We start from the raw sequence: 222,762 nt of genomic DNA, 5'->3' as shown, positions 1-222,762 counted from the left end.
ACCAAGCCACCATCGCCGTCATCAAGAGCACCATTCCTTTGCTCGAATCGGCGGGCCCTGACCTCACACGGCACTTTTATCAGCGCATGTTCAGCCACAATCCCGAGTTGAAGGATCTCTTCAACCTGGCTCACCAGCGTAGCGGGGGACAGCCCTTGGCACTGTTCAGTGCGGTGGCGGCCTATGCCAGGAACATCGACAATCTGGGGGCCCTGGCCGGAGCCGTTGAACGCATCGCCCACAAACACACGGGTTTCCTGATCCAGCCGGAACAATATCACATTGTGGGTAGTCATCTCTTGGCCACGCTCAAAGAAATGGGTGGCAACGCTGTCACGGAGGAGGTACTTACCGCCTGGGGCAAGGCTTACGGTGTGCTGGCCGACATCTTTATCGGCCGGGAGAGCGAGCTCTATCGGGAGAAGGCAAGCCAGGACGGTGGTTGGCAGGGAACCCGCCCTTTCATCATCAAGGAGAAGCGTCAGGAGAGTGAACTCATCACCTCTTTCGTCCTGGCCCCCCTCGATGGCAACCCCGTGTTGCGTTTCAAACCGGGGCAATATCTCAGTATCAAGCTGGTTCATCCCGCCCTCGAGCATCAGGAGATCCGCCAGTACTCTCTCTCGGACGCCCCCAATGGCCGCGACTACCGCATCAGCGTCAAGCGCGAACCCAGGGGGCAGGCCTCCAACCTGTTGCATGATCATCTTCACATCGGTGACACGGTCGACATCATGCCGCCGGCCGGCGACTTCTTCCTGCAAGAGGAGACAGACACGCCCGTGGTGCTGATCTCCGCCGGGGTCGGCCTCACCCCCATGCTGAGCATGCTCAACCACTTGCTGGCCGAGGGCCCGGATATGGATATTCGCTGGCTTCACGCCTGCGAACATGGCGCCCACCACGCGTTCAGGGACGAGATCCGGGCAAAGAGCAGGCAATACGGGAAACTGGAGAGCCGGATCTGGTATCGGGAGCCGGGGGTGCAGGATGTCAAAGGAGAGGATTACGACTTCAGCGGCACTCTGGCGCTGGAGCAGGTCACCGACCTCATTCCGGCCAACGCCCACTACTATTTCTGCGGCCCTGTCCCGTTCATGAAAGCAGTCAAAGCTCAGCTGGAGAATGTGGGCGTGCCTGCAGGGCGGATGCATTACGAGGTCTTCGGCCCCCATCAGGGCCTCTGATCCCTCCCCTGACCGGGAAAATGCACAAGGCCCACAAGCACAGCTTCGTGGGCCTTGTAATATCAAAGCGGGCTACCAGAACTCAGTGCATCGCCTTGGCACGGGCGATGGCATTGGCGGGCATCCGGTTGCCGAGCCGGCTGAGCAGGCTCGCCGCCTTCTGGTGCATGGCCTTGTCGCCGATGACGGCGCCGTGCAGCCAGTGATACGCCTCCTCGTAATCCAGGGGACTCCCCATGCCCTGCAGCAACATCTCCACCCACTCCATCTGTGCCCGCAAGAAGCCGAGGCTCGCGGCTTCCCGCATCAGGGTCTCGGCCCTCACCAGATCCTTCTGAACCAGGATCCCCTTCCAGTAATAGCGGCCAAGCTGTTCCAGCGCCGGCGCCAGCCCCTGGTTGGCGGCCTCCCACATGTACTGCACTCCGATCTGGGCGTCCGGCTTGGTGCAAACCCCCCAGGCCAGCATGTCCCCCCAGAGGAACTGATAGGCAGGGATCTTCATCACCGAGGCCCGCGCCTCGATATCCTGGGTGAGCTGGCACCTGTCCTGCTTCACCCGGGCCAGATGGCGCCCCTGCTCTATCCAGTTGAGCAGTTCGTCCTGGCGATAAAGCGGCACGGCCTGCAACTCTCCCGCAGCAGCGGATGCCTGCGTCGTCGCCCTGGGCAGCGGCGCAGCTGCCGGTGCGGACGGTACAGGTGCGGATGCGGATGGCGCCTGGGCTGGCGCTGCTGACACAGGGAGGGATGGCGTGGCGACAGAAGAGGCTGGCGTCAGGGCTGGCTGGGCCGATGATGAGGCCGGTGACAAGGGTGCAAACGCCGCGGATGGCGGCGCGGCAGCAACCGCCACCGCCTGGGTGGGCGCGGCGGCCGAGGTGGGCTCCGCCCCCTGCAAGGGGAAGCTGCACACACCGATAATGGCGATGAGGGTTCTTGGTTTTATCATAGGGATCTCCTGCTGCCTTCTGTTATCGGCAGCCAGGGCCATCTCCTTAGCCGCCACACCCAACCCCGAAAATGACAAAGGGGAGCCTGGGCTCCCCTTGCGGTCGACGTAGAGACTTACTTGACGAAGTCGACGCCCAGCTGGATGTCAGCCTTCAGGGTGGCCAGCATGCTGTCCATCGCTTCCTGCTCGAAGGCGCTCAGTTTGCCGTAGTCCAGCACGGTTTCGACGCCGTTCTTGCCGAGCAGCACCGGCTGCGCGAAGAAGGTGGCGTGCTCACCGTTGCCTTCCACATAGGCACACTCAATGACGTTGGCTTCCCCTTGCAGACCCTTGATGAGCGACAGACCGAAACGGCAGGCTGCCTGACCCATGGAGAGAGTGGCGGAACCGCCACCGGCCTTGGCTTCCACCACTTCGGTACCGGCATTCTGAATGCGCTTGGTCATGGCAGCCACTTCCTCAGCGGTGAAGCTGGCGCCTTCAACCTGGGAGAGCAGCGGCAGAATGGTCACGCCACTGTGACCGCCGATGACGTTGACACGTACCTTGTCAACGTTCAGGCCCTTGGCCTCGGCCACGAAGGTCTCGCCACGGATCACATCCAGGGTGGTCACGCCGAACAGGCGACGCTTGTCATAGACACCGGCTTTCTTCAGCACTTCGGCGGCGATGGCGACCGTGGTGTTGACCGGGTTGGTGATGATGCCGATCAGTGCTTTCGGGCAGGAAGCGGCACACTTTTCCACCAGGTTCTTGACGATCCCGGCGTTGATGTTGAACAGGTCGGAACGGTCCATGCCGGGCTTGCGCGCCACGCCGGCAGAGATCAGCACGACATCGGCGCCGACCAGAGCCGGGCTCGGATCTTCACCGCAGAAACCTTTTACTTTCACGTCAGTCGGGATGTGGCTCAGGTCCGCCGCCACGCCCGGAGTGACCGGGGCAATGTCATACAGGCTCAGTTCGGAACCGGCAGGCAGGCGGTTTTTCAACAGCAGAGCGAGGGCTTGGCCGATGCCACCGGCGGCACCCAGAACGGCAACTTTCATGATCAACTCCATGTCTAAGCGTAGGTTTAAGGTTGTTTCTAGTTGGGTTAATGCTGATTCTTATTGTGCGCCTCACCTTAAAGGATCCCCTCCTAAAAAACAATCTGATAACAGTTGTAATCACGGGTTCTGTGAGCCAGGGAACAAGCGGCGATGAAAGCGGAGAGGAATATGCGATAAATGAGAGGAAAGACACAGATTTCCTGTGCCCCCCTCACCATTAAGAGGTAAATGTGACTGCTTCAGGACTGGAAAGCCAGTGCTCGACGCTCACACCAGCGGAAACCAATTGTTAACAATCCATTCATGGTCAGATAGAGCGCTCCGGCCACGGTGAACACCGCCAGAGTGTCATAGGTCTGGGCATTGAGACGCTGGGCCAGCCCCATGATGTCCATGATGGTAATGGTACTGGCGAGCGAACTCCCCTTGAGCACCAGGATCACCTCGTTGGAATAGGCGGGTACCAGCCGACGGGCGGCATGGCGGGTCTTCATCCACAGGGTCTGTCCGGCCGAGAAACCGAGCGCACGGCAGGCCTCCACCTCACCGGCGGGGATGGCGTCGAGCGCCCCCTTGAACAACCGGGTGGAGTAGGCTGCGGTATTGAAACCGAGCGCCAGCACGGCGCAGAACCAGGGTTGCTTGAGCAGCGGCCAGAGCGGCCCCGCCTTGAGCCATTCAAACTGGCCAGGCCCGTAGTAAATGAGAAAGATCTGGATGAGCAGCGGCGTACCGGTAAAGACCAGTACCCAGAGCTGCACCAGCTGGGTCGCCACCGGAATGCGACGCTCCAGCACCCAGGTCATGCCGGCCGCCATCAGCACGCCCAGCAACAAGCTGAACGCGGTGAGCTGCAGGGTGATCGCCAGCCCTCCCAGCAGGGTCATCAGGTAATCCTGCATGGTCAGCCTCCGTAACGGCGGGTATAGCGGGACGCCTGCTTCAAGCCGAATTCACTCACCAGACTGATGGCCAGATAGATGAGGGCGGCAGCGGCGTACCAGGTGAAGGGTTGATAGGTGCTGGCCGACGCCATCTGTGCCTGACGCATCATCTCGTTCACCCCGATGAGAGAGACCAGAGCGGTGTCTTTCAACAGCACCAGCCACTGGTTGCCGAGCCCGGGCAGGGCGTGACGCCAGGCCTGGGGCAGCACGATGCGAAAGAAGGTGTGCCCCTTGCCCAGGCCGAGCGCCTGCGCCGCCAGCCGCTGCCCAGGGGGCACCGCATTGAGGGCGGCACGCAGGGTCTGGGTGGCGTAGCTCGCAAACAGCAGGGAGAGCGCCAGCACACCGCAGGCGAACGGGCTGAACTCCACATACTCCCCGGTGATGAGGAACAGCACCTGGGTCGAGCCGAAGTAGATGAAGAGCACCACCAGCAACTCGGGCAGACCACGGATCAAGGTGGTCAGGGTGGCCACGGGCCACACCAACGCACGCTGCTTGCTCAACTCAGCCGCACTGAATGCCAGTGCCAGCACCATGCCACCGACCAGGGATGCCAGGGCCAGCCCGAGGGTCATCCAGGCTGCATCCAACAACAGGCTCAACATGGCTTACTGCGCGAAGTACTTGTCATAGATCTTCTGATAGGTGCCGTTGGCCTTGATCTCGGCCAGCCCCTTGTTCAGCTGGGTCAGCAGCTCCTGGTTGCCCTTGGCCACCGCGATGCCAAAACCGGTACCGAAGTACTTGGCGTCGGTCACCGGGGTACCAACCACGGCGTATTCCTTGTGCTGCTTGAGCCAGTCCGCGGCCACCGCCGTATCGGCAAACACGCCGTCAGTACGGCCATTCATCATGTCCAGGAAGGCGCTCTGGTAGCTGGCGTAGGGCACGGTCAGCAGACCCTTGCTCACCCAGTTGTCCACCAGATAGGACTGGTGAGAAGTGCCGTTCTGCACGCCGACTGTCTTGTCCACCAGATCGTCCGGCCCCTTGAAGGTCTCTTTCTTGGCGACGAACACCGCGGAGTTCTCGTAATAGATGTCGGAGAAGTCGACCTGGGCGGCCCGCTCCGGCGTCACGTCCATGGCGGCGATGACGGCATCATAGCGACGGAACTTGAGGCTGGGGATCAGGCTGTCGAAGGCCTGGTTGTGGAAGCTGCACTCCAGCTTGGCCTGCTCGCAGACCGCGCGGGCCAGATCGATGTCAAAGCCCTGGAACTCGTTCTTGTCATCCAGGTATTCGAACGGCGCATAGGTTGCCTCGGTGGCGAACTTGATCTCTTTGGCCAGCACAGAAGTGCTCAGCAGACCCATGGCGGCGATCAGCAACAGACTCTTTTTCATGACAGCTTCCTTATCGACTCAATATCAATGCATCAAGAATTCGGCAAACCGGCTGGTTTGCGGGGACTGGAAGATGGCGGCGGTGCCGGATTCGATGATCCGCCCCTTCTCCAGATAGATCACCTGACTGGCCACCTTGCGGGCGAACTCCACCTCGTGGGTCACCACCACCTGGGTAATGCCGGTCTGGCTCAGGGTGCGGATGATCTCCGCCACCTCTTTGGTAATTTCGGGATCCAGGGCAGCCGTCGGTTCGTCAAACAGCAGCACCTGGGGATCCATCATCAGGGTCCGGGCAATGGCGACCCGCTGCTGCTGGCCACCGGAAAGCCGTGCGGGCCAGGCGTCCCGTTTGTCGGCCAGTTGCAGCTGGGCCAGCAGATAGGCCCCTTTCTCGATGGCCGCGTCGCGGCTCATGCCGAGCACCTTGACGGGCGCTTCAATCAGATTCTCCATCACGGTGAGGTGCGGCCACAGATTGTACTGCTGGAACACCATGCCCACCTTGCGGCGCAGCGCCTGTGCCTGACGGTTGAATTCGGCAGTAGAGAGGCTGGACGGGAAAGAAAATTCACTGTCTGCGATGCGCAACACACCGGCATCCGGCGTGTCCAGCAAGTTCATCATGCGCAGCAGAGAGCTCTTGCCTGCCCCGCTCGGGCCCAGCAATACCAAGGTCTCGCCGGGAGCAGTCCGAAAGCTCACCTGCTGCAGTACCGGCACCTTGTGCCAGGATTTTTCGATGCCGATTAATTCGATACCCATACAGCCCAATTGAATAAGTTTTCAAAATTTCGTCCTGATTCTAGCGCCAGCATAAGTTGATGCAAGCTATATTTGAATCAATATGCAGAACAAGCGCCGCTTCCTTGCCAAAACAGGCATATGAATGCAAAATAGCAGCGCTGTTCGTATCTGCCGCCTGAGCGTGACAGGCGGTCACTCCCCTCATTCGTGAGTCCAAGATGAAACATAACGACAAGCAAGAAAAACTGGCCAAGGCCTTTAAAGCCTTGCTGAAAGAGGAGCGTTTCGGCTCCCAGGCAGAGATAGTGACTGCCCTGCAAGAGATGGGCTTCGAGAACATCAACCAATCCAAGGTCTCGCGCATGCTGAGCCGCTTCGGCGCCGTTCGCACCCGCAATGCCAAGATGGAGATGGTCTACTGTCTGCCGGTGGAGCTGGGCGTGCCCACCACCTCCAGCCCCCTCAAGAACCTGGTGCTGGATGTCGACCACAACGGCGCTCTGGTGGTGATCCACACCAGCCCCGGCGCAGCCCAGCTGATCGCCCGCCTGCTTGACTCCCTCGGCAAGGCCGAAGGGATCCTCGGCACCATCGCCGGTGATGACACCATCTTCATCACCCCGACCAGCGATACCGACATCGAGGAGCTCTACCTCTCCGCCCTCGAGCTGTTCGAGCAGACGCCCTGATCCGGTCGCCTTGGGCGATCCGCACAAAAATCCCGGCCTTGGCCGGGATTTTTTGTTTTGAGCGGTCGGCAGGCCGGATTTATTTGCCCTCGGCCACCAGAAAATCGACGGAAGGGGCGAAGAAGGCCGCGCCGGTCACCGCCCGGGTGAAGCGCAGCAGGTGATCGAAGTGGCTGCCTTCCCCTTTGTACATGCTGGCCAGCATGGCGTTGAAGTGCAGCGGCGTGCGGCAGCAGGAGATGAAGTAGAGCCCCTGCTCGCTCATGGTGCCCCAGGGCATGCTCTGGCGCAGGATCTCCATGGACTCCCCCTTCGGGGTCTTGAGGTTGACCCGCTTGATGTGGGAAGTGAGCGGCTTGTCGGCGGACTCGTATTCGATGTTGTCGACCTTGGTGCGGCCTATGATGTCTTCCTGCTCCTTCAGGGCCAGCTTCTCCCAGTCGCTCATGGCGTGGACCCAGCGCTGCACGTGGATGTAGGAGCCACCGGCGAACTCGCCGCCGTCCAGCAACGCCACCTCGGCGCGGTGCTCATCCTGCGGGTTCTCGGTGCCGTCGACGAAACCGGTCAGATCCCGGCAATCCTGGTTGCGAAAACCGCGGACTTCCTCGGCCAATTCAACAAGCCCGGCCAGCAGGGCCATGACGCGATGACCGGCATGATGCAGCACGTCCACCCGATCAGCACGCAACTGCACGAAGAGATCGAACGGGGTATTGGGGGCCTCCTGACCGTTGGCGGATTGCGCCATAAAGCCTCGGAACTGGGGCGGCCGGGCGGCAGGATAGAGATCATCCCAGGCGTCGGCCCCGACGGCGACCAGACCGCTGAAGGCCGCATCGGGGAAGTCGGCGCTCACCGCCTCCCAGAGTGCTGGCAGGCTGGCCAGGCGGGAGGTCAGAGCAGCGGCGTCACCGGTGCGATTGAACATCAGATAGAGGGCGTGCAGATTCGGCTCTGCGCAGATCCCGGCTTGGGCTTTCATGTCTCTCTCCAAATGCGTTGGCTATGGGCGTGGCGCGATTATAAACCAGCGCGCTTCCAGTTCATTGATTTCACGACAATACCACGCACTCAGGGCAAGGGGTCAAACAACACCAGGGCATGAGGAGCCACGGTCACCCGCGCGCGCTCCCCTTCCAGGGGCTCACCGATGCTGGCTTCCAGTTGCTGGCCGCCACACTCGACCAGTACCCGGCAGTGATGGCCCAGGAACTGTTGCTCACGCACCCGGAGCTCACCGTCATCCGCCGCCGTCAGCGCCAACTGCTGGGGTCTGAGCATGAGCTGCAGCCGCTCCCCCACCGCGCGGCCATGGGGCTCCTGACCGCAGATGGTTCCAAGGAGGGTCTGCACGCAGTGGCTGTCCACCACCTCGGCCGCCAGATAGTTGACCCCGCCGAGAAACTCCGCCACGAAGCGGTTCCCGGGGCGGCGATAGAGCTGCTCCGGCTCCCCCACCTGCTCGATGCGACCGGCGCGAAACAGGGCCAGCCGATCGGCGAAGGCGAAGGCCTCTTCCTTGCTGTGGCTGACGAAAATGGCGCCAATGCCCTGCTGTTTGAGCAGGGCGCGGATCTCGAGGATCAGCTTCATCCGCACCTGGGTGTCGATGTTGGAGAAGGGCTCGTCCAGCAGCATCAGGCGCGGCTTGCACACCAGGGCGCGGGCGATGGCCACCCGCTGCTGCTGGCCGCCGGAGAGCTGGTGGGGATAGCGCTCCCCCAACCCCTGCAGGTTGACCAGCGCCAGCGCCTCTTCCACCTGCTGCTGGCGGCTGCCGCGATCTTGCCCGGTCAGGCCGAAGCCGACGTTCTCGGCCACCGTCAGGTGAGGAAAGAGAGCGTAATCCTGGAAGATCATGCCGATATGGCGGGCCTCCGGCGGCACACTCACGCCGGGAGCATCGAGCAGGGTCTCTCCCAGCCGGATCTCCCCCTGGGCCAGGGGCAGCAGACCGGCCACCGCCTTGAGCAGCGTGGTCTTGCCACAGCCGCTGGCCCCCAGCAGACAGACTATCTCGTTGTCGGCCACCTGCAGGGAGAGCTGCTCCAGCACGGGGCGGCCATTGTAGTGACAGCTGACCTTCTCGATATTCAGGCAGGACAAGGTTCTTTTCCTCTCGCGTAGTGATGCCGGACGGTGCCGCTCAATGGCCTGGACCATCCAGGGTACGGTTGATCCACAGCAGGGGAATCAGCCCCACCAGCACGATGACGATGGCACCGAGCGCCCCCCGCTCCAGCATCTCGTCCGAGACGAACTGATAGACGTGGGTCGCCAGGGTTTCGAAGTTGAACGGCCGCAGCAGCAGGGCGGCGGGCAGCTCCTTCATGGATTCGATGAACACCAGCATGGCGCCGGCAAAGAGGCCGCGCCGTACCAGCGGCAGGTGAATGCGACGCAGCATGCCGCCCGCCCCCTGCCCCAGAGAGCGGGCCGCCATGTCGAGGCTGGGGGAGATCTTGCTCATGCTGCTCTCCACCGACCCGATGGCGATGGCCACGAAGCGCACCAGATAACCAAACACGATGGCGGTGAGGGTGCCGGTCAGGAGCAGACCGGGGCCCGGCATCCCGAGCCACTCGGCCAGATCGTTGATGCCAAAATCAAGGGCCGTTAGCGGCACCAGCACGCCGATGGCCAGCACGGTCCCCGGCATGGCATAGCCCATGGCGGCGAGGCGCAGGGGCAGCAGGCGGCGAGTCCCCCCATCGAGGCGACGGAAGAAGCCGAGCAGCAGGGCAATGGCCATGGCCAGCAGGGCGGTCAGGGCCGAGATGGCGAGGCTGTTGCCCGCAAAGCGCACGAATTCGGGCGTCCACGACAGCGCGAAGTAACGCACCCCGTAATCGAGCAGGATGACGAACGGCAGGGCGAACCCCGCCAGCACCAGGCCCCAGCACCAGAGCCCGGCCAGCACGCCCCTCAGGCCCCCGAGGGGGTAACGCAGGGGCTGCTCGAAGCCCATGGACTTCTGGAACACCTGCTGGCGCTGGCGGGAGCGGCGCTCCAGCGCGATGAGCAGCACCACCGCCAGCAGCATCAGACAGGAGAGCTTGGCGGCGGTCGCCAGGCTGCCGTAGCCGAGCCAGGTGTCGTAGATGGCGGTGGTCAGGGTGTTGATGGCAAAGAAGTGGACGGTGGCAAAGTCCGCCAGCGTTTCCATCGCGACCAGAGATGCCCCCACCATGATGGCCGGGCGGGCCAGGGGGAGGCTCAGGCGGCGAAAGCTCTGCCAGGGGGTGCAGCCGAGCAGACGGCTGGAGTGAATGAGGCTGACCGACTGCTCCAGGAAGGAGGCCCGTGCCAGCAGATAGACATAGGGGAAGAGCACCAGCGCCAGCACCCAGGCGGCGCCCCCGAGGGAGCGAATGGCCGGGAACCAGTAGTCGGCAGGTCCCTGCCAGCCAAACAGGGCACGCAGCCCCGCCTGCAGCGGGCCCGAGTAGTCGAGCAGGTCGGTATAGACGTAGGCCACGATATAGGAGGGCATCGCCATGGGCAGCATCAGCGCCCATTGCAGGGCGCGGCGCCCCGGCACCTCGCACATGGCCACCAGCCAGGCGGTGGGCACCCCGAACAGCAGGCTGAGGCAGACCACCCCCAGCACCAGACCGGACGTGTTTCGCAGATAGTCGGGCAGTACGGTATCGGCGAGGTGGGCAAACAGTTCCCCATCAGCCGAGAAGGCGGAGAAGACCAGGGCGAGTACCGGCAAACCCAGCAGCAGGGCGGTGGCCCAGCTGCCGGCAATCCATCCAAAATGTTTCATGAGTCCACAGAAGTTGATGGGGCCGTTGGCCCCATCTGATTACAAGTCGAATTTCACTTCATCCAGCAGTTGCAAGGCGTCCTTGCGGTGCTTGGCATAATCGCTGACCGGCATGGGGTCAGACTTGAACGTGCCCCAGGACTTGACCATGGCAGAAGGCTCGACCCCCGCCTTGACCGGGTACTCGGCATTCACATCCGCATACATGTGCTGGGCGGTATCCCCGGAGAGGAACTCCATCAGCTTCTGTGCTGCGTCCTTGTTCTTGGCATACTTGGTCATGGCCACGCCGCTCACGTTGACGTGGGCACCGCGATCACCCTGGTTCGGGAAGTTGATTTCCACCGCGTCGGCCCAGGACTTCTGCGCCGGGTCCTTCAACATGGCACCCAGGTAGTAGCTGTTGCCCAGGGAGACATCACAGATGCCGTCCTTGATCGCCTTGACCTGATCACGGTCGTTGCCCTGGGGCTTGCGCGCCAGGTTGGCCTTGACCCCTTCCAGCCAGGTCTTGGTATCCGCCATGCCGTGATGGGCAATCATGGACGAAACCAGCGCCACATTGTACTCGTGCTTGCCGCTACGGGTACAAATTTTTCCTTTGAATTCAGGCTTGACCAGATCTTCGTAGCGGATGGTGTCGAGCTTGCCAAGACGCTCCTTGCTGGAGTAGATGGCACGCACCCGGGTGGTCAGGGCGAACCAGCGGTTGTCCGGATCGCGATAGATGGAGGGGATGTTCTCCTGCAGCGTCTTGCTGTCCACCGGCTGCACCAGGTCCTTGTCCACCAGCTCGGTCAGACGGCTGATGTCCACGGTCAGCATCAGATCGGCCGGAGAGAGCTTGCCTTCCCGTTCCAGACGCTCGTTCAGCCCCTCTTTGGCAAACACCACATTGACCTTGATCCCGGTCTCCTTCTCGAACTGCTGGATGATGGGCTTGATCAGCTCATCCTGACGGTTCGAATAGACGTTTACCTCCTGGGCGGCGAACGCCGACTGGGCGACAAGCGTGGAGAAAGCCAGTGCCAACATCTTCATTTTCATCATCCGTTCCTTGTCTGCGTAAAGAGTGATAACCATTTTCGTTTGCATTCTGCATGAATCGGGAGGAGAGGATCAAGGCGGTTTGCTGGGTTGGAACGATCTATTTAATCAGCGGCCAAACAAAAAGACCGGATGGAATCCCATCCGGTCTTTCGACGACCACCCATTCACACTGTCGGCAGAACCTGCTCGGACCTTTGCCCGACCCGGCCGGGCAAAGGGGCGTACTCAGAGCGCCTCGTCGTCGCTCTCACCAGTACGAATACGCACCGCTTGCAGCAGGTCATAGACGAAAATCTTGCCGTCACCGATCTTGCCGGTATAGGCCGCCTTGCAGATGGCCTCGATCACCCCTTCGACGTTCTCGTCTGCGGTAGCGATCTCCAGCTTCACCTTCGGCAGAAAGTCGACCTGGTACTCGGCCCCCCGGTATAATTCGGTGTGCCCCTTCTGGCGACCAAAACCCTTCACTTCGGAGACGGTCAGGCCTTCCACCCCCAGGTTGGCGATGGCCTCGCGCACGTCGTCCAACTTGAAAGGTTTGATAATCGCAGTAATCAGCTTCATCTGGTTGCTCCCAATCCATGGTATGTCACGAATGGGTCATCAATTCTTGTGCCAAGTATTTTTATCGTTTATTTTCATATAGATAGATATGACACTCTGAGCCGGAAAGGCTCAGGATCACCAAGGAAGCGCATCTCGCCCCATAATGAGGCACCAAGCTGCACCAGACTCCCTTGATGCACCAAATGAGAGCATCACCCCATGTTAGTCATCTCCAACAGCGTGATCATCCCCTGGCATGAACTGCAATTCCAGACCATGCGGGCCCAGGGCAATGGCGGCCAGCACGTCAACAAGACCGACTCCGCCGTCTGGCTGCGCTTCGATTATCGCGACTCCCCCAGCCTGCCGCCGCTCTACAAGGAGGGACTGGAGCGGCTCAGCGACAGCCGGGTTCACGACGGCTTCATCCAGATCAGGGTCGAGACCCATCGCAGCCAGGACATGAATCGCAAGGAGGCCATGAGCCGCCTGACCGAGCTGCTGAAAAAAGCCGCGTGGCGCCCCAAGGCCCGCCACGCCACCAAGCCGACCCGCAGCTCCCAACGCAAGCGGGTCGATGCCAAGAAACGCAAGGGAGAGATCAAATCCACCCGCGGCAAGCCCGTGCTGGAGTGACCTGCCACAACCCCGAGGACAAGAGAATGCAGTACAGCTTTTGTGAATGTGCCAAGGGGCCCCTGCTCATCGCCATCGATGGGGCCGGGCTGCGCCACGTGGAATTCATGCAAGGGGAGCGCCCCGTCCTGCCGCAACCGGAGTGGCAGCGGGATGATGCCGCCCTGGCCCCCTTCGTCGAGCAGTTTTCCGCCTACTTTGCCGGCCGCCTGCGGCGCTTCGATCTCCCCCTGGCCGCCACGGGCACACCATTCCAGCAGGCCGTGTGGCAGGCGTTGTGCGACATCCCCTACGGCGAGACCGTCAGCTACCTCCAGATTGCAGAGGCCATCGGCAACCCCAGGGCCGTGCGGGCGGTGGGCGCCGCCAACGGCCGCAATCCCCTCAGCATCATAGTGCCCTGCCACAGGGTCATAGGGCGCAGCGGTGAACTGACCGGCTACGGAGGAGGCATCCCCATCAAGCGCTGGTTGCTGGCACTGGAGCAGGAGACCGCAGACCACTTCGCGCTGACCCCATGAAAGGGTGCGCCTCCTGTCAAATGCGGGTTGCGGGTGCAAGCACCACAGACCGCAGGCCACTCGCGCGGATCCTCTGACGAGCGGCATCTCCATCACATACGAGTTGCTGGTCCCAACAGCAGACCGCGTTGCACTGCTCATGACGGGCAACACCCCAATCACATGCTGGTTGCTTGCCATCTTGCAGCATGGTTACGTGATGCGTTGAGCAGGCATCGGGATAATATTCCGACGGAACCGCCCCATGGCAGGAGCATGCCCACCACCCCGATTCATCTTTCCTTTGAGCCGCACAACAAAATAAATCACTGATTATTTATTTTATTTCAGCATCAATCATTTAAAAATCACATTGCAGCAGCATTTTGAAAATGAACACAGTATGAAGAATCGCCTCAGAAGCGCTTCAGAGAGCATCAGGCATCATGGCTTCACACTTGGATGGGACGGCTCATCCCTCATTCAGGTGGCACCCATGTGACGCTTCCAATCTGTCTTTTCCCCGCGCCTCCCCAGAGGCGCTTTTTTTGCCTGCAAGCGGGTGCAAAAAAGCCCGCCGAAGCGGGCAATGACCGGAAGGTGCTGACTTCCAGGGTCTATCAGAGGGCGAGGAACAAGCCTGCCAGGGAGGCGCTCATCAGGTTTGCCAGCACCCCCGCCAGGATGGCGCGCATGCCGTAGCGGGCGATGAAGGACTTGCGCTCCGGCACCATGGCCCCCAGGCCGCCGATGAGGATCGCCATGGAAGAGATATTGGCGAAACCGCACAGGGCGAAGGTGACGATGGCCTTGCTCGACTCGTTCAGGGTCTGATCCTGCACCAGGGCGATGAAGGCGACGAACTCGTTGATGACGATCTTGGTGCCGATCAGGGCACCAGCCGCCTGGGCCTGATCCCAGGGAACGCCAATGAGCCAGGAAACGGGGGCAAACAGCCAGCCCAGGATGATCTGGAAGCTCAGCTCCAGCCCCACCAGGTCGCCGGCCCAGCCCAGCAGGCCGTTGAGCAGGGCGATCACGCCGACGAAGGCCAGCAGGGTCGCCCCCACGGCGACGGCGATGTTGAGACCCGCCATGGCGCCATCGGCGGCCGCTTCAATGACGTTGGTGGCGCGGGGGATCTCCACGTCTTCGTGGTGATCTTCCTCTTGCGCGGCGGGCGGCACCAGGATCTTGGCCATGGCAAGCCCGGCAGGGGCGGACATGAAGGCCGCCGCAATCAGGTATTTCAGCTCGACCCCGATGCTGGCGTAGCCCACCAGGGTGCCGCCAGCTACCGAGGCCAGCCCGCAGCTCATCACCGCAAAGAACTGGGAATCGGACATCCTGGAGAGATAGGGTTTGACCACCAGCGGCGCTTCCACCATGCCGACGAAGATGTTGGCGGTGGCAGAGAGGCTCTCGGCGCGGCCGGTGCCCAGCAATTTCTGCAGGCCGCCGCCGAGCAGGGCGATCACTTTGGGCATCAGGCCGATGTGATAGAGGATGGCGATCAGCGCGGAGAAGAAGATGATCACCGGCAGCACGTTGAAGGCGAAGATGAAACCGAGTTTGAACTTGGCCAGATCCCCGAACAGGAAGGCAATCCCCTCCTGGCCGTAGCCGATGACGCTGCTGACGCTCTCGCTGACACCGTTCAAGACCTGTTGACCGGCGGGCAGCCAGAGCACCAGGGCGGCGAAGAGCACTTGCAGGCAGAGGGCAAAGCCCACTGTTCGCAACGGGATACGACGACGATTATCAGAGCAGAGTGCGGCCAGGGCCAGGATGCTCAGGATACCAAGCAGGGCAATCATGGGGATTCCATCCAGTGAGGCTGAAGATGGGCGCGGATTCTGCTCCCCTCCCCTCACCGCCGCAACCCCGCCGGGTTACAACCCTGTTAGCAAAAACGTTTGCACGATATCGATTGCGCCAACTGACTGATTTGACACAACTTTGAAACCGCACTCACGCCAGTGTTCTTGTATGGAAACGATTATTCCTCGGTGCCGGACAATTTCCCCCCGAGCCAGGGTGCGAGTCGCTGCGCCCAGTAGGGCCCGGGTCCGAAGCTCTCCTTGAGGAAGTCGATGAACAGCCGGATCTTGGGATCCAGATGCTCTCGCCTGGCATAGACGGCGTGCACCGCCATCTTCTGGTTCGGTTGCCACTGGGGCAGCAGAGGGATGAGCTGACCAGATTGCAGCTCCTTGTCCAGCAGGTAGTTGGCCACATAGGCGATGCCGAGCCCGGCCAGGGCGGCGTCCCGCACCGCTTCCGCCAGATCCACCCGATAGTTGCCCGCCACCTGCACCGTCTGGCGCTCCTTGCCCTGGCGAAATGACCACTCGTGGTAGCGCCGCTCCCGGCTCTGGTAGGTGATGCAATTGTGATGGGCCAGATCCCTGGGGTGCAGTGGCGTGCCGTGACTCAGCAGATAATCCGGCGAGGCCACCAGCACGAAGCCGATGTCTGCCAGTCGCTGCCCTACCAGGGACTCGGGTTTGTCCTCGTAGGTGGTGATCCAGAGATCCAGCCCCTCATCCACCAGATTGGTGCGGTGATCGAACAGGGACACCTCCAGCTCCAGATCCGGATAACGTGCCTGAAACGCCTTGAGGCGCGGGATCACGTGCAACCGCCCGAAGGATTGACCAACCCCCAGATGGAGCACGCCGCTCACCTTGCCACGGCGCTCCGCCACCATGGATTCCGCCTCCAGCGCCACCGCCACCAGAGCGCGGCAGTGGCGGGCATACTCCTGACCCAGTTCGGTGAGCCCGAAACGGCGGGTAGTGCGCTGTACCAGCTGGGCGCCGAGCGCGGTTTCCAGCAGGGCGAGCTGCTTGCTGATGTGGGATTTGGAGACCCCGAGGCGGCGCGCAGCCGCCGAGATGCCCTGTTCACGAACCAGGGCATCGAAGATCACCATTTGGGGAAGACGTTGCAGCACGGTGTCACCGGAGTGGATGGCGGGGCCGCATTATTCCAGAGTGGCCCGCCATGGGGTAGGGTCAGTGCCCCAGGGCATCGATGATCTGCTGTTTGAGAGGATCATCCGACGGATTCTGGTTGGCGCCATAGCTCGCAATCAGCTTGCCGTCCCGCCCGACCAGGTACTTGTGGAAGTTCCAGTTGGGCGCATCACCGTCGGCAGCCGCGGCCAGCCCCTTGAACAGCAGCACTGCATCCGAACCCCGCACCGCCACCCGGTTGAACATGGGGAAGGTCACCCCGTAGTCCCGGCGGCACACCTCGGCGGTCTTGTTTTCGTTGCCCGCCTCCTGCCAGAAATCGTTGGAAGGGAAGCCCAGCACCATCAGTCCCTTCTCCTTGTAGCCCTGATAGAGGGCTTCCAGATCCCGGAACTGACCGCTGTAACCGCAGTAGGAGGCGGTGTTGACCACCAGCACCACCTTGCCCTCGGTCAACTGACAGAGGTTGTGGCGCTGGGTGCTGTTGAGCTCCCGCATCTCCACGTTGAAGTAATCGGGGCAGGCGGCAGAGACCGCGCCCGAGCCGAGCATCAGCAGCAGGGTGAACCATTTCATCGACGTGACTCCCATTGTTTTGTCCATCATACGCAAGACCCCGGAATCTGGTTCAGGGATCAGTGCAGGGGGATCCCGGTCAGCCAGCCGTGTCCCCAGAAGATAAGCAGAGCCGTGAGCGCCAGCCCCGCCCCCAGACTGATCCCCGTCCCCTGCCAAGTGGCGGCGGCACGGGGGTGACGACCCCACTCCCGCATCGAAATCCAGACGATGCTGATGAGAGCCCAGAGACCGATCCCGCCAAACAGCACCAGAGAACGCGCCTCGCTGTTCACCGCCAGATGGGCCCCCGACCAGAGCAGCACCCCGAGCAGCTGGGGATGCACCAGCCAACGGCGGAAATGGTTCGCCCCCTGCCCCGCACACAGCAGGACAAGGGCGATCGGCATGATCCCCATCACCAGGGTGGGGCCCCAGACAGGCAGAAAATAGAGGGGCATGGGGCTGGCACTGCGCCAGCCTGCGAGGATGCAGCCGATGGCGACGAACACCAGCAGCGAGAAGAGCCCCTTGTAGCGGTTCTCCCCCAGCCGCTCCCGCAGACGGGCGCGGTGCTGTGCCGCGAAACAGGGGTAAAGATGGGTCAGGGTGAACAACACCACCCCCAGGGTCAGCAGGATCATGGCTCGCTCCTCGCATATTGCCCCCCGGAATGGGAAGCCCTCCCTCAGGCGGGCCTTGTTTCTCGTGGCTCCCTCACTGTCGGGAGATCACTATGCCGCAAAGCCCCTTGTCAGAATACAAAAACCATATGAAAGACAGCAGGATAATAAAAAAAATCCGACCCAAGGATCGGCAAGTGCGTCAGAGGTGCCACGCCGGGCCGCTCACTCTGCTGCACGGGGCAGGGTCTGGCCGATGCACCGCATCGGCCAGGAGAGAGGGTCATTTGCGCAGCAGGTAGAGAGCCGCCACGTTGCGGGCCGTGAGCTGCAGGTTGGTGGTGGCGGTGGCCAGCGCCTCCGGCAGGGACATGGCCCGATTGACCACGGCGAACACCGCATCCAGCCCGTGCTCGTGCACCACGCCGCAGTCATCGGTGAGGCATCCGGCGATGCCGATCACCGGCTTGCCGAACTGCTTGGCACAGCGAGCCACCCCGATGGGCGTCTTGCCATGGATGGTCTGGCTGTCGATGCGGCCCTCGCCGGTGATGACCAGATCCGCATCGGCCACCGCCTCGGCCAGGTTCAGCGCCTCGATGACGATCCGGATGCCGGGTTTGAGCTCGGCGCCGAGCAGCCCCACCAGGGCTGCCCCCATGCCGCCTGCGGCCCCCGTTCCCGGGAGCTCCTTCACCTGCTTGCCAAGCGCCTGCTCGATGCAGTCCGCGTAACGGGCCAGATTGGCATCCAGCTCGGCCACCATCTCGGGAGTTGCCCCCTTCTGCGGACCGAACACGGCGGACGCCCCTTTCGGGCCGCACAACGGGTTGTCCACGTCGCAGGCCACCTCGATGTGGAGCCCGCTCAGACGGGGATCCAGCCCGCTCAGGTCGATGGTGGCCAGCTCGGCCAGACCGGCACCGCCCGGCGCGATGGGGGTACCATCTGCTTTCAGGAGCTTGCCGCCGAGTGCCTGGATCATGCCGGCACCGCCGTCATTGGTGGCGCTGCCGCCGATGCCGAGGATGAGGTGGTTCACCCCCATCTCCAACGCGGCCAGGATCAGCTCCCCGGTGCCGACACTGGAGGTGAGCCGCGGATTGCGCAGCTCGGGCGCCACCAGATGGAGGCCGGAGGCCGCCGCCATCTCGATGACGGCGCGCTTGCCATCCCCCAGCAGGCCCACGAAGCCCTGTACCCTGTTGCCAAGGGGAGCGGTCACCTCGACCGGCAGGATGCGACCACCGGTGGCATCCACCAGAGACTGCACCGTCCCCTCGCCGCCATCGGCCATGGGCAGCTTGACGTAGGTGGCATCCGGCAGCACCTGCTTGAAACCGGCCTCGATGGCATCGGCCACCGCCATGGCGCTCAGGCTCTCCTTGAATGAATCGGGGGCGATCACAATTTTCATATCAGTTCCTTAGGCGAGGCCAAACACGCCAAACATCAGGGTGGAGACAACGGCGATGGTCAGACCGACCGCGGTTTCGTAGGGGATGAGCTTGAGTCGCTCGCCGACGCCCATGTGGACGCTGCCGCCGGTGGCATGGAAGAAGGAGCCGTGGGGCATGTGGTCAAACACGGTGGCGCCGGCGTGGATCATGGCGGCCCCTGCCAGGCTGCTGATCCCCAGTTCAATCAGAGTGGCGCTGAACACGTTGGAGGCCACCACTGTCCCGGCCGTGGTCGAGGCGGTCGCCAGCGACATCAGGGCACCGGAGATGGGGGCCAGCAGATAGGAGGGCAGACCGGAGGCGGTCAGGCCGCTGATGAGCACATCTTTCAGGCCGGAGTTGGCGATGATGCCCGCCAGGGTTCCCGTCCCCAGCAGCATGATGGCCACCGGTGCCATGCGGGCCAGGCCCGAGACGGCAAACTGGTTCACCTTGGTGAACTTGCCCATCATCAGGGCCCCGACCAGGCCGCCGAGGGGCAGCGCAATGAGCGGGTCCACCACGATGCCGGCGATGGGACGCAGGGCCAGCAGCAGGATGGCGACCAGGGGCGCACTGATGGCGGCGGCAAAGCCGGGCAACTTGGCACCGTCAAAGCTCACTACCTCGTCGGCGGCCACCTTGCTGCCCCGGTTGTTGAGGCGCTTGGCGAGCCAGTAGGCCATCACCAGACCGAACAGGCCGGGAATGATGCCCGCCGCCATCACCGAGGTGAGAGGCAGGTGGAAGGCGTCGGCTGCCGCGATGGCGTTGGGGTTGGGAGACATGACGTTGCCCGCCTTGCCACCGCCTATCATCGCCAGCAGGATGGCCGCCTTGGAGAGATCGGCACGGCGGGCGATGGCCAGCGCAATGGGGGCGACCGTGATGACGGCCACGTCCACGAAGACGCCGACCGCGGTCAGGATCAGGGTGGCCAGCGCCAGGGCCAGCAGGGCGCGGGTTTCGCCGAGTTTCTTGACGATGGTCTCGGCGATGGTGGTGGCGGCGCCCGATTCGATGAGCACCCCGGCCAGCACACCCGCCGCCAGGATCCGCATCACCGCCGTGGTGATCCCCTGGGCGCCGCCGATCATCAGGGCGACGGTCTGGGTCAGGTCGGCGCCACCGATCAGGCCACCGGCCAGGGCACCGACAATCATGCCGTAAGCGGGCGGCACCTTCTTCAGGATGAGGAAGATGGCGATGGAAAGCGCGGCGAGCGCGCCGAGCGCGGAGACTGGGATCATGACGGGCACCTTGTTGTTGTAATGAGTGGCGCCATTATGGGGATCCCCGCCTGGAATGCTTTGGCCATAAAACCAAAAAAAGCATTTACCGGCCTTGTATTTTTGTTGGAAAAGACAAATCAGCTATCGAGACTGAGCCCGAGATAGAGCAGGAACTTGTCATCTAACTTGTTGAAATTCAAACCGGTTATCTGCTCTATCCGGGTCAGTCGATAACGCAGGGTGTTGGGGTGAATGAACAGGGCTTCGGCACAGGGATGCAGATCACAATCCTGCAAGAAATATTGGCGCAGCGTCTTTTGCAGCGTTCCCTTTGTGTCCTCCTGCGCCAGCTTTTGCAGCGGAGCCCGCAGCTGATCCGCCTGCCAAGAGTCCGCCAGGGTGCCGAGCAGCACTGAGAGCCGGTAATCCTCGAAGAAATAGACCTGCTTGCGGGGCGACTGGCGCATGCCACGGCGCAAGGTGTCTCGCGCCGTCTGGTAGGAGAGCGCCAGCCCGGGGATGCCGGCGAAGTAATCACCCACCCCGATGCGAACCTTGAAATGGGGAATACGGGAGAGCAGCTGCCGGATCCGGCTGCGCTCTTGCGCCGACTGCCAGACGCCGTCGCTGAGCTGGGCGGGTTTGAGCACCACTATCTCGTCCAGGCCGTTGATGGCCACCAGATTGTCCCGCTCCGGGTTTTCCAGCAGGTGAACCAGCTCCCTCACCTGGGCGGGCTCGGCCTCCTCCAGCGCCAGCACGGCCACCACCCGGGGCTGGGCGAGATCCAGCTCGAGGAAGCGGGCCACCTGTTGCAGTTGATCGGCCCGCCCTTCGCCGCGAATGAGCTGCAACACCAGCTCCTCCTTGTGGCGCTTGTCCCACTGCAACTGCTCGGTGAGTGCAGCCTGTTCCAGGATGAGCTCGGCGGTCATGCGCACCAGCTCGGCGTAAGCACGCACGATGTCCGGATCCCCAGAGATGCCGATGACGCCGAGCAGCTCCCCCTGATAGGCGATGGGCAGGTTGATGCCGGGCCTCACCCCCTTGAGCTCCCGGGCGGTGGCCTCGCTTATCTCCACCACCCGGTTCTCGGTCAGGGCCAGCACGGCCCCCTCGTGGCGCTGGTGCAGCCGCTCCGGATTGCCGGACGCAATGATGAGTCCCCGCTCATCCATGACGTTGACCGAGAACGAGAGGATCTTCATCGCCCGGCTGACTATCTGATGCGCGAGCGCGTCGTTGAGCTGCATTGCCTCTCCATACCATTCGTTGACAGGGTCCCCGGCGTGCGCCATCACCGGGATCACCCGTTAAAGATCCCACATCATCAAGACAAGCGCGGGGGGGATCGCTAGAATAGGCCACTTTACGCTATCAGTGCCCCACCATGGATCAAGGATCCGGCATCATGCCGCTTTGCGCCGTGGTGGTTTCACCCTCCGATATGGACTCCGCTATGGATTATGAATTTCGCCGCGACCCGTTCGGTGGCTATCGCGCCCGGTTCTCCATGGGCCATGAAGCCATCGGCCAGTGGTTGATCGACGAGGTGGGCAAGGACGAGGAGAAGCTCGACGAGCTGTTCGCCATCATCGACCAGCTCTCCAGCCGGACCCGCACCGAATACCGGCTGCTGGGGGGCGACTACTCCCTGCTGCTGACCCACGAGGAAGCCGAGGTGAAGGCCAATGTCCTCAATATCGAGCAGGACGAGGATCTCGACGATCTCGCCTACTACGATGATGAACAGCTGGCCATGTGCGGGCTGGAAGATTTTGCCCAGGTACTCGGCTCCTGGCGCGCCTTTATCCGCAACGAGGATATGGGCTGATTACCCCCATTCGGGCGAGCATGCCCCTTGCAACCCAACAGGATTGACTATGTCTATTTACGATTTTGATGACGAACTGCCGGAAGACGAGCTGGATCAACCGAAGAAACCCGCCCAGCCCAAGAAGAAGGGCAAGCAGGTGCTGAACACCCAGGTCAACCTGAGCCCGCGCGATGCCAGCCGCCTGAACGGCATGCACGTCGAGGCCATCACCACCCTGGATGACGTCAGTCTGCCGAAGAACGTCATCTTCAAGGCCGGTCTCATCGCCCTGGGAGAGCTGGAAGCCAGCAAACGCGCCGACATCATCGCCCGGGTCATCGCCGAGTCCGGTCGCTGATACGGGAAGGCCATCGCCTCTCTCGGTGGCATCTTGCCGCCGCCCAAGCCGGAGCCCAGCTCCGGCTTTTCATTGCGCGTCTTCTGCCGGCCAGTCCCTTTTCCTTGAACCAGACCATGGGGATCGTTAAGGTGCGCCCTTCATTCATACAAGGAGACTCGATGTTACCACTCCCCGATATCCTCATCTGGCTCGTCCTGGGGCTGGCCGTACTCTGCTGCCTCGCCCGCCGGACCAGGCCCGGCATGCTTCTGTTGGGACTAGCCCTGCTCATCGCCCTCTGGCTTGAGCGACTCGCGCCCCTCGCCGCTCTTGTCAGCCTCGCCGGTCTGCTGCTGGCCTGGCGTACCCCCACCCTGCCCCCACCCTGGCGCGGCGTCGCACTGACGCTGGTACTGCTGTGGTCCCTCGCCCTGACGCTGCATCTGGTGCCAGGCTTTGACAATCTCAGGGTGCTCGACAAGGTACAGGCGGGCCCGGCCAGCGTGCCCTTCACCCTCTACCTCAATCTGGACAAGCCGCTCATTTTCTTCGCCCTGCTGCTGGCCATTCCCGGCCTGCTCGGCCCGGGTGGAACGATGCGCTGGCGGCCGCTGGCCCTGCTCATCCTGCCGCTCGCGGCCCTGCTCATCACCGCCTGGCAACTGGGCGCCCTCAAACCCGAAGCGGGACTGCCCCACTGGTGGTGGCTGTTCGCGTTCAACAACCTGTTGTTCACCTGTGTGGCGGAAGAAGCGCTGTTCCGGGGATGCATCCAGCAAGGGGTGGCAAGCCGAAGCACGCCCTGGGCAGGTCTCCTGGTCGCCAGCCTGCTGTTCGGCGCAGCCCATCTTGCCGGTGGCCCGTTGCTGGTGTTGTTCGCCGCGCTGGCGGGGGCCTGCTATGGCCTGGCGTTCCAGCTGAGCGGGCGCCTCAGTATCGCCATCCTGCTCCACTTCCTGTTCAACTTCGCCCACCTGGCCCTGTTTACCTATCCCCTGGCCAGCCACTGACGTCGAGCACAGGTTCACCGGGCAAAAAAATGCCCCGCCCCCGTGGGGGCAGGGCATCTGCATTCACCCTGCAATCTAGTCGACGTAGAAGGTCTGCTGGAAGGTCAGCGTCTGCTGCTGCCCCTCCCCCATGATCTTCAGGGTGAACTGGTAGGTGTCCTCATTGCGATAGGGCAGCACTGCCAGGTAATAGATGGCATTCCCCTCTTTCACCTCCTGAAAATTCAGGGGGCGAAGGGTGCCGGTCAGATTGCGGGCTTCGCCGCTGATCCCCACCGCCTGTGCCACCCCCTGCTTGTTCTGCACCGCGATATTGACGATGCCGTTATAGCGGCTGCGCTCCAGGCCATAGGTCCTGGCTACCTCGGGGGTGAGGAAGCTGGAGTTGAACGCGCTGTAGTGCACTTTCCAGGGGCCCAGCTCCTGCATCTGCTCAGCCCGCAGCGGCAGCGTCATCAGGAGTGCCAGCAGGCAACTCATCCAGGCAGTTTTCATGATGTCATCCCTCTCGTATCAATCCTGATTATCGAGCAGAGCGGCAATCTCGGCGGGGATCTGCTTTGGCGCGTCGATGGCGACCGTCTTGTGCCGACCCAGCTCCCCCCGCAGGATGCGAACCTGCCCCTTGGCCACCTTGCACTGCTTGGCCAGGTACTTGATCAGGTGACTGTTGGCCTGACCATCCACCGGCGGTGCCGTGATGGCCACTTTCAACTCGTCACCGTGCAATCCGATGATCTGATCCCGGCTCGCCTTGGGCTGGATCATCAGATGCAACACCAGCTCGTCCCCTTCCAGCAGGACGGCGGGCATCAGATCATCCACCACAACTGGCCGAACAGATCCCCCATCAGGTAGTTGATGGCCTGCAGCGCGATGAAGGCGACCAGCACGGAGAGATCCAGCCCGCCCAGTGCAGGCAGGATGCGGCGAATGGGGGCCAGGAAGGGTTCAGTGAGCTGGTGCATCACGTATTCAATGGGGTTGCGACCCTGGCTGACCCAGCTCAGGATGGCGCGGATCAGCAGGATCCAGAAGATCATGGAACCCGCTTTCTTCAACACGGTGAGCGTCGCAAACAGACAGAGAGTGAGCCAGTCCGCCTGCAGCACATTCATGCTCTTGAGCAGGAACAATTTGCCAAAGGCGATCAGCAGCGCCAGCAGCACAGAGGCCATGTCCAGCCCGCCAAAACCCGGGATGACGCGGCGCAGGGGCACCACCAGCGGGTTGGTCAGCTTGACCACCATCTGGCTCATGGGATTGTAGAAGTCGGCCCGCGCCCACTGCAGCCAGACCCGCAGCAGCACCACCATGAGGTAGAGATCAAAGACAGTGTTAATCAAAAAGTAAGCCGTGTTCATCCGGGCTCCTTGCTAAAAGGGATTCAGAAAAGGGTTTCCATTTCGCCGGCCCGGGTAACGGCCGCCTGCATGGCTCTTGCGGTCAGCGGCATCAGCCCCTGCTCCTGGAATGTCTTGACGGCCTCGGCCGTGGTCCCGCCCTTGCTGGTCACCTGCTCGCGCAGGGTCTGCAGCGACAGATCGGGGTTTTGTTCCACCATGGCGGCCGCCCCCAGGGCGGTTTGTTGCACCAGCAGGCGGGCCTGCTCCGGCGTAAAGCCCATGGCCTCGGCCTCCTCGGCAATCGCCTGCATGAACAGGAAGAAGTAGGCCGGGGCACTGCCCGCCGCCGCGATGACGCCGTTGATGCCGGCCTCCTCATCCACCCAGAGGGTCTTGCCCACGGATTGCATCATCTGTTCGGCCACCGCCCGATCGGCCTGCCCGATGGCGGGAGGTGCATAGAGCCCGGTCATCCCCAGCCCCAGCAAGGAGGGGGTGTTGGGCATGGTGCGAATGATGCGATCGTGACCGCCTGCCATCTCCTGCAAGCGTGCGACGCGAATGCCGGCAGCGATGGAGATGAGCAACTTGCCATCCAGCGAGCCAAGCTCGGCCACCAGCGCGCTCAGCATGCCCGCCATCAGCTGGGGCTTGACCGCCAGCACGATCACCTCTGCCTCCCGGGCCGCCTCGGCGTTCTCGTGGGTGATACGGATGCCGAACTGGCTGGCCAGTTCGTCCAGCTTGGGGCGGCTGGGATTGGCGGCGATGATACGCTCTGCCGGGTAACCCGCCTGGATGAGGCCGGCAATGATACTGCGGCTCATGTTGCCTGCCCCGATGAAGGCGAGGGTTCTCTGCTGCATCAAACACTCCTGTTACTGACATCGCAGCGGATGCCGACCCAGCCTGTGCGGGCTGACAGCATCACACGCGCCTGTTTACCTGAAAAAGCACGACCGGGATGTTTCTCGCCCCGGCCCTTGCTCATGAATAGTCACGGGCCCCGAAGATGGCGGTCCCGACCCGCACCATGGTGCTGCCATGGGCAATGGCCGGCTCGAGATCCTCGGTCATCCCCATCGAAAGGGTGTCGACGCTCGGGTATTGTTGCGCAAGCTCGGTGAACAGAGCCTGCATGCGCGCCATCTGGGCCGCGAGCACCCCCTCGTCGCGGGTATGCTCGGGGATGGCCATCAGGCCGCGCAACCGCAGCCGCTCGCTTTGGGCCACCAGGGAGGCCAGGCGGAAAATCTCTTGCTCCGACGTACCGGATTTGCTGCTCTCTCCGCTAATATTGATTTGCAGACAGATATTTAGCGGCGCGAGCCCACTCGGTCTCTGGTTGTTGAGGCGTTCGATGAGCTTGTCGCGATCGACACTTTGAACCCAGTCGAACCGCTCCGCCACCAGCTTGGACTTGTTCGATTGCAGCGGGCCGATAAAGTGCCACTCTATGTCTGTACAGGCGTTCTGCTCGCGCAAGGCATCAATCTTGAGCGCGGCCTCCTGGGCATAGGATTCGCCAAAGCGCCGCTGACCGGCGGCGTAGGCAGCCTGAATGTCCCCCAGCGGCTTGGTTTTGCTGACAGCAAGCAACTGGATGTGATCTGGGCTGCGGCCAACACGCCGGGCAGCCTCTACAATACGTTCCTTTACCTGAAGCAGGTGCTGGGCAATCTGGCTCATATTTCGTTCGTAATCTTGTGATGGGAGAATAACAAATCTATGGATATCACAGAGTTATTGGCATTCAGTGTAAAGCATAAGGCCTCGGATCTACACCTCTCGGCCGGGGTCCCCCCGATGATCAGGGTTGATGGGGAGGTTCGCAAGATCAATTTGCCCGCCCTGGATCACCGGGAAGTCCATGCCCTCATTTACGACATCATGAATGACCACCAGCGCAAGGAGCTGGAGGAGAACTTCGAGGTGGACTTCTCCTTCGAAGTGCCCGGCATGGCACGCTTTCGGGTCAACGCCTTCCAGCAGGCGCGCGGCTCGGGCGCGGTGTTTCGTACCATCCCGAGTACCGTTCTGACCCTGGACGATCTGGGGGCGCCGGAGATATTTCGCAAGATAGCGGAGTACCCTCGCGGCCTGGTGCTGGTGACTGGGCCCACCGGTTCGGGCAAATCCACCACCCTGGCCGCCATGGTCGATTACATCAATGACAACTTCCACCACCACATCCTCACCATCGAGGACCCCATCGAATTCGTGCACGAGAACAAGCGCTGCCTGGTGAACCAGCGGGAAGTACACCGCGACACCAAGAGCTTCAGCAACGCCCTGCGCTCGGCCCTGCGGGAAGACCCGGATATCATCCTGGTAGGTGAAATGCGGGACCTCGAAACCATCCGTCTCGCCATGACCGCCGCCGAAACCGGTCACCTGGTGTTTGGCACCCTGCACACCTCCTCAGCTGCCAAGACCATCGACCGTATCATCGACGTCTTCCCCGGCTCGGAGAAGGACATGGTGCGATCCATGCTCTCCGAATCCCTGCGGGCGGTCATCTCCCAGACCCTGCTCAAGCGTATCGGTGGCGGCCGGGTGGCGGCCCACGAGATCATGCTGGGAATCCCGGCGGTGCGAAACCTCATCCGGGAAGACAAGGTGGCCCAGCTCTATTCCGTCATCCAGACCGGGATGACCCACGGCATGCAGACCATGGACCAGAGCCTCAAGCAGCTGGTCAACCGGGGGGTCGTCGCCTCCCTTGATGCCAAGGCCAAGGCGGTCGATCCCAATACCATTTAAGCTTGCACACCCAAGGAGTCGCCATGAACATGGATGTTCTGCTCGCCGCACTGGTTGAACAAAAGGGCTCGGATCTCTTCATCACGGTCGATGCCCCCCCGACCCTCAAGGTCAACGGGCGTCTGGTGTCGCTCGGGCCGGCTCCCCTCGACAAGACGACGGCGCTGGCGTTGATCAGGGAGAGCCTGGGCGAGACCCACTTCGAGCGCTTCCTGCACACCCGCGAGGCCAACTACGCCATCCAGCGAGGCTCGCTGGGGCGCTTTCGGGTCAGCGCCTTCTGGCAACAGGATATGCCGGGCATGGTGCTGCGCCGCATCGAGACCCGCATCCCCACCTTTGACGAGCTGGTGCTGCCCCCCATCCTGCAGGAGGTCGCCATGGCCAAACGCGGGCTGGTGCTCTTCGTCGGCGCCACTGGCGCCGGCAAGTCCACCACCCAGGCGGCCATGATAGGCTTTCGCAACCAGCACGGTGACGGCCACATCCTGACGGTGGAGGATCCGGTGGAGTTCGTCCATCAGCACGATCGCTGTCTGGTGACCCAGCGGGAGGTGGGGATCGACACCGCATCCTTCGATGTCGCCCTCAAAAACTCCCTGCGCCAGGCCCCGGATGTCATCCTCATCGGTGAAATCCGCTCCCAGGAGACCATGGAGTTCGCCATCCAGTTCGCCGAGACGGGACACCTCTGCCTCGCCACCTTGCACGCCAACAATGCCAACCAGGCGCTGGATCGCATCCTGCATCTGGTCCCCCAGGAGAAGCACCGCCAGTTCCTGTTCGATCTCTCCTTCAACCTGCGCGCCATCGTCGCCCAGCAGCTGCTCCCCTCCGCTCACGGGCAGCGCCGGGTCGCCGCCTTCGAGATCCTGCTCAACACCCCGCTCGTCACCGACATCATTCGCAAGGGAGAGATGCACAGACTCAAGGAGGTGATGACCAAATCCGGCGAGCTTGGCATGCAGACCTTCGATCAGGCGCTGTTCACCCTGTTCTGCGCCGGCCAAATTGGCTACAGTGAGGCCCTTGCCCATGCCGACTCCGCCAACGACCTGCGACTGCTCATCAAGCTGTCGGGTCGCGAGCAGCTGGGCGCAGGCACTCTCGACAACGTGACCCTGGATGAATGAGGGGCGTGCGTCATCGCTAGTAAAGGACCGTTATGCTGATTGTGGTTTCCCCGGCCAAGACGCTGGATTACGAGTCACCCCTGGTGACCTCCCGTTTCACCCAACCCGAACTGCTGGACCACTCCGCAGCACTGATCACCCGGGCTCGTCAACTGAGCCCGGACCAGATCGCCAGCCTGATGAAGATCAGCGACAAGCTCGCCGGCCTCAACGCCGCCCGCTTTGCCGAGTGGCAGCCTGACTTCACGCCGGCCAACGCCCGCCAGGCGCTGCTGGCCTTCAAGGGGGACGTCTACACCGGTCTGGCCGCAGAAGATTTCAGCGAGGCCGACCTCGACTTCGCCCAGGCCCACCTGCGCATGCTCTCCGGCCTTTATGGCGTACTGCGGCCGCTTGACCTCATGATGCCCTACCGCCTGGAGATGGGGATTAGGCTTGAGAACCCGCGCGGCAAGGACCTCTACCAGTTCTGGGGCGACATCATCACAGCGCACCTGAACAAGGCGCTGGCGGCCCAGGGGGACGACGTGCTGATCAACCTCGCCTCCGACGAGTATTTCAAGTCGGTGCGCCCGAAAGCCCTGCAGGGGCGCATCATCACCCCGGTCTTCAAGGACGAGAAGAACGGCCAGTTCAAGATCATCAGCTTCTACGCCAAGAAGGCCCGCGGCATGATGGCACGCCACATCATCAAGCATCGGCTCACCCGGGTGGAACAGCTGACCGGTTTCAATGCCGACGGCTACTACTTCGTACCGGAAGAGTCCGACGCCAATACCCTGATGTTCAAGCGCGCTGAAAATTAATTACACATTCAAGGGAACCAAGTCGGAGATCCTCGGGTCTGACTCTGTGAATCCTCTGTTGTAAGCACTTTTTGTTGGCCGACGTCCTTGCGTCGGCTTTTTTCTGCGCCTCTCTCAGGCCACTCCCCAGGCAGCAGACAGCAAAACGGCCATCCTGGGATGGCCGTTTCAACTGTGCTCGGGGGCATTACTTCTTTTTCTTCTTTGCCGACTTCTTGGCATCCTTCGGCTTTTTCTTCTTCACCGGCACCCGCGCTTCCTTGTGTCTGGGGCGCAGCTCATCGATCACCCGGCGCTTGAGGCGCTCCTCTGTGTAGCGTTCGATCTTGGCGACCATGGCCATGTCGTGAGCTTCCACCAGGCTGATGGCGCAGCCACGGTTGCCGGCTCGACCGGTACGACCGATGCGGTGCACATAGACATCCGCGCCGTAGGGCATGTCGTAGTTGATGACATGGCTGACGTTCGGCAGGTCGATGCCGCGGGCGGCCACGTCGGTGGCGATTAGGAAGGGCACCTCCCCTTCATGGAACTTGCGGATAGACTCAATGCGCTTGGCCTGCTCCATCTCGCCACGGATCCAGGCGCAGGGCACGCCTGCCGCCTGCAACTGGCCGGAAAGCTCCGCCAGTCGCTCACGGGTCTTGACGAAGATGATGGCCTTCTGGGTCTCCGGGTTTTTCAGGATGTGCACCAGCAGAGCCAACTTGTGGGCGGCATCATCGGCCAGGTGGATCCACTGGGTGATGGGGCGGCGCTCGCTGCGGGGCGGCTCGGCGTGCAGCTCAACCGGGTCTTTGAGGATCTCGCTCGCAAACTTCTCGAGGCCGGCCCCTTCCAGAGTGGCGGAGAAGAGCATGGTGTGCTTGCGGTAGCGCGCCTCTTCCACGATGCGGTTCACGTCCTTGATGAAGCCCATGTCCAGCATCCGGTCCGCTTCATCCAACACCAGCACCTCGATGTCGTGGCTCTCGAACTCCTCTTTCTCGATGTACTCGAGCAGACGGCCCGGGGTGGCCACCACGATGTCGGTGGTCTTGGTCAGGGCAGGCAGCTGCTCTTCATGGCTGACGCCACCGATGATGGTCTCGATGCTGAGATGGGTGTGCACCGCCAGGGCCTTGGCGTGAGCACTCACCTGCAGCGCGAGCTCGCGGGTCGGAGTCAGGATCAGCATGCGGCACGGACCCGGCTTGCGGCGCGGGAAGTCCAGCAGGTGCTGCATCGCGGGCAGCAGGAAGGCGGCGGTCTTGCCGGTTCCGGTCGGCGCAGAGGCCAGAATATCGCGGCCGTCCAGGGCTGGCTCCAGTACCATCTGCTGGATGGTGGTGGGGCGGGTGAATCCCATCTCGGCCAAGGCCCGACTGAGGGCTGGATTCAGGTCGAAATCATCAAAGGACTGGCTCATGGCAATACTCGGTCATTAAGGAAGCGGCAGATTATAGGCGATTATGCCGCCGGCTCCTATGGTGACTGTGGCTTAGCCGCTATAATCGCCGGCCATTTTCCGCGGGCAGGCACAGGAGGAGGGCCGAATGGGGCGCAACAACGGTTTCACGTTCAAGCAATTTCACATCGATCACGACCGCTGCGCCATGAAGGTCGGTACGGACGGCATTCTGCTGGGAGCCTGGGCGCCGGTCGACAGCGCCCGCCGGGTGCTGGACATCGGCACCGGCAGCGGCCTCATCGCCCTGATGCTGGCCCAGCGCAGCACGAACGACTGCCACATAGACGGGGTGGAGCTGGATAAGGATGCAGCCATGCAGGCCCAGGAGAATGTGGCGGCCTCCCCCTGGCGTGAGCGGGTCACCATCATAGAGAGCGCCATTCAGGATCACCTCGCCCCCCCTTACGATCTCATCGTCTCCAACCCGCCCTATTTCCCGGCAGGCCAGACACTCCGCGATCCGGCCAGGGCTCTGGCCCGTCATACCGGGGGGCTCGCCCCCAGGGGATTGCTGGCCGCCAGCGATCGCCTGCTGAGCCGTACCGGGCAACTGGCCCTGGTGCTGCCCACGGCGATGGCGGATGAAATTTTATGCATTTCGTCGAGTTATGATCTGTATGAGCGTTGTTATCTGGCTGTTACTACCAGAGAGGGGAAAGAGGCAAATCGTGTTTTATTGCTGCTTGGCAGAGGATTAAACAAGTGTGAGAGGGGTGAAATTGTGATCCATTCTGTCACGGGAGGCTATTCCGACAGATATATCCAACTAACCAGCCCCTTCTATTTGAAGATGTAAATTTTGCCTTGAACTATTTTTTCACATCATTATGCTGACTGCTAAATGAGCGCCCGCTCAAGACCAGTTCAAACCACTGGTCGCGATGAAAAAACCAGCGGGGCTCTTTTTTTTACCCCCGGAAAGTGCCGGTCACTGACAAATAAAAAACTATAACAAGCAATAGTTTACAAGACAGACGAGGTTGAACTTGACGAAATCACTCACATTGTCCGATGTACTCGGATTGGGCTTCATGACCTTTGCGTTCTATCTGGGCGCAGGCAACATCATCTTCCCGCCCCTGGCCGGCTTCATGGCGGGTGAGCACCTCTCCCTGGCCATGCTGGGCTTCCTGGTCACCGCCGTGGGCCTGCCCCTCATCACCATCATCGCCGTCGCCAAGGCTGGCAACGGCTGGGCCGGCATGACCAAGCTGCTGCCGACCGGCGTGGCCACCGCACTGGCCGTCGCCATCTACATCATCATCGGCCCGGCCTTCGCCGCCCCCCGTACCGGCCTGGTGGCCTACGAGATGGGCCTCAAGCCCTTCCTTGGCGACATGGGACCATCCGATCTGGTTGCCTACACAGTACTGTTCTTCGGCGTGGCCATCCTGGTCTCCCTGAACCAGGGCAAGCTGATGGATGCCATCGGCAAGTACCTGACTCCGCTGCTGATGCTGCTGCTGCTGACCCTGGCCATCGGTGTCTTCGTCGCACCGCAAGGAAGCATGCCTGCCGCATCCGGTGACTACCAGAGCACCCCCTTCGTGAAGGGCATTCTGGAAGGCTACAACACCATGGACACCCTGGCGTCCCTGATGTTCGGCGCCCTGATCGTCGACCTGCTGCGCCAGAAAGGCATCCATGACTACCAGAGCCAGTTCAAGTACCTGGCCATCGCTGGCATCATCTCCGCCATCGGCCTCTCCGTGGTCTATGTCTCCCTGTTCCAGCTGGGTAACACCGCTGCCGGCGTCGCCACCGACGTGAGCAACGGCGGTGCCATCGTCAACGCCTACGTGCTGAGCCTGTTCGGCCAACCGGGTCAGTTCATCCTGGCTGCCATCATCACCCTGGCCTGCTTCACCACGGCCGTCGGCCTCATCTCCGCCTGCTCCGACTTCTTCCACAACCTGACCGGCATGAGCTACAAGAAGCTGGTCGTGCTGCTGGGTGTCATCTGCGGCGTCGTGGCCAACGTGGGCCTGAGCCAGCTCATCAGCCTCTCCATTCCGGTGCTGGTCGCCATCTACCCGGTTGCCGTGGCGCTGGTGCTGGTCACCTTCCTGAAGGGTTACTTCGGTCGCCCCCGCCTGGTGTTCCGCTCCGTGCTGCTGGTCGCCTTCCTGTTCGGCTGCCTGGACGGCCTGGGCGCCGCCGGCATGAAGATGGATGCGTTCGCCTTCCTGCCGCTGTTTGACAAGGGCCTGGCCTGGTTGCTGCCGACCCTGCTGGCCTGTGGCCTCGGTGTCATGGTGCGTGGCAATGGCAAGCTGGCTGCAGAAGCGGCCTGATAACAGATCTTGACCAAATAAAGAGGCCAGCATTCGCTGGCCTCTTTTTTGTTGGTGCAATCTGATCCATCCGTTGTGGAGAGCGCTCGTCAGAGTACGGTTGCTGGCTTGGGTTTGCCTGCAAGACCGTACCAGTGATGCTCAAACCGGCCCGCATGCCAGCGCAGGGTGCCCCAGGGCTGGTCAGCCTGCCAGCGCGGGAAGTTGATCTCCACGCGGTTGTCTTCGTACTTGTAGAGAGAGGTGCTGATCTCGATATCCGACAGGATAAGCAGCACCACCCCACCGATGACACTCCATTTCAGCATCTTCCACATGGCGATTACTCGAAGCAGATCTCGATGGTGGCACGGCCATACTCCGATTCGAACGGCATCATGATCTTGGCGCCGTCGGCCCGGTGAGTGATGGTGTGATTGGGACCGGAGACGATGACCGGGGTCGCCATGTCGAACTCATAGCCCTTCTCCCCCAGCATGCGTTTGGCGCCGCCCGTCACCATGTTGGTGATCTCGCCCACCATGTCGGTCACTTCCTCGTTGATGGTGGCCGGCGCCTCCCCCAGCATGCGGCGCATGATCTCCAGTGCCAGCCCCTTCTCGAAGCTGATGGAAAGGGAACCCCGGGTCTGCGGACCCACCATGCCAATCAGGCCGGAGACATCTCCCCGAGCCAGCTCGTCCGTCTTGCGCTTGGGCGCGCCCGGTTTGAGTTCCAGCTGTGCCATGGTGGAGAGCACGTTGAGCAGGGAGAGCAGGAACGGGTTTACAAAATCAGCCTTCATCTTGACTTCCTACGGTAGCGGAACAGCGGGCACATTGACCATGGGCTTCTATGGTCTTGTTGGTAATAGTAAAACCATGCTGATGAGCCTGCTCGGAAAAGGCGCCGTCGATGGCGGGATCGTGCAGCTCCACTACCTCACCGCAACGATCGCAGATCAGCAGTTGCATCGGGTGGGCATGGTCGAAGTGGCAGCAGAAGATGAAGGCGTTGAGCGACTCCACCTTGTGGGCAAAGCCCTGTTCGAGCAGGAAGTCGAGCGCCCGATAGACGGTAGGTGGTTTGGCATGAGCCTCGGTCTGCTGCAACTGGGCCAGCAAATCATAGGCACTGATGGCATTGCCATGGGCGGCAAGCAGCCGGAACACCTGGCGCCGTGTCGGGGTGAAACGGATCCCGCGCTGCTCGCAGAGGCGTTCCGCTCGTTGTAGAAGTTGGTCTTGATTCATGTTCACGCAGATACCCTGTCAATTAGCCGGATACTATCACAGGGCCCCCAGTGCGCGGCGACAAAATTCATTTTCTGGGGCTGTCTCACGTTGTGATAGAATCCCGCCCCTTGTTTGGCCAACCCGGATGAATTTTATGCAGGCGCAGCGCTTTTCCATCGCCCCCATGCTGGACTGGACCGATCGGCATTGCCGTTATTTCCACCGTCTGATGACCCGCCAGACCCTGCTCTATACCGAGATGGTGACCACGGGCGCCATCATCCATGGCAAAGGGGATTATCTGGGTTACAGCGAGCAGGAACACCCTCTCGCCCTGCAACTGGGTGGCAGCAACCCGGCAGACCTGGCCCGCTGCGCCAGGCTCGCCGAGGAGCGCGGGTATGACGAGGTCAACCTCAACGTCGGCTGCCCCTCCGATCGGGTGCAAAACGGCCGCTTCGGCGCCTGCCTCATGGGCGAACCCGCGCTGGTGGCTGATTGCGTCAAGGCGATGCGCGACGTAGTCGACATTCCGGTCACCGTGAAGACCCGTATCGGCATCGACGAGCAAGACTCCTACGAGTTCTTGCAGGCCTTCATCGAGCAGGTAAGGGACGCCGGTTGCGATACCTTCATCGTCCATGCCCGCAAGGCCTGGTTGAGCGGCCTGAGTCCGAAAGAGAACCGCGAGATCCCGCCCCTCGATTATCCTCGCGTCTACCAGGTCAAGCAGGATTATCCGGAACTGACCATTGCCATCAACGGCGGGGTGACCAGTCTGGAACAGACTCTTGAACATCTGCAGCACCTCGACGGGGTCATGATGGGCCGCGAAGCCTACCAGAATCCCTACATTCTGGCCCAGGTGGACAATCTGGTGTTCGGCGAGAACCATGCCGTGCCGAGCCGCCACGAGGTGGTGCGGATGATGCTGCCCTACATCGAACAAGAGCTGGCCAAGGGCAACTACCTCTCCCACATGACCCGCCACATGCTGGGGTTGTTCCAGAACATGCAGGGGGCGCGCGCCTGGCGTCGCCATCTGAGCGAGAATGCCTGCAAGCCGGGGGCCGACATTCAAGTGGTGCTGGACGCCATGGCCAAGGTGCCGGAGTTCGCGCCAGCCGACGCGGTGGAGTGATCATGTACAGCTGCACAAGGCCCTGGTGCGTCTGTGCGCCGGCCTGCTCACCATTCTCGGCATCAAGCTCAGCACCTTCTATTTCATCGGGCTGCTGATCGTGCAGGGGCTGCACCGGGACCAGATCCTGGGCTGAACGCCCTCTCCCGAACAAGAAAAAGCCGGCGCCCCTGCGCCGGCTTTTTTGTCACCACGGAGGCGACCCGACAGTCTGGCTTACTCCTCCTGAACCATGAACTGGAGTTCAGGGGGAGAAGAGGTCAGCACATCGGCGCAGTAATCCCAGGTCGAGATGCGGTAGTGCTGCAAATCTTCATCCAGGTGCAGTCCATCGGATTCCTGATGGAACCAGCTGGCGAAACGGGACGGGGTGATGAGCTGGATCTGCTCCTCGATGACGTGGCTGTCACGCCCCTCCGCCAGATCACAATCCTCCATCACCCGCACCGCGAAGATGTGGCGAAAACTCACCCGGCACAGGGGCAACGGAGGCAGATCGATGCTGCGAGCACGCCCCAGCATGACGGTCAGGGTGTCGCTCCAGATATCCTGATGCAGTTCGGCCACGACCAGGCCGGGAGGGAGTTGACGAGAGGGAGCCCAGGGGACGGCTACCTGCCGAATGGCATTTTTCTGTTCCATATCCACCTCGCTACAGCGCATGCCATATCCTGAGTGTATCTGAAACAAATTTTGACGAAGATGGCAAGAAAAAACCCGGCACAAGCCGGGCTTCATTTGATTACAAGACGACCTTATTTGACGGCGTCTTTCAGCGCCTTGCCAGCCACGAAGGACGGCACATTGGCAGCTGCAATCTGGATCTCTTTACCGGTTTGCGGGTTGCGACCGGTACGGCCCGCGCGATGGTTGACCTTGAAGGTACCAAAACCCACCAACTGAACGGCATCGCCCTCTTTCAGGCTCTGGGTAATACCATTGATGATCTCTTCCAGAGCGACTTTGGCCTGAGCTTTGCTCAGGTCTGCTTTGGCGGCAATTGCATCGACAAGTTGAGCTTTGTTCATAACATTTCCTTTATGATCGGGCATTTAGCACCGGGCCACTCTATTCAAAAAAAAACACTCAGGCAAAGGCTTTATCAGCCGGATTGGCTTGAATGCTGGGGTTTTCATCAAGATCTGCGGAAATAGTCACATATATCGCCCCCTTGTCCCCTGGATGGGCGACAGGATGCGAAGTACCGGTGGGGAGAGGCATGCAAATCCCCGCCTGATGTAACAATATCCCTACACTCCTATTGACGGTCAACTGGATTTTCCCTAGTTATAGGAGTGTCGTCAGTCGATGAGAATGACCGGAGGCGTGCGACCCGAGTGCCGCATGCCATGCCCATGGAGGGACTATGTTAACTGAACTGGAAAAAACCAAGCGCGCACTGGCAGGCAAGCACAGAGCAATAGATGACTGGCTGGATGCCAGACAGGCGTTGCTGGTCGAGTACATGCGACTGGCAGGCCTCATGCCCGCCAAGTGCAAGCAACGCACCCTCCCAGGCCATGTAGAACTGCAACGTTTTTGCGAACAACTGGTCGACTACGTCAGCGCAGGCCATTTCGAGATCTACAACCACGTCGTCACCGCCTTTGAGCAAGCCAGCGGCGACAAACTGGAGCTGGCCAAGCGTATCTACCCCCATATCCGTGCCTGTACCGAATTCGCGCTGGAGTTCAACGACAAGTACAGCAACGCCGACGAAGCCCAGTTGCTGCAACTGGACGAGGATCTGAACCAACTCGGCCCCGTGCTGGAAGACAGGTTCAAACAGGAGGATCGGCTGGTCAAGGCGCTGCAGGTGGTGGAATCCCTCAGCCATCAGCAGGTCTGATATTCAATATCGGAGCCAGTTCAATATCCTGGCGTGCCAGCTGGATTACACTCTGCAACATGAAGAATGAGCATCTTGCTCGCACGCAGACCGGAGACGACCATGGCCGAGCGCCGCCACTTTACTCGGATTTTCTATTTGACCGCCGCCAAGCTCACCCAGGGTGAACACCAGTGGCGTACCCAGCTGGTCGATGTCTCCCTGCAGGGAGCCCTGCTGCTCAGACCCGAGGATTGGGTTGCCAGCGAGGACAAGGAGTACGAAATCTGCTTCGTGCTCGGGGGCAGCGACATCGAGATCAAGATGCAAGTCGAGCTGACCCACGAAGCCAGCAAGAAGCTGGGGTTTTACTGCCACCACATCGACATCGACAGCGCCACTCACCTCAAGCGGATGATCGAGCTGAACATCGGAGAGGAGCAACTGCTCCATCGCGAGCTGGAGCAGTTGCTGCAAGAGCACCGAGACCACGTCCCCCCCGAATCCTGAGCGGGCGGTCAGAAAAATAAAGGAGCGTTCATACGCTCCTTTTTCATGGTTGGTTACAGGGCCTCGAGGGCATCGGAGAGTTTCTTCACCGGCACCACCTCCATCCCCTCGATGGGATGTTTGGGCGCATTGGCATGCGGGACGATGGCTCGGCGGAAACCGTGCTTGGCCGCCTCCTGCAGTCGCTCCTGACCCGAGGGCACGGGCCGTATCTCGCCGGAGAGCCCCACCTCACCAAAGACTACCAGATCCTTGGGCAGGGCCTGATCCCGGAAGCTCGACACCATGGCCAGCAGCAGCGCCAGATCCGCGCTGGTCTCCTCGACTTTGACGCCACCCACCACGTTGATGAACACATCCTGATCCGCCATCTGCAACCCGCCGTGACGATGCAGCACCGCCAGCAGCATGGCGAGACGGTTGTGGTCCATCCCCACCGCCACCCGGCGCGGATTGGAGAGCTGGGAGTAATCCACCAGCGCCTGCAACTCCACCAGCAGGGGGCGCGTGCCTTCCCAGATCACCATGACGATGGAGCCCGGCGCCTGCTCCTCCCCGCGGCTGAGGAAAATCGCGGAAGGGTTGCTCACCTCCTTCATTCCCTGCCCGGTCATGGCGAAGACCCCCAGTTCGTTGACCGCACCGAAGCGGTTCTTGTGGGAGCGCAGGGTGCGAAAACGCGAGTCGTGCCCGCCATCCAGCAGCACGGAGCAGTCGATGCAGTGCTCCAGCACCTTGGGGCCCGCCAGGGTGCCGTCCTTGGTGACGTGGCCCACCATGAAGATGGCCACATGATTCTGCTTGGCATAGCGTGTCAGCAGCGCCGCCGACTCCCGCACCTGGGAGACGGAGCCCGGCGCAGACTGCACATCCGCCACGTGCATCACCTGGATGGAGTCGATGACCATGATCTGAGGTTGCTCCTGCTGGGCGATGAGGCAGATCTGCTCGACACTGGTCTCGGACAACATGCGCAGCTTGTCCGTGGGCAGACCCAGCCGACCGGCCCGCATCGCCACCTGTTGCAGTGACTCCTCACCGGTCACATAGAGGGTCTTCATGCGCTGCGCCAGGCCGCACATGGTCTGCAGCAACAGGGTCGATTTGCCGGCCCCGGGGTTGCCGCCGATGAGAATGGCCGAACCGGGGACCACGCCGCCACCGAGTACGCGGTCCAGCTCCTTGAAGCCCGAGCTGAAACGGGGGATCTCCGTGGTAGCGATCTCCGCGAGGGTCTGCACCTGGCTGCCGACGGCGCCCGCATAACCGGTATAGCGAGCGCTCTTGCCGGGTGTCGTCACCCCCAGTCGCACCTCGGTGATGGTGTTCCACTCCTTGCACTCGCTGCACTGGCCTTGCCAGCGGGTGAAGTCGGCTCCACATTCGGAACAAACATAGGCGGTTTTGTTTTTGGCCATGGATAACTCGGGGACAGGATGAATTCCTGCTTGATATACTTGTTTGCGACCGGCAGATCAAACCCAGAATCGGAAAAGTGACTTTCCGCGGCAGGAATACATGGATTCAGAACAACCACTACATCTGATAGAACAACTTGTCCCCCTGCTCCGGGAAAAGGACTTCGACGAAATCTTCAACCGTCTGACCCAGAACGAAAATACCAACAGCCGGTTCCTGCTGAAGATGGAACTCAAACGCAAGTGCACCCCCTGTCGGCGCGTCATCGACATGCGCAACGAGCTGGGCGCCCTCTGTCAGGTGCATGAGTTCGACGGGGTGACCCACTTCATGCCTGCCGAGGCCATCGAGCTGTTTCAATCCCAGTGCTACCTCTACCGGGACAGCTACACCCTGGGGGTCTACGAGGCGCTGCAAGCCTGGTACAAACTCAACCAGGGGCGCAGCGACAATCTGGCGCTGCCCATCAGCCCGTTTCGTCCGTTCGATGTCAGCGCCATCCCCTTCGCCAGCCATTACGGGCGACAGGAAGAGCGCATGCACTTCAGCTCGCCCATGGTGCTCCAGCTCGCCAACGGCGAGAAGATCCTCGCCAAGAGCTCCGACATCTCCCTCGGCGGCATCCGGGTATCCGTGCCCTATCTGCCCGACTACCAGACAGGCGACCTGATAGCCGTCTTCTTCACCGGACTGGAACGCGATCATCCCCATCCCCTGCTGCGTGACCCGGTCAGCTACCAGATCCTGGGGGAGGAGAGAAAAGAGGACAAATTCTGGCTCAGGCTACTCAAGAACGGCGAACATCCGGTGTTCGACGAGTTCCTGCGCGACTTCATCGAGCGCAACCGCAGCCGCTATCGCGTCAGCGTCGACTACCTGCTCTCCGCCGCAGTCATCAAGGGGTATGAGCAGTTCTATCTGCCGCGCATGACCGGCATGCCCCTCTATTTCGGCAAGGGCAGCATCCCCGCCCTCGAGATCGCCCTGCGCACCGAGAACAACCAGCACATTCTCGAATACTGGCGCGACGCCAAGAACCGCGACATGCTCGCCAGCCTCTTCACCGCTGCCCGCATGCCCTCGTTGCTTCCAGGCAAAGAGGGGCTGCGCGAGACGCTGATCTACAGCTTTACCCATGCGGTACGCAGCCACCTCTACTTCTTCTCCGCGACCCGGGAGGAGCTGGAACAGAGCGGACTGACCGCGCTCTTCTTCCAGATCGGCGCCCGCCGCCCCAGCTGGCGGGTATACAAGTTCAGCATGGAAGCCTGCACCCTGCGGGAGGCCGACCTCGACAACCCCCAGGGCGGGGCGAGCCCGTTGCAGGACAGGCTGCTGCGCGAGCGCCTGGCCCAGCTCGGATACGTGGGCATGCTGCAGGAGATAAACCTGGACAACCAGCGCGACGAGTTCCAGCGAGAGACGGGTCAGGATCCGCTCAACGCCAACGCCTTGCAGCGCTTTGGCCATGACATCCATGCCGCCCCCTTCGAGATAGAGACGCTGCACTATGTGCAACTGCGCAAGGAGGCGCGCTACATGCACAAGACGGCCATCGTCTTGCATCACAAGGAGCGATCCTGGGTCGGCTGGACCCGAGACATCTCGGCCCACGGCATGCAAATCGAGCTGGAGGAGCCGTTCGACGGGGAGAAGGGAGACATCATCACGGTGGCTCTGCCCCGCTTGCAGGAGCTCGCCAGGAACATGGACCTGCAACGCCTGCCCTATCGGCTGGTCAGCCTCAACCTGAGCAGAACCGTGCTGCATCTGTGCATCGAGGGGACGGCCGAGCGCCATACCGGCCACCAGTTCTTCAGCCTGCTGATCGAAAGCAACCAGAACAAGCTCAAGACCACCCGGGAGTTCAATCGCTATCGCGGCATGGCCAGGGCGCTGCGCAACCTCTACACCCACCACCTGTTCAACACCCCCGTCTATGTGAACAAGCTCAAGACCGCCCCGAAACTGGCCGCGGCCGGCCTCTCGCCACAACCACGCAGCCTTTCCCGTCTGCTGCGCATCTGTGCCGAGCAGGATCAGCAGTTGAACCTGTATCCCCTGTTCCAGGGGGCGCTGCTCAAGGCCCTGCTGCTCAATCCCCTGCGCGCCATCGAGCGGGAAGACAAGCCGGAAGAGGAGGAGGTCTACATCGCCGCCCTCCACTCCCAGGGGGGAACACCCCTGTTTCGCAGCCACCTGGCCAGCAGCTTCAGCTCACCGGATCAAAAGCGCCGCTTCATCGAGCTGGCTCGGCAACAGGGAGAGTTCTATTCGGTACTGGTGGGCATTTCGCGCACCGGCCGCCCGGACACCAGCTTCATCGCGGGTGAACTGGACTACATCGCCAAGTTCGCCATTCACAAGGCCAAGAAGCTGGAAGAGGAGCTCTGGAGTGTCGTGGGCGTGGGTGAACTGACCGATACCACCGAGGCGACCCTGTTCCGCCTTGGCATACCATCCGGGCCCCGCTAGCCAGCAGGGCCGGGAGACAACAAAAAACGGGCACGCAAGTGCCCGTTTTTTTGTCTATCAGGCAGCCTGGGGGTTGCGCAGCCAGGCGAGGATGTCGGGGAAGTGATCCTCCTGTGCCTGGGGCGCCGTCAACATGTTGATGTGGTCGTAATCGAGCCGGTTGCCGTTGTCCCGCCCAAGGCGGGTGTGGCGGGCGGCCGAGCCCATCTCGTCGCTGAAGCGGCGCACGTCGACGGGGTGGCCAAGTACCTTGTCAGCCTTGGCGGAGATCATCCAAAGCGGGGGCCAGTTGACCCGGCTCGCCGCCTCGTCATAGGCGAAACCGTCAAAGGGATCCTGCCAGGGCCCGCACTTGACCCAGGGGATGGTCTCCTGCAGGTAGCGCAGGGGCTCATCATCGGCCCCTATCTTCAACCGGCGGGCGGCCAGAAACCCCTGGCGGCGCGCCAGCCAGGGGGCGAGCCGGTTCCAGATCAGATCCACCTTCAACCAGCGCTCCGGGTTCTGCACCGAGACCCCCCGCTTGGTGCCGAAGAACACCAGGCTGGCAACCTGCTCCGCCAGCTCGGGGAAGCGCACCAGGGTCGAGGCCATGATGACGCCGCCCCAGGAGTGGGCCATCCAGTGCACCCGGGCACCGGCATGGCGGGTCGATACCCAGCGCTGCAAGGCGGGCAGATCCTCGGTGATCAGCTCATGCTGGCCGTGGCCGGCCCGCTCGGCGATGGTCGGTGTGCTCAGACCCCGACCACGCAGATCCGCCACATAGACCTGATACCCGTGGCGAGCCAGAAAGCAGGCCAGCCCCTTGCCCGATTCGGTGTAGAAGATGCGGCCGTTCTCGATGGCCCCGTGCACCATCAGGATGGGGTCGGCATGCACCGCGACACCGGGCTGGATATGGCGCACATGGAGTCGATGCTCACCGCAGGGGACAAACAGGGATTGCTGTAACAGTTCCATCTCGTGATCGGCTCCTCCTTGAGCGGGATCAGCACCAGCGTCGGTCGCGACAAGCCAGGGCGCCGAGCAGGCAGAGCACCCCTTCCAGATCGTGGTGATTGAGGGTCGCCGCCGCCTGGGCACGAACCAGGGGTTTGGCATGAATGGCAATGCCAAGCCCCGCCACCCCCATCATCTTGAGATCGTTGGCACCATCGCCGACCGCGACCGTCTGGGATGCAACCACCCCGTACTCCGAGGCCAGCTGTTGCAGTGCCTCGGCCTTGGCGGCGGCATCGACGATGGGGCCGCTCACCTTGCCGGTCAGCAAGCCCCCTTCCACCGCCAGCTCGTTGGCGAAAATGGCATCCAGACCCAGGGCACGCTGCAACTCGCCGGCAAAACGGGTGAAGCCACCGGAGGCGATCGCCACCTTCCAGCCAGCCTGCCTGAGGGTATCGACCATGAGTGCCAGGCCCGGCATCCAGGGCATGTCGGCCGCCACCTCGTCGAGGATGGTGACCGGCGCCCCTTCCAGCAGCGCCACCCGGGCACGCAGACTGTCGGCAAACTCCAGCTTGCCCTGCATGGCTGCCGCGGTAACGGCCGCCACCTGCTCACCGACCCCGGCCAGCCGCGCGATTTCGTCGATGCACTCTATCCTGATCGCGGTGGAATCCATGTCCATCACCAGCAGACCGGGCTCACTCAGGGTGGGCAGGGCAGCCAGATGACACAGGTCGATGTCCCACTCCTGGGCTTTGAGCGCCTGCACCAGCTCGGGGGAGAAACGGTTGGTGCCAAGCAGCAGCAGCGGAATACCGGCCTGCTCCCCTGCGGGATAGAGGCTGGCCTCCAGCCCCAGGGCATCCAGCTGCTGGGCCAGGCGGGCCAGATGACCGGCCTCCAGCCCCTTGCCAAACAGGACAATCCAGGCGCTGTCGTGGGCGTTGGCCGCGGGCAGCAAGGCTTCGTTGGTGAGCTGCCAGCAGGGGGCACAGCTCAGGGCCCCGGACCAGTCGTGCAGGGAGCGGGGAAGTTGGGACAACAACATAAGAGAGACGCCTTCCTTGGAAATCATGGGGTTCAACATGCGGGCCCAGAGTAGCGTATTGCTTTTTGTACAGGCAAGCGCCAAGATCCCGCCTGCGGTGCGGGCAGACATGGAAACAGACCACCCTGTTTCCCGCTTCGCGGCACCGGGGCACCAGCCAGCCCCGCTCATCCATTACCAGAGGCCCGGTTCTGTGCGTCATCTTCCCATCAAACGTGTTGTCAGTCTGACGGCGGGAGTCCTGCTCGGTCTCTGGGTGCTGGTGCTGCTCATCCACATGCAGGGAGAGAGCCAGGCCGCCCTGCACGCGGCGGCACGGGACAGGGCACAGGCGCTGGTCGCCTATGCCGCCCGGGACATGCGCCGCTGGATCAAGGAGGACAAGGAGAGCGAACTGGAGAGACTGGCGCAGGATCTGGCCGCCGAGCCTGACATTCTGGACGTCACCCTCTATGACGCCCGCGGTATTCCCCTCGCCCAGTCGGACAACGCCCTGCCGCTGGACAGTCTGCTGCCCATCGGCAGCGACAACAAATCCCTGCCGGAGCAGGGCAAGGGGCGCATCCAGTTCGTCCAAGAGATCCAGGACGGAAACCTGACCCTGGGCTATCTGAGGATCACCCTGGAAGAGCAGAAACTGCTGGCCGCACAGGATACCCATCTCAAGGTCAACCAGGAGAAACAACGCCTGATGCTGCTGGTGATGCTGCTGGCCGGCCTGCTCATCTCCTACGGGGTGCGTCGCAACTACATGCGGGTGCGCAAGCACAAGAAACAGAGCAAACCCGCCGCTCCGCAATAAGCGGCAGTGGATCCCATCCTCCGGCTTGTATATAACACTGGCAAGATCACTGGCAGGAGAGCCACATGATTGCCCCCCCCTTGCCTCGGGATGAACACAGTCGACTGGAACGACTGCGCATCCTCGGCCTGCTCGACCACGAGCCCATCGATCAGCTTGATCGCCTCACCCGGCTCATCACCCGCCATTTCGCACTCCCCATCGCCATGGTCTCCCTGACCGACGTGAACAGGCAGTGGTTTCTCGCCCGCACCGGGGTCGATATGTGCGAGATCAACCGGGAGCACTCCTTCTGCTGTCATGCCATTTTGCGTCCCGAGATCATGCAGGTACCGGATGCCAGACGGGATCTCCGCTTTGCCGACAATCCGCTGGTGACCGATGATCCCGGTGTGGTCTTCTACGCCGGTCGACCCCTGCGCGCCCTCGATGGCGTGGTGCTCGGCACCCTCTGCCTGGTGGACCATGTGCCACGCCATCTCGACGAAGATGCCTGCCGGGATCTCGACGACTTCGGCCGCCTGGTGGAGAACACCCTGCACGATCTGGAGCGGCGCCACCAGGTGCGCACCCTCAACCAGGTGCTGGAAGACAAGGAGCATCTCTTCACCCTGACCTTCAACCAGTCGTCGGTGGGCATGGCCCTCTCCTCCCTTGAGGGGAAATGGCTGAGAGCCAACCCGGGGCTGGAGCGGCTGCTCGGTTACAGCGAGCACGAGATGCTGAGCAGGACCTGGCTCGCCATGACCCATCCCGAAGATCTGCAGCGGGAGCAGCCCCTGTTCGATGCCCTTATCGCGGGGCAACGGCAGGATTACCGGCTGGAGAAGCGGATGATACGGGCCGATGGCACCCAGTGCTGGGTCCAGCTCAGCGTGACCCTCTGCCAGAGCCGCACCATGGCCCCCCACATGATCGCCGTGTTCGCCGACCTCACCGAGCGCAAACAGGCCGAAGCCGAACTCGTGCGGCTGCAGCAAGGGCTCGAGCAGCAGGTGCAGTCACGGACCCGGGAGCTCTCCCGCACTGTGGAGCAGTTGCATCAGGAGATGCGCGAGCGCGGCGCCATGCAGCAGCAGCTGTGGCAGGAGCAGCGCCGCCTGCAGCACATGCTGGAGCACACCAGCAATGCCTTCCTCGAGCTCGATGCCGATTTCATCATCACAGGCTGGAACCCGGCCTCCACCACCCTGCTCGGCTGGCACGCCGACGAGATGCTGGGCCGTCCCCTCTTCGGGCTGCTTGGCGCCGATCACCCCCTGCTGAGCCTGTCAGGCAATCCGCAGAGTCCGCCACGGCGGCTGGAGTGCGACATCGGCACCCGCGCCGGACGGCACATCCCGGTCGAGGTGATCGCCGAGCGCTACCAGTTCGACGGCAAGGTGCGCCTCGCCCTGTTTTTGCACGACATCACGGCCCGCCGCCAGGTGCTCGCGGAGATCGAGCGTGGCCGGGCCCGGCTGCGGGCCATCACCGATGGCCTGCCCGTCACCATCAGCATGGTGTCGCCCGAGGGGCGTTATCTCTTCGCCAATCAGGCCTATTGCCGTTACTTCGGGCTCGATACCGAACAGATGCGGGAGATGAGCGTGCGGGACGTCATCGGCGAGGAGGCCCACGACAGGGCCATGGCCTATGTGGCAAAGGCCCTCGCCGGTGAACAGGTGAGTTTCGAGCGCCGCTTCGAGCTGCCCATAGGCCAGCGTGACCTCAGGATCACCATGATCCCGAGCCGGGGCGACGAGCCCGGGGTCTACATCCTCGGCAGCGACATCACCGAGTTCAAGGCGCTGCAAAGCCAGCTGGAACACGAGGCGGCTCACGACCCCCTCACCGGCCTGCCCAACCGGCGCGCCTTCACCCTGCGCCTCTCCCGGGAGCTGGAGCGGGTACGTCAGAATGCCGAGACCCTGGGGCTGCTGTTCCTCGATCTCGACGGCTTCAAGGGGATCAACGACAGACTGGGCCACCATGTCGGCGACGCCCTGTTGCAGCGCTTTGCCCAGGTGCTGAGTGCCGAGGTGCGCCCGGGGGACATGGTGGCGCGCCTGGCCGGCGACGAGTTCACCATCATACTGCCTGCCCTGCGCCAACCGGCGCAGGAGCTGCCCGCCCTGTGCGAGCGGCTGCTGGCGGCCATGGCGGTTCCCGGGGACGTGGCCGGTCACCGGCTGCCCCTTGCCGGCAGCATAGGAGGCGCCCTCTGCCACTCGGGTCAGTATTGTCACATCGATGATCTGCTGCACCGGGCCGATGCCGCCATGTACCAGGCCAAGCAGGCGGGCAAGGGGCGCTTCGCCCTCGATCTCAGCACGGCATAAGGGGCTGTCAGCCCCCAAAGCAACGGGGAAGCCTCATGCCTCCCCGTTTCTTGACCCACTCCCAGTTCCCCGCAGCTTGGCAGATCGGGAGTCAACGCCCCTCTCACCTGCTGGCTTTCAATCCGAAACGATCTCCCAGGAGCCGTCAGGCTTCTGGCAAGCGGTACCGAAGGCATCCTCCTTCTTGCCCCCCACCGTGATGGTCTGCTGGAATTCGCGGCAGTAGCGGCCACTGCTGCTGGTCCCTTCCCGCACCGCAGTCACCGAGCCGGAGGCGTCACCATTACTCCAGGTGACGGGATCGTTCAGGGGGGCCGTGGTCGCCTTGACCTGGGCCGCCTCGTGCTCCCGCTGCTGCTCCTCATTGATGTTGTCGAGGAGCTTCAGGGTAATGGCGGTGAAGGCCAGCCACTTCCAGGCATCGTTGTCGTCGTAATAACTGCCATAGCCCCCATACCAGTGGCCATAGGGACGAACCACCACCACGTCGTGATAGACACGGCGCCGGTTCGGTGGCACGACGATATTGTTGTGGTGATTGTCGATGACCAGGTTGTTGCCCCTGATGTCACGACTATTGTCGATGTGGCGGTTGTCCAGCTGATGGTTGCCCTCGACATGGCGATCCTGTATCTGACGCTGGTTGACATGAACCGGCCGGGTCGCCTTGTCCCGCGCCCTCACATTGCCCCACCCCTCGTTGAATTTTACCGACTCCCGATTGGCCTGGCGGGGCACGGCCCTGTGCTGCACCGCGTGGGGCTGGGATACCCGCTGCGGCGCCGACCTGTGCTGGGGCATGTGCTGGCCCCTGCCCTCCAGCGCCAGCGCCTCCTGCCAGAGCGTCGGGACTATCAACATCATGGCAAGCAGCAGCGGAGGCAGGATATATATTCGTTTCATGGTGTTAGCCTCATGAGGAGTTGCCCGAAAGTATAGACAGCGCAACTCGCCAGCTGAGTTTTCCATCCCGATGAGGCATAAAAAAACGGCGACCCCTGGGTCGCCGTTTTTGCGTGGAACCGAAGCCTGGGATCAGTCACCCAGCAGGACGGAGTCCAGCGCGATTTCGATCATGTCGTTGAAGGTCAGCTGACGCTCTTCGGAGGTGGTCTGCTCACCAGTACGGATATGGTCGGAGACGGTGCAGATGGTCAGCGCCTTGGCACCGTACTCGGCGGCCACGCCATAGATACCGGCGGCTTCCATCTCGACACCCAGGATGCCGTATTTTTCCATGACGTCGAACATGGAGGGGGCCGGGGTGTAGAACAGATCGGCGGAGAAGATGTTGCCCACGCGCACGGCCACGCCCTTGTTCTTGGCGGCCTGAACGGCATTGGCCACCAGGTCGAAGTCGGCGATGGCGGCGAAGTCGTGGTCCTTGAAGCGCAGACGGTTCACTTTGGAGTCAGTGCAGGCACCCATGCCGATCACCACGTCACGCAGTTTCACGTCTTCACGCACGGCACCGCAGGAGCCCACGCGGATCAGGGTCTTCACGCCGTAGTCGGTGATCAGCTCTTTTGCGTAGATGGAGCAGGACGGGATGCCCATGCCGTGGCCCATGACGGAGATGCGACGACCCTTGTAGGTGCCGGTGAAACCGAACATGTTGCGCACGTCGCACACCTGCTCGACGTTCTCCAGGAAGGTTTCGGCGATGTACTTGGCACGCAGGGGGTCGCCCGGCATCAGCACGGTATCAGCAAAGGCGCCATCTTTCGCATTGATATGAGGAGTTGCCATTCTCTTTATTCCTTCACACTAGGTTGAGTTTTATTGTCTTTATGGATTGTCCGCTGCCTGCGCGGCGGCGGTACATTACAGGAAACCGGGGCCCTGTGGCACCCCGGGCAGGCGAACCGGCCCGGGGTCACCATCACAGGAAGCTGGTACCGTATTGCAGCTTAGGCAGGCCGTGGTAGGCCGCGATGCTCTGGCCGATGTCGGCGAAGGTCTCGCGACGACCGACTGAGCCCGCCTTGACCGGCTTGCCGTAGAACAGTACCGGAATGTATTCGCGGGTGTGGTCGGTACCGCTCCAGGTCGGGTCACAGCCGTGGTCGGCGGTCAGCACCACCACGTCGCCATCCTGCAGCAGGTCGAACAGCTCCGGCAGGCGGGAGTCGAAGTACTCCAGCGCATCGGCGTAGCCCTTGACATCACGGCGGTGACCGTAGGAGGAGTCAAAGTCCACGAAGTTGGTGAAGACGATGGTCTGGTCACCGGCCGCTTTCACCTCTTCCAGAGTCCTGTCCCACAGCTCGGTCAGACCGGTCCCCTTCACCTGCTTGGTGATGCCCTGCTGGGCATAGATGTCGGCGATCTTGCCGATGGAGACCACCTGGCCACCCGCTTCCTTCATGTAGTCCAGCACGGTCGGCGCCGGCGGCAGCACGGAGTAGTCGTGGCGGTTGCCGGTGCGCTTGAAGTTGCCCTTGCCGCTGCCCACGAACGGACGCGCGATGACGCGGCCGATGTTGTAGGGCTCCAGCAGCTCGCGCACGATGTGGCACAGCTCATAGAGCTTCTCGAGGCCATAGGTCTCTTCGTGGCAGGCGATCTGGAACACGGAGTCGGCAGAGGTGTAGAGGATCGGCTTGCCGGTGCGCATGTGCTCTTCGCCCAGATCGTCCAGCACCTGGGTGCCGGAGGCGTGGCAGTTGCCCAGATACCCGGGCAGACCGGCCTTCTCGACGATGGCATCCAGCAGCTCCTGCGGGAAGCTGTTGTGGTGGTCATGGAAGTAACCCCACTCGAACAAGACGGGCACGCCGGCAATCTCCCAGTGACCGGACGGGGTGTCCTTGCCGGAGGAGAGCTCCTGGGCAAAGCCGTAGGCACCGATCACCTCGACATCCTTGTTCAGTCCGGCCGGGAAGGTGCCGCTGGCGAGTTCGCCCGCGTGGCCCAGACCCAGCTTGCTGAGGTTTGGCAGGTTGAGAGCACCACGGCCCTCGATCTCACCGGCGGCGCACGCCTTGGCGATATGGCCAAGGGTATTGGCACCCACGTCGCCGAACTTGTCGGCATCGGCGGCAGCACCAATACCGAAAGAGTCCATCATCAGAATAAAGGTACGTTTCATGGGACTTCCCCTTGTTACAAATCAGCCAGACCGATGCGACGGTAAACCTCGGGCAGCGCCTCTGGTCGGGTGTCGCCGATCTTCACGGCAGCCTGCACCATGCGGGCAGCCTCGGCAAATTGAGCTTCTGTCTGAGCGTGGATCAGGGCGAGCGGCTTGTCAGCATCGACGCTCTGACCCAGGCGGATAAAGTCGGTCAGACCGACGGCATAATCGAGTTTGTCGGCGGCGGCGCGGCGACCGCCCCCCATGGCGACCACCGCCAGACCCAGTTCACGGGTATCCATCGCGGTGACGAATCCGCTGTGGGCCGCGTAGACGGGGCGCACGATGGCGGCTTTGGGCAGGTAGGCGTCGTAGCGCTCCATGAAGTCGGCCGGGCCACCCAGGCCGGTCACCATGCGGCCGAAGATCTCGGCTGCCTTGCCGTTGTCCAGCACCGCCTGCAACCTGGTGCGGGCATCGCCGTCATCGCTGGCAAGACCGGCGGAGATCAGCATCTCGGCGCACAGGGCCATGGTCACTTCGTGGATGCGCGGGTTGCGATACTCACCGGTCAGGTAGCGCACCGCTTCGCGCACTTCCACGGCGTTGCCGGCGCTGGAGGCCAGCACCTGGTTCATGTCGGTCAGGAGTGCAGAGGTGCGGCAGCCGGCACCGTTGGCCACGGCGACGATGCTCTTGGCCAGTTCCTCGGAGGCTTCAAAGGTCGGCATGAAGGCGCCGGAGCCCACCTTCACATCCATTACCAGGGCTTCGAGCCCGGAGGCAAGCTTCTTGGAGAGGATGGAGCCGGTGATCATGGCAATGGACTCGACGGTGGCGGTGATGTCCCGTACCGCATAGATACGCTTGTCCGCCGGGGCGAGATCGCCGGTCTGGCCGATGATGGCGACACCCGCCTCTTTCACCACTTTCAGGAAGCGGTCGTTGTCGACCGAGGTCTGGTAGCCGGGGATGGCATCCAGCTTGTCGAGGGTACCGCCGGTGTGGCCGAGACCACGGCCGGAAATCATGGGCACGAAACCGCCGCACGCAGCGACCATGGGGCCCAGCATCAGGGAGACGACGTCACCCACACCGCCGGTGGAGTGCTTGTCGACGATGGGGCCGCCCAGGTTGAGGTGGTCCCAGGTCAATACCATGCCGGAGTCGCGCATGGCGCAGGTCAGGGCGACCCGCTCATCCATGGTCATGTCCTTGAAGTAGACCGCCATGGCCAGGGCCGCGATCTGCCCCTCGCCGATGGTGTTGTTGGTAATGCCCTGAACGAAGAATTGAATCTCTTGGGTACTGAGCGCTTCACCGTTGCGCTTCTTGCGAATAATTTCTTGAGGCAAAAACATCTTTCATTCCCTCCGTGCATCACGCACGAACACAGACCGAACCAGATCCGAAAGGGGGCGGCGCACCGCCCCCTGCCGCCGCTTAGTAACCGCTGGTATTGGCAGGCTTGTCGCCATGCCCCAGGGTCGCCAGCAGGCTGGCCAGCAGACTGGAGGCACCGAAACGGAAGGTGCGGGCGGATACCCAGTCCTTGCCCAGGATCTCTTCGGCCATGGCCAGATACTGACCCGCCACGGCGGCGTCTTTCACGCCACCAGCCGGCTTGAAGCCCACTTTCGGGTTCTTGGCCTTGATCACTTCCATCATGATGCGGGCCGCTTCAGGGGTCGCGTTCACCGGCACCTTGCCGGTGGAGGTCTTGATGAAATCGGCACCGGCGTCGATGGAGATCTCGGAGGCGCGACGGATCAGCGCCTCATCCTTCAACTCGCCGGTCTCGATGATCACTTTCAGCAGTACCTTGGCGCCGCAGGCTTCCTTACATGCTTTGACCAGATCGAAGCCGACCTGTTCATTGCCGGCCATGAAGGCGCGGTACGGGAAGACCACGTCAACCTCGTCGGCACCGTAGGCCACGGCGGCACGGGTCTCGGCCACGGCGATCTCGATGTCGTCGTTGCCGTGGGGGAAGTTGGTCACGGTCGCGATGCGCACGTCGGCGGCGCCGATGTCACGCAGGGTCTTGCGCGCGATGGGGATGAAACGGGGGTAGATGCAGACGGCGGCGGTCAGGCCGGCCGGAGACTTGGCCTTGTGGCACAGGTCGATCACCTTCTGATCGGTGTCGTCATCGTTCAGGGTGGTCAGGTCCATCAGGTTCAGGGCGCGTTGGGCGGCCACTTTCAGATCAGTCATGCTATGTCTCCAAAGTCTTGTTAAGCCCCATCACCCGCGATCGGCTTCACCGAACACCAAGGGTCGGCAGAGACGTTCCCGGAGCAACGGGATATGGAATTGCAGCGCAAATGCACAGGCAATACGGCTGCAAATAAGGCAAGAGCCCTGTCACTTTCTTACAAAAGTGCGGACTTGGTTCCATGAAGACTTGAGAAAGGCCGACTACGCAGACCCGACTTCCCAATCAATTCCATTTGACCGCCAACACCCGGATTCACCGGGCATTAGTCAATGCCAGCACCCTGCTGGCATCGCCTATTTCAGCCGAGATACCCCGTGTTTGCAAGCCGGATTTGCCAATTTCAGAGGTACCTCACACCCGGCAAATCCAGCGCTGGCAGGCGCTTAAGAGAAGAAGCGGGTCAGGATCCAGGAGTAGGCAATGCCCCCCAGATAGACCCCCACGATCCCCATGACGCCGGAGAGGACGGGCGGCGCCGGTATCGGCAACTTGAGGAAAGAAAACAACACCCCAACGATAAAGCCGGCCGCCATAGCCAGTAGCACTTCATTCATAGAACCTCCGATTTGACTCACTTTATTATTAGTCTTGACAGGAAAACGGTTGTCACCACCCCAAACGAGAACGCCACAGCAAATCGCTGTGGCGTTCGTCTTTATCCTGTCAGTCAGGCGATGTTACATGCCGGACAGCGCCAGGAAGAAGCCTGCGATGGTCGCAGACATCAGGTTGGACAGGGAACCTGCCAGCACGGCCTTCAGACCGAACTTGGCGATGGTGCCGCGACGGTTCGGTGCCATGGAGCCCAGACCACCCAGCAGGATGGCGACGGAGGACAGGTTGGCGAAGCCGCACAGGGCGAAGGAGATGATCGCCTTGGTGTGCTCGGACATGGCCACACCGTTGATCAGTACTTCATCCTTCAGGTAGGGGGCGAAGTTCAGGTAAGCCACGAACTCGTTGACCACCAGCTTCTGACCGATGAAGGAACCGGCCACGACCGCTTCGCTCCAGGGCACGCCGATCAGGAAGGCCAGCGGGGAGAACAGCCAGCCCAGCAGCAGCTCCAGGGAGAGTTGCGGGTAACCGAACCAGCCGCCCACACCGGAGAAGATGCCGTTGATCATGGCGATGAGGCCGATGAAGGCCAGCAGCATGGCACCCACGTTCAGGGCCAGTTGCAGACCGGCGGAGGCTCCGGCGGCAGCGGCATCGATCACGTTGGCAGGCTTGTCGTCCAGCTCACCTTCTGCGGTGTTCTCGTCGTAGCTCGGGGTCTCGGTTTCCGGTACCAGCAGCTTGGCGAACAGCAGACCACCCGGGGCAGCCATGAAGGAGGCGGCGATCAGGTATTCCATCTTGACGCCCATGGAGGCGTAACCGGCCAGTACGGAGCCGGCAACGGAAGCCAGACCACCACACATGACGGCAAACAGCTCGGAGTCGGTCATCTTGGAGATGAAGGGACGTACCACCAGCGGGGCTTCGGTCTGACCGACGAAGATGTTGGCAGTGGCGGAGAGGGATTCGGTACGGGAGGTGCCCAGCACCTTCTGCAGACCGCCGCCCAGCAGCTTGATCACCCACTGCATGATGCCGAGGTAGTAGAGTACCGCGATCAGGGAAGAGAAGAAGATGATGACGGGCAGGACGCGGAAGGCGAAGACGAAGCCACCGCCACCGAACACTTCGAACATCTTGTTGCCAACCAGACCACCGAACAGGAATTCGATGCCGTTCTGGCCATAACCGATGACGCTGGAGACGGCGTCGGACACGCCTACCAGGATGTCACGACCGACCGGCACGTAGAGCACGAAGGCCCCCAGACCGGCCTGGATGGCAAAGGCGCCACCTACGGTACGAATTTTGATTGCCTTGCGGTTGCTGGAGAACAGCACCGCAATAAGGATGAGCGTCGCCATCCCTACCAGACCCATTATCAGATTCATTATTAACACTTCCTCTTTAGTAGCACCTGCCAGCTTGTTAACGATTTGTGTATTGAAGCCGCTAATCAAGGGTGCGCATTATACTAATTACGGTGCGACAAAATAGAATACTGGTCACATTTTATAAGCCACAAACGGCCTGAACATCGTTTAATTAGACCGCAAACGATTTTTATGGGCCCTGTTTTTTATCACTCGGTCATCATTTGATAATCAAATGTTAATTTCATGATTTCCTGGGGGGAACAGCCGCCGGGTGGAGTCATGTAACACCGAAATAACATCCTCCAGCGGTTGCTGCCGCAATTGTGCCAACAAGCGGGCTATGGTCGGCAGGCTGGCCGGCGTGTTCACCTCTCCCTGCTGGCCTTGCAGCGGCATGTCGGGAGCGTCGGTTTCCAGCAGCAAGGCCTCCAGCGGCATCTGGCGTATCGCCTCCCGGGTCTTGTTGGCGCGCTCATAGCTGATGACCCCCCCGATCCCCAGCCTGAAACCCAGTTGCCAGAACACCTCCGCCTGATGCAGGGAGCCGCTGAAGGCGTGAATGACCCCTCCTTGTGGCGGAGTGAAGCGCCGCAGGATCTTGGCGACCGTGTCGTTGGCACGCACCGAGTGGACGATGAGGGGCAGCTCATGCGCCATGGCCAGTCGCACCTGCGCCTCGAACATCTCGACCTGCCCCTCCTGCGGCACATGGGAGCGCAGATCCAGCCCGCACTCCCCCACGGCCACCAGCCCACGGGGCCGACTCGCCAGCAGGGTCTCCAGCCGGGTCAGTGCATCCCGGGGCTGCTTGCCCACATACCAGGGATGGATCCCCAGGCCATAGCGGATGTCGTCGTGGCGTCCGGCCAGCGCCATCACCCGCCCCCAGTTTTCCTCTCCCACGGCGGGGATGATATACTCGCCCACCCCCAGCTGGCGCCACCGGGTCAGCAGCGCCTCCCTATCGGCGTCAAAGACCGGAAAATCGAGGTGGCAGTGGGTGTCTATCAATTCCATGTCGCGCTTACCTGTCTGTCGTACTCAATGGGTTCATTCCATGCCAACACACGTTTCCCGAGGCTTTACCCTGATAGAACTGGTGCTGGTCATCATCGTGCTGGGGATCCTGGCCGTGACCGCCCTGCCCCGCTTCATCAACATCCAGGACGACGGGCTCAAGAGCAGCGTCTCGGCCACGGCGGGCAGCTTTGCCAGTGCCGCCCGGCTCGCCCACGCCGGCTGGGCGGTCAAGGTGAAGGGGGAGCCCCTGGCACTCTACAACTTTAGCGGCATGGGCAGGCAGGATCTCGACATCAACAGCCATGGCTGGCCGGTTGGCACCAAGGAGGACCAGGGAGGTCAGGGGCCCGATACCGTCTTCCCCGGTGGCGACAGCGATCAGATCTCCGTCAGCAGCCGGGACGACTGCGAGAGCCTGTTTGGCGCCCTGCTCGATACCGATCTGACGGTGGCCGATGAGTTGCACCAGGATTCAGACAGTGACTACATCTCCCGGCTCATCCCGGCAGACGCTCAGGCTGACGGCGCCCTTCGTCACGACAACTGCCGCTATACCCTGCGCAGCTCCGTGGGCCGCTTCCCGGCATACCCCGATGGGCTCTCGTTCGACTACAACAGCGTCACTGGCGCCGTGACCCGCCAGTTCCAGTGAGGTCGTCGCCCTTCTCCGGGCGCTTCTCCTCTTCATCATGGCGTACCGGCGCGCAGCAGCGCCGGTTCTCCGGTGTGAGTCCCCACTCCTGGCACCAGGCATCGTAGCGAGCCAGCCAACGCAGCAATATCCCCTTCATGGGCGCCTCCTTGTCTTGATGGTTTCCCCACAAGCCTGCCCCAATCCAACTCCCCAGACCAGCATCTCGGGGCCAGCGGCGTCATGGCCTGTCCAGCGGCAGCAGCAGCCCCATGGAAATCTCGTCCACATAGCCCTCGTCCAGCCGATAGGCCTGCCGTCTCATCCCTTCCTCCACGAACCCGCACTTGCGATACAAGGCGTGGGCCACCTCGTTGTGGGCCATCACTCCCAGCTCCAGCCGGTGGATACCGAGATCCCTCGCGGCCGCGATCAGGGTACGCAGCAACCGTTCACCCCATCCCTGCCCGCGCGCCCCCGAACGCAGCCCCATCACCACCAGGGCGCAGTGGCGGTTGCGTGCCAGGCCGCCACCAAGGAGCGCGGCAAACCCTTGCACCTCCCCCGCCAGATCCAGCAGCCACATGGCCTGATTGGGGGCCGCGGCCATGGCCTCGAGCCGCCTGCGCTGCCCCGCTATGTCCGAGGGGCGCTCTCCCGCTTCATACAGCATGAAGCGGGTCTCCCTGTCCAGTTGCCCGAAGAAGCTGTCCAGCGCCGCCGCATCCTCCACCCCTGCCATACGAATCATCACGCCGACCTCCCTGCCTGGTGGTTCTGCCGACCACGACCATAAAAAAACGACTCCCTCAGGAGTCGTTTTTATCAGAGCCATCTGGCTAACGCCACGCCCTCGGCCCGATCAGGCTTTCGCTGGCAGGCTCAGGCGAGCAACCGCTTCCACGTGCATGGAGTGCGGGAACATGTCCACCGGCTGCACCTCGTCCAGCACGAAGCCCTGCTTGACCAGCCAGGCGAGATCCCGGGCCAGGGTCTGGGGGTTGCAGGAGACATAGACCAGACGGCGCGGCGCCATGGCCACCAGGGTCTGCAATACCGCCTTGTCACAGCCCTTGCGGGGCGGATCCATCACCACCACGTCGGCACTCACCCCGTCGGCATGCAGGGCAGGCATCAGCTGCTCCGCCTTGCCCACGTGGAACTCGGTCTGCTCGATGCCGTTGAGGGCCGCATTGCGACGGGCGTCGCTGATGGCGCTCTCCACCGACTCAATCCCCACCACCTTGGCGGCCTTGCCTGCCAAGAACAGGGAGATGGTGCCGATGCCGCAATAGATGTCGAACACCGTCTCGCTGCCGGTCAGCTCGCAATACTCCAGCGCCTTGGAGTAGAGCACGTCGGTCTGGCTCGGGTTGTTCTGGAAGAAGGAGAGGGGCGAGATCTCGAATTCGAGCTCGTGGATCTTGTCGCGGATCACCCCGCTGCCCAGCAGCACCCGGTTCTTGTCACCCAGGATGCGGTTGGTACGCGCCTCGTTGATGTTCTGCACCAGGGTAGTGACCGGCAGATCCGCCAGGGCCGCCAGCAGCTCGGCTTCGAACGGCAGCGCTTCGCCCAGGGTCACCAGCACCACCATCAGCTCGCCGCTCTTGAAGCCCTTGCGGGTCATCAGGTTGCGCACGCAGCCGGTATGGGCCACCTCGTCATAGGCCGCGATGTCGTGCTCGCGCATCCAGTTGCGTACCCGGGCGTTGAGCTCCACGTGCAGCGAGTCCTGCACCGCGCAATCATCGGCGGTGATGAGGTCATGGGAGTGCTTGCGGTAGAAGCCGATCTCGGCGCCCTCGTCACAACCGCGCACCGCGTACTGGGCCTTGTTGCGATAGGCAAACGGCGTCTCCATGCCGAGGATGGGGTTGACCACGGCCTCACCCAGCCCGACCTGCTCCAGTGCGCTCTGCACCAGGCTCTGCTTGAGGGCAAGCTGGGCCGGATAGGCCAGCGGGCGCACCTGGCAGCCACCGCACTCGGTGTTGGGGCAAAAATCGGCCACCCGATCGGCAGAGGGCTGGGTCAGCTCGACCAGCTTGCCGTGCAGGTAGTTCGGTTTGACCTCGGTCAACTCGACCAGCGCCTGCTCACCGGGCAGCAGACCCTCGACAAACAGGGGGCGATCGAACAGGCGACCCTTGCCATCCCCCTTGTCGGTCAGTTCCAGAATATCGATCTGATGTTGGTGTCCCACTAACGGCATGAGCGGCTCCGAAGGCATGAAAGAGAGGGTGACGACGGGGCAGACCCGGCGACCCCGAATAAAGGGTGGCAGAGTTTAGCGGAGATCCGCCCAAAATGCAGGCATAAAAGACCCCGCAAACACAAATAGCGACCCCGGCCACCAGCGGCCCGGTCCGGGCAGCCTGGCCAGTCCGCCCCAATAAAAAAACCGCCGGACGGGGCCGGCGGTATGACATTCATGGCAGCAGGATCAATGGCTGTAGGCTTTCTCGCCGTGGCTGGTCACGTCCAGCCCTTCGCGCTCGGCATCTTCCTTCACCCGCAGACCGATCAGCAGGTCCACCAGCTTGTAGGCCACGGCCGAGACCAGGGCGGTCCAGACCACGGTCACCCCCACGCCGATGACCTGTACCTTGACCTGGGCCAGGATGGAGTATCCCTCGGCCACCTGGTTGGTCACATAGTCCCACACCCCGGTGCCGCCCAGATCCGGGCTGGCGAACACCCCGGTCAGCACGGCACCCAGGATCCCGCACACCCCGTGCAGGCCGAACACGTCCAGGCTGTCATCGGCCCCCAGCAGACGCTTGAGACCGTGCACGCCCCACAGACCGGCCACACCGCTGAGCAGGCCGATGATGAGGGCGCCCCCCACACCGACGAAACCGGCGGCAGGGGTGATGGCGACCAGGCCCGCCACCGCACCGGAGACAGCGCCAAGCAGGGAGGGACGGCCCTTCATCGCCCACTCGGCGAAGGTCCAGGAGAGGGCGGCAGCGGCCGGTGCGATCCAGGTGTTGGCGAAGGCCAGGGCCGCCGTGCCGTTGGCTTCGAGGGAGGAGCCGGCGTTGAAGCCGAACCAGCCGAACCACAGCAGGGCGGCACCGATCATGGTCATGGTCAGGCTGTGGGGGGTCATGGGGTCACGGCCATAGCCAACCCGTTTGCCCACCATGAAGGCCCCAACCAGACCGGCCACCGCGGCGTTGATGTGCACCACGGTGCCGCCGGCGAAGTCCAGAGCGCCGTGCTGGAACAGATAGCCTGCGGTGGCACCGGCCGCTTCGGCGGCGGCCGCATCCGTGTAGGCATCCGGACCCGCCCAGTACCACACCATGTGCGCCATCGGGATATAGGCGAAGGTGAACCAGATCACCGCGAACAGCAGCACCGCCGAGAACTTCATCCGCTCGGCAAAGCCGCCGACGATGAGCCCGCAGGTGATGGCGGCAAAGGCACCCTGGAACACCACGTAGATGAACTCGCTGATCCCGACCCCCTTGCTGAAGGTGGCGGCGATGGAATCCGGCGTCACCCCCATCAACAGCACCTTGTCGAAGGAGCCGTAGAAGGCGCCGCCCTCGGTGAAGGCCAGGGAGTAGCCGTAGACCACCCAGAGGACGGTGATGAGGCAGAACAGGGTGAACACCTGCATCAGCACGCTCAGCATGTTCTTGGCGCGCACCAGGCCGCCGTAAAAGAGGGCGAGGCCCGGCACGGACATCAGGATCACCAGGGCCGCTGCCACCATCAGCCAGGTATTGTCCCCCTTGTTGATGGTCACGGTCGCGGCCGCCTGTACCACATCGGCCTGCGCGGCCACCTCTTCGGCCCAGCCCGGGGCGGCCATGGTGGCGGCCAGCGCCAGCAGGCCAGTCATTACGAGTCTCTTGAACATACAGCCCTCTCCTTGTCGTCCCGGCATCCGGGTCCATTTCCTGATATGCATTTCCAACCTGGCCACCTGCCCACCGCACCTGTGTGGCTCACGGAGACATCATGGCGACATGACATGGGAAAGCATAAAGCAGGCCAAGAAAAATAATCCTTTTATTTCATGGTGTTATGTTTTTATCATATTCAACACGCACCATCTTGGCGCACGATGCCCGGTTACAGGGGGAAAATCGCACTTTGGCTGTGCATTGCCGGGAAAATGCACCAGGATGACCCAACCACCTCACAATGACGGGGCGAACCCGTGGTGATGTCACCTTGGCAGGCTCACCTATCCCGCTAAGGTATTTATGAAATAAATGAAATGGGCCATACCATGGTGAAATCAAATGAGGCTGACGGCCAATATCCCCCCACCCGAGGGGCACAAGCACGATAAGAGTGCAAACTCGCGCCATTCGTCTGGCCTGCCCCGAAATGCCCGGTCATACTGGCAAGCCATCTTCCCCTGTTCCCAGCGCCGCGAGGAGCCCATGCCCAATCTCAACGTGACCGAAATCAAGGCCTTCGTGCCTGCCCGGGATTTCACACTGTCAAAGCAGTTCTATCAGGATCTCGGCTTTACCCTGGCCTCCGATGGCGACGGCGTGGCCTATTTTCATCTCGGCAACGCAAGCTTCCTGCTGCAGGATGGCAACCCCCCGGGGCTGGCCGAGCAGCTCATGATGCACCTCCTGGTGGAGGACGTGGCCGCCTGGCAGGCCCAAGTGGAGGCGAGCCAGGTCGCCGCCCGCTACGGCGTCCGGGTCACGGAGCTCGTCACCCAGCCGTGGCGCATGAAGGAGTTCTGTCTGTACGACCCCTCAGGCGTGCTGTGGCGTATCGCGCAGAATATCGACTGAGGGGATGGCAGTCCGAGAGGTTGATGGCCTGACAGCCTGTGGGTCTGAAGGTCTGAGGGTCTGAGGGTCTGAGGGTCTGAGGGTCTGTGGGTACACCTCTTAGCACCGCCCGGAAAAACAAAAGGCCATCCGCGAGGATGGCCTTTTGTCATGGAATCTGATGGTGCCCGGGGTCGGACTCGAACCGACACGTATTGCTACGGCGGATTTTGAATCCGCTGCGTCTACCGATTTCGCCACCCGGGCAGCTGCGAGGGATTATACGAATGGCGCTTGGCCATGCAAGGTGTTTTTCTTGCCCCCACCGTTGTTTGCTCATTTATTCAACGCCTTGCCGATGCCAGGCCAGTTACATAGAATGCCCGCATCATATTAATGGAATAATCATCATGGCCAAGCGCAAGACCCCCTCCCCTCTCCAGCCTGCTCCCCGGCATCCGTCTGCCGGTCTGCTGCGCCGTCTCGGCGCCCTGCTCTATGACTATCTGGTGGTGATTGCCCTGCTGATCATCGCCGGCTTCATCGGCATGGGGGTGGCCCACCTGCTGCTGGCCACCGGCATGGCGCACGTCCCCGAGGGCAAGGATGCCGCCTGGCTGCTCACCAGCCCCCTCTACAGCGCCTGGCTGGCCTTCGTCATCTGCGGTTTCTACACCTGGTTCTGGGTCCGCGCCGGCCAGACCATCGGCATGCGGGCCTGGCGCCTGCGCATCCAGAACCTGGACGGCAGCAACATTCGCGTCACCCAGGCCCTGATCCGGCTCGCTACCTCGGCCTTTGGCCTGGGCAACCTGCTGTGTGTGTTCAATCGCGCCCGCCCCCGCGCCTTCCAGGACATCTGGGCCGAGTGCGAGGTGGTGGTGCTTGGCAAGGCGGAAAACCTGGAGCAGCTCAATCGCTGATCCCAAGGCGGCAACGAAAAAGGGCACCCCGAGGTGCCCTTTTTGTTGACCAGAACTGACGGCTTGCAGCCCAGAACCTTGACGGAAACGGTGCATCGAGAGCAATGGCCGCCTGTTGTCAGCAACCCGCCGTCCTTCAGGCCGCTACTGCTTGCGGCTCAGGATATAGAAGGAGATGCCGCCAAACAGCAGGCTGGGTGCGATGGCCGCGAGGATGGGCGGGACCGCATAGACCAGGCTGACCGGGCCGAACACCCTGTCGCTCACATAGACCGCGAAGCCGGTCATGATCCCCATCAGCATCCGCGCCCCCATGCTCACCGAGCGCAGCGGGCCGAAGATGAAGGAGGAGGCGAGCAGTATCATGGCCACCACGGAGAGCGGTGAGAGCAGCTTGCGCCACATCTCCAGCTTGTAGCGTCCGGCATCCTGCTTGTTGGCATCCAGATAACCGATGTAGTCCCGCAGCCCCGAGATGGGCAGGTTCTCGGGATCGATGCTGACCACCCCGAGCTGCTTGGGGGTCAGCTCGGATTGCCAGGCCATCTGGGCATGCTGTTCGTCCTGGATCCGGGTGGGATCGTCAAACCGGGTGATGTGCACCTGCTTCAGCAGCCAGTGGTGATCCTCGAACACCCCCTCCTTCGCCTGCACCACGTCGATCAGGTTGCGGGACGGAGTGAAGCGGTAGAGGGTGATGCCGGTCAGGGCGCCATCGTTGCGCACCCCGTTGATGTTGACGAAGTTGTTGCCATCCCGTGCCCAGACCCCGTAGGCCGAGACCGTGAGTCGCCCTTCCGACATGGCACCCGCCTTGATGTCATCCGCCATCCGCTTGGCGGCCGGTGCGACGTACTCTCCCATCAGCCCCACCAGCAGCATCAGGGGAATGGCGGTCTTGAGCGCCGCCATGACGATGCTGATCTTGGAGCGTCCCGCCGCCTGCATCACCACCAGCTCGGAGCTGGTCGCGAGCTGGCCCAGACCGATGAGGCCACCGAGCAGGGCCGCCAGGGGGAAGAAGAGCACCGCCTCCTTGGGCATGGAGAGCAGCACGTAGTAGAGGGCGTTGAGCATGTCGTAGTTGCCTTCCCCGACCGCCTTCAACTGCTCCACGTACTTGATGAGCGCGGCGAGCCCGACCAGGGTCAGCTCGCACAGCAGGATCGACATGAAGATGACCCTGCCTATGTATCTATCGAGAATGCCGAACATCAGCAGAGACTCCCAGGTTGCAGCATCACGCTGACTTTCTCTTGAACAATTGCCCTTTGACCCCGTTCCACCAGCTGGTGCCCTGCAGGTTGAGAGGCAACCCTATCAGCAGCAGATAGACCAGGGGCACCAGGAACATCCCGGGCCAGTGGGGCAGACGCCCGCTGTCGATGGCCGACCGGGCGGCGCTGAGCAGCAGGAAATAGGAGAGATAGAGCAGGATGGCCGGCAGCAGCTTGGCGTAACGCCCCTGACGGGGATTGACCCGCGCCATCGGCACCACCAGGAAGGTGAGCACCAGGATGGAGAGGGGCAGCGACAGGCGCCACTGCAATTCGGCCATCAGCTGGTTGTCCTGGGTACCGAGCAATGCCAGGGTCGGCTTGGCCGCCGCCTTGCGGTTGGATCGCTCCATCTCCTGCTGGCGGATCACCAGGCTGTATTCACGGAACTCCGAGACCTGGAACTGCTTGCCGGTGAAATGCCCCTCGTAGCGCGAGCCATCCTTCAGGGTCAGCCACTGCAAGCCGTTGCTGTCGGCGGTCACCTGCCCCTCGTTGGCCACCACCACTGACGGGGGTGAGCCACCCTCGGCCCGTTGCAGCACGAAGATTTTCTGCAACTCCGACCCCTTGTCGTTCAGATCCTGGATGTAGGCCACCAGGCGCCCCTTGTCGAGCTCCATGAAGCGGCCGGCCTGCAGGAAAGAGATACCGGGATCGGCCTTGAACTCGTCGATCACCTGGTACTCCCGCTCCTTGGCCTGGGGGGCGACCCAGCCTGTGTTGAACGCCGCGACGGCGGCGGTCAGCAAGGCCAGCACCAGGGCGCTGCCCATGATGAAACGGTGACTGAAACCCACCGCGTGCATCACCGTCATTTCGCTTTCAGCGTACAAACGGCCGTGAGCAAACAGAATGGCTAAAAACAGACTGATAGGCAGCATCAACAACGCCATATTCGGCAGGTTGAGCAGCAGGAGGGTGGATACCAGGCGCGTCGGCACCTCACCATCGGCGGCATCGCCAATGATCTGGATAAATTGCTGGCTGACGAAGATAAGCAGCAGCACGAACAGCACCGCCAGCTGGGTTTTCAGGGTCTCCCTGAACAAATATCGGAAAACGATCACAGTCATTCCCAAGTAAACTTGTGTTTTTAGTCGAATGCCTGAAAAATAGGGCCCTATATTGGATTTTTACCAGTTTGAACTGCGGAGCCTGTGACTGTTCGCTCCGCCTCTGATACCCCAACAAGCACCGCATTATTCAATAAATGGTGCCTTTTGTCTTTAGGATGTAGGAGATTCCATGGAGTTCAGTGTAAAGAGTGGCAGTCCTGAGAAGCAACGCAGTGCCTGCGTCGTGGTCGGCGTTTTTGAGCCCCGCCGCCTCTCTCCGGTTGCCGAACAGCTGGACAAGATCAGCGACGGCTACCTCAGCTCGCTGCTGCGCCGTGGCGACCTGGAAGGGAAACCGGGCCAGATGCTGCTGCTGCATCAAGTACCGGGCGTGCTCAGCGAGCGCGTACTGCTGGTCGGGTGCGGCAAGGAGCGCGAACTCGACGAGCGCCAGTACAAGCAGATCATCAACAAGACCATCACCACCCTGAACGAAACCGGCTCCATGGAAGCGGTCTGCTTCCTGACCGAGCTGCACGTCAAGGGTCGGGATACCTACTGGAAGGTGCGTCAGGCGGTGGAAACCACCAAGGCGGGCCTCTACAGCTTCGATCAGTTCAAGACCAACAAGGCCGAACCGCGCCGTCCGTTGCGCAAGCTGGTCTTCAACGTGCCGACGCGTCGGGAACTGACCATAGGCGAGCGCGCCATCAACCACGGCCTGGCCGTGGCGAAAGGGGTGCGCATCTGCCGCGACGTGGCGAACATGCCGCCCAACGTCTGCAATCCCGCCTACCTCGCCTCCCAGGCCCGCCGTCTGGCGGATGCCTATGACAACATCACCACCAGGGTGGTGGGGGAGCAGGAGATGGCCGAGCTCGGCATGAACTCCTACCTCGCAGTGGCCCGCGGCTCCGAGAACGAAGCCATGATGGCCATCATCGAGTACAAGGGCAACGCCGACGCCAAGCCCATCGTGCTGGTAGGCAAGGGGCTGACCTTCGACTCCGGCGGCATCTCCATCAAGCCGGCAGACGGCATGGACGAGATGAAGTACGACATGGGTGGCGCCGCCTCCGTGCTCGGCACCATGCACGCCCTGGCCCAGTTGCAGCTGCCCATCAACGTCATCGGCGTGCTGGCGGGCTGCGAGAACATGCCGGGGGGCAACGCCTACCGCCCCGGTGACATCCTCACTACCATGTCCGGCCAGACCGTCGAGGTGCTCAACACCGACGCCGAAGGCCGCCTGGTGCTGTGCGATGCCCTCACCTATGTGGACCGCTACGATCCCGAGACCGTGATCGACGTGGCGACCCTGACCGGTGCCTGCATCATCGCCCTTGGCCACCATACCTCTGGCCTCTTGGCGAACCACAACCCCCTGGCCCACGAGCTGCTCAACGCCTCCGAACAGGCCGGCGATCGCGCCTGGCGCCTGCCCCTGTTCGACGAGTATCAGGAGCAGCTGGAGAGCCCGTTCGCGGACATGGCCAACATCGGTGGCCGTCCGGCCGGTACCATCACCGCCGCCGCCTTCCTGTCGCGCTTCACCAAGAAGTACAACTGGGCCCACCTGGATATCGCAGGAACCGCTTGGAAGAGCGGCAAGGAGAAGGGCTCCACCGGCCGTCCTGTGCCCCTGCTGACCCAGTTCCTGCTCAACCGGGCCGGCGTGGCGGACGTCGAAGACAAGGAGTAATCCCCTTCCCCATCGACTCGAAGAGCGATGCGAGAAGGCGTTACCCTGTATCACAAGGAAGAGGCCTGCCTCTTCCTTGTTTCATTGAGAGAATCCGGGAAGTCCGTGCCAGACGCGGCTCCCGAAGACGGCCAATCGCTGTCCGTCACAGCCAAACGGGACCGACCTGATGAGCCAAGTGACCTTTTACCTGATGAGCCAGCCCGATGATGCGGATGCCTCCGCCGTCGAGCGCCTCGCCTGCCAACTTGCGGCCGATGGCTGGAGCGCAGGCCACCTCTATCTGCTGTGCGAGGACGAGGCCCAGGCCCTGCGTCTGGACGAGCTGTTGTGGCAGTTGCCGCCCGATCGCTTCGTGCCGCACCAGTTGCAGGGGGAGAGCGGTCAGGCTCTGGTGGAGATAGGCCATCAGCCGCCACGGCGGCGCTATGCCTGCCTCATCAACCTGGCCCGGCAGACACCTTTGTTTGCAGGACACTTCGCTCAAGTGGTAGATTTTGTCCCCACTGACGAAACGCAAAAGCAGCAAGCCCGCGAGCGCTACAAGCACTATCGCCAGGCGGGCCATACCCTCGAGATGAGGGATCAGCCCGTCCTTGCCGCACCGGATCCGGCGCAGCCCTGACTGTGCCACCCTCGATCCACGACGAATCAACACCAGACTCCATCCATCCAGAATACGGCGAGACCATGGAAAAGACTTTTAATCACAACGCCATCGAACAGGCGCTCTATCAGCACTGGGAAGCCCAGGGTTACTTCAAGCCCCACGGCGACACCAGCAAAGACTCCTTCTGCATCATGATCCCGCCGCCGAACGTCACCGGCAGCCTGCACATGGGTCACGCCTTCCAGCAGACCCTGATGGACACCCTGATCCGCTACAACCGCATGCAGGGCAAGAACACCCTGTGGCAGGCGGGTACCGACCACGCCGGTATCGCCACCCAGATGGTGGTTGAGCGCAAGATCGCCGCAGAAGAGGGCAAGACCCGCCACGATTACGGCCGGGAAGCCTTCATCGACAAGATCTGGCAGTGGAAGGAAGAGTCCGGTGGCACCATCACCCGTCAGATGCGCCGTCTGGGTGACTCCGTGGACTGGGAGCGCGAGCGCTTCACCATGGATGAGGGCCTCTCCGCCGCCGTCCAGGAAGTGTTCGTGCGCCTGTACGAAGACGGCCTGATGTACCGCGGCAAGCGTCTGGTGAACTGGGATCCCAAGCTCAACACCGCCATCTCCGACCTGGAAGTGGAAAACCGCGAGATCAAGGGCCACATGTGGCACCTTCGCTACCCGCTGGCCAACGGCGCCAAGACCGCCGAAGGCCAGGATCACCTGATCGTCGCCACCACCCGTCCGGAAACCATGCTGGGTGATACCGCCGTGGCCGTGAACCCGGAAGACCCGCGCTACAAGGCGCTGATCGGCCAGCACATCCTGCTGCCGCTGGTGAACCGTCTGATCCCCATCGTTGCCGACGAACACGCCGACATGGAGAAGGGCACCGGCTGCGTGAAGATCACCCCGGCCCACGACTTCAACGACAACGAAGTGGGCAAGCGCCACAACCTGCCGATGATCAACATCTTCACCCTGGACGCCCACGTGCGTGCCGAGGCCGAAGTGGTCGATACCAATGGCAACCCGAGCTCCGCCTATGACGCCGCCCTGCCGACCGAGTTCGCCGGGATGGAGCGCTTCGCCGCCCGCAAGGCCATCGTCGCCAAGCTGGACGAGCTGGGCCTCCTGGCCGAGATCAAGGATCACGTGCTGCAACAGCCTTACGGCGATCGCGGCGGCGTGCCCATCGAGCCCATGCTGACCGACCAGTGGTACGTGCGCGTGGCCCCCATGGCCAAGACCGCCATCGAGGCGGTGGAAGATGGCCGCATCCAGTTCGTGCCGAAGCAGTACGAAAACATGTACTTCTCCTGGATGCGCGACATTCAGGACTGGTGCGTCTCCCGTCAGCTGTGGTGGGGTCACCGCATCCCGGCCTGGTATGACGATGCCGGCAACGTCTACGTGGGCCGCAACGAAGAGGAAGTGCGCGCCAAGCACAGCATCCCGTCCGTGACCGTGCTGCGTCAGGACGAAGACGTGCTCGACACCTGGTTCAGCTCCGCCCTGTGGACCTTCTCCACCCTGGGCTGGCCGAACAACACCGAGGCGCTCAAGACCTTCCACCCGACCGACGTGCTGATGAGCGGCTTCGACATCATCTTCTTCTGGATTGCCCGGATGATCATGATGACCATGCACTTCATCAAGGACGAGAACGGCCAGCCGCAAGTCCCGTTCAAGACCGTCTATATCACCGGCCTCATCCGTGACGAAGAAGGCCAGAAGATGTCCAAGTCCAAGGGCAACGTGCTGGACCCCCTCGACATGATCGATGGCATCTCCCTGGAAGACCTGCTGGAGAAGCGCACCGGCAACATGATGCAGCCGCAGATGGCCGAGAAGATCGCCAAGCGCACCGCCAAGCAGTTCCCGGAAGGGATCAATGCCCACGGCACCGACGCCCTGCGCTTCACCCTGGCGGCGCTGGCCTCTACCGGTCGTGACATCAACTGGGACATGAAGCGCCTGGATGGCTACAACAACTTCTGCAACAAGCTGTGGAACGCCTCCCGCTATGTGCTGATGAACACCGAAGATCAGGATTGCGGCTTTGCCGGTGGCGAGATGCAGTTCAGCCTGGCGGATCGCTGGATCCAGTCCCAGCTGCAAGTGGCCATCCGTGACTTCCGCACCGCCCTCGATACCTACCGCTTCGACATCGCTGCAGGCGTCTTGTACGAATTTATCTGGAACCAGTTCTGTGACTGGTATCTGGAGCTGACCAAGCCGGTACTGACCAAGGGCTCCGAGGCCGAGCAGCGCGCTGCCCGCCACACCCTCGTCAGTGTCCTCGAGACCCTGCTGCGCCTGGCACACCCGATCATCCCGTTCATCACCGAAACCATCTGGAAATCGGTCGCCCCGCTGGCCGGCGTACACGCCGACACCATCATGATTCAGGCTTTCCCGGAATTCGACGCAGCCAAGGTGGACGACGCCGCGATGGCGGATCAGGAGTGGGTGAAGGAGTTCATCGTCAGCATCCGCAACATCCGCGCCGAGATGAACGTGGCCCCGAGCGTGCCCCTCAACGTGCTGCTCCAGTGCGATGCCAAGGATGCCCAGCGCGCCGCTGACAACGAGGCCTTCCTCAAGTCGCTGGCCCGTCTGGAATCCATCCGCGTACTTGGCGCAGGTGAAACCGCCCCGCTGTCGGTCAAGAAATTGATCGGTGCCACCGAGCTGATGATCCCCATGGCCGGTCTCATCGACAAGGAAGCCGAGCTGGCCCGTCTGGCCAAAGAGGTGGCCCGTCTGGTGGGCGAGTGCGGCCGCATCGAAGGCAAGCTCGGCAACGAAGCCTTCGTCGCCAAGGCGCCGGAAGCGGTCATCATCAAGGAGCGCGAGAAGCTGGAAGATTACCGTCTCCAGCTGACCAAGCTGGAAGCCCAGCAGGCCGAGATCGCCGCGCTCTAAGCCACAGCGCAACATGACAAGCCCCCGTTTATCGGGGGCTTTTTCATGTCAGGGGTTCAGTTCTCCCTCTCCTGCCCCGCAGTTTTATCCCTCCCGCCGGGACGATATTCAAAAATTCACGAGCCAAATCACCTCCTTTCACAAGCGCAGAGCCCGCAAATTCATTACACTGCCAGCGGTCTTTTCTATCGGGAGTGCTGCTGCAGTATGGAAATATTGATCCTGTTTGGATTGATTTTGCTCAATGGCGTCTTCGCCATGTCGGAAATCGCCATCGTGACGGCACGCAAGGCACGCCTCGCCAAAATGGCGAGCGAAGGGAGCCGCTCCGCCGCCATCGCCCTCAAGCTCGGGGAAGATCCGACCCATTTCCTCTCCGCCGTGCAGATCGGCATCACCAGCATCGGCCTGCTCAACGGTATCTATGGCGAGTCCCTGCTGGCCCAGCCCTTCGCTCTCTGGCTGCAGGAGTGGGGGCTCTCCCCCAAGAGCAGCAGCCTGCTCGCCACCGTCATCGTGGTCGTGCTGGTCACCTATCTCTCCATCGTGGTAGGGGAGCTCGTGCCCAAACGCCTCGGACAGCTCAGCGCCGAGCGCATTGCCTGTCTGGTAGCCCGCCCCATGCTCTGGCTGGCGACCCTGACCCGTCCCTTCGTCTGGTTGCTCTCCGCCTCCACCAACGCCAGCCTGCGGCTGCTGCGGGTCGATCAGCGCAGCAGCAACAACGTCACTCAGGAGGAGATCCACGCCATGCTGGTGGAGGGCTCCGAAGCGGGGGTGATTGAGGACCATGAGCACACTATGTTGCGCAACGTGTTCCGCCTCGACGAACGCAGCCTGGCCTCCCTGATGGTGCCGCGCAGCGACATCCGCTATCTGGACCTGTCACTGCCGCTGGAAGTGAACCTCCAACGTCTGGTGGAGTATCGCCACAGCTTCTTCCCTGTCTGTGACGGCAGCCTGTCGGATCTCGTCGGCATCCTCAACGTCAGCAAGGTGCTGCACGCCTACATCAAGGGAGAGCCCATCGATCTGGCGGCGCTGACCCAGGACGGCAGCCTGCTGCCGGAGACCCTCAACGGCCTGGAGCTGCTCAACCACTTCCGTACCCACTCCGAGCACATGGTGCTGGTGGTGGACGAATATGGCGAGCTGCAGGGGCTGGTCACCCAGCAGGATCTGCTGGAAACCCTGGCCGGCGACTTCCAGCAGGAAGATGGGGAAGACAACTGGGCCTTCCAGCGCGCCGACGGCAGCTGGCTGCTCGACGGCCTCATTCCGCTGCCAGAATTGAAGGACTGTCTGGAGCTGGTTCGTCTGCCGGAAGAAGAAAAACATCACTATCACACCCTTGGAGGGCTTATCATGCTGCTCCTTGGCCGCCTTCCCCAGACCGGAGACCTGGTCACCCTGGAACAGTGGCAACTGGAAATCGTGGATATGGACGGCCTGCGCATCGACAAGGTGCTTGCCATGCCCTTGACCGACCAACCCAGCTAACCTGCGGAGTTTGCATGTATGGAGCAGTTTTACCACCTGGCTCACGCCTTTATGCATCAGGATCTGGCGACACTCTCTGATCCCAAGATGGTCTTCATGGTCTATGTCGTCCTGCTGACCTTCCTGGTGCTCGAGAATGGCTTTATCCCCACCGCCTTCCTGCCAGGGGATACCCTGCTGATCCTGACCGGCGTGCTGATCTATCAGGGGGTGTTGCCGATGGCAGTGGTCCCGCTGCTGATCATGGCGACCTTCGTCGGTACCTGGCTTGGCTACATGCAGGGGCGTTTCCTCGGCCACACCCGGATGTATCACAGGCTGATGTCCCATCTCGATGACAAGCACAAGGAGAAGGTGCACTACCTGCTCAACAAGTACGGCATCATCACCCTGATCACCGCCCGCTACATCGCCTTCGTGCGTACCGCCTACCCCTATATCGTCGGCGCCAACGAGATCCCCCAGGGGCGCTTCCTGGTGGTCAACCTGATCAGCTCCATCATGTGGATCTGCCCCCTGGTCGGGCTGGGTTACTACCTGAGCCACACCAAGCTGGCCGCGCAGTATGAGTCCCAATTTCTCAGCGTCATTATCTACCTGCCGGTCGTGCTGCTGGTGGGCGGCCTCATCGCTCTGGTCTGGCGCTGGTGGAGCAGACGCAAGCCCGGCGTCTCCAGAGAGTGAGACAAACCACAGGGTCGCCCACAGGCGGCCCTTTTTTATGGAAAATAGTGGCGAATTCCCCCTGCTCGCTCTTGTAAAGCAGGGGCAAAAATGAGTGAATCTAGCGCCTTTTTTCGCTGTGGATGGAGTTGGTTGTATGGGGTGTTGGATTCGCGCAATCGCGCTGGTAGGTGGATTGATGGGACTGCTGGGTTCGCAGACAGCCCTGGCGACCCCCGACCCGGCCAAGCTGCAGCTCAAATCGGGCAGTGCCCTGGTGATGGACGTCAACACCGGCAAGACCCTGTATCAGAAAAACCCCACCCGGGTGCGCCCCATCGCCTCTCTCACCAAGCTGATGACGGCGCTGGTGGTGCTGGATGCCCGCCAGAACCTCAATCAGACCCTGACCATCGATCAGAACGACAGGGACAACATCAAGCACACCTATTCACGGGTGCGCATGGGCACCCAGGTCAGCCGCCGCGACGCCCTGCATCTGGCGCTGATGTCCTCCGAGAACCGCATGGCCTCGGCGCTTGCCCGCCACTACCCGGGGGGTCGCCAGGCCTTCATCCGCGCCATGAACAACAAGGCCAGACAGCTCGGCATGCGCAACACCCGCTACTATGACTCCACCGGTCTCTCCACCCGCAACGTCTCCACCGCCCAGGATCTGGCCAAGCTCCTCTCTGCGGCCTATCGACAGCCGCTGATCCGTGAATTCACCCAGGACACCAGCAGGGAGATGCGCTTTCGCAAGCCGGCCTACAGCCTGATGTTCAACAATACCAACCCGCTGGTGAAGAACCCGGACTGGGATGTACGCCTCTCCAAGACAGGCTATACCGACGAAGCGGGCCGCTGCCTGCTGATGCGTGCCAAACCGGATCGTCAGGAGCTCGCCATCGTACTGCTCAACTCGGTGGGCAAACGCACCCCTGTCGGGGATGCCAACCGCATCCGCAAGTGGCTGAAAAGCTGATTCTCTCAACGAAGACATGAAAGGATGCCGCGGCATCCTTTTTTATTGCCCGCCAAACGCCTCAGCAGGCCGCCAGAGGGCGCCAGCCCCGCACAGCATAGTGCGTTATGGTAAGGGCACCCAGGTCCACAGGCACGGCCACGGGATGTGTCAGCAGCCTGCCAGACAAGATACGTCGAGAGTGGTGACCCGGAGGCACGTGCAGCCGGGGGGAACCGTCCCCCGTGGGGGCGTCAGGGAGAAGGACACGAGAGAGACAACCCCATGATGGGGAGGAGGAAATCGCCCATAAAAAAACAGCCCCGACTGACGTCGAGGCTGTCTGTATGGTGCGCCCGAGAGGATTCGAACCTCTGACCACCTGGTTCGTAGCCAGGTACTCTATCCAGCTGAGCTACGGGCGCTCACAACTTGTTGCACTGCTTGAAATATGGTGCGCCCGAGAGGATTCGAACCTCTGACCACCTGGTTCGTAGCCAGGTACTCTATCCAGCTGAGCTACGGGCGCTCATAAATTGTTGCACTGCTTGAAACATGGTGCGCCCGAGAGGATTCGAACCTCTGACCACCTGGTTCGTAGCCAGGTACTCTATCCAGCTGAGCTACGGGCGCTCATAAATCATTGTATTGCTTGAAATGGTGCGCCCGAGAGGATTCGAACCTCTGACCACCTGGTTCGTAGCCAGGTACTCTATCCAGCTGAGCTACGGGCGCCCTGTTTTCAAACGATAAAAAAAGCTTACTCAACAGTAAGCCTTCTTTAGTGCCGACTTGCTGATGGTCAACACATGACTCCAAGAGTCAAATATGGTGCGCCCGAGAGGATTCGAACCTCTGACCACCTGGTTCGTAGCCAGGTACTCTATCCAGCTGAGCTACGGGCGCAAAATGGCGGAGAAGGGGGGATTCGAACCCCCGATGCGGGTATAAGCCGCATACTCCCTTAGCAGGGGAGCGCCTTCAGCCTCTCGGCCACCTCTCCGTTTGCGGGGCTGATAATACTTCACAGGGATTTTTAGTCAAACACTTTTTTGGAGAAAACAGAGCGTTCGCTCAGCATTTGGCCAAAGAGTGGAATATTCAAGCAATATCGACACTTACCCAGTAGTTTCGCGCTCTGCAGGCCGATTTGCAGGCCCCTGAAAAACAAAAGGCGACATCCGGGATGTCGCCTTCAGGCAGCCATGAAATGGCTTAGAAATTCGGTTGGCCCGGGACTTTCTCGGCCTGTATCCGCATGTAGATCTCTTCGCGGTGTACGGAAACCTCTTTCGGTGCATTCACACCGATACGAACCTGGTTCCCTTTTACGCCCAGTACGGTAACGGTTACTTCGTCACCAATCATCAGGGTTTCCCCTACACGACGAGTCAAAATAAGCATTCGCTTGCTCCTGTATCCTGTTTTGTATTTATATCGATATGCGCCATTATCTTACAAAGATACCGATATGGTAAATGGTTGAAACTAAATCAATCAGGGATTGTTTCCCAAGGGCTGCTCATGAGGCTCTTGATCCAACCCGAACGCAGAGTGCAACGAACGCACGGCCAGCTCCAGGTACTTCTCGTCAATCACCACGGATATCTTGATTTCAGAGGTGGAGATCAGCTGCATGTTGATCCCTTCCTCACCCAATACCTTGAACATGGTGCGCGCTACACCAGGATGATTCCACATGCCGACCCCGACGATGGAGACCTTGGCGATCTCTCCGTTGCCCTGCACGCAGGCGGCCCCCAGCTCGCTGGCGGTCTCCTCCAGCAAGGCGCGGGCCCGGCGATAATCATCGCGATTCACCGTGAAGGTGAAGTCGGCGGTACCATCCCCCATGGTGTTCTGCACTATCATGTCGACATCTATGTTGGCGTCGCTGATCGGATTCAGGATCTGCGCGGCCACGGTCGGCCTGTCCGGCACACCCAGAATGGTCAGGCTGGCCTCGTTGCGATTGAACGCAATGCCGGATACCAGGGGTGCTTCCATCCTCTCACCTCCATATGTGATTAAGGTTCCCTCTCCGTCGACAAAACTCGACAGCACCCTTAGCGGCACGCGGTACTTGCCCGCGAACTCGACCGAACGGATCTGCAACACCTTGGCTCCGAGACTCGCCATCTCGAGCATCTCCTCGAAGGTGATGGTATCGAGGCGACGCGCCTTGGGCTCGATGCGCGGATCCGTGGTATACACCCCGTCCACATCGGTAAAGATCTGGCACTCATCGGCCTTGATGGCCGCAGCCACGGCCACCGCGGTGGTATCCGAACCCCCTCGGCCCAGTGTCGTGATGGCATTGTGCTCATCGCGCCCCTGGAAACCGGCGATCACCACCACCTTGCCGGCACCGAGTGCGGCTTCCACCTGCTCGGTGTCGATACGGGTGATGCGCGCCTTGCCATAGGCGGAGTCGGTGTGGATGCGGACCTGATCACCGGTCATCGAGACTGCGGGGCAACCGCGCTTGTTGAGCGCAATCGCCAGCAGCGCAATGGTGACCTGCTCACCGGTGGAGATCAGCACATCCATCTCGCGCCGGTTGGCATCCTGGTCCAGCTGCTGGGCCATGCCCAGCAACCGGTTGGTTTCGCCCGACATGGCGGAGACCACCACCACCACGTCATGTCCCTGGGCACGGGTCAGTTGAACCCGCTCAGCAACTGCCTCGATCCGCTCCAGCGTGCCGACCGAGGTGCCACCGTACTTCTGTACATAGAGTGCCACAGATCACCTCGCCCGCTTACAGGCGCTCTTCCAGCCAGGAGTGAACGGATTGCAGCGCCGCCGGCACCGCCTCAGGCTGGGTACCACCCGCCTGTGCCATGTCGGGACGACCACCGCCCTTGCCACCCACCTGCTGGGCCACCAGATTGACCAGCTCACCAGCTTTGACCTTGCCGGTCAGGTCATTGGTCACGCCCGCGATCAGGTTGACCTTGCCATCACTGCTGGTTGCCAGCAGCACGACACCGGATTTCATCTGGTTCTTCAGCTCGTCCAGCATGCCGCGCAGGGATTTGGGGTCGACCCCTTCCAGGGCGGCAACCAGCACCTTCTGGCCATTGATGTCGATGACCTGGCTCAGCAGGTCGTTACCCGCCTGCGCCGCCAGCTTGGCCTTGAGCTGTTCCAGCTCGCGCTCCATCATCTTGGCCTTGTCCAGTACCTGGCGAACCTTGTCGGCGATGGAGAACTGATCGCCCTTCACCAGCGCGGCGGCCTCTTCGATCTGTTCACCCAGCTGATGCATCAGATCGATGGCGCTCTTGCCGGTGACCGCTTCGATACGGCGCACGCCAGCCGCGATGCCGCTCTCGGCGATGATCTTGAAGAAGCCGATATCACCGGTGCGCTTGGCGTGAGTACCGCCACACAGCTCGGTGGAGTAGTCGCCCATGCGTACCACGCGCACATCGTCTTCATATTTCTCGCCAAACAGCGCCATGGCACCGGCTGACTTGGCCTCTTCCAGCCCCATCAGCTGGGTGGCCACCTCGTGGTTGGCACGGATCTGGGCGTTGACGAGCTCCTCGATCCGGCGAATGGTCGCCATGGTCAGCCCTTCGAAGTGGGAGAAGTCGAAGCGCATGCGCTCGGCGCCCACCAGGGATCCTTTCTGGGTCACATGCTCACCCAGCGCCTGGCGCAAGGCCGCGTGCAGCAGGTGAGTCACGGAGTGGTTAAGGGCGATGGCCTGACGACGGTCGCCATCGACCACGGCCTCGACCTCGGCTCCCTTCTCCAGGGTACCCAGTTCCAGATAGCCCTTGTGGATGATCGCCTTGCCCGCTTTCTGGGTGTCGGTGACGGCGAAGATGCCGTCATCCACCTTGAGGATGCCGCTGTCACCCACCTGACCGCCGGACTCCGCATAGAAGGGGGTCTCCGCCAGCACGATCACTGCCTCTTCACCGGCGATGAGGCCATTGACCTCGACACCATCCTTGTAGATACCGACCACCTGGGTGTTCTGGCTCAGCTGCTTGTAACCGGTAAAGGGGGTCTCGAAATCGAGCTTCAGCACGTCGTTGTAGTTCACGCCGAAACTGGAAGCCTCTTTCGCGCGGGCGCGCTGCTTCTCCATCTCGGCCTTGAAGCCCTCTTCGTCGATGCCGATCTCGCGCTCGCGCACCACATCGGCGGTCAGGTCGGCCGGGAAGCCGTAAGTGTCATAGAGCTTGAACACCACTTCACCCGGGATAACCTTGGCATCACCGAGGTTGGCCAGGACGTCTTCCAGCAGCAGCAGACCTCTGTCCAACGTGCGGACGAACTGCTCCTCCTCGATGCGCAACACTCGCTCGACCAGCGGCAGCTGGGCGATCAGTTCTGCCGCCACATCCTTCATCTGCACGGCCAGCTCGGCAGCCAGCTTGTAGAAGAAGACGTCGGTAGCACCCAGCTTGCGGCCGTGACGCACGGCGCGGCGGATGATGCGGCGCAGCACGTAGCCGCGACCTTCATTGGAGGGCATGACACCGTCAGCCACCAGGAAGGCGCAGGAACGGATGTGGTCCGCGATGACGCGCAGGGACTGGTTGCTCAGATCCGTGGTGCCGACGATCTCGGCCGCCTTCTTGATCAACGCCTGGAAGATGTCGATCTCATAGTTGGAGTGCACTCCCTGCATGATGGCGGAGATACGCTCCAGACCCATGCCGGTATCCACGGACGGACGGGGCAGCGGCTCCATGGTGCCGTCAGCCTGACGGTTGAACTGCATGAAGACCACGTTCCAGATCTCGATGAAGCGGTCGCCATCCTCTTCCGGTGAACCGGGAGGGCCACCCCAGATGTGATCGCCGTGGTCGTAGAAGATCTCGGTGCAGGGACCGCATGGGCCGGTATCGCCCATGGCCCAGAAGTTGTCGGATGCATAAGGAGCCCCCTTGTTGTCACCGATGCGCACGATGCGATCGGCCGGCACGCCGACCTCTTTTTCCCAGATGTCGAAGGCTTCGTCGTCAGTCGCGTAGACGGTCACCAGCAGGCGCTCTTTGGGCAGCTTGAGGGTACCGGTCAGGAATTCCCATGCAAACCGGATGGCGTCCTGTTTGAAGTAGTCACCGAAGCTGAAGTTGCCCAGCATCTCGAAGAAGGTGTGGTGACGGGCGGTATAGCCGACGTTTTCCAGGTCATTGTGCTTGCCGCCAGCCCGCACGCAACGCTGGGCCGTGGTGGCACGGTGATAGGCACGCTTGTCGGCGCCAAGGAACACGTCCTTGAACTGGTTCATCCCTGCGTTGGTGAAGAGCAGGGTCGGATCGTTGTGCGGTACCAGCGAGCTGGAAGAGACAACCTGGTGTCCCTGGGTGCGGAAATACTCGAGAAACGCAGCGCGAATCTCTGACGTGGACATGTACATGGAAAATCCTGCTTGATTCGAATACGGACTTTTAACCGCATTAATGTAAGTTTTCTGCAGGGTAAAGTAAAACGTGGGGACCCTTGGCGGGTGAAATAGCCCCCAAGGGGCCAGCTTTGGCAGCAGCACCCACAAGCACGTCGCAACAGGGGGGCTTCGGGATGCCTCGCTCGACCACAGGGCCGCCATCGACAGACTCGGCGAAGGGCTGATATTCCCCACCAGCCGCACCGCACACCAGTTGCTATAGGTGTTCAACCTTGGCGCGCCACTATTGCTCACCTTGCATGGCTGAGAGGGCGTAACGGGCTTGCTCCTGGGTAAAGCCACGCCCCATCAGATATTTGAGCCACTTCATGCGCTGTTTGAAGTCGGCAAAGTTGGTCGCCTTTGCCCGACGCGACAACAACGCAAGCGCCAGTTCGAACCATTCGAGCTCGGGTTGATCCAGGGCCGCCTCGATCTGGGTGTCATCCAGCCCCTTGCGGCGCAGGTCGAAGCGGATCCTGAGCGGACCATGGCCTTTGGCCGCACCAGCACGCACCGCCATGGCACCGTAACGCTCGTCATTGACCCAGCCATAGCCACGGCAATGGTCGAGTACAACGGCAACCACCTCCTCCTCGAATCCCTTCTGACGCAGGCGTCTGGCCAGCTCCGACTCGGCACTCTCGCGACGGGCCAGGCTGCGCATGGCGTAGGCACGGGCGGCCGCCAGCTGCTCTTCAAAGGTCAATTCGACGGGCTCGCCCGTTCCGTTCACAGATTCATCCGCCATAAACAACAAGGCCGGGTATCAACCCGGCCTTTCCTCATTCCTTATTCGAACTCTTGTTCGTTTTCAGCTTCAAACTCGTCGTATTCGGCAGCCGTGGCCTTCTCTTCCACCGGCGCGGCGCCAGAGAGCAGCAGCTCGCGCAGCTTCACTTCCACCTCGGCAGCCAGTGCCTTGTTTTCGGAGAAGAGCTTCATCACGTTGGCTTTGCCCTGGCCGATCTTCTCGCCGTTGTAGCTGTACCAGGCGCCCGCCTTGTCGATCAGCTTGTGCTTGACGCCGAGATCCACCAGCTCGCCCTCCTTGGAGATACCGGCACCATAGAAGATCTGGAACTCAGCCTGCTTGAAGGGTGGCGCCACCTTGTTCTTGACGACCTTGACGCGGGTTTCGTTGCCGACCACCTCGTCCCCTTCCTTGATGGCGCCGGTACGACGGATGTCCAGGCGCACGGAGGCGTAAAACTTCAGAGCGTTACCACCGGTGGTGGTCTCCGGGCTGCCGAACATGACGCCAATCTTCATCCGGATCTGGTTGATGAAGATGCACAGGCAGTTGGCGTTCTTGATGTTGGCGGTCAATTTACGCAGCGCCTGGGACATCAGTCGGGCCTGCAGGCCGACGTGGGAGTCACCCATTTCGCCTTCGATTTCCGCTTTCGGGGTCAGGGCCGCCACGGAGTCGACGATGATGACGTCGACGGCATTGGAGCGCACCAGCATGTCGCAAATCTCCAGTGCCTGTTCACCGGTATCCGGCTGGGAGATGAGCAGGTCGTCGACGTTGACGCCCAGCTTGGCGGCATAGATAGGATCCAGTGCGTGCTCCGCATCGACGAAGGCACAGGTTTTGCCCTTCTTCTGGGCTTCGGCGATCACCTGCAAGGTCAGCGTAGTTTTACCGGACGATTCCGGACCGTAGATCTCGACGATACGACCGCACGGCAGACCACCGATCCCCAGCGCCACGTCCAGAGAGAGAGAGCCGGTGGAGATGGCTTCGATATCCATGGTCTTGCTGTCGCCCAGACGCATGATGGAGCCTTTGCCAAACTGCTTTTCGATCTGGCCCAGCGCAGCCGCCAGTGCCTTCTGTTTGTTCTGATCCATGCCAATCTCCGCTGGGAATCGTGAGTAAGAAGTGAAGTTGGGCTAAGTATACTGTTTATGCATACAGTATCAAGCCCAATTTATTTGAGCAGTGCCAGGAGTCCGGACAAGGCCTGTCTGACCGCCTGCTGGCGCACCTGATGGCGATCCCCATCGAAACGGGCAAGCAGGGAGTGGTGACGACCGGTACGATCTGCCCAGGCAAACCAGACAGTGCCGACCGGTTTCTCCTCGCTGCCACCACCAGGCCCGGCGATACCGCTGATGGCCACGCAGATACCCGCATCGGAGCGGGCCAGGCAGCCCCGGGTCATCTCCAGCACCACGGGTTCGCTGACGGCGCCGTGGCGCAACAGGCTGTCGATGCTGACGCCGAGCATCTGCTGTTTGGCTTCGTTGGTGTAGGTCACGAAACCGCGATCGAACCAGGCAGAGCTGCCGGCAGTATCCGTGATGGCAGTGGCAACCCCGCCGCCGGTGCAGGATTCCGCCGTGGCGGCCAGCCAGCCTCTGGCCAGCAGTGCCTCGCCCAATTCCCGGGATAAGCGGGAGATCTCTGCTTCAAGTCCCATCATCGCGTCCTCTTCCGGCCTCTTCCAGGCGAAATATGGCGCTCATTATGCAGTTGCCCCGCCCCTCGGGCAACCGACCCCGGGGCCACTGCGTCAGCAAGTTGTCGTCGCTTAAGCTCCAGTACATGGCTGCTCGTTATCATGTTCCAACACCGCCATGCATGCGGTTTCCATCCCATCAGACCAAGGAGAAAGCCGGATGAAGCATCCGTTCAACGTCGCCATGACAGCCCTCGCAATGTGTATCGCCACCCATGCCTTTGCCACCGAGGGTACCGCCGAGCTGCAGAGCGAGACCACCCTGGCCCAGGAGCTGAACCTCTCCAGCGCGCAGGTGGAGCAGATCAAGGGGCTGCGCGAGCAGGCCACCAGGGAGCTGGGCTCAATCAAGCTCGACGCAATCGGCCAGGACGTCATCGTCAACATGATCAAGTCCGGCAAGTGGGATGAGGCGGCCGCCAAGAAACAGCTGCAGACCATCAGCGACGTACAGGCCGAGGCTCGCTACCATCGCGCCCACTACCTCTTCGAGGTGAGCCGGGTGCTGACGCCCGAGCAGAAAGCCAAACTGCACGAGATGCTGAGCGGCGACGAAGCCATGTACTGAGGGCGACACTCTCCCCGTCTCTCCCATCCCCGCATCCGTGCGGGGATGCTATTTCTCCTCCCCCATGCCTCTTCTGGGCAAGGCTCTCCCCAGGCCACTCTGGTCAGCATCAGCCGGATGCACAGATCCGCGACGGGATGCCGGCTTTGCCCCCAAGACGGAGATTCCTCCTCACCATCTTGCCTCGAGCATGTAGAATGGCCCCCAGATTCAGACCCATGACGGCAGACGTTTGCCCGCAAGAGCACCTTCTGGAATAGCACATGACAGCACAATACCAAGCGCCAGGCGCCAACTTGAGCGCCCACACCCCCATGATGCAGCAGTATCTGACCCTCAAGGCCGAGAACCCGGAGATCCTGCTGTTCTATCGCATGGGTGACTTCTACGAGCTCTTCTACGACGACGCCCGCAAGGCCTCCCAGCTGCTCGACATCTCCCTGACCAAGCGCGGCCAGTCGGCCGGCAGTCCCATCCCGATGGCCGGGGTGCCCTATCACGCCATCGAGGGGTATCTCGCCAAGCTGGTACAGCTCGGCGAATCGGCCGCCATCTGCGAGCAGGTGGGGGATCCCGCCACCAGCAAGGGGCCGGTGGAACGCAAGGTCATTCGCATCATCACCCCGGGTACCGTCTCCGACGAGGCGCTGCTCAGCGAGCGGCAGGACAACCTGATCGCCGCCGTCTACCACGATGGCCGCCGCTTCGGTTACGGCACCATGGACATCGGCTCCGGACGCTTCTTCATCAACCAGTTCGAGAAAGAAGAGACCCTGCTGGCGGAGCTGCAACGCACCAATCCGGCGGAGCTGCTCTACCCCGAATCGTTCGCCTTCCTGCACCATGTCGAGGGTCGCCGCGGTCTGCGCCGCCGCCCGGAGTGGGAGTTCGAGCTCGGCACCGCCCGCAAGCTCTTGTGCCAGCAGTTCGGCACCCAGGATCTGGTGGGCTTTGGGGTCGAGCAGAGCGAGACCGCCCTGTGCGCCGCCGGCTGCCTGATGCAGTACGTGAAAGACACCCAGCGCACCGCCCTGCCCCACATTCGCAGCGTGCGCCTGGAGCAGCCCGACCATGCGGTCATCATGGATGCCGCCACCCGCCGCAATCTGGAGCTGACCCAGAATCTGGCCGGCGGTCACGACAATACCCTCTCCGCCGTGCTCGATTGCACCGCCACGCCGATGGGCAGCCGGCTACTCAAGCGCTGGATCCACCAGCCGATCCGCGATCGGGTGATCCTCAAAGGTCGCCAGAGCACCATCAAGGAGCTCATCGAGCAGAACCTTTACGACGAGCTGGGCGGATTGCTGCGCCAGGTCGGCGATGTGGAGCGGGTGCTGGCGCGCCTCGCCCTGCGCAGTGCCCGCCCGCGCGATCTGACCCGGCTGCGGCAGGCTTTTGCTCAGCTGCCCGAGTTGCAGCGTCTGCTGGCGGAGAGCGAGCACGAGGCGGTGCAGCAGCTGCGCGAGCGGGCAAGTACCTTCCCCGAGCTGTTCGACCTGCTGGAGCGTGCCGTGATGGAGGTGCCGCCGGTGCTCATCCGCGATGGCGGCGTCATCCGTGAAGGGTTCAATCAGGAGCTGGACGAGCTGCGGGATCTGGCCAATGGCGCCACCGCCAGCCTGGCCCGCATCGAGGAGCGGGAGAAGGCGCTCACCGGCATCAACACCCTCAAGGTGGGCTACAACAAGGTGCACGGCTTCTACATCGAGGTGAGCCGCGCCAACAGCCACCTGGTGCCGGCCCACTACATCCGCCGCCAGACGCTGAAAAACAACGAGCGCTACATCATCGATGAGCTGAAGAAGTACGAGGACAAGGTGCTCACCGCCCAGGCCCAGGCGCTGGCGCTGGAGAAACGCCTCTACGAGGAGCTGCTCGACGCCCTGCTGCCGCACCTCGGCGATCTGCAGGAGTCTGCTGCCGCACTGGCGGAGCTGGACGTGCTGGCCAACCTGGCGGAGCGGGCAGAGACCCTCGACTATCGCTGCCCCACCCTCATCGACGAAGATCAGATCCTCATCGAGGCGGGCCGCCATCCGGTGGTGGAGCAGGTGATGACAGATCCCTTCATCGCCAACCCGATACGGCTGGAGCGGGAGCGGCGGATGTTGATCATCACCGGCCCCAACATGGGCGGTAAGTCCACTTACATGCGCCAGACCGCGCTCATCGTGCTGCTGGCCCATATCGGCGCATTCGTGCCCGCCGACAGCGCCCGCATCGGCCCCATCGACCGCATCTTCACCCGCATCGGGGCGTCGGATGATCTCGCCTCCGGCCGCTCCACCTTTATGGTGGAGATGACCGAAACCGCCAATATCCTCAATAACGCCACCGCCCGCAGTCTGGTGCTGATGGACGAGATTGGCCGCGGCACCAGCACCTACGACGGCCTCTCCCTGGCCTGGGCCTGCGCCGAGCAGCTGGCAAGCAAGATTGGCGCCTACACCCTGTTCGCCACCCACTACTTCGAGCTGACCCGCCTGCCCGAGCTGATGAGCGGGCTGGCCAACGTCCACCTGGATGCGGTGGAGCACGGCGACACCATCGCCTTCATGCACGCGGTGCAGGAAGGTGCGGCCAGCCGCTCCTACGGCCTGCAGGTAGCGGCGCTGGCCGGGGTGCCCAAATCGGTGATCCAGCAGGCCCGTCACAAACTGCACGAGCTGGAGAGTGCCACTCCGGTGGCCGCCGGCGAAAGCCGTCCGGCTCCGGTCACTCTCGCCCCGCAACCCCATCCTGTGGTGGAGGAGCTGGCAGCAGTTCGCCCGGACGAGCTGACCCCGCGACAGGCCCTTGACCTGCTCTATCGACTCAAGCAGATGCTGTAGCTAACGACCGCCGAACAGGCATGAAAAAGGGGAACCGCGAGGTTCCCCTTTCGTTTGACCGAACCTGTCATCAGCCCGGACCGATGCGATCCATCAGGCTCAGATTGACCGACCCCGGATGGCGCTTGAGCTTCTGCCTGTATTCGAACTGGTGCTGGCTCTCCTGTTTGAGCCCCTGCATCAGGGAATAGCACATGGCCGGCATGATGACCGAGAAGGGCAGCGCGGCGATGATGCTGGCGGCCTGCAGGGCGGCCAACCCGCCGGAGACCAGCAGAATGGCCGCGACCAGCCCCTGCCCCAGCCCCCAGATGGCGCGGTGCAGCACGGGGGGATCCTGGTCGCCGATGGAGAGCAGCGTCGTAATCACGAGCGTGCCCGAGTCACTGGAGGTGATGAAGTAGGTGCAGATAAGCAGGGTCAGCACCCCCTTGGCAATCCAGCCGAAGGTCTCCCAGTGCAGGAGTTCCACTGTCTTGTAAAGCGCCATGGTGACATCCTGATTGACCGCTTCCACCACGCCGCCGCCACCGAACAGCTCCAGGTTCATGGCTGTCCCGCCAAACACGGTGAGCCAGAACATGCCGAGCAGGGAGGGCACCAGCAGCACGCCGAGCACGAATTCACGAATCGTGCGGCCCTTGGAGATGCGGGCGATGAACATGCCGACAAAGGGGGCCCACGCAATCCACCAGCCCCAGTAGAACGCGGTCCAGCTAGACTGCCAGGCCGAGGTGCCGTTGGCTTCGGTATTGGTCCAGAAGCTCAGCTTGACGATGTTCTGCAGGTAATCACCGATGTTCTGCACATAGGCGTTGAGGATGTAGGTGGTTGGCCCCAGCACCAGGAAGAGGCCCAGCACGAACACGCTCAGCCAGATATTGAGTTCGGAGAGGATCTTCACCCCGCGCCCGACGCCGGAGATGGCCGACAGGGTGGCAATCAGGCTGATGCCACCGATGAGCCAGAGCTGGTTCGCTTGTGACACGCCCATGCCGAACATCTGGTTGAGGCCGGTGTTCATCTGGGAGACGCCCAGCCCAAGGGAGGTCGCCACCCCGAACACGGTACCGAACACCGCCAGCACGTCGGCGGCATGGCCCCAGAAGCCGTAGATGCGATCGCCAAGAATGGGATAGAGCACGGAGCGGATGGCCAGCGGCAACTTGCGCCGGTAGCTGAAGAAGGCCAGCGACAGGCCGACGATCACATAGATGGCCCAGGGGTGCAGACCCCAGTGGAAGAAGGTGAGGCGCATGGCGATCTGGGCCGCTTCCGGCGTCATGCCTTCGGTGATGAAGGGGTTGCCCTGCAGGTGATACATGGGCTCGGCGATGCTCCAGAACACCAGGCCTATGCCCATGCCTGCGCTGAACAGCATGGAGAACCAGGCAAAGTAGCCAAACTCCGGTACCTGGTCGTCGTCGCCCAGCCGGATGCTGCCGAAGCGGCTGAACATCAGGTAGACGGCGAAGAACAGGAACAGGGCGACCACCAGGATGTAATACCACTTGAAGCCAGCAATGATGGTGTCCTTGGCCCCGGTAAACCAGGTTCCTGCGGTATCCGGATCAAAGACGCCGAACAGCAGGAAGAGGGTCACGACGGTGAGGGCTGTCATGGCCATGGTGGGATTGAGGCCTTTCAAAAGCCCTTTGGTTGCTCGCATCGGGCCTCCTTAGTCGTTGTTGAAAAAGTCTTCACCCACGTGATCGCCGGCACCGCCGATGGCGCGATAGGCCAGACGACCTGCCACCTGCTCACGGTGATCCACCAGGGTCACCGACGGCTGACCGTTCACTGCGTGGCGTTTGCCAAGGAAGATCGCCATGGGCACCCCCAGATTGGAGACACCGCTGGTGATCCAGAGGCGGCTGAAGTCATAGGAGCCACCGATGAACTCCAGCTGTGCCAGTCCATTGTCCAGACCCGCCAGATAGAAGTTCATGGCACTCTCGTCGGGGAAGAGGTGAACCAGCACATAGGCATAGCGCAACTCATTGACCAACTCCTTTAGGCTGAAAGAACCTGTATTGCTGCAAGAGAGCGGCAGCTCACCATCGTAGTGGTGTACCTTGAGGTTGTTGGGGTCCTCGTCATAGGCAGGTTGATAACGCACAAATGCTGCGGTGTCCGGCAGTTCATAGCGAACTCTGACCACACGCAGGTCGGCAACCAGGGACTTGATATCCAGGTCGTCATGCATGATTTCACTCCTCAAATATCGGGTTGGAATGGGGCAATTATCCGATAACCTAACACAAAATTCATTAGAGCTAAAACCATTACATCAAAAACCATATTGACCTTGTTATGGATTAGGCGGAGAATTTCGCGCCTCTCCACAGCCCTGCGATGACCCAGACCCCATGGAAAAACATGATGAAGTGCTGATCGCCCTGCGCCAGATCATCCGTGCCATCGACATGCACTCCAAGCGCTTGATCAAGGAGGCCGGCCTGACCTCGCCTCAGCTCCTGCTGCTCAAGGGGATCGACGAGCTTGGCCAGATCTCCATGCGCCAGTTGGCGGATCACACCAACATGAGCCAGGCCACCGCCACCACCATCATGGACCGGCTGGAGAGCCGCCAGCTGGTGCAGCGCATTCGCAGCGAAACCGACAAACGCAAGGTGCATGCGACGCTCACTGACGCGGGACGCGCCCTGCTTGCCCAGGCTCCGACCCCCTTGCAGGAGAGTTTCATTCAACGCTTTCAGGCGCTGGAGAACTGGGAGCAGGGGTTGTTGCTCTCTTCCCTGCAACGCATCTCCGCCATGATGAATGCCGACGGTATCGATGCCGCCCCCGTGCTGAGTGTCAGCCCCCTGACCGAAGAGCGGGCCTGAACTGCAGCCATAAAAAAAGCTCCCGACCGGGAGCTTTTTTTATGGCTGGAACGCGATGGCATTACGCCTCCAGGCTGATGCCGATGTTGGATACGCCGTCCTGGGCCGCAAAGGCGCGAATGGCAAGGATACGATCGCTGTCCCGTTCATGGGCCACCCGCTTGAGCAGTTCGACCTGGAACTCCAGCTCCGCCTCCATGTACTCGTGCTCATAGAGCTCCTCATCGCTGAGATCCCGCTCTTCCAGCATCTCGATGAAGCCGGCGACCGTGCCGACAGACGCATGGCTGGCGTCGTTGGCCTCTTCCCCCACCCGGCAGATCACCGAGTTGTAGGCACAACCCAGCGCCACGCAGGCGTCCAGTGCCGGATAGGCGCCGTAGGATTCAAACTTGCGGGGATCGGGAATGTAGACTTCAAACGCTTCCAGAATGGCACCAAGATTGACGCGGGATCCCTTGACCGTCAGGTAGTTCCACATCTGATCCAGCGCGTGACGGAATGCCCTCGCATCCCCGAAACCGGAAGCCTGGGTAAAGAGCACATAGTTGGGGTACATGCGCTCTGCCAGCGCCAGGGTATAGACGGTTTGCTGCCAGGGCTGCAGCTCGGCCAGTCGCTTATAAAACTTGTCACCAAACACTGGAGTCGGATCCTTTGCAAAATGTGGGGCAGATTGTAGCCCACGAGGGCCCCGTCTAAAAATGAAAAAGCGCCCTGCTCGACTATCTTGCCCGATCAACTGGGGTAAGATGGAGACAGCATCCCTCTCGCCTTGCCATAAACACGATAAGGAACAAGAGTATGAGCCAACGTACCCTGCTGCTGTTGAGTCAGGACAACAGCCACTATGAACGCCTGCTCAAGGCGGCCCATCTTCCCCATCTGCACATTCTTCGGGCCGACAATCAGGCCGAGGCCGAACAGCTTATCGGTGACGCTCATATCCTGATGGCCGAGCCTGCCCGGGCCAAGCCGCTGCTGGCCAAGGCCGGCAAGCTAAGCTGGCTCCAGTCGACTTATGCCGGGGTCGATGTGCTGCTGGACGCCAGTTGCCGCCGCGACTACCTGCTCACCAATGTCCGCGGCATCTTCGGCCCCTTGATGAGCGAGTATGTGTTCGGCCATCTGCTCAGCCTGACCCGCCAGTTGCCACTCTATCGCGAGCAGCAGCAACAGGGCGTCTGGCAGAGCCATCCCTACCAGGGCTTGAAGGGAAAGACGCTGCTGCTGCTCGGCACCGGTAGCATAGGGCAGCATATCGCCCACACCGGCAAACATTTTGGCATGAGGGTGCTCGGCATCAGCCACAGTGGCCGTGAACGTGCCGGGTTCGATCAGGTGTACCAGTTGCCGGCACTCAACAAGATGCTGGCCCAGGCCGATGTCATCGTCAGCGTACTGCCCGCCACCCGAGAGACACGCCATCTCTTCACCGCCGAACGCTTCAGCCACTGCAAACCGGGCGCCATCTTCTTCAACGTCGGCAGGGGCAATGCCGTCCATGAGGGGGACCTGCTGGCGGCACTGCAAGCCGGCAAACCCGCCATGGCGGTGCTAGATGTGTTCGAGCAGGAACCCCTGCCCGCTGACAGCCCACTCTGGCACCAGCCCAATCTCATCGTGACGCCCCACAACAGCGCCTACAGCTTCCCGGAAGATGTAGCCCAGATCTTCATCCGCAACTACATCCGCTTCATTGATGGTCAGCAGCTGGACGGCCGGATCGACTTTGACAAGGGTTATTGAAGCCGTTCTGCAATGAAAAGGCCCCGCCAGTTGGCGGGGCCTTTTTCGTCAGGAGGGCGCCGTTCAGCCCGCCTCCATCTCTTTGCGGTAGCTCTTCACCTTGGCGAGGAACTGACGCTTGTCCTTGCCGGAGAGCGGCTCCGCCATCGGCAGCTTGATCTTCATGGGATCCACCGGCCGGTTGTTGATGCGTACTTCGTAGTGCAGGTGAGCACCGGTGGAACGGCCCGTGTTGCCGGAGAGGGCTATCTTGTCGCCCATTTTCACCTTCTGCCCGGGTTTCACCAGCAGCTTGCTCAGGTGCAGGTAACGGGTCATCAGGGTACGACCGTGCTTGATCACGACATAGGTGCCTGCCAGCGGGTGGCTGGTTGCCTTGAGGACCACACCGTCACCGGTCGCCATGATGGGCGTGCCTACCGGCAGGGCAAAGTCGGTCCCCTCATGGGGCCGGACCTGCCCGGTAATGGGATGACGGCGATTCGGGTTGAAACTGGAGCTGACCCGGTAACGGCTGTGAGTCGGATAACGGCGGAAGCCGCGCTCCAGGCTGTTTGCCTGACCGTCATAATAGTTGCCATCTTCCGACAACCAGGCTGACACGGCCTTGCCCTGGCTGAACACCTCGACCCCCAGCAACTGGGTATTGCCCGTACTCTTGCCCTCGACCGTCTCCTGGCGGACCAGCACCTTGAACTTGTCACCTTTTTTCAAATCCTTGGCGAAGTTGAGGCGCCACTGGAACAGGTTGGCAATCTTCTGGATGTGGTTGGCCGGGATCCCGGCATTGCGGGCGCTGACGTAGAAGCTGCCGTTGATGACACCGTCATAGCTCTTCTGCTGCCACTCCACCTCTTCATTGAGCATGTTGGCGCTATAGGTGTCGTCGGTACGCTCCAGCACCAGGGTCTGCTTGATGTTCAGGCGGATCTTCAACTGCTGCAGAATGTTGTCCTGATCGATCAGCAACTCGATGGTCTGACCGGGTTTGAGACGCGCCAGGTTGTTCTTGGCATCCGCATCCAGCACCTTGTAGAGGGTGGTGGTGGACAGCCCCAAGTTGTTGAAGATGGTGGTCAGGTTCTCGCCGTTGCGAACCCGGTAATCTTGCCATTGAGGCGTGGCATCGGCCGGGATGTCGTCTTCGGGAGCGGCTGACTCGACCAGCTCGTGATCCGGAATGTCGTTGAAGTCGGTGTTGTCTTCGTTGGTTGCGGTGCCCGTGGTGGCGATCGGCAACTCCAGACGCAGTGGCCGCTCCAGGATGTCACCGGGAGCTGGCAATACGGCTACCGCTGACAGCGTCATGGCCGTGAGCAATAGCATGGCATAGAAATGCTTGCGGGGAACCGGGGGTTCCCAATTGGCAGCCTGGGCTACCAAGGGACGGAGACGTTTCATCCGCTATCCTGTTATTAGATCTAAGGGTGGTGGTTGTGGGTCTGTTTTTATGAGTTTTTATTATGAAAACCGAATATCTGGCTTTTAGACCTAAATACTTACAAAAAGTTCATAGCTCCATGCACGAAACTCACATTTTATGCATAACCTTCCAGCATGGGCAGAAATGATCGTCATTTTCAGCCATTTTTTTCTATTTTTAAGAACCAAGTCCGGTTGTGGTGCTCTCCGGCCCAGAAAATGTTGCAAAAACATCTCCATGGAGTGGGTATGTCATTGGCAAAATTGTTAAATGTAATCATCCTAATCCTCTTCACCATCGGCGCCGCGCTGCTGCTCGTGCTGGAGATCACGACGGTACGACAGTCTATTCTCGACCAGATGTCGGCCAACCTTGAAACCGCCATCACCGCACTGGGGCTGGTGCTGCAGGGCACTCTGCTCAACGATGACAAGGTCCTTGCCGAGACCATAGTGAACGCCATGTTCGACGGAGGCTTCGTCAACTCCGTCGTTCTGCTGGATCCGGATGGCCAGGTGCTGTTCCAGAAGGTGTTCCACACCGCACAGCAAAATGTTCCAGGCTGGCTCCCCTCAGTTATCGACATGCCACCGGTCAAGATTGAGCAGGAGTTGACCGACGGCTGGCGCATTCTCGGTACCCTCACGCTCGAGGGACACAAGGGTTACGCCTACCAGCATCTGTGGAACGCCATCAGTCGTACCGGACTTGCGCTGCTCGCCGGCCTGCTGGTGTTCAGCCTGGTGATCACCTGGGTGTGCCGCCGCCTGCTGCGCCCCCTCGAACAGATCAGTCTGCAACTGGCCCGGATCCGCAAACGCCAGTTCAGCGGCAACCTGCCAACCCCGTGGCTTCGCGAATTGCAGGAAGTCGTTGCCTCCATCAACCAGCTGGTCTCTGAACGCAAGCGGGACCTGCTGCAACAGCGGCTCAAGATCACCCAGCTTGGCAAGCACGACGCTCTCCCGACCCACCAGAAGCTCGTTGGGCTGGTCGACACCGATGGCAACACCTATCAGCAGCATTTCTTCTCCACTCAGGGGAGTATCAGGCTCTACAGCCGCCTGCTACCCAAGCACCCCCCCACCACGGACAGTTCGCCGGATGAAATTCGGGGGCTGCTCAACGACTGGCTGACTCAGAAGGCGGAAGGACTTCAGCTGCCTCTCAGCCTGCTCGGCCACCCAGACTGGGCGCAGTTTGCCCCCGTGCTGACCAGCGCTCGTGGCAAGACGCTGGACTGGCGCTGGGATCTGGCGATCTTCCCCCCCTGGCCGAGGAACGACTGACCGCACTCCAGTCCCAGGGGATTGAGCTGGCATTCAGCAACATCCCGATGAACAACGACAATCTGGCCAAGCTCGACCCCATCAGACCCGTCTTCATCAGTTGCCAGCTCACCCAGTCCCCCCTTTATTGGAACCTGCTCTCCCAATGCCTCCATGCTTCCGGCTACACCTTGCTGGCGGAAGCCGGCGACGTAAGCGATGTGGACATGCTGCGCAGTTGGGGCATCGATGGTTATGCCACTCAGGAGAATGCATCATGAGGATCCCGCTGCTGCTCGCCCTGCTGTGGCAACCGACCCTGCACGCGACCACCATGACCATAGGCACAGGGGGGGAGCAAGGCATCTATTACCAGGTCATCAAGGAGTTCTGCAGACTGGCCAAAAAAAGTGACCCCACGATGCCCTGCAAACTACAGGCCAGCTCCGGGTCCATCGAAAATCTCCGCCAGCTGAAAACGGGAGAGGTACCCTATGCGCTCGTCCAGTCCGACTGGCTCTATCAGGCCAGCCAGGGCACCGGGCCTTTCGCTGCCCAGCCACAACCCGAGCTGAGGGCGCTCTTTGCCACCCACGCCGAACCTTTCACCATAGTGGTGCGAGCCGATGGGGATATCACCACCCTGGAGCAGCTCAAGCTGGCCCCCATCGACATGGGCCTGAAGAGTTCAGGGACTCGTCAAACGGCATTGGCCCTGTTCAATGTTCTGGGCGCAAAGGAGCAGGATCTCGATTTGAAGAGCGTCGCCAATCTCTCCGAAGCGTTGTGCAATAAACAGATCGATGCCTATGGCCTTGTCATGGGTCATCCCAACCGCATCGTGCTGGACACCGCCAAGCGCTGCGCCGTGCGCTTCCTGGCTATCGAGGGGCCCGTAAGGGACCAGCTGCTCAAAGGGGTCAGGTATTACCAGCGTAGCCAAGTGCCGGCACGCATCTACCCGGGCAACCTCAAGGCAACCCCCACCTTCGCCATCGCCGCCACCCTGGTGACCAATGCCGCCACTCCCGATGACGAGGTCTATCGGCTGACTCGGGCCATGCTGAGCCAGCAAACCAGTTTCAACGAACAGACCTATGGCTATGCGAACCTGTTTCACAAGGCGCGCAACAAAATAGGCCCGGTGCTGAGTGTCGAACAGCATCCGGGCGCGGGAAAATATTTCGAGGAGTTGAAGGCGGCGGGCAAGTTATAGCTGGCGACGGGGGGAGCGCAGATGCTCGCTGGAGAACCGGCTCTGCATCGAGGTCCACTGGGCCAGGCGATCGGCACTCCCCGCCAGGGTTCCCTCGCGGCGGGATTTCATGATCCAGATGCTTTTGGCATCGAAACTGTAAACCGGCTGCAGATCATTGCGCTTGCTCCCCGGCAGGATGCGGCCATTGATGTTGTCCAGCACCAGGGGATCTGACTTGATGGTCGGGAAGTACAACGTCACCATGTGGAACTGGTTGTAACGAATTGCCTTCACATAGGCCAGCCGCAGCTTCTTCTCGTCGACCCCCAGCTCCATCAGGGTGTAGTACTTGGCGATGCTGTAGTCCTCGCAATCCCCGCCTCTCGCCCCGATGAACTCCAGCGGATTGGCCCAATAATCATCATCCCCCCACAGTCTGGGATCCTCGCTGTAGGTCAGGTTGTTGAAGTAGTTGTTCACCAGCTCCAGCTTCTGCTGGTCCGTCGTTCCGGCCCTTGGCGTCAGCAGACGAGAGAAGGCCTCGGACCGCTGGATCGCTCTGGCGCCATAGACCGCCTGCATTTTTGCCCTGAGTTCCGGGCTGGCGATGTGTTCGGAAAGACCGGATGCCTGTATGCCGGATCCCAGCAGGGTCAGCGTGCAGGCAGAGACGAGCAACCATTTCATGACTGACACTCCATATCAGATGCTGGAGGTCAGTATAGTTGGCCGCGCCGCCTCTATCGTCAATGTCGGGCAAGGCCTAGCGGCACTGGGCGAAGGCGTCCGCCAATTGCTGCATGAATTGCGGATAACCGTCCGGACCGAGCGGCACCTGCTCGCCGACTTCGTCCAGCAGCAGCACCTTGGCCCCGGTATTGCGGGCGACCGACTCGATCACCGCCGGGGAGAACTGCGGCTCGGCGTAGATGCAGCTCGCCTTTTTCTCTTCCAGCGCCTTGCGGATATCAATCAGCGTCTTGGCTCCCGGGCGACGCTCCGGACTCACGGTGAAGTGTCCCTTGGAGCTCATGCCGTAGTGACGCTCCCAGTATCCATAGGCTTCGTGGAACACGAAGTAGCCCTTCTGATCCACCGCCTCCATCTGCACGGCGATCACCTTGTCCAGGGCGTTCACCTTGCCCTCGAAGGCCGCGAGATTGGCGGCATAGCGCGCCTGGTTGGCAGGATCCAGCTTGCCCAGTTCGGTTGCAATCGCCTTGGCAATCACCTTGGCCTGGGTTGGACCCAGCCAGATGTGGGGATCCACCCCTTCGTGGTGGTGCCCTTCATGGCCCTCGTCGTGCGAGCCGTGGTCGTGGGCGGCATGGTCATGATCCTTGTCATCATGGTGATGCTCGACATGCTCCCCCTGGGTCGCATAGTTGTACAGCGGCATGCCGGGAACCTGGGTCAGGGTCAATACATGAGGATGCCGGGCCAGGGGTTTGGCCATGAAGCCTTCCAGCTCCGGACCGACCCACACCACCAGATCGGCCTCGTTGATGCTGCGAATATCGGAAGGGCGCAGGGAAAAATCGTGGGGCGACGCGCCGGTGGGCAGCAGCACCCCGGGCTCGCTCACTCCATCGGTGATCGCCGCCGCGATGAAGCCCAGGGGTTTGATGGTGGTCAGCACCTCGAGGGCACGGACAGGCAAACTCACCGCCATCAGGGCAGTGATCAGAGCAAGAATTCGCATAGAGGTCTCGTCAGGGAGTATGTGTGTGATAATATAACAAACCAACGTCGCTGTTATATTATAACTCTCACAGGCTGTAAACCCCGGAGCTGTCATGACCCAACTGGTGGAGCTGAAAGAGGTCTGTCTCTCATTTGACGGACGACTCGTGCTCGACAAGGTCTCCTTTACCCTGAACAAAGGCAAAATCACCACCCTGGTCGGCCCCAACGGGGCGGGCAAGAGCACTCTGAGCAAGCTGGTGCTGGGCTTGCTCCGCCCAGATTCGGGGGACATCGTCCGCCGCCGCGACCTGCGGGTCGGCTATGTGCCCCAGCGCCTCTATCTGGATCCCACCCTCCCCCTGACGGTGCGCCGCTTCCTGCAACTCGGCAAGAACAGCCGCCTCTCCATCGAGGAGGCCCTCAATCGGGTCGGTGCCCAGGATCTGCTGGACAACCGGATGCAAAAGCTCTCCGGTGGCGAGATGCAGCGGGTACTGCTGGCCCGCGCCCTGCTGGTCAAGCCCGAGCTACTGGTGCTGGACGAACCGGTGCAAGGGGTAGATATCACGGGCCAGATCGAGCTCTATGCCCTCATCAGCCAGCTGGCCGCCGAGTTCCACTGCGCCGTGCTGATGGTCTCCCACGATCTGCACCTGGTGATGGCCAGCACTCACGAGGTGATCTGCCTCAATCGCCACGTCTGCTGCCACGGCGAGCCACAGAGCGTGGCCCGCCACCCGGAATTTGCCCGCCTGTTCGGGCGGCCGGAGCGGGAGGTGCTGGCGGTCTATACCCACCATCACCACTGCGATGGCGAACACCATCATCATGAACCGCAGGCTCCCGTCATCCGCCTGCCCTCTCGCAACAACTAGGATCTTCACGTGGACAGCTTTCTGTTATACGCCCTTGCGGCCGGACTCGGCATCGCCCTGCTGGCCGGCCCCCTGGGCAGCTTCGTGGTGTGGCGCAAGATGGCCTATTTTGGCGACACCCTCTCCCATGCCTGCCTCTTCGGCATCGCCCTCGGCATCCTGCTGCAGGTGGACCTCACCCTGGCGGTCGTGGTCTGCTGCCTCGCCATGGCAATGCTGCTGATCATCATGAGCCGCAACCAGCAGGTCGCCACCGACACCCTGCTCGGCATTCTGGCCCACAGCGCCCTGTCGCTGGGTCTGGTCACCCTGAGCTTCATGGACAACGTGCGGGTGGATCTGATGGCCTACCTGTTTGGCGACCTGCTCTCGGTGCAGCCCATGGACCTGCTCTGGATCTACGGCGGCGGCGCCCTGGTGCTGCTCACCCTGTGGCGGCTCTGGGATCCCCTGCTCTCCATGACCATCTCGGAAGAGCTGGCCCGGGTGGAAGGGGTGCGGGTGGATGTGCTGCGCTGCGTGCTGATGTTGCTGATAGGCCTGGTCATCGCCGTGGCCATGAAGTTCGTCGGGGCGCTCATCATCACCTCCTTGCTGATCATTCCCGCCGCCACCGCCCGCCGCTTCAGCCAGACTCCGGAGCAGATGGCCGGCTTTGCCGCCCTGACAGGCTGTCTCGCCGTGCTGGGGGGCCTTGCCCTCTCCTGGTATCAGGACACCCCGGCCGGTCCCTCGGTCGTAGTCTGCGCCACCACCCTCTTTGTACTGAGCCAGTTCAAGCGCACCTGACCCGCTCCTGATGGCCCTGGTCTCGCCAGTGCCATCAGGCCTCCCGAATCAGACTCCTGCGTCGTGGGCTGTGCCGTCCATTCTGCATAGGGCGCCCAGCCCGTTCAGACGCGCCTGAGAGGCTCGTTTTCCCCGGGTCTCAGGCTCGCCTGCGACTCCTGCCACAGCCACTGACGCAACCGGCTGATGGCGGGTTCATGGGCGCGCGAGCGCTTGAAGACGAAATAGAAGTTGTCGCCGGTCTCGAGGGCGTGCAGGGGCAGCCGCACCAGACGCGGATCCTCCGGCTGCAACATGTAGTCATTGATGAGCGCCATTCCCTGGTCCCAGTTCGCCGCCTCCAGCGCGAGCAGGATATGGCTGAAATGGTGCACCCTCGCCTCGGGGGGAATGGCCAGTCCCCCCATTTCGGCCCAGCGCCGCCAATCTTCCCCCTTCTCGCGGTAGATAGCCTGGATGGAGAGCAGCGGCAACTGCCACAGGGTGGCGGGCCACTCCCCTTCCACCTGCTGCCACATCCGGCGACTGCACACCGGCATCAGCCGCTCCCGATAGAGCAGATCGTGCATGTAGCCCGGCCCTTCGGGGGAGACGGTGATGAAACCGTCCGCCACCCTGTCGGAGAGCTCGGGATCTTCCGCCACCATCTCCAGGCTGAGATCCAGCTCGGGATAGAGCTGGCGCAGCCCGGCCAGGCGCGGGATCAGCCACTTCACCGCAAAGGAGCTGTAGACCGCGAGCCGCACCCGCATCTCGCCTCCACCGCGCAACTGCTCGCTGCTCTGGGCAATCTGGACCAACCCGGCGGCGATCCCCTCGAAATAGATCTCCCCCTGGGGCGTCAGGGAGAGCAGCCGCCCCTGGCGCAGCAGCAGCCGCTCCCCCAGAAAATCCTCCAGCAGACGGATCTGGTGACTGACCGCACTCTGGCTGACATTGAGCTCCAGGGCGGCACGGGAAAAACTCAGCAGGCGGGCAACCACCTCGAAATATTGAACGGCGCGCAGGGGGGGCAGCTTCATTATCCAAATTTCTCATGCGTGATGATTTTTTATCATTTTACTGGATAACAGGCCGCGGGCTACCCTCCCCTCATCTGAATCTGGAGGTGGTATGAATGCAGTCGGAATAGGCATCCTCTATCTGGTGCTCGGCAACATGGTGGCGGTCTTCTCCGATGCCCTGGTCAAGGTGCTGGAGCCGGACCAGCCCATCTTCCAATTTGTCTTTTTCCGCCAGCTCTCCGCGGCCCTGCTGCTCGCCCCCTGGCTGCTCTGGTCCTGGCGGCGCAACCCGCCGGTAGCCCTCAAATGGCACCTGCTGCGGGCCCACATCTGGGCCGTCGGCGTCTGCCTGATGGTGGTCGCCCTCACCCGGCTGCCGCTCGCCACCGCCAACGCCCTCTTCTATGCCGCCCCGCTGCTGATGGTGCCGCTCGCGGTCTGGCTGGCGGGGGAGGCACTCTCGCGCCAGAAGGTGCTGACGGCGCTGCTCGGCTTCGTCGGAGTGCTCATCGTGCTGCGCCCGACCGAGGTAAACTGGGCCGCCCTGGCGGCGCTCGGGGTGGCGCTCTCCCTGGCGGTCAACAACCTGCTGATCAAGCGCATCCCGCTCCAGCAGCCCATCGCCCAGACCCTGTTTTTCACCAATGTGCTGAGCATGCCCTTCATCCTGGCGCTGGCCTGGTGGGAAGGGGGCGAGTGGCAATGGCAGATGTGGTGGCCCGCCTTCGGCTCCTCGGCGCTCATCATGGTCTACGCGGGGCTGTGCGTGATGGCCTATCGCAAGGCGGAGGCGAGCAAGATCGCCTCGGCGGAGTACACCGGGCTGCTGATGGCGGTCGCCATCGGGGTCTGGCTGTTTGACGAACAGCCGGGACTGCCGCTGCTGCTGGGGTGCCTGTGCATCATACTGCCGCTGGTCGCCATGGCCCGCAGCAAGCCCAAGCCCCAGGCCGAGCCGACGCTCTAGCCTGCCGGGTCAAGCAGGGGGGCGACCCTCTGCTGCAGATGGGGGATCACCCCCTGCTCGAACCAGGGGTTCTTCCTGAGCCAGAGGGTGTTGCGCGGGGACGGGTGCGGCAGCGGCAACCAGGCCGGGCCATAGTCCGCCCAGTGTCGCACCGTCTCGGTGAGTGATCCTTTCGCCGCGGCCCTCAGGTAGTAAGCCTGCGCATACTGGCCGATGAGCAGGGTCAGCTCGATGTTGGGCAGCAGCATCAGTACCTTGTCGTGCCAGGTGGGGGCACATTCCGGGCGCGGCGGCAGATCCCCCGACTTGCCCCTGCCGGGGTAACAGAGCCCCATGGGCATGATGGCGATGCGGGATTCATCGTAAAAGGTGGCCTTGTCCACCCCGAGCCACAAGCGCAGCCGATCGCCGGAGGGATCGTCCCAGGGGATGCCGCTGGCGTGTACCCGGGTGCCGGGGGCCTGGCCGATGATGAGCAGACGGGCGCGCTCGTTGCCGCGGATCACCGGCCTTGGGCCGAGCGGCAGGTGGGCCTCGCACAGGCGGCAGGCCCGGATCTGTTCAAACAGGGGATCGAGTCGGTTCATGGGCCCGATAGTACCAGAGTTTTCTCCCCGCTCCCGCTTGTGAAAGGGGCGGCGGATACTTATCATGCAGCCGCCATTGTTTAGTTTAATAAACGGAGAGAGATGAAGAACTGGATGGGCACCGGCAGCGCGGCCCTCTCATTCGTGCTGTGGGGCATGCTGCCCCTCTATTACCAGTTCATGCCCGAGATCAACATGTGGGAACTGCTCTCCCACCGGGTGCTCTGGTCCGTGGTGCTGCTGGGAGGCATGCTTCTGCTCCTCGGCCAGCGGGTGCCCTGGGGGGCCCTGCGCGGCGATCCCCGGCAGCTCGGCCTTGTGCTGCTGGCGGGCCCCGTGATGTCCATCAGCTGGTGCATGTTCACCTGGTGCCTGACCACGGGCCAAGTGCTGGCCACCAGCCTCGCCTTCTTCATGACCCCGCTCTTCAACATCGCTTTTGCGGTGCTCTTCCTCAAAGAGAAGCTCACCCCGCAAAAACACCTGGCGGTGGCGCTCGCCCTGGCGGGGCTCGCCTACATGCTCTTCTCCTACGGCCAGCTGCCCTGGTTCTCCCTCGTGATGGGGGCCAACTTTGCCCTCTACGGCCTCATTAAGAAGAAGGTGAGACTGGACGCCGGTACCAGCCTCTATCTAGAGTCCCTGGTGCAGTTGCCCATCGCCCTTCTCATCATCGGCTGGCTGACCTTGCAGGGCACCAGCCAGTTTATGGCCGGTGACTGGACCGAGCGACTGCTGCTGATGGGCAGCGCCCCCGCCACCCTGCTGCCGGTGGGGCTGTTCTGCTATGCGGTGGCGCGCACGCCCATGAGCACGGTGGGGCTGTTGCAATACATAGAGCCGAGCCTCGCCTTCCTGCTCGCCCTCTTCTGGTTTGGCGAGATCCCGGATCCGGTGAAATCCGTGGGCTTTGCCTTCGTCTGGGCCGGCCTGCTGGTGAGCCTGCTGCCCCTGCACCGGCTTGGGCGCCAGCGGGCCAGGTGGCGCACCTCGTGACCCTCGCCACCCCCACTCCCTCCCGCTGGTTTGTCTATCTGGTGCGCACCGGCACCGGGGCACTCTATGCGGGGATCAGCACGGATCCCGAGCGGCGACTGCGTCAGCACCAGAGCGGCAAGGGGGCCAGAGCCCTGCGCGGCAAGGGGCTCCTCTCCCTGGTATGGCAGCAGGAGGTCCCCGGCAAACGCGAGGCGCTGCGCCTCGAGTACCGCCTCAAGCAGCAGAGCAAGGCGTTCAAGGAGCGCCTGGTGCACGAGCCGGCGCTGTGGCACGGCTGGAGCCTTTCCTGGCTTGCCACCCCGCACACCGACCCAGTGTCGCCCCCATAAAAAGGGCCACTGCAAGCAGTGGCCAAGGAAGGATGCGAAATCAGGGAGGCTTAACGGTAGGTGTTCGACTGCTTGCGCCTGTTGCTGAGTAGCCAGCACACCACCAACACCACCAGCAACCAGGGCGCCAGCTTGATGATGAGGGCAAACATGCCGGCCAGGGCGCCAAACAGCACGAAGACCCCGCTCACCAGCAGCATGGCCAGCACGGTGAATCCGGTCAGCGCCATGCCGATCAGCACCAGGATCAAGACGATAAATTCCAGCATGTTGTGCTCCTCACGGGCTTGCACTTGCCGACGGGGCGATCCGGAGATCACCCCAGCCAGCGTTGAAGTTCACGGTGGGGAGGCATGACGAGCACCCCCACCAGATAGAGCGCCAGGGCCAGCGGCGGCATCAGGATCAGGGCGAGCAGGGCCACCACCCGCACAGTCACTCTGGACACCCCCAGCCCTCTGGCAAGACCGGCGCAGACCCCGGTCAGCTTGCGATGGGCGAGATCCTTGGGCCAGGGTGTCATGGTTATGCCTCCACCTTCTGACCCTTGAGCCGGGCCAGTTCCCGCTCAATCTCGTCGTTCAGCTCCAGCTCGCGGAACTGGGCCTCGAGGGACGGGTTCTGCCCCAGGGTCGCCGCCTCCAGCTGGGCCTCCAGCTGATCGACACGGTTCTGGAAGCCGTCGAAGCGGGCCACCAGCTCGTGCATGCGCTGGTTGTCCACCTGGGCACGGGCGCGGATGCGGCTGTGGGCGGTCTGTTCGCGCAGGGTCAGCATCTTCTGCTTCTCCCGCGCCTCGGTCAGCTTGGCCGCCAGTCGCTCGCTGTCGGCGGTGAGCTGGGCCAGCACTTCGGCCACCCGCGCCTTGTCCTCTTCCAGCCGCTCGCACTGCTTCATCTCCGCCAGCTTCTCGGTGAGGGCGGCACGGGCCAGATCTTCGCGGCCCTTCTGGATGGCGAGTCCGGCCTTGGCTGCCCACTCCTGGATCTGGTTGCGCAGCGCCTGCTGATGGCGCTCCAGCTGTTTCTGTTCGGCGATGACGCGGGCGGCCTGGGTTCTCATCTCGACCTGGACCTGCTCCATCTCCTCGATCATCAGCCGCAGCATCTTCTCCGGCTCTTCGCTCTTGTCGAGCAGGCTGTGCAGGTTGGCATTGATCACGTCGGTCAGGCGGCTGAATACGCTCATGGTCTGGCTCCTTGTTGATGGGGTGTCACTCTCTTCCCATGACATTACAAGAGCCGTGCCAGAATATTTTTTCTTTTATTTACAAATAGATGAAAGTTAACGATGGATGTTCACCGGATACAGAGTGGTGAAAAAAACCAACAAGATGGTGATTTTCACCAATAAAAAAGGGAGCCAGCGGCTCCCTCTCTTCTCTGCAACCGGGCTCAGGCCGCCGGCCGATGGCCAAGCTTGCCATCCAGCTCCGCCAGCTTGGCTTCCATCTTCTCCCGGCAGGTGTCGGAGAGCTCGCGGATGCCGGCGGCGCCGTGCTCCTTGCTGCACACCGGGGCCATCACTTCCAGCAGCACCTCGCCGTTGTCCCAGCGGTTGAGATCGACCTGACCGAAGTAGCTGGAGCAGACGATGGGCACCACCGGCACCTCGGCCTGGACGGCAGTGTGGAAGGCCCCCGCCTTGAACGGCAGCAGACCACGCCCCTGGGAGCGGGTCCCCTCCGGGAACATCCAGATGGAGGTGCCGCGATGCTTGATGCGATCCACCACCTGGCCGATGGTGCCGATGGCGCGGGAGCGGTTGGAGCGGTCGATCAGCACGTTGCCGGAGAGCCAGAAGATGAGACCGAAGAAGGGGAGCCACAGCAGGCTCTTCTTGCCCACCGCCACCACGCCGGGCTGCACGGCGCCGGTCACGGTGAAGATGTCGTAGTTGCTCTGGTGATTGCAGACGTAGACCGCAGGTCCCACCGATTTGACCTCGTCGGCCACCGTCACCCGGACCTTGAGGCCGATCAGCGGGCAGACCGCATGATACATGCGGGCGAAGACATAGACGTTGTTCGGGTGGCGCGGGCGCACCAGACAAAGCAACAGGCCGAACAGGAACCAGAAGACGAGCAGCAGTGCCAGCAGCAGCACACGGGCAAGTTTGAGCATCGAACACCTCGGAATTTGACTCGGCGCAGTATACTGGTCCCCCTTTTAGCGAACAAGCGTTCGCCAGACAGAACCGACCAGCCCCGGACGTCACCGGTCACCCCGGCTTGCCCCACCCGCCATTGCCCGCTAGGATGTGGCCATCTTGATGAACGGGGCGAGCATGATGTTGCAACAACGCGCGGCGACACGACTCCTGCTGCTGGTCTGCCTGCTGGTGCTCAATTGCGCTGCCCAGCCGCTGGCCCGCCTCGCCCTGCTCGATCACGCCGTGAGTTGCCAGACCCTGCCCCAGTTCGCCTCAGCCGACGACCAGGCTGACAAGGGCACGCCCGCCAGTGTGCAGCCCAACAGCTGCCAGCTCAACGGCAAATGGCTGAGCGCCGCCAGTCTGCTGTGCGTGGAGCAACTCTTCTTCGCCATCGCCTTCGTGATTGCCCTGCTGGTGCCCCTGTCACGGCGCGCGCCGGCACTGCCTCCCCCCATCAATGTCTCGCCGCCGGAGCGGCGACTGCACCTCACCCTCTGCGTCTGGCGGGAATGAGTTCAGCCGCGCTTTTTCAGCCTGCTGTCACTCATTTTTTGCGAGACCCAACACATGTCGAATCTCTTCAAGGCGGCCCTGCTACTGGGCAGCCTGCTGTGGCAATCCAGCGGATTGGCCAGCGATACGGGGTGGCTCACCCGCCCCCAGAACAGTCACGCCAAGGTCAGGCTGCAAGCCGACCGCAGCGTCCCGGATCAGACCCGCATCCTGCTCGATGTCCAGCTGGCGTCAGGCTGGAAGACCTACTGGCACAGCCCGGGTGAAGGGGGCATTGCGCCCCAGATCCTGTGGGATGAGCCGGTCGGCGACTTCCAGTGGCACTGGCCCACGCCGCGCCCCTTCGAGGTGGCCGGGCTCAACACCCAGGGCTATCAGGAGCAGGTACGCTTCCCCCTGAGCCTGAGCTACCCGGCCGGGCAGCCGCTCAAGGGCACCTTGCGCCTCTCCACCTGCAGCAATGTGTGCATCCTGACCGACTATCCCTTCACCCTGGCGGCGGATGGGCAGGCGCCGGCCGGTTTTGACTTCGCCTGGGCCCGGGCCATGAGCACCCTGCCACAGACGCTGCCCGCCGACACCCGGGTCGAGCTCGGCTACCAGCATAACCAGCTGCAACTGCGGGCCGAGCGGGCAGAAGGCTGGCAGGAACCTGCGCTCTTCATCGATGCGCTGGAGGGGGCCGAGTTCGGCAAGCCCGCGCTCGAGGTAAGCGGCACCACCCTGATTGCCCGGGTGCCGGTCAGCGATGGCTGGCAGGGGGATGCCCCTGACTTGCGTGGCCAATCCCTCGGCCTGCTGCTCACCAGCGGCGAGCAGGCCTGGCAGACCCGCGCCACCATCGCCGATCCCCTCGCCCTGCCGGCCCCGGGGCAGCCACTCCTCTGGCTGCTGGGGGCAGCGCTGCTCGGCGGTCTCATCCTCAACCTGATGCCCTGCGTGCTGCCGGTGCTGGCTCTGAAACTTGGCACCGTGCTGCAGCAGCAGGAGCGCGAACAAGGAGGCGTGCGCAAGCAGTTCCTCGCCGCCAGCGCCGGGATAATCACCTCCTTCTGGGTGCTGGCAGCCATGAGCAGCCTGCTGCGCGCCACACAAGGGGCCGTAGGTTGGGGGATCCAGTTCCAGAGCGCTGGTTTCATCGGCTTCATGGTGGCGGTGACCCTGCTGTTTTGCGCCAACCTGCTGGGGCTGTTCGAGATAAGGTTGCCCAGCAACCTCAACACTCGCCTCGCCACCCGCGGCGGCGAGGGGCTCGGCGGTCACTTCCTGCAAGGGAGTTTCGCCACCCTGCTCGCGACCCCCTGCTCGGCCCCCTTCCTCGGCACCGCGGTGGCCTTTGCACTGGCGGCGCCCCTCGGCCAGCTCTGGCTCATCTTCACGGCCCTCGGCCTTGGCATGAGCCTGCCCTGGCTGCTGGTGGCGGCCCTGCCGCGCCTTGCCCTCTGGCTGCCCAAACCGGGGCGCTGGATGGAGCGACTGCGCATCCTGCTCGGGCTGATGATGCTGGGCTCCAGCCTCTGGCTGGCGAGCCTGCTTGGCAACCATCTGGGCACCACGGCCACCGGCTGGCTGATGGCCGCCATGGTGCTGGCGCTGCTGATGGGCATCCTCTGGCGCTATGGCCTGCGCGGCTTCACGCTGGCCCTCTCCCTCTCGGCACTCATCGGCGGCGCCCTGCTGCTGGGGGGCGCCCTCACGGTGAAAGGGAGTGGCAGCGTCGATCGCATCGCCTGGCAGCCGCTCTCCGAACAGGCCATCGCCGACGCCCTGGCCCAGAACAAGCGGGTCTTCGTGGATGTCACCGCCGACTGGTGCGTCACCTGCAAGGCCAACAAATACAACGTGCTGCTGCGTGACGAGGTGCAGCGCGCCCTGTCGGCCCCGGACGTGGTAGCCCTTCGCGGCGACTGGAGCCGGCCGAGCGATGCCATCTCCGTCTTCCTGCGCCAGCGTGGCGCCGCCGCCGTTCCCTTCAACCAGATCTACGGGCCCGGCCTGCCGGAAGGAGAGGTCCTCTCTCCCCTGCTGGACAAGGCCGACTTGCTCGACAGCTTGCACAAGGCCGGCCTCGTTCAGGCCGATGCCACCCATTTCTAAGGAGAATGCCATGAGACTGCGAACCCTGACCCTCTGCACCGCCCTGGTCGCCGCCACCCTGGGCACCCCCACGCTGCACGCCGCCCCCTTCACCCCGGAGCAGGAGGCCCGCATCAAGGAGCTCATTCGCGAGACCCTGATCGCCAACCCCGGGATCCTCGACGAGGCAGCCGAATCCTGGGAGAAGCAGAACGCCGCGACCCAGCAGGCCCAGATGGGTGACTTCATCAAGGGCAACCAGGACGTGCTGTTCAACAGCCCCACCAGCCCGCGCCTCGGCGCCAAGCATCCCAAGCTGACCCTGGTGCTGTTCACCGACTACAACTGCCCCTACTGCAAGCAGTTCGACCCGGCGGTCGCCAAGCTGCTCGCGGCCTATCCGGACGATCTGGGGCTGGTGATCAAGTTGCTGCCGTTCAAGGGGCAGACCTCCGCCAAGGCAGCCCAGTACAGCCTGACCCTGTGGCAACAGGATCCTGCCCGCTTCCTCCCCCTGCACGACAAGCTCATGAGCAAGCAGGGGATGCTGACCGAGACGGACATCAACAAGGCGCTGGCCGCCACCGACAACCTGACCCTCAAGCCCGCAGGCAAGGCCACCGAAGAGCTGCGCAACAGCCTGCGCATCGGCACCCTGCTGGGCGTGCAAGGCACCCCGGCGACCCTTATCGGCAACCAGCTGGTGCCGGGTGCCATTCCCTATGACGAGCTGGAGCAGCTGGTCAAAGCCGAGCTGGCCAAGCGGAGCTAAGCCATGGCCGAGGATGCAGGCATAAAGGCCCCCCGCTGGCGCCGCTGGGGCAAGGAGGCGCTCTGGCTGCTGCTGATGGCGCTCGTCATCACCACCCTGGTGGATCTGTGGCGCAGCCCCACCCTGCCGGCGGGTGCCATGGAGGCCCCCTTCACCCTGCAGGACGGCACCACCACCACGCTGGCCGAGCAGAGCCGCGGCAAGCCCCTGCTGGTCTACTACTGGGCCAGCTGGTGCGGGGTATGCCGCTTCACCACTCCCACGGTGGAGCAGCTCTGGCAGGAGGGCGAAAATGTGCTGACGGTGGCCCTGCGCTCCGGCAGCGATGAGCAATTGCGCGCCGGGATGACGAAGAAGGGGCTGACCTTCCCCACCCACAACGACGAGTCCGGGGATCTGGCCGCCCGCTGGCAGGTGGGGGTGACGCCAACCTTCCTCGTCATCAAGGATGGGGCTCTGGTGAGCAGCACCACCGGCTGGAGCAGCGCCTGGGGGCTCAGGTTGCGGCTGCTCTGGGCAAGCTGGTAGCCCCCTTCATGCCAGAGATGCAAAGAGCCCGGTATCGCTACCGGGCTCTTTTTCATCAGAGGGCTGACAACCCGCCCTATTGGGCGGCCTCCATCGCCCGTTTCTCCAGATTGGCCTTGATGTCGAGACGCTCAGACTCCCCGATCACTCCGTCACCGTTCTTGTCCAGGCGAGTGAAGAGCGCCTCCTGCCGCGCCATGAACTGGGCCCTGGTGGTCTCCCGCGACGGCTTGAGCTGGCTCATCCGCTCCGGGACCGGCTTGCCTGCCTGCTGCATCACGCCAGCCAGCTTTGCCAGGTTGGCCTCTTTCTCGGCAACCGACAGCACGCCGTCACCGTTTTTGTCCTGCAGGGCGAAGCGCTGGGCGGCGCGCTCCATGAACTGGGCCCTGGTGACATCCCCCATCAGCGGCGAGGCGGGCAATATGTCGCTGGCAGAGGCGGCACTGCCTGCCAGCGCGAGCACGAAAAACGCGGACTTGACCATGGCGATGACTCCTTGTGACGGCAGAATCCGGATGGTTCGGACAAGAGGGGGCCGGGCAACGCCGGGGCCTGCCGCCCCCCTCTGCCAGTGTAGCCCCGCCGCCATCTCGCACCGCCCACTCTTTTCGTACAGAAAGACCGCACTTTCATGGCAGAGGCGCCGGCTTTCCGTTAAAATCTCCGGTTTTTGCCGAGCCTGGTTTGCCGACGTTGCGCCACCAGGTCGACACAGGATGAATTCCACCATGCCAGTGAGGCAGGATCCGTCATGAACAACTACTTCCGGGTGTTGGGCGTCAAGTCCAACGCCAGTGAAAACGACATCAAAAAAGCCTATCGACGGCTGTCGAACCAGTACCACCCCGACAAGCTGCACGGGGCGAGCGAAGAAGAGAAAGAGCAGGCAGCCGCCCGGCTGCACCAGGTAAAGCAGGCTTATGAAGTGCTGTCCGATCCGAAACAGCGGGCCGCCTTTATCAAGGATTTCAACAACGTCATCGTGACCGATCCCGCTGCTGCCATGCAGGAGATGTGGGACCAGTTCTACCCCTGAGCCACCAGGCAAGAAGAGCGACTATGCAAAAAAAATGGGACCAGGCACGGCTCAAGGCCCTGCAAAGCGATGCCAGCGAGAACATCGAATCCTACCGGGATCAGGATGACCCCAAGGGGCTCGAGCAGTTCACCGACCAGATGAAGAGCCTGCTGCTGGCCGACATGAGCATGCTGGAGTTCATGCCCGAATACCTGCCGCTTGCCCTCTATGGCCGGGTGCAGTTCCCGCCCAAGGCCAAGTCGCAGTGGAACAAGTGGCTCGCCAGCGGCGAGCAGCCCTCCTGGGACGAGTTCAAGGTGAGCGTCGGCTTCAACAACGCCATCCTGCCGCTGGTCAAGGCGGTGCGGGCCCAGAGCGAAGATCAGCTGATGGAAGCCTGCGCCGTGCTGTTCCTGCTGGACAACCCGCTGCCCCGCGGCAGCCACCGCGGTGATGACGACTATGAGCTGCGGGACGAAGAAGAGGAAGACGGGGAAGATGCCGACGCCGATTACCACGGCGGCAGCGACCGCTATGGCGACGACCAGGGCGAGCAGGATATGTACGACGAAGTCCGTTTCTAATTGGGGCAAGGCATGAGCAACAGTCTGATAGAAATTACCGCCATCGAGATCAAAGAGCTGGCCGTCATCGAGCCGAAGCAGGCCAGCGAGAAGTTCGAGCTGATCGCCAAGACCATGTCTGACGACCAGCTGGCAGAAGTGATTGAAAACATTGATATCGTTACCCTGACCCAGATCAACGGCCAGCACGACATCTCCTTCCCCTCCATCATCTCCGAGCTGATGACCCCGGAGCGGATCCGCGACATCGTCTGCCAGCAGCCCCTCTACTGGGAAGAGGCGATCAAGAACAACGCCGACGAGCTGCAACAGCACACCTTCGACTTCCTCAACTACCTGATCCGCACCCAGGATAGCGAGGCCAAGCAGCGGGAGATCCTCGAGTGCGTGGCCGAAGATCCGGCCGGTCTCTTCTACCTCGCCATCCCCTTTATCGAGTTCTATCGCGGCGATCGCTATGAAGAGGACGAAGGCTATCGCGACGTGCTGCACGCCGAAGAGGAAGATCTCGAAGAGTCCCTGCGCTACAGCGAGCGCCAGCAGGCCGAAGACAGCCACGACTATGCGCTGGACGACCCGCGCAGCCTCTTGATGCTCATTCGCGAGCTGGCCCCCGAGGTGGAAAAATCCATCAAGTCGCTGCTGCGCAACGAGCACTCCACCTGGGACGGCATCATCAACAAGTTTGCCGCCGAGCTGGTGATGCAGGCCAAAGAGAAGAACAAGGTCGAGGAAGACGAGTACGGTGACGTCGACGACATGTTCAGCTTTCTGGATTAAGGAGCCCATTCATGCAGTTAGTCATTCGCGATGCCAACCAGGGCCCCTTTCTGACCCAGGTGCTGCGCTTTGGCCGCGACAACGAACTCTTGAGTCAGCAGCAGCTCGCCGCCATCAAGGGCAAGGCGGTGCTGATGAGCCTCAAATTCGCCGACAAGTACTACAACAAGTACAAGATGCACCTGCTGGAGCAGGCCGCCCACGACGTCATCGGCGTGGTGAGCCTCGGTCTGCAGGAGCTCTCCCAACGGGACCCGGCCAAGGCCCTGGCCCTGCTGCAGGCGCCGGAAGGCCCCATCAAGCCGTTCCAGAAGGGCTGGTCCATGCTCATCACCGTCAGCCCCAAGCAGGCTGGCAACAGCCTATACGGTGACGTGGATGCGCGCCTGCTGGACAAGATCTCCAGCCCCCCCGATGTGGAGGAGTGGCAAGGGTGGCAGGAGTACGAGAAGGCGCTGACCGAGCACAACAAGAGCCGCCTGATGGCGCTCATCGACCAGCACTTCTTCGCCTGCGAGAGCGACCACCCCACCATGGAGGACAAGCTGGCCGAGGCCCTGCTCTACCGCATCCTCTGCGGCAAGGGCAGTGGCGCCGCCCCCCTCAAGGTGAAGCAGGATCTCAAGCGCAAGCTGGCGCGGGAGATTGAGCTCGACGAGGGCTGGTACGACACCGACTACCTCGCCGCCCAGCTCACCCGGATGCTGAGCGCGCTGCCCGCCGACATGGCCGCCGCCCTGCGTCAGGAGCTGAGCCCGGGCTTTGTGCCCAACCTGCTGCATACCCTGGGGTTTGTGCGTCAGTACCAGCAGTTGCAAAAAGAGGACGCCTCGCCGGAGAAGCTCGACAACATGGAGATGCGCGCCGGGATCCGCCACCCCCTGCTCGGCTGGCCCCTCTACCACGACTTCTAAGGGGCCATACCCCCTTGCAGGACGGCACTTGCCTCTCCTCCCACAACGCCCGGCTTGCCGGGCGTTGCGCTATCTGCCTGGCAGTAGCCGCCGCCGAACAAGCACTGCCAATAGAACACGCCCCTATATAAGCACCAACGTACAACCAACCCAATTGTAAGGCGTCGAGCGCTCCTCTCGGAACGCTCGCAGGTCATTGCAACCATACCCGTATCGGCCCAGTCAATTTCGAAGGGGGGTCGCCGATCTCTGTATAACAGAAGCGCTCACCTCTTAAATACTGTCATTTTGATATACAGTCGCACTCCAATATTGGCTGCCGTTACCTGTTTGGCGAGTCCATCCATCTGCCTCCAGTTGTCTGGCGATCATTCGATTCATAAAGCCATGACCGAGCGGCAGCACCGGTCCTTCGCTGGCAAGGGATTGAAGTCGTTGAGCTGCCGTGCTGGCGCGCATCTTCGCAGTGCCGACATATTCGACTCTGTGTGAGTAACCCCACAACCATAAAATTCGCAGGATAAACGCCCAGGCAAACGGCGATAGCCGTGGCAGTATCTAGTGGCCATAAGGCAGTTGCGCTTCACAAAATAGCCCGTCGATGAGGGCGGGCTTCAGGCCGAGAGCCTGGACTGAGGTCAGCGCGCGAGGCAAGTTGCTCGAGACTATTACCTTGGCGGTGGCGGCGAGTTGCCTGCTGGCATCCGGGACGGGGTACTTGGTAATGTCGGAACTGTCGTACTGCTCGATCCAATCTTTCATCTCGAGCGCTGACATTTTGTCGGTTCCGGCCAGCTTTGGCTGGCCGTGACGCATCAGGATTATTTTCTGCTCACTGTCTCACTGTCCGTTTACGCCCTTGTCCTGATGTGTTCCAAACCAACCGTGATCACGGTACCACACCACTGTGTCGGTGATGGTTTGCTCCAACGCCCGGAAACGCAGATCAAGTTCTCGCTCACTTTTGCCGTGATTGAAACAGGTGCGGTCCTTTTCTCGTATCAACAGGCGCAACGTAGCCATGCTCAGCAGAATGGACTTGCCAGTAATACGCGCGTAGACCTCCTGCACCGCCGCCAAGGCATATAAAAAGGGCAGCGGCAGTTGTCGAACGGGTGTCTTGACGCCAGCGATGCGCCCAAGAACAGGTATCAGCTCACGCATTGTCATATGCCGGCCCGCAGCGAGATAGCGCTCACCCCGGCGCCCATACTTGGCTGCAGCGATCAGCGCAAATACCACATCGCGAGCATCGACAACGGAGAAGCTACCGGGGATCAGTCCGGGCAATTTGCCGCGTACGACATCGTTGACCAACTGTCCCGAGGAGGTCGGACCAATGTCGGCAGGACCCCACATCCAGCCAGGCAGGACCATGCAGGCATGCATCTCGGGATGGGCTTCCAGAAACGACAGGACGACACGGTCGGCGAGGATCTTGCTGCGGTAATAGTCATCCGCGTCAGCGTCGGCCCGCAGACAGCTTTCATCAATTGACGTGCCGGGTGCGCCGTCGAGCACGGCAATGGAAGACGTATGGATAAACCGTCTTATGCCAGCGCTGTAGGCCTGGCCAAGCAGGTTCCGTGTACCTGACACATTAATCTTGTCGAGCTCCTCCCAGTGACTGCCGCCCTTGTAGCAGTCGCGAAAGTACGCTGCAGTGTGGAACACCGTATCACAGCCTTGTAGCGACGCAGCGAACGCATCGACATTAGCCATGTCACCCACCACCAGTTCCACACCCGGCAAATCCTTGAACTGTTGTTCACCTTTGGCTCTTGAACGAACCAGGGCTTTGACTGCGTGACCACGAGCGACCAATTCACGCACCAGGTTGTTGCCCAGCAAGCCGGTCGCGCCAGTGACAAATGTGTTATGCATGCATCACCCCTCAATCTGGTCGGCTAACGGCATCAATACCACACTGTCGAAGAAAACTTCTTCACGTATGACCAAGCCGTCTCTGAAGGTCAGGTGTGCGGCGTAATACAAGGTAATGTGGCGCCCATGAGGTGGAATCACCCGGTCCGACAGCACTAATGGTGCAGTGAAGGTGCCGGTCAGGAAGACGATCAGTGCCAAACGATCGTCAGTGACAACAAATGGGCTCAAGATCACTTGGGCATCAGGGAATGCTTCGAGTAGCGCCAGCTCTCGCTTCTGCATGGCCTCACGACCTGTTTGTATCCCTATGCCATCGAAGTAGATAACGTCTTCGGAAACCAGTGCAAGCATCGCCTCCAGGTCTCGGCGATTAAAGGCGCTGGCGGCGCATGCCGCATAGCCATTGGAACCAGTTGTCATACAGTCCATTCCATTCTTTTCGAGGGAGTGTAGATATACCGTTGACGCCGCTATCTAAAAACAGCGACTACTGCATAATGGCTTTGCAAATTTGCAGATCAGGCAAGATATGGAGCATGGCTTTGCAAGCAAACTGGGACGATCTTCGCCTGTTGTTGGCAGTCTCGCGACGTGGCAGCTTTCTTCAGGCTGGCCAATTGCTGGGGATCGCAGCCTCTACTGTGGCGCGACGGCTGACTCAGCTTGAAGGCGCACTGGGCGAGCCACTCGTCGAGCGGGGAGTTGAAGGATGCAGATTGACCCCGCGAGGCCAATCCCTCGTGGACGTTGCCCTGGCTGCAGAAGCAGGCTTGAGACGTCAAACCGTGACGGGCATGTCCGAACCGCACACCGTGCTATCTGGCAATATCGTGGTCAGTGCAGGAGAGGGGTTCTCGTCTTGCGTGCTGGAGGCCGCGAGTCGCTTCACCACTCTGCATCCGCGATGCTCGGTGGAGTTGCTGGTCACAGCCGATTTTCACAAGATCGTCCGCGGCGCCGCAGACATTGCTGTACGCACGACTCATCTGGGCGAACCTTCGCTTATTTATCGCTTCATAGACAGGCTCGCTTATGGTGTCTTCGCCGATGCAGCTTATCTGAAGCGGTTTCCGGGGCTGACTCCAGCCACTGCGGTCAATATTGGCCTGCTTCCTCCGCTGGACATGTTGCCTCAAATGCGTGCGGCAAAGGCCGCAGGTCTGGACCACACGCCGATCAGCGTGAACTCGTTCGCTGTTCAACTCGAATCGGTGAGGCGAGGTATGGGCGTGGCGGTGCTGCCCCGTATTCTGGCGAAGGGTCTGATCGGATTGTTCCCGGAACTCCAGCTTCCAGATATGGAGGTCTATCTGGTGACCCGGCCGCAGGTATTGAAACAGGCTCACATAAAATGTTTTTTTGTCATCCTGGAGAAGGTTCTTATTGAAGCCCTTTCCATGAGCAGTGTCGAAGATCACCTCTTGGGAGACGCGCCGAAATGAGTGCGTCATATACAGGACCTTCAGATTCAACCAATTGAAATAGATATAAAAACACTTCGTTTGTGATCTCGTTTATCGCCACACAAAATCAACACGCGCGAAGCCTATGACCATTATCAATGCTAATGACTAACTTCTGGGTCCCGCCGTACTCGAGCACATTGCTCGGCTGGCCCCTCTGACACGACTTCTAGGGCGCGTGTTCGCCGCCATCCTGTCGCATCACAACGCCCGGCCCGCCGGGTGTTGCGGTGTCTGGCCGGCGGACATCCTGGTCGGACTACCTCGTTAGCCTAATTGGTCCCGTTTTTGGCAGGGATATAATGACTCCCCCATACAAGCCGCCGGGGAGCCAGGCGTGAGCAGAAAGCCGGACCGCATGACCGCCATGCAGCAGATCATCGACGCCGTGAAGGCGGAATTTCCGCTCTATCAATCGGATACCTTCAAATGCGGGCCGGACAACACCTGCATCGGCTGCCCCAAGAAGCTGATGGAGCTGGTGGATACGGACCTCTGCTACTGGCAATATCAGATCGATCGCGGCATCCCGCCCAACTTCGACGAGCTCAACCGCTTCGGCAAGATGTGCAAAAATATCCGCCGGGCCCTGGTGCGCAATGGCCGCATTCCCACCTGATGAGAAGCAATATGCTGCCTTCATCGGTTTTTTGTGATGGTTTTATCCACCAGAATGAATCGCCACCTTATTTAATGGCTAGGTTCGCCTTATTCACCGCCTATCGTGCTGATGGCCGACGCAGGTTCATTGCCCCAAGGAGCACAATATGACTCAGGAAAGCATCCAGACCCGCTACACGCTGGATCCCGCCCTTGCCAGCGCCACCGAGCTGGAGCAAGCCATCGCCCAGGCCATCGAGGCCAACAAGCAGGACTTCTTCCCCCTGCTGGAGCGGCTGGTGGATGTGGGTGACAGCCGGGTCAAGCTCAGCCAGAAGGATCCCCTGCGGGTGCTGGGGGTGGAACTCGACGAGGCTCGCACCGGCGGCACTGCCCGCCTCGGCTACGAATCCAACTTTTCCGAGAGCTGCCGCCTTATCGACGAATACGACCAGCACCAGACCAGCGTGGCCTTCACCCTCGACGGGGATCAGCTTGTTTTCGATCTTGAGCTGCCCATCGAGTGGAACTTCGACAACTGATTGGCGGCGTTGCCATTCCCCTGGCTTATTGTACCCAGCGGCGCCTCCCCTCACCCTCTCCCAAGAGGAGAGGGGATCGTATCCCGCCAGCCAACCGGTGTAGCTGTCACGCATTCCAAAATTGCTGCGATCTGGGCTCCCTTCTCCCACTCTTTGCCATAGATAAGGGGAGAAGGGTCGGATATGAGGGGGAACAAACCCTCACAACAGAAGCCACCGACAAGCAGCAGAGCGTTAAATCAAGCAGGAACGCGTAGGGTCGATTAGCGAAGCGTAATCGTCCACACCGCAATCTCGGTGGCTATGGATATAGAGAGCAGTTGGAATCCCTACAGAAAAACAATCACTGGTTTTCACTATTGTCTGATTACGCTTCATTAATCAGACCTAACGGCCGTGTAACTTATCCTATTTATTGAACCCTACTCTCTTTACATGCTATTAATCTACATTTCAGATAAACATGCATAATCAGCATAATCTAGGTGTATATATGGATAGTGATAAATTGAAAGAATATGCTTATGGAAACTTAGCCTCTATATTTTGGTCAGGATTTCTACTGTTCGGTGGCGCAATATTTGTTTATTACTATGCAAATATAGGATACATGCCTGATTTTGATTTCAAATCATCAGTCACACTGCTTGCTGCTGCATCAATCACAGCAATGATCATAGTCATCCTATTTATTACAATCCTGATATTACCAGGTTTATTTTGGTCTAATACTTGGGCTAATGAATCACCAATAAAGAGTAACTGGGAGGATGAATATGGGCATAAAATACTTTACAAAACGGCACTGTGGTTTGGACTGCCAATATTATCCCTCTATGGATTTCTAAATAGCTGTTCCGAATAGTAGATCACCGGAGGAAGGGAACTCAGTCCAGTTTGTGCGATCTGATTAGTCGCTAAACAAAACAAGCCACACCCAAAGGACTGAGTTGATGCCTATCCTACCACCTCTGCCACGACCACAACGGCGCCGCATTCACAAAATCATCCATGCCACCCGTGATAAAGGACATGCTCGTCGCTTGATGGCCATCTTGCTGTTACATGAAGGACGCACGATCACCGATGTTCATCACCTTACCGGCGCTGCGCGCTCGACCATCGGTCGTTGGCTTCGGTGGTATCGAGATGAAGGCATAGATGCGCTAGAAGCCTTACCGGCTGGCCGTGCCCCAGTCTTACCTATCGCCAAGATTGTCACCTTACTGGTGCTGCTCATGCAGTTTTCTCCGCAAGATTTTGGTTATCAGCGCAGCCGTTGGTGTACTGAACTATTGGCTATAAAAATCAATCGGTTAACAGGGCTAAATGTGGCAGCCTCCACGCTCCGCCGATGGTTACCTCGTATGGGCATTGTCTGGCGCAGGCCCGTGCCGACCTTGCGGATAAAAGACCCAGCCTATCAGGAAAAAATGGCGAATATCGACGCCGCGCTGGCCCGCTGTGATGCCGATAATCCGGTGTTTTATGAGGATGAAGTCGATATAGACCTCAATCCCAAATTAGGAGCCGACTGGATGTTCAGAGCGCAGCAAAAGCGGGTTGTCACACCGGGGCAGAATGCCAAGCATTATCTGGCAGGCGTTCTCCACGCAGGCAACGGAAGGGTACTTTACGTCAGCGGGATCAAGAAAAACTCATCGCTGTTTATTGCCATGCTGGAAAAGCTGCGCCACCACTACCGACGAGCCAAAACCATCACGTTGATCCTCGATAACTACATCATTCACAAAAGCAAACAGACCGAGCGATGGTTGAAGAAGAATCCCAAGTTCTGCCTGGTGTTCCAGCCAGTTTACAGCCCTTGGGTTAATCACATAGAACGGCTATGGCACAAGTTACATGAAACCATCACGCGCAATCATCAATGCAGAGGGATGGCAAACCTGCTGGCCCGAGTGAAACACTTCATGGATACCGTGTCTCCTTTCCCGGGGAATGGCTATGGCACAGCGAAGGTGTAGCACTATTGGGATCAGTTATTTAGCAATCCTCATGTACAGGATCTTTAGCTACAACCAATTGAAATAGATAGAAAAAAGGCTTCGTTTGTGATCTGATTTAATCGCAAAAAAAAACCGACACGCCCGAAGCCATGACTATTATCAATGCAACCCAGTACCTCAAGCAACTTCTTAGCTCTTCTGAACTCAACCGGATCGGTAAATTTACCGGTTTTTGTCAGCGACTCCGGGATATCCAGCCTGCGAGACTACTCCCGGCTCTGCTCTCAGGGCTTGGTTGCGACAAGGTGGATGGTATTGCTGGTTTGCATCGCCATTTCAATGCGTTGCAGCTCCATGATACTGACCAAATAGCGTATAAACCCTTTCACAACCAGTTACGCAAGCAGGGTTTTCCCTTGTTCATGCGCGCACTGGTTGAACGAGCCATCGCCTTACGCCTCAAGGAGTGTCTACCGGACGCCCACGGACTGGCAGGCTTTGAGCAGGTACTGCTGCAGGACGGGTCGTCATTCGCGTTACATCCGCAATTGGCAGAACATTTCCCGGGCCGATTCAATAAGCACAGCCCCGCTGCGGTAGAGTGTCATATGACCATGTCCTTGCTGGACCAGTCGCCGATATCGATGAGTATCACGGCGGATACCGAATCGGAGCGCAAGCATCTTCCGGCCGCAAATTCGTTAAATAACAAACTGTTATTGGCGGATGCCGGTTACATCAGCCGCGAGTACTTTGCTGATGTGACCAAAGCCAAAGGAAGCTATCTGGTCAGAGGGAGTCAAAATCTCAATCCCAAAGTACAGGCAGCTTACCGACAGGACGGCAGGGAAATGCCCAAGTTACTCGGAAAAAAGCTCAAGGATATCGATCGGAGAAGCTGCAGAGCCGAGGTTCTGGATCTGGATGTGAGTTCGGGAAAGTATAAATATCGACTCATAAGACGTTGGTTTGCAGAGGAAAAACGGTTCTGTATATGGATGACCAATCTTCCGCGTGAGCGATGGCCAGCCGAGAAGGTGATGGCATTGTATCGTTGCCGTTGGCAGATCGAACTGTTGTTCAAAGAGCTGAAATCACATAACCGGTTGAAGGCGTTCGCGACACGACAAAAAGCGATAGCGGAAGGCTTGATCTGGGCTAGTTTGCTGGCCTTGCTGGTCAAACGTCGGCTGGCGCTGACGCTGATTGGCAGCGCGGAGTTATCGATGCTGAAGATTGCCAAAAACAGCGCGCTTTGGTTAATGCCGATATTGGCGAGCATCATCCATGGTGCGTGGCAGGAAATAACAGAGAAGTTGGAGTGGGCAATGGTGTATTTATCCAAAAACGGCAAAAAGAGTAGGCAGAGAAAATCCAAGCAAAACAACACGTTAGACGGTATTATTAATTCGCTTGCCGCTTAAGGTTCTGTACATGTAGCAATCCTCACATTAAGCTGGCTCATTTCAATTCCATATTTCATATTTGTGATAATCACCTCCTACTTAATTATTTGGAAGAGGTCAACACTAAGTAAGAAAAAATCATTAGAAGAAACATCAAAAATGATTTTTTCTTCCTTCGTTTGCGCTCTCCTAGCATTCATTCCAATATTTTTTGTACTGTCTATATCAGTTTCAAACTTAAGTACAAGTAAAGGCTCTCCTGCTTTAGTTGGTCCCATTGTAGTTGGGTTTATTGTTCTCACCAATATTCTCGTAACGGCCAAGCCTAAAGGAATTAAAGGGGTGATATATTACCCTGCATTAGGCGCCATTGCATTTTATGTGGTTTTCTCATCTTTTGAACTTTTCTATAGAATCCCAGAGAGAGTGATGGAAATATACAAATTTGGTTCTATAGACACAGAATCAATAATTTTAAACAACGAGGGTTGCAACACAGTACTGACCTTAGGCCTGATATCTAAGGTCACACCTGAAAAACAATGTGTTCTTACCAATGCAAAAATATTATCCCGCCTAGGTAAAGATATGTACCTAGAGATAGATCATACAAGATTTACACTGAAAAACTCGGAGATCCTCTCTTGGTCAGTAAAGGAAAATTCTAAAAAACGTCATAATCACTCCGAAGATTAAACTGACCATATACATTGTGAGGGTCTATCGATGACGATGACCTTACAGCGGATCATGTACAGAACCTTAAGCGGCAAGCGAATTAATAATACCGTCTAACGTGTTGTTTTGCTTGGATTTTCTCTGCCTACTCTTTTTGCCGTTTTTGGATAAATACACCATTGCCCACTCCAACTTCTCTGTTATTTCCTGCCACGCACCATGGATGATGCTCGCCAATATCGGCATTAACCAAAGCGCGCTGTTTTTGGCAATCTTCAGCATCGATAACTCCGCGCTGCCAATCAGCGTCAGCGCCAGCCGACGTTTGACCAGCAAGGCCAGCAAACTAGCCCAGATCAAGCCTTCCGCTATCGCTTTTTGTCGTGTCGCGAACGCCTTCAACCGGTTATGTGATTTCAGCTCTTTGAACAACAGTTCGATCTGCCAACGGCAACGATACAATGCCATCACCTTCTCGGCTGGCCATCGCTCACGCGGAAGATTGGTCATCCATATACAGAACCGTTTTTCCTCTGCAAACCAACGTCTTATGAGTCGATATTTATACTTTCCCGAACTCACATCCAGATCCAGAACCTCGGCTCTGCAGCTTCTCCGATCGATATCCTTGAGCTTTTTTCCGAGTAACTTGGGCATTTCCCTGCCGTCCTGTCGGTAAGCTGCCTGTACTTTGGGATTGAGATTTTGACTCCCTCTGACCAGATAGCTTCCTTTGGCTTTGGTCACATCAGCAAAGTACTCGCGGCTGATGTAACCGGCATCCGCCAATAACAGTTTGTTATTTAACGAATTTGCGGCCGGAAGATGCTTGCGCTCCGATTCGGTATCCGCCGTGATACTCATCGATATCGGCGACTGGTCCAGCAAGGACATGGTCATATGACACTCTACCGCAGCGGGGCTGTGCTTATTGAATCGGCCCGGGAAATGTTCTGCCAATTGCGGATGTAACGCGAATGACGACCCGTCCTGCAGCAGTACCTGCTCAAAGCCTGCCAGTCCGTGGGCGTCCGGTAGACACTCCTTGAGGCGTAAGGCGATGGCTCGTTCAACCAGTGCGCGCATGAACAAGGGAAAACCCTGCTTGCGTAACTGGTTGTGAAAGGGTTTATACGCTATTTGGTCAGTATCATGGAGCTGCAACGCATTGAAATGGCGATGCAAACCAGCAATACCATCCACCTTGTCGCAACCAAGCCCTGAGAGCAGAGCCGGGAGTAGTCTCGCAGGCTGGATATCCCGGAGTCGCTGACAAAAACCGGTAAATTTACCGATCCGGTTGAGTTCAGAAGAGCTAAGAAGTTGCTTGAGGTACTGGGTTGCATTGATAATAGTCATGGCTTCGGGCGTGTCGGTTTTTTTTTGCGATTAAATCAGATCACAAACGAAGCCTTTTTTCTATCTATTTCAATTGGTTGTAGCTAAAGATCCTGTACATGTACAGCGGATATGAAAAATATTTTTCCACATAAAAAAGGGGCGCTTTCGCGCCCTTCTTTATTAATTACCCTTCCTGATTTTCCCCGGCTGCCGACTCGGCGCCGGCGGCGGGTTCAATCTCGATGCGATCGACTCGCTGCAAGCCGCGGGGCAGCTTGGCGCCACGGCGGCCGCGCTCGCCGCGGTAGTAGTCAAGGTCAGATGGCTTGAGGGTGAGCTTGCGCTTGCCGGCAAACAGGGTCACCGACTGGCCTTGCGGGATGACGGCGGCCATCACCACAAACTCCTCCCGCGCCTTCACGCGAGCAGAGGGGATGCTGATGAGCTTGTTGCCCTTGCCCTTGCCGAGTACCGGCAGGGTATTGAGCGGGAACAGCAACATGCGCCCCTCGTTGGAGATGGCCATGCAGAGATCGGTCTCCGGCGCGCCTATCCTCTGGGGCGCCATGACGATGCCCCCTTCCGGCACGGTGAGCAGCGCCTTGCCGTTCTTGTTCTTGGCCGTCAGGTCGTCGTATTGGCAGACGAAGCCGTAACCGGCGTCGGAGCAAATGAGATACGGCTCGCCTTCATTGCCCATCACCAGATGACGCACCTCTTCACCGGCCCCCAGCGCGAAGCGACCGGTGAGCGGCTCGCCCTGACTGCGGGCAGAGGGCAGGGTGTGGGCCTCCAGCGAGTAAGTACGTCCCAGGGTAGAGAGGAACACCGCCTGCTGGTTGCTGCGGCCATGGGCGTGGGCCAGATAACCGTCCCCCGCCTTGTAGGAGAGGCCCTCCACATCCACGTCGTGGCCCTTGGCGGCGCGCACCCAGCCCTTGTCAGAGAGGATCACGGTCACCGGCTCACTCGGGGTGAGCTCCTTCTCGGTCAGGGCCACGGCGGTGGCACGCTCCACCAGCGGGGTACGGCGATCGTCGCCGTACTTCTCGGCGTCCGCCAGGATCTCTTTCTTGAGCAGGGTGCTGAGACGGCGCTCGGAACCCAGGATCAGTTCCAGCTTGTCGCGCTCTTCCGCCAGTTCGTTCTGCTCGGCGCGCAGCTTGAACTCTTCGAGCTTGGCCAGGTGGCGCAGTTTGAGCTCGAGGATCGCCTCGGCCTGGGTCTCGCTGATGTTGAAGCGCTCCATCATCACCCGGCCCGGCTCCTCTTCGGTGCGGATGATCTCGATCACCTCGTCGATGTTGAGGTAGGCGATGAGCAAACCTTCGAGAATGTGCAGGCGAGCCAGCACCTTGTCGAGGCGATACTGCAGGCGGCGGCGCACCGTCTCACGGCGAAAACTCAGCCACTCGGTGAGGATGGTTTTGAGGTCTTTGACCTGGGGCCGGTTGTCCAGACCCAGGATGTTGAGGTTGACCCGGTAGTTCTTCTCCAAGTCCGTGGTGGCGAACAGGTGGGCCATCAGCCCCTCTACGTCCACCCGGTTGGAGCGCGGCACGATCACCAGACGGGTCGGGTTCTCGTGGTCCGACTCATCGCGCAGATCGGTGACCATCGGCAGCTTTTTGGCCACCATCTGGGAGGCGATCTGCTCCATGATCTTGGCGCCTGAGGCCTGATGAGGCAGCGCCGTGATGACGATGTCGCCATCCTCCTCGCTCCACACCGCCCGCTGCTTGATGGAGCCCTTGCCGGTCTCGTAGATTTTGCGGATGTCATCGCGCGGCGTGATGATCTCGGCGTTGGTCGGGTAGTCCGGCCCCTGCACATGGGCCATCAGGGCATCCAGGCCGGCATTGGGATTATCCAGCAGTTCCACACAGGCATGAGCCACTTCCCGCGCGTTGTGGGGCGGGATATCGGTCGCCATGCCTACCGCAATACCGGTCACCCCGTTGAGCAGGATGTGCGGCAGGCGGGCGGGCAGCACCACCGGCTCCTTCATGGTGCCGTCGAAGTTGGGCGTCCACTCCACCGTGCCCTGGCCGAGCTCGGAGAGCAGCAGCTCGGAGAAGCGCGACAGCCGCGCCTCGGTATAACGCATGGCGGCGAAGGATTTGGGATCGTCCGGCGCACCCCAGTTACCCTGACCGTCCACCAGCGGGTAGCGGTAGGAGAAGGGCTGGGCCATCAGCACCATGGCTTCGTAACAGGCGCTGTCGCCGTGGGGGTGATATTTACCCAGCACGTCACCCACGGTACGGGCGGATTTCTTGTGCTTGGAGAGCGCCGACAACCCCAGCTCGCTCATGGCGTAGATGATGCGCCGCTGCACGGGCTTGAGGCCGTCGCCGATGTGCGGCAGGGCCCGATCCATGATGACGTACATGGAGTAGTTCAAGTAAGCCTGTTCGGTAAAGGTGCGCATTGGCTGGCGCTCTACCCCGTCCAGACTGAGCTCGATAGCATCACTCATGTGATTATCTCTTTCGGTTCGGGAGCTGGTTGGCGCTCTACTTCATCCAACAGACTGAGCTCGATAGCATCACTCATAAGGTTGTTCTCTTGCTATGGCACGCCCTCAGAGGGCACGCCGGAAATGCGGGTCGGCAGGGGGCCGACGGTGAATCACAAGACCCCCTCCCAACCTCTCCTTCCATGAGGGGAGGAGAGGCTTGGCCCCCTCCCCTTGCGAAGGGGAGGGCCGGGGTGGGGTACTTGCGACTCGCTTTAGATGATGGCGAGGTTGCCCTTCTCTTCCAGCCATTCGCGACGATCACCGGCGCGCTTCTTGGCCAGCAGCATGTCCATCAGCTGCAGGGTCTCGTCCCCATCTTCCCCTTCTGCCCCCCCTTCCGCGCCCATGGTGAGTTGCACCAGGCGGCGGGTGTTGGGATCCATGGTGGTTTCCCGCAGCTGTTTCGGGTTCATCTCACCCAGGCCCTTGAATCGGGTCACCATCACCTTGCCCTTCTTCTTCTCGGCTTCGACCCGCTGCAGCACGCCGTTCTTCTCGTCCTCGTCGAGGGCGTAGAAGACCTCCTTGCCGATGTCGATACGATAGAGGGGCGGCATGGCCACATAGACATGGCCCTTCTCCACCAGCGTGCGGAAGTGCTTCACAAAGAGGGCGCAGAGCAGGGTAGCGATGTGCAGACCGTCCGAGTCCGCATCCGCCAGGATGCACACCTTGCCGTAGCGCAGGCCACTGAGGTCGTCGGAATCGGGATCAAGCCCGATGGCCACCGAGATGTCGTGTACTTCTTGCGAGGCGAGCACCTGACCGGCCTCCACCTCCCAAGTGTTCAGGATCTTGCCGCGAAGCGGCATGATGGCCTGGAATTCGCGATCCCGCGCCTGCTTGGCACTGCCGCCCGCGGAGTCACCCTCCACCAGGAAGAGCTCCCCCTGCATGGGGTCGGCGCAGCCGCAGTCGGTCAGCTTGCCGGGCAGGGCCGGGCCCTGGGTTATCTTCTTGCGCACCACCGTCTTGGCGGCGCGCATCCGGCGCTGGGCGCTGGAGATGCAGAGCTCCGCCAGCTGTTCGGCCAGCTCGGTGTTGCTGTTCAAGTAAAGGCTGAAGGCATCCTTCACCACGCCCGACACGAAGGCCGAGCTCTGGCGGGACGACAGACGCTCCTTGGTCTGGCCGGCAAACTGCGGGTCCTGCATCTTGATGGAGAGGATGTAGGCGCAGCGATCCCAGATGTCTTCCGGGGTCAGCTTGACCCCGCGGGGCAAGAGGTTGCGGAACTCGCAGAACTCGCGCATGGCGTCGAGCAACCCCTGGCGCAGGCCGTTGACATGGGTGCCACCGAGCGCGGTGGGAATGAGGTTCACATAGGATTCGGCGAGGCATTCGCCCCCTTCCGGCAACCAGCACAGGGCCCAGTCCACCGCCGACTGCTCGGAGCTGAAAGAGCCGACGAAGGGCTGCTCCGGCAGGCAGGTGAACTGCTTGACCGCATCGATGAGGTAATCCTTGAGGCCGTCTTCGTAGCACCACTCCAACTTGATGCCGGTGTTCTTGTCGAGGAACTTGATGGTGAGGCCCGGGCAGAGCACGGCCTTGGCTTTGAGCAGGTGCTCGAGCTTGGAGACCGAGAAGCGCGGCGAATCGAAGTAGCGCGCCTCTGGCCAGAAGCGCACCCGGGTGCCGGTGTTGCGGCGTCCGCAGGTGCCGGTGATGGTCAGATCAGACACCTTGTCGCCCCGCTCGAAGGCGATGTCATAGACCTGGCCGTCCCGGCGCACCGTCACCTCGACCCGATCGGAGAGGGCGTTCACCACGGAGATCCCCACCCCGTGCAAGCCGCCGGAGAACTGATAGTTCTTGTTGGAGAACTTGCCCCCCGCGTGCAGCTTGCAGAGGATCAGCTCCACGCCGGAGACCCCTTCCTCCGGGTGGATGTCCACCGGCATGCCGCGACCGTCGTCGATCACCTCGAGGGACTGATCCTCGTGCAGGATCACCTCCAGATTGCGGGCGTGACCCGCCAGCGCCTCGTCGACGCTGTTGTCGATGACCTCCTGGCCGAGGTGATTGGGCCGGGTGGTGTCGGTGTACATGCCGGGGCGGCGACGCACCGGTTCAAGGCCATTGAGGACCTCAATGGCATCCGCATTGTATTGAGTGGACATGGAGGGCCTTGCGAATTGACGTTTGGGGGGAATCTTACTCGCTGGGAGGGCCCGGGACAAATGGGGCGCTCGCAAAGGGTGATCCAGAGGGGCTCCGGCCTCCCCGCCCGGAATCAGGCGGGTTCCCCGGGCAGGGCCTGCACAAGCTGGGAGAGGGAGCAGTGGAGTCGCCACACCAGCCCCGCCAGTGCCCGGGCCGCCGGGTCTGCATGTTCCCCCAGCCCTTGGCTGATGCGCTCCAGCTCCGCCAGGGTACGCCCCAGGGTCTCATGCTGCACGCCCCCTTCGGTCAGAATCCCTTTCAGGCAGCGCAGACAGCCGTCCCGCACCAGATAGAGGGCCGGATCCCGGCTGCGCCAGAGCCTGAGCTGCCAGACGATATGGCTGCAATTGAGCAGCACCACGCCCCAGCGCAGCACCCAGAGCCGGGCCCCCTGATCCTGACTCTGGCTGAGCTGGCTCACCGCGTGATAGACCCGGGATTCAAACTCCCCCTCGCTCTGATGCGGGGCCGGGGCCAGCTGGTCCACGAAATCCCGCCGCAGACGATGCATCAGGCGGCGGCTCTTGCGCCGATCCGAGCTGGGTCGCAGGAGCTGGAACGCCAGTCCGGCACTCATCACCCCCAATGCCTGCGCGAGGCTGCTGTTGACGAAGGCGAGGTAGTCGTAGCTCGGCGGATTGGTGATGGCGAGGAAGGAGCCGAGCAGCACGATGAGCTGGCCCCAGAGCGCCGCCCCCTGGGGTCGCTGCAATTTCAGCAGTTGCAGGGTGATGAGAGCGGGGAACAGCAGGGCGCAGAAGATCCAGAAGTCGTCGATGCGGATCATCAGCCCGAACTTGACCCCGAAGCAGATAAAGCTGAGCAGCACGATGGCCTTGAGCATGGTCTGGGCCCCCTTGGCCGGGGCCGGGGTGGCGGAATAGAGCACGCAGCAGATGGCGAGCAGGGTCAGGGCCGCGGCGCCCGCATCCCACTGGCTGTGGATCCAGAAGGTGCAGCCCAGCATCACGCAGAGGAAGGTACGCCCCCCGTTGTAGGCCGCCTCCAGGCCGTCGGTGTGGCTGGTCAGAGAGCTGTGGCGCGGCGGCGCCGGCCACTCCTGGCCATCGTGGCGGGCCAGCCTTTCCAGCCAGCGCTGACACTCCAGGTAGCTCCAGCAGAAGTGGCGCAGCCGCAGCCAGAAGGCCTGACAGCGATAATCATCCCCCGAACGGGCCACGAAGGGCGCCATCAGGCGGGCAATGCGCAGCTTGTCGCAGCCCCCCTGTCCCAGCTCCCGCAGCACGGCGGCCAGCATGGGGGCCGGGTCGACGGCGTCCTCTGGCCAGTGTTGCAGCATGCGGCGCAGCCCCGAGATGAGGCTGACCATCCTCAGCTGGCGATGGAGCAGATAGTTCAGCAACTGGTTGTGGCGACGCAGTCGGTGGTGGCTCCAGACGGCCTGGATGCGCAGCACGTTCAGGGTGAGGATCTGACCGATCACCCCCTCGTGGGCGGTGCGCACATCGGCGCCCGTCTCCCCGAGCCAGAGCAGCTGGGCATGTTCCAGCAGCCGGGTCTGGCTCTTGCCAAGGGAGTCCAGCAGGGTCTCGCCATCGGAGAAACTCGGCAGGATCATCATCATCAGGCCGCCGCAGAGGATGCCGACGATCACCTCGCTCACCCGGGCCTGGGCGATGTCGAAGATATGTTGCGGGTCGGTCAGGTTGACGCAGGAGAAGGCGATGATGGCGGCGGTATAGCCCGCCAGGGCGAAACCGTAGGAGACGTTGTTCTGATGGTGGTTGGAGATGTAGGTGCAACCCCCCAGCCAGAGGGCGATAAGCAGGCTGAAGAGCCAGGGATCACCGATGCCAAGGCCGGTGATCATCACCGCCGCCATGGCGCCGATGAGGCTGCCCACCACCCGCCCCAGGCTCTTGCTGATGACGCCCCCCACGGTGGGAAAGCTCACCACGGCGGCGGAGGTCATGGCCCAGTAGGGAGAGTCGAGTTGCAGCACGAACGCCAGCCAGAGCGACAGGCACATGGCCAGGGCATTGCGCAGGGCATAGCGCCACTGGCCGCCGTTGGCCTTGCCCCAGGGGGTCTGGCGCCAGAGCGAGGGGATCACTCTAGTCCCCTATGGTGATGGTACAGGTCGTGCCCGCGATCAAGACCAGATCCGGGGGAATCGCCAGCAGCCTGATCCGCACCGGCACCCGCTGGGCCAGGCGCACCCAGGGCACGTTCGGCTTGACGTCGAGCAGCAGCCCCTCGCTGCCTTCCAGGCTCTGATCGTGAATGGCGCGCCCTATGCTTTCCACCTCCCCCCTGAGTACCCGATCCCCGCTGTAGAGCACCACCTCGGCCGGTTTGCCGGGGGCGATGTGCCTGAGCTTGGTCTCTTCGAAATAGCCCTGCACATAGAAGGAGTGGGTGTCTATCAGGGCCACCAGGGGCACCCCGGCGGTGGCGTAGTTGCCGACCCTGGCCTGCAGGTTGGTGATGTAGCCGTCGCTCGCAGCATGGACCTCGGTCCGGGCAAGGGACCATCTGGCCTGCTCCAGATTGGCTTGGGCCACCTCATAGGCCGCCTTCATCGCCTGGGCATTGAGCCTGGATTCATCCACCGCCTCGGCGGAGATGACGGTGCGGGAGAGGCTCTGGCGACGGTTCGCCTCGTGCTCCGCCTTGTCGAGATCCGACTTGGCCTTGGCCAGGGCCGCGCTGGCGTTGTCCAGCGCGATGCGATAGGGCTCGGGATCCAGGGTGAAGAGCAGCTCCCCCGCCTTCACCAGCTGGTTGTCCTTGACCCCTATCCTGACGATCTTGCCCGACACCTGGGGCGTGATGCTGACCAGCTCGGCCCGCACCTTGCCATCCCGGGTCCAGGGCCCCTGCATGTAGTCGTTCCACAGCCACCAGAGCGACACCAGCGCCAGGGCAAAGACCAGCAGGGTGGAGAAGTATTTGAGGGTCGCAAGGGGTGATTTAGCCATGTAGCAATATCCATAGGGCGCCGCTGACGGCGAGGATGAAGAGGGAGAGATCCATCAGCAGGGGGTGCCAGACCTCGCCGCCGTAGAGCCAGTCCCGCAGCAGATGGTGCAGCGGCAGCCAGCCCAGCAGGCCGAGCAGCACGGCCTTGAACAGGGGCGGAAAGTAGAGCGAGGCCCCGAGGATCAGATCCGGCAGCGCTGAAGCAGTCGTCACGGGTGTGCCCCCTGTTGGCAGAGATGAAATGAAGAGAGAGGCCGGGGTCCGCCGGGAGACGGACAGGGCAAGGTTAACACAGCCATTGCGGGGGCTACACCAGCAGATGACCCCCTGAGGCGTCGTCACGGGAGTGGCACGACAACGCCTCGCCCGTCCTCCCCGCCACCCGTCGGGGCAGTCACCTCGCGTTCAATCGGTTACGGTATCTGCCGGGTGATGCACCCCGTCGCGGGTCGGCACCTCTCCCAGATCAAACGGGTTGACCCCCTCCAGACAGGCGAGGTTGTAGCCATATTCCGCCGGATTGGATCGGCGCTGGTGATGGGTGTAGATGCCGCAGACGCTGCAAAAGTAGTGTTTCGCGGTGCGGGTGTTGAACTGGTAGCAGCGAAGCGCCGCCTCCCCTTGCAGGATGCGGATGCCGGAGAGCGGCACCGAGGCGACGATGGCCCCTCGCCGCCGACAGAAGGAGCAGTCGCAGCGGCGCGGGTCCACCACGCCATCCGGCAGGGTCAGCTCCAGCACCACGGCGCCGCAGTGGCAGCTCGCCTTGTGTTTCTTCTGGATGGGGGTATTGCCGATGCGTGTGATCATGCTGCCTCCTTGCCGCAGTGTCAGGCTGCGAACCGGTTAATCGAACAGAGTATCCCCCCGCCCCTGCGACAGATGGTCATGCAGGGTGCGCAACTGGGACGCCACCACCCGGTGGCGGGAGAGGTCGGGCAAGGCGTCGATGGGGAAGTACCCCGCCCCTTTGGTTTCATCGGTGTCGGTAAGCAGAGCGCCCCCCGTCACCTCGCACAGGAAGAAGGCCTTGTGGGCGTGGGGCAACTGCGGGGGATGGGGATGCTTGAGCTTGTCGAACAACGCCAGCAGCTGCACCGCCCGACAGACGAGGCCGGTCTCCTCGCTCACTTCCCGCACCACGGCGTCCGCAGGCGAATCGCCGATGTCGCACCAGCCCCCCGGCAGGGTCCAGCAACCGTCACTGCGCTCCTGCACCAGCAGGACATGGCCCGCGTCGTTCTGAATGAAGGCCCGCACATCGAGCTTGGGGGTAGGATAGCCACTGTCGAGGGCAATCCAGTCGCCGATGGCATCGGGAGCCAGCTCGCTCTGGCTGGCGATGAGCGTCACCGTGGCCGCTCGCAGCGCCTCGAAGCGGGCGATGTCGAAGGGATCCCGGGAGTAGGTGAGCCCCGCCTGGGCCGTGGCCAGCACCTGTTCGAGGAAGGCGGCCAACGGCGGTTGCACGGCTAGAGCCCGAGGAAATGGACGATCTGGGCGGGGTAGCGCTCGAAGCCTGTGAAGGCGTGATCGCCGCCGCACTCCAGGGAGAGACGGGCAAAGCGGTATTCGTCCAGCGCCTTGCGATAGTCGAGCACCTCGTCCTCCTGCTGTTGCAGCACCCAGAGCCGCTCGGGGGCAGTCACCGGCACCGCCAGCGCTCTCAGCTCGTCCATGTGCACAGGCAGCAGTTCATAGCGTTCGCCGCTGTAGGGGTTGGTCTGGGGGCCGAGGTAGTCGCAGAGCAGCTCGTGGGGGCGCACCGCCGGGTTGATGAGGGCAGCGCGGCAACCGTACATCTCGCTCACTCTCGTGGCCATGAAGCCACCGAGGGAGCTGCCCACGGCGCCCAGTCGCAGGGCGCTACCGTGGCGGGCCTTCAGGTCGGCGATGGCCTGCTCGATGGCAGCCCAGGCGGCCGCCGGGGTGTTGGGCTGGGCCGGGATCACCACCTCGATATCGGGCCTGTTCTCGGCCACCCAGGCCGCCATCTGCTGCGCCTTGGCCGAGCCGGGGGATGAATTGAAACCGTGCAGATAGAGCAGGACGGGCTTCATGGCAACCCCTCAGTAACCGGTGGCATTGGGGTCGGGCACGAACTGCCCCAGCGGCAGGCGCCACACCTGACTCGCCACCCGGCCATCCGGGTGCAGGGTGAGATAGCGCCAGCCCGGGCCGGATTCGTCCAGTGCGAAACCGTCGGAGAGCGGCTTGAACTGGATGCAGGTAGAGGGGCTGGCGATGAGCCGCACTCCGTGGTGCACCTCGTCAAACTCCTGATGGACGTGGCCGAACAGGATGGTCTTCTGCTGCGGGTGGCGGGCCAGCACGGCGAACAGGTCGTCGGCATTCTTGAGGTTGTGCTGATCCAGCCAGGCGCAGCCCACCGGCACCGCCTGATGGTGCAGGGCGATGAGGGCGTGGCGCTCGGGATGCTGGCGCAGGGCCTGATCCAGGGCCGCCAGCTGGTGATCCCCCAGCACCCCGTGGGGTTTGCCGCGCACCTGGGTATCCAGCAGGATCACCTGCCAGTGATCCCCCACCAGTTGCTTGGCCTCGCTGATGCCGGCCGCATGGAGGTATTCGGTCATCAGGGGGCCGTCGTCGTGGTTGCCGGGCAACCAGTAGATGGGGCGAGCCAGGGGCGCCATCATGGAGGCGAAGCGCTGGTAGGACTCCGGGCTGTGATCCTGGGAGAGATCCCCGGTGGCGAGGATGAGATCGAACGGGTGCTCGTTGGCCTGCACCCGCTCCAGCACGGCGGCCAGACTCTGCGCCGTGGGCACGGCCAGCAGCCGCCCCTCGGCACTGGCGAAGAGATGGGTATCGGTAATCTGTAACAGGCGCACACTGCCGTCCGGCGCCTGAGGTAGCTCTGTTTCCAAAATCACGCTTCTTTTTTATGGGTTCGACTAGAGGATGTTAATCAGGCTGGTGCCGTGTTTGAGACAAAATCTCAACCAATCGGCCAAGAATAGATTTACCTGCTCCTTTTCATCCCTGTGATGCATTTTTTGATTGGGATAATCATAACGTGGTTGCAACATTGAAATCTGTTGCGCCGCACACACTTCCGCTATTCGCACATCATGATACAAACGAATCTCTATCCGGGCTTGCAAGTAGCTCGGCAATTCGGGGTTGTGCTGGGCCAGGATCACCTGGCTGGTGAAGCGGCTCTCCTCTGTCACCGTGAGCTGGAACTGCAGGCCGTTGCCGACCTGATAGCGGCGCTCAGCACCCACGCTGCCACCTGGCGGCAACAGTTTCATCAGCGCCATGTAATTGACCTCGCAGGTACGCTGCAAGGACATCAAATCAGGCACATAGCGCTTCATCGGGCTCTGGACTAATGACATGTCGCGGCTCCCTCAATCAGGGTCCATGAAGGGTGGACCCACTGCACAGTGTGCCAGTCGGACACAGGGCACCTGACCCGGGTCTGAACGAGCGTCACCTCAGCGCCCCGCCAACCAGCGTGCCCGCAGCTCGCCGTGATTCAGGGCCAACCACTGCAGGGCGATGACGGAGGCGGCATTGTCGATGCGCCCCTCTTTGAGCCAGGCATAGGCCTGCTCGCGGCTCACCACGTGGACCCGGATGTCTTCCCCCTCTTCCGCCAGACCGTGGATCCCCTTGGCCTGACTGGCATCCATCTCGCCCACGAACACCTCGATGCGCTCGGTGCTGCCACCCGGGCTCACCAGATAACTGATGGCGTGTTCGCAGCGTCCCACCTCGATCCCTGCCTCTTCTACCGCTTCGCGCCGCACCACTGCCTCGGCGGTCTCCCCTTCATCGATGATGCCGGCCACCAGCTCCAGCAGCCAGGGGGTGGCGCTGGTCTCCATGGCACCGATGCGAAACTGCTCCACCAGCACGATCTCGTCCCGCACCGGATCATAAGGCAGCAGGGCGGCGGCATGGCCACGTTCGAACAGTTCCCGGACGATGGGGGCGTTCCAGCCACCGGCAAACAGCCTGTGTTGCAGGCGGTAGACATTCACCTTGAAGAAGCCATTATATCCAGCTGATTTTTCAATAATTTTCACATCATCGCTGGAGTAGTGGCAGGTTTGAGGCAAGGCTTGCTGTGACATTCGAGACTCCTGCCAGCTTGACTTGGCTTGGTTTGACCATAATATTCGGGGGCATGAATGAACATTCATTCACTCGCTCTCGCCGACGATGAGGGAAGGATTTTAGCAGCCACAGGGCATTTGGCTAGGCGCGTTGCCGAGAAAACTCGCCCCGGACCTTGACGTTTCCGCAGCTGGAAAAGAGACAGTTCGCAATGAAATCTGCTTATAGTAGAGTGGTTAAGCTGAAATCAAGCTTGGTCGGTGACAATCCCCCCTTCATCCAGCGGACAGCTTTGGGTTGATACAAAAGGTTAAAACTATCATATGAAAAGAACACTCTTGTCAGTCATGGTGATGCTGGGTGTGAGCGGCGCCGCTCATGCCGAAAACCTGCTCGATATTTACCAACAGGCCCAGATCAAGGACACCCAGCTGCTGGAATCCAAGGCCAAGCGGGACCAGGCCTTCGAGAAGATCAACGAATCCCGTGCAGCCCTGCTGCCCCAGATCAACCTGGGCGCCGGCCTGAACTACCTGCAAAACAAGAACGACACCATGACCAACACGGGCGCTACCGGCTCCGTGACCCTGGATCAATCCATCTACCGTCGCAGCAACTGGGTCAACCTGGATCTGACCGAGAAGAGCGCCACCCAGTCCGACGTGGCCTACAACCTCGAGTACCAGAACCTGATGCTGCGTACCGCCCAGGCCTACTTCGACGTGCTCAAGGCCATGGATACCCTGGAATTCGTGCGTGCCAACAAGACCGCGGTCGAGCGTCAGCTTGAACAGACCCAGCAGCGCTTCGAAGTGGGCCTGACCGCCATCACCGACGTGCACGAAGCCGAGGCCGAGCGCGATCAGGCGCTGGCGGACGAGATCAATGCCGAGAACACCCTGGACAACAGCTACGAGAGCCTGCGCGAGCTGACCGGTATCGACCACCGTCAACTGGACGTGCTCAACACCGATCGCTTCAGCCCGCAGAAGACCGCGTTCAACTCCGACAAGTGGCTGGAGCTGGCCCTGGACAAGAACCTGGAGCTGCACAGCGCCCGCATCGGCAAGGACATCGCCAAGGAGCAGATCGATCTGGCCAAGACCGGTCATGAACCGACCCTGGATCTGGGTGCCGGCCTGAACGCCGGTTACAACGATTACAAGGACGAGATCCGCAACCCCGAGAGCAACAGCAATCAGGGCAACATCGGCCTGAACTTCAAGCTGCCCATCTACACCGGCGGGGCCACCACCTCCCAGGTCAAGCAGGCACAGTTCAACTACGTGGCCGCCAGCGAACAGCTCGAGCGCAGCTTCCGCTCGGTGCAGAGCACGGTCCGCTCCTCCTACAACAACGTGAACGCCAGCATCGGCTCGGTCCGCGCCTACAGCCAGTCCGTCATCTCCGCCGACAGCGCCCTGAAGGCGACCGAGGCCGGTTACGAGGTGGGTACCCGCACCATCGTCGACGTGCTGGACTCCACCCGCAAGCTGTATCAGGCCAAGCAGAAGCTCTCCGAGGCCCGCTACAACTACATCCTCAGCATCCTCTCCCTCAAGCAGGCCGCCGGCATCCTGGAGCAGAAGGATCTGGAAGAGGTGAACCAGGGTCTGATGCCCGCCGCCCAGGTCACCAAGAAGTCCTGAGCCAGGCGCACACCATGAGAAAAGGCGACCCCGGGGTCGCCTTTTTCATCTCTGTTCGCCGCTGGAAGTGCGTTGGTCGGGGCCTGCCAGGCAGCGGCCATGTCACCGACCCGGCAGCCCCATCAAAAAACCCGGCCTTGGCCGGGTTTTACGCTTATCCGCGTTCGCGGATGGTCTTGATGATGTCGGTGGTGGAGCAGCCGTCCTCGAAGTTCAGCACCCGCACCTCGCCGCCATTGGCGGTCACCTCGGCGTAACCGGCGATCTCTTCGGGTTTGTAGTCGCCCCCCTTGACCAGGAGGTCTGGCAGGATCTCGGCGATCAGACGCTGGGGCGTGTCTTCGCTGAAGGGGACCACCCAGTCCACGGCACCCAGGGCCGCCAGCACAGTCATACGGCGCTCGGTCGGGTTGACCGGGCGACCCGGCCCCTTGAGGCGACGCACGGACTCGTCGGTGTTCACCGCCACGATCAGGCGATCCCCCAGCTTGCCCGCATTGGCCAGATAGGAGACATGACCCGCGTGCAGAATGTCGAAGCAGCCGTTGGTCATCACCACCTTCTCGCCCCGCAGACGGGCGGCCTGGACGGCCACCTTGAGCTGGGCCTCGGACATGACGCCAAAGCCGGTCTCCTGCTCGGTGTAGAGGGCGTTGGCCAGCTCCACCGGGCTCACGGTGGAGGTCCCCAGCTTGCCGACCACGATGCCAGCGGCGGTGTTGGCCAGGGCGCAGGCATCGTCCAGACTCTTGCCTGCGGCAAGGGAAGTCGCCAGGGTGGAGATGACGGTGTCACCGGCACCGGTGACGTCATAGACCTCGTGGGCCTGGGCCGGCAGGTGCAGCTCGGGCTGCCCTTCACGGATCAGGGTCATGCCGTTCTCGGAACGGGTGACCAGCAGAGCGTCCAGCTCGAAGCGCTTGACCAGCTCCAGCCCCCTGGCGACCAGGTCTTCTTCCCCCTTCACCTTGCCCACCACGGCCTCGAACTCGGACATGTTGGGGGTCAGCAGGGTGGCACCGCGGTACTTCTCGAAATCGGTCCCCTTGGGGTCGACCAGCACGGGGATGCCGGCGGCGCGGGCACGCCGGATCATGCCGGGCACGTCGTTGAGGGCGCCCTTGCCGTAGTCGGAGAGGATCATCACGTCCGCCTGGGGCAGCGCCTGCTCCACCTTGCCCATCAGCAGGCTGGCATCCACGTCGTGGAAGGCCTCTTCGAAGTCGAGGCGCAGCAGTTGCTGGTTGCGGGACAGCACCCGCAGCTTGGTGATGGTCGGATAGTCGGTCAGGCGCACGAAATCACAGGCCACCTTGACCCCGGCCATCTGGCTGGCGAGGGCATCGGCGGCTTCATCCTGACCGGTCAGGCCCAGCAGCACGGCCTGGGCGCCGAGGGCGGCGGAGTTGAGCGCCACGTTGGCGGCGCCACCCGGGCGCTCCTCAATGTGCTCGACCTTGACCACGGGGACCGGTGCCTCGGGGGAGATCCGGCCGGTAGGGCCATGCCAGTAGCGATCCAACATGACATCGCCAACGACCAGGATGCGGGCTTTTTCAAACTCGGGCAGGGTGATTTTCATCTGTATCGGCTCTCAAAACCTGAAAAATTCAGCGGCCGATTTTATCACACTCTTTTCCGGGGCGTGAAAAAAGCACGGCCCTGCCCCCTGACGCCCCCTCTGACCAGATGACGGCGATTCGCGCCCGCCCCCGCTTTTCGGATAGAATCCTCCACATGCGAGTGACCGCATCCGCGCCGGGCCACCCCACACAGGCCCCCCGGTTCGGTCGGACTCCCCCCTTTGCCTTTGCGAACAAGAGACTCTTCATGGCCCAAGAACACGCTCCCCGCCTCGAACCCCGTCTGTTCCATCCCCGTTACTGGGGGAGCTGGCTGGGCCTCTCCCTGCTCTGGCTGCTGGTGTTGCTGCCCTGGCGCAGCCAGATGTGGCTGGGCCGCCAGCTCGGCACCCTGGCCCGCAAGCTGCTGAAATCCCGCGTCAAGATTGCCCGCCGCAACCTGGAGCTGGCGATGCCCGAGCTCAGCCGGGATGAGCGCGAAGCCCTCCTGGTGCAGAACTTCGAGAGCGTGGGTTGCGCCATCTTCGAGGTGGGCATGGCCTGGTTCTGGCCAGACTGGCGGATGCGCCGCCTGATGAAGGTGGAAGGGGAAGAGCACGTCATCAACGCCATGGAGAAGGGCCAGGGGATGCTGCTGCTCTCCTGCCACTTCCTCACCCTTGAGCTCAATGCCCGCTGCTTCGGCCTGGTGCGCCCAGGGGTCGGCGTCTACCGCCCCAACACCAATCCGGTGCTGGAGTACGCCCAGTACCACGGTCGCTGCGCCTCCAACAAATACCTGGTGGACCGGATGGACGTGAAGGGGATGATCAAGGCGCTGCGCAACGGCGACGCCCTCTGGTATGCACCGGATCACGACTACGGCAGCCATGCCAGCGTCTTCGTGCCCTACTTCGCGGTGGAGCAGGCCGCCACCATCACGGGGACCGCCACCCTGGCCCGGGTGAAGAACACCGTCACCCTGCCCTGCTACAACATCCGCACCCGGGAGGGCTACACCCTGCATATCGGGGCCCCGCTCGCGGACTACCCGAGCGGTGACGACATGGCGGATGCCAGCCGCGCCAACCGCGAGATTGAAGCCGCCGTGCGCAAGGCGCCGGAGCAGTACATGTGGCTGCACCGCCGCTTCAAGACCCGCCCCAATCCGGACGATCCCGGCTACTACTGATGCCCTCCCGCCCCGTCGACCGGGCAAGTCCAGACGACAGGACAGGATGGCACCGCGCCCCATGAAAAAGCCCTCGCACTGCGAGGGCTTTTTTGTTGGCTGCCAGCGTCTGCCTTACTGGCGGATCAGGCGGTAGATGGCGTAGCCGGGGTGCTTGGCGTCATCCATCGGCAGGGTGGACTGGTACGACAGATCCGCCCCCGCCAGGGCCTTGGCCTCGTCGGTCGGCGAGGAGTAGAGGCGCACGTCCACGTTGGCGGGCAGGGCCTTCATGTGCCAGTTGTTGTTGGCCGCCGGGCTGAAGCCGGCCGGGTTGTCCGCAGACTGGGCCTTCAGGTACTGGGCGATGATCTCCCGCGTCTCGAAGGGATCTTCATGGACGATGTTGCTGCCGTCGATGCCCGGGAAGTGGCCGCCGCCGCTGGCGCGGTAGTTGTTGGTCACCACGTAGAACTTCTGGGCCGGGTCCACGGGCTGGCCGTTGAAGGTGAGGCCGCTGATGCGCTGGCCGTCGCTCACCTTGACCCCGTCCTTGCTGTAGCGGGCCGGCTGGGTGATGTCCACCTCATAGTTGACCCCGTCAATCACATCGAAGTTGTAGGTGGGGAAGCTCTCGTTCACCAGCCACTGCACCTCTGTCTTGCCGGTGTCGATCTGGTTGAACTGGCCGGCGCTCATCTCCAGCCACTCCTTGACGGTGGCCCCGTTCACCTCGACCACCTGCAGGGTGTTCGGATAGATGTAAAGGTCGGAGACGTTGCGCAGGGAGATGTCACCCTGGGCCACGTAGGTAAAGTCGTTGATGCCGTTGCGACCGCCACGGAAGGGGGCCGCCACCGACAGGATGGGGTAGGACTCCTTGAGCAGGCCGTCTTGTTGCAACTGTTCCGCGTGGCGGCGCTGGGCATCGCTCACCAGCTGCACCGAGGGGTCGTCCTGCACCAGGGCGAAGAAGCTGTGGATGGGGGAGGTGATCTTGCCGAGCGGCTCGTCCAGCCACTGGTTGGTGGCGTCGTGATCCGCCTGCACCAGGTCCACCACCCGCTGATCCACCGCACTGCCCTCGCTGGCGTCTATCTTGCGCAGGCTGGCCTGGCTCTGCTTCACCTGCCACTTGCCGTCCACCTGCTCCAGCTTGAGGTCGATGATGCCGAGGTGGTTGCCCCAGTAACCGGGCATCACGGTGGGGATGCCGCTCAGGGTACCGGCCTGGTTGTCCACCTCCGGCAGATCCGGGAAGTCCCCGGGGAAGTTCTTGTGGGCGTGGCCCAGCATCAGGGCGTCCACCCCCTTCACCTTGGCCAGATGCCAGGCGGAGTTCTCCATCATGGCCTCATAGCTGCTGGCATTGATGCCGGTGTGGGCCACCACCACCACGATGTCGGCGCCCTTGGCGCGCAGCTCGGGCACATAGTGATTGGCGGTCTCGACCATGTCGGCCACCACCACCTTGCCCTCCAGATGGCGCTTGTCCCATTGCAGCACCTGGGGCGGGGTCAGACCCAGGATGCCCACCTTGACGCGCTGGCGCTGGCCCTTGTCATCGGTCACCTCGCGCTCCAGCAGCAGATAGGGGGTGAACTTGTTGCCGCTCCAGTCAATTTGCCCCTTGGCATCGCGCTTGAAGGCCCCCGCCTCGAACACGTTGGCGTTCACATAGGGGAAGTCGGCTCCCGCCAGCACCTTGCCGAGGTAGTCCAGGCCGTAGTTGAACTCGTGGTTGCCCAGGTTGCCCGCGTCGTAGCCCAGCTCGTTCATCGCCTTGAACACCGGGTGCGCCTGCTTCTCGAGGTAGCCGGCACCGGACTGCTCGAAGATGTAGTCCGCCAGCGGCGTGCCCTGAATGAGGTCACCGTTGTCGAGCAGCAGGTTGTTGGGGTTCTCGGCGCGGGCGGCGCGGATCAGCAGGGCGGTGCGGGAGAGGCCGAACTTGCGATCCTCCTTGTTCTGGTAGTAGTCGTACCCCAGCACGTTGGAGTGGATGTCGGAGGTCTGGATCAGGCGCAGGGAGACGGTCCCCGGCTGCGCCTTGCTGTCATTCTCGTTGCTGCAGGCAGACAGCAGCACGATGGCGGCAATAGCCCCCAGCTTCATGGTGTTATTCACTGTTTTTTCCCTTTTATTATGAGTAACGCTTTACCAGCGCCGGGAATTTAACAGACGAATATGTCAGCAGATGGCACCGGGACTCATTTTTATGAAGCCCGGCACAAAAATAGCCTCATGAGGCCGATATGGCACCCAGTGCCAACTTGGCCGCCAGCACCAGCATGATGAGACCTACAACAAGATCAATGGCTTGCTGCACCCGGCCCCGGGCAAGCCAGGGGGAAAGCGCCGCCGCCCCGAACGCCAGTCCGTAGAACCAGACCAGAGAAGCCAGCATGGCCCCCGCCGCGAAGGCGGGTCTGAGCTCCTCGGCAAACTGGCTGCCGAAGGAACCAAGCAGCATCAGGGTATCCAGGTAGACGTGGGGATTGAGCAGAGTGACTCCGAGGGTCATGGCCAGCACGCTCTTCACCCCCATCAACCGGGGCGAGTCCGCCAGGGCCGCCTCCTGGCCGCGCCAGGCACTGCGCAGGGAGCGCACCCCGAACCAGCCGAGGAAGAGCACGCCGCCCCAGGTCAGCAGGGCCAGGCCGATCGGGCTGGCTGCCAGCAGGTTGGCCCCGCCGAACACCCCGATGCCGATCAGCACGAGGTCGCACAGGCAGCAGAGGGTCGCCGTCAGCAGGTGGTGGTTGCGGTGAATGCCCCGGCTCAGCACGAAGGCATTCTGGGCCCCGATGGGGATGATCATGGCAAGGCCGAGGGTAAAGCCTTGCAGGGTGGTGGCGAACATGGGGATGCGTTCCTGTGAAAGTGAGAAACGCACTATAAGGGGGCACGAGTAATCAGAGAAATTCATTCATTTTCTGATGCATTCATAAAACTGATGAAAACCGGGCCGAAACCACACAAAGAAGGTTGTCAATTGCAGGATCTGACAATTGTGGGGTCACAGCCCCGCCCCGAGAATCGGCGGCAGGATGGGACGGCGCAGGACAGCGGTGATGGCGACAGAGGGGATGCCAGGCGACGAGCCGGTGCCGCCGGGCCTGTATTCACTGCAGCAGGGAGGGGAAGTTGGTGACCACCACCTGCTCCAGGTTCGGCAGCAGGATGCCGCTGCTCACCCCCTTGGCGATGGCCTGGTAGCGGTTCATCGACCCCGTCTTGCGGGTGACCTGGTTGAGGTGGTAGTTCACGGTGCGCTCCGTGATGCCGAGGATGCAGGCGATCTCCCCCGATGTCTTCCCTTCGCTGGCCCAGAACAGGCACTCGGTCTCCCGCTCCGTCAGGGGCTCCTGGGGATCGTCCTCCCTCATGCTCTGGCGCACGATCCGGATCGCCGCCTCGAAGATGTAGTTGGACATCCAGGAGAGGATGGGCGAGGACTCCAGCATCAGATCGCTCAACGCCCGCTCCCGGGTGATGAAAGAGAGTATGCCGTTCTCCCCCGCCGCCCCGTGCAGCGGGAACGAGATGCCGTTGCGCAACCCGAATTCCGCCGCCAGCCCCATCACATCCATGCTCCCCTCTTGCAGGAAGCGCGCCTTCTCGTCCAGCCGGTTCCAGTAGATGGGCAGGGTCTGCCTGCGGGCGAGCTGGATGATGGGATCGCAGGCCAGCATGTTGTTCAGGGTGTAGGCCTGTACCCAGGAGTCGGGGCACTGGTTGAACAGCACCACCTTGGGCCTTTGCATCGACATGGGCAGGATGAGGGCGAAGCGGTAGTAGTCGTAACCCATTCCCAGGGTGAAGCGGCCGATGAGCTCGGACAGCCGGTTGCCATCGGTCACCAGCGTGAAATGTTCCAGGTACTCAAGCAGTTGGTCGCGTGTCATAGGCAAGCCTCCCCTGGCCAAGGCCTTGGATTATAGCGCCTAACCATGAAATGGAGAGACATGAATGCTTGTTTTCAAAGGAAAATTGAAAGAACACCCCAGATGGGAGGTCGAAAACGAGCTCTACCGATTTCGCAACCGCGTCTTCTCCGATCGACTCGGTTGGGACGTGGAATCCCGCCGTGGCCTGGAGCGGGACAACTTCGACAAGCCCGACACCCACTGGGTGCTGATTGAGGACAAGCAGGGGCTGTGCGGCTGCATCCGCCTGCTCAGCTGCGCCCAGGATTACATGCTGCCCAGCATCTTCCCCACCGCCCTCGCTGGCGAAGCCCCCCCGCGCGGCAACGACGTGTGGGAGCTGACCCGCCTCGCCATCGACGCCGACCGGGCCCCTCGCCTGGAGAACGGCATCAGCGAACTCACCTGCGTCATCTTCCGCGAGGTGCTGGCCTTCGCCAGGGAGCAGGGGATCCGCGAGCTGGTGGCCGTGGTCAGCCTGCCGGTGGAGCGCATCTTCCGCCGCCTCGGCCTGCCCATCGAGCGCCTCGGCCATCGCCAGGCGGTGGATCTGGGGGCCGTGCGCGGGGTCGGTATCCGCTTCCACCTGGACGAGCGTTTCGACCGCGCCGTCCATCGCCCCCTGCAGGGCCATTACCGGCCGGCGGGGGATGCACTGCTCGCCGTCATCTGAGCAAAAAAAGTCCCGGGACCGGCCCGGGATTCAAGACGCTCGCTATGGTCCGTTTCCACCCCATGCAAAAACGGACCAGGTGAGTATCTTATGAATCTCATTTCAGGGCTACTGTCACATCTCACAGGGGCAGCCCCGGGCACGGGCCCCCTCCATGGGGGCGGTCAGGTTGTCCTCTGGCGCGCCCTTGAGTAGCATTCTTGCTGAACTCCCTTTTTTCATAAGGAATGCTGATGAAAACGCTGGACTACAAGCTGCTGCTGGCCCTGGACGCGGTGATCCGGGAGCAAAACTTCGAGCGCGCCGCCCAGCGTTTGCACATCACCCAGTCCGCCATCTCCCAGCGCATCAAGCAGCTGGAGCAGCAGTTTGCGGAGCCGCTCATCATCCGCAGCCAGCCGCTGCAGGCCACGGGGCTCGGCCAGAAGCTGCTGGCCCACTATCGCCAGGTGCGCCAGCTGGAGCTGGAGCTGGCCGGCGAGCTCTCCCCCGACGAGCCCAGGGCCCCCATCCGGGTCAGCATCGCCGTCAATGCCGACAGCCTGGCCACCTGGTTCCTGCCCGCCCTGGCGCCACTGCTGGAGCAATACCCCATCGAGCTGAACCTGCTGGTGGATGACGAGAGCCGCACCCTGGACCGGGTGCGCGAGGGGCAGGCGTTCGGCGCCGTCAGCCTGCAACCCCAGCCGCTGGCGGGCTGCTGCGTCGACGAACTCGGCGAGATGCGCTATCTGCTCACCGCCAGCCCCGCCTTCGTCGCCCGCCACTTCCCGAACGGCCTCACGGCGGCGGCCCTGGCCAAGGCGCCGGCGGTGGCCTTCGATCAGCGCGACGACATGCACATCAGCTACATGGCCCGTCATTTCGCCCTCCCCCCCGGTGGCTACCCCTGCCACACGGTGCGATCCTCCGAGGCCTTCGTCGCCATGGCGGAGCAGGGGCTGGCCTGCTGCCTCATCCCGGAATTGCAGATCCGCCAGCAACTGGAAGAGGGGCGCCTGCTCGATCTCAACCCGGATCACCACCTGGTCGAGCAGCTCTACTGGCACCGCTGGGTGCTGGAGCGGGGGCTGCACAAGCAGATATCCCAGCGCCTGATCCAGCAGGGGCGACGGGCACTGCAACCCCGTTGAGGGGGCCATTCACCTTGGCTTTGGGGGGGTAAAAACGTATAGTGCTGGGCGATTAACCATCAGGTCTCCACTCAGGTTCCCCATTTATGTTCCAAGACAATCCGCTGCTGGCCCAGCTCAAGCAACAAATCCGCGAAAACATCCCCAAGAAAGAGGGTGTGATCCGCGCCTCCGATCGGGGCTTCGGCTTCCTGGAGGTCGATGAGAAGACCAGCTATTTCGTGCCGCCTCCCTACATGAAGAAGGTGATGCACGGTGACCGGGTGAGCGCCCTGATCCGCACTGAAAAAGAGAAAGAGGTGGCCGAGCCGGATGCCCTGCTGGAACAGGCCGTCACCCGCTTCGTCGGCCGCGTCAAGATGTTCCGCGACCGCCTCAACGTGGTGCCCGACCACCCCCTCATCAAGGACGCCATCAAGGCCCGCGCCAAGAAGGGTCTGGACGAGAAATCCTTCAAGGAAGGGGACTGGGTGGTCGCCACCCTCAAGCGCCATGCCCTGGTGGACGGCAACTTCTCCGCCGAGATCACCCAGCTCATCGCCACCCAGGAAGATCACAACGTGCCCTGGTGGGTAGTGCTGGCGCGCCACAACCTGGCCCAGATTGAACCGGCGGACCTGCCGGAGTGGAAGGTGATCGAAGAGGAAGAGCTGCCCCGCCGGGATCTGACCCAGGTTCCCTTCTTCACCATCGACGGTGCCAAGACCAAGGACATGGACGATGCCCTGGCCATCACCAAGCTGGAGAACGGCTGGGAGCTGCTGGTGGCCATCGCCGACCCGACCGCCTATGTGGCCGAGGGGAGCGAGCTGGACAAGGAGGCCGCCCAGCGCGCCTTCACCGTCTACATGCCGGGACGCAACGTGCCCATGATCCCGCGCACCCTCTCCGACGAGCTCTGCTCCCTGAAAGAGGGCGAGGAGCGCAACACCCTGTGCGCCCGTCTGCTCATCGCCGAGGACGGCCTGCTGCTGGAGGAGACCGAGTTCTTCGCCGCCCGCATCAATTCCCATGCCCGTCTCAGCTATGACGACGTCTCCGACTGGGCCGAGCACGGCAAAGCGCTGGATATCGACGCCGGCGTGCTGGCCCAGCTGCCCCTGATGAAGGCGATGACGGAGGCCCGCATCAAGTGGCGTACCGAGCACGCCCTGGTGTTCCCGGACAGACCCGACTACGACTTCGAGCTGGGTGAAGACGGCGAAGTGCTGGCCATCCACGTGGAGCCGCGCCGCATCGCCAACCGCATGGTGGAAGAGTCGATGATCGCCGCCAACATCTGCGCCGGCCGCGTGCTGGGCAAAGAGGTCGGCTACGGCATCTTCAACGTCCACACCGGCTTTGACGAGGAGTCCCTGGACGGCGCCATCGAGCTGCTCAAGACCGCCGAGGCCCCGTTCGAGAAGGAAGAGATCGCCAGCCTCTCCGGCTTCTGCGCCCTGCGCCGCTGGATAGACAACCTGGACACCCGCTGGCTGGACGGCAAGATCCGCCGCTTCCAGAGCTATGCCCTGATGTCCGCCGAACCGGGCGCCCACTACGGCCTGGGTCTGGATGCCTATGCCACCTGGACCTCCCCCATCCGCAAATACGGCGACATGGTCAACCATCGCCTGCTGAAAGCCGTCATCGCCGGCAAGACCCCGGGCGAGCGCCCCAGCCTGGAGCTGACCGAGCACCTGACCGCCTGCCGCCGCCTGCACCGCATGGTGGAGCGCGACATCGGCGACTGGCTCTATGTGCGCTACCTCAAGGCCGATGCGGGCACCGACAAGGTGTTCAACGCCGAGATCATCGACGTGATGCGCGCCGGCCTCAAGCTGCGCCTGCAGGAGAACGGCGCCGTGGTCTTCATGCCCGCCCGCCATATCCTGGACAACAAGGATCGGCTGGAGTGCAACTGGGACAACGGTCGCGTCTATCTGGACAAGACCGAGGTGGTCTACGAGCTCGGCCAGATCATCGAGGTGAAGCTGACCGAGGCGGTGGAAGAGACCCGCTCCCTCATCGCCAAGCCGGCGGTGGATCTGGTGCCGGGTCCGGCGCCGGTCTCCCCTGCCAGCGAGGCCGATGCCGCGCCTGCCGACGAGGCCCCCAAGGCGCAGTGATCCCCCTGCTTGTCTGCCCTGCAAAAGCCCGCATCCTGCGGGCTTTTTTTATGGCTGCGCTCCGCGGGCAGACGGATGGGAGACCCGCTCGCAGGCCCCTGCCTGCGTCGCGACCGGCAGGGAGGAGCAAGACGGGAGCGGATCAGGATCCGCCACCCGGGCGTCACAAGAGGCCTTGTCGGAACCGATCCTCTCGGGGGAAAAACTGAAAGTGGGTTACAAAATAAATGATTCATTGATGATTAACGATGAACTGCGGCATATCCATCGTCATTACTTGCGAATACGAGGCGACAAACCATGACTCATTTGAGTGCAAAACTTGTTTTTGTGACGAAAGTCACGTTGACACCGTATTTGCGCAAACCACAAAACGAGACATCAATCACAAAAAATTGACACCCAGAGGCGAGAAGATCGAAATGTAGCCGAAATACAGCGACTGACTGTGATCGTCATCACTATGCCGGGAGGGGGGAGGTCGGGGTATTTGAGATCCAGGTCACAAGACACCCCGTTTTCAGCCTAATTTGATCACAAGCTGGTAGATTGAAGTTGCTTAGACGACTGGGATGGGAGTTCGGCAAAACTCGTCATCCCGACTACCACTTTTAATCACACAGGCTTAAAACGGGGTCCCGACATGTTATCACCGGATACCAAAGTCAAGATACAGAATTTTGGACGCTTCCTGTCCAATATGGTCATGCCCAACATAGGCGCCTTCATCGCCTGGGGCTTCATCACCGCCCTCTTCATCCCCACCGGCTGGCTGCCCAATGAAACCTTGGCCAAGCTGGTCGGTCCCATGATCACCTACCTGCTGCCGCTGCTCATCGGCTATACCGGCGGCAAGCTGATCGGGGGTGACCGGGGGGCCGTGGTCGGTGCCATCACCACCATGGGCGTCATCGTGGGGACCGACATCCCCATGTTCATGGGCGCCATGATGGTCGGCCCGCTGGGTGGCTGGGCCATCAAGCGCTTCGACAAGGCGATGGAAGGTCGCGTCAAGAGCGGCTTCGAGATGCTGGTGAACAACTTCTCCGCCGGCATCATCGGCATGTTGCTCGCCATTCTCGCCTTCTTCGTCATCGGTCCCTTCGTCAAGGTGCTCTCCGGCGTGCTGGCGAGCGGTGTCGGCTTCCTGGTGGACAACCACATGCTGCCCCTCACCTCCATCTTCGTCGAGCCGGCCAAGATCCTGTTCCTGAACAACGCCATCAACCACGGCATCTTCTCGCCGCTCGGGATCCAGCAAGCTACCGAACAGGGCCGCTCCATCTTCTTCCTGATCGAAGCGAACCCGGGTCCGGGCATGGGCGTGCTGCTGGCCTACATGGTGTTCGGCCGTGGCGCCGCCAAGCAGTCCGCAGCCGGTGCGTCCATCATCCACTTCTTCGGCGGCATCCACGAAATCTACTTCCCGTACGTGCTGATGAACCCGCGCCTCATCCTGGCGGTGATCGCAGGCGGCATGACCGGGGTCTTCACCCTGACCCTGTTCAACGCAGGTCTCGTCTCCCCCGCCTCCCCGGGCTCCATCTTCGCCGTGCTGCTGATGACGCCGAAAGCCTCCCTCATCGGGGTGCTGCTCTCCATCGTCGCCTCCGCCACCGTCTCCTTCCTGGTCGCTGCCGTGTTCGTCCGTGCCCAGCAACCGGAAGCCGACGAGGCCGATGCCCTGGGTGAAGCCACCCGCAAGATGAAGGCCATGAAGGGTGCCAAGCCCGAGACCACCGCCGCCAAGAAGCCGGAAACCGAGCTGACCGCAGTGCGCAACATCGTCGTCGCCTGCGATGCGGGCATGGGCTCCAGCGCCATGGGCGCCGGCATGCTGCGCAAGCGGGTGCAGGCCGCCGGTCTCGACATCAGCGTCACCAACCGTGCCATCAACAACCTGGACGATCAGGTGGATCTGGTCATCACCCACAAGGATCTCACCGACCGTGCCCGTCGCCATGCGCCGCATGCACAGCACATTTCGCTGACCAACTTCCTCGACAACGCCCTCTATCAGGAGCTGGTACAGAACCTCAGCCTGGCCAACGCGGCCAACGATGACGTCGCCAACCCGCAACTGCTGGTGGCGGCCAACGACGACAGCTACGAGCCGCAGGATCCGGAAGTCTTCACCCTGAGCCTGCAAGACGTGCACCTGGGCCTCAAGGCCGAGAGCAAGGAAGCGGCCATCGTGACCGCCGGCAAGCTGCTGGCCGAGCGAGGCTATGTGGCACCGGACTACGTCGACGCCATGCTGGAGCGCGAACAGCTGGTCTCCACCTACCTCGGCGAATCCATCGCCGTGCCCCACGGCACCATCGCCGCCAAGGAGCACGTGAAGCGTACCGGCATCGTCATCTGCCAATACCCTGCCGGGGTCGCCTTCGGCGAGGGCGCCGATGAAGTGGCGCGCCTGGTCATCGGCATTGCCGCCCGCAACGATGAACACATACAGGTCATAACCCGCCTGACCAATGCACTGGATGAGCCCGGTCTCGTCGACCGGTTGGCCAGCACCCAGGATCCCCAGGAGTTCCTGGATCTGCTGGGGGCCGAGCAGGCCGCGTAATCATCCGTCATCGTCTTTGGTTGTAGAGGTTAATATCATGAAAACATTACATTTTGGTGCCGGCAACATCGGTCGGGGCTTCATCGGCAAACTGCTGGCGGACGCCAGCCATCAGGTCACCTTCGCCGACGTCAACGAGACCCTGATCGACCAGCTCAACCACCGCCAGGAGTACAAGGTCCACGTGGTGGGCACGGATCAGAAGCTGGACGTGGTGCGCAACGTTGCCGCCGTCAGCTCGGCCGGACACGAGGTGATCGCCCGTATCATCACCGCCGATCTGGTTACCACGGCGGTCGGCCCCAACATCCTGGACAAGATTGCCAGCACCCTGGCCAAGGGGCTGCAGGCCCGCTTCGATGCCGGCAACCTGACTCCCCTCAACGTCATCGCCTGCGAGAACATGGTGCGCGGCACCAGCCACCTCAAGGAGGAGGTACTCAAGTACCTGCCGGTCGCGTATCATGCCACCCTCGAGCAGTGCGTCGGCTTCGTCGACTCGGCGGTGGATCGCATCGTTCCGCCCGCCGCGGCGAACGACGATCCCCTGGAGGTGACGGTGGAGAGCTTCAGCGAGTGGATCGTCGATCGGACCCAGTTCAAGGGGGAGCTGCCCCAGGTGGCAGGCATGGAGCCCACCGACAACCTGATGGCCTTCGTCGAGCGCAAGCTGTTCACCCTCAACACCGGCCACATCGTCACCGCCTATCTCGGCAAGCTCAGGGGCTATCGCACCGTGCGCGAGGCGATCGAGGATCCGCTGATCCGCAGCAAGGTGCGCCGCGCCATGGAGGAGAGCGGGGCCGTGCTGGTGAAACGCTACGGCTTCGACCCGCGCCTGCACGCCGCCTACATCGAGAAGATCCTCTCCCGCTTCGCCAACCCCTATCTGGTGGACGAGATTGACCGGGTCGGTCGCCAGCCGCTGCGCAAGCTGGCGGCGGGGGACAGGCTGGTGAAGCCGCTGCTCGGCACCCTGGAGTACGGCCTGCCCAGCGATCACCTGCAGGAGGGCATCGCCGCCGCACTGCATTACCGCAATGAGGACGATCCCCAAGCGGTGGAGCTGCAGGCCATGCTGGCGGAACTTGGTCCGGCACGAACACTGGCCCGCGTCACCGGCCTGGATGAGCACAGCGATGTGGTACGCACCATCGTCGCCCGTTACAACAACTTGAAGTGACCTGATGGGGTGGCGTCACACCGCCCGTGACGGACCCCGTACGATACAAACCGGGGGAGGGCCTGCTCTCCCCCTGTCAGCCGGACCCGAAGCACTTATGACCACACACCAGGAAGATGAAGTACTGGAGCGACTGAACGAGCAGGATGGCCCCCGCGGCTTCTTTCTCGAGGTCGTGACCATCCTGGAAGAGGCGGTCGACTCCCTGATGCGGCGAGCCTTTCGTCAGGAGGAGTATGCCGTCAAATACGCCATCGAACCCCTGCTCAACCAGAGCGGCCCCCTCGGCCAGCTGGAGGTGCGCCTCAAGCTCATCTTCGCCCTCGGCCTCATCTCCCTCGAGCGCTATCAGGATCTCGAGGCGTACCTGAAGATCCGCGATTTTCTGGTACGCGACCCCAAGGATTACCGCTTCAGCGACAAGCCGGTCCGCGATCTGCTCGAGCGCCTGAATGCCATCCAGCAGGGCAGCATGATGCCGCAGGATCCCCCGGCCAACGAGGAGGACTGGCCCCTCTACCAGATGCAGCTCAACCGGCTCGATCAGATGGTGCGCTCCGCCCTGGTGCTGGCGGTGACCGATTGCGTCACCGAACTCCACAAAGAGAGCCCCATCTGATCTGAGCGGCTCTCCCCTGCACGCCTGGCGGGTGTCATCTTGCCCCCCTTCCCCGCTACACTAGGTCCAACCCCATCACCTGTACGAGGTTGGCATGATAGCTCTCTCCCTCGCCGGAATAGCCCTCATCTCCCTGCTCGCCCAATGGCTTGCCTGGTCCGTGCGCGTTCCCGCCATTTTGTTCCTGTTGCTGAGCGGCCTATTGCTCGGCCCGGTGACCGGTCTGCTCGATCCCGATCAGTTGCTGGGGGATCTGCTGTTTCCCCTGGTCTCCCTCTCGGTCGCCATCATCCTGTTTGAAGGGGCGCTGACCCTGCACCTGACCGAACTCAAGGGGATCGGCAAGGTGGTACGCAACCTCTGCTCCACCGGCATGGTGACCAGCTTTGCCGTCATCGGCGCCGCCAGCTACTTCCTGCTTGGGCTGGACTGGCGGGTCGCCATGGTGCTCGGCGCCGTGCTGGTGGTGACCGGCCCCACGGTGATCGCCCCCATGCTCAACGTGATCCGCCCGGTCCGGGAGGTGGACAAGATCCTGCGTTGGGAGGGGATCGTCATCGACCCCATCGGCGCCCTGTTCGCGGTACTGGTGTTCGAGGCGGTGCGCCTCGGCAGCCAGGGGGATCTGGTCGGTCATACCCTGCTGGCCCTGGCCAAGACGGTGGGAGTGGGGTCGCTCATCGGGGTCGGTGCCGGCTGGCTCACCACCCTGCTCATCCGCAAGGACTGGCTGCCGGTCAGCCTGCACAAGTTCGGGGTACTGGCGCTGGTGCTGGTGACCTTCACCCTGTCTGACTGGCTCAGTCACGAATCCGGCCTGCTGGCGGTGACGGTGTTCGGCATCTGGCTCGCCAACCAGGAGGGGCTGGATCTGGAGGAGGTGCTGGCCTTCAAGGAGGATCTCGCCGTCATTCTCATCTCCTCCCTCTTCATCCTGCTGGCAGCCCGCCTCGATCTGGCTCAGCTCTGGCAGCTCGGCCCCATGGTGCTGGCCCTGCTGTGCGTGGTGCAGTTCGTGGCCCGCCCGCTCTGCATCCTGGTCTCGACCCGGGGGTCGGACCTGCCCTGGCGCGCCCGCGCCCTGCTCGCCTGGATAGCCCCCCGGGGCATAGTCGCAGCGGCGGTCAGCGCCTCCTTCGCCATCAGCATGCACGAGGCCGGCATCGAGGATGCCGACAAGCTGGTGCCCCTGGTGTTTGCGGTCATCATCTTCACCGTGGTGCTGCAGAGCCTGACGGCCACGCCATTGGCCAGATTGCTCGACATGCGCCAGAGCGCCCCCAATGTCTGGCTGCTCATCGGCGCCAACTCGGTGGCCCGGGCCATCGGCAAGGCGCTGGCGGATCAGGGGATCCCGGTGCAGCTCTCCGATCCTGCCTGGGAGCACTGCAAGCTGGCCCGCATGAGCGGCCTGCCCTGCTACTTCGGCAACCCCCAGTCGGAGCACGCCGAGCGGCACCTGCCCCTCACCAGCATCAGCACCGTGCTGGCGCTCTCTCCCAGCCGCCACAACAACGCCCTCGGGGTGCTGCACTTCGCCCACCTCTACGGGGAGGAGAAGGTCCACTCCCTGCGTTCCAGCGAACAGCACGGCAAGGCCAACCGGGAGAGCGCTACCTTCCGTGCCCGCCAGAACCTGTTCGGTGCCGACATCAACTTCGCCAGGCTGAGCGGCCTGCTGAGCCGGGGCGGGCAGATCAAGGCGACCCGCCTGAGCGACACCTTCGACTGGGACCAGTATCAGGAGGCCAATCCCGGCGCCATTCCTCTGTTCGTGCTGGATGCCAAGGCCAGACCCAGGGTGGTCACCGGCCCTGTCACGCCGCTGCCCGGGGAGCTGCTGATCGCCCTGCAACCGCCCCGTGAGGGGGCGACGGCGCCCTGATCCGATGACGGCGCCACCGGGAAGGAGAACTAGACTTGAGGGTGGCGCCATGAGTCATAGGAGGATGTCATGACAGTCAGTGAATTGCGCGCGCTTCACCAGCAGCACAGGTTCAAGGAGGCGGAGATCATGCACGACATCGTCTCCCCCGGCTGGATCGTGGAGTTCAGGGGGCAGGACGGCCACCTCTACGTGATGACGGACACCCTGGGGTGCCCCATGAGCTTCTCGTCCACCGAGGAGGCACGGGACCACATCCACCTGGTGGCCGACTGCCCCGTCCAGGTCGAGCACCTCTACCGCTTCTTTGAACGCTGAACACCCATCGAAAAAGGCTCCCGAGGGAGCCTTTTCTCATTCCGGCTGCGTGGGCTCAGCCTCCTTTCCCTCCAGCCGCCTCACCGGCTTTTGCAGAATAAGGTTCGCCGGATAGGTGACCAGATCGCCGTTGTCATCGCGCACCCGCACGTAGAAGAGGCCGATCTCGGTGATGATGCCGGTGACGGAGTCATCCTTGTCGAGGATGCGGATGCGATCGCCAATCTTGTAGGGGAAGGCGAAGAAGATGGTGATGCTGGCGGTGATGTTGGAGAGGATCGACCACTGGGCCACCATGGCGACCCCCAGCACCGCGAAGAAGGAGGAGGCGAGCACCACCAGCCGGGAGAAGTCGAGCCCCCAGACCCCGGCCAGGATCAGCAGGGTGGCGCAGCCCAGCAGGAAGTGGAATACGTGCTCCACGTAGATCACCCGGTTCTCGCTCACCTGCCGGCTCTGGCCAAGGGCCATCAGGCTCTTGTGAATGAGGCCGCGCACCAGGGTGTGCCCCAGCAACAGCAGCAGGGTCACGCCAAAAGATTCCCATGTCGTCATGTTCACTCCTTACCACCAGCGCCTGTGCTTGAGCCAGACCGCCAGTCCGGTCGCCAGCACCAGCAGGAAGCCACAGAACACCCAGAAGGCAGTCGGACTCTCGGCCCCGGGGATCCCCCCCAGGTTGATGCCGAACAGGCCGGTCAGGAAGCTGGCTGGCAGGAACAGCAGCGCCATCACCGACATCTGGTAGGCGCGGCGGTTGGTCGCCTCCGCCATCAGGTTGTTGATCTCGTCCGCCAGCACGGCGGTGCGCGCCACCCCGGCATCCAGATCGTCGAGCCAGCGCCGCAAGCGGTCGGCGATGTCGAGCAGGCGTCGCCTGTCATCTTCGTCCAGCCAGCTGATCTTCTCGTTGGCCAGGCGCGCCACCAGATCCCGCTGAGGGGAGAGGTAGCGACGGATCATGATGAGCTGCTTGCGGATGCGCGCAAGCCGACCGTTGGCGGGCAGGTCGCGCATCAGCACCATCTCCTCCAGATCCAGGATCTGGTCGTGCAGCTCCTCGACGAACTCCCCGGCCCGGTCGGTCAGGGCGTCGCATATCTCCACCAGCCAGTCGGCGGGTGTGTCGGCACCGCCCCCCAACGACAGCTGCTCGAACACATCTTTCTCGGAGAGCAGCGGACGACGTCGGCTGCTGATGATGAGATCCGGCGTGATGAAGATCCGCAGGGCAACCATCTCTTCAGGCCTGTGATCCTTGTTGTGGTTGATGCCGCGCAGGATCAGCAGCACCGTCTCCCCCATCCGCACCAGCTTGGGACGATTGCTCTGGCCGAGCAGGGCCTCCCGGGCCGCCTCCCCCAGCAGCGGCGTCTGCAGCAGCCAGCGCGCCGACTCCGGGTTGCCGTAGTCCAGATGCAGCCAGCCGGGCTGAGCACCGGGGATCTCGCTACCTTCGGCCAGCGGGGTCATGCCCCCCTTGCCGTCCAGGGTCAGGCCATAAATCACGTCACCGGGCACCCGATCCATCTCGTCTCCTTCTCGTTTCATGTGCAGGCCCCAGCTTACACCAAAGGCGGGGACGACTCAGCCCCGGGGCAGCCGCCCCGCACCAGCCATGCTAAGATGCGCCACCCGTTCCAGACATAGGAAGCCATGCCATGCCCATCTGGGTTGATGCCGATGCCTGCCCCATCCCGGTCAAGGAGATCCTCTACCGCGCCGCCCACCGCGCCCAGGTGGTGACCACGCTAGTGGCCAACCAGGGGCTCAGAGTCCCCCCCTCCCCCTTCATCAAGACCCAGCAGGTGGAGAAGGGCTTCGATGTGGCAGATCATGTCATCGCCCAGCAGGTCAAGCCAGGCGACCTGGTGATCACCGGCGACATTCCCCTCGCCTCCTGGGTCATCGACGCCGGGGGCGAGGCGCTCAATCCCCGGGGCGAGATCTACACCCGGGAGACCATCCAGGCACGGCTCGGGATGCGCAACTTCATGGAGGAGCTGCGCTCTGCCGGCGTCCAGACCGGTGGCCCTGCGCCCTTCAACGCCGCCGACAAGCAGCGCTTCGCCAATGCGCTGGACAAGTGGCTGGTCAGGGGCAAGCTAAGCTGATCACCCTCTCCCCGGCCCACCGCCGGGGAGAGCCATTCATTTCCCTTTTCCCTTAATTCTTCCTTAATGCTCCTTGATTAGCCTTGCGACTGTTGACCCAACCACCCGCAAGGAGCAAGCAATGAAACTGACCCCCCTGTTGTTACTGATCCCCCTGTTGAGCGGCGCAGCCCTGGCCGACCCCCAATGCACCCAGGCCGACAAGAGCAAGTGGATGAGCGAAGCCGACGCCCAGCAGCAGATCAAGGCGATGGGCTACGACATCAAGAAGTTCAAGGCCACCAAGACCGGCTGCTACGAGATCTACGGCTGGGACAAGGAGAAGCGCAAGGTCGAGATCTACTTCGACCCGACCGACCTGAAAAAGGTGAAAGAAGAGATCGACGAGTAACGCCGCCCCGGGCCGGTCTTCCCCCGGCCCCCACCATGGAGCCTTGCCATGACACCTGCCTCTGAAGTGAAAGTCTGGGATCCCCTCATCCGGGTGTTTCACTGGGCGACCGTCACCCTCTGCCTGCTCAACTTCTTCGTGCTGGAAGAGGGCAGCAAACCCCACAGATATGCTGGCTACGCGGTGGGCATCCTGCTCATCATCCGCCTGCTGTGGGGGCTGATCGGCCCCTATTACGCCCGCTTCGGCCAGTGGTGGCCAACCCCTGCCCGGGTCCGCTACTACCTGCGCCAGCTCGCCCAGGGGCGCCACCCCTACTACCTCGGCCACAATCCGGTCGGCTCCCTGATGATCTGGCTGCTGCTGCTGTCCCTGGTCGGGACCGTCGTCACCGGCTGGCTCACCACCTGGGATGCCTTCTGGGGCGAGGAGTGGCTGGAGGAGCTGCACGGCATCATCGCCAACACCCTGATGGCCGCCGTTGGCGTCCATGCGGCCGTGGTACTCCTGACCGATCGCCTCACCCGCAGCGATTTGGTCCGCGCCATGGTGCTGGGCAAAAAGCGGGTCCCCGCCAACATCAAGGTGGAAGACCCCCGCGCTTGATGGCCGGGCTGCCGACCAGTCCCCTCCTCTGTTCACCCGCTCATCTGCCCAAAAAAAGACCCCCTGCCAAGGCAGGGGGTCGTCATGAGCAGCGCGGGGGGAGGACCTAGATCATCACACCGGCGATAACGGCGGAGAGCAGGCTCACCAGGGTGGAGCCATAGACCAGCTTCAAACCGAAGCGGGAAACCATGTTGCCCTTCTCTTCGTTGAGCGCCTTCACCGCACCGGCAATGATGCCGATGGAGCTGAAGTTGGCGAACGACACCATGAAGATGGAGAGGATGCCGACGGTGCGCGGGGAGAGCTCGGCGGCAATCTTGCCCAGATCCATCATGGCCACAAACTCGTTGGTCACCAGCTTGGTCGCCATGATGGAGCCGGCCTGCAGCGCTTCACTGCCCGGGATGCCCAGGATCCAGGCAACGGGATAGAAGATGTAGCCCATGACGTGCTGGAAGTTGACGCCGAACGCCGCCTCGAACAGGTAATTGATGAGGGCGATCAGGGCAATGAAGCCCACCAGCATGGCACCGACGATCACCGCCACGGTGAAACCGGCCATGATGTATTCCCCCAGCATCTCGAAGAAGTTCTCCTTCTTCGGCGTATGGTGCTCGTCACCCTCGGCCAGCGCCTTGGCATCGGTCACGGTATTGTCGGGCTCGTAGGGGTTGATGAGGGAAAGCACCACAAAGGTGCTGAACATGTTGAGTACCAGCGCGGCCACCACGTAGCGCGGCTCGATCAGCTGCATGTAGGCACCGACGATGGACATGGAGACGGTGGACATGGCCGTCGCCGCCAGGGTGTACATCTGCTTCTCGTTCAGGTGCGGCAGTATGTTCTTGAGGGCGATGAAGTTCTCGGACTGACCGACGATCATGGAGCTGATGGCGTTGAAGGACTCCAGCTTGCCCATGCCGTTGATCCTGGCCAGCACGGTGCCGATGCCACGAATGACGATGGGCAGCAGACGGATGTACTGCAAAATGCCGATCAACACGGAGATGAAGACGATGGGCATCAGCACCATCAGGAAGAAGGAGAAGGCCCCTTCGTTGACCAGACCGCCGAACACGAAGTCGGTCCCCTGCTTGGCAAACTCCATCAGCTTGGTGAAGCCGGCGGCAAAGCCACCCACCACCGCCAGACCCACTTCGGAGTTGAGCATGAACCAGGCGAGCGCCAGCTCGACCACCAGCAGCTGGCCGATGTAACGCAGCTTGATCTGTTTCCAGTTGCGGCGGTTTGCCAGCAACGCCAATGCCAGGACCATCACGAGTCCGAGCACGAAATGAACGTATTCCATACCAGTAGCACCCATTGAATTGTTATTTTTGACCGGCGCCATCATAAAGAACTGCATATTTAAAAATCAGAGAATCATCACAATCCGCGGTAAAAATATGCATGCGAAATAATACAAACGTTTTTAAATTAATTGCCAAGACACATGATTATTAATCGTCATTGATAAAGCTTAAAAATAAATAAAAAACAATAAGTTATGCTCTTTCATTAATTTTATTCCTCATTCGTGTATATATTTCATAACGGCTATATCCCATATGGCATCCTCCGATGACTCATCATCACCAGGACATGTTTAATTAAAAACGTTTTCTCGCCATTCATCATGATCTGGCCATGACCACCCTGTTCCATTGTGCTCTTTTTACATACCGCAAGCCCGCCAACGCAGACAGAAGCCTCCATCGGCAACCCATGACACCAACCGTTCAAATATTCACCGCATCCGGCGGCACATTCTGGTATGATGCGCCCCCTTGCGCACCGCGCCCCCCCATTTCTGGTTTTCCGACATAGAGTCCTTTTGTGAACAACAGCGAATTTAGCAGCCTGAACCTCTCCTCCGCCCTGCAGGACAACCTCGCCAGCCTGGGCTATCTGCAGATGACCCCGATCCAGGCCCAGAGCCTGCCCCTGGTGCTCGACGGCAAAGATTTGATCGCCAAGGCGAAAACCGGCAGCGGTAAGACCGCGGCCTTCGGCCTGGGTCTGCTGGCCAAGCTGGACGTCAACCGACTGGCCGTGCAGGCGCTGGTGCTCTGTCCGACCCGCGAGCTGGCGGATCAGGTGGCCACCGAGATCCGCCGTCTTGCCCGTACCCTGCCCAACGTCAAGCTGGTGACACTGTGCGGCGGCACCCCGACCGCACCGCAATCCGCCACCCTGGGCTTTGGCGCCCACATCGCCGTCGGCACCCCCGGCCGGATCCTCAAGCACCTGGAGCAGGGCACCCTTGCGCTCGACGACCTCAAGACGCTGGTGCTGGACGAAGCGGATCGCATGCTGGACATGGGCTTTGGTGAAGACATCAACCGCGTCATCAGCCACGCCCCGCGGGACCGGCAAACCCTGCTCTTCTCCGCCACCTATCCGGAAGGGATCGCCCAGATGAGCCGCGGCGTGCAGCGCAATCCGGTGGAGGTGAGCGTGGAGTCCCTGCATGAAGAGAGCGCCATCGAACAGAAGCTGTATGAAGTGCCGGCCGGCCAGCGCCTCGATGCCCTCACCTGGCTGCTCAGCCACTACCAGCCGAGCTCCTGCGTGGTGTTCTGCAACACCAAGCGCGCCTGCAACGACGTGGCCGATCACCTGGCCGCCAAGGGCTTCTCGGCGCTGGCGCTGAACGGCGATCTGGAGCAGCGTGAGCGGGATCAGGTGCTGGTGCGCTTCGCCAACGGCAGCGCCACCATACTGGTCGCCACCGACGTGGCGGCCCGCGGCCTCGACATCAAGGAGCTGGGGGCCGTCATCAACTACGAGCTGACCTACGACCCCGAGGTGCATGTGCACCGCATCGGCCGTACCGGCCGCGCCGGCCAGCAGGGCCTGGCCCTGAGCCTCTACCAGCCGAACGAGGCCCAGCGCGTCAACTTCATCGAGGAGTACCAGCAGGCCCCCATTCCCCAGGGCGACCTGGCCGGGATCGGCCGCGACATCAAGCCGATCGCGCCGCAGATGGTGACCCTCTCCATCGATGCGGGCCGCAAGAGCAAGGTGCGTGCCGGTGACATCCTCGGCGCCCTGACCGGCGAAGGCGGCATTGCCGGGGCCGATGTGGGCAAGATCCAGATTTCCGAGCAGTACTCCTACGTGGCGGTGAAGCGCCAGGTGGCGAGCGCCGCCCTCAAGCGGTTGCAGGAAGGCAAGATCAAGGGGCGCAGCTACCGTGCCCGCAAACTGGGCTAAGGTATTTCACACGCCCCAGCCAGACCACAGGCGCCTGACAGGCGCCTGTTTCATATCATTCGCCGCCATGCGGCAAGACAGGTGACATGACCCAAGCAATCCAGAGCGATGTGAGCTGCCAGAACTGCGAAGCCTGCTGCTGCCGCCTCGAGGTGATGCTCTTCACCGACACCGGCGTGCCGGACCGCTATATCGAGGAGCGGGAAGGAGAAGTGCCTGTGATGCACAGACTGGAAGATGGCTGGTGCGCCGCCCTCGACCGCAACACCATGATGTGTCGCATCTACGAGGTGCGGCCGCTTATCTGCCGTGAATTCGAGATGGGGGAGCCCGACTGCCTCGACGAGCGGGACAAGTGGTTCATCAGGCTGGAGTAACCGGGGTGTTCAACCCGTGCTGACGTGGATCTCCTTGCCTTGCAGCCCCTCGAGGCGCAGTGTCAGCCAGTGGATGGCCTGTGCTTCCTCCTCGAAATAGCGCACCTCCTGAAAGGGAAGCTCGCTGAAGACGTGATCCGCCAGATAACGTTTGAAATCCCCGATCATGACCACCGCCAGAAAGGCGCAGCCATGAGTGGCGCACCAGTTGAACTGGCGACGAAAACGGGCCAGCACCTCGGGGCCGGCGGCCTCGAACTCGGTCGCGACCTCGACGATGCCCCAGGGGGCTCCCTGCAAACGGCTTATCTGCTGGCTGAACTTGCCCTCATAGGCCATGGCGCCTGCCAGGTTGAAAGGGCCGCTCGGCCGACAGATCAGCAGTTGCCCTTGTCGCTGCATCTCAAAATGGCCGTGTGCTTGCACGTTCACCTCCTGCCTTGAGTCCTTCGCTGCGGCTGATATGCCCTGTGTTGCCACAAAGTAAGAATTTATCCCCGAAAAGTCCATGAAGCACCCCCCATTGTGAACGGAAAGCGCCATTCAACCCCCGTTTTTACCCCGATGGCGGAATGTACATTTCCTCGACATGTTCTGTTGCAGTTAACAAAACGTTGCTGCTATTATCCGCGCCACTCAAAACATTCCACCTACTGAAACCTTTTGGCGTTCACCCAGGGATCAACGATGAAGCAACAAGACGCAAGTTATTACCAACGGATCTGGCGCTGGCATTTCTATGCCGGTCTCTTCGTCGCCCCCTTCCTGATCCTGCTCTCCCTCACCGGCATCGTCTATCTGTTCAAACCGCAGCTGGACAACCTGTTCTACCCCGAGCTGATGAAGGTGACGCCCGCCACCCAGACCCTGAGTGCCGACCAGCTGCTGGCCAAGGCAACCATCGCCATGCCGGACGCCAGCCTGCGCAAATACCTGCCCCCGGTGGCAGCGGACGCGAGCGCCCAGATAGTCGTGATGCGTGAAGGGCAGGAGCTGACCCTCTTCATGGATCCCGCGAACGGCGCCCTGCTCGGCACCATGGACAACAAGTGGAACCTGCAGGCGGTGGCGCGTGCTCTCCATGCGGAGCTGATGCTTGGCACAACAGGTGATCGCCTGATCGAGCTGGCCGCAGGCTGGGGAATCGTGCTCCTCGTCAGCGGACTCTATCTCTGGTGGCCCCGCAAGGGACCGGGTGTGGGGGGCATCCTCTGGCCGAGAATGCACCAGCGCGGCCGTCTCTGGTGGCGTGATCTGCACGCCGTGGTCGGCTTCTGGGGCGCAGGTTTCCTGCTGCTGCTGCTGCTGACGGGCATGACCTGGACCGGTTTCTGGGGCGGCCAGTTCGCCGATGTCTGGAACCGCTTCCCTGCGGCCATGTGGAACGAGGTGCCCAAGTCGGCTCCCCTCACCCGCAGCCTCAACCAGGCTCACGAACAGACCGTCTCCTGGGGGGCCGAGACCCTGCCCATGCCGAGCTCCCAACCCACGGCAGAGAGCCATGATCACAGCGCCATGACCCATGGCGGCGGACACGAGGGCATGGTCATGGCCAGCCATCGCATTCCGCTGCAACAGGTGGTCGACATCGCCAGCGAGCGGGGGGTCAGCCCGGGTTACAGCATCACCCCCCCGGTCGGTGAAACCGGCGTCTATACCATCGCCATCTTTGCCGATGATCCCCGCAACGACGCCACCCTGCACATCGACCAATACAGCGGCAAGGTGCTGGTCGACGTGCGTTGGCAGGATTACGGCCCGGTCGCCAAGACGGTGGAAACCGGCGTCATGCTGCACATGGGCAAGCTCTACGGCTGGCCGCACCAGCTCGTCATGCTGCTCATCTGCCTGATGATTCTGGCAAGCTCGGTGAGCGGGCTCTGGATCTGGTGGAGCCGCCGTCCCAGTGGTCGCCTCGCCGCCCCGCCCCTGCCCGCCAAGTTGCCTCCCATGGGCGGTGCCATCGCGGTGCTGGTCGTGCTCGGGATCTGCTTCCCGCTGGTGGGGGCCTCCATGGTTGCCATCTGGCTGCTGGACTGTCTCTTCTTCTCTCGCCGCACGGCCGTAGCCCAGGCAAGCTGACCCAGGGGCAAGCCCGCCTCATCCACACGAGGGCTCCCTGTCGGGGGCCCTCGTCGTCTGCATCACCTGGCATCATCCTTCGCCTGGCGGCATGCTCCTCCCCTGGCGATCATCACATCGGTCTGATGAACAACAACGCATCGACACAACAGCAAAAAGGGCTCCCGTTCGGGAGCCCTTTTCATTGCCAAACGCGTCGGCCTCAGGTGAGCGCCAGCCCGGCGGAGAGCAGCAGGCTGAACAGAAATGCGCTGATGGCGGTCTTCTTGAGGGCGCCGGTCAGCACCTCGCCATCGAAACTCTCTCGCAGGGTACGGGCGGCATCGGTGAGGGGCTTCATGGCGGGCAGGAAGATCCAGGGCCAGAGGCTCGCAGGCTGGGTCAGCAGGAAGGCGATGGTCGCCAGCAGCGCAGCCCCCAGCAAGACCCAGTGATAGGCGATGGCCCGGTTGCGGCCAAGGCGTACCGCCAGGGTGATCTTGCCGCTGGCGGCATCGGTCTCGATGTCCCGCACGTTGTTGATGTTGAGCACGGCAGTCGCCAGCAGGCCGCAGGCGGTGGCAGGCAGCAACAGGTCCCACTCCAGGCTATGGGTGAAGAGGTAGTAGGAACCGAGCACCCCCAGCAGGCCGAAGAACAGGAACACCGAGATGTCCCCGAAGCCGCGATAGCCGTAGGGGCTCTTGCCCACCGTGTAGGTGATGGCCGCGACGATGGCCGCTCCCCCCAGCAGGATGAACGTCAGGATCTGCTGCCACGCCTCCCCGAAGGCGCAGACCAGCAGGGAGAGGCCGCTCACCACGGCCGCCAGGGCGGTCAGCCCCATGGCCACACACATCTGGTGCCGGGTGATGAGGCCGGAAACCACGGCGCGCTGGGGACCGATCCGCTCCCCGTTGTCGGCACCGGAGACCGCATCGCCATAGTCGTTGGCCAGATTGGAGAGAATTTGCAGCAGGATGGCGGTCAGCAGGGAGAGTCCCATGATGGTGCCGTCGAACGCTCCCCGGCTGGCTGCCAGCCCCGAGCCCAGCAAGATGGAGGAGCACGCCAGGGGCAGCGTTCGCAAACGCGCCGCCAGCAACCAAACAGAGAAGGTATTTGTCATATTGTGATGGCCAAACAATCAGATATTGATCGTGTTAAGGGTTATCGAACCGGATTTAGGTATACTTGGCTGCGCGGGGGCGTCGGCTCCCCCGGGCAATTTACATGGACGAATGGGCGGATAATATATAGGAAATCGTCGCCCTTTGGCATCAACCTGCGCCATCCTCCCCCGGAGCGATCGCGATTATCCGGCTCAGACTAGACATCCATGTTGGCTCAGACCCACCTCAAGCAACAACTGGACGCCCTGCGTCACAGCACTGTCAGCGGTTTCGTGCGACTGCGCGTGGCCGCTCACGTCGACGTCTTTCCCGGCTGGTTGGCGGCCCAGACGCTCTACCCCCGCATCTATTGGCACGCCAGAGGGCAACAGAGCCCGGAGTACGTGGCGCTTGGCGCCATCCACGAACTGACGCGGCCGGAGGATATCCAGCGGGTCTGCGACCTTGCCAGCACGGCCAGTGAAGACAGCCCTCGCTACTACGGCGGTCTGGCGTTCGACCCGGATCTGCCCGGCTGGCAGGGTTTTGGCCCCTGCCGCTTCGTGCTGCCCCGTATCGAGCTGGTACGCCGGGGGGAGTGCACCAGCCTCTGCCTCAATCTCTGGCTGCCCGCCCGGGAAGAGGGTCACGCATTCGAAGCCGAACTCTGCGCCGCCGAGGCGGCGCTCGATGCCCTGCAACCCGAAGCCCCCCTGCCCGCCCTGCAAAAGCGGCCATGGCAGCGCCAGGACCTGCCGGGCCCTGCCCAGTGGCGGACCCTGGTGGAGCAGGTCACCGCCCCCGACTTCCAGGCCCGCACCCCCAAGGTGGTGCTGTCGCGGGAGAGTCTGCTCCAGAGCGAGGCGCACGATGCGCCCCTCTGCCCCTGGTCCCTGCTGACACAGTGGGCCCGCCACGCCCAGGAGTGCTTCCACTTCGGCTTCCAGTTCTCCCCCGAGCAGAGCTTCATCTCCTGCTCCCCCGAGCGCCTCTACCGCCGGGAGAAGGGCCACCTCTTTACCGAGGCGCTGGCAGGCACCATTCGCCGTTCCGGGGATGAGGCAACCGACGCGGCTCTGGCCGCCGAGCTGCTGGCCGACAGCAAGAACCGGCTGGAGAACCGGCTGGTTCACGCCGACATTCTCAGCCGCCTGGCCCCCCTCACGACCGATGCCACCCTGACCGAGCCGCGCATTCTGAAATTGCGGCTGCTGCAACACCTCAAGTGCGACATCGAGGCCGAGCTCAAACCCGGCGTCTGCGACTGGCAACTGCTGGCTGCCCTGCACCCCACTCCCGCCGTGGGGGGCGCCCCCCGCGAGGCGGCGCTCGCCTTCATCCGTGAATGCGAGCCCCATGATCGCGGCTGGTATGCCGGTGCCTGCGGCATGCTAAGCCGGGAGACCTCGGAGTTCTCCGTCGCCATTCGCAGCGCCCGGATCAGGGGCTCGCGCATCAGCCTGTTCGCCGGTGCCGGCATAGTGGCGGGATCGGAGCCCGCCGCCGAATGGGCCGAACTCGACAACAAGATCGCCAACGTGCTCTCCCTGCTGGGATAGCGTTTCTCACCGACTCCTCACTGCGAGAGCTTCATGTCCGCCAGCCACGTGTCCGCGCATCACGCCTTTGCCAGCCATCACGCCACCTTCAACCATGTCTGGTCCTCCCTCTTGCTGGAAGAGCTCTTTCGCCTCGGCGTACGCGACATCGCCCTGGCCTCCGGCTCCCGCTCGGCGCCGCTCACCATGGCCGCCGCAGCCCACCCGGGCTTTCGCCGCCATCTGCACTTCGACGAGCGGGGTCTGGGCTTCATGGCGCTGGGGCTGGCCAAGGGGAGCGGCCGCCCGGTGGCGGTGATCATGACCTCGGGCACCGCGGTGGCCAACCTCTGGCCCGCGGTGGCGGAAGCCCAGCTCACCGGGGTCCCGCTCATCATTCTCTCTGCCGACAGGCCACCCGAGCTCATCGACAACGGGGCCAACCAGGCCATCGATCAGCCGGGGATCTTCGGTCGCTACCCCGTCTATCAGCAAAATCTGCCGAGCCCCACTCCCACCATTCCGGCGGCCTTCGTGTTGAGCTCGGTGGATCAGGCCCTGGCCCGACAGGCGCACACCCCGGGGCCGATGCACTTCAACTGCATGTACCCCGAGCCCCTCTACCCCGGCGACCACTATCTGGACTTTTCCGATTACCTGGCGCCCCTCGGCGACTGGCTGCACTCGGCCAAGCCCTGGAGCCCCTGGCTGGTGGGCGAGCCGGGCTGCCCCGCCCAGCCGGACTGGGAGGAGCTGAAGGGCAAGCGCGGTGTCATCGTCGCCGGACGCATCCAGGATCCGGTGCAAGGCAAGGCGGTGGCCGAGCTGGCAGACCGCCTCGGCTGGCCCCTGCTGGCGGATCTGCAAAGCCAGATCCGCTTCGATGATCGCAACCTCGTCCACACGGATCTCGCCCTGCAACACAGCGACTTCGTGGCCGAGCTGGCCCGCGCCGAGGTAGTGCTGCAATTCGGCGCCCGCCTCATCTCCAAGCGCCTCGGCCAGTTCATCAAACAACACCCCTGGCAAGATTACTGGCTGGTGGACCCGCAGCCGGCACGCCTCGACCCCGACTACCGGCTGCGCCGTCGCCTGGTGTGCGACCCCGCCGCCTTTGCGGCCGCCCATCCAATCCCCCATTCGCAGCAGCCCTGGCACCAGTTGGCCGCGCGCCAGCAGGCCATCAGCCAGCAGATCCGCACCGCCTGTGATCGCTTCTCGGAGCTCGGGGTGTGCCATCGCCTGAATCAGCTCATCCAGGGTCAGTTGTTCGTCGGCAACAGCATGCCGGCCCGGCTGATGGACATGCTGGGCGAGGTGGGCAAGGGCCCCAGCCGGGTGATGACCAACCGCGGCGCCTCCGGCATCGATGGCCTTATCGCCACCGCATACGGCTTCGCACAGTCGGTCCCGCCTGACAGTCGCGAGCCCACCACCCTGCTGCTCGGGGATCTCAGCGCCCTGCACGATCTCAACAGCCTGGCGCTGCTCGGCAAGGGGAGCCGCCCCCTGGTGGTGATCCTGCTCAACAACGACGGCGGCAGCATCTTCCGCATGCTGCCTGTGCCCACCCAGGACGCCCTGCTGGAGACCTACTACTGCCTGCCCCACGGCCTGCACTTCGAGCACGCCGCCGCCATGTTCGGCCTGCACTACCGGGCCCCCACCACCCTCGACGCATTTGAGCAGGACTATGCCGCAGCCCTGAAAAACGGGGTAACCCTGATTGAAATCAAGGTACCGAGCAGTGAAGTCGCCGAGGATCTCAAAGCACTGGGAGCCGCTATCCGTGGTCTCTGATCCCGCCGCGCCGCTGGTGCTGCTGCACGGCCTGCTGGGGGACGCCGACGACTGGCGACCTGTCATCCAGACCCTGCCCGGCGTCCCGTGCCATGCCCTGGATCTGCCGGGCCACGGCCGCAACCGGGCACTGCGGGTGAGCGGCTTTGACGAGGCCCATCGCTGGCTCTGCGACGAGCTGGCCGCACGGGATATCGCCCACTACCGGCTGGTGGGGTATTCGCTGGGGGGGCGGCTCGCGCTTCATCACGCCAGCCACACCCCGGCGGGGTTGCAGGCCCTGCTGCTGGAGAACTGCCACCCCGGGCTGCCTGCCGGTGAGCGTCCGGCCCGCATCGCTCACGATGAAGCCTGGGCCCGGCGTTTCGAGTGCGAGCCCCTGACCCGGGTGCTTGCCGACTGGTACCGCCAGGGCGTCTTCGCCGACCTGGACGACGATGCCCGCATCCGCCAGGCCGCACGCCGCCTTGGCAACGACGGCAAGGCCGTGGCCACCATGCTGAGGGCCACGTCCCTGGGGCGGCAGCCGGATCTCGCCCCCTGGCTTCGGGATACCCGGCTGCCGGTGCAGTGGGTCTCCGGCAACCGGGATCACAAATTCCATGCCCTCGCTTGCCAGTTGGTAAAGCAAGGCTGCAATATCAAACACTTGGCTCTGGATGGCGGACACAATCTGCACACAAGCCAGCCCGATACCTTTGCCCGGCTCCTGCGGGAGTGGGCTCACCAACCAGAAGAGAAGATCCATGATTGAAGCAATGACGGAAGCCGAGCTCTATGCCCCTGTCGAGTGGCACGACTGCTCCGCCGGTTACGAGGACATCCTCTATCACAAGTCCCCAGAGGGCATTGCCAAGATCACCATCAACCGTCCCCAGGTGCGCAACGCCTTCCGCCCCCGTACCGTGAAAGAGATGCTGCAAGCCCTGGCCGATGCCCGCTACGACGACAAGGTCGGCTCCATCATCCTCACCGGCTTCGGCGAGAAGGCCTTCTGCGCCGGCGGCGACCAGAAGATCCGCGGCGACTACGGTGGCTACAAGGACGATGAAGGCACCCATCACCTCAACGTGCTCGACTTCCAGCGTGACATCCGTACCTGCCCCAAACCCGTGGTGGCCATGGTGGCTGGCTACGCCGTCGGTGGCGGCCACGTGCTGCACATGATGTGCGACCTGACCATCGCCGCCGACAACGCCCAGTTCGGCCAGACCGGCCCCAAGGTGGGCTCCTTCGACGGCGGCTGGGGCGCCTCCTACATGGCCCGCATCGTCGGCCAGAAGAAGGCTCGGGAGATCTGGTTCCTCTGCCGCCTCTACGACGCCAAACAGGCCCTCGACATGGGGCTGGTCAACACCGTCGTGCCCCTGGCCGAGCTGGAGCGTGAAACCGTGCGCTGGTGCCGCGAGATGCTGCAACACAGCCCCATGGCCCTGCGCTGCCTGAAGGCGGCCCTCAACGCCGACTGCGACGGCCAGGCCGGTTTGCAGGAGCTGGCAGGCAATGCCACCATGCTGTTCTACATGACCGAAGAGGGTCAGGAAGGGCGCAATGCATTCAACGAGAAACGCCGTCCCGACTTCTCCAAATACAAGCGGAATCCCTGATGACACTCGCCCTCTACCGCTACCAACTGCCCTTTACCCAGCCCCTGGCCTTTCACGGTCAGTTGCAGGTAGCGCGCGAGGGCCTGCTGGTACGCATCGACGATGGCTGGGGGGAGATAGCCCCCCTGCCAGGATTTTCCAAAGAGACCCTGGCCGACGCCCAGGCCGAGGCCCTCGACTGTCTGGCGCAGCTGGCGCGGGGACAGACCACGACACCACAGCTGCCCTCGGTGCAGTTCGGGCTCGACTGCGCCCGTCGTAGCTGGCCCGAGCAGGGTGCCCCCCTGCCCGAGCCCTATCCGCTGATCCAGGGCTCTCCCCAGGAGCTGCTCAAGAACTGGAAGCAGTGGCTGCACGAGACCCCCCTCAAGGCCAAGCTGAAGGTGGCCCGCTACCCCATGCGCGACGAGCTGGCGCTTATCCGGCTGCTGCTCGATCGGCGCCCCAACCTCAAGCTGGTCCTGGACGCCAACCAGGGCTGGACCCGCGAGGAGGCCTGGGCCTTCTGCGGCCACCTGGATCCGAATCGCATCGAATACCTCGAAGATCTGTGCGCCGACTTCGAGGACATCGCCTTCGTCGCCAGCCGCACCGGCATGCCGGTGGCGCTGGACGAACTGCTGGCCCAGGGCAAGCCCTGGGAGCCCATCCCGCAACTGCGCGCCCTGGTGCTCAAGCCGACCCTGCTCGGCGCCCTGGCCAACAGCGAGGCCCTGGTGGCCCGCGCTCGCGAACTGAAGCTCAAGGTGATCGTCTCCTCCTGTTTCGAGTCCGGTCTCGGCCTCGGCCAGCTCGCCCGCCTCGCGGGGGAGTGGGCACCGGATCAGGCCCCTGGCCTCGATACCCGCCGCTGGCTGGCCAGGGATCTGCTGGACAAGCAGGGGCAACCCGATCCGGGCAGGATGGACCCCCTGTTTCACCGTGACTGACCCATGGTGACCCGTCAGATCCCACGGCAGGAAACCTGCCCGGTACGACGCTGGGCGACACTGGTCCCTCATCGCATTGCCATCCACAGCGGGGAGCCTCTTAGCTACCAGCGCCTCGACCTGCGCCTCAACAACCTGTGCAATCAGCTCGCCCGGGCCGGGCTGGAACGGGGAGATCATCTCGCCGCCGTGGTGCGCGGCGCCCTGGAGGATGTGTTGCTGGCCTGGGCCTGCGTGCGCAGCGGCATCGTCTTCTGCCCCCTCAATCCCGCCTTTCCGGCAACCAGACACAGCGAACTGGCGAGCCAGCTCGAGGCCCGGGCATTCTGGTCGGCAGGCGAGATCCCGGCGGGCGACTGGCAAGCCCTCAGCCTCGACTTCACGGGGGAGCTGGCCGCAGATGGGGAGTCCCCGCTGGTACCCGACCAGCCGAACAACATGATCCTCACCTCGGGATCCAGCGGTACCCCCAAGGCGGTGGTCCACCGCCTCGCCAACCACCTCGCCTCGGCCCGGGGTTCCGCCACCCTGATCCCCCTGGACGAAGCCTGCGGCTGGCTGCTCTCCCTGCCGCTGTTTCACGTCGGCGGTTACGCCATCCTGTTCCGGGTCTTCCTGGCGGGAGCCGCCCTGGTGCTGGACGATCGCACCCGGCCCCTCAAGGCGCGGCTCGAGGATCAGCCCATCACCCACCTCTCGCTGGTGCCGACCCAGCTCTGGCGCCTGCTGGCACAGGGGTTCGACCCATCCCGCACCCGGGTGCGAGAGTTGCTGCTCGGGGGCGCCGCCATCCCGGCGCCCCTGGTCAACCGGCTGACCGCTCTGGGGCTGGAGCCCAAGGTGAGCTATGGCCTCTCCGAGATGGGCAGCCAGGTCTGCACCGGGCAACCCTGCGCCGCCGGCGTGGTGGGTCGCCCGCTGCCGGGGCGGGAGGTCTGCATCCGCCAGGGGGAGATCTGCGTGCGCGGTGAGACCCTGTTTGCCGGCTATTTCAGGGAGGGCGAGCTGGTGCGCCCCCTCGATGAAGAGGGCTGGTTCCACACCCGGGACAAGGGCCGCCTCACTCCGGGGGGCGAGCTGGTGGTGGAGGGGCGGCTCGACAACCTCTTCATCTCGGGGGGGGAGAACATCCAGCCCGAGACCATAGAGCAGCGGCTGGTGGATCACCCCGCCGTGGCCCAGGCCCTGGTGGTGCCGGTGCCGAGCGACGAGTGGGGGCATAGGCCCGCCGCCTTTATCGACTGGCTCGGGGCCCCCGTTTCTTATGCCGAACTGGCGAACTGGATCAGAGACACACTGCCCGGCTTTATGGTGCCAGATCGCTGGCTGCCCTGGCCGGATCTCGGCGGCAATCTGAAACCCTCCCGCACCCTGCTCGCCCGCAGCTTGCGACAAGAGGAGTGACACCTCCCCCATATGGGGCGGAGTCCTTGCTATCAACACAGCCCCTTTTGGGGCTGTTTTTGTGTTGTTTGCTCCCGAATGCATCATTCCGCTGCGCCATCTGGCCAATTGATATTCCTTTGGAGCTCAATACCCTCTCTGGTCCCCACGCCTCTCCATCCACCAAAGGGATCATGATGAAGCACCTCTCTCCCCGGCTGCTGCTCCTGGCAGCCCCTAGCCTGCTCGCCACTTCGGCGCTGGCCGACTACTCCCCCTCCGACTGGCAACAGTATCAACTCAAAGGCGAATCCAGCCGTCAGCTGGGGGATCGTCTCACCGAAGTGACCTTTGAACTGAGCGCCCACAGCAGCGACGCCCCTTATCAGCAGTTGAGGGTGTATCGCCGCTTCGACTGGCGCGATGCCAACCTGGCCGCGCTGGCAGAGCAGCAGTGCGGCGAGCCGCAACTCAAGATCGAGCAGGGCTGGCAGATCCGCTACCTCAGCTGTGAAGAGGTGGTACCGGCCGGCAAGGCCGTCCCGGCCAGCAGCTATGACTATGGCTACGGCATGAAGCAGGGCCGCTGGGAGCCGCTGGCGGGCACCCCGACCGCGCCGCGTCAGGATCGTCTGCCGCTGGCTGAGCGGGTCATCCTGGGTCACAGCGAGCAGGAGCTGGATCGCTGCGAGCTCAACGCCGAAGGTCGTTGCGCCGAGCAGGCATGGCAGTACCAGCCGCAAAACTGGCAGCAATTGAAGGTGTTGGAAGAGACCCCCAATGAACGGGATGGCCGCCTCGAGCAGATCTTCTTCCGCCTGCAGCCCATCGCAGGCAGCCAGGCCGCCAAGCAGGTGAGCGAGCTGCACGTCTGGCGCCAGTACACCTGGCTGCTGGAACAGGCCAAGGCCCAGCAGGAGTGCGATGAACCCCAGACCCGTCAGGAAGGGGACAAGACCATCAGCTACCGGGTGTGCCGTCAGACCCTGCCCGCCGGCAGCGAAGTGCAGGTGGTCTTGAAGGACACCGGCTATCAATACCCGGTGGGGGGCAGCGAATGGCAGACCCTGCCGGAAACAACCGAGTGGCAGGAGAGCCGGGTGCTCAACCGCCCCATCGTGCTGGCCAGCAAGGAAGAGCAGCTCGACTGTCGTCGTGCCGACGGTCGCGCCTGTTCCGAGCCGGATCTGCCGGGCACCGAGCTGCTGGACGCCGAAGCGGCCAAGATAGTGCAGGATGCCAGTGGCCAGCCCGCACCGGTCTGGCAGGAGAACTATGGTCACGATGACACCAAGCTGCTGGCCGTGTCGCGCGGCATCCAGAGCCTGCTGGCGGCCAATCAGCCGGCCCATCCGGCCATGAAGCTGCTGCTGGAATACGTGCGTGCCCACAACTACCACAACTACGGCAAGCACAAGGAAGACGGCCCGGCTGCCGCCGAGGCGCTGGCCGAGGCATTGACGGCGCTGGGCGCCCATCCGCTGCTCTTCCCGGAGCAGGCCAGCGACGAGGTAGGCGCCGTCATGGGTGCCTGGAGCATCGCCCTGCACGGTCAGTTCAAGAGCCCGGCAGTGCAGAGCCGCTTTGGCACCCTGCTCGGCGAGTTCAACCAGATGCTGGCCTACAGCACCCGCCATGCCAGCGAGATCAACGGTCAGCACGCCTGGGCGACCGGCCTGTTCGATCTGCTCAACTTCCTCGACTTCGCCAGCGACTACAGCGACCCCTTCGCCAACGACTTCCGCCAGCAGGATGGCGAGCTGCGCAAGCAGCTGCACGCCCTCGGCATGAGCGAGCTCGCGTTGTGGCAAGGAAGGGATGGCGCCGATCTGTTCCTGCTCAACAACGTGCTGGATGCCTACACCCGCCTCTACCGGGTCGCTCGCCATATCCGCCCGGACGAGCTCGACGACTACCGCAAGCTGCTGGATGACTCCGTCATCGTACTGGTTCGCCACCACGACCTGATCCCCGGTGGCCAGCAGAGTCAGGACCTGCTGGAAGACATGTCACTGACCCTCTCCACCTACTACCTGACCTACACGGACCGCACCAGCGAAGCCTGCATCAGCGGTGACTTCGCCGGGCTCTGCACCCCTGTCCGGGTGGAGGACGTGCTGCCGTTCGAGCACACCTGCTCGCCGACCCTGCGCCTGCGGGCCCAGGATCTGACCATGAGCCAGGCCGAGGGGATCTGCCGTGAACTGGGTGCCGAAGAGCAGCAGTTCCACCAGCAGATGGAGACCGGCTGGCAGCCGGTGGCGGATGATCACAACGAGGCGCTGGAACTGGTGATCTTCGACTCCTCCGCTGACTGGAAACGCTACGGCAGTGCTCTGTTTGGCGGCGTCTCCACCGACAACGGCGGCATCTACCTCGAAGGGGATCCGGCGCGCCCCGGCAACCAGGCCCGCTTCTTCGCCTACGAGGCGGAGTGGAAGCGCCCTGCATTCCAGGTGTGGAACCTGCGCCACGAGTACGTGCACTACCTGGACGGCCGCTTCAACCAGTACGGCAGCTTCGGCCACTACCCGCTCAACCGCACCACCTGGTGGTCGGAAGGGCTGGCGGAGTTCGTCGCCCACGGCCAGTGCTTCGCCCGCGGTCTGGACAACGTCGCCGGCCGCCCGGCCAGCGATCGTCCGACCCTGGCCGACATCCTGCATCTGGATTACGACAAGGGGGGCGAAATGGTCTACTCCTGGTCCTACACGGTGCACCGCTTCCTGAACGAGACCGGTCGCAGCGCCAGCTGGCTGGCCATGGCCCGGGCCCTGCGAGGCCCGGATCGAGAGCAGGCCATGAATGCCTTCGAAGCCGAGCTGGACCAGCTGATTGCCAATGACAGCGAGGCCTACCAGCAGTGGCTCGGCCGCGAGCTGCTGCCCTGGTGGGAAGCCAGCAAGGACTCCGACGAGTGCAAGGCCAACGACTCCTCCCACTGAGAACGAGACGGCTATGACAAGGGGCGGCCATGGCCGCCCCTTGTTTATGGCGCCGTTTGATAAGCCCGGGATCCTGGCGCGCGCTGCGACAACCTCTGCCCGAGTGAGCCCCTGCGCCGCCATCAAACCTGACGCGCCACAACAACTTGTAATAGAATGACCCCCTGTCTTCTCTTACTTCAGACCCGAACCGCACCGCGCATGAAGAAGTTTGCCAAGATCCTGCTCGCCTGCCTCTGCCTGTTGCTGGCCTCCATCGCCGCCCTGCTTGGCTACAGCGAGTGGACCGTCTCGGACGCCCGTCACTACACCTACGACGACGTCAACGCGGTGCCCTACAACCGGGTCGCCCTGGTGCTCGGCACCTCCAAATACCTGATTGGCGGCAGCCCGAACCACTACTTCAAATACCGGATCAAGGCCGCCGCCGAGCTCTACAACAACGGCAAGGTGGACTACATCCTGGTCTCCGGCGACAACGCCACCGTGCAGTACAACGAACCGCGCCAGATGCGGCGGGCCCTGATCCAGGCCGGCATTCCGGCCAGCGCCATCTACAGCGACTACGCCGGCTTTCGGACCCTGGACTCCATCGTGCGGGCAAAGGAGGTGTTCGGTCAGGCCCACTTCACCGTGGTCTCCCAGGCCTTTCACAACGAGCGAGCCATCTTCATCGCCCGCCATTTCGGCATCGAGGCGGTCGGCTTCAACGCCGTGGATCCCAGCGCCTATCAGGGCATCAAGACCCGGGTGCGCGAGGTGTTTGCCCGCCTGATGGGGCTGCTCGACCTCTACGTGCTGGACAAGGGACCCAAGTTCCTCGGCGAGCCCATCGTCATCGGCGCTCCCGTTCCCTGCCAGGCGTTGAGCACCATAGGGGCTAGCCAACCCTGCCTGCCCATTGCACCGCCCCCTCATCAGCCGAAGGCCAAGCAGGCAACGGCCGTGAGCGCGGCAACAGCCACCAGCGCAGCCGTGCCGAGCGAAGCAACACCCGTGGATAATCCGGCTGCCAGCAGCGCGCCGACCCCTCAATAGCAGAGACCCGCCAACAGGCGGGTCTCTTTCATTGGGCTCGGTATTTCCGGCGATCAGGCCCTTGCCGCCACGTAACGCCGTGCCACCTCATCCCAGTCGATCACGTTGTAAAACGCGGCTATGTAATCGGGACGCTTGTTCTGGTACTTGAGGTAGTAGGCATGCTCCCACACATCCAGCCCGAGTATCGGGGTGAGCCCCTCCATCAGGGGGCTGTCCTGGTTCGCGCTACTCACCACCTGCAACTTGCCGCGCCCATCGACCACCAGCCAGGCCCAGCCGCTGCCAAAACGGCTCAGCGCCGTCTGAGTAAAGGCCTGCTTGAAGGCCTCCAGCCCACCCAGATCCCGCTCCATCGCTGCGGCCAGCTCGCCGTCCGGCTCGCCGCCGCCCTGCGGACTCATCACCTGCCAGAACAGGCTGTGGTTGGCGTGGCCGCCGCCGTGATTGCGCACCGCCCCCTGAACCTGGGCCGGCAGGCTGTCGATACGGGCAAGCAATGCCTCCAGCGGCAGGGCAGCCAGCTCCGGCAGATCGGCCAGGGCGGCATTGAGGTTGGTGACATAGGTCTGATGGTGACGGCTGTGATGGATCTCCATGGTCTTTGCATCGATATGGGGTTCCAGCGCGTCATAGGCGTAAGGAAGGGCTGGCAGGGTATGGCTCATGTTCATTGTCTCTCCTGTTGGGCTCAATGCAGTTGATGGGCAGAGCCGGTCTGACACAAACATTGACCCAGGCTGCGCTGGATGCCGTCGTGATGACCGTGTTTGCCCAGAAAGGCGAGCAGCTCGGTACGGGTGCTGCGGGCGTGGCGAACAGCCGCCTCCCGCAGGGCAGCGGAACTGGTGGGGGACTGGCTGGTGGCCAGCAGGCAATCATGGATGTGACACAGCAGGTCGGCGGCCCGATCCGGCAGGGTCATGGCCACCAGCAGATCCGCCAGGTTGTGATGGGCCACCACCAGGGCCGCCACCGCTTCGTCGGCATCGTGCCAGTCGGCAAACTGCTGGCGGGCAAGCCACAGCGCCTGCTGATAGCAGTCGAGCGCCCTGGCGTACTCCCCCGCATCGAAATGGCGGTTGCCACTCAGGGTCTGCGCCTTCCAGTGCGCCATGCTGCTGTCCGCTCCGGTGGTACCGACCCATCCCTTCACCCAGGTTCCCGTCATGACTCGACTACTCAAATGATAATAATTATTATTTAACTTATTTGATGGGCAGACACAAGGAATAGTTGGTGCCGCCTTTTTTGCCCATATGGGTAGGGTTTTTCTGCAATCCCCGGTTTAGTGATCCCACCCACAGATACATTTGAGTTCAGCCACCATGCTGCCGGTACTGGCATGAGGCCGGTGGCTGCCCGGTGACGACCCCCGGTGACGACCAGAGTGCAGCCGGTTTTTTCACAAGGACGGTGAAGATGAAAAGATGGCTATTGATGCTGTTGTGCGCCCTGCCCATGCTGGGTCAGGGGGCCGGTTATACCCAGACCCGCTACCCCATAGTGCTGGTGCACGGTCTGTTCGGTTTCGACAAGCTGCTCGGTGTCGATTACTTCTACGGCATCCCCCAGGCCCTGACCCGGGATGGCGCCAAGGTCTACGTGGCACAGGTCTCCGCCACCCAGAGCTCGGAGCTGCGCGGTGAACAGCTGCTCAAGCAGGTGCAGCAGGTGCTCGCCATCACGGGGGCGGAGAAGGTGAACCTCATCGGCCACTCTCACGGTGGCCCCACCATTCGCTACGTCGCTTCGGTCGCCCCCGAGCTGGTCGCCTCCGCCACCAGCGTGGGCGGGGTCAACCATGGCTCGGAGATCGCCGACCTGGTGCGGGCCAAGGTGACGCCGGGCTCGGCGGCCGAAGGTCTGGCGGTGGCCGCCGCCTCGGCCCTGTCCGGGGTCATCTCGCTGCTCTCCGGGGGAAGCCAGCTGCCGCAGGATCCCCTCGCAGCCCTCGACGCCCTCACCAGCACCGGCGCCCAGCGCTTCAACCAGCGCTATCCGGAAGGGCTGCCGAGCCAGCATTGCGGCGAAGGGCCCATGCAGGCCGCCAACGGGGTCTACTACTTTTCCTGGAGCGGACGCGGCACCATGACCAACATCCTGGATCCGGTGGATCCGGCGCTGGCGCTGACCGGCAGCTTCTTCAAGGAGCCCAGTGACGGCCTGGTCGGGGTGTGCAGCAGCCACCTCGGCAAGGTGATCGGCACCCACTACCGCATGAACCATCTGGACGAGGTGAACCAGTCGTTCGGCATTCGCCACCTGTTCGAGACCGACCCGGTCAACCTCTATCGCCAGCACGCCAACCGCCTGCAGAGGCTGGGACTATGAACAGGGCATGGCTGATGGCTGCTCCGATGGCGGCGGCCCTGCTGCTGGGGGGCTGGCAATATTGGCCCTCCGCTGACGCAACCGCCCCTTCGCCGCAACATGCCGGGCCCGCTTCCCCTCTGGTCAGGCAGGCCGCACCGCCGTCGGACAAGGGCTCGCTGCAGGCCCGCCATGAAGCCTTTCTCGGGGCTGAGGGCAGCCTGACGGTGCCGGCGGATCCGGGCCTGGCCAGCTTGCAGAAGCTGTTCGACGAGCGCGAACAGTTGCGCAGGCAGCGTTTCACCCCGGTCGAGCAGGAGCAGCTGTTTGCCGAGGACAGGCTGATGGAGCAGTGGACCCTGCGCCGCAAGGCGCTGGCGGAGGCCAGCGATGCCGACAAGCCGCTGCTGGCGAGCGAGCTGGAGCTCTGGCTGGCGGAGCAGCCCCAGTGGTTTCGGGAAGCGGAGGCCAACAGCCGCCTGCTGGGCGATCTGCAGGCTCTGGAACAACTCCCCGCAGCCGGGCGTGACGCCGCACTGCGCGAACAGTTGGGACCGGAGGCGGCAGACCGGTTGCACCAGCTGGCAGAGAGCCAGCAGGGGTTCGAGCAGCAGCTGGCCGGCTATCTGGCAGAGATCAGGTCCCTGCCTGCCGAGGCCCGGGTCAGCCAGCAGCCGGAGATCCTGGCACGCTGGTTCGAGCCCGGTCAGTGGCGACGGGTGGAGGCCCTCACCCGGCTCACCCTGGGCGAGCAGTAACCGGCATGAAAAAGGGGCCCGCAAGTGGGCCCCCATTCTTTGACACTGCCGCCCTTACTGCGGCTTGTTGGCACCCGGCAGCGGCTGCCAGGTGAGGCGAGTCACCCGGTTGCCCTGCACCTCGCAGGTGAGGCAGAGATCCTGCCACCCCTTCTCCTGGCGCAGGGAGACCTCTCCCTTGATGCCCTCTGCACTCCTCTTGAGTTTGGCCGGCTCGAAGGTCACCTTGTCACCTCCGGCAAGCGCCATCAGCTTGCCATTGCAGAGCCACTGGGCGAGCTCGGCCCCCTTGAGCTTGACGCCCCCCTTGTCAGCCTTCTCCTCGGCGGTGCTCGGCGCAAACAACCCGCCCAGCTCGGCCGCCCGTCTGGTCAGCCAGGCTTCCCGCTGCTGCATGCTCATCTTGCTGACAAACTCCGCAGGCTGCCCCTTGTCGTCCAGCCACTGGGTCAGCTTGCCACTGTCATCGAAGGCGAACTGGGCGGCGGGCTCCTTCACCCCGAACAGCTTGCCGCCCTTGAAGTAGTAACGGCTCTCCCCTTCCTGTTTGCCCTGCTCGTTCAGGATGGGCACGGCGATGATGACGGGCGTGCCGTCGACCCAGGCCTTGATGTCGACGCCATCGTGGCTGAACAAGCGGGTATCGAGGGCGCTGTCGGCCCCCTTCTCCATCAGGGTGAACTGCTCGGCCAGGGAGGCGGCGAATGAAGGCAGGGAGCAGAGTCCCAGTCCCAAGCCGAGGCTCAGGGCGATCGCGGTTGTGCGCATAAGTGTCCTGTGGTGGGCCCGAAGGCCGGATTAACTCTCTACCAGCCAGGTCCTCAGTCCCTCCCGGTGAGCCTCGCTCAAAGGGATGGACTGCCGGGTCCGGTAGTCAAAATGGATCAGGGTCGTCTCGGCGGTCACCGCCAGCTCGCCGCCCTGCCAGGCTTCCTGCCAGAGCGTGAAGGAGCTGGTACCGATACGCCGCACGCCGGTCTTGATCGACACCATCTGACCATAGAACAGCTCCCGTTTGAATTGCACCGTGTAGCCCGCAATGATCAGATGCCAGTCATGCACATCCAGCTCGGGCGAGAAGAGGCGAAACAGGGGATCACGGGCCGATTCAAACCAGACCGCTGGCACCGTGTTGTTGATGTGGCCGAGGGCGTCCGTCTCTTGAAAACGGGGTTGGATCTGCATTTCCAGCATGAATGTCGACTCCTTGTCGTAGGACCGCGCACAGGCTAGCGCGCCAACCCGTCCGACTCAAGCGTCCCTGCCTGGGGGTGAGAGCCACCGCCGGTTTCCGGCTCCTGCGCCACCTGCTCGGGCTTTAACCATGCGCTGCGAAAATCGAACCAGCCAAGGGCCGTCATGCGCACGCCGTGCACGCCGACCCGGCTCTCCAGCTCCAGCCAGTGGTGAAACAGCGGCACGAACCAGCTCTGGCGCTGCACCTCGGCCAGCAGGGCACGGGGGCCGGGCTCTTCACCATGGGCGCGCCACTGCGTCAATCCCTGCCACAGGGCCTGCTGGCCGCCCCACACCCGGCGCAGCAAGGGGGTGCCCTGAAGCCAGGCGTAAGGGGCGAAGGCGTGCTCATGCTCCAGGTTGAGGGTGCCGAACCAGAGATCCACATCTTCATCCTCCCCGCTCACCCAGCGCCCGTAGTCCAGGGTACGCACCTCGAGCTGGATCCCCTGCTCTGCCAGCAGGCTGCTCATGGCGCTGGCGCACTCGTTGAACTCCAGATGCTGGTTGAAGCAGGCCAGTACCAGCCGAGCTGGCAGTCTGACCGGGCCGGGCTCGGGAAGAGGCAGACTCTCGCGCCAGTGGGGCAGGAGGCCCAGAGCGCTGGTCCAGCCTCGCTGCAGTTCGGGTGCCACCCGGGCCATCAGGGCGATGGGGTTGAGCAGCCGGGTCAGCCACTGGCGCAGGGCCGGGTCCTGCAGGGGGACCGATCTGTCGTCCTGCAGCAGGAAGTAGCAGCCGGATTCCAGTTCGGACTCCCCGCGCATGGAACCAAGCTCCGGGGTGTCGCTGCCCAGCCTGACGTGGCTCTCCAGCCGTTCCGCCAGCTCCGGCAGCATCCAGATGTCGATCTCGTCGAGCAGGGCCCGCAGCCCGAAATAGTCGTCAAATGCTTCGAGGCACAGGTGCAGCGGGTCGTTGGCGCTCACCCGATAGGGGCCGGTGCCCACCGGCTGCAGGGCGAAATTCGCCTCCCCCTTGAGCTCCCGCGGCAGGATGGCCGCCACCGGCTCGGCCAGCAGGTGCGGCAGCAGAGGATCCGGGCTGTCGAGATGGATGTCCAGGGTGCGCGGCCAGCGGCTCTCCAGCCGTGCCAGATGGGCGAACAGCGGGCGATCCCGCAAGGCCTGCAGGCTCTCCATCACATCCTCCACCACCAGTTCGCGGCCATGGTGAAAGCGCACCACGGGGCGCAGATAGAAGCGCCAGTGACAGGGGGCCAGACACTCCCAGTAGTGGGCGAGATCCCCCTCTATTTCCCCATTTTCCTCGTTTCGCCGGGTCAGACCGTTGAAGATCTGGCGGCTCAGGTGAATTTCGGAGCGGCGCAAGGGCGCGGTGGGCAACAGACCGGGCAGGGGCCGGTAGTAGGGCACCCTCAGGATCTGGCGCCCCTCCCGGGTGGCCTGGCCGAGCTGCTCGATCAGCAGCGGAGTGAGCAGATCGAGGCGATCTTCGGCCAGCCGCACCGCCTGCGCCAGCTGGCCCTGACTCAGCAGATCCCGCAATCGGCGCCGGGTCAGGCTCTCCTGGTTGTCGAGCAGGGTGAGGCGGGAGCGCCGCCCCCGCCCTGCCTCCGCCGTCCAGCACAGCCAGCCCTGCCCTTCCATGCGGCGCAGCAGCAGGCGGGCATTGCGGGGGGTGCAGCAGAGCAAGTCCGCCACCTCGGCGAGGCTGATTTCCCGCTCGTCGCAGCCAAGCTGCTGGGCGAGCCGTTGAAATTGCTGATAAAGGCGGCTAGTAGGCATAAAAGAGGAAATCCCTTGGCTGAAAGTCATCAGTTTTTACTTCCGCATTTTAGCTCAATACTGCTGGCGAACGTGAGAACCACAGCACAGGAGCACCATCATGAGCCATGCCACCCCCCTCAAACCGAACCGGATCCAGCAAACCCTTCGTCGCTACTTCCTGAGGATCCTGCCCCGCCCCCTGACGCTGGTCGAAGATCCCATGGTGCAGCTCAACCGCCTGATGCAGTGGGATATGCACCAGATAGACGACAGGGAGTATCGCCGCCGTCTCTGAGGTCGCCGTCACAGGCGCCATCCGGTCACCGCCATCCCCCGGCATTGCTTTGCCGGAATGGGTGGTTTACATCGGCGCCAGGACTGCTAGATTGGACGTCTATCCATCCATAATGGTGACATCCAACAAGGAGTTTGTGATGAAAGATGCGACCCTGGCCCTGCACCACGGCTTTTCCAGCGATCCCGCCACCAAGGCGGTGGCCGTGCCCATCTACCAGACGGTGGCCTACGAGTTCGAGAGCGCCCAGCACGGGGCGGACTTGTTCAATCTGGCGGTACCGGGCAACATCTACACCCGCATCATGAACCCCACCAACGATGTGCTGGAACAACGGATGGCCGCCCTTGAAGGGGGGATCGCCGGCTTGGTGGTCTCGGCGGGTTCCGCCGCCATCACCTACGCCATCCAGGCGCTGACCGCCGCCGGTGACAACATAGTCTCCACCCCCCAGCTCTATGGTGGCACCTACACCCTGTTCGCCCACATGCTGCCGAGCTTCGGGGTCGAGGTGCGCTTCGCCAAGGATGACAGCGCCGAGGCCATCGCCGCCCTCATCGACGACAAGACCAAGGCGGTCTATTGCGAGAGCATCGGCAACCCGGCCGGCAACATCGTCGATATCGCCGCCCTGGCCAAGGCCGCCCACGCCCGCGGCGTGCCGCTCATCGTCGACAACACGGTCGCCACTCCGGTCTTGTGCAAACCCATCGAACACGGCGCCGACATCGTGGTGCACAGCCTGACCAAATATGTCGGCGGCCACGGCAACTCCCTGGGGGGCGTCATCGTCGACTCGGGCAAGTTCCCCTGGGCGGATCACGCCGAGCGCTTCCCCCAGCTGACCCAACCCGAGCCTTCTTATCACGGGGTGGTCTACACCGAGGCCTTCGGCCCGGCGGCCTTCATCGGCCGGGTGCGCACCGTGCCGCTGCGCAATACCGGCGCAGCGCTGGCGCCGATGAACGCCTTCCTGCTGCTGCAAGGGCTGGAAACCCTGAGCCTGCGCATGGAGCGCCACGTGGACAACGCTCTGCGGGTGGCCCACCACCTCAAGCACCACCCCAAGGTGGCCTGGGTCAGCTACGCCGGTCTGCCGGGTCACCCCCACTACCCGCTGGCGGAGAAGTACATGGCCGGTCGCCCCTCGGCCATCCTCTCCTTCGGCCTGAAGGACGGCTACGAGGCGGGCGTGCGCTTCTACGATGCCCTCAAGATCTTCAAGCGGCTGGTCAACATCGGCGACGCCAAGTCCCTGGCCTGCCACCCCGCCTCCACCACCCATCGCCAGTTGAGCGAAGAGGAGCAGGCCAAGGCTGGAGTGAAACCTGAGATGATCCGGCTGTCGGTGGGGATCGAAGCCATCGAGGACATACTGGCGGATCTGGATCAGGCGCTGGAGGCCTGAGTCAATCGACGAAGGAGCGGGCACCACGCCCGCTCTTTTTCATCCATCAGTGAACCTGCTGCCGGGGCGCTGCGTATCACCGCCTTCCGTCACTGCGTCGAGGTTTCCATGATAGTCCTGCACCACCTGAACAAATCCCGCTCCCAGCGCATCATCTGGCTGCTTGAAGAGCTGGGCCTGCCCTACCAGATCAAGGCCTACCAGCGCGATGCCGCCACCTTTCTGGCGCCGCCCGAGCTCAAGGCCGTCCACCCCCTCGGCAAGTCGCCGGTCATCGAGTTTGACGGGCGGGTGCTGGCGGAATCCGGTGCCATCACAGAGTACCTGATCGCCCGCCACGCCCCGGACCGGCTGGCACCGGCCGCCGACAGCCCGGAGTATCCCGAATACCTGCAGTGGCTCCACTTCGCCGAGAGCTCCGGCATTCTGCCGCTGCTGCTCGACATGTTCGTGCGCAAGGATGGCAGCCCGATGCGCTTCCTGCCGGACTACGCCAAAGCCGAGTGCGCCAAGGTGCTGGGCTATCTCGATGAGGTGCTGGCAAACCGCCGTTACCTGGTGGCCGATCGCCTCACCGGCGCCGACATCCTGAACTCCTTCCTGGTGGATCTGCTGGCCCAGAGCGGCCAGCTGGCCCAGTTCCCGCACCTTGAGGCCTACTGGCAGCGACTCAACACCTATCCGGCTCGCCAGAAGGCGGCAGCCCTGGAGCGCGAGCTGGACCGCAGCGCCGAATAAACGGCGGTGCCCCGGTGACACCCTGCAAAACGCCCCGATGATCGGGGCGTTCTCTTTTCCGTTGGTCAGCCGGTGATCAGAGGGCGAGGGAAAGGATCCGCGCCACTATGGTTGCCAGGATGACTTACAGCGCGTGGGAGAGGATCCTGGCTACCTTGTCGGGATCGATGTCCTGCTGCTCCCCGAGGGCGGTCAGGCCGAACAGCTTGAGGTTGGAACAGATCCCCGGGATGCAGCGCGCATCCAGGCCATAGTCGGCGAGACGGGTACCCACCCCCATCTGCTGGAAGAACTGCTCGGTGCGGATGATCGCCTCCTCAATGCGCAGTGCCTTGTCCTCGCGGCTGGAGTGCCACACTCGCTCGGCGAACTGGGCCAGCTTCTCCTGCTTCTGGGCCGCTTGCTCCCGCAGCAGGGAGGGCAGCACCACCGCCAGACTCTGGGCATGATCCAGCCCATGCAGGGCGGTGAGCTGGTGACCGATGGCGTGGGTGGACCAGTCCTGGGGCACGCCGCGACCGATGAGGCCGTTGAGGGCCAGGCTGGCCGCCCACATCAGGTTGGCACGCACCTGGTAGTTGGTGGGCTCCACCAGCGCCCGCGGACCGTTGTCCACCAGCACCTGCAACAGCCCTTCCGCCAGCCGGTCCTGCACCTCGCCCCCCACCGGGAAGGTGAGGTACTGCTCGAGGATGTGGACGAAGGCATCCACTACGCCATTGCCCACCTGGCGCGGTGGCAGGCTGTAGGTGGTGGCGGGATCCAGCACCGCAAACACCGGTTGCACCAGCGGATTGTAGAAGGAGAGCTTGGCCTCCCCCCGGCTCACCACGGCGGCGGGGTTGCTCTCCGAACCGGTGGCCGGCAGGGTCAGCACACAGCCGAGCGGCAGCGCCCCCTTGATGGGGGCCTTGTCCCGCAGGATCTCCCAGGGGTCATCCCCCTCGAAGCAGGCCGCCGCCGCCACGAACTTGGTGCCATCCACCACGGAGCCGCCACCCACCGCCAGCAGGAAGTCGATGCGCTCGCGCTTGACCAGGGCCACCGCCTCCATCAGCTGATCGTACTGGGGGTTGGCGCCGATACCGGGAAACTCCAGCCACTCCCGGCCCGCCAGCGCCTGGGTCAACTGGTCATAGACCCCGTTCTGCTTGATGCTGCCACCCCCGTAGAGCACCAGCAGACGGCTGCCGGCCGGGATCAGCTCCGGCAGAGTGGCTATCTGGCCTTCACCAAAGCAGATGCGAGTGGGATTGGCATATTGGAAGTTGTACACGGCAGAGCCCTCGGTTGATTGCATGCCGGGGAATTGTGCGCCTGCCGTGCCATCAGGTCAAAAACGGGAGCCTGTCGTCAAAAATACGATGCCAGCCTGCCGATGCCGGGCGCTCCTGCCCGGCTTTGCTATGGTGATAGCGGGAAGACGAGTTCGTCGCCCCCTCAAGCCCCTCCCGGGGTCCCTTTCCCACTCACAGGGTCTCTATCATGAAACTGAAGCACGCCTGGATTGCGGGTGCCCTCACCCTCTGTGCCCCTCCCCTGCTCTATGCCGCCGAGGTCACCACCCATGTGGCCGTGGCCCCCGGACAAGCCAGCCTGGCCGAAGAACTGACGGCCAGGGCAACCGTCACCGCCATCGACCTGGCCACCCGCAAGGTCAGCCTGAAAAATGCCGAAGGGCAGACCCTGGATCTGATCGCCGGGGAGGAGGTGACCAACCTTCCCCAGCTCAAGGTGGGAGATGTCGTGGCCTTGAGATATCTGCAACTGCTGGACCTGACCCTGCTCAAGGGCACCGCCGGGGTGAGAAAACGGGTGGTGGAAGTGGAAGGGGGCAAGGCGGCCGCCGGGGAGAAACCCGCAGCCGGCGCCGGCATGCAGGTAACCATCTATGCCGATGTCATCGACGTGGACAAGGCGCACCAGACCATCCGGGTCAAGGGGGTCGACCACACCCTGACCCTCAAGGTGCAGGATCCGGCCCAGTTCGCCCTCATCGCCAAGGGGGACCAGATCAAGGCCGTGCAGACCACCGCCATCGCCATCGGCATCGCCCCCCAGAGTCCCTGAACCCTGACCACGGCAGGCCGTGCCTCCCACGGCCTGCCAGCCCCGTGGCAAGGGGGCAACCCCTTGCCTTTAACGCACAAGGATTGCCGTTTGAATCACATCATGCCTGGGAGGCGGATTTGCCGGTGAGGCGATCCATGGCCTCCTTGAGCATGGCATCGCGCTGCGCGGCCAGGTCCTTGCTCTGCGTTTCGCGCTCCTCGGCAGAGAGCGTCTTGTCATCCGCTATCCCCTTGAGCTGACGCTCGAGATCGTCAAATTTTTTGCGATCAAAGCCCAGGGCCTTGTCCACCATCTGCTGCACCCGCGCATCCTTGACGCCACCGGTCAGGACTGTGTTCTTGCCGTTCCTGGCCAGATGCTCGTAGGTCAGCGCCTGCTGCGCCTTGCCGGTCAGCACCTGACTGGAGAGGCTGACCTGCTGAGACCAACCGCTCTGCTTGTCGTCGCTGTCGCTGAGGGTCGCCAGGGCACGGTTCTGGGACGCGCTCTGGGCAAGTTGATGACCATAGGGTTTGATATCCATGAAGGCTCCACGCTCACTGCCGGCCTCGCCGGCTCCGGGGATGGGTTCCCCGCCATGGGCCGGAGACAGCAAATTGCAGGCCAACTTGAGTACCCCCCTCTTCCGATGGTTCAGCACGGGTCACAGCACGCCTCCTTCTGCACTCCATGACGAGTGCGACCAGATCCATCAAAAAAGGCGCCCGAAGGCGCCTCTTGTGGACAGAAGTCGGCTCGTCATGACATCAGCGACGGCTGATGTGGAGCGGACCGAAGGTCTGGGCCACCGGCATGATCTCGATGCTGTTGATGTTGACGTGGGCAGGCTGCTCGCTGATCCAGAGTACGGTATTGGCGATGTCTTCCGGCAGGATGGCCTGCACCCCCTGATAGACGGTGGCCGCCTTGGCGTCGTCGCCGTGGAAGCGCACGTTGGAGAACTCGGTGCCGCCACACAGGCCGGGCTCCACGTTGGTGACACGCACCGCCGTGCCCGCCAGATCCGCACGCAGGTTGAGGCTGAACTGCTTCACGAACGCCTTGGTCGCGCCGTAGACGTTGCCGCCCGGATAGGGGTAGGTCCCTGCGATGGAGCCGATGTTGATGACGTGGCCGCGGTTGCGCGCCACCATGCCCGGCAACAGCAACCGGGTGATCAGAGCCAGGCCGCTGATGTTGGTGGCGATCATCTGCTCCCAGTCTTCCAGATCCGCCTTGTGGGCAGGCTCCAGCCCCAGTGCCAGGCCGGCGTTGTTGACCAGCAGGTCCACCTGTTGCCATTCGGTCGGCAGCGCCTCGATGGCGGCGCGGGTGGCAGCCTTGTCCTGGACATCGAACACCAGGGGCAGGAACTGCTCGCCCAGCTCCTCGGTCAGGGCGGCCAGCCGTTCGCCGCGGCGCCCGGTGCCGATCACCCGGTGGCCTGCGCTCACCAGCAGGCGGCTGATGGCCTCACCAAAGCCGGACGAGGCGCCCGTTACCATTGCAATCATGTGAACCTCCATTGTTATTTGTCTTCTTGAAAAATCAGCACGTTATATGTCGCGTTTCCCCAGCTTTCGCCATGCGAACACCGCCAGATGCAGCAGGAAGAGACCCGAGCCCCCCAGCGCAAACAGCAGGCCGGTCAGGGCGTTGACCGAGGTATCGGCGCCGCACCACCACCAGACCAGCCAGCCGACGACCCCGATGAGAAAGGTCTGGGCGGCGCAGACCGGGCAGCGCCCGAGCTTGGCCCTGATGGCCGTGGCCAGGCAATCCTCGCAACTCATGATGGCTCCTGCCGCTCATCCCCCAGCGCCAGCACCAGGCGGTGGGCATGCTGGCCGGGCCCGTAATAATCGGGCAGCCGTACCCCGGGGCGAAACCCCAGCCCCTGATAGAGGGTCCTGGCTTCTGGGTTGGCGTCGGCGACCTCGAGGCGAATCGCCCCCCAGCCGGCCTCGCGCCCTTCCCGGATCACCTGCTCCAGCAGGCGGCGTGCCCACCCCTGACGGCGGACGGTCCAGCGGATGGCGAGGGTCTGGATGATGAGACGATCCCAGCCTTTGTGCTCCAGCACGCTCAAATAGCCCATCACCTGCGCCTTCTCGTCTTGCAGCAGCAGGGTGCGCCCCTTGGCCTGATTGAGCAGATAGTGCCAGCGGCTGCGGCCGAAGGCGACCTCGGGGGGAAAACAGTAGCGTTCCAGCTTCACGATGGCGCCCAAATCATCGGCTCGGGCGGCGCGCACGGTCAACACGGGGAGTCCTTGTTCGGTTATTTATCCTCAGCACCAGAAATGCGACTTGTATCACAAGTTACCAAGGCAGAATATTAGGCACTGTAACCTCTTGTTTCCCCTCGCGCCATTGTCGTGCTTGTCGGTGCATCGAAGCCCACTGGGGATCCTGCCGTTTCTGGCAGTCCTTTCTGTGGAGCCTGAAAATATGAGTACCTATGTCATCGTCGAGGAGCCGGGCGACTGGCCCTGCCATGCCGACTATCTGCTGACCGCCCGCACCTACCTGCAACACGGTCTGCCCACCACAGGGGGGCGTCCGCGCATCATCAACCTCTGCCGCAGCCTGGAACACCTGGGGGCCGGTTATTACTGCTCCCTGCTGGCCCAGGCCCGCGGCCACCACTGCCTGCCGGGATTGCAGGCCATCAGCAGGCTGCAACCCCAGCAGCCTCCCGCCAAGCTGTGGCGCAAATTGCAGGGCTGGCTGGCCCAGCAGAGCGAAGACAGGATCCGGGTGCGCGCCATCTTCGGCCAGTGCGAACAGAGCGAGCTGGCGGGGCTCGCCCGCTATTACTACGGCCTGAGCCAGTTGCCGCTGCAGGAGCTGACCCTCAAGCGCGGTCGCCACGGCTGGTCGGTGCGCCAGCAGGAGAGCCTGTCACCGCTGGCGCTGAGCCCGAGCGAGAAGACGCTGATGGTGCAGCACGCCCAGGCGCTGGTGGGCACGGGGGACGAGGAGCAGACGGCGCCACGTTACCAGCTCGCCATCCTGGTCGACCCCAACGACGGCCGCGCCAGCAGCGATGCCCTGGCGCTGGAGCGTTTCATCAAGGCGGCCGCTGCCCAGGGGATCCAGGCCGAGATCCTGCCTCCCTCGGCCATAGAGCGGTTGCCGGAGTTCGACACCCTCTGGCTGCGCGCCGAGACCGCGGTCGGTCACTACACCTTCGAGTTTGCCCGCCGCGCCGAGCAGCTCAAGATGCCGGTCATCGACAGCTCCCGTGCCATCCTCGCCTGCAGCAACAAGCTCTATCTCTACGAGCTGATGGTGCGCAGCGGCGTGCCCATGCCCCCCACCACCGTCGTGACCCGCCGCGGCCGCCAGCATGTGGACGAACTGGTGCAGCGCCTCGGTCTGCCACTGATGGTGAAGATCCCCGACGGCGCCCAGGGGCGCGACCTCGCCATGGCCAGCGATGACATCCAGCTCGCCCGCCTGCTGGATGAGGGGCTGGCCCGCTCCGCCCTGCTGCTGGTCCAGAGCCGGATCCCTGCCGAGTTCGACTGGCGCATCGGCTTTCTCGACGGCTCGCCGCTGTTCGCCTGCCGCCGCTACCGACCCGAACCCGGCAACCGCATCCGTCGCCGCAAACACCCCCTCGACATGAGCCGCATCGAGGCGCTGCCCCTCAGCGACGTGCCGGAGCGGGTGCTGCAAACCGCCCGCCGCGCCGTGCACCAGCTCGGCAACGGCCTGTTCGGGGTGGATCTGCGCCAGCAGGGTCAGGGCTGCGTGTTGCTGGAAATCATCGACAACCCCTGGATACGTGGCGATATTGAAGACAGGGAGGCAAAGGACCTCTACGAGCGCCTCGCCCGGGCCTTCCGCCAGCGGCTGGAGAACCGGGGGCAGAGCGCGACAGGATAACAAGCATCGCGAGCAGAGGTGGATATGATGACAATGCAGTGGTGGGACATCGCGCCCCTTGGCTGGGAGAACATCCTGGTCTGTCTGGTGTGTGGCACCCTGGTGGGGCTGGAGCGGCAGCTTCGCGGCAAGCCGGTGGGGATCCGCACCTCTTCCCTCATCGTGCTCGGCACCTACTGTTTTCTCGCCATCGGCGCCGCCGTCAGCCCTCAGGGCGCCGATCAGGCGCGGGTGCTGGGTCAGCTCATCACCGGGGTCGGCTTTCTCGGGGCCGGGGTGATGATGACCCGGGATGGTCAGGTGCTGGGGGTGACCTCCGCCGCCGCCATCTGGATGCTGGCCGCCCTCGGCGCCCTCATCGGCATGGACATGCTGCATCAGGCGCTGCTGCTCACCGTCGTCACCCTCTCCATCCTGGTGGGGGTGGACTATCTGGAAGCCAGCTTCAAGAGCCTGCGCCGCGGGGTGCACAACAGGCTGGAACACTGGCGCCACGGGGCCGAGCCCTCGGTCTCTTCCCGCCGGGACGATCTGGGCAGCGGCATCGAGAAGTAAGCCGCCACCATGAAAAAGGGCTCCATCATGGAGCCCTTTCTGTTGTCTGCCTCCCTCAGCGCACCAGCAGGAAGCGGCCAGTGAGGGGTGGCAAGTCCACCGTCACGCTGCTGCCACCGATGGCCAGGTTTTCGCCGCTCTGCAGATCCACCAGGGCGCTGCCGCTGCGCAGCTTGCCGACCGGCACGGCGTAGCTCTGGGGCGTGGTGGAGACGTTGAGCAGGTAGACTACTTGCTCACCCGCCGTCTGCTTGATGTCGCCATAGACGCTCCCCTCGGCCACCAGCTTGACCCGCTCCCCCTGATAGAGGGCCGGGTGCCCGGCGCGCAAGGCCAGCAGATCGCTCAGCCACTGCTTGAGCTCGGCCTGCTCGCTGCTCGGCACGAAGCCGGTGACACCGGGAACCTTGCCATCGCTGCGGGCCACGTGATCATCGCAGAGCCCCTGGGCCGCACAGTCGCCCCCCACCTGACTGGCAAAGCCAGGCACCTCGTCGCCAAACTCCTCGCCATAGTAGAAGGTAATGGGACCGGAGCGGGCGGCCATGAAGCTGAAGGCCGCCTTGTGGCGCTGCCAGTAGTCCGCCCCATTGAAGTTGCCCCGCTCCAGCAGATCGCCGAAGCGCACCAGATCGTGGTTGCCCAGCATCAGGTTGGGCATGGCATGGTCCGGGTAGTTCTCCACCTTGTTCCAGCTGGCGTCGAGCACGCTGGCCCCCTGCCCGCCTTTGCCGGACTCTTCCACCGCCAGCGCCTGTACCAGGCCGTAGCGCAGGGGGAAGTCGAACGCCGAAGAGAGCGCCGGGTTGTCGCTCGGGCCATAGGCCTGGGCGCGGATCTCGTCGGCGCCCTTCCACACTTCCCCCACCATGTAGCCGAGGGTGCCCCACTGCTGGCCGGCGGCCTTGCGCGCCGCGCTGGCCTGGGTCACCTCGCTGCGAATGGCGCGCCAGTCATCCAGCCCCAACTGATAAGCCTGATCGAGGCGCCAGCCGTCGATGCCGTACTGCTCGACCCAGTAACGGGCCACCTCCTTGAAGTAGGCCAGACTCTCGGGCTGGCCGTAATCCACCAGTTGGCCCGGGTAGCCTGCGCCGCCGCTCTTGAGGGCAGGCAGCCGCCCCTCTGGTGAAGGCTTGCTCACCCCCACCTTGTTGACGTGGCCGAACACCCCGTCGAGGAAGACATAGAGCCCGCGCTGGTGCGCCCCGTCCACCAGTTGCTTGAGCTGGGCGTTGCTGCCGAAGTTGGGATCCACGTTGAAGAAGTCGCAGGCGAAGTAGCCGGTGGCATCCAGCCGGTCGTCCCCGGCCTGGCCGGCGCAGGAGTCAAACACCGGAGTGAGCCAGATGGCGTTGACGTTGAGGCTCTTGATGTGGTCGAGGCTGTCGATGATCCCCTGCAGATCGCCGTTGTGCCGGGAGGGGCCGTAGCCGACGCCGTAGTTGGCGCTGCCGTCGCCGTCGACGAAGGACTCCACCATCACCTGGTAGGTGCGCAGGTTGCAGGCTGGCTGATCATTGCCGTAGCAGGCGCGGCTGGCCGACGCGGGGGGCGGATTGACCACCGGAGGCTGGGGGTCACTGCTGCCACCGCCTCCCCCGCTGCCGCAAGCCGTCAGTAACAGGGCGGCCCCGATGAGGCCGCCACGACGCAACGTTCCTTGTTTCATTGTTATGTTCCCGCTGTGGTGGATGGGCGCCCAAAGCGCCGCACTGGGGTCATGATATCGACCTGACCGACGCGGGTCTGTGACTGAAAACGTTACCTGACTCAACGAGTTAGCATGTCAGAATCGATGCATGTTGCGATCGGGGAAGGCGGCGCGCTCGTCGATGGGCAGGATCAGGTGGTAGACCTCGTGGGCCGCCAGGGTGAAGCCCGTGGGCCACGCCAGTTGATGGCGATCATCGATGAAGACACGGGCGAAGCGACGCTCGGTCTCCATGGCCGCAAACAGCGGCTGGCCGCGCCAGGGGGTGAGATCCAGCACGCCTGTGGTGCCGTCGGAGAGCACCACGAACAAAGACCAGCCCTGCATATATTCCACATCGATGAAGACCGGCATCCCTTCGGCTCCGATTGAGAAATTCGGCGCCATTATAGGCACGACCCTTGTCTCGATGTGCCAGCAGGATCACAGTTTTCCCAGCGTTTTATGCTCTCTTCGAACCCTGCATCCCGTCACAAAAAATCATAAAACGTGCCAACTTTTCAATGTATACCCCATGCCCATGCAACCTTTGCCAGGCGCCACTGTCATACTCCTGCACCATAACAACAATGCGTCCGGGGACTGGGCGCAAACAGGTTTGCAGGAACAATATGACCACCATCAGACAATGGCTGGGACCGGTTTGGCCCATCGCCGTCTTTTCATTGATCGCGCTCATCTCCCTGACCGTCAGCCGCCTTGGCCTGGGGCTCTGGCAACTGGAACGGGTGGATGCCGTCTCTGGCTGGCAGGAGATGCTGCTGCAAGGCATTCGCGTCGACGCTGCCACCCTCTGCTGGGTCTGGGGCGTACCCGCCGTCTTGACCCAGTTGCTGGCCGGGCCCCACGCACCGGGGCGGCTCTGGATGCAGCTTATCCGGATCTGGCTCACCCTGGGGCTCTGGCTGATGCTCTTTCTCGAGATCTCCACTCCCGCCTTCGTCACCGAATACGGGGTACGCCCCAACCGCCTCTATGTGGAGTACCTCATCTATCCGAAGGAGGTGCTCTCCATGCTGTGGGCTGGCCGCAAGGGCGAGCTGCTGCTGGCCGTGATCTTCAGCGGCGCCGTGCTGGGCGGTGGCTGGTGGCTGAGCGGCCGCCTGGTGCGTGACCTAAGCTTCCCCCGCTGGTACTGGCGCCCCGCCTTCGCCCTGCTGATCCTCGCCGTCGGCTTCCTCGGCGCCCGCTCCAGTCTCGGCCATCGCGCCCTGAACCCGGCCATGGTGGCCTTTGCCGACGATCCCCTGGTCAACGCCCTCACCGTCAACTCCGCCTACTCCCTCTTCTTTGCCATCAAGCAGATGGGGGCCGAGGAGGATGCCAGCCAGTTTTACGGCAAGATGGCTGACCATCAGGTACTCGACATAGTCCGCGAGGAGAGCGGTCGCCCTCTCGGCGATTTTACCTCTGCCGATCTGCCGAGCCAGACCTTCAACACGGCCAGCTACCAGGGCAAGCCCAAAAACCTGGTGATCCTGCTGCAAGAGAGTCTGGGGGCCCAGTTCGTCGGCTCCCTCGGCGGCCTGCCGCTCACCCCGAACATCGATGCCTTGTCGAAAGAGGGTTGGGCGTTCGAGCAGCTCTACGCCACCGGTACCCGTTCGGTACGCGGCATCGAGGCGGTGCTCACCGGCTTCACGCCGACCCCGGCCCAGGCCGTGGTCAAGCTCGGCAAGAGCCAGACCAACTTCTTCACCATCGCCGACCTGCTCAAGCAGCGAGGCTATGACACCAGCTTCATCTATGGCGGCGAGAGCCACTTCGACAACATGCGCAGCTTCTTCCTCGGCAACGGCTTCACCACCATCGTCGAGCAGAAGGACTTCAAGAACCCGGTGTTCGAGGGATCCTGGGGCGCCTCGGATGAAGATCTGATGGCCAAGGCCAACGAGACCTTCGCGGCGCTGCACAAGGAGGGCAAACCCTTCTTCAGCCTGGTGTTCAGCTCCAGCAACCACGATCCCTTCGAATTCCCCGACAACCGCATCGCCCTGTACGAGCAGCCCAAGCAGACCCGCAACAACGCCGCCAAGTACGCGGACTACGCCGTCGGCGAGTTCTTCAAGAAGGCCAGGGCATCGGACTACTGGAAGGACACCCTGTTCCTGGTCATCGCCGATCACGACAGCCGGGTCGGGGGAGCCAGCCTGGTGCCCATCCCCCGCTTCCATATCCCGGGGGTCATCCTGGGGGACGGCATAGCACCGAGAAAGGACCCCCGCATCGTCAGCCAGATCGACATGGCCCCGACCCTGCTCTCCCTCATGGGCATCAGTGCCGACTACCCCATGCTGGGCAAGGATCTCACCCGCATGCCCGCCGACTGGCCGGGACGCGCCATCATGCAGTACGACAAGAACTTCGCCCTGATGCGTGGCAAGGATGTGGTGATCCTGCAGCCCGAGCGGGCGCCGGAAGGCTTCATCTACGAGGATGCGACCGAGACGCTCACCCCGGCGCCGCAGCCGGGCGCCATGAAGGATGCCGCCCTGGGGCTGGTCCTGTGGGGCAGCCTGGCCTATCAGCAGGGGCTCTACCGGACGGCGCAGGACAGCCGGCTGGCTCTCAACTGAGGAACCGCCCACAAAAAAACCGCCCTCGGGCGGTTTTTTCTTGCGGCTCGCCCCGTCAGGGGTGGGGGAAGCAGGGAAGCGAGCGGCTGAACCTGTGCTCGAACACCAGGGAGGTCTCGAGGTGCACCACCTCTTCCCGGGAGGTGAAGTGATCGAAGACGAAATTGCGCAGGTGTTCGGTATCGGAGACGCACAGGTGCACCAGGAAATCATCCTTGCCGCCCATGTGGAACAGGCTGATCACCTCGGGCAGGGCCAGGATGGCGTCGCGAAACGCATCGATGATCTGGCGGCTGTGACGGGCCAGTTGCAGGGAGACCATGGCCTGGATGTGACCGCCCAGGGCCTGGTAATCCACCTCGCAGTGCGCCCCCTTGAGCACGCCATCCTGCTGCAGCTTGCGCACCCGCTCCAGACAGGTGGACGGCGCCACCCCGACCAGGGCCGCCAAATCCTTGTTGGTCATGCCCGCATCGCGAAACAGATGGGCCAGGATGTCCAAGTCCAGTTGATCCAGGTTTCTCATCTCTACTCCTTGCATCGCTCGATTTTTTTAGACTCTGCCCGTAAACCGGGCCGAACACAACGCAGATTGACATCGCCTCCGGCCCCTCTATGCTGTGCCGCACCCGCGGGATGCCCATCCCGTTGATCCCGACCACCACGAGGAACCCCATGCTCAATGCCCATCCCTTCTGGAGCCTGGACGTTCCACGGCTCGACGGCCAGCTCCTGCTCACCCCCTGCCCCGGCAGCCAGCAAGTCCCCATGGCCCACGCCCTTGCCCAGTTGCAGCTGGCCGGTGCCGGCGGGGTGCTGACCCTGATGACGGAGGAGGAGCTGGCCCTGTGCGGGTCCCTCTCTCTCGGGCAGCTGGTGCAGGCCAGAGGCATGAGCTGGTTCCATCTGCCCATTGCGGATGACGAGGCACCGGATGCCGCCTTCGAACAGGCCTGGCCCGGGGTGCAACTCCGACTGCTCGCCCTGCTGCGCGAGGGACGGCACCTGGCCATTCACTGCCACGGAGGAAGCGGGCGTACCGGGCTTGCGGCCGCCCTGCTGCTGATGACCCAGGGGCTGCCCCAGCAGGAGGCCATGACCCTCATCCGGGCCAGACGGCCACGGGCCTTCACCCTGGCCTGCCACCGTCACTGGCTCGATACCCGTGGGCGGCGGCTGGCCGGGGCGGACTGATGGGCTCTATCCCTTGGGCTGCTGGTAGGTAAACACCTTGCCGATGTCTTCCACCTTGTAGCTGGTCAACTGGTAGACGTAATAGTTGAGCCAGTTGGAAAACAGCAGGTGACCGTGGCTACGCCAGGTGGCGCGCGGGGTCTGGCTCGGGTCGTTGTTCGGGTAATAGTTGACCGGAATGACGGGGGTGAGCCCGGCCGCCAGATCCCGCCGGTATTCCCCATCCAGGGTCAGGGCGTCATATTCCGGATGGCCGGTGACGAACACCTGGCGACAATCCTTGGTGGCGGCCAGATAGACGCCCGCCTCTTCCGACTCGGCGAAGATCTGCAGATCGGTGTGGGCGCGGATGAGATCCCCGTCGAAGGCCGCATAGCGGGAGTGGGGCGCCACGAATTCGTCATCGAAGCCGCGCAGCAGCGCCTCGTGCTCGTCGAGGCGGTGGTGGCGATAGACCCCGGAGAGCTTCTCGCCGTGGGTCTGTTTCTCCATGCCGTACAAGGCTTTCAGCGCCGCCTGCACCGCCCAGCAGAGGAAGAGGGTGGAGGTGACATGCTGATGGGACCACTCGATGATCTCGACGATGCGGGGCCAATAGACCACCTCCTCGAACTCTACCAGCCCGAGCGGCGCCCCCGTGATGATCATGCCGTCGTAGTTGTTGCCTCTCACCTGCTCGAAGTCGTGATAGAAGTTCTCCAGGTGCGCCTGGGGCGTGTTTTTCGACTCCCGATCGTCGATGCGCAACAGATCCACGTCCACCTGCAAGGGCGAGTTGGAGAGCATCCGCATCAGCTGGATCTCGGTTTCTATCTTCTTGGGCATCAGATTGAGGATGAGCACCCGCAGCGGGCGGATGTTCTGGGTGACGGCCCGGGATTCCGTCATCACGAAGATGTTCTCCTGCCCCAGCACTTCGGCGGCGGGCAACTGGTCCGGGATCTTGATCGGCATGCTGACTCCCTGTACTGCATCGGTAAATATGTCTGGACATCTAGAAGCCTATAACAAAGCGCTCCCGCTGTCATCAGATACCTTTTGTATTCACCCCGCCCTTTGACTAGCATACGGCTCAGTGTGTCCCTCGTGCCCAACCCCATGACAGGAATCAAGATCTCCGTAGAACGGCTGCAAGTCGGCAATTATGTCTCCCTGCCTTTGGGATGGCGTGAGCACCCGTTTCTGTTCTCCAGCTTCAAGCTCAAGAGCGAGGAGGAGATCGAGCTTATTCGTCGCCTTGGCCTCAAGCTGGTGACCATCATTCCCGACAAGAGCGACACGCCGCCCAAGCCCCTCGGCCAGACCCAGCCCCAGGCAGATGAGGTTGAGGGAGAGGGTCTCCTCGCCCGCCAGGAGGAGATGCAGCAGGAGAAACTGCGGCGCATCGAGCAGTTGCAGCGCTATCGCCGCGACCTGCAGCAGTGCGAGAAACAATTCCGCCAATCCCTGGCCCAGGTGCGCAACCTCATGGGCAAGATCCAGTCCCGCCCCCTCAACGCCATCAGCGAGGCCCAGGAGCTGATCAACGCCATGACGGAGCAGCTCCTCTCGGTGGACGAGATGGTGCTGCACCTGGTCTCCGACAGCGATGATGGCAACAGCCTGCAGTTTCACTCCCTCAACGTCAGCGTGCTCAGCATGCTGCTCGCCCGGGAGTGCAAGTTGCCGGCCGAGGCGATCCGCCAGGTCGGCATGGGGGCCCTGTTCCACGACATCGGCAAGCTGAGGATCCCGAGCCAGATCCTGCGCAAGACGGAGCCGCTGACCAAGCCGGAGCAGAACCTGATGGCCCAGCATCCCCGCTACGGCCTGGAACTGCTGGGGCTGGTCAGCGATTTTCCGGAAGCGGCCAAGCAGATAGTGCAGAACCACCACGAGTATCTGGACGGCACCGGCCCCCAGGGGCTCAAGGGGGATCAGCTCGATCCCCTCACCCAGATCGTCTCCCTCATCAACGAGTACGACAACCTCTGCCACCTGGAGGCCAAGGTGCCCTACGCGGCCCTCGGCAGCCTCTACAAGCAGCGCAAGTCCCAGTTCAACGCCGATCACCTCGGCATGCTGATCCGGCTGATGGGGGTCTATCCCCCGGGCAGCGTGGTGCAGCTCTCCAACGGCCAGGTGGGGCTGGTGATGTCGGTCAACGCCTCCCGCCTGCTCTACCCCGCCGTGCTGGTATACGACCCCCGCATTCCGCGCCAGGAGGCGGCCATCATCGACCTCGACGCGGCCGGGCTGACCATCGCCAAGGTGATCCAGCCCAAACGCCTGCCCCCGGCGGTGTTCGAATACCTCAACCCCCGCACCCGGATCAGCTACTACTTCGAACACGGCAAGCCCTGAGAGGGCTGGCCCCACCCAAGGAGTCCCCATGCGCATCGAGATCATCAGCACAGGCGACGAGATAGTGACCGGCCTGGTGGTGGACACCAATGCCGCCTGGCTCAGCGCCCTCTTGCTGGAGCAGGGCTGGCAGGTGCGCCGCCGCGCCACCGTGGGGGACAACCTCGCGGATCTGACAGCCGTGCTGCAGGAGAGCGCCAACCGCGCCGAGGTGGTACTGGTGTGCGGGGGGCTCGGCCCCACGGCGGACGACCTCACCGCCCAGGCCGCGGCCGAGGCGTTTGACCAGCCCCTGACCCTGTTCCCGGGCTGGCTCGCCACCATGGCCGAACGCTATGCCAGCCGGGGCCGCACCATGGCACGGAGCAACACCAAGCAGGCCTGGCTGCCCCGGGACTGCGAGATCCTCGACAACCCGGTGGGCACCGCCTGCGGCTTTGTGGTCTGCCACCCGGCCAGCCACGGCCAGAGCCGGCTCTTCTTCACCCCGGGCGTGCCGTTCGAATTCAAGCAGATGGTGCGCGAACAGATCATGCCCCGCCTCAAGGTGCTGGCCGGGGAAGAGACCGACACCGAGCTGCGCCGTTTCTACACCTTCGGCGTCTCGGAGTCCGCCCTCAGCGACATGCTGGATGCGGCCCCCTGGCCTGCCGGCATCGAGCTGGGCTACCGCTCCTCCATGCCTCTCATCGAGCTCAAGCTCATCGGCCACGGTGCCAGCACCGCCGACATGGACGCCGCCGAGGCGAGGCTGCTTGCGGCCATCGCCCCCTGGCTGGTGGGGCGTGGCAACGAGGCGCCTGCCAGCCAGATCCTGGCCCTGCTGGGGGAGCGGTCGCTGCACCTGCAAGAAGGGGAGAGCCGGGGCGCCCTGCTGGCCATGTGTCACGGGCACCCGGCCCTGACCGCCGGCTTCAGCCACACCCTGAGCGACGATCTGACTCAACTGGCGGTGCCCGCCGCCCCCCTGAGCCTCACCATAGGCCGTGCCGGGCCGGACGGCGTGCCGCTGCTGCTCTGCGCCGACGGGCAACTGCACGGCCAGACGCTCAGGGTCAGCCACCCGGATCCCGCGAGCGGTCGCCGGATCCTCGCCTTCGCCGCCCTCGACATGCTGCGCCGCCACCTGCTGGGGCTGCCGGTGCTCGCCGATTACCTCACCCTGACCCGAACGGCCAGATGCCAGGAGGGCGCCCGGGGCTAGAAGTGAGCCAAGCCTGCGCCGCCATGGACCCAGTACCCGGCGAGCGCCAGGGTCAGCAGGCAGAAGGCCCTCTCGTAGCCCCCGCCGCTCTTGAGGGGCAGGCAGGGCAGGCGAAAGCGCCGACGCCAGGGCCAGAGCAGGGGAATGCCCATGGGGGTGAGCCAGTCCCCCAGCAGATGGCTGAGATAGCCCACGATGAGGGCATCCTTCACCGCCCCCGACAGCAACCAGGGGGCTTCCACCTGGGCCAGCCCCCAGACCCCCATCCCCACCGCCAGCAGGCTGTGGGTGAAACCGCGATGGCCGAACAGCCGGGAGAGCGGCCCCGAGATCCAGGGCAGTTGCCGCCCGAGCAGGGAGCAGGGGTGATCGAGATCCGGCAGCAGGGCGCTCACCAGGGCCATGGGGACGATGTGCCACAGGCTGGCATCGGCCAGGGCCGGAGTCAGCCCGACCTTGTGGGCAAGCAGGACGCAGGTGACGGAAAACAGCAGGTGGCCTTGGGCGGTCATGGGGCTCGTTCGGTTGGACAGAAAAAGGGGCTGATCGGTGGCGACCAGGGTCCTCGCCCTGAGGCGGCGGCAGATTAAAATCCTTCTCTTCCTGCCTGGCAAGGTGATTTGCATCGCCTCCCTCAACGTGATGGACACTCTGGATAGCGAAAGCATAAAAAGTCAGCATATTGCGCTAAAAAACTGCAATGGAGCCCATGGCATGGCCGGCTCTGCCCCTCTCCCGTCAGCCGATATTTCCTCAACCCGGCTCACCCATTTGCATTCAGATCGTTGACCCGGAAGGAAAAATACCCGAATACTGCGCGTTGGATCCGCCCCGGCGGCATTGGATGCCGGCAAGGAGAGGCCCCGGCATGGGGCAAACCGGACAGGGACAACGAAGGAGGGCCCGGTGTTAAGCAAAGCGTGGTTTCAGCTGTCGGCCGACATGAGCTATGTCTGCCTGCGCATCACCCCGGGCCTCACCGAGCCCATCCAGGAAAGCGACGTCCTGGCCCTGCTGCGACTCTCCAACTGTCGGCGCTACGAACCCCTCGGCGAGGGGATCCGCGAAGCCGTCACCCTGCTCAACGCCCTCATCGCAGAGCCGGATGCCCCCGCCCATCCGCCAGTCCCCATTGCCCGGCGCCAGGATGCCAGGCTGCTCATCCAGGTGGACAAGGACCAGATGAGCGCCAGGGCGCAGATCACCGCGGACTGGGGCGGCCAGCCCCTGACCCTGGCCCGGTTGCAGGAGGCCCTGGCGGCCAGCACGGTCAAGCAGGGGGTGAGCGAGCGACTGCTTGCCGCCGCCATCCAGGCAGCGGGTGAGGCGGCCCCCGGTGCCCAGCTCAATCCCGTCATCGCCCTCGGCAAGGCCGCCAGGCACGGCCTGGATACCCGCCTGGAGCGGCTGGTGGAGACCGCAGCCGAGCGGATCCTCAAACCCCAGGAGCGGGATCACGGCAAGGTGGACATGCGCGACCTCGGCACCCTGCTCACCGTCAAGGCGGGGGCGTTGCTGATGCGCAGGCACCCCGCCACCCAGGGCATCGACGGCTTCACCGTGACGGGCCAGACCCTGACCGCCCGCCACGGCAAGGAGAGCGCCATGACGCCGGGTGACGGCACCTGCCTCTCCCCCGAGGACCCGGACCTGCTGCTGGCGACCCGCCCGGGGCTCCCCTGTCAGGAGCGTGCCGGGATGCGGGTCGACGAGGTGCTCAACGTCAAGCAGGTCGACATCCGCCACGGTCACGTCGAGTTCGAGGGATCCCTGCTGGTCACCGGGGACGTCATGCCCGGCATGCGCGTCAAGACCAGCGGTGACGTGGTGATCGGCGGCTTCGTCGAGGGCGGCTACATCGAATCCGGCGGCACCATCACGGTGCGCAACGGCATCATAGGGCGCAAGCTGGCGGACGACGAATACCTCTGCCACCTCAACGCCGGGGGGGAGATCCACGCCAGCTATGCCCAGTACGCCAGGCTGGAGGCCGATGGCGACATCCATATCCTGAGCCAGCTCAGTCACTGCTATTGCCGCAGCGGCCAGGATCTCAAGGTGGGAGACAGCGCCATGCGCAAGGGGCACCTCATCGGCGGCATCAACATCGCCAATCGGCTCATCATGGCCCCGGTGCTCGGAGCCTCGGCGGCCAACCGGACCCGGTTGCAGATCCTCGGTGGCTATTTCAGCCAGAAGGAGCAGGAGCTGGCGCTGCGCCAGCGCAAACAGACCTGCGCCGAGCAGATAGACAAGCTGCAGGATCTCATCCTGCGTCTGCTGCAACTGCCCCGTGACAAGCGCAATCCCGAGACCCTGCAGAAGATCAAGGCGCTGCGCACCCGCCAGTTCGACGAGAGCAAGAGCCTGGACGAGCAGCTCGCCGAGGCGCAGCGGGAGCTGCAGGCGCTCATGGCCAACATGGACATCATCGCCACCCAGCGCCTCTTCCCCGGCGTCGAGGTGGAGATGGCCCACCACCACAACAGGGTCGACATCGAGCACGGCCCCATCCACTTCGCCATCCGGGAAGATCAGCTGCAACTGACCCCCTACCAGGGCCAGCGCTGAGGGGCAACGTGCCCCCGCGTCGGCAGGCGGCGTGATCCCGGCGGCGATTTTCGCTACACTCGGCCTCCCCATGGCCCCATCGGGCGGGCCGGCCAGACTCAGGTAGTGAGAAGATGTACAAGCTGATCGCATTGGATATGGATGGCACCCTGCTGACCCCAGAGGGCCGAATCTCCCCCCGCACCCAGGCCGCCATCGCGGCAGCCCGCGCCAAGGGCGTGACCGTGGTGCTGGCCTCCGGCCGCCCGCTGGAAGGCATGACCGCCGCCCTGACCGAGCTGGGCCTCACCGGCCAGGATGACTACGTCATCTGCTACAACGGCGCCCTGGTGCAGCAGGTATCCGAGCAACGCATCATCCGCAGCCAGTTGCTGACCGGCAGCGATGCCCGTGCCATCGCCCACCTGGCCTGTGAGCTGGGGGTGAACATCCACGGCTTCTCCGTCCGCCAGGGGCTCATCAGCCCAAAGATCAGCCCCTATACCGAGCACGAATCCCGCCTCATCGGTCAACCCATCAACCTGGTGGACTTCGCCACCCTGCCCGACGACGAGCAGATCATGAAGGTGATGATGATTGACCCAGAGCCCCTGCTCTCCCGTGCCATCGCCCAGCTGCCCGCCGAACTCCACGAGCGCTATACCGTGGTGCGCAGCGCACCCTATTTCCTCGAGTTCATGAACAAGCGCAGCAACAAGGGCACCGGCGTCGCCGCCCTGGCCGAGCACCTGGGGCTGGATGCCTCCCAGGTGATCGCGGTGGGGGATGCGGGCAACGATCACCACATGATCGCCTACGCCGGACTCGGGGTCGCCATGGGCAACGCCACCGACGAGATCAAGGCGCTGGCACAGCACACCACGGGGCGCAACGATGAAGACGGGGTCGCCCAGGTGATCGAACGTTTCATCCTGAACGCCTGAGTCGACAAGGGGCCCTGCGGGCCCCTTCTGCTATCCGGCCGCCCGGCCAGATGTTTAATATATCCACCATCAAATCTCTCACCGCACCAGCACCTCCCCCTCAAGTCCCTTTAAATGGGACTCATAGCCGTATCCCGGCATCAATTGTTAACATAATTGCATCATTTTGTTTGACATATTGAACGGCCTTGGCAGACTGGAGGCAGGATCCAGGCTGTCGTTGCCAAGGCTGACCGACGATTCTGGCACGCTGGCGCGACCCTGATCCCACGACCATGCCTTGAGGCATGCCCTTGCGAGCCGAGGCGGCAAGGGCCTTCCCAAGGCGCAGGATGAGACCGCCAAGGATAGCCAAGGTGACCTATGCCCAACCCCAGTGCCCATAACAAACCCGTCGTGCTGATGACCATGGGGGCCCAGGCCCGCAGTGGCCACGCCTACCAGGTCATGACCCACAAATACATCAAGCCTCTGGTGGAGATCAGCGGCTGCGTGCCGCTGCTGGTGCCCACCTGCTGTGGCACCGAGGATCTGGAGCAGTATCTGGACCTCGCCGACGGGGTCTATCTGAGCGGTGCCGGATCCAACATCGATCCAGCCCTCTATGGCCAGGAGAACCTCACCCCGGAGAAGCCCCAGGACAGGGACAGGGATCTGTTCGATATTCCCCTGGTGCGCGCCGCCCTCGACCGTGGCCTGCCGATCCTCGGGATCTGCCGCGGCATGCAGGAGATCAACGTGGCCCTGGGGGGCGACATTCACCAGAAGGTCTATTGCGAGCCGGGTTATGACGATCATCGGGAGGACGCGGATGACCCGGTGGACGAGCAGTATGGCGAGAGCCATCAGGTCGAGCTGGTGCCCGGTACCTGGCTGGCCGAGCTGATGGGGCAGCCGTCGATTCCGGTCAACTCCCTCCATGGGCAGGGGATCAAGACGCTGGCCCAGGGGCTGGCACCCCTGGCCCATGCCGAAGACGGGCTGATCGAGGCGATCCACGCTCCCGCCCTCTCCCCCTTCCTGCTGGCGGTGCAGTGGCACCCGGAGTGGAAGGCCAGCGAGAACCCCCACTCCATCAAGCTCTTCACCGCCTTTGGCGACGCCTGCCGCCGGTTCAGGCAGCAGGTCGGCTAGTCGCCGACCCCTTGCCCTTGAGCCTGGGCAGGGCCTCGTACATCGGGGGCTGCCCAGAGGCATCCGACGTGACGGGCCTGTGACCCCCCACGCCATCAAGGTGTCCACTGCCTTCGGCGACGCCTGCCGCCCGCTCAGGCAGCAGACGGGCTAGTCGCCAAATCCCTTGCCCTTGAGCTTGGGCAGGGCCCCGCGATCAGGGCGCAGGGTACGGCAGACATCCAGCCCCTTGAGGCCCCGCTGGATATGGTCCGGGGCCTGCCCGAGCACCATGCCGTTGCCGCGATAGAGACGGGCATCCTCCAGCTCGAACAGCTCGCCGCCGATGAGCAGTTGCTCCCGGCCATTCACCACCTTGCCCCGTTTCAGGGGCAGGGTCATGTCCACCTGGATCTCGCCGGTGGCACACCCCTCGCGCCAGCGCGCCTCGTCGGAAAACGGGGAGATGGCGATCTCCCGCCAGGATCCGTCCCTGAACTCCATCCGGTAACGGTCTTGCACCAGATCGCATCCCGCCAGCATCACGGGGATCGCCAGCCAGATGACACCCTTCATTCCCTTCACACCCTTGCTCCCTTGTTGTTATTGCCAGATATAGATCACGGAATCTGTCCCTCATCCCCAGCTCAGAGCAGCAGGGTGGCCAGATCCTGCAGCTGTCCCAGCTCCACATCCGGCAGCAGCGACAACGACTGCCAGGACTGACCGCTCTCGTTGAGCCAGGCGGCCCGAAAGCCGTGCAGCCTGGCACCCAGCACGTCGGTCACCGGGTGATCCCCCACATGGAGGATGCGACCGGGGGTCAGCCCCAGGGCCTCTTGCACCTGCACGAACATGTCGGGCGCCGGTTTCATTCTGGCTCCCGCTCCCGCCTTGCAGACCAGGGTGAAGTAGCCAGCCAGGCCCGCCTGCTCCAGATCCAGGTTGCCGTTGGTGATCACCGCCAGCGGGTAGCGCGCCGCCAGACGAGCCAGCAGGGCGTGAGTCGCCTCGCTCACCTCTATCTTCGAGCGCTCGGCCATGAAGCCGGTGAACACCGCCCGGGCCTGCTGCTCCGCCAGCCCGGGCTCCATGCCCCCCTGCACCAGGGCCTCGCGAATGCCACGCTGGCGCGCCAGGCTGACGTCGTGGCTCAGCGTCGGGTGGTCCAGCAGCAACTGGCGCTTGAGCGCGAGCCAGCGCGGCTTGTCCAGCATGGCGGTGGCCAGGTATTCGCTGCGCAGGTGGTCCAGCATCCACTGTTCCGCCCGCGCGATGGCGGGGCCGTTGTCATAGAGGGTGTCGTCCAGATCGAACGAGATGGCGGCCACCGGCTGCCAGCGACGGTAAAACTGCATGGCTGTTCCTCTTTACTCCTCATCCTCTGGCGTTGCGGGCTCCCGCCTGACCCGGGCGACGTGGAGATTGTCATCCCCGCAGATCGCACACCACATCACTCATCCTCCGGCGTTTCCGGATCCCGCTTCGCCCGCGGGTGGGCACTGTCATATACCTTGGCCAGATGCTGGAAGTCGAGGTGGGTATAGATCTGGGTGGTGGAGAGATCCGCATGCCCCAGCAGCTCCTGCACCGCCCGCAGATCGCCGGAGGATTCCAGCATGTGGGTGGCGAAGCTGTGGCGCAGCTTGTGGGGATGCACGTGGGCATTGAGCGCCTGCTTGTTGCCCCAGCCGTCGAGCCGCTCCTGTACAGAGCGGGCCGAGAGCCGCTGCCTGCGCTTGGAGACGAACAATGCCTCCCCCTCGTCACCGGCCAGCAGGGGGCGTACCTTGAGCCACTTGTGCAACCACTCCACCGCCATCCGCCCGATGGGCAGCACCCGCTCCCGCGAGCCCTTGCCGATCACCCTGAGCTGGCGCTCGTCGAGCTTCACGTCCGCGAGGTTGAGCCCCACCAGCTCGGCAAGGCGCAGGCCGGAGGAGTACATCAGCTCCATGATGGCGCGATCCCGTACCGCCAGCGGATCCTGCTCGTCGGTGATGTTGAGCAGCTGGTACATCTCGTCCACGTCCAGGTTCTTGGGCAGGGGCCGCCCCTGCTTGGGGGTGACGATGCCCCGCGCCGGGTTGGCGGTGAGCCGCCCCTGGCGCACCTGCCAGTCGCAGAAGCTGCGCAGGGCCGACACCTTGGTGGCAAGGGAACGGGGCGCCAGCCCCCCCTTGTGCATCCGGGTCACCAGACTGCGCACCTGGCTCGCCTCGAGCCGGGCCCAGTCGTCGACCCCGAGCTTCACCAGCTCGGCGGTCATGGCTTCCAGGTGGGCCTGATAGTTGCTGCGGGTGTGGGGGCTGAGCTGGCGCTCGACCCGCAGGTATTCGATAAAGGCGTCCAGCTCCCCCGCCAGTGCGACCGGCAGGGGGTCGGCGGCAGGGGGCGTCTTGGCAGGGGATCGGGTCGTTGCCTTAGCCACGGGCCAGCTCGGGCAGACGCAGCTGCAGCAGACGCCCCAGCTGACCCAGCAGCAGGGTGTCGTTGTGGGGGGTGAAGTGGCTGGGATCCGAGCTCGCGAAGGCCAGCACGCCGAGCTCCCCGAGCCGCATCAGGGCCACCGAGTTGACCAGCACATCATTGCCAAACAGCGCCTGCTTCTCGCTCTGGTTGAGGCGGCCGAAATAGTAGTCCGTGCCGGGCAGGCGCTGCCCCAGCAGTTGTTCGAGCTGTTTGCCCTGCGCCAGGAAACGCTGCTCGGGGCCGCTCAGCTGGAAATGCCTGGGATTGAGCCAGAGCCGCAGGCCGGTGAGTCGCAGCCGCTGGACGAAGGCCTTGCCCATCACGGCGCTCAGCTCGAACAAGGTCTGGCAGCCGTAGATCTCCCCGTAGAGATCCGCGTAAACCCGAAAGATCCGCTCGTTCTCGCTGGCGACCCCCATCAGTTCGGTGATCTCCTGCTCCAGCTGCTCGATGCGCTCCCGCTGTCTGTCCAGCTGGCGCTCCACCAGGGAGATGGTGCCCTTTTGCGCATGGGGAATGCGGATCTTGTCCAGCATGGCCCCGTGACGCAGGAAAAACTCGGGATAACGGGCCAGGTACTCCAGCACTGTGGCTTCATCCACCAGTGATTCCTGCCGTTTGAGTTCGCTCATAACTTGGTTGATCCATCCGAAAAAGGGGCCAAGGGCCCCGATATGATCCGTTGATGGAGCGGGATCACCCGCTCCTTGTCTACAACTCTATCTGGCCGTCAAAGACGTGCTCGGCCGGCCCCGTCATGTAGACGGGCTGACCCGGTCCCTTCCAGGCGATGGTCAGCTTGCCACCCGGCAGGGTGACGGTGACCCGCTCCTTGAGCTTGCCCTGGCTGATGCCTATCACCACGGCCGCACAGGCCCCGGTCCCGCAGGCCAGGGTCTCCCCCACCCCGCGCTCGAAGACCCTCAGCTTGATCTCGCTGGCGTTGACCATCTCCATGAAGCCGACGTTGACCCGCTCGGGGAAGCGCTCGTGGCGCTCCATGATGGGTCCCAGGGTCTCCACCGGCGCATCGGCCACCGAGGGCACCTCGATGACGCAGTGAGGGTTGCCCATGGAGACGGCACCGCACATCACGGTGTGATCCTGGGCCCGCAGCAGATACGTCTTCTCCGCCTTCTGGGCACGGAACGGGATCTTGCCCGGCTCGAACTGGGGCACCCCCATGTTGACCGTGACCTGGTTCTCCCCTTCCAGCTGTAGAGTGATGCGGCCCCGGGCGGTGCTGACCGCGATGCGATCCCGGTTGACCAGCCCCTTGAGACGCACGAAACGGGCGAAGCAACGGGCCCCGTTGCCGCACTGTTCCACCTCGCTGCCGTCGGCATTGAAGATGCGGTAATGGAAGTCGAGCTCGGGGTCATAGGGCGGCTCCACCAGCAACAGCTGGTCGAAGCCGATACCGAAGTGACGATCCGCCAGCTTCTTGATGATGTCGTTGCTGAAGAACACCTTCTGGGTGACGCCATCCACCACCATGAAGTCGTTACCGAGGCCGTGCATTTTGGAAAACTCAATCAACATCGCGCGTTCCTGTCTCACCGTTAATCACGCTCTCACATGGAGGAACGCTGAAAATCCATCCATCACGGCAGCAGGTGCTCGCCACGCCAGAGATCCGCCAACTGCTCCCGCTCACGGATGAGGTGCGCCTGGTCACCGTCCACCAGCACCTCGGCCGCACGGGGTCGGGTGTTGTAGTTGGAGGACATGGTAAAGCCGTAGGCGCCAGCGGAACGCACCGCCAGCAGGGAGCCCTCGGCAATCGCCAGGGTACGCTCCTTGCCGAGGAAGTCGCCGGTCTCGCACACCGGGCCCACCACGTCATAGAGTGCCTTCTCGTGGGTCGCGCGGCTGTCCACCTCGATGATGTTCATCCAGGCGCCGTAAAGGGAGGGGCGCAGCAGATCGTTCATGCCGGCGTCGATCAGGGCGAAGTTGCGGGTCTCGCCGGGTTTGAGGAACTCGACCCGGGTCAGCAGCACACCGGCGTTGGCGACGATGGCGCGGCCCGGTTCGAACAAGAGGGTCAGATCCCGGCCCGCCAGCTTCTGCTTGAGCGCCTCGGCATACTCGGTGGGGTGCGGCGGCTGCTCGGCGCCGTAGTTGACCCCCAGGCCGCCGCCCACGTCCAGGTGATGGATGTGGATGCCTTCCGCCGCCAGCTCGTCGATGAGCTTGAGCAGCTTGTCCGCCGCCTCCATAAAGGGATTCAATTCAGTGAGTTGCGAGCCGATGTGGCAATCCACGCCCTTGATCTCGATGTGGGCCATGGCCGCCGCCTTGCGATAGATGGCGGGCGCCTGTTCGATGGGGATGCCGAACTTGTTCTGCTTGAGGCCGGTGGAGATATAGGGGTGCGTGCCTGCGTCGATGTCCGGGTTGACCCGCACCGAGACCCGCGCCTTCTTGCCCATGCTGCCTGCGACCCGGTTGAGGCGCTCCAGCTCGGCTTCGGACTCCAGGTTGAAGCAGAGGATCTCTTTTTCCAGCGCAAGGCGCATCTCGGCTTCGCTCTTGGCGACACCGGAGAAGACCACCTTGGCCGGATCACCGCCCGCCGCCAGCACCCGGGACAGCTCGCCGCCGGAGACGATGTCAAAGCCCGAACCGAGACGTGCCAGCAGATTGAGCAGGGCCAGGTTGGAGTTGGCCTTGACCGCGTAGCAGATCAGGTGGGGAATGTCGCCAGCCGCCTGGTCGAAGGCATGCCAGTGGCGTTCCAGGGTGGCGCGGGAGTAGACATAGAGCGGAGTGCCGTACTGGTCGGCAAGCTGTTGCAGGGGAAGCTGTTCGGCCTGAAGCTGACCGTCTGCGTCGTAGTTAAAGTGATCCAAGGGGGCGGTTCCTTCCTAGATTATTGCGGCGCGGCCTCTGAGGCCGGTGTAGCGGTCGCAGGCGAGGCGGCTTGCGGTGTACTCTCTGTCTTGGGCGGTGTCTGCTCTGCAGGTGCGGGCTGTTCGGCCGGCGGCATGTAGAGCGGCCCCGTCAGGCCACAGGCGGCCAACCCGAGCGACAGCGACGCGGCAAACAGGCACTTGGTGAACTGGGTAATCATAATGGTTCGCTGCGAAAAAATTTTTGGCCCTCTATAATCGCACTCACATTGTTAAAAGCAACAGGATAAACCGATGAAGGATCACGAGTATCACGCCCTGACCGACGCCTTTTTCCAGTATGTGGAAGACACCATCGACGAGGGGTATCCGGATATCGACTGCGAACGCGCCGGCGGGGTGCTGACCCTGAGCTTCGAGAACAAGACCAAGGTCATCATCAACAAGCAGGAGCCCCTGCATCAGATCTGGGTCGCCACCCGGGAGAACGGCTTCCACTTCGAGCTGCGCGGTGACAGCTGGATCGACAACCGCTTCGGCGACGAGCTCAAGGCCCTGCTGACCCGGGCCTGCACCACCCAGGCCGGCGAGCCCGTGGTCTTCTCATGACGGATCTGCATCCCGAAGGTGCCCGCCATGCGGTGATCTGGCTGCACGGGCTGGGGGACTCCGGCGCAGGCCTCGCCCCCCTGGTGGAGGCGCTGGCCCTGCCCGCCGACCTGCCCGTCCGCCATCTGCTGCCGGATGCGCCCGAACGCCCCATCACCATCAACATGGGCTACCGGATGCGCGGCTGGTACGACATCAAGAGCTTCGAGGATCCGGCGGATCGCGCCGTGGAGTCCCATGTCAGGGAGTCAGCGGCCCGTATCGCCTCGCTGATCGAACAGTTGGTGGCCGAGGGTTTCGCCCCCGAGCGCATCGTGCTGGCCGGCTTCTCCCAGGGGGGCGTCATCGCCTCCTTCACCGCCCTGCGCCATCCGGTGCCATTGGCAGGCCTGCTCTGCATGTCCACCTACCTGGCTGCGCCCAACACCCTGCCCGGCGAAATGAGCGAGGCGGCCCGCGCCCTGCCCATCTGCTACATGCACGGCATCTATGACGACGTGGTGAACCTCTCCATGGGCTGGGACGCCAAGAACCGGCTGGAAGCGGTGGGACTCAGCCCCGAGTGGCACGAATACCCCATGCGCCACGAGATCTGCCGCCCCCAGCTGGGCGACATTCGCAGCTGGTTGCTGGCCCGCCTCGGCGCCTGATTGTCGGCTCACGGGTAAGACAACGGCCTGCATCAGCAGGCCGTTTGCTTTCATCCCTGACGGCGATGCTCGACGGCATCCCCCCACTGGCTGCGCCCCCTCCACGCCTGATTCCCGCACCACGGATACGACAACGGCCTGCATCATGCAGGCCGTTTGCCATCTTGCCGGTGCTGTTATCAGCGCATCATCCTACTTCCCGCGCCGCGCCTGGGGTGTCCCGCTGCGGGCTCTGGCTGCGGTAGGGGATCACATCGAGTTTGTCACCCACCTGCACGATTTCGTAGTACTGGGGCAGGTTGAAGTTGCTGAACTGACCCGCATTGCTGAATCGCTCGTGACCCGAGGTGTAGAACCGGTTCACCCCCTGTACCAGTTCGTCCTTGTTGCCAGCGAAGTGCTGGTAGATCTCCACCCGATTCGCCTCGTCCAGGATATAGATGTTGGTGCCTGCATCCCGGGTATCGAAGAAGAACTGCACCAGCCCTTCGCTGGCGTAGGCGTCGACGATACCGGGCAGGTGCTGGCTGTGAGTCTTGTCGAGGCGCAGCGGCAGGTGATCCAGCTTGTTGTGGGAGATGTGGCGGTAGAAGTCGATGGCGTTTTCCAGCTTCTTGACCGACACCCCGCGCCGCTCGAAGAAGATGCCGTACTTCTCCTTGCCGAGCGCCAGCGTCTTGACCAGCTGCTGCTTGTCCCGGGCCAGACGCAACTCGATGCATTCAGCCACAAGCTGCTGGAAGCGGGTGCGCACCAGGGAGCGGAAGTGCTGGCTGTAGCAGAACACCTCGATCATCTCGGGGGCCGCGGCGTCCTGGTGCATCTTGCCGAGGATGGTGGTGAGGGCGTCCACCACGGCTTCCTCTCCCTCGAAGTGCAGGGTGCGGATCTCACTCCAGGAGTTGCGATAGACGAGATCCACGGATCCCACCAGACACTCCTGGTTGCGACCGAACGAGAAGACATCCGCGGCGTTGGCATCGAACTCGATCACCTGCCCCACCCAGTGGCTGGACGGGTCCGTCTCCAGGTTCAGGAAGATGGAGAGCTGGCGGATCTCGCACGGCCGGCTCAGGGCCAGGTTGGTCGCGCGGGGATACTTGACCGGGAAGGTCCCGGAGAGATCGCGACAGAACTGATGCAGGTTGTCGATGTGCAGATCCGAGCCCTGGTTGAACAGGTGTACCCGGGACTGGGGCGTCAGCAGGCCGTTGAAATAGGCCCAGGCCACCAGCTTGCTGATGTAGCCGTTATATTCGAGCGGCGCCCGGCCGATGATGTCGGCGGGTTCGAGGGAATGCTTGTAGAGATACCAGCCGGCGCGATTCAGGCGGCCATGGGGCACCTGTACCAGACTGAGATCCGGCTCGCCGAGATCCGGCGCAATCTTGAGGTTGATGCGCTGCACCTTGCCCGGCAGGCTCTCGAATGCGGCATAGAGCTTGCGCGACAGGATGCCGATGTCTTCCGGGTTGATGGACTCGCTGATGTTGTTGCGCCGGGCGAACTGGATGAGGTTGCGGTAGCTCTGCATCAGGGCTTCCAGCAACTCGGCGTAGGCCACCTTGACGTCCTCGACCTTCCACTCCTGGCGGTGATCAAGGTGGTAAAGGCGCTCCGGACTCCAGCCCCAGTAGGCTACCAGCTGGGCCATCTGCTCCCGGCGCCAGTCCGGGGAGTGATCTTCCTTGGGATGGCTCAGCCCGTCGCACACCTTCAGATAGAAGCAGCGACGCACCAGATCGAGGCGCTGCATGTCGCCGATGGACTTCAGGTAGTTGGTCACCTTGTCCAGCATCAGGCAGTAGTTGTCGAGGCGGTAGTGCATCCCCTCGTTGTGCTGGAACCAGTCGCGACTGGTCACCGACAGCAGCCGGGTGTTGGGATACTCGTGGGAGTAGGCCTCCATCAGCACCGACTTGAGCACCGCCTTGTAGGGGGAGTCGATTCCCTTGTAGAGCTGCCACAGGGCGGAGCCGAAATACTCCTCGGCAGGAATGCGATCAAAGCCCCCCAGATCGAGCCAGTCATCCTGGCTCAACTTGCCGTGGGCAAACAGGCCGTTGACGTAGTCGTCGTAGTGATCGTCATATTCGGCAGGCACCAGATACCAGAGCAGCCGCTTGCCGGCGATGTGCATGGCGCTGCGGTAGAACTCGTCGAGCAGCAGCAGGTGCTGGGCGCTGCCGCAGCTCTCCCCCTGCATCTGGGCATCGTTGCGCTGACGGAACTTGTCTTCGGGGATCAGGAAGAAGTTGAGATCGACCCCCCGCTGCTCGGCCCACATGGAGAGGTGCTGGCACTTCTGTTCCAGCAGGGCGAGGCGCTCGCTCGACAGACCGGCCACGTGGCAGACCCAGATGTCGAGATCCGAGTGGCAGCACTGACCGATGGAGGAGGTGCTCCCCATGGAGTAGAGGCCCTGGATGGACTTGTCGTGGGTACTGAGACCGCCCTGGCAGTTGGCGTTCTGGCAGAGATCCTGGATGAAGGCCTGCTGGGCCTCGTTGGCGACAAAACTCCAGATACCATGAGGCACATCCCCTGCCACATAACCGGGCAACAGGGGGTGATTGAAGTGCAGCATGACAGGCAGCAAGTGGAAAACCTGCTGCCCGTAGCGACTCATGAGATCCAGCGCTCGTTGCGTCTTGAGACGATTGAGTTCGTCGTAGCGCGCCACCAGCGTGTCGAGTTTAACCAGCAATGCCCTACCTATGGGGAAGAGAAATGACGCACCAAAACGGGGAGACGTCAAAAAAGTGTGATCATGTTAACAATGCAAACAGCAGTGGTAAACAAGCCCGCACACAATCACCGGATTATTTCTGACCCCGTTCGTAACGGTATCAGAGGAAAGCAATAAAGTTGCTTACTTTCAATAACTTAAAATCAATTATTGGCTGAATGAAAATAATTTTCAGCCCCCGTTTTTGAGCTTGGCCCCGCTTTTGCGGGCTGCGCCATGAAAGCCCCTGCAAAGGGTGGTAAGATCGTTTTCCTCTCAAAAGATGAAACAACTGATTGATATGGCAGCCCGAACCCTGAAAATTGCCACTCGAAAGAGCCCACTGGCCCTGTGGCAGGCCAATTTTGTGAAAGATCGGCTGGAGGCACTCCATCCGGATCTGCAGGTCGAACTGGTGCCCATGAGCACCCAGGGTGACAAGATCCTCGACACCCCCCTCGCCAAGGTCGGCGGCAAGGGGTTGTTCGTCAAGGAGCTGGAGACTGCCATGCTGGAAGGGCGTGCCGACATCGCTGTCCACTCCATGAAAGACGTACCGGTGGAGTTCCCCGATGGGCTCGGCCTGCACACCATCTGTGAGCGCGAAGACCCGCGTGATGCCTTTGTTTCCAACCATTTCAACCAGATAGACGAGCTGCCTCAAGGGGCCGTGGTCGGTACCTCCAGCCTGCGCCGTCAGTGCCAGCTGCGCGCTGCCCGCCCTGATCTCGTGATCCGCGACCTGCGGGGCAACGTCAACACCCGCCTCGCCAAGCTGGATGCCGGTGAATATGACGCCATCATCCTGGCCGCCGCCGGCCTGAAACGACTGGAGATGGCCCATCGCATCGCCGCCTTCATCGAGCCCGAGCAGAGCCTGCCCGCCAACGGCCAGGGGGCGGTCGGCATCGAATGCCGCCTGGATGATGTTGAGCTGCACGCCCTGCTGGCGCCGCTCGAACACCCCGAGACCCGCATCCGGGTGCTGACCGAGCGCGCCATGAACCGCGCCCTGCAAGGTGGCTGTCAGGTGCCCATCGGGGCCTATGCCCTGGTACAGGGAGAAGAGGTATGGCTGCGCGGCCTGGTGGGCAGCCCGGATGGCAGCCACGTCATTCGCGATGAGATCCGCGGCCCCCTGGCAGAGGGCGAGGCGCTGGGCCACACCCTGGCCCAGCGCCTGCTGGCCGCCGGCGCCGACGTTATCCTGGCCGAGGTCTACCGGGCATGAGTGCAGCACAGCCAGGTTCACGGTCATCTGCCTGGAGCGCCGCCTGATGGTCCCCCTGGTGGTGCGCCCGGCCGCCCAGGCCAACCAGCTGGTGCAGATGCTGCACCAGTTGGGTCATGCACCGCTCTGCTGTCCGTTGCTGGAAACCCGGCCGGGATGCGACCTCCCTCACCTGGGTGACATGCTGCGGGAGGCGGACCTCGTTATCGCCGTCAGCATGCATGCCGTTCATTTTGCACATCATTTTCTGTTGCAAACTGGTCAGACCTGGCCACATATTGATTACTTTGCAGTCGGCCAGGCGAGTGCGGATGCCTTCGCCGAGGCGGGCATCCAGGCCCTGTGCCCGGCCGATCCCCGCAGTGAAGGGCTGCTGGCCCTGCCGGCGCTGCAAGGGGTGAGTGGCCGCCGGGTGCTGATCCTGCGCGGCAACGACGGGCGGGATCTCATCGCCCGGACGCTGGCCTCACGGGGCGCACTGGTGCACTATTGTGCCACCTATGAGCGCCACTACCCCGATCTTGACGGGGACGCATTGACCCGCCACTGGCAGGCAGCCGGGCTCGACAGCCTGCTCATCACCAGTGGCGAATTGTTGCAGCGGTTGCTGGCCCTGGTGCCCGGCCCGCAGCACCCCTGGCTTTATGACCGCCTGCTGGTGGTGCCCAGTCCCCGGGTGGCCGAGATGGCAGAAGGGGCTGGTTTTACCCGTATCGTGATTGCCCAAGGTGCATCCAACCAGGCTCTGGTGGCCGCCCTGGAACTGAGGAAGATGGAATGACTGAACAGCAAGAAGTCCAGCCGAGTGCCGCGGCCACCGTGGCCGACAACAACAAGCCCGCTCCCGGAACAACAGGGAGCAAGAAGGGCAGCTCTGGCACCGTGCTTGGCGGCATCGCCATCCTGCTGGCCCTGGGGCTGGCCGGTGGTCTCTATGTGCACGGACACCAGAACGCCGTTGCCCAGCAGGCCGAACTGGTAGCCCTCAAGCAGCAACTGGCCGACGCCATGACCAGGATTGATCAGGGCAGCAGCAAGGATGCCGAACAGATCGGTGCCCTCGGCAAGAGCCAGCAGCAGTTGCAGGAGGCGCTGGACGCCTTGCAGACCAAGGTGCTGGATCTGGACGACAAGCGCCCCAATGACTGGATGCTGGCCGAATCCGAATACCTGGTGCGCATGGCGGGCCGCAAGCTGTGGCTCGAACACGACATCGTCTCCGCCATCACATTGCTCGGCAACGCCGACGAGCGCATCAAGGCGCTCAACGACCCCAGCCTGATGCCCATTCGCAAGGCGCTGGCGGAAGACATCGCCAAGCTCAAGGGGATGCCACGGGTCGATCGCGAGGGGTTGACCCTGAAGCTGGCCGCCCTCTCGGACCAGATCGAGCTGCTGCCCCTCTCCACCGTCAGCATGCCGGAAGCCAAGAGCGAGCCCGACCAGACCGTCAGCACCAACCCGGACGAGTGGCAGAGCAACCTGAAGAAGAACTGGGTCAAGTTCACCGAAAACTTCATCACCATTCGTCGCCGCGATGGCGCCGTGGAAGCCCTGCTCTCCCCGCAGCAGGAGATCTTCCTGCGGGAGAACCTCAAGACCAAGCTGCTGCAGGCCCAGCTCGCCGTCTATCGTGAACAGCAGTCACTCTATGTCGACAGCCTGGAGAAGGCCCAGCGCTGGCTGACCCAGTATTTCGATGCCGACAACAGCGCCACCCAGTACATGCAGTCCGAGCTCGACAAGCTCAAAGGCGAGCAGATCCAGTTTGACTACCCGGATCAGTTCAAGACCCAGACCATGCTGGAACAGGTGCTGACCGAACGCCTGCAACGCATCCTGGCCGGCAACTGAGGAGGAGACCATGATTCGTCTGATCGTCATAGTCGCCGTGATGGTGGCGGGCCTCATCTTCGGTCCCGAAGCCTCCGGCAACAAGGGCTATGTGCTCATCTCGCTGGGCAACTACACTGTGGAATCCTCGGTCACCAGCGCGGTGATCCTGGCGGTGCTGTTCTACGGTGCCCTGCTCATCGTGGAATGGGTGCTGGCCCGCCTGTTCGGCCTGCGCCGCAAGACCCAGGGCTGGTTCGGCTCGCGCCGCCGCCGCAAGGCCAACCTGCAAACCGTCAATGCCACCCTGGCCATGGCAGAGGGGCACTACAACCAGGCCGAGAAGCTTCTCATCAAGGGCGCAGACAACAGCGACACCCCGCTGCTCAACTACCTGAGCGCCGCCCGGGTGGCCCAGGCCCGGGGCGATGACGTGCGCCGGGATCACTACCTGCAGAAAGCCCAGGAAGAGAACCCCAAGGCAGAGCTGGCACTGACCCTGATCCAGACCCAGTTGCAGATTGAGCAGGGCCAGTACGACAGCGCCCTCGGTCGCCTCGAGTCCATCTATGCCCTCAACCCGCGCCACCCCATGGTGCTGGATCAGCTGCGTCAGGTGTATCTGGCCCGTGAAGACTGGGCGGCCCTCATCGATCTCGCCCCTGCCCTGCGCAAGGTGGGCAAGCTGACCGCTCAGCAGGAAGAGACCCTGCTGCACCAGGCGTGGTGCGGTCGTCTGGAGGCCGCCAGCGGCTCCCTCGACACCCTGCGCACGGTCTGGCAGGGTCTGCCCCGCAAACAGCGCCAGGATCCCGTGCTGCTGGCCAGTTACGGGGATCGCCTGCGCCGATTGGGGGCCGATGCCGAAGCCGCCGATCTCTGGCTGGAGGCCCTGCGCAAGGATCCCTCCCCCGAGCTGTTCGCCCGCCTGCCCAAGCTCAAACTGGACGACTACCAGCCCATGCTGACCCTGCTCAGAAAGATCCAGGATCAGCCGGGCGCCGAAGCGGCGCTGGCCCGGGTCTGCCTGCTGGCCGGTCAACTGGACGAAGCCCAGCGGCTGCTGGAGCAGGAAGTGGCGAAGGCGCCGGATGCCGCCCTCTACCACGCCCTCGGCCAGGTGATGGACAAGCGCCGCCTGACCAACAAGGCCAACGAGTACTACCGCCAGGCATTGCAGCTGGCCGACATCTGACGCCCGTTCGTCGCGAAATAAAAAGAGGCCGCAATTGCGGCCTCTTTTTATTGGGATTGTTTATTGCCATTGTTCCGAATGGTGGCTCTCTTCTCCCCTTGCGGGAGAAGGGGGCGGGGATGAGGAGGACAAGCAGACACCCTTTCCCCGAGGGAGAGGATCAAGGGCTCAGGCGGTCAGCCGCTCCAGCTCGCCGATAAGCCAGATGGCCTCCTGGCGATGGGAGCCGCACACGTCCGCCATGGGGCGAAAGCCGCCGCACACCGCCGGGCGCTCCGGCTGGCCGAAGATCTTGCACCCCAGATGCGCATCGAGCTGCACACAGGGCACACCGGCGGGCTTGCCGTCCGGCATGCCGGGAATGGCACTGCTGATGCTGGGGGCGATGCAGCAGGCACCGCATCCCTGACGACATTCCATGTGATTTTTCCTCTGTGGGGCACCGCAGTGTAGCAAGGAGTCCGGTTTCTCCTAAGCCTTATCCCTGCCCGGGCACCCTGGCGCCCTGCAGAGCGCAAAAAGCCCGGCAGTGCCGGGCTTTTTGCTGCGGGAGTCAGCACATCACAGGATGATGTCGCGTACCACGCTGTCCTTGCGATCCAGGACGTGGATCGACTTGATGCGACGGCATGAGAGTACGTGACTTGCCGCCACCGCCATCCTCCTGCTTACAGGATGATGTCGCGTACCACGCTGTCCTTGCGATCCAGGAAGTGGATCGACTTGATACGACGGATGGTGCGCGATTTACCGCGGATCAGCAGGGTCTCGGTGGTCGCCATGACGCCGTCGCTGGTGATCCCTTCCAGCAGATCACCCTTGGTGATGCCGGTGGCCGAGAAGATGACGTTGTCATTCTTGGCCAGATCTTCGAGCTTGAGCACCTTGCTCACGTCGATGCCCAGCTCCTCGCAGCGCGCGATCTCCTGTTCACCCAGGGCGCGAACCTCGGGGCTGTCACCCTTGACCTGGTGGCGGGGGATCAGGCGAGCCTGCATGTCGCCGTCCAGGGCGCGGATCACCGCGGCGGAGATCACCCCTTCCGGCGCGCCACCGATGCCGTAGAGCATGTCCACTTCGCTGTCCGGCAGACAGGTGAGGATGGAGGCGGCCACGTCGCCGTCGGGAATGGCGAACACCCGCACTCCCAGGCCCTGCATCTCCTTGATCGCCTTGTCATGACGCGGCTTGGCCAGGGTGATGACGGTCAGACGGGAGAGGGGCTTGCCGAGCGCCTTGGCCACGGCCTTGAGGTTCAGCTCCAGGGCCTGATCGAGATCGATGGCGCCTCTCGCCTTGGGGCCCACGATCAGCTTTTCCATGTACATGTCGGGGGCCTTGAGGAAGGATCCCTTGTCGCCCACCGCCAGCACGGCCAGGGCATTGGCCTGACCCATGGCGGTCATGCGGGTCCCCTCGATGGGGTCTACCGCGATGTCCACGGCGTCGCCCTGACCCGTGCCCACCTTCTCGCCGATGTAAAGCATGGGGGCTTCGTCGATCTCCCCTTCGCCGATCACAATCTCGCCATCGATCTGGATCTGATTGAGGATGTGACGCATGGCCGCCACGGCCGCGCCATCGGCGATATTCTTGTCACCACGTCCGAGCCACTTGTAGCCAGCCAGTGCAGCCGCTTCCGTCACTCGGGAAAATTCGATTGCCAGTTCACGTCTCATCGCATATCCAACCTTAGGAGCTCGAAAACGGGCGGCATTCTACCACAAGGGCAAACCTTTGCGCGTAAAAGTGGCGACCAGCCACATAAATCCCGGTTTTCATCCCGCTGACATGGAACCGACACGGTTTGTTCATTGCACGGTCACCCGACTGTCATCTGTCACTTCTAGCATGGCCCCGTCTTTTAAAACAAAAGCTTGCAACACAAGGGATCATGATGAAAAAGCTGACAGTAGTAGCATTGGCTCTTACCGCCGCCTTCCAGGCTCAAGCCGTCGAAGTGTACAAAAACGAGAGCACCCTGCTCGACCTCTACGGCCGCATCTACGCCGGTCAGTTCTTCGGCGAGAAGAAAGAACTGGACGCCAACGGTGACATCAAGAACGAATACAGCGACAAGCAGGGGGCCAACCAGTTTGTCCGTCTGGGCGCCAAGGTAGAGAGCGAGATCAACCCGGGTCTCAAGGCGCTGGCCCAGTACGAACTGCAGATGTACATCAACGACAGCGAGAAGACCGTCAGCGAGAACTCCGACAACCTGCGTACCCGTCTGGCGTTCGCCGGTGTCGGCGCCAACTGGGGGACCGTCACCTTCGGTCGCCAGAAGGGGGCTCCTGGCTTCCTGGCGGACTGGACTGATGTCTCCCTCTCCGATGGTTACGGCAACGAGGCACTGGGCGCCAAGACCGACACCTTCGCCACCAACCGCGCCGGCTCCGTGCTGAAGTACTCCGGCCTGTTCAACGGTTTCCAGGTAGATACCAGCTACAAGTTCGATGGCGGTGACACCGAAGAGACCTCCAGCAAGGACAGCGATGCCGCCTACGGTGCCGCCGTGGCCTACACCTTCCCGTTCAACCTCTCCCTAGGGACAGCCTACAACGTGGGCATCCGCGACAAGAGCGGTGAAGAGGATGCCAAGCTGTGGCTGCTCTCCGCCAAGTACGACAACAAGGCCCTCTACGCCGCCCTGAGCTATGCCGACGGCAGCGACTTCCTGGCCACAGGCAAGGATCACACCGGCTGGGAAGGGGCACTGGGTTACAACTTCGAGAGCGGCTTCGGCCTGATGGCCCTGTGGAACAAGCAGAAGGTGGAGCAGGCTGGAAAGTCTGACTACGACTCCATCGACTACTACACCCTGGGTGCCCAGTACAAGTTCAACAAGAACCTGCGCGTCATCGGCGAGTACCGCATCAACAACCTCGACAGCCATGACAGCGGCAAGCTCAACACCAAGGATGACTTCCAGCTGGCGGCCCGCTACGACTTCTAAGTCGGCAACCACCTGACGACACGGCGCACAGAGCACTCTGCGCGCCGTTTTTTATTGTGTCAGGCCAGGGGTTTGTACGCCGACACCAGCAACAGCATGGGGCGCTCCGCCTCCTCCGCCAGGGCCGGGTTGGCCGCAATCTGCGCCGCCGTCGGCCCCCACTCCTCCACGCGGCGGATCTGGAGCCCGGCGGCGACAAGGGCATTGAGGTAAGTGCCCAGGGTGCGGTGATACTTGACTACCCCCTCCGCCAGCCAGTTGCTGATACGCTTGCCCTCGGCCTGGTAGCCGTTGACGGGCCAGGAGCGGCGTCCCTCTGCATCCACCAGCCAGCCCTGCGGCTGCGGGCAGGTGAAGATGGGGTGCTCCACCGAGAACACCAGGCTGCCGCCAGCCACCAGCGCACGGTGGATCTCCGCAAACAGCGGCGCCACCTCGGGCAGGTAGTGCAGCGCCAGGGAGCTGTAGATGAGATCGAAAGGCTCATCGGACAGCGCAAGACCGTCCAGATCCCCCTGCCGATAGCGGATGGCCTCATCCCGGGTCAGCTCGGCGGCACGGGCCAGCATCTTCGCGGAGAGATCGATACCGACCACATCGGCAGCCCCGAGATCTCTGGCTGCCCGGCAGAACCAGCCATAACCGCAGCCCAGATCCAGCACCCGCTTGCCGGCAAGATCCGGCAGCATGGCGTGCAGCGCCGGCCACTCCGGCGCCCCCGCCAGCCCGTGGAGGGAGCGTGGCAGTTGGGCATAGCCCTCAAAAAACCCTGGTTCGTCATAGATATTTTGTGACATTGCACTGTTTCCTCTTGAAGATGGTCAGCCTCTCTGGCCGACGACCCGGCCCTTGCCAAGCATACCCGTCGGTCATGACAGACCATAAAAAAAGCAGAGGCCCGGGCGGGCCTCTGCTCTGTCTCGCACCCGCAGCCTGGCTGCGGGGCAACAAAAAAGGCCATAGACGAGGCAACGTCTATGGCCTTGGTTCAGTCGTGCGGCAAGGTCACGGCTCCCGCGAGGTAGCGAGATCCGGTCGTCACTGCACGATGAATGGATGGGAGGTCTGGGCCTCCACCGGCTCCGGACAATGCTTCATCGTGCGCATCTGTACGGAGTTCATTCGGGTCACTCGCTGATCCGAAGCATAAAGGGTCATGTCACTCACCCGGCCGGGCCGGCTCCATCAACACATTGAAAAATCTGGTGCCACTCTAGGGGACAGGAGTCTCAGAGGCAAGCCCGGCAGATCATGTTTGCCGACCCTCTCACCCCAGCTTCTTCTGCCAGAACATGGCCCGGCCCACCTCGGGATCGAGCTCATAACCCGCAAAGCCGCTGGCACGATAGGCAGCCTGGGCCACCTTGTTCCCCTCCAGCACCTCCAGGGTCAGCTTGCAGCAACCGAGCTCCCGGGCGAGCCGCTCCGCCTCCGCCAACAGCTGCTTGCCGATGCCCTGGCCGCGATGGGCAGGGTGCACCGCCACGTCGTGGATATTGAGCAGCGGCTGACAGGCGAAGGTCGAAAAACCTTCGAAGCAGGTGGCAACGCCAGCAGGCTCCCCATCGACCCAGGCCAGCAGCACGTGGGCACCGGGTCGCGCGGCCAGGGCTGCGGCCAGATTCGCCTTCACCTCGTCCGCCAGCGCACTGCCTCCCCCCATCTCGTCCCTGGCGTATGCGTCCAGCATCGCGATCAGCGCCTCGCCGTGACGAGGGTTGTGCAGATCCGCCCTGATGATCTCGACCATGTTTCTCTCCCTGTGTATGCCGGATGGTGCGCCAAGGCGCGAGGCCACCATGGTAGCCTCCCCCCCGAACCGAACCAAGGTTACCCCGGCCTTTTCCCCGAGGTTCCAGCCCCCTCAGTGCCTGCCCGCCAATGATCTCTTTTTCTTGCATCTTCTCCTTGCAAGGCAAATGAAAATCAATATCATTAGCAACCTCTCGCGATGAGAGAAATCAATAATTACAAATAAATCAACAAGTTCAGGCCGATTGGTCGACAAAGAGTCACACCCAGATGAACCATTCCAACCCCCCGCGCGCCTTGCTGGGCGTCGCCTTGCTGGCGGTTTGCACCAGCCCCCGTGCCGAAGACGAAACCCTGACCGTGGTCGGCAAACGCAGCCAGCACCAGGAGGTCGCTACCGCCACCCGCACCGCCACCCCGGCCAAGCTGGTGCCCCAGAGCATCGAGAGCGTCAAGGCGAGCGAGCTGACCGCCTTCGGCCAGCCCACCCTGAGTGAAGCCCTGACCGGCATCCCCGGCGTCAACGCCAGCGGTGACACCCGTTTCGACGGCGTCACCATCCGCGGTTTCAGCGCCAGCAACGACTTCTACCTCGACGGCCTGCGAGACGACATGCAATACACCCGCGACCTTGGCAACATCGAGCGGGTCGAAGTGCTCAAGGGCCCCGCCGCCGTGCTCTACGGCCGTGGCAGCACGGGCGGCATCGTCAACCGGGTCAGCAAGGTTCCCCAGAAAGGGCAGGCCTCCAGCGTCAGCGCCCGGGTCGGCAGCTTCGACAGCCGACGCTTCGCCGCAGATCTCAACGGCGAGGCAGGAGAGCGTGTACAGGTGCGCCTGAACCTGGCCCAGGAGGACAAGGAGAGCTTTCGCGACGATGTGACCAGCAAGCGCACCCTGCTGGCCCCCTCCGTCAACTGGGAGATCACCGACACCCTGAACTGGCTGGTGCAGTACGAGCGCAACGAGCACGATCGCACCCCGGATCGCGGCATTCCCGGCGTCGATGGTCGCCCGGCGGATGTCCCCATCGAGAGCGTCTACAGCGACACCCGCCGCGACTTCATCGACGATGTGGCCCAGTCCACCCGCTCCCGCTTCACCTGGGACATCAACGATCAGTGGCAACTGCGCCAGCAGCTCGGCTACACCACCCTCGACAGCCAGTTCGACAATACCTATGTCACCAGCGTCAAGGGTGACAAGGTGACCCGCGCCCGCTGGCAGCAGGATCTCAAGGCCAGCAGCCTCACCAGCAACACCGAGGCGGAAGGCCAGCTGCAAACCGGCCCCGTCGCCCATCGTCTGCTGGTGGGCCTGGAGCAGGGCTGGCAGGATCGCACCCCCAAGCTCTACCAGAACGCCAACCCGATCCCGGCAGGCAACCTCTATGATCCGGGCTCCCTGCCCACCTACGACGGCGCCATGAAACTCTCCAGCGACGCCCATCACAGGGTGCGCGGTGTCGGCCTCTATGTGCAGGATCAGCTCAGCCTGGGCGACTGGCACCTGCTGGCAGGCCTGCGCCGCGACGACTTCACCGTCACCAGCCGCCGCAACGACCTCGACAAGGAAGAGACCCTCTCGGTCACCAGCCTGAGTCCGCGCCTGGGCCTGGTGTGGAACCCCATCGAGGAGCATGCCTTCTACACCTCCTACAGCAAGACCTTCACCCCGGTGGGCGGTGAGCTTATCGGCATCACCCCGGGGGACAAGAACAACAACCTGGATCCCCAGCACACCCGGCTCTATGAAGGGGGCGTGAAGAGCGACTGGCTGAACGGCCGCCTCGCCACCACCTTCTCTCTCTACCGGCTGGAGATGTACAACAAACGCAGCAAGGATCCGCTGGATCCCACCCGGGTGATCCTCACCGGTCTGCAGCGCACCGACGGCATAGAGCTGAGCGCCCGTGCCCAGCTGACCGACGAGATCTATCTGCGCGGCGGCGTCGCCATCCAGGATGCCGAGCAGGTCAAGGCAGACGCGGACCTGCAAGGCAAGCGACCGATGAACGTCTCCCGCCAGAACGGCCAGCTGTTCGCCGGCTACCAGAGCGGCAAGCAGGGCTGGTTCGGCGAGACCGGGATGACGGCGGTGGGGGATCGCTTCGCCGACAACGCCAACACCACCACCTTGCCCGGTTACGCCCGCTTCGACGCCCGTGCCGGCTACCGCTGGCCCCAGTGGGAAGCCCAGCTGAGCGTGGAGAACCTGACCGATCACGACTACTTCGTCAGCGCCACCAGCGCGGCCCAGATCATGCCGGGCACGCCCCGTCAGCTGCACCTGACCGCCGCCTACCGCTTCTGATCCTCCCTGTTTACCGACCCCTCTGGCCAGCGTTCGCTGGCCAGATTGTTATGAAGCACCGAACGATGACACGCAGAAAACTCCCCCTGCACAACAACAAGTGGGTGCGCCGCATCCACGCCTGGGCAGGCTTTGCCACCCTCACCCTGATGCTGCTCTACGGCCTCACCGGCCTCTGGCTGCAACACAGGGCCGTGCTGCCCCTGCCCGGTCCCCACACCGCCAAGTCGAGCAAAGAGATAGTACTGAGCACGCCGCTGGCCAGCCCGGATGAATTGAAAGCCCTGCTGCAACAGCGTTATGCAGACATGTTCGAGGAGGGGCGACCCCAGATCACCCCGCCCCAGACCCTGCCCACACCATCCGGCTCCCTCACCCTGCCGGCCCGCTGGGAGCTGCGCGGTGTCACCCTCAGCCAGAGCGTGGCCGCCAGCTATGTGGAAGGCACTCTGCTGGTGCGCACCGAGCTGCAGCAGGCCAACTTCGCTGCCAGCCTCAACCGGCTGCACCGTGGCATGGGCACCGGCCTGCCCTGGCAACTGGTGGGAGATCTGGCGGCCCTGGCCATGCTGCTGCTGGCCCTCACCAGCCTGCTGATGTGGAACAAGCTGCACGGCCCCGCCGGTCGCGGCATCGCCCTGCTGCTGCTGGGCGCCCTGGTCACAGTGCTGGTGGCCCTGCTCTAGCCCTTTTACCGACACCAAAACGGGATCCTGCTCCCGGCGGCGGTAACCTTGCCCGCACCTCGGGTAACAAAGGGTAACCGGCCGCCGATGGGGGTCACAGTTGGCGACCAGGCGGCTGGATAGGGAACGCCTGCGGCTGATAGGGTGCGCCCAGCTCCCGAACGCCGCGAGGAATCATGCGCATCTCCAGCATCGAATGCGGGCGAGTGGTGGCCATCCTGGCCGTGATGACCATCCATCTCTCCCCTTTCAGCAACCCCTTCGACCCCGCCCTGTGGGACGGCACGCCCTACCCTCTGGTCGGAGCCGTCATCAACCAGCTCTGCCGCTTCGCGGTGCCGCTGTTCTTCCTGTGCGCCGGTTACTTCTTGCAACCCGCCCTCGCCGCGGGCCACCCGCTGACGGTCGCACTGCGCTACTGCCGACCCCTGCTGGGGCTCTGGCTGGCGTGGAGCCTGCTCTACGTGCTGATACCCTTCAACCCGCTCGCGGCGGTGAGCGAGGGCTACCTGCACGCCATGGCAGGCCAGTGGCAGATGCAGCTCGGGGATCATCTCAACGTCTGGTGGGTGGGCGGCATGATCCACCTCTGGTTCCTGCCCGCCCTGATGGTGGCGGTGCTGATCCTGGGGCTCTGCCAGCAGGCCCGCCTGCCGAGGCTGGCCCTGCTGCTGGGGGCCCTGCTCTACGGCCTGGCCCTGATCGGCGGCTCCTATGGCCCGCTACTGCCGGGGGGCGAGTGGGCCCTGCTGACCCGCAACGGCCCCTTCTTCTCCTTGCTGTTCGTGGCGCTTGGCGCCGAGCTGCGCCTACGTGCCTGGCAGCCGGACGCCAGGCGCTGCGCCCTGATGATGATGGCGGGGATGGGGCTTTATGCCCTGGAGGCCGCAGGTCTGCTGCGCGTTGCCGCCGTCCCCCTCGCTCGTCATGATTTCCTGCTGGGTTCGCTCCCCTGGGCGCTGGGGCTGTTCGGCCTGCTGCTGGCCAACCCCGCATGGGGCAAAGGCAGCTGGCTGGAGCGCCAGGCCCCCAAGGTGCTCGGCCTCTACTGTCTGCACATGATGCTGGTGGTGTGGCTGATGATCTTCGGCCCCCAGGGCAAACAGGTGTGGTGGGAACTCCTCAAGGTACCCGCGCTGCTGGCGCTCACTCTGCTCGGCTACCGACTGCTGGCGGCCACCGCCCTCAGCCGCTGGTTGCTGCGGGCTCGCTAGAAACAGGACCCTGACCAGCCAGCAGATCAACGTGGTTCAGCGCAAAATCGTGCATCTGCTGAAGCAGGGGGATCAGGGCGACGCCAAGCGGGCTCAGGCTGTACTCCACCCTGGGCGGTACGTCGGGGTAGAGGGTGCGAATGATGACACCGTCGCTCTCCAGCTCCTTGAGCTGGGCGGTGAGCACCTTCTGGCTCACCTCGGGCAGGCAGCGGCGCAAGTCGCCAAAGCGCAGGGTCTGTTCGCGCAGATGAAACAGAATGGCCGGCTTCCATTTGCCGGTCAGCAGGCGCAATACCTGATAGGCGGGACAGGGCAGTGAGGGCACGGTATGGCTCGCGAGTGGTTACTTTGCGGTAACTATGCCACGAAAATGTGCCTTCTTGCAGCCAAGATGCCGGCTTCCTATGATGCGGATTCCGTCAATCAACGCCCACGAGAGGTTTATCATGCCCAGCCTGCTGCAGATCCATTTCAACTTCCCCGCCGAGATGATGGGACCGGCCCTCACTGCTGCGGCCATGCCGTTGGCCGACTCCATCACCCGGGAGCCGGGCTTCATCTCCAAGATCTGGACCGAGAACCCGCGCACCGGCGAGGCGGGCGGCATCTATCTGTTCGAGGATGAGGGGAGTGCACTCGCCTACGCCACCATGCACGAGCAGCGGGTGCTCGCCATGGGCGCCAGCGCGGTGCAGTACAAGGTGTTCGACGTCAACGAGCCCCTGAGTCGCCTCACCAAGGGCATCGCCTAGCCCGAGCGGGGCTCAGAACCTCAGGGTCAAGCCGATATTGGCCTGCCACTGGGTGATCAGCTCCCCCCTCACCCGAAAGGCGCAGATCTCGGGGTTGCAGAGAAACTGGCTGTCGTCGTTGACCAAGGCACCATAACCGCGTACCTCGGCCCGCACAGCCAGATGTTCGGTCAGGCGCGGCTGCACCCCGAGGGCCAGGGACATGGAAGGGGCCGTCTCGCTGTCGTAGGCATCGAAGCGGGTGACCCCTATCCCGGCACCGATATAGGGGGCCATCAGGTTGTCCGAGAGAGTCAGGGCCCCGGCGAAGTGCAGGGTGTCCACCGTCAGCCTGTCGGGCAGTTCGGGGGACACCCGGGTCGACTGGTGGCTGTAGAGCAGCTCCACCATGCCGGGGTCATCCACCTCCCTGCTGATGAAGAGCCCCCAGCTGCCGGAGCGCTCCCCTTGCAGGGTGTCGATGTCGCTCCCGTGCGGCGTGGGGGCCGGCTCGTCCATGGCCCGAAAGTCGATGGCCGAGCTGTATCCCGCAAAGGGAGTCAGCTGCCAGCCTGTCGCCGGGGGCTCGGCTGCCCAGCCCGCCAGGGGCAGCAGCAACCCAGGCACCATCCCCATCGCTCCTCTCATGTGCTCATCCTGTGGTGAAAAGACCTGCGCAAAGCATATCATAGCGCCCGTCTCCCACACTGGACGGGGGCTGTACCAGCCCCATTGCCCCGCTTCCGATGGAAAAATCTGTGCTCCCCGGGGTTATTCATCCGGGATTAACCTCGTCCCCGTAAGCTGGCGGCGCCACAGCAGTGGCATCAACAGACGAGGATCTCAGGAATGGTT

At 62.7% G+C, this 222,762-nt stretch carries 221 protein-coding genes, 7 tRNA genes and 1 pseudogene (2 of these 229 running past the window's edge); 104 read left to right on the top strand and 125 right to left on the bottom strand.

The annotated features are described in order from the left end of the window. Positions 1-1,187 carry the 3' portion of an NO-inducible flavohemoprotein gene (hmpA, locus tag H7R73_RS02695; RefSeq protein WP_103260847.1) on the top strand. Its footprint begins 7 nt before the window's first position, so only the last 1,187 of its 1,194 coding nucleotides appear in the window; the start codon falls outside the window, past its left edge; its stop codon occupies positions 1,185-1,187. A gap of 82 nt (positions 1,188-1,269) precedes the next feature. Here the strand turns inward: hmpA and H7R73_RS02690 are convergent, their stop codons facing one another. The 6 genes from H7R73_RS02690 to H7R73_RS02665 form a co-directional block, all read right to left on the bottom strand. Continuing rightward, on the bottom strand, positions 1,270-1,860 hold the full coding sequence (locus tag H7R73_RS02690) for a tetratricopeptide repeat protein (protein ID WP_029313773.1): 591 nt from the start codon (positions 1,858-1,860) through the stop codon (positions 1,270-1,272). A 395-nt stretch (positions 1,861-2,255) separates the two neighbouring features. Beyond that, a complete protein-coding gene (mdh, locus tag H7R73_RS02685; protein ID WP_010673076.1) occupies positions 2,256-3,191 on the bottom strand; it encodes a malate dehydrogenase in 936 nt (311 codons plus the stop codon). A gap of 242 nt (positions 3,192-3,433) precedes the next feature. Continuing rightward, positions 3,434-4,096 (bottom strand): arginine ABC transporter permease ArtM, encoded by a 663-nt coding sequence (gene artM / locus H7R73_RS02680; protein ID WP_010673075.1) that lies wholly within the window; start codon positions 4,094-4,096, stop codon positions 3,434-3,436. Positions 4,097-4,098: 2 nt separating this feature from the next. Next, the gene (artQ, locus tag H7R73_RS02675) at positions 4,099-4,749 is read right to left on the bottom strand and encodes an arginine ABC transporter permease ArtQ (protein WP_042014905.1); all 651 of its coding nucleotides are present in this window, start codon (positions 4,747-4,749) and stop codon (positions 4,099-4,101) included. Between the two features lie 3 nt (positions 4,750-4,752). Next, positions 4,753-5,490 carry an arginine ABC transporter substrate-binding protein gene (locus tag H7R73_RS02670; protein WP_010673073.1) on the bottom strand — a complete coding sequence of 246 codons (738 nt, stop codon included), beginning with the start codon at positions 5,488-5,490 and terminating at the stop codon, positions 4,753-4,755. Positions 5,491-5,514: 24 nt separating this feature from the next. Then, entirely contained in the window at positions 5,515-6,255 is a 741-nt protein-coding gene (locus H7R73_RS02665) for an ATP-binding cassette domain-containing protein (RefSeq protein ID WP_010673072.1), read from the bottom strand. 200 nt (positions 6,256-6,455) lie between these two features. Between H7R73_RS02665 and argR the strand changes: the two genes are divergently transcribed. Continuing rightward, complete coding sequence (argR, locus tag H7R73_RS02660) at positions 6,456-6,926, top strand: transcriptional regulator ArgR (protein WP_005308670.1); 471 nt, start codon at positions 6,456-6,458, stop codon at positions 6,924-6,926. 79 nt (positions 6,927-7,005) lie between these two features. Here argR and H7R73_RS02655 read toward each other — a convergent pair whose 3' ends face one another. From H7R73_RS02655 to glnK, 5 genes are all read right to left on the bottom strand, one after another. After that, positions 7,006-7,911, bottom strand: coding sequence for a Dyp-type peroxidase (locus tag H7R73_RS02655; protein WP_042864452.1), 906 nt, complete (start codon positions 7,909-7,911; stop codon positions 7,006-7,008). Positions 7,912-8,000: 89 nt separating this feature from the next. Continuing rightward, entirely contained in the window at positions 8,001-9,035 is a 1,035-nt protein-coding gene (locus H7R73_RS02650) for an ABC transporter ATP-binding protein (RefSeq protein ID WP_041214470.1), read from the bottom strand. Positions 9,036-9,075: 40 nt separating this feature from the next. Then, complete coding sequence (locus tag H7R73_RS02645) at positions 9,076-10,701, bottom strand: ABC transporter permease (RefSeq protein WP_103260849.1); 1,626 nt, start codon at positions 10,699-10,701, stop codon at positions 9,076-9,078. Between the two features lie 39 nt (positions 10,702-10,740). Continuing rightward, on the bottom strand, positions 10,741-11,748 hold the full coding sequence (locus H7R73_RS02640; protein ID WP_039039971.1) for a Fe(3+) ABC transporter substrate-binding protein: 1,008 nt from the start codon (positions 11,746-11,748) through the stop codon (positions 10,741-10,743). Positions 11,749-11,976: 228 nt separating this feature from the next. After that, a complete protein-coding gene (gene glnK, locus H7R73_RS02635) occupies positions 11,977-12,315 on the bottom strand; it encodes a P-II family nitrogen regulator (RefSeq protein ID WP_005332325.1) in 339 nt (112 codons plus the stop codon). 201 nt (positions 12,316-12,516) lie between these two features. Between glnK and arfB the strand changes: the two genes are divergently transcribed. Beyond that, positions 12,517-12,933: an alternative ribosome rescue aminoacyl-tRNA hydrolase ArfB gene (gene arfB, locus H7R73_RS02630; RefSeq protein WP_010673067.1), complete on the top strand. Its 417-nt coding sequence runs from the start codon at positions 12,517-12,519 to the stop codon at positions 12,931-12,933. A 26-nt stretch (positions 12,934-12,959) separates the two neighbouring features. After that, positions 12,960-13,454, top strand: a complete 495-nt coding sequence (locus tag H7R73_RS02625) for a methylated-DNA--[protein]-cysteine S-methyltransferase (RefSeq protein ID WP_103857996.1) — start codon at positions 12,960-12,962, stop codon at positions 13,452-13,454. 599 nt (positions 13,455-14,053) lie between these two features. Here H7R73_RS02625 and H7R73_RS02620 read toward each other — a convergent pair. The 7 genes from H7R73_RS02620 to H7R73_RS02590 form a co-directional block, all read right to left on the bottom strand. Beyond that, the gene (locus tag H7R73_RS02620) at positions 14,054-15,250 is read right to left on the bottom strand and encodes a NupC/NupG family nucleoside CNT transporter (RefSeq protein ID WP_041214468.1); all 1,197 of its coding nucleotides are present in this window, start codon (positions 15,248-15,250) and stop codon (positions 14,054-14,056) included. A gap of 182 nt (positions 15,251-15,432) precedes the next feature. Next, positions 15,433-16,368 (bottom strand): LysR family transcriptional regulator, encoded by a 936-nt coding sequence (locus H7R73_RS02615; protein ID WP_010673064.1) that lies wholly within the window; start codon positions 16,366-16,368, stop codon positions 15,433-15,435. Positions 16,369-16,450: 82 nt separating this feature from the next. Beyond that, entirely contained in the window at positions 16,451-16,987 is a 537-nt protein-coding gene (locus H7R73_RS02610; RefSeq protein ID WP_103260850.1) for a glutathione peroxidase, read from the bottom strand. A gap of 59 nt (positions 16,988-17,046) precedes the next feature. Next, entirely contained in the window at positions 17,047-17,610 is a 564-nt protein-coding gene (locus tag H7R73_RS02605; RefSeq protein ID WP_103260851.1) for an NnrU family protein, read from the bottom strand. A gap of 262 nt (positions 17,611-17,872) precedes the next feature. Next, on the bottom strand, positions 17,873-19,006 hold the full coding sequence (locus tag H7R73_RS02600; protein WP_103260852.1) for a glycerate kinase: 1,134 nt from the start codon (positions 19,004-19,006) through the stop codon (positions 17,873-17,875). Positions 19,007-19,015: 9 nt separating this feature from the next. Then, a complete protein-coding gene (locus H7R73_RS02595) occupies positions 19,016-20,278 on the bottom strand; it encodes a GntP family permease (protein WP_039039966.1) in 1,263 nt (420 codons plus the stop codon). A gap of 119 nt (positions 20,279-20,397) precedes the next feature. Then, positions 20,398-21,513, bottom strand: a complete 1,116-nt coding sequence (locus H7R73_RS02590) for a sugar diacid recognition domain-containing protein (protein ID WP_039039965.1) — start codon at positions 21,511-21,513, stop codon at positions 20,398-20,400. Between the two features lie 206 nt (positions 21,514-21,719). Here H7R73_RS02590 and H7R73_RS02585 point away from each other — a divergent pair, with 206 nt between their 5' ends. From H7R73_RS02585 to H7R73_RS02575, 3 genes are all read left to right on the top strand, one after another. Next, the gene (locus H7R73_RS02585) at positions 21,720-22,094 is read left to right on the top strand and encodes a YacL family protein (protein WP_171864935.1); all 375 of its coding nucleotides are present in this window, start codon (positions 21,720-21,722) and stop codon (positions 22,092-22,094) included. A gap of 49 nt (positions 22,095-22,143) precedes the next feature. Continuing rightward, positions 22,144-22,434 carry a hypothetical protein gene (locus tag H7R73_RS02580; RefSeq protein WP_039039963.1) on the top strand — a complete coding sequence of 97 codons (291 nt, stop codon included), beginning with the start codon at positions 22,144-22,146 and terminating at the stop codon, positions 22,432-22,434. Positions 22,435-22,595: 161 nt separating this feature from the next. Further along, on the top strand, positions 22,596-23,426 hold the full coding sequence (locus tag H7R73_RS02575; protein ID WP_103260854.1) for a CPBP family intramembrane glutamic endopeptidase: 831 nt from the start codon (positions 22,596-22,598) through the stop codon (positions 23,424-23,426). Positions 23,427-23,501: 75 nt separating this feature from the next. Here H7R73_RS02575 and H7R73_RS02570 read toward each other — a convergent pair whose 3' ends face one another. From H7R73_RS02570 to H7R73_RS02550, 5 genes are all read right to left on the bottom strand, one after another. After that, the gene (locus tag H7R73_RS02570; RefSeq protein ID WP_049636470.1) at positions 23,502-23,921 is read right to left on the bottom strand and encodes a DUF4426 domain-containing protein; all 420 of its coding nucleotides are present in this window, start codon (positions 23,919-23,921) and stop codon (positions 23,502-23,504) included. A gap of 18 nt (positions 23,922-23,939) precedes the next feature. Further along, a complete protein-coding gene (gene yggU / locus H7R73_RS02565) occupies positions 23,940-24,239 on the bottom strand; it encodes a DUF167 family protein YggU (protein WP_041210939.1) in 300 nt (99 codons plus the stop codon). Beyond that, a complete protein-coding gene (locus tag H7R73_RS02560; protein WP_103260855.1) occupies positions 24,239-24,790 on the bottom strand; it encodes a YggT family protein in 552 nt (183 codons plus the stop codon). Before H7R73_RS02560 ends, yggU begins: the two co-directional genes overlap by 1 nt. A gap of 23 nt (positions 24,791-24,813) precedes the next feature. Then, a complete protein-coding gene (gene proC, locus H7R73_RS02555) occupies positions 24,814-25,638 on the bottom strand; it encodes a pyrroline-5-carboxylate reductase (RefSeq protein ID WP_103260856.1) in 825 nt (274 codons plus the stop codon). 121 nt (positions 25,639-25,759) lie between these two features. Continuing rightward, the gene (locus tag H7R73_RS02550) at positions 25,760-26,461 is read right to left on the bottom strand and encodes a YggS family pyridoxal phosphate-dependent enzyme (RefSeq protein WP_042864460.1); all 702 of its coding nucleotides are present in this window, start codon (positions 26,459-26,461) and stop codon (positions 25,760-25,762) included. Positions 26,462-26,500: 39 nt separating this feature from the next. On the opposite strand from H7R73_RS02550, the gene tapT reads away from it, so the two are divergent. Genes tapT through yaaA form a run of 3 tightly spaced genes read left to right on the top strand, consistent with a single transcriptional unit; the run spans position 26,501 to position 29,474 of the window. Further along, a complete protein-coding gene (tapT, locus tag H7R73_RS02545) occupies positions 26,501-27,535 on the top strand; it encodes a type IVa pilus ATPase TapT (RefSeq protein WP_010673050.1) in 1,035 nt (344 codons plus the stop codon). A gap of 23 nt (positions 27,536-27,558) precedes the next feature. After that, complete coding sequence (locus tag H7R73_RS02540; RefSeq protein ID WP_182951465.1) at positions 27,559-28,668, top strand: PilT/PilU family type 4a pilus ATPase; 1,110 nt, start codon at positions 27,559-27,561, stop codon at positions 28,666-28,668. Positions 28,669-28,700: 32 nt separating this feature from the next. Further along, the gene (gene yaaA / locus H7R73_RS02535) at positions 28,701-29,474 is read left to right on the top strand and encodes a peroxide stress protein YaaA (RefSeq protein WP_103260857.1); all 774 of its coding nucleotides are present in this window, start codon (positions 28,701-28,703) and stop codon (positions 29,472-29,474) included. A 187-nt stretch (positions 29,475-29,661) separates the two neighbouring features. On the opposite strand, the gene srmB is transcribed toward yaaA, so the two are convergent. Continuing rightward, positions 29,662-30,882, bottom strand: a complete 1,221-nt coding sequence (srmB, locus tag H7R73_RS02530; RefSeq protein WP_041210934.1) for an ATP-dependent RNA helicase SrmB — start codon at positions 30,880-30,882, stop codon at positions 29,662-29,664. A gap of 127 nt (positions 30,883-31,009) precedes the next feature. On the opposite strand from srmB, the gene H7R73_RS02525 reads away from it, so the two are divergent. Together H7R73_RS02525 and brnQ are read left to right on the top strand one after the other, a co-directional pair. Next, a complete protein-coding gene (locus H7R73_RS02525; RefSeq protein ID WP_103260858.1) occupies positions 31,010-31,720 on the top strand; it encodes a tRNA1(Val) (adenine(37)-N6)-methyltransferase in 711 nt (236 codons plus the stop codon). A gap of 190 nt (positions 31,721-31,910) precedes the next feature. Then, entirely contained in the window at positions 31,911-33,218 is a 1,308-nt protein-coding gene (brnQ, locus tag H7R73_RS02520; protein ID WP_103261190.1) for a branched-chain amino acid transport system II carrier protein, read from the top strand. A gap of 89 nt (positions 33,219-33,307) precedes the next feature. Here the strand turns inward: brnQ and H7R73_RS02515 are convergent, their stop codons facing one another. Genes H7R73_RS02515 through zur form a run of 3 tightly spaced genes read right to left on the bottom strand, consistent with a single transcriptional unit; the run spans position 33,308 to position 34,450 of the window. Further along, positions 33,308-33,535: a hypothetical protein gene (locus H7R73_RS02515; RefSeq protein ID WP_039039956.1), complete on the bottom strand. Its 228-nt coding sequence runs from the start codon at positions 33,533-33,535 to the stop codon at positions 33,308-33,310. A gap of 5 nt (positions 33,536-33,540) precedes the next feature. Then, on the bottom strand, positions 33,541-34,002 hold the full coding sequence (locus H7R73_RS02510; protein ID WP_010673043.1) for a chemotaxis protein CheX: 462 nt from the start codon (positions 34,000-34,002) through the stop codon (positions 33,541-33,543). Beyond that, positions 33,992-34,450, bottom strand: coding sequence for a zinc uptake transcriptional repressor Zur (zur, locus tag H7R73_RS02505; RefSeq protein ID WP_039039955.1), 459 nt, complete (start codon positions 34,448-34,450; stop codon positions 33,992-33,994). Before zur ends, H7R73_RS02510 begins: the two co-directional genes overlap by 11 nt. Positions 34,451-34,586: 136 nt before the next feature. Between zur and dusA the strand changes: the two genes are divergently transcribed. Next, positions 34,587-35,573, top strand: a complete 987-nt coding sequence (gene dusA / locus H7R73_RS02500) for a tRNA dihydrouridine(20/20a) synthase DusA (RefSeq protein WP_103260859.1) — start codon at positions 34,587-34,589, stop codon at positions 35,571-35,573. Positions 35,574-35,789: 216 nt separating this feature from the next. Here the strand turns inward: dusA and H7R73_RS02495 are convergent, their stop codons facing one another. Both H7R73_RS02495 and hupA read right to left on the bottom strand, forming a co-directional pair. After that, on the bottom strand, positions 35,790-36,215 hold the full coding sequence (locus H7R73_RS02495; protein ID WP_029313758.1) for a hypothetical protein: 426 nt from the start codon (positions 36,213-36,215) through the stop codon (positions 35,790-35,792). A 113-nt stretch (positions 36,216-36,328) separates the two neighbouring features. Further along, positions 36,329-36,601 carry a nucleoid-associated protein HU-alpha gene (gene hupA / locus H7R73_RS02490; protein ID WP_005305063.1) on the bottom strand — a complete coding sequence of 91 codons (273 nt, stop codon included), beginning with the start codon at positions 36,599-36,601 and terminating at the stop codon, positions 36,329-36,331. 338 nt (positions 36,602-36,939) lie between these two features. On the opposite strand from hupA, the gene H7R73_RS02485 reads away from it, so the two are divergent. Next, positions 36,940-37,422 (top strand): Rsd/AlgQ family anti-sigma factor, encoded by a 483-nt coding sequence (locus tag H7R73_RS02485; RefSeq protein ID WP_029313757.1) that lies wholly within the window; start codon positions 36,940-36,942, stop codon positions 37,420-37,422. Between the two features lie 102 nt (positions 37,423-37,524). Beyond that, on the top strand, positions 37,525-37,911 hold the full coding sequence (locus tag H7R73_RS02480; RefSeq protein ID WP_029313755.1) for a PilZ domain-containing protein: 387 nt from the start codon (positions 37,525-37,527) through the stop codon (positions 37,909-37,911). A 53-nt stretch (positions 37,912-37,964) separates the two neighbouring features. Here H7R73_RS02480 and radA read toward each other — a convergent pair whose 3' ends face one another. After that, on the bottom strand, positions 37,965-39,329 hold the full coding sequence (radA, locus tag H7R73_RS02475) for a DNA repair protein RadA (RefSeq protein ID WP_010673036.1): 1,365 nt from the start codon (positions 39,327-39,329) through the stop codon (positions 37,965-37,967). A gap of 100 nt (positions 39,330-39,429) precedes the next feature. Between radA and H7R73_RS02470 the strand changes: the two genes are divergently transcribed. Then, positions 39,430-41,805 carry a PilZ domain-containing protein gene (locus H7R73_RS02470; RefSeq protein ID WP_103260860.1) on the top strand — a complete coding sequence of 792 codons (2,376 nt, stop codon included), beginning with the start codon at positions 39,430-39,432 and terminating at the stop codon, positions 41,803-41,805. 57 nt (positions 41,806-41,862) lie between these two features. Here the strand turns inward: H7R73_RS02470 and H7R73_RS02465 are convergent, their stop codons facing one another. After that, on the bottom strand, positions 41,863-42,768 hold the full coding sequence (locus tag H7R73_RS02465) for an alpha/beta fold hydrolase (RefSeq protein WP_103260861.1): 906 nt from the start codon (positions 42,766-42,768) through the stop codon (positions 41,863-41,865). A 28-nt stretch (positions 42,769-42,796) separates the two neighbouring features. Next, complete coding sequence (gene serB, locus H7R73_RS02460) at positions 42,797-43,801, bottom strand: phosphoserine phosphatase SerB (RefSeq protein ID WP_103260862.1); 1,005 nt, start codon at positions 43,799-43,801, stop codon at positions 42,797-42,799. A gap of 193 nt (positions 43,802-43,994) precedes the next feature. On the opposite strand from serB, the gene H7R73_RS02455 reads away from it, so the two are divergent. Then, the gene (locus tag H7R73_RS02455; RefSeq protein ID WP_182951720.1) at positions 43,995-44,603 is read left to right on the top strand and encodes an AhpA/YtjB family protein; all 609 of its coding nucleotides are present in this window, start codon (positions 43,995-43,997) and stop codon (positions 44,601-44,603) included. Positions 44,604-44,668: 65 nt separating this feature from the next. Continuing rightward, positions 44,669-46,924, top strand: coding sequence for a sensor domain-containing diguanylate cyclase (locus H7R73_RS02450; RefSeq protein ID WP_103260863.1), 2,256 nt, complete (start codon positions 44,669-44,671; stop codon positions 46,922-46,924). Positions 46,925-47,041: 117 nt separating this feature from the next. Here the strand turns inward: H7R73_RS02450 and H7R73_RS02445 are convergent, their stop codons facing one another. The 8 genes from H7R73_RS02445 to H7R73_RS02410 all read right to left on the bottom strand — a co-directional run bounded on the left by H7R73_RS02445 (position 47,042) and on the right by H7R73_RS02410 (position 55,175). Then, on the bottom strand, positions 47,042-47,827 hold the full coding sequence (locus H7R73_RS02445; protein WP_232091556.1) for an RT0821/Lpp0805 family surface protein: 786 nt from the start codon (positions 47,825-47,827) through the stop codon (positions 47,042-47,044). Positions 47,828-47,959: 132 nt separating this feature from the next. Next, the gene (deoD, locus tag H7R73_RS02440; protein WP_182951464.1) at positions 47,960-48,673 is read right to left on the bottom strand and encodes a purine-nucleoside phosphorylase; all 714 of its coding nucleotides are present in this window, start codon (positions 48,671-48,673) and stop codon (positions 47,960-47,962) included. Positions 48,674-48,806: 133 nt separating this feature from the next. Continuing rightward, positions 48,807-50,015: a phosphopentomutase gene (locus H7R73_RS02435; RefSeq protein ID WP_039039948.1), complete on the bottom strand. Its 1,209-nt coding sequence runs from the start codon at positions 50,013-50,015 to the stop codon at positions 48,807-48,809. 14 nt (positions 50,016-50,029) lie between these two features. Further along, entirely contained in the window at positions 50,030-51,361 is a 1,332-nt protein-coding gene (deoA, locus tag H7R73_RS02430) for a thymidine phosphorylase (RefSeq protein ID WP_069652232.1), read from the bottom strand. 82 nt (positions 51,362-51,443) lie between these two features. Then, positions 51,444-52,217, bottom strand: a complete 774-nt coding sequence (gene deoC, locus H7R73_RS02425) for a deoxyribose-phosphate aldolase (protein WP_103260864.1) — start codon at positions 52,215-52,217, stop codon at positions 51,444-51,446. Between the two features lie 387 nt (positions 52,218-52,604). Further along, a complete protein-coding gene (locus H7R73_RS02420; protein ID WP_010673027.1) occupies positions 52,605-52,775 on the bottom strand; it encodes a XapX domain-containing protein in 171 nt (56 codons plus the stop codon). A gap of 123 nt (positions 52,776-52,898) precedes the next feature. Beyond that, entirely contained in the window at positions 52,899-54,173 is a 1,275-nt protein-coding gene (locus H7R73_RS02415; protein WP_010673026.1) for a NupC/NupG family nucleoside CNT transporter, read from the bottom strand. A gap of 213 nt (positions 54,174-54,386) precedes the next feature. Next, positions 54,387-55,175, bottom strand: coding sequence for a TatD family hydrolase (locus H7R73_RS02410; RefSeq protein ID WP_041214451.1), 789 nt, complete (start codon positions 55,173-55,175; stop codon positions 54,387-54,389). A 40-nt stretch (positions 55,176-55,215) separates the two neighbouring features. On the opposite strand from H7R73_RS02410, the gene tppF reads away from it, so the two are divergent. Further along, a complete protein-coding gene (tppF, locus tag H7R73_RS02405; RefSeq protein WP_029313748.1) occupies positions 55,216-55,830 on the top strand; it encodes a type IVa pilus pseudopilin TppF in 615 nt (204 codons plus the stop codon). Here the strand turns inward: tppF and H7R73_RS02400 are convergent. The 4 genes from H7R73_RS02400 to amt all read right to left on the bottom strand — a co-directional run bounded on the left by H7R73_RS02400 (position 55,799) and on the right by amt (position 59,683). Beyond that, positions 55,799-55,969 carry a DUF5363 family protein gene (locus tag H7R73_RS02400; protein ID WP_164882685.1) on the bottom strand — a complete coding sequence of 57 codons (171 nt, stop codon included), beginning with the start codon at positions 55,967-55,969 and terminating at the stop codon, positions 55,799-55,801. The genes tppF and H7R73_RS02400 overlap by 32 nt on opposite strands. Positions 55,970-56,050: 81 nt before the next feature. Beyond that, positions 56,051-56,560 carry a GNAT family N-acetyltransferase gene (locus tag H7R73_RS02395; protein ID WP_182951719.1) on the bottom strand — a complete coding sequence of 170 codons (510 nt, stop codon included), beginning with the start codon at positions 56,558-56,560 and terminating at the stop codon, positions 56,051-56,053. Positions 56,561-56,671: 111 nt separating this feature from the next. Continuing rightward, the gene (gene rlmD, locus H7R73_RS02390; protein ID WP_103260866.1) at positions 56,672-58,024 is read right to left on the bottom strand and encodes a 23S rRNA (uracil(1939)-C(5))-methyltransferase RlmD; all 1,353 of its coding nucleotides are present in this window, start codon (positions 58,022-58,024) and stop codon (positions 56,672-56,674) included. 231 nt (positions 58,025-58,255) lie between these two features. Continuing rightward, positions 58,256-59,683 carry an ammonium transporter gene (gene amt, locus H7R73_RS02385; protein WP_010673021.1) on the bottom strand — a complete coding sequence of 476 codons (1,428 nt, stop codon included), beginning with the start codon at positions 59,681-59,683 and terminating at the stop codon, positions 58,256-58,258. 532 nt (positions 59,684-60,215) lie between these two features. Between amt and H7R73_RS02380 the strand changes: the two genes are divergently transcribed. Then, entirely contained in the window at positions 60,216-60,584 is a 369-nt protein-coding gene (locus H7R73_RS02380) for a VOC family protein (RefSeq protein ID WP_045523149.1), read from the top strand. Positions 60,585-60,745: 161 nt separating this feature from the next. Here H7R73_RS02380 and H7R73_RS02375 read toward each other — a convergent pair. After that, a tRNA-Leu gene (locus H7R73_RS02375) sits at positions 60,746-60,830 on the bottom strand. Between the two features lie 143 nt (positions 60,831-60,973). On the opposite strand from H7R73_RS02375, the gene H7R73_RS02370 reads away from it, so the two are divergent. Further along, a complete protein-coding gene (locus H7R73_RS02370; protein WP_161470421.1) occupies positions 60,974-61,486 on the top strand; it encodes an RDD family protein in 513 nt (170 codons plus the stop codon). Between the two features lie 144 nt (positions 61,487-61,630). On the opposite strand, the gene lptG is transcribed toward H7R73_RS02370, so the two are convergent. Continuing rightward, positions 61,631-62,701: an LPS export ABC transporter permease LptG gene (gene lptG / locus H7R73_RS02365; protein WP_041210919.1), complete on the bottom strand. Its 1,071-nt coding sequence runs from the start codon at positions 62,699-62,701 to the stop codon at positions 61,631-61,633. A 25-nt stretch (positions 62,702-62,726) separates the two neighbouring features. Further along, positions 62,727-63,839: an LPS export ABC transporter permease LptF gene (gene lptF, locus H7R73_RS02360; protein ID WP_029313726.1), complete on the bottom strand. Its 1,113-nt coding sequence runs from the start codon at positions 63,837-63,839 to the stop codon at positions 62,727-62,729. Positions 63,840-64,011: 172 nt separating this feature from the next. Between lptF and pepA the strand changes: the two genes are divergently transcribed. The 6 genes from pepA to pbpG all read left to right on the top strand — a co-directional run bounded on the left by pepA (position 64,012) and on the right by pbpG (position 72,214). Continuing rightward, the gene (gene pepA / locus H7R73_RS02355) at positions 64,012-65,523 is read left to right on the top strand and encodes a leucyl aminopeptidase (RefSeq protein WP_010672960.1); all 1,512 of its coding nucleotides are present in this window, start codon (positions 64,012-64,014) and stop codon (positions 65,521-65,523) included. Between the two features lie 169 nt (positions 65,524-65,692). Then, positions 65,693-66,148: a DNA polymerase III subunit chi gene (locus H7R73_RS02350; protein ID WP_103260868.1), complete on the top strand. Its 456-nt coding sequence runs from the start codon at positions 65,693-65,695 to the stop codon at positions 66,146-66,148. 65 nt (positions 66,149-66,213) lie between these two features. Beyond that, a complete protein-coding gene (locus H7R73_RS02345; protein ID WP_158657360.1) occupies positions 66,214-69,066 on the top strand; it encodes a valine--tRNA ligase in 2,853 nt (950 codons plus the stop codon). A 207-nt stretch (positions 69,067-69,273) separates the two neighbouring features. Further along, complete coding sequence (locus H7R73_RS02340; RefSeq protein ID WP_029313724.1) at positions 69,274-70,566, top strand: hemolysin family protein; 1,293 nt, start codon at positions 69,274-69,276, stop codon at positions 70,564-70,566. 18 nt (positions 70,567-70,584) lie between these two features. Next, on the top strand, positions 70,585-71,250 hold the full coding sequence (locus H7R73_RS02335; RefSeq protein WP_039040923.1) for a DedA family protein: 666 nt from the start codon (positions 70,585-70,587) through the stop codon (positions 71,248-71,250). 178 nt (positions 71,251-71,428) lie between these two features. Continuing rightward, positions 71,429-72,214 (top strand): D-alanyl-D-alanine endopeptidase, encoded by a 786-nt coding sequence (gene pbpG / locus H7R73_RS02330; protein WP_372587724.1) that lies wholly within the window; start codon positions 71,429-71,431, stop codon positions 72,212-72,214. A 327-nt stretch (positions 72,215-72,541) separates the two neighbouring features. On the opposite strand, the gene H7R73_RS02325 is transcribed toward pbpG, so the two are convergent. From H7R73_RS02325 to pncC, 12 genes are all read right to left on the bottom strand, one after another. Next, positions 72,542-72,618: transfer RNA gene (locus H7R73_RS02325), tRNA-Arg, on the bottom strand. Positions 72,619-72,645: 27 nt separating this feature from the next. Beyond that, positions 72,646-72,722, bottom strand: a tRNA-Arg gene (locus tag H7R73_RS02320). Positions 72,723-72,749: 27 nt separating this feature from the next. Then, positions 72,750-72,826, bottom strand: a tRNA-Arg gene (locus H7R73_RS02315). 25 nt (positions 72,827-72,851) lie between these two features. Continuing rightward, positions 72,852-72,928 (bottom strand) — tRNA-Arg (locus H7R73_RS02310). Positions 72,929-73,022: 94 nt separating this feature from the next. Then, positions 73,023-73,099, bottom strand: a tRNA-Arg gene (locus tag H7R73_RS02305). Positions 73,100-73,103: 4 nt separating this feature from the next. Continuing rightward, positions 73,104-73,196 (bottom strand) — tRNA-Ser (locus tag H7R73_RS02300). Positions 73,197-73,408: 212 nt separating this feature from the next. Next, positions 73,409-73,597 (bottom strand): carbon storage regulator CsrA, encoded by a 189-nt coding sequence (csrA, locus tag H7R73_RS02295; RefSeq protein ID WP_005315760.1) that lies wholly within the window; start codon positions 73,595-73,597, stop codon positions 73,409-73,411. A 93-nt stretch (positions 73,598-73,690) separates the two neighbouring features. Further along, entirely contained in the window at positions 73,691-74,938 is a 1,248-nt protein-coding gene (locus H7R73_RS02290) for an aspartate kinase (RefSeq protein WP_010672822.1), read from the bottom strand. A gap of 16 nt (positions 74,939-74,954) precedes the next feature. Beyond that, the gene (gene alaS / locus H7R73_RS02285; protein ID WP_010672821.1) at positions 74,955-77,579 is read right to left on the bottom strand and encodes an alanine--tRNA ligase; all 2,625 of its coding nucleotides are present in this window, start codon (positions 77,577-77,579) and stop codon (positions 74,955-74,957) included. Between the two features lie 271 nt (positions 77,580-77,850). Then, the gene (locus tag H7R73_RS02280) at positions 77,851-78,357 is read right to left on the bottom strand and encodes a regulatory protein RecX (protein ID WP_103260870.1); all 507 of its coding nucleotides are present in this window, start codon (positions 78,355-78,357) and stop codon (positions 77,851-77,853) included. Positions 78,358-78,398: 41 nt separating this feature from the next. Further along, positions 78,399-79,463, bottom strand: a complete 1,065-nt coding sequence (gene recA / locus H7R73_RS02275) for a recombinase RecA (protein WP_010672819.1) — start codon at positions 79,461-79,463, stop codon at positions 78,399-78,401. Positions 79,464-79,543: 80 nt separating this feature from the next. After that, the gene (pncC, locus tag H7R73_RS02270) at positions 79,544-80,035 is read right to left on the bottom strand and encodes a nicotinamide-nucleotide amidase (protein WP_029313644.1); all 492 of its coding nucleotides are present in this window, start codon (positions 80,033-80,035) and stop codon (positions 79,544-79,546) included. 199 nt (positions 80,036-80,234) lie between these two features. Between pncC and H7R73_RS02265 the strand changes: the two genes are divergently transcribed. Together H7R73_RS02265 and mutS are read left to right on the top strand one after the other, a co-directional pair. Next, positions 80,235-80,642 (top strand): Spy/CpxP family protein refolding chaperone, encoded by a 408-nt coding sequence (locus H7R73_RS02265; protein ID WP_103260871.1) that lies wholly within the window; start codon positions 80,235-80,237, stop codon positions 80,640-80,642. A 263-nt stretch (positions 80,643-80,905) separates the two neighbouring features. Beyond that, positions 80,906-83,476, top strand: coding sequence for a DNA mismatch repair protein MutS (gene mutS / locus H7R73_RS02260; RefSeq protein ID WP_103260872.1), 2,571 nt, complete (start codon positions 80,906-80,908; stop codon positions 83,474-83,476). Positions 83,477-83,546: 70 nt separating this feature from the next. Here mutS and H7R73_RS02255 read toward each other — a convergent pair whose 3' ends face one another. Beyond that, positions 83,547-85,145 carry a BCCT family transporter gene (locus H7R73_RS02255; protein ID WP_182951463.1) on the bottom strand — a complete coding sequence of 533 codons (1,599 nt, stop codon included), beginning with the start codon at positions 85,143-85,145 and terminating at the stop codon, positions 83,547-83,549. A 9-nt stretch (positions 85,146-85,154) separates the two neighbouring features. Beyond that, positions 85,155-85,682, bottom strand: a complete 528-nt coding sequence (locus H7R73_RS02250; protein ID WP_182951462.1) for a hypothetical protein — start codon at positions 85,680-85,682, stop codon at positions 85,155-85,157. A gap of 163 nt (positions 85,683-85,845) precedes the next feature. Between H7R73_RS02250 and H7R73_RS02245 the strand changes: the two genes are divergently transcribed. Continuing rightward, a complete protein-coding gene (locus H7R73_RS02245) occupies positions 85,846-86,325 on the top strand; it encodes a MarR family winged helix-turn-helix transcriptional regulator (RefSeq protein WP_010672813.1) in 480 nt (159 codons plus the stop codon). A gap of 61 nt (positions 86,326-86,386) precedes the next feature. On the opposite strand, the gene H7R73_RS02240 is transcribed toward H7R73_RS02245, so the two are convergent. Next, the gene (locus tag H7R73_RS02240; RefSeq protein ID WP_042864483.1) at positions 86,387-86,968 is read right to left on the bottom strand and encodes a YjaG family protein; all 582 of its coding nucleotides are present in this window, start codon (positions 86,966-86,968) and stop codon (positions 86,387-86,389) included. Between the two features lie 161 nt (positions 86,969-87,129). Between H7R73_RS02240 and H7R73_RS02235 the strand changes: the two genes are divergently transcribed. After that, positions 87,130-88,074, top strand: a complete 945-nt coding sequence (locus H7R73_RS02235; RefSeq protein ID WP_039039728.1) for a D-2-hydroxyacid dehydrogenase — start codon at positions 87,130-87,132, stop codon at positions 88,072-88,074. A 63-nt stretch (positions 88,075-88,137) separates the two neighbouring features. Here the strand turns inward: H7R73_RS02235 and mepM are convergent, their stop codons facing one another. Then, on the bottom strand, positions 88,138-89,475 hold the full coding sequence (gene mepM, locus H7R73_RS02230) for a murein DD-endopeptidase MepM (RefSeq protein ID WP_010672809.1): 1,338 nt from the start codon (positions 89,473-89,475) through the stop codon (positions 88,138-88,140). Positions 89,476-89,745: 270 nt separating this feature from the next. Here mepM and H7R73_RS02225 point away from each other — a divergent pair. After that, positions 89,746-91,046, top strand: a pseudogene (locus tag H7R73_RS02225) (LapD/MoxY N-terminal periplasmic domain-containing protein). Next, the gene (locus H7R73_RS02220) at positions 91,043-91,981 is read left to right on the top strand and encodes a TAXI family TRAP transporter solute-binding subunit (RefSeq protein ID WP_234927682.1); all 939 of its coding nucleotides are present in this window, start codon (positions 91,043-91,045) and stop codon (positions 91,979-91,981) included. Before H7R73_RS02225 ends, H7R73_RS02220 begins: the two are co-directional and overlap by 4 nt. Here H7R73_RS02220 and H7R73_RS02215 read toward each other — a convergent pair. After that, positions 91,976-92,650, bottom strand: coding sequence for a transglutaminase-like cysteine peptidase (locus H7R73_RS02215; protein WP_041212317.1), 675 nt, complete (start codon positions 92,648-92,650; stop codon positions 91,976-91,978). The two genes, H7R73_RS02220 and H7R73_RS02215, sit on opposite strands and share 6 nt — an antisense overlap. A 76-nt stretch (positions 92,651-92,726) precedes the next feature. After that, on the bottom strand, positions 92,727-93,665 hold the full coding sequence (gene znuA, locus H7R73_RS02210) for a zinc ABC transporter substrate-binding protein ZnuA (protein WP_103260874.1): 939 nt from the start codon (positions 93,663-93,665) through the stop codon (positions 92,727-92,729). 94 nt (positions 93,666-93,759) lie between these two features. Between znuA and znuC the strand changes: the two genes are divergently transcribed. Beyond that, positions 93,760-94,524, top strand: a complete 765-nt coding sequence (znuC, locus tag H7R73_RS02205) for a zinc ABC transporter ATP-binding protein ZnuC (RefSeq protein WP_010672804.1) — start codon at positions 93,760-93,762, stop codon at positions 94,522-94,524. 9 nt (positions 94,525-94,533) lie between these two features. Continuing rightward, complete coding sequence (gene znuB, locus H7R73_RS02200; protein WP_103260875.1) at positions 94,534-95,313, top strand: zinc ABC transporter permease subunit ZnuB; 780 nt, start codon at positions 94,534-94,536, stop codon at positions 95,311-95,313. Positions 95,314-95,417: 104 nt separating this feature from the next. On the opposite strand, the gene H7R73_RS02195 is transcribed toward znuB, so the two are convergent. Next, positions 95,418-96,335, bottom strand: a complete 918-nt coding sequence (locus H7R73_RS02195; RefSeq protein WP_103260876.1) for a LysR substrate-binding domain-containing protein — start codon at positions 96,333-96,335, stop codon at positions 95,418-95,420. 91 nt (positions 96,336-96,426) lie between these two features. Between H7R73_RS02195 and H7R73_RS02190 the strand changes: the two genes are divergently transcribed. Then, a complete protein-coding gene (locus H7R73_RS02190; protein WP_103260877.1) occupies positions 96,427-97,284 on the top strand; it encodes a DMT family transporter in 858 nt (285 codons plus the stop codon). On the opposite strand, the gene H7R73_RS02185 is transcribed toward H7R73_RS02190, so the two are convergent. Continuing rightward, positions 97,281-97,871 carry a uracil-DNA glycosylase family protein gene (locus H7R73_RS02185; RefSeq protein ID WP_041214394.1) on the bottom strand — a complete coding sequence of 197 codons (591 nt, stop codon included), beginning with the start codon at positions 97,869-97,871 and terminating at the stop codon, positions 97,281-97,283. The genes H7R73_RS02190 and H7R73_RS02185 overlap by 4 nt on opposite strands. 102 nt (positions 97,872-97,973) lie before the next feature. Here H7R73_RS02185 and rarD point away from each other — a divergent pair, with 102 nt between their 5' ends. Next, positions 97,974-98,867, top strand: a complete 894-nt coding sequence (rarD, locus tag H7R73_RS02180; RefSeq protein ID WP_103260878.1) for an EamA family transporter RarD — start codon at positions 97,974-97,976, stop codon at positions 98,865-98,867. Continuing rightward, positions 98,864-99,199, top strand: a complete 336-nt coding sequence (locus H7R73_RS02175) for a GIY-YIG nuclease family protein (protein ID WP_103260879.1) — start codon at positions 98,864-98,866, stop codon at positions 99,197-99,199. Before rarD ends, H7R73_RS02175 begins: the two co-directional genes overlap by 4 nt. A 50-nt stretch (positions 99,200-99,249) precedes the next feature. On the opposite strand, the gene pspG is transcribed toward H7R73_RS02175, so the two are convergent. The 4 genes from pspG to H7R73_RS02155 form a co-directional block, all read right to left on the bottom strand. After that, on the bottom strand, positions 99,250-99,468 hold the full coding sequence (gene pspG, locus H7R73_RS02170; RefSeq protein ID WP_010672797.1) for an envelope stress response protein PspG: 219 nt from the start codon (positions 99,466-99,468) through the stop codon (positions 99,250-99,252). Between the two features lie 47 nt (positions 99,469-99,515). Continuing rightward, positions 99,516-99,722, bottom strand: a complete 207-nt coding sequence (locus H7R73_RS02165; RefSeq protein ID WP_103260880.1) for a PspC domain-containing protein — start codon at positions 99,720-99,722, stop codon at positions 99,516-99,518. A 2-nt stretch (positions 99,723-99,724) separates the two neighbouring features. Then, the gene (gene pspA / locus H7R73_RS02160) at positions 99,725-100,387 is read right to left on the bottom strand and encodes a phage shock protein PspA (protein WP_103260881.1); all 663 of its coding nucleotides are present in this window, start codon (positions 100,385-100,387) and stop codon (positions 99,725-99,727) included. 206 nt (positions 100,388-100,593) lie between these two features. Beyond that, on the bottom strand, positions 100,594-101,322 hold the full coding sequence (locus H7R73_RS02155; RefSeq protein WP_039039739.1) for a 1-acylglycerol-3-phosphate O-acyltransferase: 729 nt from the start codon (positions 101,320-101,322) through the stop codon (positions 100,594-100,596). Between the two features lie 163 nt (positions 101,323-101,485). On the opposite strand from H7R73_RS02155, the gene H7R73_RS02150 reads away from it, so the two are divergent. The 4 genes from H7R73_RS02150 to H7R73_RS02135 are packed head-to-tail and all read left to right on the top strand — an operon-like array spanning position 101,486 to position 105,242. Next, complete coding sequence (locus tag H7R73_RS02150) at positions 101,486-101,866, top strand: hypothetical protein (RefSeq protein ID WP_103261193.1); 381 nt, start codon at positions 101,486-101,488, stop codon at positions 101,864-101,866. A 54-nt stretch (positions 101,867-101,920) separates the two neighbouring features. Continuing rightward, on the top strand, positions 101,921-103,963 hold the full coding sequence (locus H7R73_RS02145) for a protein-disulfide reductase DsbD family protein (protein ID WP_103260882.1): 2,043 nt from the start codon (positions 101,921-101,923) through the stop codon (positions 103,961-103,963). A 10-nt stretch (positions 103,964-103,973) separates the two neighbouring features. After that, positions 103,974-104,714: a DsbA family protein gene (locus H7R73_RS02140; protein ID WP_010672791.1), complete on the top strand. Its 741-nt coding sequence runs from the start codon at positions 103,974-103,976 to the stop codon at positions 104,712-104,714. Positions 104,715-104,717: 3 nt separating this feature from the next. Then, entirely contained in the window at positions 104,718-105,242 is a 525-nt protein-coding gene (locus H7R73_RS02135; RefSeq protein ID WP_103260883.1) for a protein disulfide oxidoreductase, read from the top strand. A 76-nt stretch (positions 105,243-105,318) separates the two neighbouring features. On the opposite strand, the gene H7R73_RS02130 is transcribed toward H7R73_RS02135, so the two are convergent. Then, a complete protein-coding gene (locus H7R73_RS02130; protein WP_042014966.1) occupies positions 105,319-105,729 on the bottom strand; it encodes an EF-hand domain-containing protein in 411 nt (136 codons plus the stop codon). Positions 105,730-105,996: 267 nt separating this feature from the next. Here H7R73_RS02130 and atcJ point away from each other — a divergent pair, with 267 nt between their 5' ends. The 4 genes from atcJ to atcC are packed head-to-tail and all read left to right on the top strand — an operon-like array spanning position 105,997 to position 108,541. Next, positions 105,997-106,281, top strand: coding sequence for a cold adaptation protein ActJcold adaptation protein ActJ (gene atcJ, locus H7R73_RS02125; protein ID WP_024943298.1), 285 nt, complete (start codon positions 105,997-105,999; stop codon positions 106,279-106,281). A 23-nt stretch (positions 106,282-106,304) separates the two neighbouring features. Further along, a complete protein-coding gene (gene atcA, locus H7R73_RS02120; RefSeq protein ID WP_103260884.1) occupies positions 106,305-106,847 on the top strand; it encodes a cold adaptation protein AtcA in 543 nt (180 codons plus the stop codon). Between the two features lie 12 nt (positions 106,848-106,859). Next, positions 106,860-107,627, top strand: a complete 768-nt coding sequence (gene atcB / locus H7R73_RS02115) for a cold adaptation protein AtcB (protein WP_026035107.1) — start codon at positions 106,860-106,862, stop codon at positions 107,625-107,627. Positions 107,628-107,638: 11 nt separating this feature from the next. Then, on the top strand, positions 107,639-108,541 hold the full coding sequence (atcC, locus tag H7R73_RS02110) for a cold adaptation protein AtcC (RefSeq protein ID WP_103260885.1): 903 nt from the start codon (positions 107,639-107,641) through the stop codon (positions 108,539-108,541). Between the two features lie 558 nt (positions 108,542-109,099). Here atcC and H7R73_RS24085 read toward each other — a convergent pair. From H7R73_RS24085 to H7R73_RS02095, 3 genes are read right to left on the bottom strand one after another with little or no spacing between them, the layout of a single operon-like run. Next, positions 109,100-109,357 carry a hypothetical protein gene (locus tag H7R73_RS24085; RefSeq protein WP_197971170.1) on the bottom strand — a complete coding sequence of 86 codons (258 nt, stop codon included), beginning with the start codon at positions 109,355-109,357 and terminating at the stop codon, positions 109,100-109,102. 24 nt (positions 109,358-109,381) lie between these two features. Then, on the bottom strand, positions 109,382-110,425 hold the full coding sequence (locus tag H7R73_RS02100) for an SDR family oxidoreductase (RefSeq protein WP_103260886.1): 1,044 nt from the start codon (positions 110,423-110,425) through the stop codon (positions 109,382-109,384). Between the two features lie 3 nt (positions 110,426-110,428). Beyond that, positions 110,429-110,848: an ester cyclase gene (locus H7R73_RS02095; RefSeq protein WP_103260887.1), complete on the bottom strand. Its 420-nt coding sequence runs from the start codon at positions 110,846-110,848 to the stop codon at positions 110,429-110,431. A gap of 116 nt (positions 110,849-110,964) precedes the next feature. On the opposite strand from H7R73_RS02095, the gene H7R73_RS02090 reads away from it, so the two are divergent. The 7 genes from H7R73_RS02090 to H7R73_RS02060 all read left to right on the top strand — a co-directional run bounded on the left by H7R73_RS02090 (position 110,965) and on the right by H7R73_RS02060 (position 117,102). Next, positions 110,965-111,870: a LysR family transcriptional regulator gene (locus H7R73_RS02090; protein WP_103260888.1), complete on the top strand. Its 906-nt coding sequence runs from the start codon at positions 110,965-110,967 to the stop codon at positions 111,868-111,870. Positions 111,871-112,258: 388 nt separating this feature from the next. Further along, positions 112,259-112,510, top strand: coding sequence for a hypothetical protein (locus tag H7R73_RS02085; RefSeq protein ID WP_182951718.1), 252 nt, complete (start codon positions 112,259-112,261; stop codon positions 112,508-112,510). Between the two features lie 148 nt (positions 112,511-112,658). After that, positions 112,659-113,033, top strand: a complete 375-nt coding sequence (locus H7R73_RS02080; RefSeq protein WP_103260890.1) for a hypothetical protein — start codon at positions 112,659-112,661, stop codon at positions 113,031-113,033. Positions 113,034-113,526: 493 nt separating this feature from the next. Continuing rightward, positions 113,527-113,898, top strand: coding sequence for a hypothetical protein (locus tag H7R73_RS02075; RefSeq protein ID WP_158657361.1), 372 nt, complete (start codon positions 113,527-113,529; stop codon positions 113,896-113,898). An 88-nt stretch (positions 113,899-113,986) separates the two neighbouring features. Beyond that, positions 113,987-115,018, top strand: a complete 1,032-nt coding sequence (locus tag H7R73_RS02070; protein ID WP_001809438.1) for an IS630-like element ISAhy2 family transposase — start codon at positions 113,987-113,989, stop codon at positions 115,016-115,018. Between the two features lie 131 nt (positions 115,019-115,149). Next, the gene (locus H7R73_RS02065; RefSeq protein WP_011191341.1) at positions 115,150-116,424 is read left to right on the top strand and encodes an IS4-like element ISApu2 family transposase; all 1,275 of its coding nucleotides are present in this window, start codon (positions 115,150-115,152) and stop codon (positions 116,422-116,424) included. A 141-nt stretch (positions 116,425-116,565) separates the two neighbouring features. After that, a complete protein-coding gene (locus tag H7R73_RS02060) occupies positions 116,566-117,102 on the top strand; it encodes a hypothetical protein (protein WP_182951461.1) in 537 nt (178 codons plus the stop codon). 66 nt (positions 117,103-117,168) lie between these two features. On the opposite strand, the gene H7R73_RS02055 is transcribed toward H7R73_RS02060, so the two are convergent. The 12 genes from H7R73_RS02055 to nudF form a co-directional block, all read right to left on the bottom strand. Next, positions 117,169-118,443: an IS4-like element ISApu2 family transposase gene (locus tag H7R73_RS02055; protein ID WP_011191341.1), complete on the bottom strand. Its 1,275-nt coding sequence runs from the start codon at positions 118,441-118,443 to the stop codon at positions 117,169-117,171. A gap of 166 nt (positions 118,444-118,609) precedes the next feature. Continuing rightward, positions 118,610-120,904, bottom strand: coding sequence for a DNA topoisomerase IV subunit A (gene parC / locus H7R73_RS02050; protein ID WP_103259433.1), 2,295 nt, complete (start codon positions 120,902-120,904; stop codon positions 118,610-118,612). Between the two features lie 254 nt (positions 120,905-121,158). After that, on the bottom strand, positions 121,159-123,069 hold the full coding sequence (gene parE, locus H7R73_RS02045; RefSeq protein WP_042015440.1) for a DNA topoisomerase IV subunit B: 1,911 nt from the start codon (positions 123,067-123,069) through the stop codon (positions 121,159-121,161). A 113-nt stretch (positions 123,070-123,182) separates the two neighbouring features. Further along, positions 123,183-125,186 (bottom strand): FUSC family protein, encoded by a 2,004-nt coding sequence (locus H7R73_RS02040; protein WP_103259432.1) that lies wholly within the window; start codon positions 125,184-125,186, stop codon positions 123,183-123,185. A 1-nt stretch (position 125,187) separates the two neighbouring features. Next, positions 125,188-126,054, bottom strand: coding sequence for an efflux RND transporter periplasmic adaptor subunit (locus H7R73_RS02035; RefSeq protein ID WP_069651983.1), 867 nt, complete (start codon positions 126,052-126,054; stop codon positions 125,188-125,190). Then, positions 126,047-126,289 (bottom strand): DUF1656 domain-containing protein, encoded by a 243-nt coding sequence (locus tag H7R73_RS02030; RefSeq protein ID WP_039039819.1) that lies wholly within the window; start codon positions 126,287-126,289, stop codon positions 126,047-126,049. Before H7R73_RS02030 ends, H7R73_RS02035 begins: the two co-directional genes overlap by 8 nt. 171 nt (positions 126,290-126,460) lie before the next feature. After that, on the bottom strand, positions 126,461-126,865 hold the full coding sequence (locus H7R73_RS02025; protein ID WP_043153985.1) for a GFA family protein: 405 nt from the start codon (positions 126,863-126,865) through the stop codon (positions 126,461-126,463). A 36-nt stretch (positions 126,866-126,901) separates the two neighbouring features. Further along, positions 126,902-127,525: an NUDIX hydrolase gene (locus H7R73_RS02020; protein ID WP_103259431.1), complete on the bottom strand. Its 624-nt coding sequence runs from the start codon at positions 127,523-127,525 to the stop codon at positions 126,902-126,904. Positions 127,526-127,527: 2 nt separating this feature from the next. Beyond that, positions 127,528-128,115, bottom strand: a complete 588-nt coding sequence (locus tag H7R73_RS02015; RefSeq protein ID WP_103259430.1) for a YqiA/YcfP family alpha/beta fold hydrolase — start codon at positions 128,113-128,115, stop codon at positions 127,528-127,530. Between the two features lie 9 nt (positions 128,116-128,124). Beyond that, positions 128,125-128,943 carry a 3',5'-cyclic-AMP phosphodiesterase gene (cpdA, locus tag H7R73_RS02010; protein ID WP_039039757.1) on the bottom strand — a complete coding sequence of 273 codons (819 nt, stop codon included), beginning with the start codon at positions 128,941-128,943 and terminating at the stop codon, positions 128,125-128,127. A 27-nt stretch (positions 128,944-128,970) separates the two neighbouring features. After that, entirely contained in the window at positions 128,971-129,417 is a 447-nt protein-coding gene (locus H7R73_RS02005; RefSeq protein WP_182951460.1) for a DUF1249 domain-containing protein, read from the bottom strand. A 99-nt stretch (positions 129,418-129,516) separates the two neighbouring features. After that, on the bottom strand, positions 129,517-130,158 hold the full coding sequence (gene nudF / locus H7R73_RS02000; protein ID WP_182951459.1) for an ADP-ribose diphosphatase: 642 nt from the start codon (positions 130,156-130,158) through the stop codon (positions 129,517-129,519). Positions 130,159-130,464: 306 nt separating this feature from the next. On the opposite strand from nudF, the gene tolC reads away from it, so the two are divergent. Beyond that, positions 130,465-131,790, top strand: coding sequence for an outer membrane channel protein TolC (gene tolC / locus H7R73_RS01995; RefSeq protein ID WP_029313618.1), 1,326 nt, complete (start codon positions 130,465-130,467; stop codon positions 131,788-131,790). Between the two features lie 154 nt (positions 131,791-131,944). On the opposite strand, the gene hldE is transcribed toward tolC, so the two are convergent. Continuing rightward, positions 131,945-133,372: a bifunctional D-glycero-beta-D-manno-heptose-7-phosphate kinase/D-glycero-beta-D-manno-heptose 1-phosphate adenylyltransferase HldE gene (gene hldE / locus H7R73_RS01990; RefSeq protein ID WP_103259428.1), complete on the bottom strand. Its 1,428-nt coding sequence runs from the start codon at positions 133,370-133,372 to the stop codon at positions 131,945-131,947. A 248-nt stretch (positions 133,373-133,620) separates the two neighbouring features. Here hldE and lpxL point away from each other — a divergent pair, with 248 nt between their 5' ends. Next, on the top strand, positions 133,621-134,544 hold the full coding sequence (lpxL, locus tag H7R73_RS01985) for an LpxL/LpxP family Kdo(2)-lipid IV(A) lauroyl/palmitoleoyl acyltransferase (protein ID WP_010672769.1): 924 nt from the start codon (positions 133,621-133,623) through the stop codon (positions 134,542-134,544). 114 nt (positions 134,545-134,658) lie between these two features. Here the strand turns inward: lpxL and H7R73_RS01980 are convergent, their stop codons facing one another. The 3 genes from H7R73_RS01980 to H7R73_RS01970 all read right to left on the bottom strand — a co-directional run bounded on the left by H7R73_RS01980 (position 134,659) and on the right by H7R73_RS01970 (position 138,431). Further along, positions 134,659-136,638 (bottom strand): bifunctional 2',3'-cyclic-nucleotide 2'-phosphodiesterase/3'-nucleotidase, encoded by a 1,980-nt coding sequence (locus H7R73_RS01980; RefSeq protein WP_041214379.1) that lies wholly within the window; start codon positions 136,636-136,638, stop codon positions 134,659-134,661. Between the two features lie 127 nt (positions 136,639-136,765). After that, positions 136,766-137,386 carry an L-lysine exporter gene (gene lysE / locus H7R73_RS01975; protein ID WP_042015435.1) on the bottom strand — a complete coding sequence of 207 codons (621 nt, stop codon included), beginning with the start codon at positions 137,384-137,386 and terminating at the stop codon, positions 136,766-136,768. A gap of 262 nt (positions 137,387-137,648) precedes the next feature. Continuing rightward, entirely contained in the window at positions 137,649-138,431 is a 783-nt protein-coding gene (locus H7R73_RS01970) for a LuxR family transcriptional regulator (RefSeq protein WP_128318315.1), read from the bottom strand. Between the two features lie 64 nt (positions 138,432-138,495). Here H7R73_RS01970 and H7R73_RS01965 point away from each other — a divergent pair, with 64 nt between their 5' ends. The 8 genes from H7R73_RS01965 (at position 138,496) to H7R73_RS01930 (ending at position 148,943) form a co-directional block, all read left to right on the top strand. Beyond that, positions 138,496-139,125 (top strand): acyl-homoserine-lactone synthase, encoded by a 630-nt coding sequence (locus H7R73_RS01965; protein ID WP_029313613.1) that lies wholly within the window; start codon positions 138,496-138,498, stop codon positions 139,123-139,125. Between the two features lie 233 nt (positions 139,126-139,358). Next, complete coding sequence (locus H7R73_RS01960; protein ID WP_010672764.1) at positions 139,359-140,258, top strand: LysR family transcriptional regulator ArgP; 900 nt, start codon at positions 139,359-139,361, stop codon at positions 140,256-140,258. Positions 140,259-140,344: 86 nt separating this feature from the next. Continuing rightward, positions 140,345-142,366: an exoribonuclease II gene (locus H7R73_RS01955; RefSeq protein ID WP_103259426.1), complete on the top strand. Its 2,022-nt coding sequence runs from the start codon at positions 140,345-140,347 to the stop codon at positions 142,364-142,366. A gap of 643 nt (positions 142,367-143,009) precedes the next feature. Further along, positions 143,010-144,938 (top strand): PTS mannitol transporter subunit IICBA, encoded by a 1,929-nt coding sequence (locus H7R73_RS01950; RefSeq protein WP_103259425.1) that lies wholly within the window; start codon positions 143,010-143,012, stop codon positions 144,936-144,938. Positions 144,939-144,975: 37 nt separating this feature from the next. Beyond that, the gene (locus H7R73_RS01945) at positions 144,976-146,121 is read left to right on the top strand and encodes a mannitol-1-phosphate 5-dehydrogenase (protein WP_052815685.1); all 1,146 of its coding nucleotides are present in this window, start codon (positions 144,976-144,978) and stop codon (positions 146,119-146,121) included. Between the two features lie 97 nt (positions 146,122-146,218). After that, on the top strand, positions 146,219-146,740 hold the full coding sequence (locus H7R73_RS01940; RefSeq protein ID WP_010672759.1) for an MltR family transcriptional regulator: 522 nt from the start codon (positions 146,219-146,221) through the stop codon (positions 146,738-146,740). Between the two features lie 94 nt (positions 146,741-146,834). After that, positions 146,835-148,625, top strand: a complete 1,791-nt coding sequence (locus H7R73_RS01935; RefSeq protein ID WP_042015426.1) for a cation:proton antiporter — start codon at positions 146,835-146,837, stop codon at positions 148,623-148,625. A 69-nt stretch (positions 148,626-148,694) separates the two neighbouring features. Then, positions 148,695-148,943, top strand: coding sequence for a hypothetical protein (locus tag H7R73_RS01930; protein ID WP_010672757.1), 249 nt, complete (start codon positions 148,695-148,697; stop codon positions 148,941-148,943). Between the two features lie 36 nt (positions 148,944-148,979). Here H7R73_RS01930 and H7R73_RS01925 read toward each other — a convergent pair whose 3' ends face one another. Then, positions 148,980-149,498 carry a mechanosensitive ion channel domain-containing protein gene (locus tag H7R73_RS01925; protein WP_103259423.1) on the bottom strand — a complete coding sequence of 173 codons (519 nt, stop codon included), beginning with the start codon at positions 149,496-149,498 and terminating at the stop codon, positions 148,980-148,982. 9 nt (positions 149,499-149,507) lie between these two features. Beyond that, complete coding sequence (zntB, locus tag H7R73_RS01920) at positions 149,508-150,473, bottom strand: zinc transporter ZntB (RefSeq protein WP_171865294.1); 966 nt, start codon at positions 150,471-150,473, stop codon at positions 149,508-149,510. Positions 150,474-150,604: 131 nt separating this feature from the next. Between zntB and H7R73_RS01915 the strand changes: the two genes are divergently transcribed. From H7R73_RS01915 to H7R73_RS01905, 3 genes are all read left to right on the top strand, one after another. After that, on the top strand, positions 150,605-151,057 hold the full coding sequence (locus H7R73_RS01915) for a YaiI/YqxD family protein (RefSeq protein ID WP_039039769.1): 453 nt from the start codon (positions 150,605-150,607) through the stop codon (positions 151,055-151,057). Positions 151,058-151,178: 121 nt separating this feature from the next. Beyond that, positions 151,179-151,448, top strand: a complete 270-nt coding sequence (locus tag H7R73_RS01910; protein ID WP_010672753.1) for a PepSY domain-containing protein — start codon at positions 151,179-151,181, stop codon at positions 151,446-151,448. A 48-nt stretch (positions 151,449-151,496) separates the two neighbouring features. Continuing rightward, positions 151,497-152,054 carry a cytochrome b/b6 domain-containing protein gene (locus H7R73_RS01905; RefSeq protein ID WP_103259422.1) on the top strand — a complete coding sequence of 186 codons (558 nt, stop codon included), beginning with the start codon at positions 151,497-151,499 and terminating at the stop codon, positions 152,052-152,054. 106 nt (positions 152,055-152,160) lie between these two features. Here H7R73_RS01905 and H7R73_RS01900 read toward each other — a convergent pair whose 3' ends face one another. After that, the gene (locus H7R73_RS01900) at positions 152,161-153,366 is read right to left on the bottom strand and encodes a NupC/NupG family nucleoside CNT transporter (RefSeq protein ID WP_041214374.1); all 1,206 of its coding nucleotides are present in this window, start codon (positions 153,364-153,366) and stop codon (positions 152,161-152,163) included. A gap of 527 nt (positions 153,367-153,893) precedes the next feature. Between H7R73_RS01900 and dbpA the strand changes: the two genes are divergently transcribed. Continuing rightward, positions 153,894-155,273 carry an ATP-dependent RNA helicase DbpA gene (dbpA, locus tag H7R73_RS01895; protein WP_103259421.1) on the top strand — a complete coding sequence of 460 codons (1,380 nt, stop codon included), beginning with the start codon at positions 153,894-153,896 and terminating at the stop codon, positions 155,271-155,273. An 86-nt stretch (positions 155,274-155,359) separates the two neighbouring features. Further along, entirely contained in the window at positions 155,360-155,650 is a 291-nt protein-coding gene (locus H7R73_RS01890) for a YkgJ family cysteine cluster protein (RefSeq protein WP_039039772.1), read from the top strand. Between the two features lie 9 nt (positions 155,651-155,659). Here H7R73_RS01890 and H7R73_RS01885 read toward each other — a convergent pair whose 3' ends face one another. Next, a complete protein-coding gene (locus H7R73_RS01885; RefSeq protein ID WP_442778437.1) occupies positions 155,660-156,052 on the bottom strand; it encodes a hypothetical protein in 393 nt (130 codons plus the stop codon). 285 nt (positions 156,053-156,337) lie between these two features. Here H7R73_RS01885 and H7R73_RS01880 point away from each other — a divergent pair, with 285 nt between their 5' ends. Next, a complete protein-coding gene (locus H7R73_RS01880; RefSeq protein ID WP_103259419.1) occupies positions 156,338-157,732 on the top strand; it encodes a PepSY-associated TM helix domain-containing protein in 1,395 nt (464 codons plus the stop codon). 202 nt (positions 157,733-157,934) lie between these two features. On the opposite strand, the gene H7R73_RS01875 is transcribed toward H7R73_RS01880, so the two are convergent. After that, entirely contained in the window at positions 157,935-158,840 is a 906-nt protein-coding gene (locus tag H7R73_RS01875) for a 1,4-dihydroxy-2-naphthoate polyprenyltransferase (RefSeq protein WP_029313608.1), read from the bottom strand. 210 nt (positions 158,841-159,050) lie between these two features. On the opposite strand from H7R73_RS01875, the gene H7R73_RS01870 reads away from it, so the two are divergent. The 8 genes from H7R73_RS01870 (at position 159,051) to H7R73_RS01835 (ending at position 170,063) form a co-directional block, all read left to right on the top strand. Then, the gene (locus H7R73_RS01870; RefSeq protein ID WP_103259418.1) at positions 159,051-160,382 is read left to right on the top strand and encodes an isochorismate synthase; all 1,332 of its coding nucleotides are present in this window, start codon (positions 159,051-159,053) and stop codon (positions 160,380-160,382) included. Between the two features lie 33 nt (positions 160,383-160,415). Beyond that, positions 160,416-162,161 carry a 2-succinyl-5-enolpyruvyl-6-hydroxy-3-cyclohexene-1-carboxylic-acid synthase gene (menD, locus tag H7R73_RS01865; protein ID WP_182951458.1) on the top strand — a complete coding sequence of 582 codons (1,746 nt, stop codon included), beginning with the start codon at positions 160,416-160,418 and terminating at the stop codon, positions 162,159-162,161. Further along, positions 162,151-162,915, top strand: a complete 765-nt coding sequence (gene menH, locus H7R73_RS01860; protein WP_103259417.1) for a 2-succinyl-6-hydroxy-2,4-cyclohexadiene-1-carboxylate synthase — start codon at positions 162,151-162,153, stop codon at positions 162,913-162,915. Before menD ends, menH begins: the two co-directional genes overlap by 11 nt. Next, entirely contained in the window at positions 162,908-163,768 is an 861-nt protein-coding gene (gene menB / locus H7R73_RS01855) for a 1,4-dihydroxy-2-naphthoyl-CoA synthase (protein WP_039039779.1), read from the top strand. Before menH ends, menB begins: the two co-directional genes overlap by 8 nt. Beyond that, positions 163,768-164,697, top strand: a complete 930-nt coding sequence (gene menC, locus H7R73_RS01850) for an o-succinylbenzoate synthase (protein WP_103259416.1) — start codon at positions 163,768-163,770, stop codon at positions 164,695-164,697. Before menB ends, menC begins: the two co-directional genes overlap by 1 nt. A 3-nt stretch (positions 164,698-164,700) precedes the next feature. Further along, on the top strand, positions 164,701-166,101 hold the full coding sequence (gene menE / locus H7R73_RS01845) for an o-succinylbenzoate--CoA ligase (protein ID WP_103259415.1): 1,401 nt from the start codon (positions 164,701-164,703) through the stop codon (positions 166,099-166,101). Positions 166,102-166,277: 176 nt separating this feature from the next. Continuing rightward, positions 166,278-169,025: a collagenase gene (locus H7R73_RS01840; RefSeq protein WP_103261070.1), complete on the top strand. Its 2,748-nt coding sequence runs from the start codon at positions 166,278-166,280 to the stop codon at positions 169,023-169,025. A 156-nt stretch (positions 169,026-169,181) separates the two neighbouring features. Continuing rightward, the gene (locus H7R73_RS01835) at positions 169,182-170,063 is read left to right on the top strand and encodes a SanA/YdcF family protein (protein WP_103259414.1); all 882 of its coding nucleotides are present in this window, start codon (positions 169,182-169,184) and stop codon (positions 170,061-170,063) included. A gap of 53 nt (positions 170,064-170,116) precedes the next feature. Here the strand turns inward: H7R73_RS01835 and H7R73_RS01830 are convergent, their stop codons facing one another. Together H7R73_RS01830 and H7R73_RS01825 are read right to left on the bottom strand one after the other, a co-directional pair. After that, positions 170,117-170,731: a superoxide dismutase gene (locus H7R73_RS01830; RefSeq protein WP_103261069.1), complete on the bottom strand. Its 615-nt coding sequence runs from the start codon at positions 170,729-170,731 to the stop codon at positions 170,117-170,119. A gap of 23 nt (positions 170,732-170,754) precedes the next feature. Further along, positions 170,755-171,180 (bottom strand): hypothetical protein, encoded by a 426-nt coding sequence (locus H7R73_RS01825; protein ID WP_029313599.1) that lies wholly within the window; start codon positions 171,178-171,180, stop codon positions 170,755-170,757. 305 nt (positions 171,181-171,485) lie between these two features. On the opposite strand from H7R73_RS01825, the gene H7R73_RS01820 reads away from it, so the two are divergent. Continuing rightward, entirely contained in the window at positions 171,486-172,397 is a 912-nt protein-coding gene (locus tag H7R73_RS01820) for a lipase family alpha/beta hydrolase (protein ID WP_039039783.1), read from the top strand. Continuing rightward, the gene (locus tag H7R73_RS01815) at positions 172,394-173,134 is read left to right on the top strand and encodes a lipase secretion chaperone (RefSeq protein WP_103259412.1); all 741 of its coding nucleotides are present in this window, start codon (positions 172,394-172,396) and stop codon (positions 173,132-173,134) included. The genes H7R73_RS01820 and H7R73_RS01815 overlap by 4 nt, the downstream gene beginning before the upstream one ends. 54 nt (positions 173,135-173,188) lie before the next feature. Here the strand turns inward: H7R73_RS01815 and H7R73_RS01810 are convergent, their stop codons facing one another. From H7R73_RS01810 to sgrR, 3 genes are read right to left on the bottom strand one after another with little or no spacing between them, the layout of a single operon-like run. Then, the gene (locus H7R73_RS01810) at positions 173,189-173,902 is read right to left on the bottom strand and encodes a hypothetical protein (RefSeq protein WP_010672732.1); all 714 of its coding nucleotides are present in this window, start codon (positions 173,900-173,902) and stop codon (positions 173,189-173,191) included. Positions 173,903-173,932: 30 nt separating this feature from the next. After that, on the bottom strand, positions 173,933-174,328 hold the full coding sequence (locus tag H7R73_RS01805) for an acyl-CoA thioesterase (protein WP_052815623.1): 396 nt from the start codon (positions 174,326-174,328) through the stop codon (positions 173,933-173,935). A 35-nt stretch (positions 174,329-174,363) separates the two neighbouring features. Next, positions 174,364-176,118 (bottom strand): HTH-type transcriptional regulator SgrR, encoded by a 1,755-nt coding sequence (gene sgrR / locus H7R73_RS01800; RefSeq protein WP_010672730.1) that lies wholly within the window; start codon positions 176,116-176,118, stop codon positions 174,364-174,366. Positions 176,119-176,218: 100 nt separating this feature from the next. On the opposite strand from sgrR, the gene H7R73_RS01795 reads away from it, so the two are divergent. The 3 genes from H7R73_RS01795 to H7R73_RS01785 all read left to right on the top strand — a co-directional run bounded on the left by H7R73_RS01795 (position 176,219) and on the right by H7R73_RS01785 (position 178,541). Further along, positions 176,219-176,395 carry a hypothetical protein gene (locus H7R73_RS01795; RefSeq protein ID WP_080767934.1) on the top strand — a complete coding sequence of 59 codons (177 nt, stop codon included), beginning with the start codon at positions 176,219-176,221 and terminating at the stop codon, positions 176,393-176,395. A 139-nt stretch (positions 176,396-176,534) separates the two neighbouring features. After that, positions 176,535-177,803, top strand: a complete 1,269-nt coding sequence (locus tag H7R73_RS01790) for an O-acetylhomoserine aminocarboxypropyltransferase/cysteine synthase family protein (RefSeq protein ID WP_113069072.1) — start codon at positions 176,535-176,537, stop codon at positions 177,801-177,803. A 108-nt stretch (positions 177,804-177,911) separates the two neighbouring features. Further along, complete coding sequence (locus H7R73_RS01785; RefSeq protein WP_039039787.1) at positions 177,912-178,541, top strand: glutathione S-transferase family protein; 630 nt, start codon at positions 177,912-177,914, stop codon at positions 178,539-178,541. 124 nt (positions 178,542-178,665) lie between these two features. Here the strand turns inward: H7R73_RS01785 and H7R73_RS01780 are convergent, their stop codons facing one another. After that, a complete protein-coding gene (locus H7R73_RS01780) occupies positions 178,666-179,841 on the bottom strand; it encodes an iron-containing alcohol dehydrogenase (protein WP_182951457.1) in 1,176 nt (391 codons plus the stop codon). A 185-nt stretch (positions 179,842-180,026) separates the two neighbouring features. Here H7R73_RS01780 and H7R73_RS01775 point away from each other — a divergent pair, with 185 nt between their 5' ends. Then, entirely contained in the window at positions 180,027-180,611 is a 585-nt protein-coding gene (locus H7R73_RS01775) for a hypothetical protein (protein ID WP_041212267.1), read from the top strand. A gap of 100 nt (positions 180,612-180,711) precedes the next feature. Here H7R73_RS01775 and H7R73_RS01770 read toward each other — a convergent pair whose 3' ends face one another. From H7R73_RS01770 to H7R73_RS01755, 4 genes are all read right to left on the bottom strand, one after another. Then, a complete protein-coding gene (locus H7R73_RS01770) occupies positions 180,712-181,137 on the bottom strand; it encodes a hypothetical protein (protein ID WP_029313593.1) in 426 nt (141 codons plus the stop codon). Positions 181,138-181,360: 223 nt separating this feature from the next. Then, a complete protein-coding gene (locus H7R73_RS01765) occupies positions 181,361-182,107 on the bottom strand; it encodes an SDR family oxidoreductase (RefSeq protein WP_124244416.1) in 747 nt (248 codons plus the stop codon). Positions 182,108-182,149: 42 nt separating this feature from the next. Further along, positions 182,150-182,386, bottom strand: coding sequence for a DUF3624 domain-containing protein (locus H7R73_RS01760; RefSeq protein ID WP_041212265.1), 237 nt, complete (start codon positions 182,384-182,386; stop codon positions 182,150-182,152). Continuing rightward, a complete protein-coding gene (locus tag H7R73_RS01755) occupies positions 182,383-182,856 on the bottom strand; it encodes a GNAT family N-acetyltransferase (protein ID WP_124244417.1) in 474 nt (157 codons plus the stop codon). Before H7R73_RS01755 ends, H7R73_RS01760 begins: the two co-directional genes overlap by 4 nt. Before the next feature lie 187 nt (positions 182,857-183,043). On the opposite strand from H7R73_RS01755, the gene H7R73_RS01750 reads away from it, so the two are divergent. Beyond that, positions 183,044-184,486 (top strand): RimK family protein, encoded by a 1,443-nt coding sequence (locus H7R73_RS01750; protein WP_048208957.1) that lies wholly within the window; start codon positions 183,044-183,046, stop codon positions 184,484-184,486. Positions 184,487-184,510: 24 nt separating this feature from the next. Beyond that, the gene (locus tag H7R73_RS01745; protein WP_039039793.1) at positions 184,511-185,041 is read left to right on the top strand and encodes an MgtC/SapB family protein; all 531 of its coding nucleotides are present in this window, start codon (positions 184,511-184,513) and stop codon (positions 185,039-185,041) included. Between the two features lie 55 nt (positions 185,042-185,096). Here H7R73_RS01745 and H7R73_RS01740 read toward each other — a convergent pair whose 3' ends face one another. Continuing rightward, the gene (locus H7R73_RS01740) at positions 185,097-186,713 is read right to left on the bottom strand and encodes an alpha-amylase family protein (protein ID WP_103259405.1); all 1,617 of its coding nucleotides are present in this window, start codon (positions 186,711-186,713) and stop codon (positions 185,097-185,099) included. A 117-nt stretch (positions 186,714-186,830) separates the two neighbouring features. Beyond that, complete coding sequence (locus tag H7R73_RS01735) at positions 186,831-187,109, bottom strand: DUF2442 domain-containing protein (protein ID WP_041214353.1); 279 nt, start codon at positions 187,107-187,109, stop codon at positions 186,831-186,833. A gap of 257 nt (positions 187,110-187,366) precedes the next feature. Here H7R73_RS01735 and H7R73_RS01730 point away from each other — a divergent pair, with 257 nt between their 5' ends. Then, entirely contained in the window at positions 187,367-189,331 is a 1,965-nt protein-coding gene (locus tag H7R73_RS01730) for an LTA synthase family protein (RefSeq protein ID WP_103259404.1), read from the top strand. Positions 189,332-189,386: 55 nt separating this feature from the next. Here H7R73_RS01730 and H7R73_RS01725 read toward each other — a convergent pair whose 3' ends face one another. After that, positions 189,387-189,857, bottom strand: a complete 471-nt coding sequence (locus H7R73_RS01725; RefSeq protein ID WP_010672715.1) for an Lrp/AsnC family transcriptional regulator — start codon at positions 189,855-189,857, stop codon at positions 189,387-189,389. Between the two features lie 149 nt (positions 189,858-190,006). On the opposite strand from H7R73_RS01725, the gene H7R73_RS01720 reads away from it, so the two are divergent. Continuing rightward, complete coding sequence (locus tag H7R73_RS01720; RefSeq protein WP_182951456.1) at positions 190,007-190,525, top strand: phosphatase domain-containing protein; 519 nt, start codon at positions 190,007-190,009, stop codon at positions 190,523-190,525. Between the two features lie 6 nt (positions 190,526-190,531). Here the strand turns inward: H7R73_RS01720 and metA are convergent, their stop codons facing one another. Then, the gene (gene metA, locus H7R73_RS01715; RefSeq protein WP_010672713.1) at positions 190,532-191,479 is read right to left on the bottom strand and encodes a homoserine O-acetyltransferase MetA; all 948 of its coding nucleotides are present in this window, start codon (positions 191,477-191,479) and stop codon (positions 190,532-190,534) included. A 144-nt stretch (positions 191,480-191,623) separates the two neighbouring features. On the opposite strand from metA, the gene H7R73_RS01710 reads away from it, so the two are divergent. Together H7R73_RS01710 and H7R73_RS01705 are read left to right on the top strand one after the other, a co-directional pair. Further along, positions 191,624-192,868, top strand: a complete 1,245-nt coding sequence (locus H7R73_RS01710) for an HD-GYP domain-containing protein (protein ID WP_182951455.1) — start codon at positions 191,624-191,626, stop codon at positions 192,866-192,868. Between the two features lie 28 nt (positions 192,869-192,896). Further along, positions 192,897-194,072, top strand: a complete 1,176-nt coding sequence (locus H7R73_RS01705) for a molybdopterin-binding protein (RefSeq protein WP_103259401.1) — start codon at positions 192,897-192,899, stop codon at positions 194,070-194,072. Here H7R73_RS01705 and H7R73_RS01700 read toward each other — a convergent pair. After that, positions 194,069-194,584, bottom strand: a complete 516-nt coding sequence (locus H7R73_RS01700; RefSeq protein ID WP_103259400.1) for a metal-dependent hydrolase — start codon at positions 194,582-194,584, stop codon at positions 194,069-194,071. The two genes, H7R73_RS01705 and H7R73_RS01700, sit on opposite strands and share 4 nt — an antisense overlap. 394 nt (positions 194,585-194,978) lie before the next feature. Between H7R73_RS01700 and H7R73_RS01695 the strand changes: the two genes are divergently transcribed. The 3 genes from H7R73_RS01695 to H7R73_RS01685 all read left to right on the top strand — a co-directional run bounded on the left by H7R73_RS01695 (position 194,979) and on the right by H7R73_RS01685 (position 198,700). Beyond that, complete coding sequence (locus tag H7R73_RS01695; protein WP_042864529.1) at positions 194,979-196,643, top strand: DUF342 domain-containing protein; 1,665 nt, start codon at positions 194,979-194,981, stop codon at positions 196,641-196,643. 113 nt (positions 196,644-196,756) lie between these two features. Then, positions 196,757-197,566: a sugar-phosphatase gene (gene yidA / locus H7R73_RS01690; protein ID WP_103259399.1), complete on the top strand. Its 810-nt coding sequence runs from the start codon at positions 196,757-196,759 to the stop codon at positions 197,564-197,566. 363 nt (positions 197,567-197,929) lie between these two features. Further along, positions 197,930-198,700, top strand: a complete 771-nt coding sequence (locus H7R73_RS01685; protein WP_113978141.1) for a gamma-glutamyl-gamma-aminobutyrate hydrolase family protein — start codon at positions 197,930-197,932, stop codon at positions 198,698-198,700. Between the two features lie 150 nt (positions 198,701-198,850). On the opposite strand, the gene H7R73_RS01680 is transcribed toward H7R73_RS01685, so the two are convergent. The 7 genes from H7R73_RS01680 to lptM all read right to left on the bottom strand — a co-directional run bounded on the left by H7R73_RS01680 (position 198,851) and on the right by lptM (position 204,227). Beyond that, positions 198,851-199,255 carry a hypothetical protein gene (locus tag H7R73_RS01680; RefSeq protein ID WP_010672705.1) on the bottom strand — a complete coding sequence of 135 codons (405 nt, stop codon included), beginning with the start codon at positions 199,253-199,255 and terminating at the stop codon, positions 198,851-198,853. A gap of 71 nt (positions 199,256-199,326) precedes the next feature. Then, the gene (locus H7R73_RS01675) at positions 199,327-200,037 is read right to left on the bottom strand and encodes an HAD-IA family hydrolase (protein WP_103259397.1); all 711 of its coding nucleotides are present in this window, start codon (positions 200,035-200,037) and stop codon (positions 199,327-199,329) included. A gap of 95 nt (positions 200,038-200,132) precedes the next feature. Beyond that, on the bottom strand, positions 200,133-201,110 hold the full coding sequence (xerC, locus tag H7R73_RS01670; protein ID WP_103259396.1) for a tyrosine recombinase XerC: 978 nt from the start codon (positions 201,108-201,110) through the stop codon (positions 200,133-200,135). Then, complete coding sequence (locus H7R73_RS01665) at positions 201,103-201,783, bottom strand: DUF484 family protein (RefSeq protein WP_010672702.1); 681 nt, start codon at positions 201,781-201,783, stop codon at positions 201,103-201,105. Before H7R73_RS01665 ends, xerC begins: the two co-directional genes overlap by 8 nt. A 79-nt stretch (positions 201,784-201,862) precedes the next feature. Then, positions 201,863-202,693 (bottom strand): diaminopimelate epimerase, encoded by an 831-nt coding sequence (gene dapF, locus H7R73_RS01660; protein ID WP_029313578.1) that lies wholly within the window; start codon positions 202,691-202,693, stop codon positions 201,863-201,865. Positions 202,694-202,755: 62 nt separating this feature from the next. Further along, positions 202,756-204,006: a diaminopimelate decarboxylase gene (lysA, locus tag H7R73_RS01655; protein WP_039039806.1), complete on the bottom strand. Its 1,251-nt coding sequence runs from the start codon at positions 204,004-204,006 to the stop codon at positions 202,756-202,758. Positions 204,007-204,026: 20 nt separating this feature from the next. Beyond that, positions 204,027-204,227 carry an LPS translocon maturation chaperone LptM gene (gene lptM / locus H7R73_RS01650; protein WP_082180910.1) on the bottom strand — a complete coding sequence of 67 codons (201 nt, stop codon included), beginning with the start codon at positions 204,225-204,227 and terminating at the stop codon, positions 204,027-204,029. 73 nt (positions 204,228-204,300) lie between these two features. Here lptM and cyaY point away from each other — a divergent pair, with 73 nt between their 5' ends. Together cyaY and H7R73_RS01640 are read left to right on the top strand one after the other, a co-directional pair. Continuing rightward, positions 204,301-204,615 carry an iron donor protein CyaY gene (cyaY, locus tag H7R73_RS01645; RefSeq protein ID WP_010672698.1) on the top strand — a complete coding sequence of 105 codons (315 nt, stop codon included), beginning with the start codon at positions 204,301-204,303 and terminating at the stop codon, positions 204,613-204,615. Next, positions 204,612-205,265 (top strand): alpha/beta hydrolase, encoded by a 654-nt coding sequence (locus tag H7R73_RS01640; RefSeq protein ID WP_103259395.1) that lies wholly within the window; start codon positions 204,612-204,614, stop codon positions 205,263-205,265. Before cyaY ends, H7R73_RS01640 begins: the two co-directional genes overlap by 4 nt. A 187-nt stretch (positions 205,266-205,452) precedes the next feature. On the opposite strand, the gene H7R73_RS01635 is transcribed toward H7R73_RS01640, so the two are convergent. After that, positions 205,453-207,972 (bottom strand): class I adenylate cyclase, encoded by a 2,520-nt coding sequence (locus tag H7R73_RS01635; protein WP_042879398.1) that lies wholly within the window; start codon positions 207,970-207,972, stop codon positions 205,453-205,455. A 322-nt stretch (positions 207,973-208,294) separates the two neighbouring features. Between H7R73_RS01635 and hemC the strand changes: the two genes are divergently transcribed. The 4 genes from hemC to H7R73_RS01615 are packed head-to-tail and all read left to right on the top strand — an operon-like array spanning position 208,295 to position 212,252. After that, a complete protein-coding gene (gene hemC / locus H7R73_RS01630; RefSeq protein ID WP_042865387.1) occupies positions 208,295-209,224 on the top strand; it encodes a hydroxymethylbilane synthase in 930 nt (309 codons plus the stop codon). A 46-nt stretch (positions 209,225-209,270) separates the two neighbouring features. Beyond that, a complete protein-coding gene (locus H7R73_RS01625; protein WP_039039810.1) occupies positions 209,271-210,005 on the top strand; it encodes a uroporphyrinogen-III synthase in 735 nt (244 codons plus the stop codon). Beyond that, the gene (locus tag H7R73_RS01620) at positions 210,002-211,078 is read left to right on the top strand and encodes a uroporphyrinogen-III C-methyltransferase (protein WP_039039811.1); all 1,077 of its coding nucleotides are present in this window, start codon (positions 210,002-210,004) and stop codon (positions 211,076-211,078) included. Before H7R73_RS01625 ends, H7R73_RS01620 begins: the two co-directional genes overlap by 4 nt. Positions 211,079-211,088: 10 nt before the next feature. Further along, the gene (locus H7R73_RS01615; protein ID WP_042015365.1) at positions 211,089-212,252 is read left to right on the top strand and encodes a heme biosynthesis HemY N-terminal domain-containing protein; all 1,164 of its coding nucleotides are present in this window, start codon (positions 211,089-211,091) and stop codon (positions 212,250-212,252) included. Positions 212,253-212,420: 168 nt separating this feature from the next. Here the strand turns inward: H7R73_RS01615 and H7R73_RS01610 are convergent, their stop codons facing one another. Both H7R73_RS01610 and glpX read right to left on the bottom strand, forming a co-directional pair. Next, positions 212,421-212,672, bottom strand: a complete 252-nt coding sequence (locus tag H7R73_RS01610; RefSeq protein ID WP_010675884.1) for a YkgJ family cysteine cluster protein — start codon at positions 212,670-212,672, stop codon at positions 212,421-212,423. A gap of 248 nt (positions 212,673-212,920) precedes the next feature. Continuing rightward, the gene (gene glpX, locus H7R73_RS01605; protein WP_039040467.1) at positions 212,921-213,931 is read right to left on the bottom strand and encodes a class II fructose-bisphosphatase; all 1,011 of its coding nucleotides are present in this window, start codon (positions 213,929-213,931) and stop codon (positions 212,921-212,923) included. A 218-nt stretch (positions 213,932-214,149) separates the two neighbouring features. On the opposite strand from glpX, the gene H7R73_RS01600 reads away from it, so the two are divergent. Then, complete coding sequence (locus H7R73_RS01600; protein ID WP_029313567.1) at positions 214,150-215,208, top strand: porin; 1,059 nt, start codon at positions 214,150-214,152, stop codon at positions 215,206-215,208. Positions 215,209-215,267: 59 nt separating this feature from the next. Here the strand turns inward: H7R73_RS01600 and H7R73_RS01595 are convergent, their stop codons facing one another. Together H7R73_RS01595 and H7R73_RS01590 are read right to left on the bottom strand one after the other, a co-directional pair. Next, positions 215,268-216,005 (bottom strand): class I SAM-dependent methyltransferase, encoded by a 738-nt coding sequence (locus H7R73_RS01595; RefSeq protein ID WP_103259394.1) that lies wholly within the window; start codon positions 216,003-216,005, stop codon positions 215,268-215,270. Positions 216,006-216,475: 470 nt separating this feature from the next. After that, a complete protein-coding gene (locus H7R73_RS01590) occupies positions 216,476-216,958 on the bottom strand; it encodes a GNAT family N-acetyltransferase (RefSeq protein ID WP_103259393.1) in 483 nt (160 codons plus the stop codon). 272 nt (positions 216,959-217,230) lie between these two features. Here H7R73_RS01590 and H7R73_RS01585 point away from each other — a divergent pair, with 272 nt between their 5' ends. The 3 genes from H7R73_RS01585 to H7R73_RS01575 all read left to right on the top strand — a co-directional run bounded on the left by H7R73_RS01585 (position 217,231) and on the right by H7R73_RS01575 (position 221,173). Beyond that, a complete protein-coding gene (locus tag H7R73_RS01585) occupies positions 217,231-219,273 on the top strand; it encodes a TonB-dependent receptor (protein WP_103259391.1) in 2,043 nt (680 codons plus the stop codon). Positions 219,274-219,338: 65 nt separating this feature from the next. Further along, entirely contained in the window at positions 219,339-219,959 is a 621-nt protein-coding gene (locus tag H7R73_RS01580; RefSeq protein WP_182951454.1) for a PepSY-associated TM helix domain-containing protein, read from the top strand. Positions 219,960-220,135: 176 nt separating this feature from the next. Continuing rightward, a complete protein-coding gene (locus H7R73_RS01575) occupies positions 220,136-221,173 on the top strand; it encodes an acyltransferase (protein ID WP_103259389.1) in 1,038 nt (345 codons plus the stop codon). Here the strand turns inward: H7R73_RS01575 and H7R73_RS01570 are convergent. After that, entirely contained in the window at positions 221,145-221,501 is a 357-nt protein-coding gene (locus H7R73_RS01570; protein WP_042015355.1) for a winged helix-turn-helix transcriptional regulator, read from the bottom strand. The genes H7R73_RS01575 and H7R73_RS01570 overlap by 29 nt on opposite strands. Before the next feature lie 121 nt (positions 221,502-221,622). Here H7R73_RS01570 and H7R73_RS01565 point away from each other — a divergent pair, with 121 nt between their 5' ends. Continuing rightward, positions 221,623-221,928 (top strand): monooxygenase, encoded by a 306-nt coding sequence (locus H7R73_RS01565; RefSeq protein ID WP_052814439.1) that lies wholly within the window; start codon positions 221,623-221,625, stop codon positions 221,926-221,928. 12 nt (positions 221,929-221,940) lie between these two features. Here H7R73_RS01565 and H7R73_RS01560 read toward each other — a convergent pair whose 3' ends face one another. After that, positions 221,941-222,555, bottom strand: coding sequence for an outer membrane beta-barrel protein (locus H7R73_RS01560; protein WP_103259388.1), 615 nt, complete (start codon positions 222,553-222,555; stop codon positions 221,941-221,943). A 201-nt stretch (positions 222,556-222,756) separates the two neighbouring features. Between H7R73_RS01560 and H7R73_RS01555 the strand changes: the two genes are divergently transcribed. Continuing rightward, positions 222,757-222,762, top strand: the beginning of a protein-coding gene (locus H7R73_RS01555) for an exopolysaccharide biosynthesis protein (protein WP_010672675.1). Its footprint extends 633 nt past the window's final position; the window shows 6 of its 639 coding nt (coding positions 1-6); it begins with the start codon at positions 222,757-222,759; its stop codon lies beyond the right edge, outside the window.

Origin of the sequence: Aeromonas sp. WP2-W18-CRE-05, assembly GCF_014168615.1 — a bacterium.
Classification (GTDB): Bacteria; Pseudomonadota; Gammaproteobacteria; order Enterobacterales; family Aeromonadaceae; genus Aeromonas; species Aeromonas caviae.
Note: the sequence above shows the minus strand (reverse complement) of the source record. Positions and strands in the feature narration are given on the sequence as shown.

Coding starts and splice junctions, on each gene's coding strand:
- H7R73_RS02590 (WP_039039965.1), bottom strand. CDS start 21,513: ATGCAGCTCAACGACGCGCTCGCGCATCAGATAGTCAGCCGGGCGATG.
- lptF (WP_029313726.1), bottom strand. CDS start 63,839: ATGACTGTGATCGTTTTCCGATATTTGTTCAGGGAGACCCTGAAAACC.
- znuA (WP_103260874.1), bottom strand. CDS start 93,665: ATGCGAATTCTTGCTCTGATCACTGCCCTGATGGCGGTGAGTTTGCCT.
- H7R73_RS01880 (WP_103259419.1), top strand. CDS start 156,338: ATGAAGCAACAAGACGCAAGTTATTACCAACGGATCTGGCGCTGGCAT.
- H7R73_RS02610 (WP_103260850.1), bottom strand. CDS start 16,987: ATGAAATGGTTCACCCTGCTGCTGATGCTCGGCTCGGGCGCGGTCTCT.
- mepM (WP_010672809.1), bottom strand. CDS start 89,475: ATGAAACGTCTCCGTCCCTTGGTAGCCCAGGCTGCCAATTGGGAACCC.
- H7R73_RS02035 (WP_069651983.1), bottom strand. CDS start 126,054: ATGGCTAAATCACCCCTTGCGACCCTCAAATACTTCTCCACCCTGCTG.
- H7R73_RS01930 (WP_010672757.1), top strand. CDS start 148,695: ATGACAGTCAGTGAATTGCGCGCGCTTCACCAGCAGCACAGGTTCAAG.
- hldE (WP_103259428.1), bottom strand. CDS start 133,372: ATGAAAATCACCCTGCCCGAGTTTGAAAAAGCCCGCATCCTGGTCGTT.
- argR (WP_005308670.1), top strand. CDS start 6,456: ATGAAACATAACGACAAGCAAGAAAAACTGGCCAAGGCCTTTAAAGCC.
- H7R73_RS02495 (WP_029313758.1), bottom strand. CDS start 36,215: ATGGAACAGAAAAATGCCATTCGGCAGGTAGCCGTCCCCTGGGCTCCC.
- lpxL (WP_010672769.1), top strand. CDS start 133,621: ATGGCCCAAGAACACGCTCCCCGCCTCGAACCCCGTCTGTTCCATCCC.
- H7R73_RS01775 (WP_041212267.1), top strand. CDS start 180,027: ATGAAACTGAAGCACGCCTGGATTGCGGGTGCCCTCACCCTCTGTGCC.
- H7R73_RS02130 (WP_042014966.1), bottom strand. CDS start 105,729: ATGGTCAAGTCCGCGTTTTTCGTGCTCGCGCTGGCAGGCAGTGCCGCC.
- H7R73_RS02580 (WP_039039963.1), top strand. CDS start 22,144: ATGTCTATTTACGATTTTGATGACGAACTGCCGGAAGACGAGCTGGAT.
- H7R73_RS02370 (WP_161470421.1), top strand. CDS start 60,974: ATGGCCAAGCGCAAGACCCCCTCCCCTCTCCAGCCTGCTCCCCGGCAT.
- menC (WP_103259416.1), top strand. CDS start 163,768: ATGACACTCGCCCTCTACCGCTACCAACTGCCCTTTACCCAGCCCCTG.
- H7R73_RS01925 (WP_103259423.1), bottom strand. CDS start 149,498: ATGACGACATGGGAATCTTTTGGCGTGACCCTGCTGCTGTTGCTGGGG.
- H7R73_RS02450 (WP_103260863.1), top strand. CDS start 44,669: ATGATTGCCCCCCCCTTGCCTCGGGATGAACACAGTCGACTGGAACGA.
- H7R73_RS02575 (WP_103260854.1), top strand. CDS start 22,596: ATGTTACCACTCCCCGATATCCTCATCTGGCTCGTCCTGGGGCTGGCC.
- srmB (WP_041210934.1), bottom strand. CDS start 30,882: ATGAGCCAGTCCTTTGATGATTTCGACCTGAATCCAGCCCTCAGTCGG.
- H7R73_RS01580 (WP_182951454.1), top strand. CDS start 219,339: ATGACACGCAGAAAACTCCCCCTGCACAACAACAAGTGGGTGCGCCGC.
- H7R73_RS02150 (WP_103261193.1), top strand. CDS start 101,486: ATGATGTTGCAACAACGCGCGGCGACACGACTCCTGCTGCTGGTCTGC.
- H7R73_RS02100 (WP_103260886.1), bottom strand. CDS start 110,425: ATGCATAACACATTTGTCACTGGCGCGACCGGCTTGCTGGGCAACAAC.
- H7R73_RS01780 (WP_182951457.1), bottom strand. CDS start 179,841: ATGCAATCAACCGAGGGCTCTGCCGTGTACAACTTCCAATATGCCAAT.
- H7R73_RS02255 (WP_182951463.1), bottom strand. CDS start 85,145: ATGCGAGCAACCAAAGGGCTTTTGAAAGGCCTCAATCCCACCATGGCC.
- H7R73_RS01900 (WP_041214374.1), bottom strand. CDS start 153,366: ATGGAATACGTTCATTTCGTGCTCGGACTCGTGATGGTCCTGGCATTG.
- H7R73_RS01815 (WP_103259412.1), top strand. CDS start 172,394: ATGAACAGGGCATGGCTGATGGCTGCTCCGATGGCGGCGGCCCTGCTG.
- atcJ (WP_024943298.1), top strand. CDS start 105,997: ATGAACAACTACTTCCGGGTGTTGGGCGTCAAGTCCAACGCCAGTGAA.
- H7R73_RS01575 (WP_103259389.1), top strand. CDS start 220,136: ATGCGCATCTCCAGCATCGAATGCGGGCGAGTGGTGGCCATCCTGGCC.
- H7R73_RS01910 (WP_010672753.1), top strand. CDS start 151,179: ATGAAACTGACCCCCCTGTTGTTACTGATCCCCCTGTTGAGCGGCGCA.
- H7R73_RS02165 (WP_103260880.1), bottom strand. CDS start 99,722: ATGACACCCTGGCCCAAGGATCTCGCCCATCGCAAGCTGACCGGGGTC.
- H7R73_RS01750 (WP_048208957.1), top strand. CDS start 183,044: ATGAGTACCTATGTCATCGTCGAGGAGCCGGGCGACTGGCCCTGCCAT.
- H7R73_RS02595 (WP_039039966.1), bottom strand. CDS start 20,278: ATGATCCCAGTCTCCGCGCTCGGCGCGCTCGCCGCGCTTTCCATCGCC.
- H7R73_RS02155 (WP_039039739.1), bottom strand. CDS start 101,322: ATGCTCAAACTTGCCCGTGTGCTGCTGCTGGCACTGCTGCTCGTCTTC.
- H7R73_RS01700 (WP_103259400.1), bottom strand. CDS start 194,584: ATGACCGCCCAAGGCCACCTGCTGTTTTCCGTCACCTGCGTCCTGCTT.
- H7R73_RS02250 (WP_182951462.1), bottom strand. CDS start 85,682: ATGCATGACGACCTGGATATCAAGTCCCTGGTTGCCGACCTGCGTGTG.
- H7R73_RS02620 (WP_041214468.1), bottom strand. CDS start 15,250: ATGATTGCCCTGCTTGGTATCCTGAGCATCCTGGCCCTGGCCGCACTC.
- mutS (WP_103260872.1), top strand. CDS start 80,906: ATGACAGCACAATACCAAGCGCCAGGCGCCAACTTGAGCGCCCACACC.
- H7R73_RS02140 (WP_010672791.1), top strand. CDS start 103,974: ATGAGACTGCGAACCCTGACCCTCTGCACCGCCCTGGTCGCCGCCACC.
- menB (WP_039039779.1), top strand. CDS start 162,908: ATGATTGAAGCAATGACGGAAGCCGAGCTCTATGCCCCTGTCGAGTGG.
- deoC (WP_103260864.1), bottom strand. CDS start 52,217: ATGACTGATCTGAAAGTGGCCGCCCAACGCGCCCTGAACCTGATGGAC.
- atcA (WP_103260884.1), top strand. CDS start 106,305: ATGCAAAAAAAATGGGACCAGGCACGGCTCAAGGCCCTGCAAAGCGAT.
- H7R73_RS01745 (WP_039039793.1), top strand. CDS start 184,511: ATGATGACAATGCAGTGGTGGGACATCGCGCCCCTTGGCTGGGAGAAC.
- H7R73_RS02085 (WP_182951718.1), top strand. CDS start 112,259: ATGCAGCAGATCATCGACGCCGTGAAGGCGGAATTTCCGCTCTATCAA.
- H7R73_RS02525 (WP_103260858.1), top strand. CDS start 31,010: ATGGGGCGCAACAACGGTTTCACGTTCAAGCAATTTCACATCGATCAC.
- yggU (WP_041210939.1), bottom strand. CDS start 24,239: ATGCCCGCCGTCCTGCTGGAAGGGGACGAGCTGGTGTTGCATCTGATG.
- tppF (WP_029313748.1), top strand. CDS start 55,216: ATGCCAACACACGTTTCCCGAGGCTTTACCCTGATAGAACTGGTGCTG.
- H7R73_RS01825 (WP_029313599.1), bottom strand. CDS start 171,180: ATGGCGCACTGGAAGGCGCAGACCCTGAGTGGCAACCGCCATTTCGAT.
- hupA (WP_005305063.1), bottom strand. CDS start 36,601: ATGAACAAAGCTCAACTTGTCGATGCAATTGCCGCCAAAGCAGACCTG.
- H7R73_RS01595 (WP_103259394.1), bottom strand. CDS start 216,005: ATGTCACAAAATATCTATGACGAACCAGGGTTTTTTGAGGGCTATGCC.
- H7R73_RS02145 (WP_103260882.1), top strand. CDS start 101,921: ATGTCGAATCTCTTCAAGGCGGCCCTGCTACTGGGCAGCCTGCTGTGG.
- dapF (WP_029313578.1), bottom strand. CDS start 202,693: ATGTTGATTGAGTTTTCCAAAATGCACGGCCTCGGTAACGACTTCATG.
- H7R73_RS02600 (WP_103260852.1), bottom strand. CDS start 19,006: ATGAAAATTGTGATCGCCCCCGATTCATTCAAGGAGAGCCTGAGCGCC.
- H7R73_RS01810 (WP_010672732.1), bottom strand. CDS start 173,902: ATGCGCACAACCGCGATCGCCCTGAGCCTCGGCTTGGGACTGGGACTC.
- H7R73_RS01820 (WP_039039783.1), top strand. CDS start 171,486: ATGAAAAGATGGCTATTGATGCTGTTGTGCGCCCTGCCCATGCTGGGT.
- H7R73_RS02465 (WP_103260861.1), bottom strand. CDS start 42,768: ATGGAACTGTTACAGCAATCCCTGTTTGTCCCCTGCGGTGAGCATCGA.
- H7R73_RS02470 (WP_103260860.1), top strand. CDS start 39,430: ATGGATTCAGAACAACCACTACATCTGATAGAACAACTTGTCCCCCTG.
- H7R73_RS01765 (WP_124244416.1), bottom strand. CDS start 182,107: ATGATTGCAATGGTAACGGGCGCCTCGTCCGGCTTTGGTGAGGCCATC.
- deoD (WP_182951464.1), bottom strand. CDS start 48,673: ATGGCAACTCCTCATATCAATGCGAAAGATGGCGCCTTTGCTGATACC.
- H7R73_RS02445 (WP_232091556.1), bottom strand. CDS start 47,827: ATGAAACGAATATATATCCTGCCTCCGCTGCTGCTTGCCATGATGTTG.
- H7R73_RS02605 (WP_103260851.1), bottom strand. CDS start 17,610: ATGATCCTGCTGACCCTGGGGGTGGTGTTGTTCACCCTGACCCATCTT.
- H7R73_RS01940 (WP_010672759.1), top strand. CDS start 146,219: ATGACCACACACCAGGAAGATGAAGTACTGGAGCGACTGAACGAGCAG.
- serB (WP_103260862.1), bottom strand. CDS start 43,801: ATGTTGTTGTCCCAACTTCCCCGCTCCCTGCACGACTGGTCCGGGGCC.
- H7R73_RS01965 (WP_029313613.1), top strand. CDS start 138,496: ATGCTTGTTTTCAAAGGAAAATTGAAAGAACACCCCAGATGGGAGGTC.
- arfB (WP_010673067.1), top strand. CDS start 12,517: ATGTTAGTCATCTCCAACAGCGTGATCATCCCCTGGCATGAACTGCAA.
- H7R73_RS02485 (WP_029313757.1), top strand. CDS start 36,940: ATGTTAACTGAACTGGAAAAAACCAAGCGCGCACTGGCAGGCAAGCAC.
- H7R73_RS02195 (WP_103260876.1), bottom strand. CDS start 96,335: ATGAAGCTGCCCCCCCTGCGCGCCGTTCAATATTTCGAGGTGGTTGCC.
- H7R73_RS01950 (WP_103259425.1), top strand. CDS start 143,010: ATGTTATCACCGGATACCAAAGTCAAGATACAGAATTTTGGACGCTTC.
- tolC (WP_029313618.1), top strand. CDS start 130,465: ATGAAAAGAACACTCTTGTCAGTCATGGTGATGCTGGGTGTGAGCGGC.
- H7R73_RS02135 (WP_103260883.1), top strand. CDS start 104,718: ATGGCCGAGGATGCAGGCATAAAGGCCCCCCGCTGGCGCCGCTGGGGC.
- artQ (WP_042014905.1), bottom strand. CDS start 4,749: ATGTTGAGCCTGTTGTTGGATGCAGCCTGGATGACCCTCGGGCTGGCC.
- H7R73_RS01720 (WP_182951456.1), top strand. CDS start 190,007: ATGCTCAATGCCCATCCCTTCTGGAGCCTGGACGTTCCACGGCTCGAC.
- rlmD (WP_103260866.1), bottom strand. CDS start 58,024: ATGCCGTTAGTGGGACACCAACATCAGATCGATATTCTGGAACTGACC.
- H7R73_RS02350 (WP_103260868.1), top strand. CDS start 65,693: ATGAGCCAAGTGACCTTTTACCTGATGAGCCAGCCCGATGATGCGGAT.
- H7R73_RS01725 (WP_010672715.1), bottom strand. CDS start 189,857: ATGAGAAACCTGGATCAACTGGACTTGGACATCCTGGCCCATCTGTTT.
- H7R73_RS01840 (WP_103261070.1), top strand. CDS start 166,278: ATGAAGCACCTCTCTCCCCGGCTGCTGCTCCTGGCAGCCCCTAGCCTG.
- H7R73_RS01585 (WP_103259391.1), top strand. CDS start 217,231: ATGAACCATTCCAACCCCCCGCGCGCCTTGCTGGGCGTCGCCTTGCTG.
- H7R73_RS01875 (WP_029313608.1), bottom strand. CDS start 158,840: ATGACAAATACCTTCTCTGTTTGGTTGCTGGCGGCGCGTTTGCGAACG.
- H7R73_RS01705 (WP_103259401.1), top strand. CDS start 192,897: ATGCGCATCGAGATCATCAGCACAGGCGACGAGATAGTGACCGGCCTG.
- tapT (WP_010673050.1), top strand. CDS start 26,501: ATGGATATCACAGAGTTATTGGCATTCAGTGTAAAGCATAAGGCCTCG.
- H7R73_RS01625 (WP_039039810.1), top strand. CDS start 209,271: ATGGTCCCCCTGGTGGTGCGCCCGGCCGCCCAGGCCAACCAGCTGGTG.
- H7R73_RS02055 (WP_011191341.1), bottom strand. CDS start 118,443: ATGACTATTATCAATGCAACCCAGTACCTCAAGCAACTTCTTAGCTCT.
- zntB (WP_171865294.1), bottom strand. CDS start 150,473: ATGGATCGGGTGCCCGGTGACGTGATTTATGGCCTGACCCTGGACGGC.
- H7R73_RS01560 (WP_103259388.1), bottom strand. CDS start 222,555: ATGAGAGGAGCGATGGGGATGGTGCCTGGGTTGCTGCTGCCCCTGGCG.
- artM (WP_010673075.1), bottom strand. CDS start 4,096: ATGCAGGATTACCTGATGACCCTGCTGGGAGGGCTGGCGATCACCCTG.
- H7R73_RS02185 (WP_041214394.1), bottom strand. CDS start 97,871: ATGAACCGACTCGATCCCCTGTTTGAACAGATCCGGGCCTGCCGCCTG.
- H7R73_RS02510 (WP_010673043.1), bottom strand. CDS start 34,002: ATGAAGGCTGATTTTGTAAACCCGTTCCTGCTCTCCCTGCTCAACGTG.
- H7R73_RS01685 (WP_113978141.1), top strand. CDS start 197,930: ATGCCCAACCCCAGTGCCCATAACAAACCCGTCGTGCTGATGACCATG.
- H7R73_RS01935 (WP_042015426.1), top strand. CDS start 146,835: ATGATAGCTCTCTCCCTCGCCGGAATAGCCCTCATCTCCCTGCTCGCC.
- H7R73_RS01830 (WP_103261069.1), bottom strand. CDS start 170,731: ATGAGCCATACCCTGCCAGCCCTTCCTTACGCCTATGACGCGCTGGAA.
- H7R73_RS01760 (WP_041212265.1), bottom strand. CDS start 182,386: ATGAGTTGCGAGGATTGCCTGGCCACGGCCATCAGGGCCAAGCTCGGG.
- H7R73_RS01640 (WP_103259395.1), top strand. CDS start 204,612: ATGACGGATCTGCATCCCGAAGGTGCCCGCCATGCGGTGATCTGGCTG.
- H7R73_RS01600 (WP_029313567.1), top strand. CDS start 214,150: ATGAAAAAGCTGACAGTAGTAGCATTGGCTCTTACCGCCGCCTTCCAG.
- H7R73_RS01710 (WP_182951455.1), top strand. CDS start 191,624: ATGACAGGAATCAAGATCTCCGTAGAACGGCTGCAAGTCGGCAATTAT.
- lptM (WP_082180910.1), bottom strand. CDS start 204,227: ATGATTACCCAGTTCACCAAGTGCCTGTTTGCCGCGTCGCTGTCGCTC.
- H7R73_RS02005 (WP_182951460.1), bottom strand. CDS start 129,417: ATGTCATTAGTCCAGAGCCCGATGAAGCGCTATGTGCCTGATTTGATG.
- pepA (WP_010672960.1), top strand. CDS start 64,012: ATGGAGTTCAGTGTAAAGAGTGGCAGTCCTGAGAAGCAACGCAGTGCC.
- H7R73_RS02235 (WP_039039728.1), top strand. CDS start 87,130: ATGAGCCAACGTACCCTGCTGCTGTTGAGTCAGGACAACAGCCACTAT.
- H7R73_RS01915 (WP_039039769.1), top strand. CDS start 150,605: ATGCCCATCTGGGTTGATGCCGATGCCTGCCCCATCCCGGTCAAGGAG.
- atcB (WP_026035107.1), top strand. CDS start 106,860: ATGAGCAACAGTCTGATAGAAATTACCGCCATCGAGATCAAAGAGCTG.
- H7R73_RS02070 (WP_001809438.1), top strand. CDS start 113,987: ATGCCTATCCTACCACCTCTGCCACGACCACAACGGCGCCGCATTCAC.
- H7R73_RS02585 (WP_171864935.1), top strand. CDS start 21,720: ATGGATTATGAATTTCGCCGCGACCCGTTCGGTGGCTATCGCGCCCGG.
- H7R73_RS01590 (WP_103259393.1), bottom strand. CDS start 216,958: ATGGTCGAGATCATCAGGGCGGATCTGCACAACCCTCGTCACGGCGAG.
- H7R73_RS02625 (WP_103857996.1), top strand. CDS start 12,960: ATGCAGTACAGCTTTTGTGAATGTGCCAAGGGGCCCCTGCTCATCGCC.
- H7R73_RS02335 (WP_039040923.1), top strand. CDS start 70,585: ATGGAGCAGTTTTACCACCTGGCTCACGCCTTTATGCATCAGGATCTG.
- H7R73_RS02410 (WP_041214451.1), bottom strand. CDS start 55,175: ATGGAATTGATAGACACCCACTGCCACCTCGATTTTCCGGTCTTTGAC.
- H7R73_RS01870 (WP_103259418.1), top strand. CDS start 159,051: ATGTTGGCTCAGACCCACCTCAAGCAACAACTGGACGCCCTGCGTCAC.
- H7R73_RS01675 (WP_103259397.1), bottom strand. CDS start 200,037: ATGCAGTTTTACCGTCGCTGGCAGCCGGTGGCCGCCATCTCGTTCGAT.
- H7R73_RS01835 (WP_103259414.1), top strand. CDS start 169,182: ATGACCCCCTGTCTTCTCTTACTTCAGACCCGAACCGCACCGCGCATG.
- mdh (WP_010673076.1), bottom strand. CDS start 3,191: ATGAAAGTTGCCGTTCTGGGTGCCGCCGGTGGCATCGGCCAAGCCCTC.
- H7R73_RS02400 (WP_164882685.1), bottom strand. CDS start 55,969: ATGAAGGGGATATTGCTGCGTTGGCTGGCTCGCTACGATGCCTGGTGC.
- H7R73_RS02550 (WP_042864460.1), bottom strand. CDS start 26,461: ATGAGCCAGATTGCCCAGCACCTGCTTCAGGTAAAGGAACGTATTGTA.
- H7R73_RS01960 (WP_010672764.1), top strand. CDS start 139,359: ATGAAAACGCTGGACTACAAGCTGCTGCTGGCCCTGGACGCGGTGATC.
- dusA (WP_103260859.1), top strand. CDS start 34,587: ATGCAGGCGCAGCGCTTTTCCATCGCCCCCATGCTGGACTGGACCGAT.
- H7R73_RS24085 (WP_197971170.1), bottom strand. CDS start 109,357: ATGCGTCACGGCCAGCCAAAGCTGGCCGGAACCGACAAAATGTCAGCG.
- H7R73_RS02570 (WP_049636470.1), bottom strand. CDS start 23,921: ATGAAAACTGCCTGGATGAGTTGCCTGCTGGCACTCCTGATGACGCTG.
- yidA (WP_103259399.1), top strand. CDS start 196,757: ATGTACAAGCTGATCGCATTGGATATGGATGGCACCCTGCTGACCCCA.
- H7R73_RS01565 (WP_052814439.1), top strand. CDS start 221,623: ATGCCCAGCCTGCTGCAGATCCATTTCAACTTCCCCGCCGAGATGATG.
- glnK (WP_005332325.1), bottom strand. CDS start 12,315: ATGAAGCTGATTACTGCGATTATCAAACCTTTCAAGTTGGACGACGTG.
- glpX (WP_039040467.1), bottom strand. CDS start 213,931: ATGAGACGTGAACTGGCAATCGAATTTTCCCGAGTGACGGAAGCGGCT.
- H7R73_RS02615 (WP_010673064.1), bottom strand. CDS start 16,368: ATGGTGATCTTCGATGCCCTGGTTCGTGAACAGGGCATCTCGGCGGCT.
- hemC (WP_042865387.1), top strand. CDS start 208,295: ATGGCAGCCCGAACCCTGAAAATTGCCACTCGAAAGAGCCCACTGGCC.
- radA (WP_010673036.1), bottom strand. CDS start 39,329: ATGGCCAAAAACAAAACCGCCTATGTTTGTTCCGAATGTGGAGCCGAC.
- H7R73_RS02025 (WP_043153985.1), bottom strand. CDS start 126,865: ATGATCACACGCATCGGCAATACCCCCATCCAGAAGAAACACAAGGCG.
- H7R73_RS01795 (WP_080767934.1), top strand. CDS start 176,219: ATGAGCCATGCCACCCCCCTCAAACCGAACCGGATCCAGCAAACCCTT.
- parC (WP_103259433.1), bottom strand. CDS start 120,904: ATGAGTGATGCTATCGAGCTCAGTCTGGACGGGGTAGAGCGCCAGCCA.
- H7R73_RS02075 (WP_158657361.1), top strand. CDS start 113,527: ATGGATAGTGATAAATTGAAAGAATATGCTTATGGAAACTTAGCCTCT.
- parE (WP_042015440.1), bottom strand. CDS start 123,069: ATGTCCACTCAATACAATGCGGATGCCATTGAGGTCCTCAATGGCCTT.
- H7R73_RS02645 (WP_103260849.1), bottom strand. CDS start 10,701: ATGAAACATTTTGGATGGATTGCCGGCAGCTGGGCCACCGCCCTGCTG.
- zur (WP_039039955.1), bottom strand. CDS start 34,450: ATGAATCAAGACCAACTTCTACAACGAGCGGAACGCCTCTGCGAGCAG.
- H7R73_RS02395 (WP_182951719.1), bottom strand. CDS start 56,560: ATGATTCGTATGGCAGGGGTGGAGGATGCGGCGGCGCTGGACAGCTTC.
- H7R73_RS01615 (WP_042015365.1), top strand. CDS start 211,089: ATGATTCGTCTGATCGTCATAGTCGCCGTGATGGTGGCGGGCCTCATC.
- H7R73_RS02060 (WP_182951461.1), top strand. CDS start 116,566: ATGATTTTTTCTTCCTTCGTTTGCGCTCTCCTAGCATTCATTCCAATA.
- H7R73_RS02415 (WP_010673026.1), bottom strand. CDS start 54,173: ATGAATCTGATAATGGGTCTGGTAGGGATGGCGACGCTCATCCTTATT.
- menD (WP_182951458.1), top strand. CDS start 160,416: ATGTCCGCCAGCCACGTGTCCGCGCATCACGCCTTTGCCAGCCATCAC.
- H7R73_RS02420 (WP_010673027.1), bottom strand. CDS start 52,775: ATGAATGAAGTGCTACTGGCTATGGCGGCCGGCTTTATCGTTGGGGTG.
- H7R73_RS02480 (WP_029313755.1), top strand. CDS start 37,525: ATGGCCGAGCGCCGCCACTTTACTCGGATTTTCTATTTGACCGCCGCC.
- H7R73_RS02220 (WP_234927682.1), top strand. CDS start 91,043: ATGAGGATCCCGCTGCTGCTCGCCCTGCTGTGGCAACCGACCCTGCAC.
- H7R73_RS02280 (WP_103260870.1), bottom strand. CDS start 78,357: ATGGCGGATGAATCTGTGAACGGAACGGGCGAGCCCGTCGAATTGACC.
- deoA (WP_069652232.1), bottom strand. CDS start 51,361: ATGTTTTTGCCTCAAGAAATTATTCGCAAGAAGCGCAACGGTGAAGCG.
- H7R73_RS01770 (WP_029313593.1), bottom strand. CDS start 181,137: ATGGATATCAAACCCTATGGTCATCAACTTGCCCAGAGCGCGTCCCAG.
- H7R73_RS02560 (WP_103260855.1), bottom strand. CDS start 24,790: ATGAACACGGCTTACTTTTTGATTAACACTGTCTTTGATCTCTACCTC.
- rarD (WP_103260878.1), top strand. CDS start 97,974: ATGAAGAACTGGATGGGCACCGGCAGCGCGGCCCTCTCATTCGTGCTG.
- H7R73_RS02665 (WP_010673072.1), bottom strand. CDS start 6,255: ATGGGTATCGAATTAATCGGCATCGAAAAATCCTGGCACAAGGTGCCG.
- H7R73_RS02090 (WP_103260888.1), top strand. CDS start 110,965: ATGGCTTTGCAAGCAAACTGGGACGATCTTCGCCTGTTGTTGGCAGTC.
- pspG (WP_010672797.1), bottom strand. CDS start 99,468: ATGCTGGAATTTATCGTCTTGATCCTGGTGCTGATCGGCATGGCGCTG.
- H7R73_RS01665 (WP_010672702.1), bottom strand. CDS start 201,783: ATGAGCGAACTCAAACGGCAGGAATCACTGGTGGATGAAGCCACAGTG.
- H7R73_RS02065 (WP_011191341.1), top strand. CDS start 115,150: ATGACTATTATCAATGCAACCCAGTACCTCAAGCAACTTCTTAGCTCT.
- lysE (WP_042015435.1), bottom strand. CDS start 137,386: ATGTTCGCCACCACCCTGCAAGGCTTTACCCTCGGCCTTGCCATGATC.
- csrA (WP_005315760.1), bottom strand. CDS start 73,597: ATGCTTATTTTGACTCGTCGTGTAGGGGAAACCCTGATGATTGGTGAC.
- H7R73_RS01980 (WP_041214379.1), bottom strand. CDS start 136,638: ATGAAGCTGGGGGCTATTGCCGCCATCGTGCTGCTGTCTGCCTGCAGC.
- H7R73_RS01610 (WP_010675884.1), bottom strand. CDS start 212,672: ATGGAATGTCGTCAGGGATGCGGTGCCTGCTGCATCGCCCCCAGCATC.
- H7R73_RS01730 (WP_103259404.1), top strand. CDS start 187,367: ATGACCACCATCAGACAATGGCTGGGACCGGTTTGGCCCATCGCCGTC.
- amt (WP_010673021.1), bottom strand. CDS start 59,683: ATGTTCAAGAGACTCGTAATGACTGGCCTGCTGGCGCTGGCCGCCACC.
- H7R73_RS01905 (WP_103259422.1), top strand. CDS start 151,497: ATGACACCTGCCTCTGAAGTGAAAGTCTGGGATCCCCTCATCCGGGTG.
- H7R73_RS02345 (WP_158657360.1), top strand. CDS start 66,214: ATGGAAAAGACTTTTAATCACAACGCCATCGAACAGGCGCTCTATCAG.
- H7R73_RS02245 (WP_010672813.1), top strand. CDS start 85,846: ATGGAAAAACATGATGAAGTGCTGATCGCCCTGCGCCAGATCATCCGT.
- pncC (WP_029313644.1), bottom strand. CDS start 80,035: ATGGGACTTGAAGCAGAGATCTCCCGCTTATCCCGGGAATTGGGCGAG.
- H7R73_RS02080 (WP_103260890.1), top strand. CDS start 112,659: ATGACTCAGGAAAGCATCCAGACCCGCTACACGCTGGATCCCGCCCTT.
- H7R73_RS01805 (WP_052815623.1), bottom strand. CDS start 174,328: ATGCTGGAAATGCAGATCCAACCCCGTTTTCAAGAGACGGACGCCCTC.
- sgrR (WP_010672730.1), bottom strand. CDS start 176,118: ATGCCTACTAGCCGCCTTTATCAGCAATTTCAACGGCTCGCCCAGCAG.
- cyaY (WP_010672698.1), top strand. CDS start 204,301: ATGAAGGATCACGAGTATCACGCCCTGACCGACGCCTTTTTCCAGTAT.
- H7R73_RS01735 (WP_041214353.1), bottom strand. CDS start 187,109: ATGCCGGTCTTCATCGATGTGGAATATATGCAGGGCTGGTCTTTGTTC.
- H7R73_RS01740 (WP_103259405.1), bottom strand. CDS start 186,713: ATGAAACAAGGAACGTTGCGTCGTGGCGGCCTCATCGGGGCCGCCCTG.
- metA (WP_010672713.1), bottom strand. CDS start 191,479: ATGCCGATCAAGATCCCGGACCAGTTGCCCGCCGCCGAAGTGCTGGGG.
- menE (WP_103259415.1), top strand. CDS start 164,701: ATGGTGACCCGTCAGATCCCACGGCAGGAAACCTGCCCGGTACGACGC.
- H7R73_RS01955 (WP_103259426.1), top strand. CDS start 140,345: ATGTTCCAAGACAATCCGCTGCTGGCCCAGCTCAAGCAACAAATCCGC.
- alaS (WP_010672821.1), bottom strand. CDS start 77,579: ATGTACATGTCCACGTCAGAGATTCGCGCTGCGTTTCTCGAGTATTTC.
- atcC (WP_103260885.1), top strand. CDS start 107,639: ATGCAGTTAGTCATTCGCGATGCCAACCAGGGCCCCTTTCTGACCCAG.
- H7R73_RS02655 (WP_042864452.1), bottom strand. CDS start 7,911: ATGAAAGCCCAAGCCGGGATCTGCGCAGAGCCGAATCTGCACGCCCTC.
- H7R73_RS01790 (WP_113069072.1), top strand. CDS start 176,535: ATGAAAGATGCGACCCTGGCCCTGCACCACGGCTTTTCCAGCGATCCC.
- H7R73_RS02190 (WP_103260877.1), top strand. CDS start 96,427: ATGAATGCAGTCGGAATAGGCATCCTCTATCTGGTGCTCGGCAACATG.
- H7R73_RS02640 (WP_039039971.1), bottom strand. CDS start 11,748: ATGAAAATGAAGATGTTGGCACTGGCTTTCTCCACGCTTGTCGCCCAG.
- H7R73_RS01785 (WP_039039787.1), top strand. CDS start 177,912: ATGATAGTCCTGCACCACCTGAACAAATCCCGCTCCCAGCGCATCATC.
- recA (WP_010672819.1), bottom strand. CDS start 79,463: ATGGATCAGAACAAACAGAAGGCACTGGCGGCTGCGCTGGGCCAGATC.
- H7R73_RS02380 (WP_045523149.1), top strand. CDS start 60,216: ATGCCCAATCTCAACGTGACCGAAATCAAGGCCTTCGTGCCTGCCCGG.
- proC (WP_103260856.1), bottom strand. CDS start 25,638: ATGCAGCAGAGAACCCTCGCCTTCATCGGGGCAGGCAACATGAGCCGC.
- H7R73_RS01620 (WP_039039811.1), top strand. CDS start 210,002: ATGACTGAACAGCAAGAAGTCCAGCCGAGTGCCGCGGCCACCGTGGCC.
- lptG (WP_041210919.1), bottom strand. CDS start 62,701: ATGTTCGGCATTCTCGATAGATACATAGGCAGGGTCATCTTCATGTCG.
- pspA (WP_103260881.1), bottom strand. CDS start 100,387: ATGAGCGTATTCAGCCGCCTGACCGACGTGATCAATGCCAACCTGCAC.
- H7R73_RS01885 (WP_442778437.1), bottom strand. CDS start 156,052: ATGCAGCGACAAGGGCAACTGCTGATCTGTCGGCCGAGCGGCCCTTTC.
- H7R73_RS02515 (WP_039039956.1), bottom strand. CDS start 33,535: ATGTGGAAGATGCTGAAATGGAGTGTCATCGGTGGGGTGGTGCTGCTT.
- H7R73_RS02095 (WP_103260887.1), bottom strand. CDS start 110,848: ATGACAACTGGTTCCAATGGCTATGCGGCATGCGCCGCCAGCGCCTTT.
- H7R73_RS01970 (WP_128318315.1), bottom strand. CDS start 138,431: ATGACACGCGACCAACTGCTTGAGTACCTGGAACATTTCACGCTGGTG.
- H7R73_RS02540 (WP_182951465.1), top strand. CDS start 27,559: ATGAACATGGATGTTCTGCTCGCCGCACTGGTTGAACAAAAGGGCTCG.
- nudF (WP_182951459.1), bottom strand. CDS start 130,158: ATGTCACAGCAAGCCTTGCCTCAAACCTGCCACTACTCCAGCGATGAT.
- H7R73_RS02340 (WP_029313724.1), top strand. CDS start 69,274: ATGGAAATATTGATCCTGTTTGGATTGATTTTGCTCAATGGCGTCTTC.
- H7R73_RS01945 (WP_052815685.1), top strand. CDS start 144,976: ATGAAAACATTACATTTTGGTGCCGGCAACATCGGTCGGGGCTTCATC.
- H7R73_RS01890 (WP_039039772.1), top strand. CDS start 155,360: ATGACCCAAGCAATCCAGAGCGATGTGAGCTGCCAGAACTGCGAAGCC.
- H7R73_RS02435 (WP_039039948.1), bottom strand. CDS start 50,015: ATGAAACGTACCTTTATTCTGATGATGGACTCTTTCGGTATTGGTGCT.
- H7R73_RS02215 (WP_041212317.1), bottom strand. CDS start 92,650: ATGAAATGGTTGCTCGTCTCTGCCTGCACGCTGACCCTGCTGGGATCC.
- H7R73_RS01680 (WP_010672705.1), bottom strand. CDS start 199,255: ATGAAGGGTGTCATCTGGCTGGCGATCCCCGTGATGCTGGCGGGATGC.
- H7R73_RS02670 (WP_010673073.1), bottom strand. CDS start 5,490: ATGAAAAAGAGTCTGTTGCTGATCGCCGCCATGGGTCTGCTGAGCACT.
- H7R73_RS02015 (WP_103259430.1), bottom strand. CDS start 128,115: ATGAAGCCCGTCCTGCTCTATCTGCACGGTTTCAATTCATCCCCCGGC.
- H7R73_RS02265 (WP_103260871.1), top strand. CDS start 80,235: ATGAAGCATCCGTTCAACGTCGCCATGACAGCCCTCGCAATGTGTATC.
- yaaA (WP_103260857.1), top strand. CDS start 28,701: ATGCTGATTGTGGTTTCCCCGGCCAAGACGCTGGATTACGAGTCACCC.
- pbpG (WP_372587724.1), top strand. CDS start 71,429: ATGGGACTGCTGGGTTCGCAGACAGCCCTGGCGACCCCCGACCCGGCC.
- znuC (WP_010672804.1), top strand. CDS start 93,760: ATGACCCAACTGGTGGAGCTGAAAGAGGTCTGTCTCTCATTTGACGGA.